The sequence below is a fragment of the Aquimarina brevivitae genome (genome assembly GCF_004216895.1).
GTDB classification, from domain to species: Bacteria; Bacteroidota; Bacteroidia; order Flavobacteriales; family Flavobacteriaceae; genus Aquimarina; species Aquimarina brevivitae.
The window spans coordinates 807,400-1,038,085 of sequence record NZ_SGXE01000002.1 but is presented as its reverse complement, the minus strand read 5'-3'; the positions used below and the strand labels follow the sequence as shown (position 1 = coordinate 1,038,085).

The window sequence follows — 230,686 nt, the reverse complement described above, 5'->3', positions numbered from 1 at the left end:
TTTTCATCATCCAACTCCATATTTTTTCGCAGTTCCTGTACGGTAGTATATTCTTCCTCAAGCTGATAGCAGATGATCAATAAATTTCGGAGCAATGAACTCTTTGGATAATCGGCCTGTAGCGGTGTTATTAACCCTTTGGCTTCTTCAAATTTTGAATTTCTCAAGTAGGTTAAAATTAACGCATATCTATGAAAAAAGTCATTAGGATTCTGAGCCAGTTTGTTTTTAAAAAATCGCTCAATGCTATGATCTAATGGTTTTGGATCTATTTGCGCTACAGAACTTTTGTTATATTCTTTATAAGCAGTGGTATAGCTAAGATTCGTAATTGGATTACAGAGGGTGTCAGTAATTCGAACCATAAAATAGCTCTCACTGTTGCTTTCTGCATTTTTGATTAACAATCTGTTTGTCCCTTTTGGTAAATTGACAGCTACATTATAAGCGTCCAGGTCGGTTGTTACATCTTTGTTATTGCTGTAAATTTCAACGTCATTTAGCCATAGTTTAAACTTTCCCGAGTTTCCGATGCGGAGTACTACTTTCTGCTCGTTGGGATTAGATATAAAGGTTTGTGCATAATTGACCCCGTGGCCGTATTCGGAGTGGTTACTAAAAAACTGGTATCCTTCTGTATTGCTATGTGGTGCATTATACCAATTTACATATCCATTGCCATTAGTGTCAAACTGTGGAGTGCTTTTGGCAATCGACTCTGGTGGATAGGGGATATCCAATCCACTTTTATTTAAATTTTCGAATACGCCACAAAATTGCCATTCTTTGATGGCAGACATTTGTTGCTGTAAAGCGTAATAGGTTTCCCAGTCGTTGGCATCTCTAGCGATAATAGACTTAAGATAGGTCAAGGCTTCTTTTACGGTTTTATCCTGTATTGTAGAGGGGTCTATCGCTAACGCCCTATTTTTAGTTTCTTTTGTAAATCCGGATTCTAAGTAATCGCTAAATACAAAAGGTTTATTCCAAAATGCATATAAGTAATACTCAAAATCGGTAAAGCTGCTTAATTGTTGAATAAAATCTTTCTCCACAGCAAAGATCCCATTTTCCATACGCAACAGTTTGTGTGATAGAAGGAGTGTAAGTTCTTCTTTGGCAGCAGTATTTTTGGTGAAATTTTCTAATGCAGCTTCCCTTTTGTTTTGCAGCAATAACTCCCAGTATTTTTGATCAGTGTGTTGAGAATGTAGGGTACTGGATAGCACCAAGCATAGTAGAAACAGAATGTAACTATTCTTCATATAAGTAGGTTATTATAAGGAAAGATAAGTGGGGCTTATCTAACTGCCAATATACTAAAACTTTACGTATTTTATAAATTTAAATGTATCGTTGATGTTTTGTTTATAAGTATGTAGGGTTAGAGTTTAATAAAATTGAGATTATAAGTAAATTTCGCCTTTAAAAAATATTACAAGTTTGGAAGAGTATTTAGCTGAATTGAATGATGCCCAAAGAGCGCCTGTATTGCAGAAAGAAGGACCAATGATTGTAATTGCCGGAGCAGGATCCGGAAAAACCCGAGTGCTTACCTATCGCATAGCCTATTTGATGCATAAAGGTGTAGATCCCTTTAATATATTGGCATTGACTTTTACCAATAAGGCAGCCCGAGAAATGAAAAAACGGATTGCTGATATTGTAGGGGCGAGCGAATCAAAAAACCTATGGATGGGAACGTTTCACTCTATATTTGCCAAAATTTTGCGTTTTGAAGCGGATAAATTAGGGTACCCTTCTAATTTTACGATTTATGATACCCAGGACTCTCAACGTTTGGTGGCTTCTATCATTAAAGAAATGGGCTTGGATAAGGATATTTATAAATACAAGCAGGTATACTCTAGAATATCGTCTTATAAAAATAGTTTAATAACGGTTAAAGCTTATTTTCAGAATCCTGAATTGATGGAGTCTGATGCCATGGCAAAACGCCCTCGATTAGGTGATATTTATCAAAACTATGTGGATCGTTGCTTTAAAGCGGGGGCAATGGATTTTGATGATTTGTTATTAAAAACCAATGAGCTGCTCAATCGATTTCCTGAGGTATTATCAAAATATCAAGATCGTTTTCGATACATACTGGTTGATGAGTACCAGGATACCAATCACTCTCAATATCTTATTGTAAGAGCCTTATCGGATCGTTTTCAGAATATCTGTGTGGTGGGAGATGATGCACAGAGTATTTATGCGTTTAGAGGTGCTAATATCAATAACATTCTGAATTTTCAACGCGACTATGATAATGTACAACAATATCGATTAGAGCAAAATTATCGCTCTACAAAGAATATTGTGCAAGCCGCTAATTCGGTTATTGATAAAAATAAAACCAAACTAGATAAGGTAGTTTGGACGGCAAATGATGATGGTCCAAAAATCATCGTGAATAGATTATTGACAGATGGGGATGAAGGACGTTTTGTTGCCAGTTCTATCTTTGAAAACCAAATGCAACATCAATTGCCCAATGGTGATTTTGCGGTGTTATACCGTACCAACGCCCAATCTAGAGCTATAGAAGACGCCCTAAGAAAACGAGATATCAAATATCGTATTTATGGTGGCCTTTCTTTTTATCAGCGCAAAGAGATAAAAGATGTTTTAGCCTATCTCAGATTAGTAATTAATCCTAGGGATGAAGAGGCGCTTAAACGCGTTATCAATTATCCTACCAGAGGAATTGGGAATACTACAGTCAATAAATTAATCGTAGCAGCCAATCATTATGATCGTTCTATTTTTGAGGTGATTGAAAACCTGGATAGGATCAATTTAAAGATAAATACCTCTACCAAAAATCGTCTGGAAAACTTTATGAATATGATCAAAAGTTTTCAGATTGCCAATGAAACCTCTAATGCCTTCGTTTTAGCTGAAATGGTAGCTAAGAAAACAGGATTACTTTTAGAGTTAAAAAAGGATACCACACCAGAGGGGGTTGCACGTATTGAAAATATTGAAGAATTACTTAATGGTATTCGTGATTTTGTGGAAGGACAAAAGGAAGTGGCTGATGCTAGGGGTGCGCTTACAGAGTTTTTAGAAGATGTGGCGCTGGCAACAGACTTAGATCAGGATAAAGGCGATGATGACCGGGTAGCATTAATGACCATACATCTGGCAAAAGGGTTGGAGTTTCCGTATGTGTATATTGTAGGTATGGAGGAAGATCTTTTTCCATCGGGGATGAGTATGAATACCCGAAGTGAACTAGAAGAGGAGCGACGGTTATTTTATGTAGCGCTTACCAGAGCCGAAAAACAAGCCTATTTGACTTATACGCAGTCCAGATATCGATGGGGTAAATTGGTAGATGCCGAACCCAGTCGATTTATAGAGGAGATTGATGACACCTATTTAGAATACCTGACACCTGTAGACGATTATCGTTATAAACCACTCATTGATTCTGATATATTTGGTGAAGTAGATAAAAGTAAATTACGTCTTAAAAAGCCAGTTTCTGGAACACCTCCGACAAGTCACAAGCCTACGGAGGAGCAGTTGCGTAAACTGCGAAAATTAAGACCGGCTACGACTAATGATGCTGCAACTAGTAAATCCAATTTATTCGATTCTGATCTTGTTCCTGGAACGGTGGTAGAACATATGCGTTTTGGAAGAGGTAAAGTACTTAAGGTAGAAGGAGTGGGACAGGATAAAAAGGCTGAGATTAATTTCGAAAATGGGGGTATAAAAAAACTTTTATTACGTTTCGCCAAGCTTAAGGTGTTATAGCCGTCTTTTTGCCACGGAGTTTTTTTACACTTAGATAAAATAATGAGTATCTTTACTATAAAAATACTGCATGGCTGAATATGTAAGGATATATAATGAAAACCCAAACCCAAAAGAAATCAAAAAGGTGGTGGATTGTCTGCGCGATGGTGGACTTATTATTTACCCTACAGATACCGTGTATGGTTTAGGTTGTGATATTACCAATAATCGCGCTTTAGAAAAAGTTGCCCACATCAAGGGCGTAAAATTGGAGAAAGCCAATTTTTCTTTTATTTGTGAAGATTTGAGTAATCTTTCTGATTATGTACGACAAATTGATACGGCAACATTTAAAATTTTGAAACGTGCATTGCCTGGACCTTACACTTTTATTTTGCCTGGCAGTAATAAATTACCTACTGTATTTAAAAAAAAGAAGACCGTTGGTATACGGGTGCCGGATAATAATATTTGCAAAGCTATTGTTAATACATTAGGGAACCCCATTGTATCCACTTCTATATATGATGAGGATGAAGTGATAGAATATACTACTGATCCAGAACTTATATTAGAAAAATGGGATAATCTGGTAGATATGGTAATTGATGGGGGTTATGGAGATAACATTCCTTCCACCATAATAGATCTTACTGGACCAGAACCAGAATTAATAAGGGAAGGAAAAGGGGCTACCGAGTTGCTCTAACATTTAAAAAACCACATAATTTAATTCATTACGATAGGCACTTGGTGTTCTGCCTGTAAATTTTTTGAATTGTTTGGTAAAGTGCGAAAAATTAGAAAACCCACTTTCAAAACAGATATCGGTTATGCTGATTCGTTTTTCATGTAATAGCTTAGCGGCATGTACTAATCGGTATTCATTGACAAACTGTATAAACGTTTTTCCCGTAATTTTTTTAAAGTATCTGCAAAACCCCGGAACACTCATACTGACCAAATCAGCTATTTCTTCTAACGGAATAGCGCGTGTAAATTCCTCCTGCACAAAATTAAATATTTGATTGATTCGATCATTATCCTGTATGCCTGTTTCGAGACTATAACCTTCAGCATTAAGAATAGTATATTGTTTTGTAGCACTCATATCTTGTAAGACGTCTAATAGACCCAATAATTTCTCAAAAGAAGAAAGACCTTGTAAGGCTTCAATTTTAGTCCCAATTGCTCTCTTGGCAGCGGCGTGAAAAACAATTCCTTTCTTAGCATTGTTCAATAATCGTTGTATCTCTTTCATTTCTGGGGCCTTAAAAAAACCCGAGCCTAGAAAATCAGGCATCATCTGAATCACGGTTTCATAACTATTACCAGTAAACCGATCGGTCAAACCACAATGCGGTAGGTTAGAACCAATCAGCATTAATGCACCATTTCGGTAAAAGGATACGTGGCTTCCAATTTGTTGCTTACCCGTACCTCCATTAACGTATACAATTTCGATTTCAGGGTGATAGTGCCAGATAGGATCCTTATTCTTTTTTTCTTTAGAAAAGGTTTCATAATGAAAGGAAGACCCGAATTCGGGTACAATCTTTTCTAGATAGGGCTTTTGCTTGGTGTTTTTAATGGTTTTCATTGCAAAGGTATTAGCTTACGAATATGTGCTTCCAAAAGCAGTATTTTGACAAAAAATCAGTTAGGTTTTTGCTAAATTATATGGTTTAATGTTAAAGAAATACAATATACTAAATTAATATGTTTTAAATTGACTTTAAACTATCTAATTATATAGTAAAAATGCTAATATAGCACATAAATAGGCAAATATAATTGTATTTGTCGATATACAATAGACGTACATTTGCCCTGTAATTCATTAACCACAAAAACCGAGAATTATGAGAAGAATGATTAAAACTTTTGTATTGATATGTACTGCATTGGTTACATTAAACGCTAATGCTTCAGACATTTTATCTGTTAAGATTGAAAACGAATCCACCATACACGTGTCGTTAGAACACGCCCTAAAAGGTCAAAAATTATACTTAAAGAACTATGAAGGAGAGGTATTGTTTACGATGACTTTAGCGGCGGACCAATCTTTTCAAAAAACGTTTGATCTTACCCTAGTAAAGGATGGTATATACTTTGTAGAAACAGAAACAGCTTTTGACATTAAAGTAACTCCAGTGGTAAAGAACGCTCAAGGAGTCGCTCTTATTGATACTTCAGTAAAGTTGTTATTTAAACCTACCATTAAAGTCAAAAAAGGTATGATCCATATTTTATTCAATAATATTGAAGGAAATAAAGTAACCCTTTCTATCAACGATGAAGAAGGAATTGAGCTTCACGAGGAGCAAATATCTAATCAGGAATATGTTATCAAACGTGCATTTAATTTTGCCGAAGTTCCTTCTGGTAAGTATACGATTCACTTTACTACCGGGGACCGTACTTTTAAAGAAGAGGTAAGTATTTAAAATATAAGATTAAGCTTATAAAAGTAAATCCGGGTGTTGTACTACCCGGATTTTTTAGTATACAATTATTCCAAATCTTCTAATTCGTTTTCTATTTCTTTGAGTTCATCAATGGACTCTTCTTTACTTTCTTCTTCTTTTTGCTCAAATTTCTGATCAGTTGCCACTTCGTCTTTTACCCATAAAAACTTGGTACTACTTACTACAATGATCAAAATACTTATGGCTAACAGTCCTAGCGGAAAAACTTTGTTTTTCTCTTGTTTTTTAGATAGGTAGTAGGCTAAAGCTGCAGTAATAAGTGAAAATACTCCTGGTAATACGGCCAATGATCCAAATGGTAGTATTGCCATTAGGGTACCAATGGTAACCGCAATTATTGTTAAGGTTAAAAATAAGGTTCTCATTTCATTAATTTTTTAATCCTGAGGCACTTGATAAGGTTAGTATACCATTACCGGCAGGTATACTAAATTTAATTAATACCGGTACTTTGTTCTTGTCTGCAGTAAGGTAGATAATATTCTCGTTTTTTCCTTTCAAGGCTTTGTTAGAGGAGTTAATCGCAATTTTGTAACACATTTTATTACCAAAAACGGTAGTGTTTACGTTTTCTTTACCTAATAGCGAAAGTGTAACCCCTTGCACTTTTCTGTCGAACAGCAAGTTAAGTTGATGCGTACTACCTACTGGTGCTTTATCGATATCCATATTTCTTATGTGATATAAGGTGGTTACCACATCAAAAGTACTAGCCTTCATAGGTAATGATTGCGTAGTTGGCTTATTTTGCCTCCGTTGCATGGTAGCTTTGATCGTTTTATTTTTGTTGTTGTATACGTATTTTTCCATTTTAACATAGCCGCCTTCATCAATATTACGTTTATATAAATAAGGAGCGAGGTTATTTGGGTTTACATAGGATTCGTACAAATCTCTAATTTTAAAAAATGAATCCCATTTGGAATAGGTTGCCGCATTACACTTTAGTCTTAGGTAATTATTCTTGCCTGTGTTTACGGGTTCCGTTGTCATGGAAACCTGAGCTATATTGGTAAGCAAACCAGACATATTGTAGGAGGCTGTGTAGGTAAGTTTTTCGTTTGATCCGATAGCGGTGTTTTGCTGTGCAATGGTTTGTAAACTTATTACAGTCAGGCAAAGGAGGATAAATTGTTTCATAAAGTGCAGGTATAATAAAAGGCTGATCGCATTAAACGATCAGCCTTCAAATATAAAATATTCTTTTAAAGTCAGAAATTAATTTCCTCCTTCAGTCGCTTTTTTCATACCTTCTTCGATCATATTGTAGAACTGATCTAATTTTGGTAATACCACGATTCTTGTTCTTCTGTTTTTAGCTCTGTTTTCAGCAGTACTATTATCAGCTACAGGTACATAATAACTTCTACCAGCAGCGGTCATACGCTTAGGCTCAACACCAAAATCATTTTGTAAAATTCGAACTACAGCAGTTGCACGTTTTACACTTAGATCCCAGTTGTCTTTAATTCCAGAAGCTTTGATTGGAACATTATCTGTATGGCCTTCTACTAAGAATTCGATGTCTGGCTTATCGTTCACTACTTTAGCAACTTTACCTAACACTTCTCTTGCTCTTGTAGAAACATTGTAACTGCCGCTCTTGAATAATAATTTATCTGATATAGATACATAAACTACTCCTTTTTCAACATTTACTTGAATGTCTTCATCGGCAAGATTACCTAAAGCTCCTTTAAGACTTGTTACTAATGCTAAAGTCACAGAATCTTTTTTATTCATTGCCTCATTCATAGTTTTGATCTGCATATCTTTTTCTTTGATACTTTCTAAAGAGCGCTCTAAGTTTTCTGCTTCTTTAGTAGAAAGTGTAGCAAGATCTCCTACATTATTTAATAATGCAGCATTTGTATTTTTAAGGCTGTTTATTTGATCTTTTAAAACTTCAACTTCAGACGAAGTACTTGCCTTTTCTTCTAAACAAGTATTTAGTTTAACAGTTGCAGTATTTAATAAGTCTTGTGTTTCTTTTTGCTTTGCTTCTAGTTCTGCATATTTTTTTTGAGATACACAAGAAGAAAGTAAAATGGCCATCGAGGCCCCAATAATCATCGCTTTTTTCATTAGGTTATTTGTTTTTAGTCCTATTAGGTTATTAACTCAAAATTATTAAAAATGTTACGCAATGCTATAGCATTAACAATAATTTAATGGTTATCAACCGGTAATTGATCAAATTTTATGTTTTTGTAAATATAATACTGAATTATAACGGAGGAAATAAGATAATATTTTTTAGTAGCCCATCTTTTTTTCCTTTTATTTACAAGTATTCTCAAGTTTTTATAAAAATCAAAGTGTGCTTGTAATATAGCAATAAAATGAGAAAATTTCCCCTCAAAAACAAATTTGATTCCTGCAATTCCATCTAATACTAATCGTACAAAAATGATCCAGAGCACTTGGCTACCGTTTACATTCTTGACCAGATTGTACAAACTATTTCTAAAATTGAGCTTTGTTTTTTTAGGATTCATAACATTTAAGGTAGCTCCGCCGAGGTGATAAACAGTTGAAGTTCCGATATACATAGTTTGGTACCCTAAATTACTAACACGCCAACAGAGGTCGATTTCTTCTTGATGGGCAAAATAATCTTCGTCAAATTTCCCAGCTTCTTCAAAAATGGGTTTTCTAATAAATAAGCAAGCTCCACTTGCCCAAAATATCTCTTGACGATCGTCAAACTGCCCTTGATCTTCTTCGAGCGTATCAAAAATTCTTCCTCTACAGAACGGATAACCATATTTGTCAATATACCCACCAGCTGCTCCGGCATATTCAAAATGTGTTTTTTGTTTGTAATCCAGGATTTTAGGTTGAATAATAGCTGTATTGGGATACTCCTCAAACTCCTTAAGGATAGGCGTTAACCAATTTTTGGTAACCTCTACATCGCTATTGAGCAAACAATAAATATCAGCTTCTATGTGCTCTAAGGCTTCATTATATCCCTTGGCATAACCTCCGTTAGTTGTATTTTGAACTATAATCACTGAAGGAAAATTAGTTTGGATAAATTGAACCGAGTTATCAGTAGATGCATTATCCGCTACATAGATGGTAGCTTCAGGAGAGTTTTTGATCACAGAAGGTAAAAACTCTTCTAATAATTGGGCTCCGTTCCAGTTTAATATGACAACTGCTAGTTTCACGTACTAAGGGTTAATTTAGGGTTTGTTGTTGGTAATTGGGTAATTCTTGTAGAAAATCATAACGTTCATTTTGATAATCCATTTTGCAATAATAATGGTTCAGCCCATTGGTAATCATCAAAAAGTCTGCATTTAATGCCAAATTATACCGTGCAATTTGATCAAAAGTATCTTGCGTGATAGGCACAGATGGTGCCTTGCATTCTACCACAACATTTATCTTACCATTGGGATGAAATATGATGACATCATAGCGTTTGGTTAAGCTATTTATTTTGATTGCTTTTTCGATATTCATCAAACTTTTGGGATACTGCTTTTCTTCTTTCAAATACATTACGGTATGCTGCCTTACCCATTCTTCGGGTGTTAGGATAACAAACTTTTTACGAATATCATCAAAAATAGCTATTTTATTTTCGCTACTTTTGAGCCTAAATTGATAGGGCGGAAAGTTGAGCTTTTGCATAGTACAAATTTGATGATTTTTTCTTAATGGATGAAGTAATACATATTGTTAATGATTTAAAGAAAAGAAATTTCAAGCCGATTTATTTTTTAATGGGGGAGGAGCCTTATTATATAGACCGAATTTCGGAATTTATTGATAAACACGTATTGACTGAAGAAGAGCGTGGCTTCAATCAAATGACATTGTATGGTAGGGATGTAAGTGTGGATGAAATTGTATCCAATGCCAAGCGCTACCCTATGATGGCAGAGCACCAGGTGGTTATAGTAAAGGAAGCACAGGAGTTATCCCGAACCATTGAGAAATTAGCAGATTATGCCGAAAATCCACAACAATCAACCATTTTGGTATTATGTTATAAGTATAAAAAGATAGATAAACGTAAAAAACTGTATAAAACGGTTGCTAAAAACGGGGTGATATTCGAAAGTAAAAAGCTCTATGAAAATCAAGTAGCAGATTGGATACGACGGGTACTTTCTGGTTCCAATTATAGTATAGCTCCTAAAGCGGCACAGATGCTGGTTGAATTTTTAGGGACAGATCTTGGTAAAATCAATAATGAGTTAGAAAAACTTAAATTAATATTACCAAAAGGCACCACTATTTCTCCAGACCATATCGAAGAAAATATCGGAATAAGTAAAGAATTCAATAACTTTGAGTTACGTAAAGCTATTGGCGAAAAGGATCGTATTAAAGCATTTAGAATCATTACCTATTTTGCACAAAACCCCAAGGATAACCCACTTGTAGTCACCATATCCTTATTGCATAGTTTTTTCTCGCAATTATTAAAGTACCACGGCTTGTCGGATAAATCCTCTAAAAGTGTTGCTGCAGCCTTAAAAATTAATCCCTATTTTACCAGTGACTATTCCACGGCTGCCAACAACTATCCTATGAAACGCGTTAGTCATACCATTGGATTGTTGCGAGATGCAGATGTAAAAAGTAAGGGCGTAGGAGCAGCAAATCTATCTCAAGGAGATATCTTGAAAGAGCTCTTGGTTAAAATCATGGAGTAAATCCCACATTTTAAACTTTTGGATTGGTTGCAAAAACTGTAGCCTCTGTAATAAATCCGCGATCATCCATACTTAATAAACTTGCAATGGTATGTGCAATTTCCTCTCCACGTAATTTGGTTTCTTGTTCTGCTGCGGTATACTGTTTTTCTTTTTTATTGTTATCCACTCGGTTATCAGAAAAACTAGTCATCACTTCACTTGGGTTTACCTGCATCACTCGGATGTTGTGCGGCCTTAATTCATTACGCCAGCTTTCGGTCATACCTCGCAAGGCAAATTTGGTAGCCACATAAGGCGAAGCCGTAGGCGAACCTTTCAATGAGGATGTAGAACCAATGTTGATAATATTACCGTAGTCTTGATCTACAAAAATCTTAGCACATTCTCTAGCACAAAGTGCTGCCCCAACAATATTAGTATCCAATTGATCTCTGAGCTTTTGAGGTTCAATATCGACCAGGTTTGCCACATAACCATAACCGGCATTATTGATTAATACGTTAAGACCATTCATGCGTGAAGCGGCTTGCTCAACCATACGTACAACTTCTTCTTCCTGGGTCACGTCTGCCTGTATGTAGCCTAGCTCAAGTTCTTTTGCGGTACCTTCTAAAGTTTCTTTATTTCGACCAGCAATAATAACTTCTGCTCCTTTATCCTTTAGTAATTTAGCGGTGGCTTTTCCTATACCTGAGTTACCGCCAGTGATTAAAATTTTTGCTTCTTTGAGATTCATGTGGTATCTATTTTACTGTCAAAGGTAAAATAACTCGAATACAACCACTGTTAATTGAATTTTAAAAATACCCTAAGTCAAGTTAATAGGTAAGTAGTTTTTTTTCTTTACTTCAGTCATCACAAAAGAGCTTTGTACTTTTGAGATATTGTCTAGTGAAGCCAGTTTATTGGAAAGGAATTCCTGATAACTTTCTACATTTTTAGCATAAACCTTTAGCAAGTAATCAAACATTCCGGCAACGTGAAAACATTCTACAACCTCCGTAAACTGCTGTATGTCTTTTTCAAACTTATGTAAATAGTCTTTTTGATGGAGGTTAAGCGTTACATTACAAAATATCATCAATTCTAACCCAATCTTTTTTCGGTCAATAAGTGCTTGATATCCTATAATAAATCCATTTTTTTCTAATCGTTTAACACGTTCAAAAACAGGGGTTGTTGTTAAGTTAAGACGCTCTGCAATTTCTTTGATTGTAATTTTACCATCTTTTTGCAATAAAATGAGTATTGATCGATCAATCTTATCCATAATTTTTTGCTGGCTAAGCTGTTTAATTTCTGTTAAAAAAGAAAAATATTCTAAAATTAATAAATAAATATAATAAAAAACTGATTTTAGTACTGGATATGGTTTATTATTCTTTCTGCTTTACATTTATTTCCAGTAAAAGGAATACAAATTTTAAACCATAACCCTATGAATAAGCACGATTTTAACCCAGAAAGCTTAATGATGACCTATGGCTATAAACCTGAATTGTCTGAAGGAGCTATTAAATGTCCCATTTTTCAAACCTCTACCTTTGTTTTCAAAACAGCAGAAGAAGGAAAAGCGTTTTTTGAATTAGCATATGGTTTACGACAAAAATCAGATACCGAGGAATTAGGGTTAATTTATAGTCGAATAAATAATCCGAATTTGGAAATATTAGAGAATAGGCTTTCCCTTTGGGACAAAGCCGATGATTGTGCGGTTTTTGAAAGCGGTATGTCAGCAATAAGTACTGTTTTACTAGAGTTTCTACAACCTGGTGATTTGTTAGTATTTAGCAATCCTGTGTATGGAGGCACAGATCATTTTATTCATCATTTTTTAGCTAAAATAGGAGTACACACCATAGGAGTAATGCCGCATCAATCAATGGAAGAAGTCAAGGCTATGATTGAAGCTTCGGGTAAAGCAGATAAATTAGCGATGATTTATTTAGAAACACCAGCAAATCCAACCAATAATATTGTGGACATTGCGGATTTTAGTCTACTAGCTAAAAAATATAGTACCGACGACAAACAAGTTTTAGTAGCTGTTGATAATACGTATATGGGACCATTGTGGCAGCATCCTTTACAATGTGGAGCGGATTTGGTTTTATATTCAGCAACCAAATATATAGGCGGACATAGCGATCTTATTGCAGGTGCTGTATTAGGTAACGCGGAACTTATGATACGAGTAAAAACGCTGCGTACCTTTTTAGGTAATATGGTAAGTCCACATACGGCCTGGTTGATGCTTAGAAGTTTAGAAACTTTAAAAGTTCGTATGGATCAACAAACTAAGAATGCGCAGGTCGTAGCAGAATACTTAAATCAGCATCCAAAGGTAGAAAAGGTATATTATTTAGGACTGTTGGAAGAAGGAACGGATAAATACACTACGTATCGTAAGCAATGTTCTGCTCCGGGCGCTATGGTTTCTTTTGATATCGTTGGTGGAGAGCGAGAAGCTTTTGCCTTTCTAAATAATTTAAAGTTGATGAAACTGGCTGTTAGTCTTGGTAGTACAGAGAGTTTGGCAGAACATCCTAAAACGATGACACACGCTGGTGTAGATCCTGAGCAATGCAAACAAATGAACATTACTGCTAAACTAGTGCGCTTGTCAATTGGTGTAGAAAGTACTAAGGATCTTATTTGGGATTTGGATCAGGCACTGGAAAAAGTAGCTATAACAGAGTCGAAAAATGAAGTGCTAGGGTAAGTGCATGGACTGAACCTACTATTGAAGCCGGATTATTCATATCCGGCTTTGTTGTTTTCATGGTTTGAGGTGAAAACATTACGTCTAATGGATTAAAGGGGAACTTAACGTATGAAATAAGGGTTTTTTCCCCATTGATGTAAAGGATGTTAACTACTACATTTGTATCATAATCATTACAAAATCTAAGTATTAACCATTTTTACATTTTCAGTTATGAACTTATTCGGAATTAAAATTAGCGTAGTTTTAGCATTTCTTAGAGAATTACCTGCAGCTTGTAGCCACGCCATACATAGATAACAGAACTACTGGCTATCCCTAATAGTATTTTTAATCCAATCATTAGGAATCATATCAATAGTCATATTAACACGTTCTGTAGTACTGTGATTGGTTATAGCGTGGGGATCTGTAAGTTTCAGATACCAACATTCTCCGGGCTGCATAGGCACCACTGTTTTATTCAAATAAAAATTAACCTGGTCGTTATGGGTAATAGGAATGGTTAATCGTATCACCGATCGATCAATCTCTAATCCAAGTGTGGGATCTGTATGCTCTTGAACTTCAGCTCCTGCGGCAAGTCTTAGCAGTCTTACCAGTGTTACTTTGGTGTGTTTACGAAATTCGTCAACAACACTTAATAAATAGGGTGAGTTTTGCAATTCTTGAGTATCTAACCAATCAGTCCAGGAACCATCTGCATAGTCATCAGCTGGTGGAGGAAATGGTAAGGAAGGATCTACCAAATGTGCAGGGGATCGTAAAGGAATTACGCTATAGTATTCAAAACCATCTGGTTTTAATTGGTTAAATTCTTCAAACATTTTATTGGCATTAAAGTAAAAAGGCAGTTTAATCCGGTCGGTGGTCAAGGAGGAAGTTTTAAGAGTCATAAACAAAATATTTGTAAAGGCAGCACTTGTGCTTACATTTGTGATCTAAGATAGAAAATGTTTATTAATTCTTAGTATCCCTATTTTAAGAAAGCTACATATTCATTTATAACTCAACATAATTATTAAGAAGCCACAAAATCAAAGTAAGAAAGTTAAAAAGCCATGGCCAACAAAAAAGGCAATGGATCAGATTTATGAAAATAATTTGTGGGGTGGAGAAGAGGTAGATTTTTACTCCGGTATTGGATCACATCATCCAGATAGTGTCTTGCCCTATATTGATGCGGTTAGTACATTTTTAAAGTCACTACCTGAACCTGTAACGGTTTGTGATCTGGGTTGCGGAGACTTTAATGTGGGTAAACAGTTAGTGGAATGCACTTCAACATTTATTGGAGTTGATATTGTCGAAGCACTTATTCTAAGAAATCAACAAATGTACCCGCTGAACAACGTAGTATTTCAATGCCTTGATATTGCAGAAGATCCTTTGCCTAAAGCTGATGTTGCTATTCTTCGGCAGGTTTTACAGCATTTGTCTAATGCTGAAATTAAAAAGATTGTATCAAAGTTAAACAACTATTCATTTGTTATAATAACGGAGCATGTACCAGAAGGTAATTTTATTCCCAATAAAGACATCATCTCTGGTCAGGGTATTCGGCTTAAAAAACAAAGCGGAGTACAATTATTAGACCCACCATTCAACCTTAAGGTTGTTGATGAAACTCTATTATGTGTTGTTCGTTTAAGGGATCATCCTGGTGTTTTGGTCACTAAATTATATCAGATGAACTAGTTAGTTCCCATACCCATATTAGTCATTTCTTCTAAACTTTTAATTTCAACATCCTTAGGTACATTAACATTATAATCACTAAGGTCAATATTTTCTTTTAATGAAGAAGCGGTAAATGTCATGGTCATTTCACCTGCAGTCTGGGTAGAAATTTCTAAGCATATCCCAGGAAGCTGATTAGGCATAATATCAATACCTTCGGGTCTTGGGATTTCTTCGGTGTACCAAAAAACAGAGGTATTGCCTTCTTCATCGGTACTTGTCGCTTTTTTACATTTTTTAGAAAGAATCATCTTAGTTTCATCATGAAACGTTAGGTTTTGTATTGAATTTTCTTCTTCTTTATTTGGGTTTCCTTCAAAAGCCATTTTACCCATCATCCCCTCCATATAAATAAGAATATGATTCTTTTTTAAATCATATTTTGCTACGGTGGTCATCATACTTCCCATTTTAGTATTAACATAAGAAGAACTGGCTCCTGATGCTACTTCCATCATACTGCCTTGCATCATCGCAGCCATCATTTCAGCTTCTGGTGTTGTGTTCTCAATTTTTAATTCATATTTAATATACACGCCATCCTGAGCGAAAGTAAACATAGCTAGGAATACTGTGAGTAGAATAGAAAAGGAAGTTTTCATGGTATCTTGAATGTTTAAATGAATTGGAGCAATCCTTTTTGTTTAGTTTAATTCATAAGGATTTCAATAGTGGCTCAAGATAGTAAAATACCTTGAAATGATGTAATTAATTTTTTAATCATAAACCTACTTGTTTCTAATCGATTTCTTCTGTGCTCTTGACCTCAGTTTTTTATTCTATATTTATGACGGAATAATCATTTTTTAAAATACATATTGTACTATGGGGTTTTACAACAAAATTAAATGGGTTTTAGGGATATTGATCATTTTTGTATTGATCGTTACTACTAATTTAATTGATAAAAATAGCTTTGAAAGAGTTAAAGATTCTGTGGTTTCCATTTATGAAGACCGATTGATTGCTAAAGGATTAATTTTGGATATCTCAAACGCTTTACATCAAAAGGAAGTCGCATTAATTGCATCTGACAGTGTGTTTTTTGATCGTCAAAATTCAATTGCAAATGGTAACATTGCTGAAGCCATTCTTCGTTTTCAACGAACCAAATTGACTACCGATGAGAGCCAGGTTTTTAGCAACCTACAACAAGATTTTGCAGCGCTAAAAAAAATAGAGGAGGAGTCGCCTACACTAAAGCATCGAGATAAGTTAATAGCGCAGATAGCTCTGTTAAAAAATGATCTTGGTACATTATCAGAGATCCAGTTGCGCGAGGGAAATAAACAAATGTCTATAAGTAAAAAAGCTATGGATACCGTTGAATTATTTACCCAAATTGAGATTTACCTTTTAGTCTTTATCGCTATAGTTATACAGATTATTATAATGTATCAGCCTAAAAAAGAAGCGTCATAAATTCAACTAACTGTGTTGAGTCTTAACAAGTAAGCGTTTATTCAGTAATAACGCGGTTCAGGTTTTGCCACATTTCATCGTGAAACTGAATGGGAACCAACGAACCATCCGGTGCTTCGCCCATGCGAATTACTACTAAATTTTGACTTGGGACAATATCGATGATCTGACCATTTTTTCCCAAAGCAGCAAATAGATCATCTGGTGCATTTTCTGTTAAAGGAATCGGGAAGGAGTTTGGCAAACTAGGAAATATGATACTATTTTTGCCATTTAACCACCACAAATAGCCATAAGCAGGATTTAATTCTTGTGAGCTTGATACCATCTGGGTATAATAATTTTGATCATTAAGAACTTCAATACCATCCCAGTTACCTTCGTTTTCTATTAATAATCCAAAACGTGCCATATCTCTTGCTGTACTCCAATATACATTATTATATCCAGACAGGATCCATTGTCCATTCATACCTATAGGAGATTCTATCTTTTGATCTGTATAGTTATTGTAATCTGTACCTGCCGCATTACTCACCACTTGCTCTAGCAATGTATATGGAGCATTGTGATAATACCACTGTGTACCTGCATCTTGTCGATAGGTAAGGCAATTGGGTACGGTGCAGTCAAGATCAGAAATTTCATAATCCAATCCCGTGGTCATTTGTAATTGATCCTTAATGGTAATTAAATTTTCTTTTGCTAAGCTTAGTGAAGTCCAATCTGCACCCAAATAGTCAGAAGTTTTATCCCCAATAGCTAACAAACCCTCTTGTTGGGCAATACCCACCAACGTTGCTGTTAAGGATTTACCGGCAGAGGCCCAGTACCATTGGCTATCCCTGGTAAAAGCAGCGGTATTTACGATATTATTTCCCCAATATTTTTCAATGGCAATCCTACCATTTTTTAGTACAATAAATGCTCGAGTGTTATTGGTTTCTAAATGCATAAATAAACCGGTTAATTCTTCTTCATTCCAGTTCAGCGAAGCTATGTCAACCGTATCCCAATTGTCATTAGCGGTGGAGGGAAAGTACATTTCTTCTTGAGGTATTGTGGTGGTCACTGTTTCATCAGATGAGCTACATCCAAACAAAAGAATACAAAGTGGTAATAGGGGAAATAAAAATCTCATTAATTCATTTTAAAGCTTAGACTCATAATCAGTATAAAAGTTTAATTAGATCACTTATTCTATATATTCTTCTTGTAGCCTTTTTGACATTAAAATAGAATCAACTTTAGCATAAAGTAAACTATCGTCCGGTTTAATGGTGATTTTGAAGGAATCTTTTTGAAAGTTTTTTAGAAGTGAATCATAAATACGTTCTCTTTCTTTACGGTCTCTATTTGCTCTGAATTTAAAAACCTTTACTAGCTTATTTATTAGCTGTATTGAATCTTTATTAAGGCTATCTATTTCTAGTATGGTTTGTGAATTAACCTTCGAAGCTTTGATATTCCTGTCATGTAGCGTCCGGGAGTCTATAGTTTTGCGCTTATTTGATTTTGTGTCATTATTGCAAGCTACAAGTAGCATTACAAAAAACAGGATTGAATATTTCATACCATAATATATAGCTATCAGTAAAGTAAGATAAGGCTTTATTTGAAAAAGATCACATTAGCATATTTCTATTGTTTTACCTTTTCTATTTTATCAATTAATTTTAGACCTTCACGCTTAAACTTAGCGATTTCAGGTAGATATACTTTATAGGTGAAGAACTCTGAGGTGGCAACTCGGTTCTTATAATCTTTACTGTTAACTGCGTAATCAATAAACTCATCAGTAACATTAAGCATTACATAGTCTACCCACCAATTTTCATTGGTTTTCCAATAGTTGAAATTCTCTTTAAAATCTTCTAATCTTAGGTCGTTATCAACTTTAATTTCCCATACTTGCCTTTTATAAAAGCTGATTAATTCTTGGACTAAACGTTCTTTTTGATGAGATATTTCACCTTTAAAATTTTCAATTGCTGTAATTCCACTTTGGTTAATGGTTAATTCAGGGTATCCAAAAATAAGAAAAGCTAAACTTCTATTTTTTTTATAATCCTTTTTTGTAAATCCTGTAGTTAATACTTTTTTATAATAAGGTTTACGTTTATCGTAAAAGGTAAGGATGGTATCTATTTGGGCGATATCTTTTTTGAGATCCTCCTGCACTCGTATCAATAGATAGTTTAATTCTTTATTTTGTTTTCGCTCTTCATTGCAATTGTTTATGGATACAGCAATCAATATTCCGATGACAACTAAAATAATTTCGCGCACGGCATAGCTAAAAAAACCAGTTCGAGTAGCAGAGGCATCGTTTTTCTTTTTTGTATTGAATCTTAGCATTGCATTTCAATATAATAAGAGGTTTAATCCAAGTTTAACAAAATGAAATGTAAGGCGCTATTTTACTTCTTCTGTAAAAACAAAAGCCTTATTTTTATTGGTAACAACGATGTTATACCTGCCTTTCGGTAATGCTAAAAGGGCAGCTTCGTTAGGGTTATACACTTCAGTTATATCTACTGGTACTGCCTGATGGATATCTTCACCTTCTTTAAAAGCTAGAATAAATACAGGCAGCATTTTTTCAAAATCCTTTAATGTAACTGAATGCTTAGTGTTGTTATTCGTAAATAACCAGTCTGCTCTATTATTTGTGTAACTGGTGTTGGGATGAAAAAGGATAATATCGGTATAAGCTTGTTCGCTCTGTGCTCCAAGTGGTTGGCCATCCTTATCTAATAGCACTACGGACTCTTTGATATCGATAGCTTTTGCAAAGGGATGGTTAAAATCAGGATTTCCTTTTTCCATATAGTTAGTTTGATTAATGGTAAAGGGATCTATATCAGTATACTCCTTAAGACGACCAGCCATAGCTTTACCCCAATAGCTATGCGGGCCTTCATAAGCGTGGTCGTAACCACAGTAGATCAAGATTTTTTCTCCAGGATGTGCTTCGATAAATTTTTCGATGTATCTAGCTTGCTCTATTTCACGTTCAGCATTATTAACATCCGATGTTTGCTCATAAGGAAAAAGGGTATACCCAATTGAAAGTGCTTCTCTGACTAAGTTTCCGTATTGGGGCTCTTTCATATAAAACCCTGAGGATTGAAGAGGATAGTTTCGTTTATTTAATAAAGTATCTTTAGTAGTGCCATTGACCAGTCCCTCTAAACCAAAATTTTTATAGCCTAGATCATACAAATCTTGCAATAGTGATTTGGTGAAAAATCGATGAAATGAGCTGTGATGCGCTTCGTTGATTATAATAATCTGTTCATCTTTTGCTCGTTTAAGTATATAATCCTTTGCATTAACCTGTTTATATTGATTGCGTATGGAATCGATACGCTCGGGTGTATAGTTTATATTGCGACTACCCATAGCAGAATCCCATTGCTCCAATGCGTGTTTATAATCTCCTTTAGTAGCATAATCAACTGCACTCATTTGATATTTCCAAGGAGTTGTATCTTGTTTTACCCATTGTTCTATCTCTGATGTAAATTTATACTCTAATGTAAAGTCAATTGGAGTTGGAGCTACATCTTTTTTATCTTTTTGACATGAGCTTAATAAAATAGCGGCCATAGAAAAATAGAAAATAGTTTTCATATATGATTCAGATATTATTTTAGTAGAGAAATGAATTGATTTTTCGTATTCGATCGTAAATATAAGTAACAAATTTTACCAAACAACAGTATCTGTATAAGGTTTATTGAGGTATTTTTTAAAATCTCTAAGCTTTTCAAAAGTTTCTGCTGCACTATTAAATTTCCAGATAGCTGCGTGTTTACTCCAGGGATCTATCAATAGTTCTACTTCGTTAGTATCTGTTTGTCTAATGCAATGGCACCAGCAAAGTTCAGGTTTATTGAATTCTTTAAGCTGATTATTTTTCCATAATAAAAGGTACTCACCACCAACTATTGCCCAATCAGTTGAGGCCGAAATGAACCCACAAGCTGCTTCACCAAACATAGTCCTTCTCCAAATTTCAATTTTGTGGAGTTCATCATAAAAAAAGACATCTTCATAAGCAGTGTATAGAGCATACCGATTTGTTTTGGCAAGAACTTTTGTAAATTTCATTGTGTCCCAGAATTGGGTTGAATATAATTAAATTAGTTTGAAGATAGGTTTCGATATAAAACAGATTTACTCATTAAGTTCAATAAGTACTGGATTTGAGTCAAAATTTATATTTTCCAATGAGGTTACTACAGAAGAATTAGGTGCTTCATTTATATGATAGGCGAATTGATGAATGGTATAGGAATTAGCTTGTAGAGCAGTTAAAACATCAGTGCTATTACCCTCACTCCAATAGACATAAATGGAATTGTTGTTGAAAAATTTAAATTCAAATAAACCATTTCCTATAGAATTAACCCGCTCAAAACCACTAGTCTTGTCTATGAGTAGTTTAAGGTTATAATAGGCTGGTTTTCGTTGGCCACTACTTTTTAATAAGCCAACATAACGCCAGTTAGGAATATAATAGGCCTCAAAATCTACATCAGTGGACACAAATATTTTCTCGATTCCGCAGGCAAAACCAACTGTTAATTTTTTAATCATATAACCTGCTTGAAGACTATCGAACATTGCTATGGCTTGGGGTTCTTCGCTTATCAATTGGTTATATAGTTCTCTGTCGTTTTGTGATCCATACACAGGATCTAACCAGGGAGCAGAGTACATATCATCCACCCACACAGGTTTGGTGTAGCCATAGGATTGCATTTGCTCCTTAATCCAGGTCACCGTTGGTTCTATGGCTTCTAACTCTCTCGAGGCGTGAAATGAAAACACATCAAAATAAGGAGCCCCAAGTTCTAAAACCTTGGTTACAAAATTAAGTTTGTTGGTAATGAGTTGGGTGTTAAAACGATCTGGGTGGGTAAAATAATTGGCAGGATTAAATCCAAAGATCATTATAGTAATATCAGGTTGGATGCGTTTAGCGGTTTGGTATATTATTGCTAGTGCATGCACATAAGCACTTGCATCAAGCCATTCATTTTCAGCTTCGGAGCCGATTTGTAGTACTTCTATATTTAAATTGCTTAAGATGTGTTCAATAACAGCTACCAGGTCATTTTCGTGAGTAGGATTAACTCCTAATATACCACCTTCTCTGGACCCGTCTTCGGGATTGGTCACTGGTTGATTAGGGTCTCTTTGGATAGCCCAATTTGAGGATAAACGAAAATTGAGCTGAAGCTTACGGCTATTACTTTGTAGAGCGCTATTTAATTCAATCATTTCGCTAGTTAGCCGATAATCATGCACACCGTTTTGTGGAGGATTAGGCTCAATGTCATCCCAACTGATACCATTGATGCCAGAGATACCATCAGCCAAAAGGGCGATATCTGATAAATAATTACGATTCAACCCATCAATTCCAAAAGCGGATCGGTTTTGCATCGGTTCCGGATTAGCAGTTAGGGAAAGGTTTTCTTCATTTGTACAACTGGCAATCGCCAATAAAACTATAAAGACAAAGGAAGTCAGCTTTTTCATCATAAGTGCATTTACCTTTTGACTTTACAAATGACCATAAGTTTAATCGCTTATGTAAAATTAATAAGAAAAGTTAGCAATCAGGGGGCAAATTCTTTTGTTATGATGTTGTTTAAAGGTACTTGTTCTCTACCATGTTCTGGTTTAGTAATACCGTTAGACAGACACGGTTTTTGGGTTATGTTTTATGATAAAATTACAAGAATTGGCAATGAAACACATTTTATTAGCCTCTTTATGCAATTCATTTGCTTTTTCAATATCGCTTTTATCAGCAATAGTTACAGATGGATTTAAAGTGACTTCGGTAAATTGGCCACTTCCGTTTTTTGCCATCTCTAGCGTACCGCTAGCTTGATCTATATACTCAATTACGGTGATTTGATTACTAGCACATAGATGTAAGTACCAAAGCATATGACAAGCGGAGAGTGAGGATAAAAAAAGATCTTCTGGGTTATATTTTGTAGGATCTCCTAAGAATGCCGGATCAGAGGAGCCTTTAATCGTATCATATTTACCATCGATCATAATATCGTGGTTTCTAGTATACGATCTGTAGTCTTGGGTACCTTGACCTTTATTTCCGGTCCACACTATTGTACTAGTATAGGTATGCTTTTTCATAGTAAACGTATCAATTTAGTGGTTGTATTGATTGATATGGGTAGTAAAATAAAAGCGTAAAAGCTTATTGTATTAGCGTAGTTTAGCATAGCCGAATTCAACCTAAAAGAGATTTTAAATCATCTATATGCAGTGGTTTATGTACAAATTTTTTCACCAATTTATATTTTTTTGCTTTATGTACATCACTATCATCAGTAGAGGAGGTCACCATACATACTGTTACTTGTTGGAGATCAAAGCGATGCTGTTTTTCTAATTCTTCTAAAAAATTCCATCCATCCAGAATCGGCATATTTATATCGAGTAAGATAACTACGTTGTCTTTAGAGGCTCTTAATTTAGATAATTGCTCAATACCAATTTGTCCATCTTCACATTCTATAATGGATAACTTTGGGACCGCTAAATTACTGATCATCTTTTTACTCATCAGTCGAAAAATGGGGTCATCATCTATGATAAAAACGTGTTGCTGCACTATTGTTTTTTAAATTTAATGGTTTGGGTTTTCTTAACGATATCTCGAACAATTTCATCCATTTCATTGGAGGATACTTTTAATTGTTCTAACCAAAATGCTAATTCGTTTGCATCATTATCCAAATTTTCAATCATATCAACAATGCCTAGGATTCTGGCTAAGGGAGCTCTAACTACGTGAGATTGTGTCCAAGCAATACTCTTCAGTTTTTCATTTTGCTGTTCAATTTGACGTACATAATTACTTCTGCTTATGGCAAAATCAATACTTTTATGAAGTAGGGTAGGGTTGATTTCGTCTTTTATTAGAAAATCGTAGACTCCTAATTCTAAACTTTTTTTAGCTAGGGGAAGATCTGTATACCCGGTTAATATAATAATCGGAATTTGAGGGCTTTGAATCATCATATTTTCAACCAATTCAATACCCTTCATATCGGGTAGATTAAGATCAAGTAAAATGATATCGCAAATACTTTTTTCACATTCTAGAAATTTAACAGTAGACTTATAATCTTTGTGTTTTATAATTTTTACGGTTTTTAATTTTTCAATAAGATAATCTTCTACCAGTACGAGGTCTCCAGGATTATCTTCAATCACCAAGATTGATAAATCTTTTTTCATAAGTTTAGGGCTATACGGCTATTCAGCTAATTTAGATAATTGTAACCAAAAAGCCTCTATTTTTAGTATCGCTTCTAAAAAATCTTTCATATTCAGTGGTTTTTTTACATAACTGTTGGTGTGATTTTCGTAGGCTTTGTCAATATCAGACTGGTTTGAAGAAGTAGTAAGAATAATCACAGGGATTTTTTTTAGTTTTTCATCTGTTTTAATCTTCTTAAGCACTTCATGTCCATTATAAACAGGTAGGTTAATATCCAACAGAATGAGATCAGGTTTTCTGACATCTTCGTAATCTCCTTTTTTATGCAAAAAATCTAGAGCTTCTTTACCATTTCTAACCACACTGATATCATTTTTTACTTTGGTTTCTTCAAAAGCGTCTAGTGTTAATATGATATCTCCCTCATTATCTTCGACTAGGAGAATGTGTACAGGTTTAAAATCCATTGGTGTAAATTTTTAAATTATTTTGGAATTGTAAAGTAGAAGGTACTGCCTTCTTCAAGTTGAGATGCTACCCAAATTTTACCTCCCAAAAACTCTATATGTCTTTTGGTAATTGAAAGTCCAATACCAGTACCTTCGTATTCAGTTCTGTTATGTAAACGTTGAAATATCACAAATATCTTGTCAAAAAACTCGGAATCAATACCAATTCCATTATCCTTAATAGAAAAGGTCCATTCTGTTTTACTTTCTTCCGCGCTTATTTCGATACGTGGATCAACTCCTTCTTTGGAATATTTTATCGCATTATCCAAGAGCGAATGGAATATTTGTGTTATAACAGCTTTATATGAAAAGATTACAGGTAAATTCTCTCCAATAATTGATACAGATTTTTCTGCAATAATTTTCCGTCTCAATTGTTTAAACTCTGAGACTAATCCATTCACATCTATTTTTTCTTCGGACTCCGTTGGTTTTGATGCTCTCGAATAATCCAAAAGGTCTAATATGATTTGTTTCATACGTTTAGCACCATCTCTTGCGAAATGGATATATTGCAATGCTTTGTCATCCAATTGATCTTCATACTTTCTTTTCAACTGATCCATAAAGCTGGTGACCATTCTTAATGGTTCTTGTAGGTCATGCGACGTCACAAAAGCAAATTGCTCTAGCTCCTGGTTGGATCGTTCTAGTTCTTTGGTGTGTTTTTGCAGCTTTTTATTGAGTTTTCTTAATTTTAATTCATAGTCTTTTTGGGCAGTAACATTAGACATTGCTCCAATCATTCGTATCGCTTTACCTTTCTTATTTCTTATGATTAACCCTCTATCGGTTACATGTATAATTTTTCCGTGATCATTATAAATTCTATAGCTAGATTCCCAACGGACACGATCAGGATCAGATAGCGCATCATCTAAGCTGTTTTGTACATCATTTAAATCATCAGGGTGAAACCTATCTTTCCAGAAATCTCTCTTACTCATAGATTCTTCTGCTTCCTCACCAAAAAAGTTCTTAATCGCATTAGAACGATAATAGCTGTCATTAATGATATCCCAATCCCAAATAACATCCTGGGTGGCTTCGGTCACTTTTTCAAAACGCTCGTTAGCTTTAAGGATGTTTTCTTCTGCTTTTTTGCGCTCTGTGATATCTAAAATTATAGCAATAAATTTGGTATTACTACCATCCGAGGTTAGTTGCAGATGTACCTCAACTGGATAAAGACTTCCATCTTTTCGTTTGTGATGGGTAAAAAATATTACCCGTTGCTTTTCTTTTTTTCGTAATGGTGCTACCAATTCTTGAAAACTAGAACTAGAATATTCTGGTTTTAAATCTAAAGGGGTCAAATTTCTAATTTCATTTAGGGAATACCCCAGATTATATAGCGCCCCTTTATTAACATAGCTAAACTTTAAGGTTTCGGAGTCGAAAATGTATATTTCATTTAAACTGTTTTCAAGTGTAGTTTGCAGTCGGTGTTTCTCTTGCTCTGCTTCCTTTTGTTCGGTAATATCTTGAATACTCCCGTAAACTCTGGTGCATTTACCATCGTGCATTTCTGCATTAGCTACTACACGAATCCATTTTTCGTTTTTCTTTGGCGTAGTAATAATTGCATCATAATTTATAGATTCACCATGGTGCATACAATGCTCTAAATTTGCCCGAACCATATCTTGAAAATCTTTACGGTAGAAGGAGATAGAGTCTTCAAAATCGGGTGTAAACTCTTCTTCATTGGTTTCTAAAATTTCGTACACCATATTGGATAATATGACCTTACCTTCGGTCACATCATACTCCCAACTACTAATTTTTGCTAGGTTGGAAACCTGTTCTAGCAGTTCTTTATTTTTTGCTTCTTCGGTGATATCAAAAACTACGGAATTAAATATGACTGTTCGGTCAGCCAAAAAGGTTGGAGAACCAAATCCAGCATGTGTTTTTATTTCACCATTGGGCTTAACATATTTCCACTCTGCAGACCATTTTGATTTAGTACGTATGGACTCAGCTATACTTTTTTGAACAGCCTGAATATCGCCAGCAGCTTCAATTTGATCCCAAACCAACTGACTGTTCTCTAAAACTTCTTCTTCTGTAAAACCCCATATCTCTTCAGCTCCTTTGGATATAATCGTTATTTCATATGACTGATCAGGAAATATGTGGTATTGAAAAACAACACCAGGTAGATTATCTGATAAATTTTGTAATCTAAATTCTATTTCTTTATGTTCTGTGATATCTTGAAAGCTACCAATATAACGCACACATTTATCCTCCACGTACTCAGGACTTCCTAATACTCTAATCCATTTTTCTTTATTACCTCTTGATATTATGGCTGCTGTATAGTCTAACGTAATTCCTTCGTTAATTGCCTTATCAAATAATTCTCCTACAAAGGGTTTGTGTTCTTCTTTATAGAAACTCAATGCTTTTTCTACATTAGGGGTGAATGTATCGGGATCCGTTTCGTGCAAGTGGTGTACCTCTTCTGACCAATAAAGATCATTTTCAATGAGATTAAATTCCCAGCTTCCTACTTTTGCCAGGATATTAGCCTGTGCTTTAAGTTTCCTTAATTTTTTCTTTTCAGTAATATCCTTTGCTGAGCAATAAATGAGTCCTTCATTGATATTGGCTTTGCCGTACCAGCTTAACCAGAGTAATTCACCACTTTTTTTTAGAAAACGTACTTCAAAAGAAAACGTGTTATGCTCGGCAGTTAATTGTCCTATTACTTTTGAAACCAAATTTTTATCTTCCTCGGGATGCATAAAAACCTCAAAAGACTGCCCAAGAATCTCCTTTTCGTTATACCCTAATAGTTTGCACCCTGCTTGATTAATCGTCAAAAAACTCTTTTCCACATTAATAACACCAAGGATGTCCGGGACGGCATCAAATAAATGACTCAAATCATTTTCAAGCATTTTACCCTTAAGCTCAGCTCCGATAAATTGTTCTAATCGTTCAAAAACTCTAGAATACTTTTTAAGGTATTTGGCCTTTTTTTTGGTTCCTATAATTAAAACACCAAGTATAGTGTTATTATGAAGAAGGGGAATTCCTAAAACGGTTTTTAACCCAATTTCAAGAGCTGTGTTTTTTCTCTTAAATGCAGTGTAATTACGGATATCATCCCATAATAACTGTGATTTCTTTTCCCAAACCTGCCCAGGTAGGCCTTCCGATTTTTTACTGGTCTTAAAATTGGAATGTGTTTTATAGAAATGTTCATCTTTTTTATCGGGTAAAAAATAGTTGACTAAATGTAGTTTTGATTTATCTATGCCAGTCGCCCATAATTCTACCCAATCAAAATCACCAAATTCGAATAGGGATTTACACATCTCACGTACGGCGTATTCATAGTTTTCGTTGACGTTTAAATGAAACCCAATGTTAGCGATGAGTTCATTTTCTAACTCTTTATTTTTTTGTTCTGTCACGTCTCTTTCTATGGCAATCCAATGTGTATAAATCCCCATTTCATTTGCTACCGGAGTTACATTAAAGTTAACCCAGAATTCTTCTCCATTTTTTTTGTAATTGATAAGGGTTGCTTCGTAAGGCTCGTAATTTCTTAACGCTAAGCTTAATTTTGACACTTCTTCCTGGCTCGTTTTAGGTCCTTGTAGCATTCTTGGGGTAGCACCAATAGCCTCTTCTGCCATATATCCAGTCATATTGGTAAAGGCTTCATTAACATATATAATTTTAGGCCCTGGTTTTGCTAGTGGGTCCGCCTCAGTTATGATAACTGCATCGTGGGTATTTGTAATAACACTTTCTAGTAGTTTTCTTGTATATTCTTTATTGATTTTATCCGTAACATCCCTCGAGTTAGCAACAATACCAATTACCGCAGGGTTCTCTGTCATATTGGTTAATATGGTTTCGATCCATCGGTATTCCTTCTCATTATTTTGAAATCGATACGGCTCAATACTAACCCTGCTTTCTTTAGTAATACGTTGCAACTTATCCTTTACCCGTTCTTTGTCTTCGGGATGAATGAATTCGAATGCATTTCTTCCTATAAATTCCGTTGATGAGATGCCTAGCACAGAAGTACTTGTAGGGCTAACATATTTATAGTTTCCTTCTAAATCCAGAATGGCAATTAAATCTGATCCTTCTTGAACTAATGCTTTGAAACGTTGTTCGCTTTTTGCAATACGCGCTTCTTTTTCAATAAGTTCTTTGGCATCTCTTGCCACACCATACATTAGTTTTGTTTCTTCATCCCATCGCACTGACCATAAATTGAAGGCAATATTACCATCAGGTTTTCTATAACGGTTAATAAAAGACTTGACTTCCTTTCCATCTGTAATATCCTGTGCAATGGCTTTTGTCTTTTCTTTATCTTCAGCAATGACAAGATCCATATAGGGCTTACCCATTAATTCATCAGGTGCATATCCCCAGTGCTCTTTTGCAGCAGCACTTGCATAAGTAAAGTTGCCATGTTGATCCACGGTACAAAATACATCTAAAGTAGCATCTTTATTCTTTAGTATTTCTAACTTGTTAGCTATAGTGGCTGTGATATCCTGGGCTTTACAGCCCACAGCTTTAATTCTTTGGTGTTCATCAAAAATGGGGGTTAGGGTAATCTTGTAATGTTTTGCTTCTTTGTTTTGAGGAAGAATTAGCTCTTCTTTAGTGGTTACAGGCTCTCCTTTAGTGGCATTATGGTAATAATTTTCCCATTTCTTAGATTTTTCGTTATCAAAATCGGTTATGAATAACGGAGAATCTTTATCTATTGAGTCCTCAGTCAATAATTTGCATAATTCATTATAAGCTTCATTTGAATAGATAACTTTATTATCCAGATCAACGATCCAAATAGGATCATTAGATTGGTCTAAAAATAAGCTTTGTAATGAATGGTGCGGCATAGTTTTGTAATTGAGTTAAGTTACAGCTTAAATCGATGTATGACTGACTCCAAATAAATTATTGTTTGTAGGCCATACATTATCATCTAAGTCTTTAAAATGTAGGGTATGATTTTTCCGAGTATTGTAATTTTTATTTTTACTATATAATCAACAATAAAAACTATTCAATTACAATGCTTTTAAAATTAACAAAAATTCATTGAAATAGGAAAGGATCTGCTAGTTGATGTGACTTCTGTTAAGGAAGTATTAACAAAAGAAGGGGGTACATAAAGGATAAGTTTATCCATAAACGGGATTACATTTTATGAATACCTTTCCATTAGTAACTAGCTAATTCTAAAGTTAAGTGACCCTTGCATTCTGTTTACTACTCTATAGGATTCCATCATCAGCTTTACTTATAGTAACTAATGACTTTAGAGCTCACACTGGGCTTAACTCAGCGCTATTACATCGTGGTATTTAGGAAATATTACCTTACAAAAAGTAAATAAAACTTGTCATTAAGTATTTATTTTATATCTTTGTGTAAATAAAACTTTACAATTAATCAAATACTATTTACAAATGAAAAACAAATGTATTTCTGAGCCTCAAAAAAAGAGCACCAAGCGTCTTATGCTATGGACACTATTGTGGGTTGTTTCATTGTCGGTTTCCACATTCGGTCCTAAGTTCATCTGGAATGAAAATACAACAATTAGCCTTATTGCTATAATCATAAATACTGGTCTTGGAGCAGGTATGATCTGGGCTAATGTAAAGCACTTTACAGTGCTTGATGAACTTCAAAAGAAAATTCAATTAGATGCTATGGGCATTGCATTGGGTATCGGAATCGTAGGAGGGTTAAGTTATTCTACCTTGGATATTGCTAATGTTATTACTAAAGATGCTGAAATTGGCTTTTTGGTGATGTTAATCAGTGTTTCTTACATCATTGCTACAATCATCGGAAAAAAACGATACGCATGAAAAATAGATTAAAGGTACTACGTGCAGAAAGAGATATGACTCAGGCAGATCTTGCACAGGAATTAGAAGTATCGAGACAAACTATCAATGCGATAGAGAAGGGGAAGTTTGATCCAAGTTTACCCTTGGCATTTAAAATGTCTACCTTATTTAAGTTGCCTATAGAAGAGATCTTTGATAATTCAGCTTCAGAATGAGCTGACAAAACATAAAGTCTAAACCTAATAAGCCACAAACGCAATAGCATACAGTGGTAATCCCCAGATCTATTGCGTTTTTTGTTACTTATTTCGCTACAATAATCCTAAACTATTGGGTTTTTTGTAGCAGTGACAGCGCTATTCTTGAGCTATGAATTTTTTATAATGTTCATAACGCTCCATGATTTGTTTCACATAATTTACCGGCTCAATACCTCTTACGTATCCGTACTTTACACCAGGTTTATTATAATTTGAGGGGTAGGTGAGTGCCAGCACCATTTTTTCTACGTGATCATCCCAAATATGGGGATTCAGGTTTTCTTGTTGGGCCAAAAACTGCGCATCTTTAATATGATAATACCCACAATTATAGGCAGCCATAGTAAATTTGATACGCTGTAGACTATCTTTTACTTCCGTAAATTTCTCATAATTCTGTTGTAAATAGGTTATTCCTCCTTTGATGTTTTGTGCTGGATCATTGAGGTTGTTTACCCCTAAGCTTAAGGCCGTACTGGGCATAAGCTGCATTAATCCCTGTGCACCAGTCCAGGACTGAGAATCGTTTTTAAAACGAGATTCCTGATAGATTAATGAGGTTATTAAACGCCAATCCCAACCTATTGTATCCGCATACTTTTTTATGATCCCATCATATTCACTTATTTTATTACCATTGATACTCATAAACTCACTTTGAATACGACGTCTATAATCTCGCTTGTTTTTAAAATAGCGGTTATAAATTACGTGGTAGGGAGCTTCTTTCTTTTCTTGTGCAATCCATTGATTTATAGCCTCCAGTAATTGCGGCGAATTTTTTCGTACTGCCCAAGCAATCCGTTGAGATAGACTTAGGGGAACATTGACATTCAAAATAGGATTATAGGTTGCATTAACATTGGCAAGGTTTTTATCCGCGACTGTATATTTCAGTTCTCCGTCTGCTACTTTTTTAATAATCTCTTCAGTACTTAAGGTACCTGATAAAGTATCGATATAAATGGGTCCACCTAATTCTCTAGACAAATTTTCAATTCTTTTTATATACGATGAATTTTCTCGTACCGCTACGGTGTCACCGATTAAATCAATCGCATTGTGGTATAAACTATCTTCCAACGTATTCCAACGCAGGCTTCGCCAGTTATCAGGTTTTTTTTGCACTAAAACTTGTTGGGTTAGGTATAAATACTCCGTAAACGATACTTCTTTTTTGCGGTCTTTGGTGATGGTTAACCCATGCGCAATCATATCAGCTTCGCCTTCATTGAGGTTATGAAAAATGCTATCCATATTTTTAACCAATACCAATTCCAGTTCGAGATCAAGGTGTGCTGCTAATCGTTCTAAGAGTTCATATTCAAAACCCATAGGTTGGCCACGGTACAAGAAATAACTGGTACTGCTATAAGTAATTAATACTTTGAGTTTTCCACTTTTTTGTATGGCTGCCAGATCTCTCGAAACGGGTTCCTTTGGTATTATTTTATTAGCTTGTTCTTTATCTGTATTGCAACTACATAGTAGGGTGATAAGTGTAAGTATAATTAGGTAGTAGTGTTTCATAATTTTTTTTTGATTTGTGTGCTTTCAGTAGTCTTCAACCTTTTGAAAACTTATGTTTTATAGTTAAAGTTTTGTGTTTAAGATGGCCAGGCAAATTTTTATACCTTGTCGGATATTACCAACCCGAATATTTTCATTGGGACTGTGCTGATTATTATCCATATTCACCATAGGCACAATTAAGGTTGGTAGATCTAGCGCATTTATTAATGGAACAATGGGTACCGTTCCGCCCATAAGGCGAATGACGATAGGCGTGTCTTCAAATTCATTACTCAGCTGGGATCTTATTTGTTTTCCAAAATTAGCTTCAGGGTTGGTTCTAAAGGCATTAATTACCCTTGGAGCGGCTATGAATTTTGCGATCTTAGGATATGTAAGTCTTTCTTCATCTGTGGGGTCTCTATCGATTACATAGTACCCTTGTTGTATGATGTGTTGTTTTATTTTTGCTAATTGTTCGGTGCCTTCAGTTTCTGGAACCAGCCTTACATCCATATGCGCCGTCGCATAGGCTGGGATTACCGTTTTAAGGCCTTTACCTTTCCACGAGGTTTCTATTTGACGCACATTCAGCGAAGGATATTGTAAGGCTTCCTGATAGGTTTGACCGACTTCTTCTGAACTGTATATTCCTAATTGAGTATGCAACGCTGTCGCATCGTAGGGAACTGCTTTGAGCAGCAGATTGATTTTTTGATCGATCCCAATCCCTTTATAATACTCCTGTATCAACACCTTTCCCTGATCATCTTTCATACTCGCTAGTAGTTTGGCAAGATGGAATACTGGATTAGGCACATAATTACCATAATGGCCACTATGCTGTGGTAGCTTGGCACCATACGTCGTTATCGAACAGCTGGCAATTCCTCTGCAGCCAAAGGTAAGTGTGGGTTTGTTGGTAGGATGCATGGGTCCATCCATCACTATAAAATAATCCGCTGCATAGCGATCTTTATAGGTCTCAAGTGTCGACAAAAGTGCTTTTGAACCATATTCTTCTTCGGGATCAAAAATTATTTTAATATTAAATTGGGGTTCTTTTTTCATTTCTAGCTTCAGCACCCGAAGTGCTTCTAGCAGCATAATTATGGGAGCCTTATCGTCCGCTGCTGCTCTGGCAAAAATTCGCCATTCATCATCAATAGTTTCATTCAGTGCTGACCAATCCAGGGTTTGCCATTGATCGTTGGTATTTTTTTTCTTTAATACCGGGATAAAAGGATCTTTTTGATCCCAGGATTGGGGATTTATGGGTTGTCCATCAATGTGAAAATAGAACAACACTGTTTTCAATTTTGGGTCAATTACTTTTTCTGCTAATAGGATGGGAAGGGTGGATGTAGGTAGTAAGGTGGTTGTAAAGTCTGATTGCCGATACTCCTTAGCTACCCAATTTATATTATCTAGCATCGATGCTTCATTATCCGGAAGATTTGGAAGGCTTACTAACGCTTTGTGAAGCAATAGTGTATTCTTAAAGTTTGCATCGATGCGTTGATCAACCGTATTTTGTGCAGCTCCTAGATGTGTAACCAGTACAATCAGGCTCATCAATAAGATGACTTTATCCATTTGCAATATTTTGTGCAGGTACCCCATAATTACTTTGGGTTTGGGTTATGAAATAGTATACAGGGAAAACGTTGTAGGAGCGCAGAGGTTAGGCCGTTTGTAGTCATCATAAGCGTTCTTTTTCTGTAAGATAGGAACTTTAACGCTAATCACAAAGCGCTTCCTAATACCGTAAGGTAAAGACTAAGTCATTTAAAAGCACAATCATAATATGCTCGGAAACCAATAACGATTATTACGGTTTATTTTTTTCCGCTTACAAAGCGATAATAGGATAATTGTTCATAACCTTTTTTATGATCGGCGGTATATTGAAATCCAAGTTTTTTTAAAAGTTTTATAGACTTCATATTATCCGGTTTGGTTATGGCAATAATATGTTTGTAATTGTCTGTTTTTTTCAAGATTTCGAGATAAGAACTGCTTGCTTCATAGGTGTATCCCTTTTTTTCAAATTGGGGTAAAAGCGCAAAACCAAAATCAGGAAATTGTTCTTCTTCTCTTTTAAGAAGCGTAAGAATTCCAATAGCTTTTTGAGAAGATTTTACTTCAAAAACAGTATAAAAAAAGTGTTCATTATCAAGTATCTTGTGAATGTAATTCTCGGCATCTTTTTTATCCAAAACATTTCTATCACCGATAAATTGTAGCCAACCTTTTGAATTCACTAATGCTAAAATAAAATCAGCATCCTTACTATTTATCGGTCTGAGAATTAATCTTTTCGTTTCAATTTTGATATTCATTTTTATAGGCTATTTGGTCACTATCGATAAATCCATTTAAAAGAAGGACTCGATCAATTATACCTTTTGAATCTCTTAGAAATTTCATAGCAGCATCCATATGCTGCATATAAAATTGATTTGATGACTGCGGTATTAGAGGGACTGTATTGGGTCCAAGTACCACAAACAGACTATCCTTTGTCTTTTGAACTTCAAAGTTTACATTTTCATTTAACGAATAGGCTCCTGTATAATTCTTTAAGGTGGAGGTGTCAATCGGAAATGGTGTTCTCAAAAGTGGTAGTTTATAGTCCTCATCTTTTAGAATTGCTACAGTACTTTTTGTTATTTCCTTAGTAACTGGATGTCTACGGTTGCTTAATACAACAATAGAAATGCTGTCTTTTAGATTATTAACCAAAGCGTAACTAAATCCATCATTTTCTAAGTAACCATAAATATTTAGTTCTTTAGGATTGGCGTTTACAATTTTTATCAAGTCGCTTCCAGTGGATTTTAATCCGCTACTGCTATAAGCTTCGTTCAAATTATAGGTTGGAGACCTTTGTAATTCCAATCCTTTGTTTCTATAATTATGATACAGGTAGCCTACAGCACTGTTGGTATCCTTTTTCTGAAAATAAGTGTTTTCCAGATTTAAATTAGCGCTGTATGTTTCGAGATTTTTCTGGTAGCTATTATTGCTTAAACCCTCAATGAGTTTTCCTTTGATGTTTTTATCAACCTCTGTTTCTTTTTTTAGTATATCTTGTATTGTAGCACCTTTTTTAAGGTTGGGTAGGTATTTTGATAGTTTATCAGCGGGGTCTATTTGTTTTTCTATTATCAATCCCTCCAGTATGTTATTCGTTATTACATCAGATATTTCTCCGATTTTAAAAGCTGTTTGGTTGGTAAAAGGAATTTTGTTTTCATAATCAGCGAATCCAAAACTCCGCTGGTAGATCGTAGCTTTATCTTTAACTATAACTATGGTTCCACTAAATCTGTTTAATTGAAGATAACGATTGGCTAAGCTATCAATTGCATTACTTTTAGATGTCTCAAGTTTGTCGCCATAATTGTTTTGACAAGACAAACAGGTAAGTAAACAAATTATTAGGTAAATGATGTTAATCTTCATGATATTGTTCTGGGTATAACATTTATGAGTTAGGAAAAGTAGGAAAAGTTTTGATAACAATTCACTTTCCGAGTTTTAGTATACGGAGCGCTCCCTGAATGACTAACCCAAAAACGATAGTTCCGATAATTAAGTCTGGTAGACTGGAGTTCAGCCAAAGGACTAAAACTCCGGCGAGGACTACGCCTAAATTAATAATAATGTCATTAGAGGTAAATATCATACTGGCTTTCATATGCGCTTCTTCCTTGCTTTTTGACTTTTGTAATAGGTACAAGCAAATACCATTGGCGATCAGTGCTAATAGCGAAACGATGATCATCGTACTAAAGTCGGGTAGCTGCTCCGTTCCAAAAAACCTTCTCAGTACTTCTGCAAATCCAATACAAGCCAATATCATTTGAAAATATCCTGCTAATTTGGCAATCCGCTTTTTTTTAGTCACGGTTCCGCCAACAGCAAATAGACTTATTCCATACACAAAACTATCTGCCAGCATATCCAAACTGTCCGCTACCAATCCCATTGACGTAGCAAGGAGGCCAGTGGTCATTTCGATGACGAAAAACGCAAAATTAATAATGAGTACCGTATAAAGTAGCTTTTTTTGTGTGGTTTGTTCTTTAAAAGTACGTTGTTCCGTAGGTTCCGTTGCGATTTTCTTTCCGCCTAAATTGAGCGCTAAAACAGCGTTTTCGATAGGGGCAACGGTGCCCTGATGATACACGGATAATGTACGGTTGGGGATATCAAAATGCAGATGTGCAATACCTGAAATTCCATCGAGTTGCATTCGGATCAGATTTTCTTCTGAGGGGCAATCCATTTGGGTAATTTCAAATACGGTTTTGTACACGTAGGCTTTTGTTTGAGGAAGCTTCACCATTTGGCTAGGTTCCTTATGCGTTGCAACTCCTAAATTACGAAACAAATAGGAATGAGGCATAGTATTAAGGCGTTTCTCAAATACCTCCTGGACAGGAAGGATGATGTTATCATTAACTGTGTAAACTTGACATTGTACCATAAAGCTATTCTCGTATATCATTTGGTTTGCTTCTAATCTATTTTACGAAACCAAACATTTCGGGTTCTGCCATTAGAAATTTTCATCCCAATTACGTTGCTGTTAGCATCTCTTTTTATTTCAACGGTATCCACTGGCCAAGTACCAGCATATATATCATCAAATACTCGTTTTAATTTGATTTTTCCGTGTCTGATGTGCTCACAATACACCTCTGTCTGTTCTTGCAAAATGGTATAGGTTGTTTTCAATTCTGGACTGTAATACGCTCCAATATACGCTCTCGGATCAGTTGAATTATCCGATGCTATTGTTTGATGCAGCGTTAGACTACCAGGGATTTGATTTGGAATCGATACCGTGATTTTTGGAACCTTGTTAGCTGTTTCAAAATGAAGTAATACATATTCGCCTACGTTTATTAATTGAAAAGTCGAAGCATTTATAGGTACTAATGGATATGCTACACCCGATGGGGTTTCGTATCTCAACCTATCCTTTTTTATATAAATTTTACGTCCGTATTTTTCCTCATCGCTCCAATAAATGCCTTCGAATTTAGAAAGTTGTTGGTTGGATAGGGTAGCATAATTGGTTGATTGCTGCGTTTTAGGAGTCGTTATCACTGTGCTTTCTTCGGTATCAAAAATAATATTAGTTATTGCATTTAGCTTGGATCCCATACCGCTATTCGAAAAATTGGTTAAAATTACAATTTGAACGTGTTCTTCTGGATAAACTCTGGCAACCGCTCTATAACCTCCAACAGCACCACCGTGTTGAATCATTTTTTTTCCAAGATGTTCCTCTATTCGAACCCCAAAACCATAGTTGGTTTGATATCCGTTATGCAAGGGCGTGGTGGTTACTAAGGTACTAAAAGCGTCACTCCATTCTTTTTTAGGATGTATGAAATTTTGCAACCACAGCATAAGATCTGCTGTTGTAGAGTAAATGTTACCAGAGCCATAGTATCCCCAATGTTCTATAGCTCGTCTAAATGGATTATTGCCATTGTACGAGGTGGCATTGTTGGTAACAATACGATCTGGTTTAGCGGCTACGTAGGTGTTTTGCATCCCTAAGGGGTCGAATATAGTATTCTTCATCCAGGTAGGGAATGAGGAGTTGGTTACCCGTTCTATGATTTTGGCTAGTAGGATATAGCCTGTATTGCAATATAAAAACTCCTCACCGGGTTTGAAGTTAAGGTCTTTCTGATTTTGAAGAACTCGGTAAAGATCCTCATTCGTTGCTATATCGGTGGCTCTCCATCCAGCCAGGGCAAGCAGTCCGTGTAGGTCTCTTAATCCACTAGTGTGATGTAATAGATGTCGAATGGTAATGGTCTCTCCAAAATCGGGTAGTTCTACAAGGTATTTGCGAATATCATCGTCAAAGGAGAGTTTATGTTGTTGCTCCAGTAACACAATCCCCATAGCAGTAAATTGTTTAGAAATCGAGCCAATGTTAAACCGTGTTTTTGTAGTGTTGGGGATATCGTACTCCAAACTGGCTAAGCCATAGGCTTTGGAGAAAATGGTGGTATTGTTTTGAACTACCATGATGGCACCACCAGGATGATTAGGGGAATCCCAAGGGGCAAATACACTATCTAGCTGTTGAAAGTGTTGCTGACTATGCGAAGAAAAACAACCCATGAGTACGAATACTCCAATAGCTAGTAATTGATATATTGTTGTGTGCATTGCTAATAGACTTTTGTTTTAAATACGATGGATACAAAAGTCACTAAATAAGACAAGGCAAAAGCACTAGATGACCTGCCAAATCACCGCCAAAAAGCCGCCAGCGCCTATATAGCCTTAGATAATATTAAATTTTACATAAAAGTACAGTTGGTTGTTCTTGTTAAGTTCAATACTGTTTCTTATGATCATAAACGCATTAACGAGTACGAGTAGTAGGAGTGCTCCGATTATTATATCTCGACCCAGGTTTCCAAAATTAATCAGGTTACCGATTACAAAAGTAAGTAGCATAACTATCGCCCAAAGTATTTGAAGGGTTATAAGTTGTTTGGTGATAGCATTGAAATGTTGTTTAAGCAATGCAATAAATAAGGGAACGGCAACATTGACTATAGGAATAAAAACCACTGGCAACGTAGACAGGTTAATGAGATTGTTTATGTTAAAAGTGGTGGTTGATACAGCTACCTCTTTTTGTAACAGTTGAGCTTCATCTACCTCCAGTGCTTTGGCCAGGGCTTTCAGGGTATATCCTTTTGGATCAATACCGGATTCTACACGTTGGATAGTTCGTACTGAAACTCCTGACTTTTCTGAAAGTTCTTCTTGGGTTAGGTTTAATTTTTCGCGGTACGCTACCAGTTGGGACATAGGATTAAATTCGTCTAAGGTTTTTTGAATATTAGACCAGTTGTTTGTCTGGGTTTACAAAGCGTTTATAGTAGCTAATGTACTAAACAAAAAGGAATGTCATAACATCCTGTAGCTAATTTCTAAGTTAGCGGTATCAAGGAGGGAAGTGCCCATATTTAATACAACTTATAGTCCATATAATGATCTAAATAAAGTAGTAAGGTAGACAACAGGTCTAAGGTTTTTCGTAGGATACGTGTTTGTACCACCTTTCTTATTTATATTTAGATTTCATATTAGGAGGTGGTGGCGGTAAAGGTAGTTGCCTGAAATAATCAAAGAAAACTCTCAATTTTAAGGTATCCTTGGTTTCCTCATTGATTTCATCAAATGCTCGAGTTATTTTAATGAGCACTTCTTTGAGTTCTTTTCCATTCATACTGGTATCGATAGTGACTTCTACAAGAGCCCTTTCAGGAGCATCTGAGTAGTGAGGTACACGACCTTTATTTTCAAAATGTCTTTTTAAAATTCTTTTTAGTTCGCTAATTGGATAACCGTTATCAATTAAAATGGAGTCAGATTTTATTCGAAGTACATTTTTGAATTTCACTAATCCACCATCATAAGTATAAGGAATAACCTGTTTCTTTATTGTACTGTCATTAAACTCCACAAATAATCTTTTTTCTTCATTATAATACCTAGCAATTTTATTTGTTAATTCTTTGAAATTCAATTGTACGGTATCCAAATCGACTAATTCTATTTTTTCAATAGGGAATGAGCTTTTTGAAGGATAATATCTGGTTTCAGTGGATTGTTTAGTACAACCTAAAACTAAAAATAACGTAGCTATGTAACATACATTTCTCATTGTCTGTTCAATCATTTGAATGGTGTAATACTATTTTTCGATTATTGACGAGTATTTTTAAGTAATTCCTTCATATGAGCAATTGCATACGGAATGATATCTACTTTTTCGTCAACAAATACATCGGGCGCTATTCCATATGGGTCAATAGGGTTTTCCTTGATATCTTTGGCGCGGTAGGAGGATGGAAAAACTACTTCAAAACAACCTATATCCTTTGATAAACCATTAAACCCATCCACAACTCCTGCTGTATTTTGACCGTACACCACAACTTTGTTGCTTTGATTTGCCCTATACACAAAAGTTTCTCCAGAACTTGCAGTTTCTTTATCTATGAGCATAATGACTTTTTTAGGTCCGTTGTATAGGGTATCTGCTTTAAAAGTGAACGCATACTCTGGATAATCAAAAAATGCGGTGCCTTTATTGGCCATCATTAGGTCATAACCTGCCTTTTCTGTTTCGGTATAGTCTTCAACTTTCTTATTGGGTTCTCCTGTATCGTAATCCATAAATGTTTGAATATTATAATCACTCAACCAAAAACCACTGGCAGGGAGCTTTATTGGGCCATTTAACATGTAGGGTAATACAGGAAAATAGGTTGCGTCATTTCCCCCTTTATTTCCTCTGACATCAACAATCATGATGTCTGCTTTTATAATATTTGTATGGTGCGCCTGTAGTAGGCTATCTACAAATGAAGGCTGAACAGAATAAAAGTCAGGAAGTCTTAAATAGGGGATCTTGTCCACATAGGTAAGATGAAATTCGTTAAATTTTGTTGCTATGGCATCACGATTGGGTTCAGCTGTGGTTGTAGGCCATATTTTTTTCCATTGTAAACCGTCTATTTCTAATGTTGATCTGCTTAGTAGTTGACCTGTTGTATTTTTAATGGAATGGTCGCCCATCATGTATTTTATCTTGTAGGGTTTTCCATAAGTAGTAGTAATTTCAAATTTAATATCAGATGGCTCCCAATTGGAGCTACCACTAGCTGTAATCACCCCTACAAAATCCCGAACCGTTGTACTGCCCTCTGGATTGGGAATGATAGCAACGGTATAGTTTCCACTTTTCCAAATACCAAAAATTGGATTTAAGTTGTAATTATTTTTAACATACTCTTCTTTATACTCAGCTTCTGAAATTTCTATGTGCTCTTCGTTAATCTCACTGGTGCTCTTATTTATAATGTAGGTATGGCCATCTCTAAAGAATTGAAGATACTCCTCCAGCACTGCTCTACAATCGCTTACACCGATAGTTTTATTTGCCTTGGCTCGCATCACTTGCTTATGGGCGGTGTACAAATCCCTGTTTTCGTCCGTAACTTTATAAATAAATAAAGAATAATCTTGTTCATAGGTCGCTACAGCTTTTTCATAGAGTTCACTACATAGGCAATCTTGGGCTTGTATGGAGCTAATTGCGGTTATCGCCAAAAAGGTGGTAAGCAATGGGTTTAAAAATTTTGTCATTAAGATGTATGGTTTTGTGTATGGTAAGTTTCTGTTATAATGTTCACTACTCCTTTGTTACTGAGGTTTGGTGTAGGGCGAATGCTGTAGTTAAGCAATTTACCTCGCAAATACCAACCGAAGCTGTTTGCCGAAAGGTAGGCAATCGATTACTATTATAAAGCGATAGTAAGAGTTATTTTGGATTATCCAGCAGCATTTGGTCAATAATTGGTCTTCACTTCTCCATTATATCTGGGAGCTTAATAAGAGGGTCTTTCATAGGGTAAATTGATGTGACTCGTTTTTTATATTAGGTAATAGGAGTTATTAATGATAATTCCAATTACTATTGAAACCACCATAAAACCGTAGCTCTTTTTAAGCTTTATTTTACTACAGATTAATTGTAAACCAAGAAATAGGTTTACCAAGCAAAGAAATATATTTGCAAATAAAACCCAATCAGGATACATAAAAGCAAAAAGTAGATCAGTATAATGATATTGGTAATAAAGATATATCGTTTCATACATCCAGTATGCGGACAATACCATTTGAATTATGCCTGTACTTATGTTATTTTTCGTTTTTATCATTAATAACAGATAGGAATTAGCCAATAGTAAGCTTGATGTACAAGGTGTTAGTTTTTAAAACGTCTTATTACATAAGAAGCTTAATAATAGTCTTCATAGACTTTTCTGAATTTAATACCGTAAACGACTTCAACTGTTTTGGATAACTAAATCTTTCTAAATCTCTTGAGGCATTAATACTATTACATCGAAGTTACAAACTTCGAATTGTGGAGTATATGTTTTTATCTAAAAAGAATTTCTCGCTCCGATCTGGATTTTAGTTTACGAAATAACGAAAATAAAGTAAGACCCATAATTGTGGAATATCCAATTATAAGTTTTGTTACCCCTAGATTACCGAGTATAAAAACTAGACCTCCTATTCCAATTCTACCGCCGCCACCGCCTCGCAGTTCGAAAATAGTACCTTTTTCAATTTCAATGGCATAATACAGACTCCAAATAAAAATTCCTGTAAGCATTAAGATGGCAAAAATTTGTGCCTTGCAATAATTGAAAAAGCCAGGTAATTCTGATTTATAGGTTAACCCGGGAATATCCATTTTTAAGCATTCAAAAATTTCTTTTTTGGTTTTTTCGTTTGCTATGTGGAGTTCTTCCTCAGAGTCTTTACCAAAATATATTTTTATGTGTTTGACTCCTTTTTGGTTGCTTATTTTTTTGATGTATGGATAGGGTATGCTGAACAATTCTTTTTCAATTTCGTTAGGTAAAGAAATTTCAGGATTTAAAGGTAGTTTATTGATTTTGTCCGGATCAAGATTTCCTTTATAAATGGTTTGGTTTTTAATTAAAATCAATTGGTTTGATTTGGATTCAGGTAGCTTCCAAACTTTTTTCATCTTATATTTAAATTTAATTTGAGTAGTAGCAAGGACATCTATTATGAGTAATTAGATATTAAGTAAAAGTGGATTACTAGTAACTTATTGTATGGGGCATTCGGATTTGATTTTTATTTTTTGGTTGTTGTCTTTTTATCTTTGTTCAAAGCCCATCTTTTTATTTTTTCGTTCAAAGTTGTATAACCAATTCCGCCTAATAACATACCAATTGGCATTCCGATTAAAGTCCGCCAAAATTCTTTCGGGTTTCTTCGATAGTCTGGTAGATAAGCCCAGTATAAGAACGCTCCAAAAAGAATGATCAAAATAGCGATAATTATAAATTCATTCATATTTTGAGGTAATAAGTATTATTTCAGTTTGTCAATTATACGTTCAGCCAAATTATGATCTTTGGAATCAAGCAATATGACCGTTGGCCCAAAAATATTTTTTATAGCAAGAAGCCCATAAGATGAGTTAAATAATATGGGTCCTGTACCATCAGTTACAGGATCTTCTAAGTGATAATAATCAAATTCAATAGAATTAAGCTTATTGTCCTTAAAAGACTTTGTATTAGTTTTTATAAATTTTTCAAAGCCAAAGAAAATAGTATTTGAATCCATGATTTTCTTTATGGAGAAGGTTTTTGTGGTATCAATTAGATTAACATACGTATATTTCTGAGATCTATCGGTTTTAGTAAACGTAAGTCTAAATTTTTCATTCTTAATTTTTGAACCGTAGAAAATAGTAGCAAACTTTTCAGAGCTCCAATTTGAATTATTATCGGTACATCCAAAACAAATCGTGCTGATCAAAATGTATATTACAAGAATTCTCAAAATATAATATCTTTATTGTAATTTGATTATAATAATTATTGTATCACATCGGTATCAATGATATTCTTCATAGACTTTTCTGCATCTACTACAGAAAACGACATTCACTTTTTTGGGATAACTAAACCTATTTAAATCTCTTGGTGCATAAATGTTAGCCATAGGAAAAAGATTCTTTTCTTTTCTATAAGAGATTGTTGAGTTAACTTCATTTCCATCGATTATGGTAACGGTGTCATGCTTCAATTTATAATGATGGACAGGACAACGGTTGAATATCCTATAAATTTGTTCGTATTCGATTGTTTCTAAGTCGTATTTATTAAAAAAGTCCTTTAACAAGGATTCTTGCCAAAATAAAAGTCTTTTTTTTAAAGGAAACGTATCATAAAGAGATAAGATAAAATGATTATATTTTTCATTTCCAACAAACTTCTCAAATTCAATTCTTATTTCTTCGTAAGTCAATTCCTTTTTTATTTAAAATTATCGTTCAACCAATAGTTGGCATACGTCCACATAACATTTTCTTTGTCTTTTACGAGTAATTTTTTTAACTGAATTTGATTGAAATAGGTGCAACCTGAACATACAGAGACCAAATCAGTCGATAGATATGCTTTTTTAATTAACTCTTTGTCCGTTGCTGTAAGCTGGTATTTGTCCAGTTCTGATAATCGTTCCGCCACAATTACCGCCATAAATCGCTCTGCAGGATTTTTTGATTTCAATTTTTTAATAACCTTTTTATATTTTTTGTCACGAATCTCAAAAGTTACATCATTAACAATGTCCGAACTTATCCCGCCCATATAACATCCAAATCCAATTAATTCCTTTGGATTGATGTTATCTTGTGCGAATCCATTGTATGAAAGAAGAAAAGTAAGTAGTATAATTAATTTTTTCATTTTTTTAAATCTTGTACAAGCGTTAAGGCTTAGATTTACTAAATATTGAAGTAGCAATATAACAATTACAAATAAAATGGTATTTGACAGGATTTCCTTAATTAAGTTCCAAAAAACTGCTTAGAATACTTTTGGTTGGCATCAATATGAAGAATGTTAAACATGGTTTGATAATAGACACCAAGTACAATAGCTAATCTATTCTCAAATTTTCTTAGGTCGTATTCGCTTGCCCTATATAAATATTTTTGTGCGAGTCTGGGGCTTAGTCGATATTTTGAGTTCATTCGTAAAAAACTGCTCGTTCCAAGTTTCCAGTCAATGCTGTTAGCAAGACAAGTTGAAAAATTAGCACTTAGTTTTACGCGAATTGGATTCATGGCATCAACATTAAATATTTTTTTCTCTAGTTTTTCTTCTTTTTCTGAACGTGTTGATTCAGTCCATAAGTTCAAATTTCTAATTTTTAATGCTAAGGAATCTTGAAAAAACCCAATGGATAGTTCTTTATCTACCAAATCAGATATGAATTCAAAATAAGCTGCTTCAATTGAAATATCCGTGTACCGTTTTTGCAGTTTGGACTCAAATAATTGCACCGCTTGTACTAAAATTTCTTTCTGTGCTTTGGTAGTGCAATTTTTCGAAGATGAATCATATCCTGATTTACAGGCAAAAAAGCCAAGAAAGAATATTAGAAATAATTTTTTAAATGTTGATACCAATAGTGCTGTATAGGGTTTGTTCTTTGGTTAAGCACCTAATATAAAAAATACATTCTGAATAGTGCTTCGAAGTTACAAACTTAGAAGAGTGGGTTTTTTATTTTTTATTCAGAGTTTTTAGATCAGATTTAACATCTAAAGATTTACGTTCCGCATATTGGATGCTGTCAATTTTTTTGTTCGAAATAAATCTGTAAAATATTCCCTTTTTCATATCTGTAACATACCAAATATAATTTGATTTATTTTCAAAAATGTCGAGTATGGCAATTTGATTATTGTTTAAACCTAAAATAGAACTGCTTGTTCCGTTGATATGATCAATAAGTTTATTTAATTTATCATCCACAACTTGATTATATGTTCCTCCGTCATTTATGGTTTTTCCCAAATTAGTTGCGTCAGAAATTATGACAATCGGTTTATCTGAATTAGTACATCCAACAAGTAAACATATACAAGAACAGACAAGAAGTTGTTTAATTTTTTTCATTTTATTATTTGATTACGCATTACGGTCTCGACAAATAGTAGTTGCGTGGTTTAAGCAACTAATTTATCAAGTACACACCGAATAGTGCTTCGAAATTACAAACTTCGAAGAGTAGGCTAAGGCATTCATAAGATATATTTTTCTTGATAGTTTTTTAATCTTGATGTTCGTATCCAAGTTCTTCATTTTTGTCCCAAAATGCCATAAATAATTCTGAAGCTGAACCTTTTTTTGAAATCCAATCAGCAACGATTTGAATAGCAAGTTCTAAATCTTCAATGTAAGCCATTCTTCCATCACTACCTCTAATACCTTGCTCATTTTTTTTGGCACCACGATTAATTAATATGTTTTTTTCATCATAAACTATACGTCTAACTTGTTCGTTTTCTTTACCTTTTGGTAAGTTATCTTTAAGAAGTTTTGTCAATCCATGATAGTACAGCTGAAATTTCTCAACTGGATCATCTATAGTTTGACCGAGTAATTTTAAAGCTTCATTTTCTACTTCTAGTTCAGAATTTAAATTTATAGAAAGCTGTTCTCCTTTAACTTCTTCTGATTTTTGAATAATTTCTAATCTTTCAATATCAGCTTGTGATAGTTCTCTTTTTTTCTTTTCTATCTCCTTATTTTCCTCTTTCATATTATACTGTTAAAAGTTCTCTTATATTTTCTGCTGCAATCTTTAAAGACTCAGCATCCCAATTTGAAATATTTAGATTTTTAGTAGCCAAATTGATATCAGGAAAATACTCTTTGAAAAATCCCCAATAATTATTGCCTAGTTCTGATTGCCTCCATTGATACTGCGAATAGATTATGCAAGGATGAATTTGACATTCTTTTGCAAATCTTTTTACAATTAATGGATTGTCTATAAGTTTTTCGATATATCTCATTTTTTCAGAAGATAATAGATATTCTGATGCAAATTCGTTCGCTTTATCTTCTTGTAATAGAAATAAATCAGGCTCTCCTGATAAGTGAAATTTTGTGTTTTCTATTGTGTCTAAGTCAAATAAAACATGATTTAGTTCGTGAATAAGAGCAAACCAAATAGTGGCATAATTTTTATTCAGGTCTGTTATCACAATACACGGTTTATTATTAATATAAAAAGTTGCACCTCGAATTTGTGTTTTAGGCAAAGACGGTTGAAATACAACGGTAACTCCAATATTAAACAAAGCTTGGAAAACTGTTAGTAGTCCTTTTTCAACATTTTGCGTATAAGGTTTTATTTTTGGTATTAAATCGACTAAATCTTTTCGGGAATACTCGTTAGGGTTATCAATTAACTCAAAATACTTGTAGGAAGATTTAATCCAAAAGTCTTTCATCTTGTCACTGTAAGACCTTTTTGTTCTACTATATAAAGCGTCGTTTAAATCTTTTTCGTAATCGTAAATTGAATCGAGTTCAAAAAATTCACATATTCTTTCTGATAATTGTTCTACATTATCATCTATATTGATAAAACCTAGACTAGCTAATGTTTTTAAATCAAAATTTTTGTTGATATATGTTATATCCATTGAGTTTTGTAAATCTTTTATTTCCTCTTTAGGTCTATCTTTAAAATGAAGGATTAATAATTCTTCTAAGTTTAATTCTAAAAATTCTCCTAATTTTAAAAGATTCAAAATGTCCGTTTGTTTAGACGATTTTTTTAATATGCCATCTAAACTTTTTCTCTGAATACCTGAAAGCCTTTCAAAATGAGTTTTACTAAGTCCAGTCGATTTAAGTTTGTCCTTGAGTAGTCTTTCAAGGTCTTTGTTCGTCTTAAAACTACTATTTAATATATCACTTATCATTTATTTGCGGTAAATTTACCTCAAATTTAGTGAAAATAATGATATAATCTAATTAAACAAGGTAAATTTACCTCAATTTATGTTTTCTTGAATTAAATATAACGGGAGGTGTATCTTTAATTGGCGACCAAAGAAGCACAGACCTTTATTTTTCAATTGTAAATTTGTAAATAAATCCTATACTTTTGGTTTTAATTCTTAAACCTAGCAATTGAAGACAAATAGTGTTGGCAAGGGTTTTTATTCGATAACTTCTAAGTTCATAGATTTAGCGAAATTTTTTAAAGACTCATCGAAAGTTACTATAATGTCAGTTCTTAAGTTATCATCAAAAATCATTTCTTTGATCACTTCATCTACTAAACTTATATCTCCGACATTGAACGAAAAATTATGTGTAAAAGTTTTTAGAGCTTTTTCTCTGTATTTGTCATCGTAAACTTTATCATATTTACTCTTAGATAATTCCTTTTGTAGATTTAATTTACTAGCTTTTTTTCTTGATAATTTTGAATCTAAAAACTCATATAGAGTTGGAAACGGAATGATTATTTTATAATTATTTTCATCTATTAAATTTGATACAAATTCAACAACTTCTTGTTTATCAATCTCTTTTTCTGGATTGAATAAAGCTATCCAATAGCCTGTATCAAGTATTATTGATTTCATAATTAAAATGGGAGTGTATCATCTTCTTCTTTGCGCCCGAAACCATCCCACACTGGGGTTTTCCTTTGTCCAAATAAGAATTTACCTCTAGGAATTCCCTCATCATTATGTACAATCGCATAAAGTCTATCGTTCTTTTCGAATTTAACCGTTTTGTTTATATCTGTTTTTAATTGTTCAAATTTATCATCATAGGTTAAATCCGTCCCTCTAAAATGATATTCAAAAGCAGAATTAGAATTCCCACAGTCTAAAGCATTATTATTGTCTAAAAATGCATATAGGTTATTATAATCACCTCTCACACCTAAGTCAAAATTTAGTATAACTATATTTGGGTATATCTTAAATAAACTTTTTGGCTAAATTAGTGTTTTTGAAGTAAGCTATTACTTCGATTCTTCATAATTATTGCCAATAGTAGAATAAACGCACCGTTGTGTTTATTACCATTTATATTTATTTATACAAATGAATATACTATTTGTTAATTACCTTAAAGATATAAAAATTCATCTAAGGGTTAGTCCGCAAACAAATCCGAGCTCAAGTAGCGATCACCGCGATCGCAGATAATGGCTACAATAACACCGCTATCCAAGGTTGCTGCTAATTTTAAAGCCGCCGTAACGGAGCCTCCACTGCTCATCCCCGCAAAGACGCCTTCTTCTTTGGCCAATCGTTTGGCCATCTCCGTAGCTTCTTCCTGGCTTACTTCAATGACCTGATCTACTTTAGCGGGATTAAAAATTTTAGGCAAATACGCCTGTGGCCATTTACGGATGCCGGGGATTTTAGCATCGTCAGTGGGTTGCACCCCAACAATTTGTATGGCCTTGTTTTGTTCTTTGAGATAAGTAGAGGTGCCCATTATCGTACCGGTAGTGCCCATAGAGGATACAAAGTGAGTGATTTGCCCCTCAGTATCGCGCCATATTTCGGGACCTGTGGTTTTGTAATGGGCTTTCCAATTATCGTCATTGGCAAACTGATTTAACATTACATAGCCCTCATTCTTTACTTTGGCTTCGGCATAATCTCGAGCTCCCTCAATACCGATATCCGCCGAGGTCAGGGTAACCTTAGCGCCATAGGCACGCATGGTTTGTACGCGTTCTTTGGTAGAATTTTCGGGCATCACCAGCTCAATGTTGAGTTGAAACAAACCGGCAATCATCGCTAAGGCAATACCGGTATTACCACTAGTGGCTTCAATAAGTTGGGTGTCTGTATTGATGTCTCCACGATCCAGTGCCGCTTTGATCATATTATAGGCGGCTCTATCTTTAACACTACCGCCAGGGTTGTGCCCTTCGAGTTTAAGGTAGAGTTTGATGTTAGGGTTGTTGAGTAGCGTGGTGGCTTTTACCAAAGGGGTATTGCCAATGAGGTCTAGGATAGAGTGCGACATTTAAATCACTTTTTTAATCTTAATTTCTGCAGTATTGGTTATTAACGAATTGGGCGGCACGGATTCAGTAATCCACGCATTACCACCGATCGTACTATTAGCACCGATCACGGTATTGCCGCCTAGTATAGTGGCATTGGCATAGATGGTTACATTATCTTCTACGGTAGGATGTCGTTTTACGTTGCGCAGCTTGCGATCTACATACAATCCGCCCAGGGTAACCCCCTGATATATTTTTACATTGTTTTTGATGATTGCGGTTTCGCCAATGACAATACCGGTAGCGTGGTCGATAAAAAAGGATTCCCCAATCACTGCACCTGGATTGATATCGGTACCGCTTAGGCGATGCGCATATTCGGTCATCAGTCTTGGGATGAGCGGTAACCCAAATTTAAACAACTCGTGACTCAAACGGTAAATGGCGATAGCATAAAAACCCGGATAGGCCAGGTACACCTCTTCTATAGAATTCGCTGCAGGATCACTTTTGATGAAAGCCGCTGCATCGAGATTCAGTTTTTCTAAGATTACCGGTAATTTTTCCAAATAGGATTGCCATATCTTACTACAGGGTTTTTCGGTTTCCCAGCAGGCCAGATCGATTAACTCCGCAAAGGTGACCTCCAACATATCAATGTTTTTGGCTACTTCGGTGTTGGAATCAAAAAGGGTATAGAATAACAGATTGGTAAAATATTCTGTTTTCTCTTTGAGTTCTAATTTTAAATTAGGATTCTTTTTTTGCTCTTCGATATTGGCAATAATTTCTGCTCTTGTCATAACCGGTACTTAAATACGTACGTAAATATATTGAATATACACTAGTTTTTGGGCTGCAGGCTACATTTTACAACGAAACCTACACGAAAATAGGAGGGAAGCCGGAGCTCCAGAAAGGTTTTGCGATAAATTTACGTTAAACTTTAGGCGAGGCTGTGGAATTTAGTAATTTTAGAAGACTATCGGAAGTAGTTCCACATCATCTCATTTGTACACGCTCATGAAACATTTAAAAAAAGAAGACATACAGCAAGAAGTTTTTGATTTGTACGATGCCTATGCGCACAACAAACTCACTCGTGGGGATTTTATGAAACGACTCGGTATGTATGCCGTTGGCGGGGTAACCGTAGCTTCGCTAATGAGTTTTTTATTACCCGATTATAAAACTACCGCAGTGGTAGCTAAAAATGATCCTAAGCTTTCTTCGGAAATGATTACGTACCAATCTCCCAAAGGAGGCGGAGCTATCAATGCCTTACTCTCCAAACCGAAAAAACACAAGGGCGCCTTAGGCGGTATTGTGGTGGTGCACGAAAATAGAGGCTTAAATCCTTATATCGAAGATACCGCTCGCCGAGCAGCGCTGGCTGGTTTTATTACGATAGCACCAGATGCCTTAACCCCACTGGGTGGGTATCCCGGTAATGATGATGAAGGCAGAACGATGCAACGCAAAAGAGATCGAGGTGAAATGCTCGAAGATTTTATTGCGGCCTATGAATACTTAAAAAATCATAAGGATTGTAATGGTAAAGTTGGCGTGGTAGGCTTTTGCTTTGGTGGTTGGATCTCCAATATGATGGCGGTGCGTTTACCGGATTTAGCTGCTGCGGCACCGTATTATGGAGGGCAACCCACGGAAGATATCGATCAAATCAAAGCGCCGCTGCAACTACACTATGCCGGATTGGATGAACGGGTCAATGCCGGTTGGCCCACCTATGAAAAAGCCTTACAAGAGCATAATGTGGAGCACGAAGCTTTTGTGTATCCTGAGGTTAACCACGGTTTCCATAACACCAGTACGCCCAGATATGATAAGGAAGCAGCTGAACTGGCGTGGCAGAGAACGATTACCTTTTTCGAAAAGCATTTGTCTTAACAAGAACAAGAACACACATCAATACGTTTTTATTTAATTTATGAATCCAACAATACCCCACTCCGTTTTTGAATTTTTAGCTGAATTAAAACAAAACAATCATAAGGATTGGATGAATGCACACAAAAAGCAGTATAAGGCGAACGAAAAAGCGTTAAAAGAATTTTATGCTGCGGTGGTAGATCGTCTTAACCAAAGTGATGAAATTGAGAAAACTAAGGTTTTTAGAATTAACAGAGATATTCGCTTTAGCAAAAACAAAACCCCTTATAATGTGCATAGAAGTGCTAGTTTTAGTAGGGCAGGAGCGCATCGAAGAGGTGGTTATTATCTGCGGATAGAACCCGGTGCCTCCGCGATGGGTGGCGGTTTTTTTAGTCCGGAGCCCGCAGATTTGCTACGGATTCGCAAAGAGTTTGACATCGATGTTGAACTGATACGTGCTATACTGGCAGAACCTGAGTTTAAAAAAGCATTTGGAGGTTTTAATCAAGACTATCAGGTAAAGACCGCGCCTAAAGGATTTAGTAAGGAGCATCCCGCTATCGACTTGATTAAAAATAAAGCCTTTTTTGTAACACATAGCTATACGGATGAAGAAGTGCTAGCGCCAGATTTTTTGGATAAATTAGTAGGCCATTATGAGTTGTTGCGGCCGTTTTTTGACTATATGAGTGATGTATTGACTACGGATCTTAATGGAGAGTCGTTGTTGGTGTAGTTGTAGCATATAAAGAAGCCTGCTAGACTTTAGCAGGCTTCTTTAGAATTCCAAATTAGCAGATGGTAATTGAATATTTTTTAAATCTGACTCAGCCCGCCATCCACTTCAAGCTCAATACCATTGATAAAAGAGGCTTTGTCGGAAGCTAAAAATAGTGCGGTATTGGCAATTTCTTCAGAAGTACCAAAACGGCCTAAAGGTACTTGTTGCGCAAATCCTTTCCCCATTTCTTCTACAACTTCTTCAGGAAGTCCCATTTTACTGTAAATAGGAGTATCTATAGGTCCGGGGGCAATGGAGTTGACCCGTATGCCTCTAGATTTAACTTCGGCAGTCAGTACACGTTGGTAGGCACGTAGCGCACCTTTACTGGCGGAATATATGCCTAAATTTTCAAACCCTCTTTGTGTGACAATAGAATTGGTAAATATAATGGTACCGCCATCATTGATGTGCGGCAAGGCTTCTTTTACAGCGAGAATTGGACCTTTTACATTGATATCAAAAATATAGTTGTAATGATCCTCGGTAACATCACTTAGAGGAGTAGGAGGTGCTACACCGGCGTTAAGGAAAAGAATATCAATCTTACCATATTTATTTACGGTTTGATCAATAAGTTTTTTGTTGTCTGCTGCATTTGCAACATCAGCGGTTACCGTAATGAATTCCCCTTGAAGCTCTTTGGCAACTTCTTGTAGGGCTTCAGCTCTTCTACCAGAAAGTACGACTTTAGCACCTTGTGCCAAAAATAGTTTGGCAGTAGCCAATCCTATTCCGCTATTGGCTCCGGTAATTACTGCGACTTTGTTTTGTAAACTGTTCATATTTATGTGTTTATTTTGAAACAAACGTTTCAAATTAAGTTAAAAAAATTTTAATGTATGACTTTCAGTATGGTATTGATTAAGGTTCGTAACTGCTGTTCATTTTGGTGTAAAATACCGGTCATGCGTAATCCCTGAAGAGATGCATATAGATATAAGGCGTAATCTGATGCAGATTGCGTTTCATTAAACACACGTTCCATCTGACCGTTATAAACAATATCTTCCAGCATCGCTAAGGTTCTTTCCTGATTATTTTCAAGAAATGATTGAACGTTTGCTTCTTGGTTGGCCATTTCTGATTTACAATTGACCAGTAAACACCCCTTTTTGTCCTTATCTGCTAAAATATCTTGCAAGTATAATTCAAATACAGCTTTGATGGTGTCCGAAGCATTATGATGACCGAGTAGACTTTTATTCATTCGGGCATTATTTGAGGATTGATAGAAAGCTAAGGCTTCAAGAAATAATTGCAATTTGCTGCCAAATGAATTATAGATACTCGAGCGATTAAGCCCTGTACTGTCTACCAAATCCTGCATAGAGGTACCATTGTATCCCTTTTGATGAAACACGGCAGATGCTTTTTGCAAGACTTCTTTTCGACTAAATGTAGCTTCTTTTGGCATAATGAATGAAATGAACGTTTCAAATATAGTGAATAGTTCTGAGGCTAATGTTATAAAAATAATAAAATTAAAATTTAGGCTAGCATAAGCTTCATCATGATATCCGTTTGGACGTCATCACCTAAGGTAAACGTATGGGTGGAAAAAGGGATAAAACCAGCTCGTTTATAAAATTGAATTGCTCTTCTATTTTGATCCCAAACCCCAAGCCAGACAAAGTGTTTGTTTAATTGCCTCCCTAAGTGTTTCGCCTTTTCGATAAGTAATTGGCCTAACTGATTACCCTGGAATTCTTTCTTAATATAAATACGTTCAATCTCTAAGGCACTATTACCAAGATGTTCAGTTTGCGCAGTACCGATGTTTAGCTTTAGATAGCCAATGACTTCTTTAGAATAGGTTAATAAAAAATAATATACATTAGGGTTTTGAAGTTCTGATGCAAGCTTCTCTAAGGTTAGATGCTCGCTAATATAGTGTTGAATATTACGTTCAGTATTGAGCGGCGGGCCATAACTCTCATAAAACGTATGTCGTGAAATATCGTAAAGTGCTTTTTTTTGCTGTATAGAAGCTCTGGTCAGGGATATTTCATTATTTTGGAGCATACCATAGTTACTTATATAATTCTTTTGATCACTCTAAGTTTATGGGTATGCGTTCGCATTTCAGCATTATAAATACCCGTGTGATCAATTCTATCGATACGTACTTTACCACTGGCGTGGATAATGTGGTTATCTTGCATCATTATACCTACGTGGGTAATAATCCCTTCTTCATTGTCAAAGAATGCTAAATCCCCGGGTTCACTTTCTTCAATAAAACTCAAGGGTTCTCCTTGTGTTGCTTGTTGCGAAGCGTCCCTTAAAATGGAATGACCATTAAGGCGATAGACCATTTGAGTAAAACCACTGCAATCAATACCAAAAATCGTTCGACCACCCCATAAATAGGGCGCATTAAGAAAGAGTAGGGAAGTGCCTATTAATTTTTCTTTGGGTTGCGTTTCGGTAATTTTTCTTCCTTCGTAAGTATGATTAAAAAAAGACAGAGCATTTAAAGACGCCCCCAAAGTAATAGGGATTAAGTGATGCTTTTCACAGTCCACATATTCAATCAAATCCCCGGCAAGTATTGGCGGTTGTGCGTTAAAGGCAAGGTATGTCGACTCCTCTATTTCCACATATTGTTTGTTGTCGATCCAGCCTTCATACTTATCGTGTGCTAAGCGAATACGACTCCATTTTTTGCGTTGTTCTAAAACTTTAAAGTGTTCTCCATATAGCACCTGATTCACCATTTCACTTGGATCACTAGGTTCTAACCGTAAAGGAACAATACTAAGGTTACAAATTCCGTATTGCATGTTGTGCTAAATACTTTTTAAAGTGTCAAAAAAATAAAGCCAAAGATACTATTCTTTGGCTTTATCAAAACTAATTTCGGTAGGTTATAATCGTTCAATAACCATTGCAGAGGCTCCACCACCACCATTACAGATCGCGGCAGCTCCAATTTTAGCATTATTTTGTTCTAGTACACTCATTAAAGTAATTAAGATACGTACTCCAGAACAACCTAGTGGGTGTCCTAATGATACTGCACCTCCATTAACATTGGTGTTTTTATCAGACAACCCTAATATTTTCATATTGGCTAACCCTACTACTGAGAACGCTTCGTTAAATTCAAAGAAGTCTACATCGTCCATAGCGATACCTGCTTTATCAATTGCCTTAGGTAAGGCTTTTGCAGGTGCAGTAGTAAACCATTTAGGTTCGTGCGCCGCGTCAGCGTAGCTTTTAATTTTAACCAATGGCTTCAATCCTAATTCTTTAGCTTTATCCGCGCACATCACCACAACAGCTCCAGCACCATCATTTATGGTAGAAGCATTGGCTGCAGTTACGGTTCCGTCTTTTGTAAAGGCCGGACGTAACGCTGGTATTTTATCAATTTTTACATTTTTAAATTCTTCATCTTCGGCAAACATAATTGGATCACCTTTTCGTTGTGGCACCGGCACCGGAACCACTTCATTGGCAAATTTTCCATTTTCCCAAGCTTCAGCCGAGCGCTTGTAAGATTGAATAGCAAAAGCATCCTGATCTTCTCTGCTAAACTCATATTCTTGTGCACATAAATCAGCACATACACCCATCGCATTTTGGTCGTAAGCATCTACTAATCCATCACGTTGCATACCATCTTCAAGAGTTTGTGGACCAAATTTGTGCCCAGCACGTAAGCGCACGTAATGTGGAATCAAACTCATGTTTTCCATACCACCTGCTACGACGATATCTGCATCGCCTAAGGCAATGGTTTGTGCGGCGTGCATCACGGCTTTCATACCACTAGCACATACTTTGTTTACGGTAGTACAGGGAACCGTATCAGGGATTCCAGCGCCTAAGGCGGCTTGTCTTGCAGGAGCCTGTCCAACGCCAGCCTGAACGACGTTACCCATAAAAACTTCTTGTACTAAAGCGGGATCGAGATTAATTTTATCTAAGGCACCTTTGATGGCCACTGTACCCAATTGTGTTGCTGGTATAGTAGATAGACTACCCATAAAACTTCCGATTGGGGTTCTGGCTGCAGATACAATTACTACTTCTTTGCTCATTATAGATGATTTAATTTTTGTATAGTTTTGACGCGAATTTAATGAATTTTTAAGGTAAACCAGAATAGGTCGTAAACTTTAGGAATTTGTTAGGTACTAATGGTGAATCTGTGTTGCTGTACTAAGGCTAAAACCGTAATTTTTTGGGCACTTGTATCAAGATTATAAAAGAAACTGTAACTTGTTATCTTGATTTAGTACATTTGAAAACGCATATAAAAGAATAAGTGAAAAGAATTTTAAGTAAGTTATATCGTAATCAATCTTCTATTTATAAGGTGTTTCTACTTATAAGTATGATTGCCCTAATCGTTTATTTATTTCCAAAAGGAGGAATTTTTAAATATGAATTTACCAAAGGAAAGCCCTGGCAATATGAAAACTTGTATGCTCCTTTTGATTTTGCGATTCTTAAAACGAAGGCCGAAATAGAGGAAGAAAAAAAGGCGATCGAAGAAAATATCATTCCTTATTTTGAGTATGATACTATTATTGCGAATAAGGCTAAAGATTCTTATGATGCAACCTTTGAAAATTACCTGAATAAGTTTCCTAAATCGTCAACAAAAAAAGCGGCGAAGAAGTTTGGTCGTAAGCTTTTAAATGAATTTTATCGCTACGGAGTACTCACCACGGACTATTCTTATAATGATAACAGACAGATTTTTTTAAATAAAGGAACTGCAGCCGAAGCTATTAATTACGCGCAACTTTTAACAACCAAGCAATTAACGAAACAAATAAATAATCGGGTTGATAATAGCGATTTTGTCAATTATAAGAGTGATTTTTTAGCCCTGTTCTACGATATTGTTAAACCTAACGTAAAGCTTAACGAAAAACTCACCCAAAGTACCTTAGAAAGTGAATTAGAAAAGGTATCCACTACACGAGGTGGTGTGTCTAAAAATAGCAGGATAATTGCTAAGGGTGAAATGGTTGAAGGGGAAAAGTTTCAAATTTTAAATTCACTAAAATCTGAATATGAATCACAGGTATGGAGTGATAAGAATTTTTACTGGATAGTTCTTGGCTATAGTGTGCTTATCGCCCTGGCCCTTATTATGCTAATGCTTTTTCTTCATAAATACAGAAGAGATATTTATGAAAATAATACTCAGGTGACTTTCATCGCATTCAATATTTTATTGATGACGTTGATTACAACCTTGGTGGTAAAATACAATTCTGATTACATCTATATTGTTCCCTTATGTATTTTACCTCTAATATTAAAGGCGTTTTTTGACGCAAGATTAGGACTTTTTACACACATCATTACGGTAATGATTTTAGGATTTGTAGTGCCAAATAGCTACGAGTATACCTTTTTGCAAATCATTGCAGGTATTGTAACGATTCTATCCATTTCGGAATCCTTTAGGCGCGCCAATTTATTTATTTCTGTGGGTCAGATTACTCTGGTTTATATCATTGCCTATATTGCTTTTCACATCATACACGAAGGAAGCGTAGACAATATCGACTTTAAAACCGTTAGTTTATTCGTCATCAGTGGATTTGCTACCTTAATGGTACATCCTTTAATTTATGCGTATGAAAAGATATTTGGTTTAGTTTCTGATGTATCCTTATTAGAGCTTAGTGACACCAACTCCGGATTGTTAAAGGAGTTATCGGACAAAGCACCAGGTACTTTTCATCATTCGCTCAATGTGGCTAATATAGCGGAAGCTGCAGCAAATGAAATTGGTGCTAATGCGTTATTGGTACGGGTAGGAGCGCTCTACCACGATATTGGTAAAATGACTAATCCGACTTATTTTACGGAGAATCAATCTACCTCGGGTAATCCACATGATGTATTGTCACCTAAAGAAAGTGCCAAAATTATCATCAATCACGTTATTCGCGGAATTGAAATTGCCAAGAAGAATAACTTGCCAGATCGGGTGATTGATTTTATACGAACACATCACGGTACCAGCACGGTGTATTACTTTTACACCAAAGAAAAGGAAGCTAATGAAAATGTAGAGGTGGAGGATTTTCAATATCCTGGTCCAAAACCTTTTTCTAAAGAAACTGCTATTTTGATGATGAGTGATAGTATAGAAGCAGCGTCTAAAAGTTTAAAAAATCCAACCAGTAGTCTTATCGAAAAATTTGTGGAAAAAATTATAAACAAACAAATGGAAGACGAACAATTTTTAAATGCTAATATTACCTTTAAAGAGATTCAGCAGATCAAAAAAGTTTTTAAGCGAAAGCTCACTAATATCTACCATCTAAGAATAGAATACCCCGAATAAAATAGTTCCCTACGCAAGGAATAGTTTTTAATCTCTTTTTAAATATTTTTTGTCCATCCAAAAGGTGCCAAAAGGTATAATGGAGCATAGCAGTACAATTGTAGTTACTTTGGCATTCCATTTTTTATCTGCTTTGACCAAAAAAGTAAATACAATATAGAGAAGAAATAATATGCCGTGCGCCATACCAATTACCTTATTAGGCTGTGGTTCTTCAAAGAGATATTTTAATGGCATGGTAACGAATAAAATTAATAAGTAAGAGATACCCTCTAAATAGCTAATAATTCTGAAACTGCTGATCATAGTAGTTTAATTTTTTAAAGGAAGGTTGAGTTCAAAAATTTCCAGATCAAAATAAGGAGCTGAAGCTAATAGGTGGTCAAAAATATCAGCCATAATTTGTTCATAGTTCTTCCAGTTCTTATCTGTACAAAAGGCATAGATCTCTAACGGTGTACCCTGAGCTGAAGGTGCAAGTTGTCTACTCATGATAGTCATATCCTTATTGATATAGGGATGATTGTATAAATAAAACTCCACATACTTTCGGAACACTCCCATATTGGACAAATTTCTTCCATTGATCAATAACTCTTTGTTGATCTTATTTTGGGTGTTGTGACTATCTATTTCGTGTTGTCTTTGTTCTAAGAAAGCGGTCAAGATTTCTATCTTTTTTAGCTCCTCTATTTTTTCGGGTGTTAAAAATGCAATTGAACTGGTTTTAATACGAATTGCTCTTTTTATTCTGCGGCCACCAGAGTCTAACATACCTCTCCAGTTTCTGAATGATTCAGAAGTTAAGAGGTAGGTAGGTATGGTGGTAATCGTTTTATCAAAATTTTGAACTTTTACGGAGGATAGATTAATTTCAATTATGTCTCCATCAGCTCCATACTTCTCCATAGTAATCCAATCGCCAATACGTACCGTATCATTAACAGCCACTTGTATACTGGCAACAAAACCAAGAATTGAATCTTTAAAAATGAGCAGTAGTACCGCAGACATAGCTCCCAGCGCTGTTAAAAAAGTCCAGGCCGATTTACCCGTAGCAGAACTAAAAATCAAAATAGCACCAATAGACCAGGCAAAGATCATAAATACCTGTACATAACTATCGATGGGTTTATCTTTAAATGATTTTAGAGACTTCAAAAAATCTCTAAACGTCTTTAATAAACTTCGAATAATCCAAATGACCAAAATCACTGTAAAAATATCAAAGAGCAGCTCCAGATATTTTTCGGTTTTTGGAAAAGGGACAAAGAGTTTAGGTATCAACCCAATGATAATGGATAGTGGTAAAATGTGTGCCAGGTAATTAAAAACCTTGTTTTTTACCAGATAATCATCAAAGGTGTTTTTGGACTTTGCCGCATAGTTTTGAAAAATGACTAATAGGACTTTTCTTGTAATTATATCTATGATATATACTACTAATAGCAAAATAACAACACCAATTGCTGTGTTGAGATATTCTGCCGTAGTTTCAGAAAAATTATTTTCGACCAATAAGTGGTAAAAAAAACGAATCAATTTATCCATAACTCATTTGTCGTTTATTCCATGTTATTTCAAGCGAAATATACGTTGGCATGCTAAATTTAGAAACAAAACTGATTTTAAAATAGGCTAAAAATAGCTATAGCATAGAGATAAAATCGTAAAAATCGAAGCAAGCCAAATAATAAATAGCTTACAAACGGATATTTTATCATTCCTGCTGCTATACTGGTAATAGAAAACGGAATGGGTAGTAGCGCTCCAACTATGATTAAAAAACCACCCCATTTGCGTGTATTCTTAATGTGTTTAGCCATTTTTACTTCAAGATACTCGTGTACAGATGAAATCTTGGTAATGGCTTTACCGATAAAATAAGATATAATACCACCCGTATACGATAAGGTAGCTAATACAGATAGATATAATAGTGGTTGCGTAGCCTTATCAGACCATGCAATAAAAAGTTCTGGCGGAATTAATCCTAACAATGACTCCGAGGCAAAGAACACTCCAAAAACTACCCAATCTGCATAGTTTTCTGTCACATATACCAAAACCTCATTGATATTGATAACAAAATAATTAATTAGCAATAGTACACCTAGAAAAATTAGGATAGGAGGTAAGGCTTTTTTAAGACTAGTTCCTAAAAATTTGTAGAATCCTGTATAAGAATAATACTGATGTAATAATTGTAATTTGTTTTTCTTTACTGTTCTTGACTTCATTAATAACTGTTTCTTGTAAAAAAGGACGTAAAAGTAATTTATTATGTGTAAATATTTACAGTTATAACATACATTTTTTGAGGGAAATGCAAAATAATATGCATAAAAAAAGCTTAGCATCATTTACTAAGCTTATTTTAGAAATATTTTAAGAATATCGCAATTAAAAATCATTTAATGCATCTCTATACTCTTTGAGATCTGCAATATTCATTTTATTATCCAGATCCTTCATTAATGCTAATAAGTAAGTTAAACTTTCCTTTGGATCTACGCTTGTGTTGGCTGTAGTTTCTTCATCTTCTTCTTCAATTGGTTCATCATCAGGAATTGGAATCATAAAGCTTTCATTTTCCTCTATATGCTCATAGGTAAGACGTAACACTTTTACTACTAGTGGAACTTTTTGTTCCAATGCAAAAGCTCTTAATTCCTTTAAACTGTCTATCAAAGCATCGGTGTTAATACCAGTGCTTTCAATATCCTTAATTATTTTATCAATTAACTTATTAGCCTTTTTATTTTCCAATGGATAATCATTTGTTTTGTTAGTAGAACCGCAAATTTAAGTTTTTGGTTAAGTATTCTAAAATGTTTTAAAGTTTTTTATTACAAAGAAAAAAAAATAGCAATTTTTTCTCTTTACTTACAGCAGATCTTAAAACATAAATTACTGATAATAAAGTATTTGTGATTAATTTTTAACGTTTTATTTGTAATCCTGCTAAAGTTTGAGGTAAAACCGTAAGAAAATATGCACAAACCTCTGTATATTTGAAATGTATTCCAATTACAATTTTTCCCTTACTTTTTTTGTTTTCCCCAACACTTACCTCCTAATCCTAGGAGGTAAGTTACTTTTTAGGGTATTCTTTTTATATACTTAGTATACTAAAGCTAAAAATTTCAGGCTAACTCTTTTCTAATAGCACAATGCTAAAAGCTGTGTTTAAGACTACTTTTCCATCTTTAACAACTACATCTGTATTTGAATATGCATCCCTTAAGATCTCACCTTCATTAAAATTTGAATCCACTGGTATGGTCTTGTTACCTATAGGTAATTGCAGACCGATTATAACTTTATCATCCAAAACTCCATTACTATACACTCTTGAAAATACGTATGGATCATCAGAGATCATCTTATGTTTACCTGCACCTATAGCTGGATGCTGTGCTCTAAAAGATCCAAGCTTTTGCCAATGTGTCAAAATAGTATCGTTGTCTTTATTGATGATCGTATTCCATTCCATCATAGACCGTAAACTAGCGTCTCCCTGGGTATCTTTTATGTCTAATGGTCTGGCTATTTCATCTCCATAATAAATTTGAGAAACACCTGGTGTAAGTAATAACTTTGTTGCAGACTCAAAAGGTTTTTTACGCGATTTATCAAAAGGCGCTGCGTCATCATGTGAACTAATATAATTGAGAACACTCTTTTCATTTAGATCAGTACGCAAAAGAGTGCTGTATTTTTTAAATAGCTCCTCATAGCTAAGTGTAGCAGCATCATCTTTAAATTGAAAATTGATTAAATTATCAAAACCGTGTGCAAAAAAGTCTACTTTTTGATCTCCAAAATCATAATATCGTTTACCATCTATAGTATAGCCGTAAAGCTCGCCTAACATATAAAACTCGGCGTCATCCAGAATTTCATTGGGGTGATTTGATTTCCATTCGTTAAAGGCCAACTTGGCTTGAGCAGCCAACGCTTTCCATGCATCTTCTTCTACGTGTTTTACTGTATCTACCCGATATCCATCAATACCTAGCTCACGTACATAATCGGTTAACCATTTGATGATGTAATTTCTAGGTGTTTTTTTCAATCCGGTTTTGGTAAAAAATTCTTCTAATTCTTTCATCTCATGGGCTAAGCGACCTTCAGCTTTCCATTTATCCACTAGGTATTGGGGTAGTTCTACTTCTTGATCAACCCCTGTTTTAACATCAGGGAGATTGTCTACTAATGTACACGACACTGCGGTTTCTTGATTTTGATATGTACAGGTAGGTGTAGTTCGCACCCATTCCTCAGGCCAAACTGGATCTTTTTCGGTTACTGGTCCTGTGTGGTTCATTACTACATCCAATAAAATTCTGATATCATTTTGATGTGCAATTTTCACCAATTCCTGTAGCTCCTCATAGGTGCCAAAATTAGGATCAATAGCGGTCCAGTCTTTGGTCCAATATCCATGATAGGCATAGGTATTGCCGGTTCCTTCATCTGTGCTTCCGTGTATTTGCTCAACTACCGGTGTAAACCATATGACATTAACGCCAAGTTGTTTAAAATATCCTTCTTTGATTTTTTCTGTAATCCCTTGCAGATCACCACCCATAAAACCTCTTAGTTTACCGGTTTCTGCGGTACGGTCCAAAACGATATCATTATCAGGATTAGCATTTTTAAACCGATCGGTAAGCAAAAAGTAAATAGTAGCGCCTTCCCAAACGAAAGGTTTTTTGATGGTTGTTGATGAACGCTCCGGAATTTCGTTTTTATCAACGGTTGATTTTTCTGTTTTATCCGAAGCTTGTTGACAAGCTAGGGTGCAGGTAATAATCAAAATACCAAGAAAAAATTGTATTTGAGTTTTCATAATACGAAAAATGGTTTGTGAAAAGGAGGTTTATGTAAACCCCAATTCTATTTAGTAAGCAACTAAAGTATCAAACTTACTACTTTCAAATATCACGTAAAAAAAACAGAAAGTTGTGAAGGATTTCTTTTTTTTTTGTCCGAAAAAAATTTCCTTTGGTCAAAATAACTAAATCATGTCTAAATTTAAAGCTTGGATTGCTGCGGCACGTTTACGAACGCTTCCGCTTTCTGTTTCAGGAATCATAGTTGGTTCCTCTTTATATAACAATCCCGTGGTATATCCTTATTTGAAGTTAGAAGATTTGGTTTTTAACTTATCCGCCAGAGTACCTTTTTACAAAACCACCCTGTTTTGGCTGGCTATTCTTACGACTTTAGGGTTGCAAATTCTGTCCAACTTTGCCAATGATTATGGTGATGGAGTTAAAGGAACTGATAATGAAGATAGGGTAGGACCAATGCGCGCAATCCAAAGCGGTGCCCTTACGGATCGCGCAATGAAACGAGGTATTATTATAACGGCTGTACTAACTTTAGTGGTGGCAATAGTATTGATCTATACGGCTTTTGGAAAGGATAACTTTGGTTATTCCTTATTGTTCTTTGTGCTAGGTATAGCCTCTATTATTGCTGCGATTAAGTATACCGTTGGTAATTCAGCCTACGGATATCGGGGATTAGGTGATGTATTTGTATTTATATTTTTTGGTTTGGTCAGTGTAGTAGGCTGTTTCTTTTTGTATACAAAACAGCTTAGTGCGTTGGTATTTCTTCCGGCAGTGAGTATAGGATTGCTTAGTACAGCCGTCCTAAACCTTAATAATATGAGGGACTATCATAGTGATAAAAAAGCGGCTAAAAATACCTTAGTTGTTAAATTGGGTTTAGCCAAAGCTAAAATTTATCACCTCTCTATTATTCTTATTGCTATGAGTTCCATGCTTTTGTTCTTAGGGCTTACTTATCAGCGTATTAGTGATTTGCTATTTTTGCTAGCCTATATTCCCTTAGCTTTTCATCTTAAAAAAGTATATACTACCAAAAACGCTGCGCTTTTAGATCCTGAATTAAAGAAAGTGGCTTTATCCACATTTTTGCTTGCAATCCTATTTAGTTTAGGACAGATTCTCTAATTTAGGGCATTGAGTTCAATAGTATTTTAATAAAGGCTTACATCATGAAAATCACTTTTTTTGGACAAAACACGCTGTTTATTGAAGTTGCGGAATGTAATATACTTGTCGATCCGTTTATTACTGAGAATCCTTTGGCTAAAGACTCTGTGGATATCGACAAAATTGAAGCCGACTATATTTTACTTACGCATGCGCACCAGGATCACATTTTGGACGCGGAATATATTGCAAAGAAAAATGACGCCACCATTGTTTCTAATTTTGAAATCGCCACCCATTATGAAAATTTGGGTCTTGCAGTACATCCAATGAACCACGGTGGGGTTTGGGATTTTGAATTTGGAAAAGTAAAATACGTCAATGCGATACATACAAGTAGTTTTCCTGACGGTTCTTATGGAGGACAACCCGGGGGCTTTGTGATTCAAGGGGAGCACAAAACTATTTATATCGCAGGCGATACCGCATTGACTATGGATATGAAGTTGATACCCTTACAGTACAAATTGGATCTTGCTATTTTACCTATAGGAGATAATTTTACCCTGGGAGTCGATGATGCAATTATTGCTAGTGATTTTGTACAATGCGATAAAGTATTAGGGGTTCACTATGATACTTTTGGATATATTGAAATTGATCATAAGGAAGCAAAACAGAAATTTTTTGAAAAAGATAAAGACCTGATGTTATTAGCTATTGGAGAAAGTATTGAGTTATAATGAGAGCAGCATATCATAAATATATACTCAATTTTAAAACACCCAGTGGTACTTCCAGAGGAGTAATGACGACTAAAGAAACCTGGATTATTGTTATTGAGCAAGGAACAAAAAAAGGAATAGGAGAATGCGGGATTTTAAGAGGATTAAGCGTTGATGACCGCCCGGATTATGAAGCGAAATTGCGATGGGTATGTCAAAACATTGAATCGGGACTTACTGAATTATTAGCAGCAACAAAAGAGTTTCCTAGTATTCAATTTGGAATAGAAACAGCTTTTGCGTCCCTAGAAAGCAGTACTGGTTTCGACTTGTTCCCTTCAGATTTTACTAGTGGTAAGGCTGCTATACCGATTAATGGACTCATTTGGATGGGAGATCCAGATTTTATGAAAAGCCAAATAGAAGAAAAATTGGCACAGGGCTTTGATTGTATAAAAATGAAAATTGGGGCTATTGATTTTGAGGAAGAGTTTAAGTTATTAGCATCCATTAGGTCAACTTTTTCTGCAACAGATATAGAGCTTAGGGTGGACGCCAATGGTGCTTTTTCTGCCACAGATGCCTTAGCTAAATTGAAACGATTGGCGACAATAGATCTTCATAGTATTGAGCAACCCATACGTCAAGGACAACTAAAGGCAATGGCGGACTTATGTAAACAAACACCTTTGCCAATTGCACTGGATGAAGAATTAATTGGTGTATTTGATGTAACAGAAAAAGAAAAATTACTACTAACTATACAACCACAGTTTATCATACTTAAACCAAGTTTAGTAGGAGGGTTCAGCGGAACTAAGGAATGGATTCAATTGGCAGAGCAATTAGGTATCGGTTGGTGGATCACCAGTGCGTTGGAAAGTAATATTGGATTGAATGCGATAGCACAGTTTACGTACACATTTAATAATCCAATGCCGCAAGGGTTAGGTACTGGAGGCTTATATACCAATAATTTTAAAGCTCCGTTAGTGGTTAATAATGGGGAATTGAATTACAACCCAGAAATAGAGTGGACTATTAATTTTATAACAAAATAAAGTAAATCGATGTATATAGAACAAGGAAGAAAAGGTGAATTAGGTATGTGGAAGTATATACTCCCGCCGGTAGGATTTTTGCTACTAATGCTCTTTAATTATTTATTATCATCTGGAGTCGATGTGGAACAGCAAATGCAAATTATGGTAAAAAACCTTGGTAAACCTATCACCTTTATCGTGGTTTTAGCGCCTTTCGTAGCTTTCTTTGGAGGACTATTATTCTGGGTTAAATTTGTGCATCAACAAAGTATAAGATCATTAACCACTTCTAGAAAAAAAATTGATTGGAAAAGAGTTTTTTTTACCTTCGGTGTCTATGGACTGTTTATTATAATATCAACAATCATAGGATATTATCTTTCTCCTGAAGACTATCAGATTAATTTTAACGTCAAATCATTTATATTATTATTTATAACTGCCTTAATCCTAATCCCGATCCAAACCAGTTTTGAGGAATATATGTTCAGAGGTTATATGATGCAAGGTATTGGATTAGCAGTAAAAAACAGATGGATTCCTTTGCTAATTACATCCTGTATTTTTGGACTTATGCACTTAGGAAATCCAGAAGTTACTAAGCTAGGCTTAATTATTATGGTTTACTATATTGGTACCGGTTTGTTTCTAGGTATTATAACCTTAATGGACGAAGGTTTAGAATTAGCTCTTGGTTTTCATGCGGCTAATAATTTTTTCCAGGCATTACTTGTCACTGCAACTTGGACAGCATTTCAGACAGATTCAATCTTAATCTACACGGGCGAACCAGGTATTGGTTTAGATTTATTATTTCCCGTTTTGGTAATCTACCCAATTTTCCTAATTGTCTTAGCCAAAAAATACAAATGGAGCAATTGGAAAGAGAAGCTTTTGGGCAAGGTTGAAGAAGAACCACAAGGTGTTTTAGAAGAGTAAAATTCTTCTAATTCATAATAATTATTTTACACCAAGTTAACTTTTGACTATTTTAGAACATGGATATTTGAATATGTCAATTGTGGATACACCTATACAACAGTACATACATCATAAGTTTACATTAAACGGGAGATCTTTTACTTCAGCGTCCTTGCAAGCATATGTGACGGATTTAAAACAAGTAGGAGAACCGTATGAACAAGATGTAGCTGAATTCATTTTAGAGTGGTTAGATGATAAGGAGTATGTGGTTGCCAAAACCTCTGGGTCCACAGGAGACCCCAAAAAAATCGAGATCTTAAAAAAACATATGATTCATAGTGCTAGGGCCACAGGTCGTTTTTTTAAGGTAGAAGAGGGGACTTCGGCTTTATTATGCTTATCCGCAACCTATATTGCAGGTAAAATGATGTTGGTACGTGCAATGACGTTGGGGTGGAAACTGGATCTAGCTCCTCCAAAAACCAATCCATTAGATAATGTGTACAAACAATATGATTTTTGTGCACTGGTACCTCTCCAGTTGGATAATTCTCTAAATAGACTTCACTTAATCAAAAAGCTGATTGTAGGTGGTGGTGTTATTTCAGAAAATCTTAAGCAATTAGTACAAGGCATTGCCACTAAAGTATATGAGACCTATGGGATGACGGAAACCGTTTCTCATATTGCTGCTCGCCGAATCAACCCAAAGAAGAAAGAAGTAAAAAAATATTTTAAAGCCTTACCTAATATAACCCTTAGTGTGGATGATAGAAATTGTTTACGTATTAAAGCTCCTGAATTAGCAAAACATCCTATTCAAACAAACGATGTTGTGGAGTTAAAAACGTACAAAAAGTTTTTATGGAAGGGAAGGTATGACAATGTAGTGAATAGTGGAGGGGTAAAACTTTTTCCTGAAACCATAGAAAGTAAACTACAATTACTTATTCCGCATCGATTTTTTATCACCAGTCAACCCGACGATTCTTTAGGAGAAAGGCTAATTTTAATTATTGAATGCGATTACGATCCCGAAATAAAAAAAGAACTGCAAAAAGCGATTCGCAAAGAGGATTCCTTAGCAAAATATGAGGTGCCAAAGGAAATTTATTTCTTACCACAATTTATAGAAACCCCAACTGGAAAAATTCAAAGAACCAAAACTTTGGAATTCATCAACTGATTTTTAAAAACATATTCCTAAGTTTTTATATCTTTCCTATAAATAACTTGGCAATGGGGCGTACTTTCATAAGTATATTACTGGTTTGTTTTTCCTTTTGTATGCTAAAAGGATCTACGGTTACTGAAAATTATAATTTTAAGAACATTGTAATTTATTGGGATGCTTCAAGAGCGCAGCATACTAATGACCATCAAAAGGAATTTGATTTTTTGGATAATTATTTCAATAGATATCCTAATTCAAAAGTAAAACTTATAATTTTTAATACGCACATAATATCCGAGAAGGATATGATGATCAAAAGTTCTGATTGGGATGTACTTAAAGCTATTTTAAGTAATGTTACCTATGATGGAGTGGCGAACTATAAGTTGATCAAAACGGATCATAGCGTTGATGAATTAATGCTATTTAGTAGTGCTGCTGCATATTTAGGGGAAATAGATGTTGATTTATACGCTCCCCGAATTGTTGCACTTGCTAGTAGTAAAAAACCGAATATCCGCCTATTATATGAACTGGCTTTTTATAGCGGAGGATACTACGCAAACCTTACAGAGGTGGACATTCCAAAAACGGTACAAGCACTACAAGAAAAAAAGACTTTGCCGAGATTACAATTCGTCAAAGATAAGAGTACTACTAATCAACTAATTTCAGGCTTTGTATATAGCAATGATGAACCTCTTTTAAATGCCAAAATAAGTATACCTAAAAAAAATATAGCTACTCTTAGTAATGATCAGGGCAAGTATACTATAGAAGCACAGGCCGGTGATGAGATCGTTTATCAGTATAATGGAAAAAAGACCTCTACAATTATTTTAAACAACGAAAAAACAATAAATGTTGCGTTAGTCGATACTGACACTACCTTAGAAACTGTTTTTATTAAATCCGAAGTAAAGACAACTGCTAATAATGTGCTTATAGGCGATAAAGTCGTTGACAAAAGCTCCTTAGGATATGACGTACAGCAAATATCCAGTGAAGCTATTAGTGCAGATGAAGTGAACCTAGGAGAGGCTATGGCCGGAAAATTTGCGGGCGTACAAATGGGAGGAGGCAATGATCCAGGCCAAATGATTATTAGAGGTTTCGATTCATTTACGCTGACCAATCATCCTTTGTTTATTATAGATGGAATACCGCTTCCTCGTAGCAGACCAGGCAACACTTCGCCCATGGATTTGATAGATCCTAATAATATTGCTTCAATATCAGTTTTAAAAGGTTTGGCGGCTACCAATAGATATGGTTCAGAAGGGAATAGTGGTGTAGTACTGATTAAAACTAAAACAGGTACTTCAAAGGTCCTTGATAAACCTATAGTGGAAAAAGAGCTACAAATTGACTACAAAACCTACACTAAACCTTTAGTAGTAGCTAAACCTTTTAACTCCCCTTATCAAAGTGTATTAGCTTCCTATAGTAGTATTGACCTTGCTTATTCTTATTTTGTGGAACAAGTTCCACAACATCTCAATACGATATCTTTTTTTACTGAAAGTGCAGATTACTTTTTTGAACAAGGGGCAAAGCAAAAAGGTACAAACGCATTGACGAACTTGATTGCCTTATTTCCTGAGGATACCTCTATTTTAAAAATAGTAGCCTTCAAGTTAGAACAACATCAAGTTTATGAATTAGCACAGGAAACCTATAAAAAAATTATTGATAAAGCACCTACTTTAGCTCAAACCTATCTGGATTTAGCGAATTGCTACGCTACTGCCAAAAATTATCCTGAAGCATTGAAACTATTTAAAGCAATAACCACAAATAAAATAAATGCGATAGAAAGTTTTGAAGGATTACAAAATCAAATTAGGAATGATTTCAAGGCATTGCTAAAAAAACGAGATAACAGCTGGAATCTAAACGGAATACCGAAATCTCTTTTTTATACAACCCCTCAAGACTTAAGAATAATAATTGAATTTTCGCACCCACAAACCAATTATAAATTGCAGTATATAAATCCTAACAAAAACTATTTTATACTGACACATACTACTGAAGAGAATCAAAAAACTTTATTAAATGAACTAAAAGAAGGCATTACTTCTGAAGAATTTGTACTTTCAGCTACCGAAAAAGGCACCTGGTTTTTAAACCTGATCCTTCCAATTACTGAAACAATAGATTATGAAAATCCCAAATTTTTAAGAATTAAAGTTTATACTAATTACAACAATTCTGATGAAAAAATGGATACATACCATATCAACTTAGGTAGAGTCTCTGGTTCAGAATTATTTGCAAAATTTACTATTTAAATGACTAAAATGAATACCATTTTTAAATTGCTTATCGTTTCACTTTTTTGTTTTCAATCCTTATCTGCGCAATATGATATTTTGCCCATACGGCAACGCGCAGTGGTTATCGATAGTGTATTGAACAACCGTTTTACCAATTTATTACCAAAATTAATGGATAGAACAGGGTTTGATATGTGGATACTCATTTCTAGAGAGTATAACGAAGATCCTATTCTAAGAACTATGCTGCCCGCTAATTGGATCAATGCCAGAAGAAGAACCATACTTGTGTTTTATAGAAATAAAGAAGAAAACACAATTGAACGACTAGCGGTGGCTCGCTATAATGTTGGCAAAAATATAACTTCAGCCTGGGATAAAGAGAAACAACCCGATCAATGGAAAGCCTTAGTGGACATCATAAAAGAGCGAAACCCGAATAAAATCGGGCTCAACTACTCCTTGAACTTCGGAATTGCAGATGGGATGGTAAAAACAGATTATGAAGCTTTTATGGAGGTGCTTCCAGAAGCGTATAAACCTAAAGTAACTTCTGCAGAAAAACTAGGCATTGCCTGGATAGAAACTCGAACTGAGCAGGAAATGGAGTTGTATAAAAATTTGGTTAAAATCACACATGATATCATTGCAGAAGCTTTTAGCAATAAGGTTATTAAGCCAGGCATTACTACTAGTGATGATGTAGAGTGGTTTTTTATGCAAAAAGTAAGTGATTTGGGACTCAAAACCTGGTTTCATCCCACTGTTGATATCCAACGTGCAGGCGAGGAATTAGAGAGTCATATTGTGTCATTTTCTAACCGCCCAGACAAGAAAATTATCCAGAAAGGAGATTTAATTCATTGCGATTTTGGGATCACCTACTTACGTTTAAATACCGATTGTCAGCAACATGCGTACATTTTAAAGGATAATGAGAGTGCGCCTCCAGTATTTTTACAAGAAGCCTTCAAGTCAGGGAATAAGGTGCAAGATATTTTAACAGCTAACTTTAAAACTGGTAAAACAGGGAATCAAATATTATTAGCCTCTTTGGCAGAGGGGAAGGCAGCAGGATTACAGCCTTCAATATATACACATCCTTTAGGCCTTTATGGACACTCTTCGGGTCCGACAATTGGTATGTGGGATGCGCAAGGTGGAGTACCGGTTAATGGTGATTATCCATTATTTGAAAATACGGTGTATGCTATTGAACTCAATAACACCGTAAACCTAGCAGAGTGGAATAAAAATATTAGAATTATGCTTGAGGAAGCAGGATTTTGGGGTGCAGATGGCTTTAGTTATGTTGATGGTCGACAAACCTCGCTACTTACGATACCAAGAACAAACTAAAACAATAAAGGGCTGCCTAACAGGCAGCCCTTTATTCCTTGTTGGAATATATACGATTTATCTTTCCATAAGGAAACATCTTCCTGAAAGTGTACAACTACCTCCACACAATCTTAAGCAAGTTTCAAAATTTCCGTAATCAGTTCCACCTTTTACGGCTTTTTTAGCCTCTTGATTTAATTTTTGTACTCCCTCTAATTTTAAAATGTTATTTAACATGAGTTTTTGTGTTTATGTTACCTACTCTTTCAATGGCTTTTCGGTTTCCGCCAAGTATTATAAATTTTCACTAGTTTAATAATGAATGTACTAGACATTAGATCATTATCTAATTTTCGTTTTATGGACAGATAGGATTGCAAGGAGGGTCGATTATGATATCTCCTGGTCTTCTTACGGTTCTACCGTCAGCCCACTTTCTGGCTTGTGGATTCACTACCCAAATTCGTAATCCGCGACTTGCAAATTGACTTCTTTCATATGCAGACCCCAAACGTAAAGTAATCACTTGTTGTCCTTGTGCATTAGTCGTCAGCGTTCTATTGGATCCACGATAGGTACCTATGATGCTTGAACCTGTTGTAGTTCTAATATCTACATACGCATTAGATTCGAAGTTTTCTCCTACAATCCAAATACAATAGTTATCCTGACAACCAGCACCTGCTCTATTTATTTTTGGCGTTCCATCTCTAGAAATAATGGCGGCATTATATCTGCCAAAAAATAGGTTGTAATTCGGACAATTTGGAGAGTTGATGTATTCATCCACATTCCAACCGGGTGGAATCCCCTCAACAGAACAAACGATATTAATGTCAAGATAATTTTTTTCTAAAGCGGTTGTGCTATTGTCATTGGTTATGGCATCGTCTTCAAAAAGTTCTTCTGGTTCATTTTGACAACTAAGGAATACGGTCAAAAAAGCCAGAGCGATAACTTTCGTAATTAATTTCATTGTAATAATTTTAATTGTTAATACTAATTTTGAGTTGTGGATCAGCTGATAACCCGTGAGTAAAACTATTAGTATTCCTTTGTTTATTAAATTATTAGCAAGTCAATTTTATAAATTTGAGCACATTTGTACCTAATACAGCTTTCAATTTTCTAAGTCTAAACAATCACAACCTCAGTTTTTGATCAGCGTGCCTTCATAGGTCGTTTTGTTTACCGTTAGTTTATAAATGTAGGAACCAGACGAGAGTTGACTACCGTCGTACAACATAAAATTTTGAGATGATTTGTTATTTTCGATAATTTTTTTCTCATCTATTAATTTCCCAGTAGTGGTATAGATTTTCAGTTCAACATTAGCATCGACTATAGCAGGAATTGCTAAATTCACTTTTTCTTGAAATGGGTTAGGGTAAACTACTATTTCTTCTGTTTTAGTTTTACGTCTGGAAAAAGAATTATCCGGATAGGATATATCAGGAAGCGATACCACAAGATTATGAAGCTTACCATTATATTGATGATACAATTGTCCGTGGGACCGTTCAATCCAGTCTGATGAAACGTAATCATCGGTTCCAAAAATAGCTGAGTAATAAAATGCTCCTTTGATGTGGGAGTAAGGCACCTCTAATGTATGCTGACCTTTTGGTTTACCGTATATAAACAAGGTAGTTACATAGTTTGAAGTAAAATCATAGAGATTAATTTGTATAAACTGATAGTCCTTAAAAACGGTATAGGTAAAGACTCCTTTCTTATTAACATAATCCATATGAAAACGTATCCGCTGACCATTAGCGTTTTCTAAATCTCTATTAGCAATTCGTCTGATGTTATCTTTTCGGGTATTTTCAATAAGCTTTTGATACGGGTCAATGACAAATTTTAATTCTCTATTGTTAAACCAATTAAATCCACGATTAGGGACATAAAATAAAGTAGAAATTGTCGATCGGGGAGGTAATTTCTTCATGGTTTTCTTAACCAATAACGCTTCCTGACCATTGTTCTTTTTATAAAAAACACCTATTTCTATGTCATCTGGACTGTCATAAGCATTATGATTTTTAACTAAGCAGGATAGTCGCACTCTTCCACTGTGATCTTCAAAAACTCTTGCCTCTCCAATCAATAACCGTGTTGGATGCTCGGGTAAGCTCGGAATAGCTTGTGAGATTCGATAAACATTCGAATTATTATTTTCACAGACTTCCTCATATTGATTATAAGGATCAATCTGTGCAATCAAATATTTGTTTCTAGCAGTGTTATACGCTGAAGCAGAAATTTCTATAAAGAATTCATCGGGATCATACCAGGATCTCTTAGTTAAAAGTCGATCGTTAGCATCTAAAACTGCATCATTGGATACGTATAATGCTATGGTTTGGGAGTTGTCATAATCCAGATCACCAGCGAGCATATTTTCAAAAGTACATTGTACCAAAACACTGTTATTCGAAGTACTTTTAAAAATACCCACTATAGATGTTACTAAATCCAGATCATCAAAGCTATATACTAAAAAAGGAATGTTTTCTTTCTGATCAATAATTTCACTTTTATTTCTTAGGTATAAACTAAAATTATGTCGACCTGGAGGAAGACCTTCGTCATACCTAAAGTCATCCTGATAAGCATCCCAGGGTAATTGTATAGACCTGCTAAAAAAACAGTTAGCATTATTTTTGATTGCATCAGTTCTTTCTCCAGGTGGAGGTGGAGGTGGAATTTCTACCGGGTCCAAGGTGGTATTTATAAAAGGAAAAGATATTAAAAGATTCAAATGCTCCACCGCGGAATTTGTTGTTCTATAGTCCTGAGCACAGATGTTGAGTATTATAGATCCATATTCTTCTTCAGTAACAAGATTGTAGGATTCTGGCAGTACGAGTTTGCTTCGGTTATTATAAATTTCTAGGGTTACCTCAAGAATGTTGGAGTCACAATCCAAGTAGGATTTACTATTCTCTTGTGCTACTACCGTTTTTAAGGCTATGACAAAAAGTAAAAAAAAGGAAAAATTGAGTTTCATGGTTTGGTGATGGTTTGTTGAATTTTAACAAAATACTAAAATTGGTTTGTTGCCTCTTTAAGGAAAATTAGAAAAAGCATCAATTTTATAAATTTGAGTAAGTTATGCGTTTACAACTTCTTCTTTGGTAGAGATTTGATTAATGAAAAACGAATGCGAAAGGCCTGTTTGTTTCTTAAAAGCAGCCGTAAAAGTATTTACACTTTTATAGCCTATTTCATTAGCGATACCCTTAATCGTATAAGACCTAAATTTTCGATCGAGTTTTAAGCGTTTAATACAATAGGTAATTCTAAGTGTTGTGATGTATTCATTAAATGATTTTTGCAAATGATCATTAATTATTTTTGAAAGATAACTAGTGTTCGTATCCATTAACTTAGCAGTATTGTATAGATTGCAATCCTGTTGGAGATAAAATTCAGTTTTTTCTAATGCTTTCAGTTTACCAAGTAAAGTACTTGCTTTATCATCCGTAATACTGTCTTTTTTGGAAGGTATTTCTGGGACAGTTTCTTTTTCCTCTAAGGTTTGTTGTAATTGAAGATATCTTCGTTTATTTCTTTTATTTCGGTAATATTGAATAAAAGCAAATGATCCAACGAGGACTACAGCTAGCAGCAAAAACAACGCTATCTTCTGTTTTGACGATGTTAGATTTTCATTTTCTTTTTGGAGGGTTACGATATCATTCTGATATAGCTTGTCTTTGGTATTTAGGTTGTCAGTATAAATAGAATCCACAATACTCCGATACGCTTTGCTATAGGCTAATTGTTTTTCTTTATTACCTAACTTTTCCGCAGAACGTTCGGCTAAATCATACATTTCCATAAGTTTATCGACCTGGATCTGATCTTGTACCTTTTTTAGCTGTGTAAAATTTTCAGTTAAATATTGCAAAGCCTTTGTGTACTGTTCTGTTTTATAATGTAGATTAGCTAAGTGTAAATTAATGGTGTAAACCAATGGATTAACCGAGTTAGGCGTATTTTTAAGTAATCTTTCTTTCGTAGATGCCAATAGGGCTAATGCTTCTGGATATTTCTCCTTTGCTATAAGTGCTTCGCCAATATTCGTATTAAATATCGGTATGTGTCTTAAAGAATTAAGTGTTTTAGCTTTGTTGATTCCGAATGTATAGGTTTCAATCGCTTGATCATAATTCCCAAGCAAATAATAACAAACACCGATGCCTAGCGTATTGGACAGGTATGTACCAGAGTAATTCGATATATTTTTATAGTCTTTAGTGCTAAGTTTGCTTATGATTTGCTGATAAGAGTGGAGTGCTGTTTCTACCTTTCCTACTCGTGTTCTGATATTATTAATGTTGGCCAGCAATTGAAGTTCAAAATCCCGAAAATTAGTTGCTTTCGCCAGTTCAACAGCCTCTAAATAATACGGTAAGGAAGTATCATAATCTCTATGGTTGTAATAGGTATTCCCCAATAAATTTAGCGCACTTATTTCATAATGTGCATTGTTGAAGTTTTTACTAATTGCAACTAGTTTATTACCATAATTTACTGCGGTTTCCAGATCTTTCTTGGATGAAGCAATTTTACTTAAATTGAAATAAGAAATGTATTGGATACGATTGTTTTCCTCTAGTTGGCCGCGTTGTAAGTATAATTGATATAAGGATTCACTTTGAAGGTTGCCTGATTTTAAAGCAGTGCTTAAAAATTGCTCAACACTATCAGTTTTCTTTTCGCGAAGTATAAAATCTTTTAAATCCTGATTGATCGTAGGGGGTAAGCTTCGCTGATTATAGCCATAGGCCAAGGAGAGCATTCCAAGTATAAGCAGCAGTCTATATTTCAAAATAAATTGAATACGCATTAGATGATTGTGTGTGAATTTGTGTGTTGAAGATATTTGATTCTTAGGTATTAATCAACAATCGAGGTATTAAATTAAAAGAAACCCTTATTGATCATAACAAACAAAAAGCCCTGAAACTAGTTACAGGGCTTTTGTAGATTATACATAATGACTGTTTAAATAACATTTATAATTATATACGCTTTTTGATATAAAAAGTGTACTGTTATACTTGTAGTACCCCTAAATTAAACTTCTTTTCAATAGGTGCATGATTTGCGGCTTCAATACCCATCGAAATCCATTTTCGGGTATCTAAAGGATCAATAATTGCATCAGTCCAAATCCTTGCTGCAGCATAATAAGGCGATATTTGCTCATCATAGCGTTTCTTTATTTTTTCGAAGAGTGCTTTTTCGTCTTCTTCAGAAATTTTTTCGCCTTTGGCTTTGAGCGAGGCAGTTTCTATTTGTAACAATACTTTCGCCGCCTGTGCACCGCCCATCACTGCCAATTCTGCACTTGGCCAGGCACAAATTAACCTTGGATCGTAAGCTTTACCACACATTGCATAGTTACCGGCACCATAAGAGTTTCCGATAACCACGGTAAACTTAGGAACCACGCTATTACTTACTGCATTCACCATCTTGGCTCCATCCTTTATAATTCCTCCGTGTTCACTTTTACTACCTACCATAAACCCGGTTACATCTTGTAAAAACACTAATGGAATTTTCTTTTGATTACAATTGGCAATAAAACGTGTAGCCTTGTCCGCAGAATCAGAGTAAATCACACCACCAAATTGCATTTCCCCTTTTTTGCTTTTTACAATTTTGCGTTGGTTAGCTACAATACCAACTGCCCAGCCATCGATACGAGCGTAACCCGTTATAATGGTTTGTCCATAACCTTCTTTGTATTCTTCAAAATCGGAGTCATCAACTAGTCTGTTGATGATCTCTTTCATATCATATTGTTCATTACGTGCTTTAGGGAGTATACCATAAATATCTTCAGGCTTTTCTTTTGGTTTGCTCGCAGTGGTGCGATTAAATCCAGCTTTTTCAAAATCACCTATTTTAGACATGATATTTTTGATAGTATCAAGTGCATCTTTGTCATCTTTGGATTTGTAGTCAGTAACGCCAGATATTTCGCAATGCGTTGTAGCTCCCCCAAGGGTTTCATTATCGATACTTTCGCCAATAGCTGCTTTTACCAGATAGCTTCCTGCTAAAAATATACTTCCTGTTTTATCTACAATCAGCGCTTCATCACTCATTATGGGTAGATACGCACCACCGGCCACACAGCTGCCCATTACTGCAGAAATCTGGGTGATTCCCATACTACTCATTACGGCGTTGTTTCTAAAAATTCTCCCAAAATGTTCTTTATCCGGAAAAATTTCATCCTGCATCGGTAGATATACCCCGGCACTATCGACGAGATAAATTATAGGGAGTTTATTTTCTATAGATAATTCTTGAGCTCTAAGGTTCTTTTTACCTGTAATAGGAAACCAGGCTCCGGCTTTCACCGTAGCATCATTGGCCACTACGATACATTGTTTACCACTAACGTGTCCAATTTTTACAACCACACCACCACTAGGACAGCCTCCGTGCTCCTCGTACATATCCTCGCCAGCAAATGCGCCAATTTCGATAGCTTTTTCTTCATTATCCAATAGGTAATTGATTCGTTCTCTTGCCGTCATTTTACCTTTGGCGTGTAGTTTTTCAATTCGCTTTTCACCACCACCAAGCTTTACTTTTGCTAGTCTTCTTTTTAATTCTGAAACTAATAGCTTATTGTGATCTTCGTTTTTATTGAAGTTTAAATCCATGTATATAGGTATTGTGTGATTTTTGCTGCACGAAAATACGAAAAAGACATACATTTTTCATCATACTCAAAATTCATCAATAAATAATCGAAAGGATATGTAGGTATTTGGATTTATATCAATGATATTCAGAGCGTAACAATTATCTTAAAAACAGTAAAGGTTTATATTTTAACGTAATTTTAGAAAAGTGATATGAGCTGAGTAATGGTAATTGTAGAAATTGTAAATGGAAAAGCATTTGATTTATAACATAACTAATTGTGTACGAGTCAATAATTGATAAAGATCTCATAATGTATCTATAAATTGTATTATTTTGGGGATAAAATACCGATATTTGCACTTATTTAAGTTAAACAATGTACTAAACAATAACTATGGGAATGAATAAAAATACAGTGCTCGCATGGGCCACGTTTATTATGATTATTGTAGGTTTATCATTAATTGCTTTAGGTGCTTTTAGATATCGCGATGTCTCTGGATGGGGATTCGCTTCTGTAGGTATTGGTTTTTTAGCTAATGCTTGGGTTTTTAACGCATTAAAAGGAAGAGTTTAATATTTATAATTCACGTATAATACTTTAGGGCTTATGTCAGATGACAAAAAGGTGATTTTCTCCATGTCTGGAGTCACCAAAACGTATAAGAGTGCTAACACTCCCGTATTAAAAAATATATATCTCAGCTTCTTTTATGGAGCAAAAATTGGGATTTTAGGTCTCAACGGATCCGGTAAATCTACCTTACTGAAGATTATTGCTGGCGAGGACAAAAATTATCAGGGAGACGTGGTTTTTGCACCAGGGTATAGTGTAGGTTTTTTAGAACAAGAGCCAAAACTTGATCCGGAGAAAACTGTGCTAGAGGTTGTCAAGGAAGGTGCTGCAGAAACCGTAGCCATACTAGATGAGTATAACAAAATCAACGATATGTTTGGGTTGCCAGAGGTTTATGAAAACCCTGATAAGATGCAGGAGTTGATGGACAAACAAGCTAAGTTACAGGATGAGATAGATGCTAGCAATGCGTGGGAACTAGAGACTAAGCTCGAGATTGCCATGGATGCTTTACGTACTCCCGAAGCAGATAAAAAAATCGGAGTCTTATCTGGTGGTGAAAAGCGACGTGTCGCACTTTGTAGACTGCTATTGCAAGAACCAGATGTTTTACTGCTCGATGAGCCAACGAACCACCTGGATGCAGAATCCGTACATTGGTTAGAGCACCATTTACAGCAGTATAAAGGAACGGTGATCGCTGTTACTCACGACCGCTATTTCTTAGATAATGTAGCGGGATGGATATTAGAGTTGGATAGAGGAGAAGGTATTCCTTGGAAAGGAAACTATTCATCTTGGTTGGATCAAAAAGCCAAGCGATTAGCGCAGGAACAAAAGCAAGCGTCTAAACGCCAAAAAACATTAGAGCGAGAGCTCGAGTGGGTAAAGATGGCACCTAAAGGAAGACAAGCCAAGCAAAAAGCACGTTTGAGTAATTATGACAAATTACTGAATCAAGATCAGAAACAAGTTGATGAAAAATTAGAAATCTATATTCCTAATGGACCAAGACTTGGAACCAATGTTATTGAAGCAAATGGCGTAAGTAAAGCGTTTGGCGACAAGCTGCTTTATGAAGATTTGAATTTTAAATTACCACAGGCAGGTATCGTTGGTATTATCGGACCCAACGGTGCTGGTAAAACAACAATCTTTAAAATGATTATGGGCGAGGAAACTCCTGATAAAGGTGAGTTCATTGTTGGTGACACCGCTAAAATAGCGTATGTTGACCAGGCACATAGCAATATTGATCCTGAAAAAACCATATGGCAGAATTTTAGTGAGGAGCAAGAATTAATCATGATGGGCGGTAGACAGGTAAACTCCAGAGCATACTTAAGCCGTTTCAATTTTAGTGGTAGCGAACAAAACAAAAAAGTGTCAACCTTATCTGGGGGAGAACGTAACCGTTTGCATTTGGCCATGACGCTTAAAGAAGAAGGAAACGTATTGCTACTCGATGAGCCAACCAATGATCTTGATGTGAATACACTACGTGCATTAGAAGAAGGTTTGGAGAATTTTGCAGGGTGTGCGGTGGTCATTTCTCACGACCGCTGGTTTTTGGACCGTATATGTACGCATATTTTAGCATTTGAAGGAAATTCTCAGGTATATTTCTTTGAAGGTAGTTTCTCTGATTATGAAGAAAATAAAAAGAAACGTTTGGGTGGAGATTTGATGCCTAAGCGTATTAAATATAAAAAGTTAGTAAGGTAAATAAGTTATGAAACGTGAGTCCCATAAGACTCACGTTTTTTTTTTGAAGTTTATAGAATATATGTCTTTACAATCAATTAAGGCCATAGCCTTTGATGCTGATGATACCCTTTGGGTCAATGAGCCTTTTTTTAGAACAGCTGAAGAAGAGTTTTGCGAATTGTTAGCAGAATTTATGCCTAGGGATAAGGCTAATCAATTGCTATTTGATGTGGAAATGCGAAATCTTCCCTTATATGGTTATGGAATTAAACCTTTTACGTTATCCTTAATTGAAGCAGCAATTGAAGTCTCTAAGGGTAACGTTAACATAGCACTAATAGAAAAACTAATTGCCAAAGGCAAGGAAATGCTGGACTACCCTGTAGATCTTATTGATGGAATTGAACCTACCTTAGCGACCCTGAGTAAAAAATACCGCCTAGTCATGGCTACCAAAGGCGATTTGTTAGATCAGGAACGTAAATTGATTAAATCAGGCTTAGAGCCTTATTTTCATCATATCGAAATCGTATCGGATAAAACAGAAAAACAGTATACCAAACTGGTAAAACACTTAGATGTACAACCTGAAGAATTTTTGATGGTTGGCAATTCACTAAAGTCAGATATTGTGCCAGTATTGAACATCGGAGCCTATGCTTTTCATATTCCGTTTCATACGACCTGGGCACACGAGGTGTATGAAGGTAAAATTGAAAACGATAAATTTAGAAGTTTTGAAAAGGCAACAGATTTGTTGGAGGTACTTTAATCTCCTTAGGTGATTTGGTCAGAGGTATTTCTATAGGTTTTGCTAAATTCGTGGCAAGTAGCAATAAACTCATCATCAAATTGAAGGGGGACTACCTCACCAGGTTGCATTTGTTGTAGCTGTAAATTACCAATCCGAACACGAACTAATCGTAGGGTCGGATAACCTACAGTACTGGTCATTTTCCGAACCTGTCGATACTTACCTTCTTGAAGTGTAATGGAAACCCAGGATACTGGTCCGTGCCTGGCATCTCTAATCTTTTTACCCCTTGCGGGTAACTCAGGTGGTGAAGGTAATTTATGGACTACACAGGAATTAGTAGTGTACTTTTTACCATTTAAACCAATTTTGACACCACGCTTCATTTTTTCTATGGAATCTTGAGGAATGTCGCCGTCTACCAAACTGTAGTATTCTTTTTCGATGCCACTACTGCAAAAGTAATTACAGACTTTACCATCAGTAGTTAATAAAAGTAATCCCTCTGATTTTTCATCCAATCTTCCTACAGGCATAGTGCCTTCAGGAAAATCGAATAAGGAACCTAACAGTTTTTTTGAGTTCTTTTTCTGTCCATTATTAACAAATTGGCTCAAGTAGCCGTAGGGCTTATAAAGTAGAAAATGAAAATGCTCCTCCATCAATTCAACTACATTAGTTTTTGATACAGGAGCAAATATATTAGTATTCCATTGATTAATCCCTATTAGGATACCAATCTAACTGTACTACTTCTATATCAGGATTACCGTTAGTAACGATTTCTTTAAACTTTGAAACATCACTTAACCCACCGGATCCTCTGTAATGATACGGATACACTTGTTTTGGCTTAAAATCAAGTACAGCATCCGCAGCTTTGTCTACGGTCATGGTGTAGGGTAAATTCATGCATACATAAGCTCTATCTATATTTTTGAGATTACGCATTTCAGCAATATCTTCAGTGTCGCCAGAAAAATAGATACGTTCTCCATCGATAGTCAATACATATCCATTTCCTCTTCCTTTTTCGTGAAACTTCAGCGCTTCTTCTCTTAAGTTGTACATTGGGATAGCTTCCACCGTAATTCCATCAATTTCTTTGGTTTCACCATTATTGATGATAACGATTTGATCGGTATACGCTGCGGGTAGTTTTTCAGCTACAGCTTGCGGTACAATCAATTTGCTGTTTTCGAGATTAAGACTGTCTAATGTTGAAATATTCATATGATCTCCGTGGATATCTGTAATAAAAACTATATCTGGGGTTTTATAAGAAGCGTAGGGTGTAGGACCACCGGTGGGATCTATAAACATCGCTTTGTTGCCCGATTTAATAACGGCAGAAGCGTGAGAAATTGGAATGACTTCTACAGCAGCTTCTTTTTGGCTAGTTTCAATAACTTCCTCTTTTGCTGGTTGTTCTTTAGTATCACTTTCTTTCTTTTTATTTTCCTGGCAACCCAAGAGCGCCAAAAAAAGGATACATAAGGTGGAGTATCTGATAAGCATAGTTTACATTTTTTTAATGTTATTGTGTTTTGTTGCTCTAAGATAAAGTACTGTAATAAGAGCATAAAGTTTATTAGATAGTATTAACATATTTTCGTATTGGAAAAATCAATAGATGATCCCTATTTACTTGGTTTGTCATATAAATGTCATACTAATGTCATAATAGTATCTTAGCATCTTAGAATATCAAAAAATACATTTGCATTGAATTCAGTTAGATCAAAAGTGATTGCCGAAGTGGTAAAAAGTAGGAGAGTAGCTTTAGGGTTAACACAACAGGAAGTAGCGGACTTAACCAAGCTTAGTTTACGCTCTGTACAACGGATCGAAAAAGGAGAAGTGGTTCCCAGGATGCATACGCTAAAAATGTTAGCTCAGCAGCTAGATTTTTCACTTGAAAATTTGGATGAAAGTAACGCTAAACCTCAAAAGTTTAGTAACCAAATGTTGTTTACCGGTCTATTACTTTTTTTGGAAGTAGTAGCGTGGGCTTTCTGGCACAGTCTTCTTTTTATCCCGAAACTACTTTTGAGCTGCTGATGTACATCGCATTAACCATTGCGGTTACTATAGTTATGTTGTACATCATTTGGTCGATAACTGGCAAAAAGTAAAATTAATTATGATCGGAATTGCAGTGCTTTTGGTACTATCCCACGTACTCCTAAAATTTATACTTAAGAAAAATTTAATGGTTTTGGGTTGGACTCCCATTGGTAGACAATTGTTTACATTTCTTTGCGGTACAGTATTGGCTTTAGTTATCCACTTTTTGACGGTCTATCTCAGTGAACTCTTAGGGCTCCAAACATTTACCTATAATGACAATTACGCGTGTAGTATGTTGTTTCGTTCTTTGTTTTATCACTTACAATCTGCATTCACGGAAGAATTAGTATTTAGAGGAGCACTTCTTTTTATTGTAATGAACAGATTTGGAATACGAAAAGCCTTATTTATTTCAGCTTTCTTTTTTGGAATCTATCACTGGTTCTCCTACAATATTTGGGATAAACACCTTATCGCTTATGTTTATGTTTTTATAGCCACTGGTTTTATGGGTTATGTGTATGGCTATAGCTATGCGAAGAGTGGAACCATTTTACTTCCATTAGGTCTTCATCTTGGCTGGAATTACCTGGCTACTTTATGCTGTGATGCAGTTCCATATGGAGAATTGTTATTTGAAAGTGCTAGAGCCGTAACTTATGATGAAAAGGTAGAAACATGGTATTCTTTACTAAAAGCTATAATGCCTCCATTACTAATGCTATTGACATTAAGAATACTATACGCTAAGCAATGGTTGATTTTAAAACATATGAAAGGTACTACTATTAATCAAACCAAAGTTTGATTGCCATAGTGACCACCATGATAATCAAAAATATCTTGACCAAACCATCGCCTTTCTTTACCGACCATCTGCTGGCAAACCAACCCCCGGCTGCATTACCCGTAGCCAGCACAATACCATAGGTATAATTTATTTGTTCATTATACATAAATATGGCAAGCGCAGCGATAGTGTAGATTAAGACGACTACCACTTTAACCGAATTTGATTTGACTAATGAAAACCGGTTGACACTACTTAAGGCAAGGAGTATTAAAATACCGACTCCAGCCTGTATGAATCCACCATAGATTCCAATAAAAAAAAAGCATAATATCGCGATCCAGAAATACTTCCCTTCCACACGCTCTTGTAGTTTTTCGATATCAATTTTGGGTTTAAATACCATAAAGAGCACGATAACTACCATTAAAATGGCCAGTATGCGGTTAAAAAGTTCTCCTTTGATATCAATGGCAATTTTAGCACCAATTATGGAACCAACGAGTGCCGCTATACCCAAAAATAAACTAATCCTAGTAGGAGTGATACCTTTACTTTTAAAACCGGCAATCGAAAAAATACTTTGAATAAAAATTCCAATTCTATTCGTACCATTAGCCACGCCTGGCGGTAACCCCATAAAAATTAAAATCGGAAGTGTAAGCAGAGAGCCGCCACCGGCGATTGTATTTACAATGCCTGCGAATAAACCAACCGCAGCTAAAAGTAGAAGTTCAAGGTAATAAGCCATAAGCATTAGTTACGCCTCAAAAATAGAAAAAGCAATGCGAAATACCTTTTCTATCCCTCTAATTTTAATTTAAATGAATTCATTCGTAGTTTTACTTATAATTCTTAAACCCATTACTATCAAAAGGTCGTTTAACATTATTCCGTTTATACAGACGCTAAGAGATTACTCCTTTTCTTCCTTAAAAGGAGATGCAATCGCAGGAATTACGGTAGGTGTTATTTTAATACCTCAGGCAGTAGCCTATGCGATGTTGATGGGAGCACCACCCATTTATGGATTGTATGCCAGTTTAGTACCCCTGATGGTTTATGCAATATTTGGGAGCTCTAAATACCTTAGCATTGGCCCCGTGGCAATCACGGCAATATTATTGATGAATGGCGTAAGTGAATTGGCTACTCCCTTCAGTGATTTATTTGTTACGTTTTTAATTGTAGCGGGGTTGTTAGTTGGCTTATTTCAAATCTTCCTTGGAATTTTGCGTCTTGGGTTTTTGGTTAATTTAATTTCCCAACCGGTCTTATCGGGCTTTATTTCCGCGGCTGCACTAATTATAGTATTCTCGCAGCTAGGAGGCCTTTTAGGTATTCGTATTCCTAAACAGGATCACCAATTTGAATCGATTATCTATATTTTTAATCACCTAGGTGATTTCAATTGGATTACTACAGCTATAACCATTGGAAGTATGCTGTTGTTTAGTCTCATTAAACTATGGAAAAAGTCGTTTCCATCCGCTTTATTACTGATCTTAGTAACTACGTTAGGTTCCTATTATTTTGATTTACAGGCAATGCAAGTAGCTATAATAGGAGAGGTCCCTACTGGACTTCCTTTTGTAAACATACCCGAATTGTCCATAGCGCAAATCCAGCAATTACTACCCACCATATTATCGGTTACTTTTATTGGGTATGTGGGTAGCATTGGTGTAGCAAAAGCCCTGGAGGTTAAAAAAAGGGATCACACCGTGCGACCAAATCAAGAGCTTTTTGCTCTGGGACTTGCTAAGGTAATTGGTTCTCTATTTTTAGCCATTCCAACCTCTGGTAGCTATAGTAGAACTGCAATCAATGAAGAATCTGGAGCCAAAACCACGGTTTCTTCCCTAGTATCAGCCTTTTTGGTGGTTATTGCGCTTTTAGTGTTGACTCCCTTATTTTATTACATACCCTCAGTAATACTGTCAGTTATTATTGTGTTGTCGGTAGTTAAGCTGATTGATGTCCGCGAAGCCATTCGGTTATTTAAAATACGACGAAGTGACTTTTTGGTTTTCTTAATTACTTTCATAGTTACTTTTTTTATGGGGATGGAAAAAGGGATCTTAGCTGGTGTAATTCTATCCTTCATTTTTATAATTTATCACAGCTCACGTCCGCACTTGGCAGAACTAGTTAATATTCCTTCAACACCTTATTATAAAAATAGAGATCGCTTTCCGGAGGCTTCTTCAACAGAGAAATTATTGATCCTTCGCTTTGACGATCAGCTGTACTTTGCAAACGCAAGTTATTTTAAAGAAGCGATGATACGTTTTGTAGAACAGCGTAAAACCAAGCCCGAATTTTTGATTTTGGATTGCACCAATATGCATGACCTGGATAGTACAGGTTTGCAGGTGCTTATTGATTTATGGAGGTATTTACATCAATATCAAATACAATTTTTATTATCTGGTACCATAGGTCCGGTGCGCGACTTTTTAAAAAGATCTGGATTCACCGAAATGATCGGAGTAGATCACTTTTTCTTAACTATCAATGATGCCGTAGAGTTTACCGAGCATAATACTATTGATCCTACCCGCATGGAGTTTGCGAATCAAACCAATACTAAACGAAGTTTATTGGATTAACGCCACGCTTAATCCTCCTCGTAGAGATAATACTTGACTCCCATACCGTAATTGGTATGACCAATTTTTAATAGATTATTGTTCTTACTATAATTTGGATCGAAACGTTGCCAGGTTCTATTCTTAAAGAAAATTCTTCGCGTATAGGTCTGATATCCTTCTTGTTTATCAGTAAAAGGGAGGAGTGGCCTAAAGGTGGTAGGAACTTTAACAATACCCTTTCTGGTTTCTATTTCACTGTACTTTTTAGTTTGCTCTAGTTTACCGTTTTTATCAGTATAGCCTAACACCTGAATGGATATGAATAAGCCTTCTTTTGGCATGTACACTCCATACTCTTCTATATCCAATTCAAAATTTGCTTTGTCTTCATCGGTTATTTCGAAAATGATATTTTCATAAGGTAATCGTTTATCGGGGTAACCATCTTTACCTTTACTATAAAACTGCATTTTAAATAAGGTAGAAAAACGTTGTTTTTGACCGGATCTACGATTGGATTCTTCCATTTTTACCGGTAGGTAAACGGTAGCTATTTTTGTGTCCTTTTCATAGGGTTTCGGAAAATAGACGGAAATTTCGGACTCCACGGTGGGTAACCAACACTTAAAATAATCATCGTGTATTTCAGAACTTATTTTTTTGGTTTTATACTTTCGTTTCTTTTCACTTACTAAAAACACCTCCTTTAATTCCGACACATCTTTTTCCAACAGTATCGTTTTAGGTAATTTTTGAGTTGCTAGTGCTTTTTCTTTATAGCCTAAAGCGGAAATATATAAGGAATCAATGTCTGAATACCACTTTTGATAAAACAAAAATTTACCATCTTCATCGGCAAAAAGTCCATTACCATTACCAAAAGAAATAGTAGCATAAGAAATAGGGGTGTTGTCCTCTTGGTCAAGTATAGTGTGTCGCTGCCCCCATACTGAAGAAGCTAGACATAAAAAGGTTAACAAAACTATTGTTTTCATAAACGATTTGGGGTTCGGGTTGGTAAAAATACTAATTTCTCAGCACTTCAAAAACCGTATCCGCTTCAAGATCAATTTACAAACTACTAAAATAAACATACGCTTAGCTCAGCATAGCTGAGTTATATTCACCTGAATACAATACCCTTTCTTATAAAGGGGTTTTTCCCTCTTACTTCTTTGCGAATCGTATTGTATCTTTAGTAATCATTTCACACAAAGCATATACTTATGAGAAAAACAACCTTCTCGATTCTGTTTATTATAGTAGTACTACTATGTTTTACTTCTTGTTATTCTGTTAGAATTGTGAGCTCACAAGGGACCGTTAATCCAGATCCTATGAGTGAAAGAGCGGATTTTTATCGCGATAAAATGATTATTGAACTGGACACTGTAGTCAAAGCTAGCGCGTTTACAGACGAAGTAAGTTTTATTGCCTCGGGCACAAGATGTAAATCTGGTAAACTTCACTCTGTAGAGTATAAAAATAGTTTTGGAGCTTCCTTATTGTATTTAGTCACTTTTGGCAGTAGAAGAAAAGTTAAGATTAAGTACGTGTGTTTAAAAACAGAAAATTAAAACGTTATGGCTCATACAACCACATACGCTAAAACCAGTTGGGACACCTTGCATAATAATGGTCCTTTTCCTTTAAAATATCTGCAAATTACAGAATTGGAGAGTAACAGTACGTTACCCAATGCTATTGCAAGATATAATGACGCGACTTTAGAGATTCAACAACTCATACAACAAGCATTAGCGCATAACCAGGGATTCCGTGCTTACGGGTCCAGATGGTCTATGTCTAGCATCGCACATCAAAAGGATAGACTGCATTATAACGGATACATGAATCTGGATATTCCGATACCTGTTGATGCGGTTCGATCAGATTCGCCCTATCAAGTAGAGAATTTATTTTTCTTTCAATGTGGTAATACGATAAAGGAAATCTCCCAAAAACTTTCGCAAAGTGGTAAATCCTTAAAAACCAGTGGCGCCAGTAATGGACAAACTATTGCAGGATGTATCAGTACAGGAGTTCACGGGTCTGCGCTGGATGTAGGCGCCATCCAAGACTACGTGGTGGGCATACAGCTTATTACGGGTCCTAAAGCCAAGGACGTGTTGTATCTGGAGCGGCATACCAAACCAGCACTGACTTCGGCATTTGTACATCAACTGAATGCCACGGTGATTCGAAATGATGAATTATTTAATGCCGCGTTGGTTAGTTTAGGTTCATTTGGATTCATCCATGGAGTAGTCATTGAAGCCGAAGATCGTTTTCTATTACACCGCTACGTACGTAAGGTTGATAAGCAATTAGCCTTGTCATTGGCAGATACTATGGATTTTTCATCTCAGGTTTTGATTCCCGAAGCAGTAGATCGTAACGGTAAACCTCTGCGACCTTACCATTACAAAGTGTTTATCAATCAATATGTCAATGATCCACAGTATGTTATTGAGGTGATGTATAAAAAGCCATATGTCACTCCCTATCCCGATCCATTTACTATCATAAACAAATCTTTATATCGCGATTTGATACATCTGTTAATTAAGATCAGTGAAAAATATCCGAAAACCATACCCTGGTTTATCAAAAAATTAGAGAAGCAAATCTTGCCCGATGTCAATGAAGAAACCTTAGGAACCTTGTATGAAACCTTTTGGGATGCTCCTTATCAAGGACCTGCATTTGCCTGTTCTTTTGGGGTAGACCACAAAGATTCTTCAAAAGTACTAGAATTGCTAACCAAGACCACTTTACAAGAGGGACCCATACCTGGCATTTTTGCGATGCGATTTGTCAAAGGCGGTAAAGCTACGCTAGGATTTACCAAATTTCCGATCACCTGTGTTATCGAAATTGATGGGGTGCTATGGCAAAAAACGAATAAGCTTATAAGTCTTAAAGAATATTCGAATAAAATGATCACGGTGCTGCAGCAGCATAATATAGACTTTACCTTGCATTGGGGTAAGAATGCAGATTGGTCTTATCCAGGGTTAATAAACTATATGTATAGTGCCAAAGCTGAAGAATGGAAAAAATTTCGCACCGCGTTATTGCGACCCGAGTTAGCAAGAGTTTTTTCTAATCATTTTTTAGAAAGTACCAAATTATCAGACTCGGTAAGTGTGGTTCCACAAGACTTAATCGTTTCCTTATGATAGCGTATTCATAAATAGCCCTTATCTTTGGCCTAGCTATGAAAAAGGCCATTTATTACATGCTAATCAGTGCAGTTTGTTTTACTGCCATGAATATCATACTGAAATCATTGGATCACTTTAGCGGACCACAATTGGTGTTGTTCAGGGCTCTTGGTTCTTTATTTTTTACTATTCCATTTTTGTGGTATCATAAAATTCCTGTGTTTGGGATTCAAAAAGGCTTATTGATTGCAAGAGGTTTTGCCGGTGTGACCTCTATGGGGTTATTTTTTGTTTCCATAAGCTACTTACCCGTAGGTTCAGCTGTTTCTCTTCGATATATATCTCCCATATTTGCAACAGTTTTTGCGGTGTTTCTTTTAAAAGAAAAAGTAAAACCCATTCAATGGTTATTTTTTGTCATTGCCTTTATTGGAGTTTTGCTAGCTAAGGGGTTTAATCCACAGATTGAGGGGTTGGGTTTAGTGTTGGTATTGTTGTCCTCAGTATTTAGCGGAATAGTATATGTAATTATTAATAAAATAGGGCATCGAGATCACCCTGTGGTTATCGTCAATTATTTTATGTGTATTTCTGTATTGGTAGGGGGCACCTTAGCCATTTTTAATTGGCAAACGCCAAAAGACTTCGAATGGCTTATCTTATTAAGCCTAGGCTTTTTTGGGTATTTTGGACAATTATTTATGACCAAAGCCTTTCAATCCCAGGCTACAAACAAAGTGGTGGCATTAAAGTATGTGGAGGTCGTCATTACCCTAGTTGCTGGCGTGTTATTATTTGGAGATAGCTATCCCTGGCTAAGCCTGGTTGGCATAGCTTTAATACTTTTAGGACTGGTACTCAATATTTGGTTTGGCAAGCGCAAAGCTGTTTATAAAAAACGTTAAAGCTTTAGTATTTACTGAAAATCTTCATTTAGGTAATACATCAGTTTATTGATGTCTGTAAAGCTTTTAATGGTTATGATCTCACCAGTAATTTTATTGTAGATGACTTCTACAAACAAAAAATTGACATAAAAAATACTGTAGTAAAAATCTCGATTGCGATCATCTACGGTTTTGAGATGAATACCTTTATTCCAGAGATCCTTATATTTTTTTTCTAAGTTCTTTTTATTAAACTTTTGCGATAAAGTAGAAATTTGCATAAGCGTATTAATTTGGGTTTGAGACTTTAGTAATTTACGGTAAAACCATAAGAACTGCAAATTTTTTTCATCACTCATCTGATATCCCTTTTCCCTCATTCAAGTATATAGATCCCTAATTGATGCTTGTAGGTCATATTTCTTTAACATAAATTAGAAAATAACAGCTAATGTGACTTATTCATGAAGTCTGATTTTACAATTGGAATATTGTAAGTCTACAAAAGTTGTAATTGGCTAATTCAATAGTTTGGCTAACTCTTTTGAGGGGAAAACGGATACTGCTTTAGGGTAGTTCCGTTTTCTTATATTATAAAAAGAGTACTGTACTTTGCCGAAAAGCTTGTTGTTAATATGTATCTATTGGACTAGTTTTTAAACATTTAACAAAATTATAAGTAGGGTAAATAACATAATACTGCAATAATATCGTTTATTTTATGCAGTCAACAATGATTACTACCGAAAGAGAAACACTAATAAGGACGTCTAAGGGGCTTACACTAGTAAAAAAACTGGAATCACAAATATACATACCTCGGAAAAATTGTGGTGGTTTGCCTTTTAGGCTCCTTTTTTATGTTTAACAAATTACAAAGGCGCGCTGGGCTATCAAAGCTTTACTAAGAACAAGCCTTCTGTCTAATCCCGTTTTTTAAGCAGTACCAGCTATTTCATTTTATTTTCTTACTTTAGCTATCACACTCACAAGTCCTCTTTTTTTAAGCTCAATACGTAGAATTTTTTAGTTTTTATGGTTTATTTAAAGGAAACACCATATTATCAGGATGCGATCCACGAAATTTCATTTCCTAGTGGTACGTTTTATTTGTTCGACACCTTTGTGGTGGCTGAAGTAAATGAGGGGATTTTATTTACCTGGGAAGAGCACGCCAAACCCGTGGTGGAAGAATTAACACATCTATACGATCATAATGGATCCGATATTGTGTATATCTCCAATCGCGTTCATTCTTACGCTACGCGACCTGCAGATTGGTTGAAATTCTATAAGAGTGACTTTAAACTTCGTGCTTATGGTATTGTAAGTTACTCAAGAAAAAGTATGTTAAATGCGCTTATGGAAAAACTTTTTATGCGCGATCGATTTCAAAACTTTGCCACTTTGGATGAAGCCATCCATTGGGCTAAATCCCTTTCTGAAAAAGTATCAGCGGATCATTGATTCGCTATACGGGTTAAAACTTCTCTCATATAAGACCATACGCCTTGTATTACTGTTCTATTTTTAAGTACTCAGGATTAGTATTTAGGAAGAAATAAAGAACGTATGAAATTTTCTAGAAAGTATGGTATTGCTTTGCTGACCATTGGATGTATGGCACTACTTTATATTGGTATTGTCATTTGGGCCAAAGCTACAATTAAAGAACAATTACAATCTTTGAACAGTACCGATCAAGAATTGCAGTATACAGATATGAGCTTGTCGTTGTTTTCCAGAAGTTGTACTATTTCAGATGTGTATGCCGAAAAGAAAAATAAATTTAAGGTATCAGCTTCACAGTGTTCGTTGAGTGGGGTTGATATCCTATCTTTACTTCGCGGAGACAAGATCATAGTAAACAACCTGGTAATCGATACACCTAACATCATTTTGTACTCCAAGGACAGTACTACTACTCAGGAAAAAAAGAATATCCAAGCTTTATCCACTTCGGTATGGATCAAAAATATACAGCTTACAAAGGGTTCATTTTTGCAAAAAAACAAGAATGACAGTATCCAAGCGATAGCAGTAGATAGTTTTAGTTTAGATATACAAGATTTTAGACTGGATTCTAATACTGTAAAGCAAAAGATTCCTTTTACTTTAAAGGATATTTCTGGTAATGTACGTACAATAAAGACACACTTAAACAACTATTATCAATTTACAATCGACCAATTGAATATAGCATCTTCATATATTCATTTAATAAACTATGCTATAACCCCCACAGTTAGTGAGCAGAATTTTTTACAGCAGATTCATAAAGAACAAGATTATATGAAGCTCCAGGGAGCCTCATTAAAAATAAACAGTCCTCAGTTCATCGAATCTAATGACCTACTAATGATAAAAAGTAAAACTGTACTAATCGATAGTTTACAATTTGATATTTCCAGAAACAAAAAATTACCCGACGATACCAGTAAAAAGAAGCTATACAGCACTTTATTAAAAGATCTCCCTTTCAAGATCAGCATTGATTCACTTGTTGCAACAAAGAGCTACATAAAGTACACCGAACAACCTGATAGTAAATTGGATCCGGGCGTATTAGAATTTCATAACCTTTCACTTAATTCTTCTTCCATAAGTACGTTACCCGATGCCAAAAAAGTAAACATAGTTATCAATGCTGACTATATGAATCAAGCCCCTATAACATTTAATTGGGAAATGGATATGAGGGCAACAGATGATGCCTTTACCATACAAGGAAGTATTAAAGATGTAGAAGCTGCATCGATCAATGCCTTTATAGCACCTACCTTGCATATTGAAGCAGAAGGGAAGTTATCTGAATTCTATTTTACTTTTAGCGGTAATAAACATCGAGCTCTCGGGGATGCTAGTATTCATTATGACCACCTAAAACTAAAGCCTCTGAGGCATAAGGCTAAAATGCTAACCTCTATACTCACCAGAGCAGCTAACTTAATGATAGGGAAACAAAAACATAAAGGAAGGGTGACTAAAAAAGATATCAAAGTTGAAAGAGATCCCACTAAATCATTTTGGAATTATGTTTGGCTTTGTATACGACGAGGGTTAATCAAAACAGTAGAGTCGTAAATCTCGCTCCACACTAAAGTTTTGTGAAAACTATAAGATATTTTGTTGAAGTATATTTTATTTTAGATCAACAAAAATAGTTAGCTAAAAGACGAAATTGATGAAAAAGGAAGATTATAAAATACACATTATAGGAGCAGGGATAAGTGGTTTGATAGCGGCTCAGGTTTTAGAAAATCACGGTTATCATCCCGTTATCCTCGAAAAATCAGATCGAATAGGGGGAAGAGTGACTTCAGATCAATTCGATAACCACACCCTGGATCGTGGATTTCAGGTATTATTAACCGCCTATCCATTGGCCAAAAAATACTTGGATTATAAAGCTTTGGATTTACACCACTTTTTGCCGGGCGCAGCACTATTCAACACTAAAAATATTCAGAAAATTGGGGATCCCTTGCGGTCATTTTCTCTGCTAATACCGACCCTATTATCCGATGCGGCTACGTTTTCGGATAAGTTAAAAATCTTCAAGCTATCTCGTGCCCTAAAAACCAAATCTATTGAAGAAATTTTTGAAGAAGAAGAGCAAACTACCTTAGCCTTCTTGCAATCGTATGGATTTTCTTCAACGGTAATAGATAATTTTTTCAAGCCGTTTTTCACAGGTATATTCCTGGAACCCGACTTACGCACCTCGAGTAGGATGTTTCAATTTGTGTATAAAATGTTCAGCGAGGGTAGCGCGGCAATTCCTAAACGTGGTATCAAAGCCATACCCGAGCAATTATACAATAACCTGAAACATACAACCATTCAATACAGTACCGATGTACAACAAGTAAAAGAAGGCAAGATCATCTTAACGGATGATACTACAATAGATAGCCATTTTACCATTATCGCAACCACACCCAGTAGTTTAATTCAAAATTTGAACAATCAAGAAACGGTTTGGAAAAGTTGTGATACGCTATACTTTGTGACGGCTACTGCGGTTTTGTCTGATGATTTAATTGGTTTAGTCACGGAAGAAGAAAGTCTTATTAATAATATCAACTATTTGCCACAAGTACAAACCTCAGGTGATGATCATGTGTTGTGTGTTACTGTGGTCAAAAAGCATCAATTGACGGAAGAGGAACTCATTACTAAAGTCCAAGAAGAATTGGCAGCCTACTGTGGTATTGTTCGAACTAAGTTTATCAAACGTTATCGCATTAGTCAGGCCTTACCAGATATTACGAATGTGCACTATAGCATGTCGCCTACAGAGACCAACATCTTACCACGGGTATATTTAGCGGGCGATCATTTACTCAATAGCTCGCTTAATGGAGCCATGCTTAGTGGAGAGTTAGCGGCTATGGGTGTAGTCAATGCTTTGGAAGACGGATTGGTCGTAGGGGAATTGACTTCTGAGTATCGCTAAAAGGAAGATCAATTTGCATAGGTTACGATAGCTTTACTACAGATTATCGCATGGTGAAAAGTATAAGTAATCGGAATATTTCCAAAAATTACTGGAAATACTCCTAAATATAATTTTTTGTTGTAATTTTGAGCTTGTTTATGAGGAGCTAGTATGCCACACCAACGATTTGCAATTATAGACGTTGAAACCACCGGAAAAGGAATTACCGGCAATCGGATTACCGAGATCTGTATCGTACTGTTACAGCAAGGAGAAATTATAGATAAATTTACCACACTGGTCAACCCACAATGTACCATATCTCCATTTATTACAGGATTGACGGGCATTGATAATGACATGGTACGCGATGCACCTACCTTTCCGGAAATTGCAGAACAAATTATAAGCATGACTACGGACGCTGTTTTTGTAGCGCATAATGTCAATTTTGATTACAATGTTATCCGTGGGGAATTTAAAAGTTTAGGATATACCTACACGCGCAAAAAATTATGTACGGTACGCTTATCCCGAAAATTAGTGCCAGGCTTGCTATCCTATAGTTTAGGGAAATTATGCAGAGCATTAGATATCCCTCTAGTAGATCGCCATAGGGCAGAGGGCGATACCGATGCAACGGTCCAACTTTTTCAATATTTATTAGCATTAGATGAAGGTCAAAAGACCATTCAACAGTTCATCAATGCACGCTCTAAGCAAGCTACGTTGCCGCCACACCTAGACCCTACAGCTATAGAGAATTTACCTGAAACCACCGGAATTTATCTGTTTAAAGACCAGCAGGGCAAAATCATCTATGTAGGCAAAGCCAAAAATATTAAACAACGGGTCATTAGTCATTTTTACGATAAAAAGAATCGCGAATATGCCTTAGGGCAAAGTACACACGATATAGATTTTGAAACCACCGGTAATGAACTCGTCGCCTTATTAGTAGAAGCCGATAAAATACAGCAACACTACCCGAAGTATAATGTAGCGCAGAAAAGACCGGTACATATGTTTCGCATTATTCGATATACCAATCGCAAAGGGGTTATTCAGTTGGCTATCGATCGATCGCGCAGTTCGGCACAAGAAACCCTGGATGTATTTTATACTCGGGCTGAAGCACAAGCTTGCCTGGAGGAATTATGCATCAAGTATCAATTATGCCCTCGATATTGCGGGTTACAAAGTACCTTAGAACAATGCTCGCATTACAAAATAAAAACGTGTAAGGGTATTTGTACTAATAAAGAGTCTGTAGCTTTGTATAACATTCGGGTACAACAAGCGCTTCAAGAGTTGCACGAGCAAAAAGAAACCTATGTGATTCGCGAAAAAGGTAGGGCGCAAGAGGAGCAAAGTTTTGTGCTTATACAAGAAGGTATTTATAAAGGCTATGGCTATGTTACGGATGAAGATCAACTGACTTCTATAACCGCTTGCGAAGATTTTTTAATCCCGCAGCAGCACACCTATCATACTACTAAGATCATCAAAGGCTATCTCAAAAAGTATGGGGAACGCAATGTGGTGTATGAAAGTTAGTTAAGACTAGGTAGCAGGAGTGAGAATCTGTTAGATAGTCAATCGACTTTTCACTATTAGATGTTCCAATTCCGAAATAGGATGGTAGTAGTTAGGAGTAAAGATTCACCAGCCACAAACCAATAAGTAATGACTAGAAACCACCAACTACCAACTAAGAACTACCAACTACAAAAACTAATACGCATATTCTTTGAGCTTCTCTAACGTGGTGTACTGCAATGCTTTTTGATGTGTTGCTGCAAGGACTACTTTAGGAGCTTTACCAGCTTTTTCTGCCTCAATCCATCGCGAAACACACAAACACCAGGAGTCACCTGGTTGTAGCCCTGGAAATTGCCATTGTGGAATGGGAGTGGTTAAATCATTACCGCGGGATTTAGTGTACTCTAAAAAAGCAGCGGTAACCACAGCGCATACGACGTGTGTACCAGTATCCTGCGGCATGGTCCGGCAATACCCATCTCTAAAATATCCTGTCATGGGAGTGGTACAACAGGGTAGTAATGGGTTTCCAAAAACATTCTTTTCCGTACTATGCTTTTCTTCAGAAGGCGGAGTAGTACTCATATGGTAGAAATATCAATGGAGTCTACGTGCGGATACTGCTGATCATATTCTGCTTTAAGCCGTTGTAGTTTTTTAAAGAAAGCCTCATTTTCACGATGTGTTCTGTTGTTTTTAAATAAAACGAACTTTCCTTGCGCATGGATACTCACCGCTGGCGTATGATACATATAAAACTGATAGTAGGGGACTACCCAGGTAAAATTCCGCAATCCTTTGGTTATAGATAGTAAAATTCCCTTGGGACGCAGTTCAATATTACCATAGTTTAAATCCGAAACGGTATTAAGTACTTGGCGCATGCTAGGGCTCACTTTATCAATAATCATTCGCTTGGAGCCAATACCGCCCATTCTTATATTTTGCAAGAAGCTGAACGGTTTTCCTACCAAATCGTTAATCAATTCCTTATTTTCCTTACTGCTATATGTAGTTTCTAATATCATAACAGATTAAAGATACAAATTGTTTAACCATATTCAATATTCATTAAACAAACATTAACACTAGGGAGTCAGGAGTTAGGAGTTAGGAGTTAAAAACTAAGAGTTAAAAACTAATAATTAAGAACTACAAACTAAGAACTACAAACTAAGAACTACGTACCAAGAACTACGAACTCACAGACTCAGTCCAAAACATCCATTGACCCCCTTCAAAGGGGGGAAGAAGTACCTGATTTTAATAGAATATGATTACTTCTAATCAATATGTTTTTTAGACTTTTTGAGTACGTTAACGTCCTAGAAATGAATATATAAAAGCGAAGTAAACTGAATAATACTGTCATATCGAGTCCTTCGGCGGGCTCAGCTCAGGACAGGCTTAGTCGAGATGTGACACTGTTTGTAACAATTCCAAGCTCACTGCCTCACATATTCACGAACTAATAACTAGGTCTCGATACAAGCTGCTATGCAGCCCACTCGACCTGACATCACGTTTTTCAATTTAAAGCACACTGTCACATCGAGTGATTTTTGGGTATCAAAAATTGTATCGAGATGCTACCATACCTATGGCTATAAAACAGGTCTCGATACGATACTTACATTTCGGACCCCTCGACCTGACATCACGTTTTTCAATTTGAAGCACACTGTCACATCGAGTGATTTTTGGGTAACAAAAATTGTATCGAGATGCTACCATACCTATGGCTATCAAACAAGTCTAGATAAGATCCTTACATTTCGGACCACTCAACCTGACAACTAAAACCTAAAATCCATTTTCAATAAAAAATATCTGGGCAGCAATCGATATTCAGTGCGTAATTCACTGGTGTCGCCAATGTAGAAATTAGCATAGGTATCGGTATTCCAGATATTCTGCGCAGTAAATTTTAGGGTAAGCGTATTTTTTTTGATGGTATATTGGGCATTGAAATCGCTAAAATAGAATACCCGATTATCTTTAGCTAAATTGCCAAAGTAATATCTTTCATTGGTTAAAGAGAATTTTAGTTTTTTTGAAAAATCTAAGGTAACATCCAAAAATGATTCGTTATTAAGGTTTGTATTTGTAGTATTGATTTCGACAATGGAATTCATCCACTTGGTTCCTATATGAAAATTAAACATACCATTAAAGACCGATCTTAACTCCATACCATAGGTATATGTACTGGTTGTAATTTTTCTAAGTTCTGAATTGTTGACAATATTCTCAAAGTTAGTGCTTGACACCCCTCCGTTTACTTTGATATTGGATGATAGTTTATTTATAAACTTGTCAATGTTAACGCTCAATGAATAAAAGTCCTTGTCATTTAGAATTATGGTTTCATTGAGAGAAAAATTTTGACGTATAAGACTGTTACTGCTGGTATAATTATCATCTTTCTGATATAGGAAAGAAGCATTTATAAGAAATTCATCATCCCAATTGCCATAGGTGTAATTTGATAAAAACAAGGAACCATTTAACTGGTCAAAATTGCCAGTTCCCCTTTTGAAGCTTCTGAAATCTGTGAGAATATAGTTGCTATATAGTTGATTAAGCGAAAAATTCGTAGTCGTATATCTATATAGCGCTGTAAGTTTATTTCGTTCATTTAATGACCAGTTAATACCTATAGTAGGAATTGTATAAAATGGATTTTCAGTAGAACGCTCTCCCTCTTGTTTTACGGTACTTATGATTTGATGAGTTTCTAAGGTAAGTGATAATTTTAATTTTCCCAAAGCATATCTATATCTAAAATTAGCATAAATATCATCTAGTAAAAATTCAAGGTCATTAGAAAATTCTTCACCCGCATTCCTTACCTCATTATTGGTATCTAAAAATAGGAAATCACTATGTAGATCATTCTTACTATTGGAGTATCCAAATTTTAAATCAATATTGGTTTTGTCTCCAGAAATTACATAATTACCTTCAATCCCTAAAAAATGAAGATTATTTGTTGATTTTTGAAGTACTCCATTTATGTCGTCTGAATTCGAAAAAAGTTCATCAAAAATATAGGTGTCTGTTTGATAAATTTGAGGTTTGCTATCGTATATATAACGACCAGTTAAAAGAAAAGCCTTATGATCACTATTTCTATGGGTATAGGTAAACCTTTGATCAAAAAACCTGGATTCATTTTGTAACTCTTCATTGATTGCCTCTTCATTAAAAATTAAATTTGAAAAACTGTCGGTATTGCCAATTTGATATTTACCTGTATAGGCTAACCGTGATCTCTTTGATAAATCACTGATAACATCCCATTTGCCAAATCCGTTGATAGATTTTCGCTTTACTTCGCGATCTTCAGTATTGATAAAGCTATCTTCACCGATTAGATAATTAGACGTGAGATTACTAAAAAAGTCGTTTTCATCACTATTAAAAAAAGCAAGGCCTTTAATTTTAAGCTTATCTGAAGGATTATATATACCATTAATGGATGCAAACTCTGCATTATTGAAATTTATTCGATTATCTTTTAGATTAGGTCTAAAAGTTCCAATATCAGTAAATTCTATTGCTTGTTGATCATCACCTATATAAGTTATTCCGCCAAATAGACCCGGATTGAGTAAAGCATAAATATCCCCAGTAGGATCAACCCCTGTATTGTTAAGGTTTCCAAATAAATAGTATTTAGTTTTTTTATTGAAGGAGATTAGGTTTAATCGGTTTTCGTAAAACTGTCTAGTACCTAGCCCCAAACTTGCATTACCAAAAAGCGTTGATTTTCTACCCTCCTTTATGGTTAAATTTAGAGCCACCTTATCACTATCTTCAATACCTTTGAGTAAAGGATTGTCTGAGAAATTTTCCAATACCTCTACCTTACTGATAACTTCGGAGTTTAAATTTTTTGTCAATAGTTTATACCCTTTTTCAAAAAGGTCATCACCCTCTACCATAACCTTTTCTATAGATTTACCTTGTACAGTGATATTTCCTTCCTCACTTACCTTTATCCCAGGAAGTTTTTTAAGCAAATCCTCAACTACATCTTCAGTTCCATCTGTAAAACTGCTTGCATTAAATACTATGGTGTCCCTTTTAACAGTAATTGGAGCATCCGATTGAATAATAACCTCTTCCAATGCAAAAGGCTCATTGTATAATTGTATCGATTCTTTTATAATTGTTCCCGAAGCGGTTAAGTTAAGTTGAAGTTCTTTAGGCGTATATCCCAATGCACTAATTCGTAATACTAATTGGCCAATGTTGTCTGATTCAATACGAAAATCTCCATTTTGGTCGGTATAGTCATATGCCAAAATTGTGTTGGTCGAATTCGTTTGTAAGAGTACATTTGCAGAGATAATGGGTTGCCCAATACTATCAGTTACTTTTCCTTTGATTATAGATTGTGAAAAGGTGATGTGCGTGGTAAATAAGAAAAGTATGTACAAAACATAAGTTCGGTTCATATTTTTAGAGCAAATCATAAATAAGAATCTGTGTGGTGAAAGTGTGATATTAAATAAGTTATTGTTCGAATTCAAACGAATTCTCTAAATAGTTTTCTTGGCTGCTATCTAATGTAGCGTTAACACCTCTAGGTAATTTAGACTTAAAGGTTTTAACAATGGTATTCAATAACTCTTTCCTTACCGCTACAAAATCCTTAAGCGATATTTTCTCTCCTTCGAGCGTTGCCGTGTTTACAGTAATAGGATATGGTATAGTCACCTTTTTTACAGCAAAATAAATTTCTCCGGTTTCATCTCTCGCTTCTAAAATTGCACCTGGTAAACCTTGTAGTTTCCAAGGTCCAATCGGTAAGGGAATCTGATTGGTATACCAAACCGTATAGTTTCTTCCTCTAAAACTACAGTTAGCTTTAGAACAAAGAAAATTGCCAATTTTCTTTTGTTCGTTCAGCAATTTCCAATTTATTTTGGCAATCTTTTCATTAATCAGATACGTTTTACCTTTTATCCATAGTGTTCTTGTTACTATTGAATCTTTACTGAAATCTGTGATGTTTATGGTGCCAATGCTATCTTTAATCTCTACATCAAAGGAAATGTTACCAAAATCATCTTTACTTGCCGAGGATTGATCCGCAGTATCATTCCAGTAAAAAATGGACTTTGATTGATTGAATATGAGATCAGATGAGTATTTTTTTATTTTATTAAGATTATAATCAAAATTATACTCAATTTTTCCTTGAAAATCCGATTGCTGGGCTGTCATTGAAGTTACTAGTAACCAGAAAAAGGAGTGTAATACTATTGCTTTTTTCACTTTTAAAATAATGTTAGACGGGTAAATATAGTTTTTTAGTTTTTATTTATTCCATTATTTTCTTCAACTCCTTGACAAAACCAGACGCGGCTTGTACCGCTCCAGCTCCTGCTTCCTCGCACGTATCAGCTGTTACGCTAAAACTAGCAGAAACACCGTTATATGAAACTTCTACAGAAACCGTACATTGACCAGTTTCTAAATAATCAATAACTACAGTATCTACTTTTAGGTCTATAAGTTGATTATTTAACTCTGCTTCAAAATATGATTCCGTACAAGCTGACTTACTATTATCTATGGCAAATGCTTGTTGTGATGTAAAAATTGTTAATGCTACTGTGATGATTAAAATTACTTTTTTCATGATTTTAAATTTTAGATTATTAATAATTGTATTTACCCGTCTTCAGGTTTTTTTACCTCATTATTTCATTGATTAAACCGTCTACTGCTGCTCCAATCCCAGCTTCTGCTTCTTCACAAGTATCGGCTGTGATACTCATTCCAAAACCAATTATTCCGGCTTCTGTTGGGATGTATACCTTAAAAGATAGTGTACAGGAATAGTCATTTTCGAGAGTTTTGTTTATGTAACTTATTGTGGTGTTATTGCGGATTTCATCCTTGTCAATAGTTCTTAATAAGCTGTCAGAATTATTTGCCATCAAATGATTTGAGGAAAAAATTATGAGCAACACCCAGATTATTGTTTTCATACTATTTTATTGTTATTTTAGTTTACACCTACTCTGTTAAAGGCTTTTCGGTTATCGCCTGTATTGCGCAATGTCAGCCCCCTATCCTCAAAGTGGGAATTCAGTGGCCAATGTTTTTATATTGTTGTTTTCTATCCTTCATTTGAAAAGCTGACTCTCTTTTTTTAACTATAGGAATTATCCAGAGACTCACTAACTCAAAAACTCCCCAACTCAAGGACTATAAAAAAACATAAGTAGGCGTTCACGGTGGGTCTGCTTGTATACAGACCGGCATTAGGGGGTAATCAAAGGGGTCTCAACCAACAGTGAACCCTTTCGAAGCCTTAGGTTAATCCTTCGAATGCTTACTACAAAGGGTATAACCCCTTAACACTAGGCCTCCCAGGCCTACAGTAAAGCCTGTAATGCTTACCTAATGGGGTCTAGGGGGTATCCAAATGGCCCTCTGACCCTAAAATCAATGCTTCGAAGCCTTACTTTAATCCTTAGAAGCACTTCAGTAAGCCCTCTACCCATTGTCATTAGGGGTAGAGGGGGTTATGATTACCCCTTAGATTATTGTTCTATATCATTCTCCTCTTGCGCTAACACCGGGCTACTTTTGCTAAAAAGCACTTTCATATCCTCGTAGACTGATTTAGCACCCGGTTCATTCTCTCCTGCTAAAAAGCGTAGCATACGATAAAAGCTTAAGGCATTGTTATAATTGTCGTGATCCAGCAAGGTTTTGGTGTCCACAAGTTGTGTAGACAAACTTTCTAAGAGTTGCACTCGGTTTTCTACCTGTTGGCGGGCTGTGTAGTCGCGGTCAAATTCTGATTTGTCAACAAAGCGAGGTATCCAATCCGGATGTTGCTCCATATAGTTTTTGGCTTTGTCTACAATCAGTTTGTTTTGATTGGCAATACGTCCGTATTGCCTGCGTTGGTCTGGGGTGAGGTTAACGGTCTTACCCGTTAATATTTGGCGGATGCCTAATAAGTGACTATCTAATTGTGTTAATTCTTCTTCCGTAAAGCTTATGCTTATTAAATTTTCTAATGCCATGTTGTATTAAAATTTAAGGTGATTAAAATCCCAAAACTGAATTTATCGAAGTGCACTTGTGGTTTTGGATTGGGTCAAAGATAGGGGCAGATAAATGGGCTTTACAAAGGTTGCTAGTCGAGATTCTAGAATTATGGGGTCGTAATTCTAGAATCTCGATTCATTTTTTAATCTATCTTCCCTAACTGATATTCAGAATAATTTTAACATTATATTTGTACTTTAAGATCTTAAACAGAAGACCTGTATTTATGTTCAACAATACTGTTTTATCAACGACTATTTTTCTAATTACATTAGTTTCAAACCTATTTGGGCAAACATCTAATTATAAAACAGTACCAGATTCTTTAAAGACAAAGTCATTTGATTACTTATCTGAAAAATTTAGAAATAGTAACGAAAAGCAAAATATTGAGCTCTACTCAAGAGCTTATTTAGAAAAAGCAAAAAAAACTGGTGATAAGGAAAGAATGATCACCGGACTTTTACAGCGGGGTAGCTACTATTACATTATTAGAGACTTTCCGGCAGCTATAGATTATCACGTAAAAGGCTATGAACTGGCAAAAGGCATAAAAGACCAAAATTATTTAAACAGAGTAAACCATAATATAGGGGCAATTAGGGTTAGATCCGGTGAGTATAAAAAAGCTTTGGAAGCATTTAAAATTACTTTAGACCATTATCAAAATAATCCAGAGAAAATAATTGAAGAACAAAACAATTATCATGTTACTTTATTTTCAATAGCCAATGCTTATAGAAGATTAAAAATGCCTGACTCTGCTTTTTATTTTACAAAAATTGGTTTAGATAATTTAAAAGAGAAAAACCTTAACTACTATAATTATTTATTGACAAATACGATCCTTAAAATAAAATTCAATCATGATAAACAAGATTTTTTAAATAAAAGACTTGACTCAATTATTCAATTCTATTCCAAAAACAAGAAACGCACTGATCCTAATATTGCGTTTGCTTATTTCTATCTAGGAAAACTGCTTTTGAAACAAAATGATACCATAAAAGCAATTGCTAATTTCAAAAAGATAGACTCTCTATTTAAAGTTCATAATGATATCCACCCTGAATTAAGACCAACGTATGAATATTTAATCAACTTTAATAAAAGAAATGGTAACATTAAAAATGAATTAAAATATGTGAAAACTCTTTTAAAAGTTGATAGCACCTTAAACGAAAACTATAGACATCTTGACACAAAAATATATAAGGAATACGAGACACCAAGGTTGATCGAACAGAAAAATAAACTGATTAGTTTAATGCAACAAAAAAGCAATGTAGCTACCATAATCATAGTGTCACTTTCCATTATCTTATTTTTGTCTATCATTCTTATCGCTTTCAACTATAGAAAAAGGAGGATATACCACCAAAGATATATTGAACTTATCGAGAAAAATAAAAAGCTTCAATTAACAAATGAGGATCGAGAACAAGCAAATACTAAAAAAAATGAAAGCACCTCTAACTTACTATCTTCAATACCTGAAGAAATAGTAAGTAAGGTAAAAGATGAAATCAAAAAGTTTATAGAAGAGAAGAAGTTTACGGATTGTAATCTTACATCTACCACATTAGCCAGTAAATTTGGAACAAATACTAAGTACCTATCTTTAATTATCAAATCTGAGACTGGAAAAACCTTCACGAAATTCCTTAATGACTTAAGAATTGAATATGCATTAAAGAAAATTCAAAATGATAGTACATTTCGCAAATTTACGATTCAAGCCATAGCCGAAGAATGTGGATTTAATACAGCTGAAGTGTTTTCAAAACACTTCTTTAAAAAAACAGGCATATACCCATCTTACTTTATTAAAAAGCTAAAGGAAGACCTATAATTATTAATCGATATTCTAGAATATCGATTAATTCAATTGTATTTAATATCTTCACAATCCTATATTTGTTGAAAATTAGAATTCACTAAAACTCATTATTCAATGAAATCAAACAAATTAAAACTGGAAAAGTTTCAAATCACTAAACTCAATAACTTAAGTTTAATTAAAGGAGGAAATAACAGTATTAACAATATGACTACCACTACAGATACTGATGGCGGAGGTGGTGGAGGCGGTGGCCAAACTGATGACAGCCTGGTTAAAACATATGAAGACAATGGTCAATAGTAATTAAATTTTACTGATACTTAAAAGCCTTATTCTTTAAGGCTTTTCTTATTTAAGTTTTATGAAGCACTTTTTATTTTCTTTTTTTATTTTAAGCTTACTATATTCTTGTAACAAACAAACAAAAATTATTGTTGTTGATAGAATAGTTGCAGTTACCAAAGAAAAACAGGACGATATTGGTCCTGATTGGCATTTCAAAGATATGGTGGATGATACTCTTGCTGGTATCAGTCTACAAAAAGCATACAATGAACTGCTAAAAGATAAACAAGGAGATACCGTTATTGTAGCCGTCATTGATACGGAGACGGATATCAACCATGAAGATTTAGTAGGTAGTTTTTGGGTAAATCAAAAAGAAATACCAGATAATAATATCGATGACGATAATAACGGATATGTGGATGATATCCATGGTTGGAATTTTTTAGGCAATGCCAAAGGAGAAAATGTAATCTTTTCTAATTATGAGGTAATCCGTATACTTCGTAAGTATGATTCACTTTTTTATCAAAAAACAGAAGCAGATATTGATCCAGCCCTACTAGCAGAATTCCAGCTTTACCAAAAAGCATTAAGCGAAAAACAAGAAATAAAAGTTGGAGTAGAAAACTTAAAAAAGAGAGCAGAAGTGCTGTTAAATAGAGTGCGCAACGCTACTTCATTTTTTGATTCTATCTATGGGCCAGATGCTAATAAAGAAGCTTTAATAAAGTCTTATCAACCTGTTGATAGTATGACCGAAAAATTGAAAAAGGATAAATTACTATTCTTAAAAGGGGGATTAACTGATGACCTACTATTAACCCTAATCGAGCAGCAAGAAGGACTCTTAACTAAAAGTCTCGATCCTCAATATAATGAAAGAACGATTACGGGTGATGACCCCTATAACATAGGAGATAAAAACTACGGTAACAACAATGTTTCTGGAAATCTTAAAGAACTATATCATGGAACCTTGGTTTCTGGAATTTTGTCTGCTAACAGAAATGATACTATTGGTGTAAAGGGAATATCGGACCATATTTTACTGATGCCTCTGGCAATTTCCGCTAATGGTGATGAACATGATAAAGATATTGCACTTGCCATACGTTATGCCGTTGATAACGGAGCTGATATTATTAATATGAGTTCTGGTAAATCATATTCTTTAAATCAACAATGGGTACAAGATGCGGTTAGGTATGCCGCAGATAATGATGTGTTATTTGTTACTTCCGCAGGTAATGATAACTTAGATTTAGATACTGATAAACATTCATATTATCCAAATGACAATGTAGATAACGAGACTGAAATCAGTGATAGTTTCATTATGGTTGGTGCATCAACTTCGTATCCTAATGAAAGGTTTCTATTCAGTTCTTCCAATTATGGTAAGAACAATGTTGATATTTTTGCCCCAGGTGTGGGAATTAAGACTACGATACCTTTTCATAAATATCGGTTAGCAAATGCAACTTCAGTTGCTACGCCAATTGTTGCTGGAGTAGCTGCCTTATTAAAATCCTATTATCCTGAGTTCACTGCAGCCGAGATAAAAGATATTTTATTACAATCAGGCACTACTTACCAGGTGGAGGTTGAAATCGAACAAGAGGACGGAACTACTAAAACAGTTCCCTTCTCAGAGCTGTCCAAATCCGGTAAAGTGGTGAATGCCTATAACGCCTTACTGATGGCAGAACAACTTTCTAAAAATTAAAAAACTCAAAGGCTCAAAGATTCAAAGACTCAAATATTAAAAGACCAGGAATAAAGAGAGCATTAGATGATTATCGATGGCAAATAGGCAACTAGCCACTAGTTACTGTGTGTTGTGAACTATAAACCTTAAACTACGAATTACAAACCACGAACTACTAACTCACATACTCAAAGACTCAAAGATCAATTGCTATTAACTATCAACTACCATCTACAAACAAAAGCAGCTGCCGAGGTTGTTTTTTAGTGAGTAGTTCCGGTTGTTTTGTGGATAACAAATAATTAGTATATTAGCTGTAACGTAAAATGTATAACCCCATATTCAGAGGAAAATTTCCTTCTGGTTATGGGGATTTTTATTTTTAAACCAACTTAAGTTTCACATGAAAAAACTACTACTCACCTTATGGTTACTAAGCTTCTTTAATTTTGTCTCAGCTCAGGAAAACCCAACGCTAGGAGTCGGACTCGAATCATTGACTATGAAAAAGGGAACAATTGATGTCGAGGTATTAACTGAAATTATATCGGATAAGCAAAAAGAGCTCAAAGAAGAAGCCTTAAAGCGATTTATGCTAAAGCTATTTCCTGAAACAAACTATACTACAAAATATTATATACAGAATAGCATGAACTTGCTGCTTAACGAGAAAAATCCTGAAGTTATAGAGAAGGAAATCTTAGAATTAACTACTAATTATGCGTTAGCATTGGGCACTGCGTATGCACTATATAGGAAAAAAAGAGATACACTGGATTTAAGTAATAATATTCTTGAAAAAGTAAACTATTCTGCATATGAACAGAAAACAGGAATATATCAAAAGAATGAAATAAGAAAATACAAAAAATTATTGGATGAGAATAGAGCCGGATTATTTAAATCGAATCTTTTACGCCAAGAATTTGAGGTTTATAGGCTAAAAAAAGACTTGATGAACAATAAGAATAGAGAATTATTTATTTCTAAAATCGATTCTTTAAAAGTTTCTAATGAAGAATATGATAAAAAAAGTAAACGTTTATACAAGATTAAACAGCGCAGAGGAATTGATGAAGCTAATGAAACATATAATAGAATTAAAGATCTGGCCTTTAAGATAAGAGAGCAAATAGGAAAACTCGAATCCAATAATAAGGAGGAGTTATATGATTTGTTAGAAAAGCTTAAAATTCAGGAGTTATATAAAAAGGTTGAAAAGAAAAATGAAAATACGGATTCGTTAATTAGATTACTAAATGAGTTTAGAGTAGATAATATACTAAAAAGAGATGAGAAAAATATACCTAATCAGAAAATTGACCTTCCTTTTGAGCTAGTTGTTGATGTAACAAGTTCTGCATTATCAGAGATAAAAGAATTAAGGGGTAAAGGCTTTTTTAAAAATAAAATAGATTATAGGAATGGTAATTTTTATAAATCTTTATCTAGCACAGATGCAGGACTAAAATTAAAAATCGATTTGGATTCTTTACATATTCGTGTAAAAGAAAAAGTTGAACCCTATGTGTTATATTATGATGTCATTAAAGAATTAATCAAAGAAACCAATTTCTCAGATAAAAAGTCAGACGAAATTATAGATGAACTAAAAAACAGAGTTATAAACATACTTTCTAGTGACCTTTCTTCTTTGTCCAATTTGAATGATACATCCCTTAAAACCTTTCTAACCAACATAGATAACCGAAATCAACTTATCGATGTTTTTGAAAAAATTATAAGTTTAAAAAATCAATTTAAGGTTATTGGTAATACTGGTAGTTTTCAAATTGAATTTTTAAATAAATTACAAAATAATCTAATAGCTATTGATGAGTATAATAAAATATATACAAACTCTAATAGTTTGAAACCATTAATTGATGAAGACTATAATTCATTAAATGAATTATCAGACGTGCCTTTAGGTTTATTGAACTACCTAATAATAGAAACTAAAGAAATTCCCGATACGGGAAGTATAAAAGCTCAGGCAAAATTTATAAATGATCAAATCAGTCAGATTAAGAGAACTAAGGAAATAGAAGATTTTAAAAAAATCTACCAAATTATCAACAATTCATTTAATGAAATAAAAGATTCTTCACCGGAAATTGAACCTCTTAGTACATATTTAAATATAAGTTTAAATATTGATACTTTATCTGCTTTAAATAAAAGAATTCAAGATGTTAAAGATAAGATTAAGACTTATCAGGAAAAATTTCCAAAGACAAAAATTGAAGAAACAATTAAAGAGAATTTAAAATTTATCATTGAAGATAAGAATTTTATAAACAACTCTATTCAAGAATTGTCTAATGAGATTTTGAATGGTAAAATTAAATTTAAGGATTCAGTAATAAAGGATGCCACTACTGTTAATAGAACTACAAAATTGATAACAGAGTTATATGCTCGAATGAACAAGATACGACTCACTAATAATTTTACATTATTGGATATTAATTATATGGATACTACTCTTAAAGAAATACTTATAGAGTTAGAAATTAAAGATCCTTTTGATAATAATGAGTTTAATGAGTATCTCAAAGATTTTGCAATAAAGGTTACACCACTTTTAAAAATCAAAAAATTACAAACAATTAATAAATTAGGAAAGTATGACAAAAGCTTACTTACTCTTTTTGAATTTATTGGAAATTTAAACAACCTCGATAAAGCAGAAACCTTTAAAAGCATTGTAGATATGATACGTACCGGTAGTGAAGAAGTAGAAGCAAACCTGCCGGATACTAAATTTAAAGAGAGCTATCTGTTATTTATCAATGCCATGAAAAAATATACGTTGATCAATGTTAATGAAAACTATGTAGAGGTAGATGTAGCCTCCTTCTTGACCGATTTAGAAGTATATTTTAACAGAAATGATGCCTCCAGGTTTTCATTGTATTTATCTTTAGGTCTTAATCAAAACTTATTTTTTGCCGGAGATACAGAATTTCCAGGGATAGAGGAGAGGATCAATAATATTGGTTTTGCCTCAGAGAAGCTTGGTCTGCGGCTAAGGCTACACAGTTTTAAACGATATGGTGGCTATGAGAATGTAATCAAAGATGATATCTATCTTAATAAAAACGCACCTTTTATTAATGATTGGTATGCTATTGTTTACGGTTCTGGCTTATTATATTCCCTGGCGAATACCTCTACTAATGAAAATTTTGATTTTACCCATATCGGTATCGGTACCGGTTTTAGATTCTACAATGCGTTAGATATCAACTTTATGGTCGGTTTTCCTTTTATCAAGGATAAAAACTTTGGGGATAAGGCCTTTGTAGGAATGGGATTTGATATCCCTTTAGGAGAGTACCTTGAAAAATTAGGGAATAAATAATGGATTCAATATCAAAAAATAAAAACGATACAAACTATCCCTATTAAAAGGTTCTTAAACGCTATATCAACCTCCCCGGTAGCAAAAAGCAACTGCTGGGGAGTCATTCTTGGGTAGTTGTTGCGTTTTCCGTATCTTTAATCGCATAAAATATACCCCAACTATATTTTAAAACCTGGCGTAACGTAGCCACAGCGTCGTAAGTGTATATGTACAAACACAAAACACCTATACGATGAAAACAACAACACAAACACTTTTTACCACAGTACTTTTCCTATTGGGCAGTATGCTGCTCCAGGCACAAGCACCTTTTTCTACCTTAGTTAAAGAACCACGCTTTGTTAAAAAACAAACCACTGACGATAACAAAACGGTTTATAAAGCCGTCGATAGCGCAACGGTGTCCAAATACCTAACGCAATCCGAAACCGAAAAATCCGATACAGATACCATAGTCAATACTCAGAAGGATGAAATTGATTTCTTTGGCAAGAACTCCTTGTCCTTTTCCATCCTCAGCAAAGGTGAAAACAGAGCCTCCATCAGCGCGCAGGTAATTCATTACAAACTCTATGTAGCCGATCCCAGTGATGCCAATACCTATGCCACACATCGCTACAACATACCGTTGCTACTGATCTCTAAACTCTCCTCATCGTATGATACCATCAATTCCTCTAGTGCGATTGATGTATTGGACTATGAAGCTGCACCGGTAACCCTGCGGGTGATGCCTTCTTTTAAAGTAAAGTTTGACAATTACAAAGACGAGTTTCTGTTTGGGATGTATGCTGATATGCGCGGCTTAAATATCTACAACCAGCAATCCACGGACTATGATGTAGAGGTGATCGGCTCCGGCGGTATTGGATTTACCTATCGCGGTAGTGGAGAGGCAGGGACTTATAACGAAAAAGGGGAAGATTACTCCACCGGTAAGTATCAAATCTCCGTGATGCTACAGGGCGCAATTGGTAAAAAGGAGGTGATCGGCAGACTGTTTAATACCGATGAAAATTATACTACCTCCATACAGAGTTATTTTTTGTTTAACGTTGCTAAAAACAGCAAAATGAACCTCAAAATTGGCTACCAATATTTCTTTGATCGCACCCTGGCAGGTGACCGCTCTAATTTTTCCATCGCTTTGGGGATATAAAAGTAAAAAACGCCGATATGCCCTTTAATTGACAAATCGGCGTTGTTTTTAAAATACTATAAATAATCTTATATTGCATAGGTCTTAATTATCCCCAAATAAAATATACCAACTTTGAACAAGAAAGATCTTTCAGAGGCAGATATCTCTGCTAAATACATTACACCTTCCATACTAAAAGCAGGATGGGATGAACAAACACAATTAGGACGCGAAGTTTTTTTTACAGATGGTCGGATCTACGTGAAAGGAAAACTGACTGCTAGAGGAAAGAGAAAATTTGCAGATTATATTTTATTCTATAAACCAAATGTCCCTGTTGCTATAATTGAGGCAAAGGATAATAAGCATTCAGTAAAAAGTGGAATACAACAAGCGTTAGGGTATGCTAATATTCTAGATATTCCTTGTGTGTTTAGTAGCAATGGAGATGGATTTTACTTTCACGACAAAACAGCAACAGACGGAGAAATTGAAAAAGAACTGACTTTAGACGAATTTCCAAGTCCTGAAATTCTTTGGCAGAAATACAAAAAGTACAAAGGAATTGAAACCGAAAAAGTTGAACAGATCGCCAAACAAGATTATTTTCAAGATGGATCTGGTCGTAGTCCAAGATATTACCAGCAAATTGCAGTAAATAGAACTATTGAATCAGTTGCTAAAGGTTTAGACCGAATTCTTCTGGTAATGGCAACAGGAACAGGAAAAACCTACACCGCTTTTCAAATTATTTATCGACTTTGGAAAAGTGGAGCAAAAAAGAGAATTCTATTTTTAGCGGATAGAACTGCATTAATTGACCAAACAGCTCGTGGAGATTTTAGACATTTTAAAGATGCGCTTACAATCATAAAACACAAGAGAATTGATACTGCTTACAACATTTACTTAGCATTATATCAGGGTTTATCGGATAGCAAATCAGAAGATGCTTATAAAAAATTCAGTCCTGATTTTTTCGATTTGGTCATCATAGATGAGTGCCACAGAGGCAGTGCGAAAGAAGATAGTAAATGGCGTGAGATTTTAGCTTATTTTAATCAGGCAACTCACATAGGTTTAACTGCAACACCAAAAGAAACCACAGAAGTTTCAAACATTGATTATTTCGGTGAGCCTATTTATACGTATTCGTTAAAGCAAGGAATTGATGATGGCTTCCTTGCACCTTACAAAGTTGTAAAAGTAACCCTAGACATTGATGCAGAAGGTTGGCGACCACCACAAGGTTTCTTAGATAAAAACGGTAATACTGTAGAAGATAGAATTTATAATAGAACAGATTTTGACAAAAATATTGTTGTTGAAGAAAGAAGAAAATTGGTTGCAAAAAAGATAACCGAATTCTTAAAAGGTTATGATAGATTTGCAAAAACAATAGTTTTCTGTATTGATATTGAGCACGCAGAAGGAATGCGTACCGCTTTGGCAAACGCCAATGCCGATTTATTTGCCCAAAACAATAAGTACGTAATGCAAATTACAGGCGATAATGAAGAAGGTAAACGAGAGTTGGATAGTTTTATCAACCCAAGTGAACCTTATCCAGTTATTGCGACCACTTCAAAATTAATGACTACAGGAGTCGATGCGCAAACCTGTAAACTCATTGTTTTAGATAGTAACATTGGTTCAATGACTGAATTCAAACAAATTATTGGTCGTGGAACGAGAATCAATGAAGAATATGGCAAAACCTATTTTACTATTATGGATTTTCGAAATGTAACAGATCATTTCGCAGATCCTGATTTTGATGGCGACCCAGTAATGATAAAACAAGTTGGTGAAGATGACGACTTATCTGGTGCAGAAGATGAAACCACAGAAGAAGTTATCTCAGATATAATAGACGGTGAAATTGTTGATTTTCCAGATATTGAAGGTGGTGGAGAAATTGAAGAAGACACAAGACGCGAAAAAATTCGAGTGGATGGCATTCAAGTAAAAATTGTAAATGAACGTGTACAATATTTAGGAAATGATGGTAAAATCATAACCGAAAGTTTAAAAGACTACACTAAAAATAGCGTTACCAAGCAATATCAAAGTTTAGAAAAATTCTTAAACACTTGGAACAATGCAGAAAAAAAAGAAGCAATTATCCAAGAATTAGAAGAACAAGGGATTTTCTTTGATGCTTTAAAAGATGAAGTTGGTAAAGAGTTTGACCCTTTTGATTTAATCTGTCACGTAGCTTTTGAAGCAAAACCATTGACAAGAAAAGAACGAGCAAACAACGTAAAAAAGAGAAACTATTTTACCAAATATGGAGACAAAGCTCAAGCGGTTTTAAATAGTTTGCTCGATAAATATGCAGAAGATGGTTTACTTACCATTGAAAGCACAGAAGTATTAAAATTGGACCCGTTGAATAAATTAGGTACAGCAATGGAACTCATTAAATCTTTTGGCGGTAAACCAGAATATTTAAAAGCATTAAAAGAATTAGAATCACAGTTATACAATACCACAGCATAAATGGCAAACGTAGCAGCAGTAGTAAGCAGCATAAGAAATATAATGCGTCAAGACAGAGGAATTTCTGGTGATGCACAACGATTAGAGCAATTAGGTTGGATGCTCTTTTTAAAAATTATCGACGATAAAGACCAAGAATTAGAAATCTTAAAAGACAATTATCAATCTGTAATTCCAGAGAAATTTCAATGGAGAACTTGGGCAAGCGATCCAGAAGGCATCACAGGAGAAGATTTATTAGAATTTATAGATAGCAATGCACAAAACAACAGAGGTTTGTTTGCAACGTTGAGAAATTTAACAAGCGTAACTAACCCAAAACGTGCTGCCATAGTAAAAGAAGTGTTTGATGGCTCAAACAATTATATGAAAAGCGGTTACGAAATGCGTAAAGTCATTAACAAACTCAATGAAATTGACTTTAACAATTCTGATGACAAACACATTTTTGGAAACATTTACGAAAGCATTTTACAGGAATTGCGTGATGCAGGTAATAAAGGAGAATACTATACACCAAGAGCTGTTACGCAGTTAATGACACAAATGACCGACCCAAAATTGGGCGAAAAAGTGCTTGACCCAGCAGCAGGTACAGGCGGATTTTTAACAGCAGCAATTGACCACGTTAGAGAACATTATGTAAATACAGTTGATGATGAACATACGTTGCAAAACAGTATTACAGGTTGGGAATTAAAACCTGTGGCTTATGTGTTAGGGTTAACCAATTTAATTTTACACGAAATGGATATTCCAGACTATCATTACATTGATAGTTTAAAAAAGGAATACAACAGTATTGGACGTAAAGACCAAGTAGATGTTATTTTGGCAAATCCACCTTTTGGTGCGAGTATAGCAGATGGAGTAGAAACCAACTTTCCTGCAACCTATAGATGTAAAGAATCGGCAGATTTGTTCGTGATATTGATGTTGCAATTGTTAAAACCAAAAGGACGCTGTGCCATTGTATTACCTGATGGTTCAATAACGGGTGATGGCGTAAAATCTCGAATTAGAGAAAAGTTATTGACAGATACGAATTTGCACACCATTATTCGTTTACCACAAACTACCTTTTTTCCTGCAACTGTAAGTACCAATTTATTGTTCTTTGAAAAAGGCAATAAAACCAAAGACATATGGTATTACGAGCATAAATTACCAGAAGGTCAAAAAAGTTATTCCAAAACGAAGCCCATACAATTTAATGAGTTTGAACCTTTAATAAAATGGTGGAATAACCGAGAAGAAAACGAACAAGCTTGGAAAGTAAATATAAATCAATTAGACAATTGGAATTTAGACATTAGAAATCCTTACGAGAAAGAAGAGGTAATTGAGTTCTCTAGAGATGAGTTGATTGAAAAACTTAAATCAAGTCAAAAGACTATCACTAATTTAATAAATGAGTTAGTATAATGGGTTTAAAATTTAAATATATACCACTTACATTCTTGACTGATGAAGAACAGATAAAATATCAAATAAAGAACACTATTATTCTTCGTTATCTATTTGATAAATATGAAAAAACTTGCAGGTTAGAAAATCTAATTGTGAATACACAATATGGCTATAATGCTTCTGCTTTAAAAAATGGAAAGAATAAGTTTCTACGAATAAGTGATATTACTGATGGGAAAGTTGATTGGGAAAGTGTTCCATTTTGCGATTGTAAAGATGAAGATACTTATTTGTTAAAAACAGAGGATTTATTGGTAGCAAGAACAGGTGGTACAACAGGCAAAAGTTTTATGATTTCTAATCCACCAGTAAATTCTGTATTTGCTGGCTATTTAATTCGGATGCGAGCTAATGAACAAAACAATCCTGAATTCATAAACTTATTCTTGAATAGTTACATTTACTGGTCTCAGGTAGTTTCTTTAAATAAAGGAGAGTTTAGACCAAGTGTAAATGCCACTAAACTTAAAAATTTAATACTACCAGATGTTGATATATCAATTCAAAATGAAGCTGTCAGAATATCTAATAGTGAACAAATTGAATCTTACAAAGAGTTATATAATCTGATTGAATTAACATTGTCTGAATATTCTAAATCTAAAATAATTATTGATGAAGTTCATAATCAATTTCAATATTCAGACGATTTAAAACAAGCCATTTTACAAGAAGCCATACAAGGAAAATTAACCGAAGAATGGCGAGCACAAAACCCAAACACAGAATCTGCAAGCGAATTATTAGAACGCATAAAAGCTGAAAAAGAAGAGCTAATAAAGGGTAAAAAACTTAAAAAGGAAAAACCATTACCTGCAATCACAGAAGATGAAATTCCTTTTGAAATTCCTGAAAGTTGGGTTTGGTGTAGATTGGGTGAAATATCGAAATATATTCAAAGAGGGAAATCACCAAAATATGTTGAGCATAGTAATGTTCCTGTTATTTCTCAAAAATGTGTTCAATGGGGAAGATTTGATTTTAATAAAGCTAGATTTATAAATGAAAATACATTGGATAAATATACAGAGGAAAGGTTTTTGCAAAATGGAGATTTGTTGTGGAATTCAACTGGAGATGGTACTGTTGGACGATTAATTGAATTTAAGAACGTAACTAATTATAGCAAAATGGTTGTTGATTCTCACGTCGCAATTGTTAGGCTATTGGTAGTAAAGCCAAGTTATATTCTTTATTACCTTTCAACCAAATTAGTTCAAGACAAATTAATAGTTTCGGGAAGTACGAAACAAACGGAATTAAGTAAAACAACTATAGTTAATCATTTAGTTCCAATTCCACCTTTAGAGGAACAAAAAGCCATCGTAGAAAAAGTACAAGCTTTACTACAAAAATGCAATGCTTTAGAGCAAGAAGTTACCCAAAGTGAACAACACGCCAATATGCTAATGCAAGCGGTTTTAAAAGAAGCGTTTGAGTCTAAAAATGAAAAAGAGGATGATATCATAAAAGAGCTATTACCAGATAAGGATAAATATGCTCAAGTGGCTATTGCAACATTAAAAACAGAATTATTACTAAATCGTAATTACGGTAAAGTAGAAAAGCAAAAAACAGGGTTCTTATTAAAAGCAATAAAGAAACAGCCAATTCCTTATGCTTTTGAAAATTACAATTACGGTACATTTTCCAAAGAATTATCTAATGATCTTGATCATAATCCTTACTTATTCAAAACTCATAGTGGAGAAGGAGAGGTTTATAAAATCAAACCTGATAAACATAAGGAAATAGTTGCTTTGTTAAATCAACCTGAGCATGCAGATTTTGTTAATGCTATTGAGGATATCATCAGAGTATACAAAATGCCACTTATTAAAGGAAAAACAGAACAGATAGAATTATTGAACACCGTTTGTAAATCAATCTTAGATACCCAGTCAACAGATTTGGAAACTATTTATGGATATATGGAACTCTGGATGATAAATCAAGACAACCATACTACAAAAGCAGAAAAATTCACCAAGAACAATACTAAAAAAATGCTAGATTTAGTATTAAAGCTAAATTGGGATAAAGAATTGATAAATTGAATATATGGATTCTTCCTTAATAACAGCAGATAGTTTTATACACCGTTTATCGGAAGGTAGGATGAATTCCAGTTCTTCATACACTGTTAATCAAGACGTAATTTTAAACGTGGAAAATATCACCTGGGAATTAGGTATAATAAAAAATACAATATTTACTAGAAATGTTAGTATTTATGGAGAGGTTAATTCTGGTTTGGTATTTCATAATTGTACGTTCAATGCAGGGATAATTTTTAGAGGAATAACTTCAGAAAATTATAGTCACAATATAAATGACAGCAATTCTGTAATTTCATTTTATGATTGTAAAGCAAATAATATAAGTTTCGCTGATGGTTGTAATTTGCAGAGAGGTATTACCATTTCTGAGCATTCTGTTGTTGAAAAGGTTATGTATTACAATTCTTCGCTTAAAGGTACTTTTAAGATTAGTGGCAGTGAAATATCAAATTTATTCGATATTAATCTTTCAAAAATTACTTCTTTAATCATACAGTCAAGATCCACTGTTAAGTCGTTGCGTATAAATTCATTGATAGGGGATATTTCTCTATTAAAATCAACATTTACCGATAATGTTAATCTTTGGAATGTTGAAATACAAAACAGCCTAACCTTAAACTATAATACTTTTGAAGATACATTTGAAATAAAAGCAAGTAAAATTTCAGCTTTTAATTTACACGGGGATACTTTTAAAAAAAAGGCTAGGCTTGAAAACAGATTTGATAATGCGCAGGTTAGAGAAACTTATTTGAATAAATTATATCTCACGGATGTCAATTTAATTGAAGGTTTTGAATTCGACGGCATGGGTAAGGAGTTGCTAGAATTAAAACTACCAATTACAACTAGTTTTGCAGGAGTATTACGTTTTATCGGATGGAAAATTAAGTCTACCAATATCTCTGGTATTAATCAAAATTTAAAATTGATATTTACAAATACGTTATTTGAAAAATTAACTTTTAATGATTTTTCAAATTTCGCGAACGTTACTTTTGACCAAAGCGGAGCAAATCAAGACAGCGATGAAGAAACTTTTATAATAGCAGCTAATACAGATTTCGGAAATTCTAAGTTTAATGAGTTTAATTTTAATTCTTTTGATTTCATAAACTTCAGTAATACTTCATTAAATGATATTGTAACAATAAATGTAATATGGTTTGATGAAAGTAAAATAAGAATTGATTCATTAGTCTTAAATTCTTCTAAAAGTTTTAGAAGAATAAGAGAGGTATATAGACAAATTAAACAATCATTAATATCTCAAGGTAATCAAATTGATAGTTTGGAGTTTAAAGCTAAAGAAATGAGAGCTTATAGAAATGAATTGAATGCAATCGATAAAGAGGGAGGAAAATATAGTTTGCCAGACAAAATAATAATGAAGGTAAACCAAACTAATAACTATGGTTTAAGTTGGTGGAAACCTGTTTGGATTACCTTATTATTAACGCTAGCATTTTATATCATTGAATTACCTTTGTTTTCAAAGAAAATAAATTATACTCCAGCTACTAATTGGGAGGACTTATCTACAACATTATGTGAATTCTGGAATAATTTTGACGTATACTGGCAAATGTTGAACCCAGCACGTAAATTCAGTTCAGTTTATGGGTATAACGACATAGCTTTTTTATACTTCTTAGATTTTTTGCATAGACTAATTTTAGGAATACTGATTTTTCAAATAATAAAAGGCTTTAGAAGATTTTCTAGTAAGTAAAACATGCTTATTGAATAAAAAATAAACAATTAATGAATTTGATAAAATTAGATTTTACTACCACTATTAACTTAGATGAATTTATTGCTTCCTGGTCTAAACTATACTCTTATCCTTTAGAGTATAAGTACTCTAATTCAATTCACAAAGACGAGTTTGATGAAGATGACATCAAAAGTTTATTTGAATGGAAAAATGGTATGAATTTGAGTACCGCTAAGAATGATTCATTAGAAAATAAAGTACTTTCAAAGATTAATATTATTAATGATCTTAAAACGCAGAAAAATCTTGATTTAAAAACTTTTAAAGTAGAGTTTTATAATTTATCTGCTGTATGGAAGATTTTCTTACTACATGTTATAAAACCAAATGAGTATCCCATTTATGATCAACATGTCCATAGAACCTATCTTTTTATTAATGATCTTGATTGGTCTAATATTTCTAATTCGTCTATAAGTAATAAAAATAAAGAGGCGTTTTATTTTAATGAGTATTGCAAATTCATAAAAAAAAGTGATTTTAAAGATTTAAGAGCAATGGACAAAGCATTCTTTGCCTTTGGTCAGTTTTTAAAAAAGTATGGAGATGTATTTACAACTTCTTAGTACCCTAAATTAACTATAAGCATGAGTTCCAGACCACAAACCATAAAAATCTTCTTGCCAGACGGTTCACCCACCAGCATAAAAGAAGCGGAGATTACTAATCGGTTGGTAAAAGCCTTGTTATTCCCCCGTAATAAATTACAGGAGGTTGCAAAACGGGATTTGATACATTTTACTGGAGTATATTTTCTTTTTGGTAACAGTGAAGAGGATGCTAAGTCTATTGTATATATCGGAGAGGGAGAGGATTGCTATTCACGCATACTAAGTCATAACAGATCTAAAGATTTCTGGACACACGCTGTGGTTATTGCCACAAAAACTGATGAATATACCAAGACAGATGGTAAATTCTTAGAATACTACTGTATAGAGCAGGCGCAACATATCAATAGATACGAGTTGGATAACAATACAGGTTCTCGTAAACCATCTTTATCAGAGAGTAGAGAGTATGACCTGCTAGATAACTTTGAAACTATCAAAGTCTTATTAGCTACGCTAGGCTATCCTATATTTGAAGAAAAGCGTAAATCAAAAGATAAAAAAGAGTTGTTCTACTGCCAGATTAATGATGCCAATGCTACAGCGGAGTTAACAGACGAAGGGTTATTAGTACATAAAGACAGTATTTGTTCTTCCAAGACCCACGGCCAAAAAGATGATTGGGCAGCAGGATTACGAAAAAAACTCTTAGAGCAAAAGGTTATAATCCAAGTGGGCAATAATCTTGTATTTCAATCAGATCATATCTTTAATTCTCCAAGTACAGCGGCAGTTACGGTATTGGGCCGTAGAGCTAACGGTTGGACAACATGGAAAGATAAACAAGGTAGAACCTTAGATGAATTAAAAAGAAAATGAGACTATTTACCTATTGTATTCCAGTAGACGATGGCGCTGCACCCAATCCATTTTTTGGGGTCTGTACCTTGGCAATTTGTAAACCGAGAATCCGATCAGTTGCCGAGATCGGTGATTGGGTCGTAGGTTTAGGTTCTAAAAATGTCAATGGTAAAGACTATTCTGGTAAAGTAGTATATGCTATGAAAATAACAGATGTCAAAACTTTAAAAGAATACGATGAATATTGCAAAACATATTTACCTAAAAAAATACCCAACATAACACATTCGGATTTTAGAAGAAGATTAGGAGACTGTATTTATGATTATAGTAATAAAGAGGTTTTACAAAGAGCTGGAGTTCATAATAAGAATAATATAAAAACAGACCTTGGAGGTAAAAATGTTCTATTATCTACGCACTACTATTATTTTGGAGATCAGGCTATAGATTTAAAATCTAATCTAAAGCCTATTATTCATCAGGTGCAGGGTCATAAGTCTAACGCTAATAACCCATATATGAAAGATTTTATTGATTGGATTGAAACTATTGACAAATCAGCAATGCTAAATGCCAAACCACAGTTAGAAATAGATTTCTCTGATCATAATTGTGTATCCATATGTGCTGATAAGCGAGAAGAAGAGGGTAAAGTAGATAAAGAATGTTCACCCATTTGCTAGCTATGCTTAACTTTTTTAAAATAGGTAAGACGCTAAACGGTATAGAAATAGGCACAACACTTTCTAATCTTATAACTGCTCTAGGTGAGCCTACAGAAATAGTTGGAGATCATCAAAATGGATATGTGTATTATGAATACTATAGATATGGATATACAAAGAATATTATCACTGAACTGTCTATAGAATTCCCACTCATTGAGACACCAATCCTTCTACAAGATGTTGAGTATAAGAAATATGACATTTCATTATTTGAGGACTTCTCTCTAGATCAAGACACTCAACTTCATGAATTAATCAGACTACTAAATCACCTACAGCTGGATTGGACGTCAAAAAATGAAATTGATAAAGATCACGTAATCATAAGGCTAGACAATGGCCTTAATATTGTTGGTGATTTAAGTGAAGGGTTTATAGTAAGAATAAGTATAATGAATGGATTTAAAAACTAAACAATGAAATTAGAAAATACCAAACAAACCTGGCAAGGATCATTTAGCTACTTAGAGGACCATTCAAATTTAGTGCAACATATCGAAGTTCCCTTTATTATGCAGATTGAAGAAAAAGAAGGATCTTTTTTCGGTACTTCGGTAGATGACGAATCAAAAGAGGTGTTTGATCAACCCGCTATGGTTACTGGTTTTTTTGAAGAAAATATGGTTAGTTTTATACTTAAGTATCCCTACAGCTATTATAGAAATGAAGAAGGTGTACTTATCGTTGATAAAAACAAGGAGCATCCTGATATCCACTATACAGGGTTTTATGATCCGGACTCACAAGATTTTCAAGGTAATTGGGAGCTAGTGCTTGATAAGATATTCTTTGGCAACGATTATCTTGAGGAAGTCTTACAAGGTCCTTTTGAAATGAAAAGGATAAAATAAATTATAGTTATAAATAGGATTTAGCAATCAAAGTACATCTTCAATGCTAAGAAATTATAAAATCTCTAAATTACAATACAATGCAAACTAAGCACTACTTAATAATTTTACTCTTTATAAGCAGCTATGGCTCACTACTAGCCTGTACCTGCAGCCCAAAAGAAAACCTAAAAGCATCCGTTACCAAGCATTACGATAGGGCAGACGTCGTATTCACCGGCGAGGTCATTAAAATCGAAGACGCCCAAAAAACTCAAAGGCAATCATCCATGGATGTCATTCGATATACCTTTAAGATTACTAAAATATTTAAAGGCAATACAAAAGAGGATACCATTACCGTAAGTTCTTTTCGCGGTAGTTCGGCTTGTGGTTATTCTTTTACCAAAGGTAAGGCGTATGTAGTGTATAGCTCTTATATGTCCATCAACAACAAACAATTCTTACAAACCGATCTCTGCACCCGGAATCAAGTCTTATCATCCGTGCAGCGCAAGGAGATCCGACTGCTGCGCCGCAAATCCAAACAGTACGCAAAGCGTAACGCAGACTACTAGGGCTATAGATGTAGTGTAGTGTTCTTTAGGAGGTATAGACACACACCCAAGAATTGCTAACAAATTGTAAAATTATTGGTATGATAGGTTATATGTATATATTAGAATGTGCTGATGGTAGCTACTATACTGGGAGTACAAAAGATATTGAAAAAAGAATCGCAGAACATCAAAATGGCTTAGGAGCCAATCATACCAAAAAGAGACTACCGGTAACTTTGGTATATTATGAAAAGTATGATCGTATCGATACCGCTTTCTACAGAGAAAAGCAAGTTCAAGGTTGGAGTAGGGCCAAGAAAGAAGCATTGATTAAAGGAGAAGTCGATGAATTACATAAATTATCAGAATGCCAGAACGAAACACATTGGTTAGAACGATATTCCTCCGCCTTCGACTGCGCTCAGGCATCGGAGCAAAATTCGAACCCTGAGCGCAGTCGAAGGGTGAACAATGAAAACGAAAATCAAGCGGTCACTGAGCCCTTCGACACGGCTCAGGATAAACTTAGTCGAAGGGTTGGGCGATGCAAAAAAGAATATAAATTCTAATAAAGTAGAAGCATCTTCACTAATGGATCCTAGTCTGCACTGGGATGACAACTGTTTTTGTTTAATCGTATATAATCCCATCAAGGGGATAGGAGTACCAGGCAGACTCCCTTCCTTAGCAAGGAAGGGTTGGGGATGGGTGTTTTGTATGCTTCATCAAAAAGGGGAACCTATAATGAATTAAAACAATTATCAACTACTAATGGGTCTCGATACAACCTGCTACGCAACCCACTCGACTTGACATGTTTAGTAATTAGTACAAAGTAGGTAGTACTAAGTAAGTAGAATAAACAGCTTAAGCTTTGAACCCGAGTTGAAAAATCGAAGTATCATCTCAGTAGCTCAAATACTCATAAACTCACATGCTCACGAACTAATAACTAGGTCTCGATACAACCTGCTTCGCAGCTCACTCGACCTGACAGTTCAGTAATTTGTAGTAAGTAGTAAGTAGTAAGTAGTAAATTAGGAGTTAAGAGTTAGGAGTTGCGTAAGCATTAATCCACAGTTTCAAGGCCTCACAGACTCACATACTCACAGCCTCACATACTCACAGCCTCAACGACTCAACCTAATTACTTATGGCTTTTGGCTCTAATCTAATGTCTTTCACTTTAAACTTTTACATTTTGCGTGTTACATTTAAAAATTCCTAGTGCATAAGAGCTATGTTCCTAAAGCCTAAATCAGAAATTGAATAAAAAAAACTAACCCCCGAAAACTCAGCGGTTAGTTGTTTAAAGGCGATAATTTCATTACGACTTACAGAACGATATAAAATCATTGATCGGTCCTGGTTCACCATCTCCAGTGGTAAGTTTTACGGTGGCCGAAAGCGTTATAGTGTAGGCACAGGGCAGCAAATCCTTTACGGATTGACCACTTGGCGTAAATTGCAATTGAGTGGTGCCAAAAGTTTCAGGTTCAGACATTAGGCTGATTGCGGGAAAGCTAAAGTTTTGCCCCGGTTTTTTTGGTCCTACGATACTCAAGGCGACACTGCCAAGGTTTTCGTGTCGTGCAGTATATCTTACATTAAGATCTTCCGTAATTTTATTACATCCGGTAGACCCCGAAAGGATTTCGTCAATATCTACCGATACCGCAGCCACTTGATTGCTTGCTGTGCTTGGTGCCCAACTACCGTGTTTATTGACGTTGTCATAGCGTACATTAAATAGTGCTATAGCTTTAGAAGTACCGGCAACAACTTCGGATGCTGGATTATTTTCTTCGCGTTGTTTCATACGGATCGCCACATACTCATTCTGCCTGCGTGGATTGGTAGCTGTGGTGGCACTACCAATTGTTGCGGTGGGTGCACTCATATCTATATCCGGTCGGGTATCAATCAGATTGGTATTGATCCTAAGAATTTCAGCATCTTGATGTGCCTCAAAATTAGCATTCTGTGGTACCTTGATCCAATCTCCATTGTAGGTAACCTCCGTTTTTCCGGTACCCACAGGATTGATATACACCGGTTCTTTCACCACCGGATTCATAGGATCACTGGTTAGGGTGATTAAATTACCAATCACCGTTTCGGGTATCATATTGTTTTTTACTGGTAACCAACCGCTAGCACTCAACGGTGTAGTAGGTGTAGCTACTTTTTGATACTCAAACAAATATTCCATCGGCTGATTGTTCAATCTTTTGGTGAGACTACCAATCATAAATACCGAACCATAAAAGGCATATCCCTCAAATCCAGTGCGCTGTGTTTTACCATTAGCACTATTGATTTCACTTTGAATTCCAATCTTGCGTGTACGACCAAAATGGGTAAAGGAGGCTGGGATAGGTACATCTGGTATGTCAATAGTATCCAGGCATAATTGAACACATAAGCAAGGTCCTACATTATTGCGCTTATCTGATGGTTTTTCAAACGCAATCGGCGTTCCTGCCAGCTCCAATTTAAAATACACATCCGGTCCACTGTTAAAGGGAGGAAAAGGTGTTTCTACATTGATTACAGGAGACAAGAATGTCTTTTTAAAATCGCTACTGGTGTAATCAATTCTAAAATGTCCTGAACCATCCGTTACCGCGCTGCCTAAGGTATCATCAGTGATCCAATCATCATCCATAGCAATAACAGTAATCCCTGGGATAGGTGTGTTTTTTTCTTTACAATTTAAGAGTCTACCACAAATCACCCAGGCGTCAAATAGCTCGCGTATATGACACCAAAAACGACTTTGTATACAATACTTCCAATTAAAGATAAGGTTGTCTTGATCATCCTGTGTCCATCGAGGTTGAACAGTGGTTATTGTAAATTGAATAGGGTCTCTATCTTTGCTTTTTTGCTGATAGACTCTATGGGTTACGATATCAATAGTTAATGGACCATCATATTGTTCATTGCCCTTAATCACTGTGCTATAGTCTCCGTTTTCATCAATTTTAGCTTCAGCAACCAACAATTTACTTTTGACTTTGATTTCTTTTTCATCTAAGATCCGAATCGTTTCTTTAGGATCAGCGGCAACGTGACTTAGTATATCACTGTTGATGTTATCCACGCGATAAAAACGTATTACAGAACCTAGTAACGGTTCTTTACAATCCTTACATAATGCCCCGGTAAGGTTTCCTTTAAAAATAATTCCCATGATACTGGTTTTAAAAGTTAATTAGTGTTTGTTTATTTACATAATTCATGGAGATCTATAGTGCTAAGTAGGTGATTGTAAAAGTAATAGCATTACCGGCTTAAGGATAGGGGTGTATACCCCATTTAGGAAGAGGGGATTCACTTTTTTTAGTGTAAAGGAAATCTTCAGTCGGTGAAGAGGCGTAACATTTCGGAAGCTTTGCTACATCACAACTTAAAGCATTTTTAAAATCTGAAAATCTGAAGAAACAGAAAATTTAACATTCTATTTGTTTACCAAAAAGGAGAACCGGGTAGTATTAAGTGCGAAGTAAGCAGTAGTTATTGACGAGAAAAATATTGAATTCTTCAATTGTCAACCTCAAACTAAAAACTAAAAACCGAAAACTCACATACTCACATACTCACATACTCACATACTCACAGACCACAAACCACAAACCAGAAACTACTCCCTGTTAAACGTGGGTTAAAACCGCTGTTTTCCTTGTAAAATCAATGGTTTCATCGTAAATTATAAATATGGAAAAAATACTAGTAGTCGGTGCAACAGGCACCACCGGAAATAACGTCATTAATGAATTGTATAATCATCAAAACTACGAACCTGTGGCTATGGTCCGTAAACCTGAGCAGCAAACACAGTTTGAGCAAAAAGGGATAAAAACGGTACTGGCGGATTTATCAGAAGAGGTGACCAACACCACCGAAGGAGTGGATAAAGTGATCTTTGCAGCAGGGTCGAAAGGAAAAGCCTTGGATGCGGTAGACCGAAAAGGTGCTATGAAAATGATCGATGCTGCCAAACGCCACAAAGTAAAAAAGTTTGTGATGCTAAGTTCTATTGGAGCGCATAACCCACAGAAGGCAACTGAATTACGAGAGTATTTGCAAGCCAAAAGAGATGCGGACGAATATCTTGGCAACAGCGGATTAGATTTTACCATTGTACGTCCAGGTGCATTGAGTAATGATACACCCACCGGAAAAATTAGAATTAGTGAATACCTTGATGATCGATCTGGGTCAATACCAAGAGGAGATGTAGCCAAAGTGCTTGTCCACAGCTTAGATCAGGATGTCGCCAATCGTGAGGTATTTGAAATCCTCAATGGAGAACGACGTATTGAAAATGTATTACAAACTGAAGAAAGCATCTAAAAATAGGCTTCACACAAGCAAAACACAAAAAGCATCAAGAATGTATCTTGATGCTTTTATTTGTTGGTACTTTATAAATTGATACGTTGCTGTTTAGGATATTTTACCCGATAGGAGAAGGATTTTGATACCTTTTCTTTGGGTTGCAAGGTCAATTTCCATTGTAGGATACCCGTATCCGAAGTATAGGTTGCCGTACCGGTAACTAGATCATCTACCTTGATTTCTTTGTCTTGTGAAACCGGTATTCTATCCTCAATGATAATTGATACCGCTTTTGTTGTATTATTTTTTAATTGAATTGAATAGGCTTTATCCACGATTCTATTGGATCCCATAAATGAGGTTGCTTTTTGATTCTTAAGTTCTTCGCGTTTGATAACGATGGAAGGATCTACACCCATAGATACGGTTAAACTGTCGGCAATGGCTATAGGGTCGATATAGGATTTGCCTGCATAATTACCGTTGAAATATACTTTGGCTTCACCTGCCAGTAGGTCTAATTCTTCCCAGTTCTGAATAGATGCGGTCAGAAATACATTTTCATTGAGCTCTGGTGCCGCATAATACTCATAATGGGCAGCTAGCTCATACTGATCAATAGCAACATGCGTAGATTCGTTACCTGAGGGTATCGAATATTTATTCTTCAATACGAAAGATTTAGCAATTAAACTTTCTGTAGTGGCCGCAACATCCTGAAAGTTCTCTAAGTTTTTCGCTTCTTTTTCTTTTTGATAGCGAGAACGACTAGAATACGAATAACCAGTAACTACAACTTCCTCTAAAAGTTCATTATCAGATTCCATTCGAATTGGCATATGGGATGCATAAATAGGAAGAGTTACTGTTTGAAAACCTAGATAGGAGAAGACTAATTCTTGTCCGGTGTAATTATCAAGGCTATACTGCCCATTACTATCCGTTTGCGTTCCTGTTGTGGTACCCTTGACCACTACATTTACACCAGGTAGGGGTAGACCTTGTTCGTCAGTAACCACACCGCTTACCCGTTTTACCAATGGGTTGTATTTATAGGCATAAGATGCTTTTGCTACACCTCGCGTATACCGGCCATAGGTGAAATTTAAAAATTTTGGTGCAATGATTGGCCTGGTGGTATTCATATAAGGATCTGCTGTGGATAAAACCAGGTTGACATCGTTCCAATCCGTACCCGATAATTGATATACGGTAGCTTTATAGGCTAAGGATAAGGGTTGATCAACCGTAGTCGCCCTGAGTTCATATCCTGGCACCCAACCTGCCCCGCTTACAATATAACCGATTCCCAAACTTAGTTGGGTCTGCTGTTGAGCCTGTAATTCAATTATAATTTCGCCTCTTTCTTCTTCTGCTTGTGTACGAGCTTTATTCTTTTCGAGGGTTACATCGTTTATCGTATTGCCCAGCTTATCCTTTTGTAGTGCTATATCATATTTCTGCTGTTCAATACTTTTAATGCGCTCACTGTAGTAGGCCGCGATGTCTTTTACTTGTTGTAAGGATAGGCTTTGGTCATTCCCTTTTAATTGTTGGTTGTTTTGATACAACTGTAGCTCTTGTTCCAATCCTTTCAACTCACTTTCAAGTGTATTAAATTGTTTGTTCAACAGCAGTAGTTCCTGTTCTAATTGCAGATATCGATCAGAAAATGCTTTTTTCGCCATGGCATTTTTAGCAAACGAAATGGAAGTAACCGAGGTGTTTTTTAAACCAGTAAGTTGAATGCTATTTTCATCTACTAAAGGCGAAAGACCTGTTAAAACGATAGTGTTTTGTCCGCTAAGCAGATTCAACTTGGCCACGCGTTCGATTTTGGCCGCACTTAGGTAGACGGTAACTTTTTCAATGGTTGAATTGGGTTGTTGTATTTTGGTGTTAGCGTGTAGGGTTAAGGAAATCAAACCTATTAAGAGTAAGATACGTTGCATAGTGAGTATTTTAAAGTTTTATACGCACAAAGAAGTACGTATTACTCGAATACTGCAATGGCTAATGCGTGAATGCTCCTTTTTGGTTAGGCAACTAGGTATCATAAAAAGAATTATGCAGAAAGAAGCATAAAGATATGGTGAGGTGAGGTGACGTTCTTAATTTTGAAGACCATACTGGCATGAATAAAGCTTAACTATTAAGATATATAGCCAAAAAAAAACAGCCTCCCTGATTAGGAAGGCTGATGTGTTACCAAATGTCCTGAGCTTAACCTCTACAGCTATGGCTAGGATCTAGCGTTTCTTCACATACCGGAATTAAAAATGTGTTACCGTTGTTGAATGCGGTTTGCATGCATTTGTTCACAGCATCACAGATATCAACATCCTTGCTACTACCGTTAATTGATTTTAATTCCGTTCTTGAAATTTGAAATTTCTTAAGCTCTTTAAGAGTCATCATGTGTTAGGTTTTAAATGTTAAAATGTGACCCAAAACTAAAAGAACAATTTAAAAATTAAAAAGCTTTTACTAACTATTTTTACTTGTATAATGTAACATTCTCAGCTTCAGTAAGTACCTCCTGAAGATTTTCTGATTCGTCTTCAGATGTTGCACTAGCTATAGGTTCCTCTATAGGTTTATCATTTTTTACCTCAATAAATCGTTCAACCTTATCCATTTCGGCTTCTTCGCCAGAAAAATAAGGAAACACATCCATAATAGGAGATTCTGCAATCGCTGGGATCGTATAATCACCCATTGTATTTTGCATCGCTTGATTGGTATTGTCAAACGCCTCTTTTACATCATTAGCTTGTACCAACAGATACATATTCGACTTTCGCTCCTTACCACTTTCTTCGTCATAAGCTATAAGGGATACTTTGGACTTAAACCAACGGTCCGAATTCTCGAAAGGATGGATCTCGGCATAATTGGCTACTTTGATATTAGTGATTTTAAATTCATCACTAATATATGCGGACATTTCTTCAGTTATTCGTTGTTCTGCCTCTGTATAAGACATGGCATCCACCAAATACGGTTCCGTAGTCATTTTTTGAACTCCGTTATCATCAGTTTTTCTGTATTTGATTTTACACTCGTACCATATTGCACTCATAATTCATTTGTTTTTGGGTGGCCAAAAATATAATTATTTACACAGCTTGCTTGTGGTTTATCAAAGAAGATATTCACAAAACCGAATCCCTCTTTTGATCTTAAAAAAAAGGGCTATAATTGAGTAGGTTAGGGTAGCTATTCAGAATTAAAATTCGTATCTTTAATAGTATAAATAAGTAACACAATCACTTTTATTATGGCATCAAATGATATCCGAAAGGAGTACCAAAATGGAGATCTTACCGTGGTTTGGAAACCAGGAAAATGTATACACTCAGGGATATGTGTGAAAACCTTACCCAAGGTGTACCACCCAAAAGAAAAGCCCTGGATCAAACCTGAAAATGCAACAAAACAACAATTGATTGATCAGATTGATACATGTCCTTCTGGGGCGTTATCCTACGAGTTATATAGTTAAAGGGATAGCCTTGCGTTTAGGATGGTGAATGTTAGAATTAACGCATCGTATTTCAATCAATATAAATAGGAAATGAACACATTTTTTTAGGAATAAAATATATTTTAAAATAAATATTTGTTTAACCCTTAAATCCTAGACATATGAGTTTATTAAGAAGAACAGCAGGATTATATCCTAGCTTTATGGAGAATTTTTTTGACGATGAGTGGTATGGTCAGAAAAATATGATCGATACCGGAACTAAAGTTCCTGCGATTAACATCAGGGAACTAGACGACAACTTTGAAATTCAGGTGGCAGCACCGGGGATGAATGAAGACGATTTTGATATCAGTATTGAAAATAGCACCTTGACCATTGCAGTAGAAAAAAGAACAAGTAGCGAGACCAAAGAAGAGGATAAGTATACCAGACGCGAGTTTAACTACACCAGCTTTAGTCGTTCGTTTACACTACCAGACACGGTCTTAGAAGATGAAATTACTGCAGAATATGATCAGGGAGTACTAACCCTTGCTATCCCTAAAAAAGAAGAGGCTAAACCTAAACCACCAAAAAACATCAAAGTGACCAAGAAACGTCAACTTGCTGGTAAAGAGTTTTCGACCAACTAAACAAATCAGTAGAAAAAGCTGTATAACCTATGCAAAACGCATAGGTTATTTTTTTTTGTAGATAGTTTGTTAAAAACTTCATTTTCGATTCCATTAAAATTATAAGTACTTTGCCATCGGAAAAAAAGGGACTATTGGAACAAAGCGACTCAAAAAAAGTAAAGAAATACAATCGCCATAATTTTTTTAAAGACACTTATTGTGTATTTAAAGGCGCTCCATTGTATAAAATCGTAAAACGAAAACCTAACTATAAAAGCGAATCGGGTAGTAGCTACTACTATACAACCAAAGGGGTGTATCGCTTGGCAAATCACTGGGGTAGAGCAGCCACCTGTCATTGGCGACTGGACTCTGATTATCCTGCAGAATTTGATGATCTTAAATTAGGATTTGCGGAGTGGGAAGACTTTAGAGAAAATCTAACCACCGAAGACGCTTATTATATCGTAGTAGATTTTGAGGATAAGAAAGTTTCTTATATGCATAAGGATAATCCCGCATATGATGGCGTAGCAGTACTTCGCACTGCAGATGCCACTCGTAAATTGATCAAACAGATTAAAAATCTACTCGAAACTTATAAATGGGCAAAGTATTATGAGTATGAGGATCTGGAGGAATTTAGAAAAGAAGTAATTACCAAACTCATCACAACCAACATTACCTTAAACGAGCTACGACGCGAGTTGGTGTAAAATCATCTCATACTATAATATACTAACTTTGCGTATTGGATTCTAAATTTTATGAAACCCTAATCCAGATCTAATATCAAATTCAATCTTATTATACCTAGCGGGGATCGGGTATAGGTACAATTTAAACTATGTAGTATTTGTTCTCTTTTCATTTTAAAAATAACCAACGGAACAATAAGATTGATTTTCTTCAATACTAACTAATACTCTTATATTATCATTCAAACTAGTACTATTAATAAGCTGTACATTTAGAAGTTCTTTTATACTTATCGGTTCTTTCTCATTAATAATGATTTTGCTTTTGTTTTTTAACAAATCAATATAAGCTAGTGAATTTTTATTTTTTACATCATTTACTATATAATATAATCTTATGCCTGGAACTTCACCTTGAGAAAACTCGAATACATAATTTTCATTTTTTATCTCAATAGTAATTTCCTTTCGTAGAACTTTTTTAATATTTGATAAGTCTTCAGGTTTGATTTTATTTAGAATATCTATGAGACTTCTTTTTCTATACTCTTCTAAATAATAAGTTTTGCTTAGACAATCTATAAATAGCTTCTTTAAAGACTCTCCATTAATAGCACTACTTGAGTTTAGTACTGAATTTTGATTGTTACAGCTAGTTACTAGATAAATTATAGCAAGAATTTTAAATATTTTCATAAGTATCGTTTAATCTCTCTTCTAATAGAGCTAGTGCGGATGTAAAATCCGTACGTGGATTAATAGTTATCGTTTTAGAATACAGTTCACCTAATAAATTTTAAACGAGATGCCGCAAGGAAAATAGTTCCATGCTGTCATAGTTCTTGCCCTATACTAAGCACCAGGCAACGGAACATAGGTGTCGTCTTCAGGGACGGCAGGAAATTCTTTGTTAATCCAACGTTGTTTGGCTTCTTCTAATTTTTCTTTGCTATGCGACACAAAGTTCCAAAACATATGCCTTTCTTCTTCAAAAGGGGTGCCACCAAACAAAAAGATATGGGTATCCGCGTGTACCTGAAGCTCACATAAATTTTCCGTTTTAGAGACTAGCATATTACCTGCTTTAATTTCTTCATCACAGGCCGTTACACTTCCGGTCACCACACAGACACCTATTTCGCCTTCTAATTGATCTTGAATCCGAAGCGCATATGATGCTTTCGTTTTAAGCTCTACCATAAACAACTCAGAATGTACGGGTAGGGGAGACTCTCGATCGAATCCTTTACCTGCAACTAAGGTAAATTCCGTGTCTCCATCTTTCCACTTTGGTAATTGAGAAGCATCGAGATGATGAAATTCGGGTGCAATGTCTTCTTGGTCCTTTGGCAATGCCACCCATATTTGATAGCCGTGGGCTGTAAACGATCGACCATCTCGCAACTCTTGTGGCGTGCGCTCGGTATGGGTTACCCCTTTACCCGCTACCATCCAATTCACCGAACCCGGAGCAATGCGTTGTACTGTACCCATACTATCCCGATGCATCAGTTCGCCCTCGAGCATAAAAGTTAAGGTGGATAAACCAATATGCGGATGCTGGTCAATATCCATATAGGCACCAGGCTTTAGTGTTGATGGGCCCATATGGTCAATAAATATAAAAGGTCCGACCATTCGCTTTTTTCTAAAGGGTAATAACCTACCAACCAAAAAGTTACCGATATCTCTACTGCGTTCTTCAATAATTAAGCCCTGATTTGACATAGCGTACTTTATTTTATTACCAGTTAAAAATACACTTTTAGCCAAAACAAAACGTTAAATAGATACTAAGAAGGAAGTATTATTTTAGTATCTTTTCAAGCAAAACACACGCTAACCCACAACCACTATGGATTTATTTTCGTCGTATAATGTCATTATCGAAGTATCCCTCATCATCATCTTATCGTTTATTTTTAATGGTATTTCAAAGAAAACCAATATTCCTGCGGTACTTATGTTAATCATTCTTGGGGTGATCATTCAATATGTAATTAAAGCCGTTGGCAGTGCAGCAGACCCGATTGATTTTTTTCCGGCATTAGAAGTTCTGGGCATTGTAGGACTGATTATGATTGTGCTCGAAGCAGCGTTGGAATTAAAATTAAAGCGCGATAAGCTGATCCCTATTCTAAAAGCATTCACAGTAGCGCTAATTGGCCTCATTGCTAGTACCTTTATAGCAGCTGTAATTTTAAAAGCCCTTATCGAAGGAATGACCATGCAATCGGCCTGGTTATATGCTACGCCTTTATCCATATTATCTAGTGCGATTATCATACCTAGTGTAAGCGGATTAGCAGAAGCGAAAAAAGAATTCCATATCTATGAAAGCACCTTTTCGGATATTTTAGGTATTATGATGTTTTATTTTTTGACCGGTAGATTAAATCCAGCGGAAGATGGTGGAGTAGTGGGTTTTGCCTTTAATATAGTGCTCACTATTGTCATCTCTTTAATCGCTAGTTATGGTATTATTTTAATTTTTCAACGAATCAAAAGTCAGGTTAAACTGTTTTTGCTTATTGCGGTACTCTTATTACTCTATGCTTTAGGCAAAAAGATGCATTTATCGTCTTTGATTATCATTCTTATCTTTGGATTGGTCATCGCTAATATGAAATTATTCTTTCGAGGACCTTTGCATAAATTCTTACACTTCGAAAAGGCAAAATCAATCTATCATGAGTTACACGTTATTACGGCAGAAACGGCTTTTGTAGTGCGTACTTTATTTTTCGTAATTTTTGGTGTTACCATCGCGCTTTCTTCTTTATTAAATTTAAAAGTAACCTTAATAAGTTTGTTAATCATTATATCGATTTACCTGATTCGTTATGGAATACTTCGTGTATTTTTTGGAAAAGATATCAGTCCGCAGGTATTCATAGCGCCTAGAGGATTAATTACGGTATTGTTATTCTATGCCATCCCAGAGGAGGCCTTAATCCCTGGTTTTGAAGCCGGAATATTGCTATTTGTTATTATAGCTACCAGTATCATCATGACATTAGGGATGATTAGGGACAAAAAGCAACAAGCGATGCAAGTAGCCACATCGGATAACTTAGCATCGCATTTGGTAGATACCACTACGGATATAGACGATATATCTGATGAAAACAATGCACCAAATACCCAAGAAGATCTGTTAGGTGATGATCCACACGAACATTAAATGAAGGGTAATGTTGATCCATAACACTGGGATTGTTTTATAGGATTAATGAAAAGGGTTTTCCTTTTTTATTAAATATTCATTAATTCCTATTGTTTTTAGCAGTATCGCCTCGCTTATGTTATGATATTTTCATAGCTTTAACAGGAGTAAACACAATTTTCATCATAAAACTCATTTCTCTTGTTCTATGCATATTATTCATACTAGTTTTGAATGTTATCCTGTCGCAAAAGTAGGAGGGCTTGCCGATGTGGTAGGCGCCTTACCAAAGTATCAAAATCGTTTGGGTCACCAATCGCACGTAATTATGCCCTTTTATGATACAAAATTTACAAGAGACAACAGTTTTAGTATATACTTTCAAGGGTCCTATACAGTAAATGCAAAAGAAGTTGCCTATACCATCAAAACACTTGAAAATACAGGCTTAGGCTTTGAAATCTTTTTTGTAGATATACCGGATTTACTCTTTAGACCCCAAGTATATTCTTATCCCGATGATACCGATAGATTTTTAGCGTTTCAATACGCTGTCTTAGATTGGTTAATAAACGGTCAATCCCAATCCTATGACCTTTTGCACTGTCATGATCACCATACCGCATTGCTCCCTTTTTTAATGACAAGTACCGAAGAATTCAAGGCATTAAAAACTATACCCACCGTACTCACCATACATAATGCACAATATCAAGGTCATTTCGGGTTTAACGAAATAGCGAAATTCCCTGCGATTACAGACGAAGCCAAAGGACTCCTAGATTGGCATGGCAGTATCAACCCTTTAGCGGCAGGTATTAAATGTGCCTGGAGTGTAACAACCGTTTCGCCTAATTATATGAAAGAACTGAAAAAATCAGCCAATGGTTTAGAAGATTTATTGCAGAAGGAAAGTAAAAAATGTACTGGGATTTTAAATGGAATAGATACGGATTTTTGGGATCCGCAGAACGATGCTATGCTTATTAAAAATTTTAGTTCTCGAAATCTCACAGCAGGTCGAGGAAAGAATAAAGAATGGCTGTGTGAGCATTATGACCTGGATCCGGAGCGCCCCTTATTCGCTTTCATTGGTAGATTGGTAGGAGAGAAAGGAGCAGACTTACTACCAGCGATAGTAGAGGAAACATTAGCTATAACTCCAGAACCGGTACTCTTTATTTTAGGGTCTGGACAAACAGAAGTAGAGCAACAATTATTGAAGTTAAAAGGAAGGTACCCCAAACGCTACAACACGTATATCGGGTATGATGAAGAATTATCGCATATCATTTATGGAGGAGCTGATTTTCTATTAATGCCATCTCGGGTAGAGCCTTGTGGACTCAATCAAATGTATGCCTTGCGTTATGGTTGTATTCCTATTGTAAGACGAACAGGAGGATTACAAGATACGGTAGTGGATATCGGAGATAATGGTTTTGGCATTTGTCATGATCAAGCCTTAGTATGGGATGTCTGTTATTCCATTAAACGTGCGGTTTCCTTATATGAGGATCAGGAACAGTTCAAAAAAATTCAGAAAAAAATAATCAAAATCGATCACTCTTGGGATCGGTCAGCAGAGGAATATATCAACTTATATCAATCTCTTAAATAACCAATATGATCAACAAAAAAGTTTTAGCGATTATCCTCGGAGGAGGGCAAGGTACAAGACTATCACCCTTAACGGACCAACGTTCTAAACCAGCGGTTTCTATAGCTGGGAAATATCGATTGGTAGACATTCCAATTTCTAATTGTATACACTGTGATATCAAACGCATGTTTGTTTTAACGCAGTTCAACTCCGCTTCTTTAAACCGGCACATCAAGGATACCTATGTATTTAGCAGTTTTAGTGAGGCTTTTGTGGATATCTTAGCAGCAGAACAAACGCCGGATAATAAAACCTGGTATCAAGGTACTGCAGATGCCGTACGACAATCGTTACACCATTTATTGAATCACGAATTTCAGTATGCACTAGTTCTATCGGGGGATCAATTGTATCGTATGGACTTTAATCAAATGCTCAAAGCACATATTGATAAAAAAGCAGATATCAGCATCGCTACCTTACCCGTAAATGCTAAAGATGCTACCCAGTTTGGAATTCTCAAAACGGATACTGAAAGTTTTATTTCCTCGTTTACCGAAAAACCTCCTTTGGATAAATTACCGGGTTGGGAGTCCGAGGTAAGTCCTGAAATGAAAAATGAGGGTAGAGAATATCTCGCCTCTATGGGGATTTATATATTTAGCAAAAAACTATTGATCGAATTGTTAGACAAAACTGATACCGTAGATTTTGGTAAAGAAATTATTCCCCAGTCTATTGGTAAACGCAAAGTATTAGCGTATCAATATGAAGGATACTGGACCGATATTGGTACGATTCATTCCTTTTTTGAAGCTAATATTGGGTTAACGGATAATTTACCACAGTTTGACCTGTTTGACACCTCGCACACTGTACTTACCCGTCCAAGGATATTGCCTCCTTCCAAAATTTCGGGTACAAAAATTACACAATCGATGATCGCAGATGGTTGTATTATTAACGCCTCAGAGATTGAACGGTCTGTGATAGGTATACGATCTCGTATTGGTGCAAATAGTATCATTAAAAACACCTACGTTATTGGAAGTAATCGTTATCAGGATCTAGAGGAAATGAGTCAGGATCAAGAAGAAAACACACCTCATATCGGTGTTGGCGACAGTTGTTATATCGCCAATGCTATTATTGACAAAGATGCGCGTATTGGCAACAATGTAGTGATCAAAGGTGGTGAGCATCTTCCGGATAGGGAGGATGATAAAATCGTGGTTAAGGATGGGGTAGTGGTCATTCGTCGACGCGCAGTTTTACCTGATGGATTCGAATTAACCTGAATTGTATGTATTCGAGCAAGATAACTACTTCTTAAAATTATTATTGATCTAAAACCAATTATGAGTAACGTACAGGTACACAGTTTATTTACAGATTTTGATATTAATCTTTTTAAAGCAGGTAAGCATTATCGGCTTTATGAAAAAATGGGATCACATATCATAACTCATAATGGTGTACAAGGTACCTATTTTGCAGTTTGGGCACCTTCGGCTAAAAGTGTGTCTGTTATCGGTGATTTTAATTATTGGGATGATAAGCAACATCAACTGCACGTAAGATGGGATAAATCTGGCATCTGGGAAGGTTTTATACCGCACGTGGGTAAAGGCAATCTGTATAAATATAAAATATATTCACATCATAGAAACGTTATCACCGAAAAAGCAGATCCTTATGCTCGGAGATCAGAACACCCACCAAAAACGGCTTCTGTTGTTTGGGAGGATGATTATCAGTGGCAAGATACCCAATGGATGCAAGATCGGCATAAACATAACGCTATCAATGCTCCGTTTTCAGTGTATGAGGTGCATCTTGGATCCTGGAAAAAAAAGATAGAGGAATACCGTTCTTTATCCTATACCGAATTGGCAGATGAACTCGTAGCTTACGTCAAGGAAATGCAGTTTACCCACGTAGAGTTAATGCCGGTAATGGAATATCCATATGATCCATCCTGGGGCTATCAGATAACGGGGTATTTTGCACCCACGGCAAGATTTGGATATCCCGATGAATTTAAACTCCTGGTAGATAAGTTACATCAGGCGGGTATTGGAATTATACTAGATTGGGTACCCTCACATTTTCCTGAAGATGCACATGGACTTGGTTTCTTTGATGGTTCGCATTTATACGAGCATCCTGATAAACGTAGGGGTTATCACCCAGATTGGAAGAGTTTGATATTTAACTATAGCCGCAATGAAGTAAAAAGTTTTTTGATCAGTAATGCTATTTTTTGGTTAGATCAATATCACGTGGATGGGCTGAGAGTCGATGCCGTAGCTTCGATGTTGTACCTGGATTACTCAAGAGATGAAGGAGAATGGGAACCGAATAAATACGGCGGTCGCGAGAATTTAGAGGCTATTGAATTCATGAAAGAGCTGAACAAGGAAGTCTATAGTAGCTACCCTGATGTGCAGACCATTGCTGAGGAGTCTACTTCTTTTTCTATGGTTTCTAAACCCACTTTTGAGGGTGGATTAGGGTTTGGAATGAAATGGATGATGGGCTGGATGCACGATACGCTCATCTATATGGCCAAAGAACCTATTTATAGAAAACATCATCAAAATGATTTAACCTTTAGCATGACCTATGCTTTTACAGAAAATTTTATGCTACCCTTATCCCACGACGAAGTAGTGTATGGTAAAAAAAGTATAGCATGTCGGATGCCAGGTGATGAATGGCAACAGTATGCTAATTTAAGAGTGTTGTACAGTTATATGTTTACCCACCCAGGCACCAAATTATTATTTATGGGAGCAGAGTTTGGACAACGAGAAGAATGGAATTTTCAGCAGCAATTGGATTGGTACACGCTAGAGTATGATGTGCATAAAGGAATTCAACAATTGATAAAAGATTTGAATGTACTCTATAAATCCCGACCGGAATTGCATGAACTTCAATTTGAGAGAACTGGGTTTGAGTGGATTAACTATAGCGATGCTGAAAACTCCGTACTTTCTTATCTGCGTAGGGATAGTGCAGGTAATTATTTAGTAGTATGTTGTAATTTTACACCAATACCTAGATCAAATTATCGAATTGGGCTTCCGGATAAAGGTTTCCTCAACGAAATTTTAAATAGTGATGCCCAAAAATATGGAGGTGGAGGTATAGTGAATAAAAGCAAAATTAAAATTGAAAAGAAGGATTGGAACTATCGAAATTTTTCAGCAGAGATAGCAATACCTCCTTTAGGAGCAGCTATCTTTACACTGGAGAATAAATAAATAGGAATAGTTTTCTATAAGGTGGTAAAAAGAAGGAAACCCTAACCAAGTTTATCCTTTTGATTGCCGTTTTATAATGCTAATAACTTAGTACGAAAACTAGTTTTACTATGCTATTTTTATCGTTTTTTTACTTATACTAAGATAACCAACTATGATAACTAATACAGAACTTGAACACAGAGGAAATTTGTTTCCAGGTAAAGTGATTTCGTTTTCACAAAATGTAGACAAAATCAATTTTACTACCGAAAATGGTGTTATTCTTCAGATCACCATTTTGCGCGGAAGCGTTGTTCGCTTTCGATTTGCCACCGATGATAATTTCGAAAAGGATTTTTCCTATGCCATCAGTGAAGATGGTGCCCGCGGCTATAGCAAACTTGAAGTAACCGAAAAGGTGAATCAATATGACATTATTACGTCCAGAATTAAAATCGTCATCAATAAAAATGACCTCAAGGCAACCATACTAGATCTTGAAGGCAATGTAATTTGTAAAGATGATTGGGGATTCCACTGGGAACAGAGTTATGAATTTGGGGGTAATATTGTAAAGATGAGTAAAAGTGCTCCCCAGGGCGAGTGCTATTACGGTCTAGGAGATAAGCCTATGCATTTGAATTTAAAAGGGAAACGAGTTGAAAACTGGGCTACCGATCAATATGCATTTAGTAAAGATCAAGACCCTATCTATAAGAGCGTTCCGTTTTATGTAGGTCTCCACGAAGAGCGTGCTTATGGTATCTTTTTTGATAATACATTTAAAACCTTTTTTGACTTTTGCCACGAACGAAGAAATGTAACTAGTTTTTGGGCACACGGAGGAGAAATGAATTACTACTTCTTCTATGGTCCAAATATGCAAGAAGTTATTACGCGTTATACCGATCTTACCGGAAAACCCGAATTGCCTCCCTTATGGGCCTTAGGATATCATCAGTGTAAATGGAGTTATTATCCTGAAAAGAAAGTAAAAGAAGTTACTTCTAAGTTCAGAAAACTTAAAATTCCTTGTGATGGAATCTATTTAGATATTGATTACATGGACGGATTTCGTTGCTTCACCTGGAATAAAGAATATTTCCCCGATCCTAAGCGTATGGTCGCAGAACTGGCCGAAGATGGTTTCAAGACGGTGGTAATTATAGACCCAGGCATCAAAATTGATAAAGACTATTGGGTGTACAATGAAGCTATGGAAAATGATTACTTCTGTAAAAGAGCAGATGGCCCGTATATGCGCGGTAAAGTATGGCCTGGAGAGTGCTTTTTTCCAGACTTTACCAACCCTAAAGTTAGAGAATGGTGGTCTGGTTTATTTAAGGAGTTGATTGACGAAATCGGCGTTAAAGGCGTTTGGAATGATATGAACGAGCCTGCCGTAATGGAAGTACCAGGAAAAACTTTTCCGGATGATGTACGCCACGATTACGACGGTCACCCGTGTAGCCATAGAAAAGCGCATAACATATATGGAACACAAATGGCTAAAGCTACATACGAAGGCGTTAAAAAGTTTGCCTACCCTAAGCGACCATTTATCATTACACGTTCCGCTTATTCTGGTGCACAACGCTTTACGTCCTCCTGGACAGGCGATAATGTAGCTACCTGGGAACACCTTTGGATTGCTAATATACAGGTGCAACGTATGTGTATGAGTGGCATGTCATTTACAGGTACAGATATTGGTGGTTTTGCTGAACATCCCACGGGTGAGTTATATGCACGCTGGATACAATTGGGTGTCTTTCATCCTTTTTGCAGAACGCATTCCTCAGGAGATCACGGCAACCAAGAGCCCTGGACTTTCGGGGAAGAGATCGTTGATGTTACCCGAAAATTCGTGGAGCTGCGCTATCAATTATTACCGTATCTCTATACCATGTTTTATGAATATGCAGAAGAAGGTATCCCGATGTTGAAACCTCTGGTTTTATATGATCAATTAGATACCCAAACCCATTATCGTACCGACGAATTTATATTCGGGAATCAGATTTTAGTATGTCCGGTTCAAGAGCCTAATGCCAAAGGCAGAAGAATGTATATTCCACGGGGGAATTGGTATAATTACTGGACAAGAGAGTACATCAAAGGTGGCTTAGAACATTGGGTGGATGCAGACCTGGATTGCATACCTATGTTTATCAAAGAGGGCTCCATAATTCCTAAATATCCGGTACAACAATACGTAGGTGAAAAGAAAATTGAACAGCTTAATTTAGAAGTATATTATAAATTAGGAAACAAAGAAGTTTCCAAGGTGTTTGAAGATGCCCAGGATGGCTATGATTATATGAAAGGTCGATTTAGTTTAAGAACGTTTTCGTTTACCGGGAAGGAGAATGAGATCATCATTCAACAACACAAAAATGGTACGTTTATAACTACGTATGAAACCTTCAAAATTGAGTTTATTGCCTTACCTTTTACTATTGGAGAGATAGAGATTGATAATGAGGTAGTTCCTTTAACAAAAGTCAATTTTGATGCAAAAAATAACACCATTGTGGTCCCTAAAGGTTTTTCAGAATTACATATCACGGCAGTATAGGCAAGCAAAGTTTTAACGGTTTTTTAGCGTAGTTTTAAAAATTAAAAAATACTTTGGTATACAGTATACAGTATACAGTATACAAGGAGCTAATTGCCTTTATTTTATTAGATATTGGCTTTTCAATTAATTCGTAACACTTATGAAAAACACAAAAATAATTATTGGTTTAACGTTGAGTATATTGCTATTTTCCTGTGCTACAAATCCATTTACAGGTAAGCAAACCTTAGCCTTGGTGCCCAATTCACAAATTCTCCCCATGGCTTTTCAACAATACGATCAATTTTTAAATGAAAATAAAGTAGTGACTGGTACCACCGAAGCTACCATGGTTAAAAATGTAGGTCAAAAAATTTCAAAGGCAGCAGAGCGCTGGTTGAATGCAAATGGCTACCAGGGCTATTTAGATGATTACCGCTGGGAGTATAATTTAGTTCAGGATAAAAGTGTTAATGCGTGGTGTATGCCAGGTGGTAAAATAGTTTTTTACACCGGGATTATGCCTATAGCAAAGAATGAAGCTGGGGTCGCAGCTATTATGGGTCACGAAGTGGCTCATGCTTTAGCGAATCACGGACAACAACGTATGAGTGCTGCACAATTACAGCAGGTTGCAGGTGCAGCTACTGCGGTGGCTACATCTAATAAAAGCGAAGAAACACAACAAATCATCGGTACAGCATTTGGACTGGGTAGTCAGCTTGGTGTAATGCTTCCTTTTAGTAGAAGTCATGAAACTGAAGCCGATCGTATCGGAATACAATTGATGGCTATCGCAGGATATAACCCTGATGAAGCAGCAGAGCTTTGGAAACGAATGAAAGCGAATAGTGGGGGACAAGCACCGCCAGAGTTTATGAGTACACACCCTTCTAATGATACCAGGATCGCTAACTTACAAGCTTGGGCCCCTGCGGCAAAAGCAGAAGCTAAGAAATTCGGGGTGACAAGCTTTAAATAATTGTAAACTTTCTTTCTTTAAAAAGATTATACCTATTTTTAAAAGCTGTTTTAGCTAAGGCTAGAGCAGCTTTTAATTTATATCGACAGCTATGCAACCACTACCTAAAGGTCATCGCAAATTACTTAATGCCTGGGCATTTTACGATTGGGCCAACTCTGTTTATAGTTTAACTATTGTTTCTGCGGTTTTCCCCATTTTTTATGGAATTATTTTCGATAAAGGTGAAACCATTTCGGTACTCGGCTTTGACATTAGAAGTACACCACTGATAAACTACGCCACTGCAATAGGGTTTTGTATTGTAGCGTTTAGTTCTCCTATTTTATCCGGTATTGCCGATTATATTGGTAACAAAAAGGTTTTTATGAAGTTCTTTAACTACCTAGGTGCTTCCTGTTGTGTAGGCCTATACTGGTTTAGTAAAGACCATATTTATTTCAGTTTGGTTTTATACATATTTGCGTTAGTAGGATTTTGGGGTAGTATAGTTTTTTATAATTCCTATTTACCGGATATAGCCTATCCAGAGCAACACGATAAAGTTAGTGCAAAGGGCTATTCTTTAGGATATATTGGTAGTGTTTTATTATTGCTTTTCAACCTGGGAATGGTGATGTTTCCAAGCTATTTTGGATTAGGAGAAGGAGGAGAAGCCTCTCTCAAAGGAATGCGGTTTTCTTTTATATTAGTCGGTATATGGTGGATAGCATTTAGTCAATATACCTATTACTATTTACCCAAAGGCTATAGTAAAGGCCACAAAGTAACCAAAGATGTGTTGTTTAAAGGGTTCCGTGAATTAAAACAAGTGCAACATGCACTGTCTGAAAATAAACAGCTAAAACGATACTTGGTAGCCTTCTTTGTGTATAGTATGGCAGTTCAAACCGTAATGTTGGTGGCTACCTATTTTGGTGAACAAGAAATTAATTGGGGAGATAATGACCAAAAGACGATAGGGCTCATTTTAAGTATTTTAATCATACAAATTGTAGCTGTACTGGGAGCGATAATAACTTCGCGTTTATCAGAGAAATTCGGAAACGTTTTAACCTTAATTGGTATAAACTTGATATGGGTTTGTATTTGTATTTATGCCTATTTTATCACTGAGTCCCTGCAATTTTATATTGCAGCAGGAGTAGTAGGCTTGGTTATGGGCGGTATCCAGTCCTTATCAAGATCAACCTATGCCAAGTTTTTACCAGAAACTGAGGACACCACCTCCTTTTTCAGTTTTTATGATGTAGCAGAAAAGATCGGAATTATTATCGGTATGATCATTTATGCTACAGTTGATGTAATTACAGGCAGTATGCGCAATGCAGTGCTGTTTCTGGTTGTGTTTTTTGCCATAGGTATCGTCTTACTATTTAGAGTTCCTAGATGGAAAAAACCAAACAATTAAAGTAAATCAGTCAATTTTAAGAGCATTTGAGTACTCCGAACTTCTAACCTTCTACTATATTAAAGGTTAAAGGTAAAATAGTACGTAGGGTAGTAGATATTTATGATTTATTTACGACAAGGTAATCCGAAATATATAGACATTTACTACGTTATCTATTGAACTAACGACTAGCTTATTTTAAAAAACCAAAACATGAAGAAAATCATTTTAATTGCAGTGATAGCCCTACTTGCATCCTGCAATACCACTCAGCAAACTATTATTGCTGCTAAAAAAACTCTAAAAGGCGAATGGTCACTGGATAATATTACCTATAACCGATCTGGTATTTTTGAGGTAAACTTATATGACGATGCCTCCGCAGAGTGTTTTACCGGTTCCACCTGGAAATTCATCCCCAATAATAATACCGGTACATATAATATCAACACAGATCAATGTACTTCAACGGGATTAAGAAATTTTAGATTTACGATTCCAGAACCCAATGCAGCAGGGGAGTATAGTTTTATGTTTAAGCCCATAGACGAGAAAAAGAGAAGTACTAATAATAATAAAGGGTATCGAATGTCATTAATACATCTTGATGATACGACCATGACCTGGACACAATCAGTAATGTTAGAGGGAGAGCCTTTTGTGATTACTATGAACTTCAATAAACTACAATAAATAACTCAAATCTAAGATAGAATGAAAACACAACTTAAAAAAAGTATAGTAGTACTAGTATCCATTGCATTTTTATTGAGCTGTGATGCTGTTAAAAATGCAAATAACACACAAAAAGGAGCCGTAATTGGTACCACTGCAGGAGCTGTATTGGGCGGTGTAATTGGTAATAATGTTGGGGATGGTAACACCGCATTGGGTGCAGTGATCGGTGGTGTTGTTGGCGGTGTAGCCGGTGGCCTGATTGGTAAGAAAATGGATAAACAAGCACAAAAAATAGAAGAAGAAATTCCAGGAGCTGAAGTAACCCGAGTTGGTGAAGGTATTGGAATTACTTTCGACGAAAATAGCGGAGTATTTTTTGATACCAATAAATCAAACATCAATGCCAGGTCTCAACAAAACCTGGATAAACTCATCGGTATATTTAAAGAATATCCAAATACCAATATTATTGTAGACGGTCATACGGATAGTACCGGAGACGACGCCTATAATATGGAGCTATCCAAAAAAAGAGCTACCTCTGTTACAAATTATTTAATTCAAAATGGTATAAGTAGTGGTAGATTAACTACGTATTGGCACGGTGAAACTTTACCAAGGTATGATAATTCAACGCCTGAGGGTCGAGCTAAGAACAGAAGAGTAGAAATTGGAGTAGTGGCTAATGAAGCGATGAAACAAGAAGCCCTAAAAGAAGCACAAAAACAATAAATAGTGATCCACTAATTTTGTAATAAAATCCCGAGTCATTCGGGATTTTTTATTTGTATATTGGGCTATGCACAAATCTGATATTCTTATTATAGGTGGTGGATTAGCAGGGCTAACAACAGCAATTCACTTATCAAAATCGGGTCTTAAGGTTACCCTTATTGAAAAAGATAGCTATCCCAGGCATAAAGTGTGTGGCGAATATATATCCAATGAAGTACGTGCCTATTTAAAATTTCTTAATCTCGATATTGATGCTTTAGACCCTGTAAACATTGATCAGCTTGAAATTAGTACACAATCGGGTAAACTACTCAAAAGTAATTTACCGCTTGGAGGTTTTGGCATTAGCCGATATACTTTGGATCACTATCTGTGGAATAAGGCTGAGGAAAATAAGGTGCAATTAATTGTAGATACGGTTACTGATGTATATTTTAATGATTCAGTTTTTACGGTTTCAACCCTAACTAAAAAACGTTTTAAGGCTATTTATGTTATAGGAGCACAGGGCAAAAGATCAAATTTGGATAAGCACTGGGATCGCAAGTTTATGAAGAAAAAATCACCTTGGTTGGGTATCAAAATGCATTACCGAGGAAATTTTGATACTCAGAAAGTAGCTTTGCATAATTTTAAAGGCGGCTACTGTGGGATTTCTAAGGTAGAACGTGGGATTATCAATGTATGCTATTTAGTAAAATACAGTAGTTTTAAGAAATACAAGGACATTGACGCCTTCCAGGAACACGTATTGGCAAATAATTATCACCTCAAATCATTTTTTGAACAAGCATCTCCCGTATTAGACCAATATTGTACTATTAGTCAAATTAGTTTTGAACGTAAAGTACCCTATGAAAATAACATTTTTATGATCGGGGACGCTGCAGGATTAATCCATCCATTATGTGGTAATGGAATGGCCATGGCTATCGAAAGTTCAAGACTATTGGCTACCTTAATTGTTAGCAACAAACAAGATCTAATAGCCAACCGATCTAAAATCGCTAAGGCTTATGAAAAATCTTGGAACGCAAACTTTAAAAGACGTTTGCGCTTTGGTAGAGTTTTGCAATACATACTTTTGAATGAAACTCTGCAGCAGTTAGCCTATGGTATTGCTAAATGGTTACCTTTTTTAGTGCCTAAAATTATTAAGAAAACCCACGGAAAACCTTCTTTATGCTAGTAAACACCACTTATCGTACTTCCAAAAGCGAAATTTTAGATGATTTTGAATTACAAGGAGAGGAACTTAATGTTTCACTGCAGGATATTGCGAGAGTCAATAAATGGCTAGGAGGTAATGCAGTGACCTTATCAGGAATTGAAGAGTTACTGAATAACTTTCCGAAGGAAAAAACAGTAACCATTGTAGACATAGGATGTGGTAACGGAGATATGCTTCGCGAAATCGCCAATCATTTTGAAAAAAAGGACAGAAAACTTGAATTAATAGGTATAGATGCCAATGCAAACACCATACAACAAGCTGAAGCCTTATCGCAATCATACCCAAATATTAGCTATAAAACTATTGATATTTTTGGAGCAGCTTTTTTACAACTGAATTATGACATAGGCCTCTGCACCCTAACATTGCATCATTTTAAAGATCAACAAATTACTGAGATGATACCGTTATTTACCAAGCAATCCAATCTTGGTGTGGTTATTAATGATTTACATCGAAGCAAATGGGCTTATTATTTATTTAAAATAGTAAGTAGTATATTTATCAAAAGCGAAATCGCTAGACACGATGGGCTAATTTCGATTTTAAGAGGATTTAAAAAAGACGAATTAAAGGCGTGGGCTAAAACTATTGAGGCGCAATCCTCGATAAAATGGAAATGGGCTTTTAGATACCAATGGATAATTAAAAAATAAAATTAAAATACACTAACACAACACAAATTTGGGGGTAACGATTACTGGTGTAGCGAAAGAGCTACCAAAATATACAAGAGAAACAAAAGATATTCTTCCTTTTGTCGATCAGTGGCTATCCGGACAGGAGGATAGATATCGCAGAAAAGTGCTTAAAATTTTTGAAAATGCTGCTGTAGATAAACGTTACGGTATCATGGATATTGAGGAAGTGTTTACTGCAACTTCTTTTGAAGATAAAAATGATATCTATATCAGAGAAGTTAAGAAACTCGGCACTGCGGTCTTACAAAAAGCTTTAGAAGATACCCAATGGGCTCCGGATAGCTTAGATTATATCATTACGGTGAGTTGTACTGGTATTATGATCCCTTCGTTAGACGCTTATCTTATCAACGAATTAGGTTTACGGCAGGACATTGTACGGTTACCAGTTACCGAAATGGGTTGTGCAGCAGGGATATCTGGGATCATATATGCCAAGCAGTTCTTAGCAGCGAATCCTGGTAAAAGAGCTGCTGTAATTGCTATCGAAGCTCCTACAGCTACTTTTCAAATGGATGATTTTAGTATGGTCAATATGGTGAGTGCTGCGATATTTGGGGATGGAGCGGCTTGTACCCTCCTTAGTTCCGAAGAAGATGCAGTTGGCCCAAAGATACTAGGGGAGCAGATGTATCACTTTTATGATGCTATACATATGATGGGCTTTAAACTAACCAACGGTGGATTACAAATGGTTTTAGATCAAGAAGTGCCAGATAAAATAGCAGAACACTTTCCAAATATCATTAATCCTTTTCTTGCAAATTACAACAAGACGATTGAAGATGTAGATCATCTCATCTTTCACCCTGGTGGTAAAAAAATAGTACAAACCGTAGAATCCCTTTTTGGCGAGTTAGGTAAAAATATTGACGCTACCAAATCAGTGCTCAAAGAGTATGGAAATATGAGTAGCGCCACGGTATTATATGTACTCGATGAAATTATGAAAACCAATCCTCGAAAAGGGGATTTGGGATTAATGCTGAGCTTTGGCCCTGGGTTTTCTGCCCAACGGGTATTACTAGCTTGGTAAAGGAAATAGCAAATGAAAGAATTCAACACAGACCAATACGCATTAATACTAGGAGGAAGTAAAGGCTTAGGGGCAGCCACAGCATTAAAACTGGCAACTCACGGTATGAATATCATTATCGTTCACAGAGATCGTCGGGCGGATCAAGAAGAGATTGATCGAAACTTCGCAGCCATTCGAGCGCAAGGTGTATCCTTATTAACTTATAATATAGATCTTCTTAATACCCAAAAAAGATTGGATACTATAACGACTATCAAAGCTCAAATCGGACCAAAGAAACTAAAATCCTTAATCCATAGTATAGCTAAAGGCAACTTAAAACCTATGATCGGGTCAAACGCCTCCTTAAAAAATGATGATTTCCATTTGACCATAGATGCTATGTCCATAAGTTTATATGATTGGGTTAAAACTTGTTTTGACCAAGAGATGTTTGCAGAAGACACAAGAATATTGGCTTTTAGTAGTGAGGGTAGCTCAAAAGCCTGGCCCAATTATGCAGCAGTTTCAGCCGCTAAAGCCTCACTTGAAGCTATTGTTAGAAATATCGCACTAGAGTTTGCTACTCATAATATTAAAGCCAATTGTTTACAACCCGGAGCGGTAGATACCGCTTCATTGCGCATGATCCCAGGTTTTGAGTCCATCATAAAACATAGTATAGAAAGAAACCCGTATAACCGCTTAACCACCCCACAGGATGTAGCAAATGTTGTATATTTATTATGTAAAGATGAGGCGGCTTGGATTAATGGTTGTTTAATCCCTGTAAATGGCGGTGAGCATATTAACTAATACGCCTCATCTAAGCAAAGCACTAAGCTATTTTTATAGTAGGAAAATTAGCTTATAACGGGAACAAATTAAAACCAACACACATTGAATAAAACTCAGATTCTTAAATTATTACCCTACGACAAACCCTTTTTATTTGTAGATAAAATTGTTAAGGTAGATGATTCAGGTATCATAGGAAAATATACATTTACCGAAGACGAATTCTTTTATCCAGGTCACTTTAAAAATAACCCCATAACTCCAGGGGTAATTTTAACGGAATGCATGGCGCAAATAGGATTAGCCTGTTTAGGACTCTTTTTGATACGAGATTGGGTAAAGGATAAAGCACCGAATGTCGCTATGACCAGTAATGACATCCATTATTATAAGCCTGTTTTACCTAAAGAAACCGTGGTTGTAACAGCTACTAAAGAATATTTTAGATTCAATAAATTGAAATGCGCAGTAACGATGACCAATGAATCAAATGAGATCGTTGCTAAAGGGACGGTATCAGGAATGGTAATTAAATGAATTGACAGGCTATGAGTTTTCGATACTCCATATTAAAGTTTTTCCTGAAAGTAGCTGGCGAAAAAAAATCCTGGTCAAAGGATCCTATAGATTTTCATAAAAAAAGAAAAGATAATAGACCAGAACCTTCTAAAAAAGCATTGCGAGGCATTATACCCCAACAGTTTCAGGTTTTAGATAGTAAAATCACTGCTTTACAACCTAAAAACAACGATTCCGAGTATCTCTTATTTTATTGTCACGGAGGTGCGTTTATTTACGGTCCTACAGAACATCAGTGGAACAGCGTCTGCAAAATCGTCAAAGAAACACAAACGAATTGTTGGGTAGTGGATTACCCCAAGGCCCCCGAGAATAAAATTATTAGTATTCAAGAAAATATTTGCAAGGCCTATGAAGAAGCTGTGAAGCAGTATGATCCTTCTAAAATTATTTTAATGGGAGATTCAGTGGGCGGAAATTTAGTAACAACTTTGGTTCAAGGGTTGATCAAGGAAAAGGTAGAAGTACCGAATCATTTACTTTTAATCACTCCTCTGATGGATGCTAGTTTATCAAATCCGCGAATTAAAGATATCGATCCTATAGACCCCATTTTAAGTTATCAAGGCGTACGTTCTGCAAAACAAATGTGTGCTGGTGACACTTCATTAACTGACCCGTTGATTTCACCGCTGTATGGAACTTTTGCAGCCTTTCCAAAAATATACCTCTTTATGGCTACCAATGATATTTTAATGCCGGATCAAGAAATATTTATACAAAAAGTAACCGACTCAGCAGGAGAAATCGAAGTAATCAAAGGTGAGGGAATGCCACACATATGGCCTTTTTTGCCCTTTATTCCCGAAGGAAAACGAGCTTTACAACAAATTATAAGTATAATCAAAGCGATCAAAGCATAACGATATGGATAAAAGGAGGGTGGTCATTACTGGATTGGGCGTTGTAGCACCTAATGGAATAGATAAGACAGAATTCACCCAGGCCTTACAGCAAGGTACAAGCGGTATTCAATTCATCCCGGAATTAGCAGATCTTAATTTTTCGTGTCAAATAGCCGGCAAACCGAATATTAGCAAAGATTACTTAAACCATTACTTTAATAAAGTACAGTTACGAGGTTTAGCCGCTACAGGTTTGGAGTATGGTGTGATTGCTGGTAAAGATGCCTGGCAAGATGCTGGTTTGTCCATACCCGAAGAGGAGGAAGACCCGCGTTGGGATACAGGTGTAATATTTGGAACGGGCATTCTGGGTGTAGATAAATTTAGAGAAGCGATCTATAAAGTAGACGAAGGCAATGTGCGCAGACTGGGGAGTAATACAGTCATACAAACAATGGCGAGTGGTATCAGTGCATTTCTAGGCGGTATGCTAGGATGTGGCAATATAGTAACGACGAATTCTTCAGCTTGTAGTACGGGTACGGAAGCGGTTTTAATGGCTTACGATAGAATTGCTTCTGGGCAAGCAGAAATCATACTGGCAGGTAGTACTAGCGATAGCGGGCCCTATGTTTGGGGCGGTTTTGATGCCATGCGGATTTTACCTCATAAGTATAATGATAATCCAATCACAGCTTCCAGACCAATGAGTGCATCCGCCAGTGGTTTTGTTCCCGGAGCAGGAGCAGGGGCTTTAGTTATTGAAAGTTTAGAAAGCGCCTTGAACCGAAAGGCTAACATTTATGCAGAAATAGCAGGAGGTGCAGTAAATAGTGGAGGGCATCGTAATGGTGGAAGTATGACCGCTCCTAATAGCAAAGCAGTTCAACAATGTATCCGTAGCGCTATTGCGCAGGCTAAAATTCATCCAAAAGACATAGACGCCATCAATGGCCACCTAACTGCGACCACCAAAGATCCCGTGGAAATTGAAAATTGGAGCATAGCATTAGAAAGAAATGGGAAAGATTTTCCGTATATCAATTCATTAAAATCGTTAACAGGCCATTGTTTGGCTGCCTCTGGTAGTATCGAGAGCGTGGCCTCGGTATTACAAATTAAAGAAGGCTATATTTTTGGAAACATAAACACGGAAGACCTTCATCCTGAGATTACTACGATGATTCCCAAACAAAAAATTCCCGAAACCACCCTGGCCATTGCACCAAAAATTGTAGCAAAAGCAAGTTTTGGCTTTGGTGATGTCAATGCTTGTGTTATCTTTAAAAAGTATTCGGAATAAAATTAACATATGACTCAAGAGCAATTACTTCAAAAATTAAAAGTTATTATTACACCTTATGTTCAAAATGAAACTGCCTTACAAAACTTGTCAGAGGATACTGATTTTATCAAGGATTTAGAGATTAATTCTGCGAATTTAGTCGATGTAGTCCTTGATGTAGAAGACGAATTTGATGTAGTTATTGAAAATGAGGATATGGAAAAAATGCTTACCGTAAAAGCTTCATTGGATGTCATTCAATCCAAACTCAACGAAAAATGATTGGTAATGATATTGTAGATCTTCAGCTTGCTGCAAAACAAAGTAATATCTATCGCAACGGGTGGCTTTCTAAATTGTTTACAGCAGAAGAATGTCAAACGATTGAAAAAGCAAAGCTTCCCGAAACTATGGTTTGGATACTTTGGAGTCAAAAAGAAGCGGCTTATAAGGCACATCAACGAAAATTTAACCTGACGCCACGTTTTAACCCCAGGTCATTTAGCGTAAACCAGAATACAGTTATCATAGACCATCAGGTTTACTATACTACTACAAGAAGTACATCAACCTATGTGTATACTTTAGCACTAGAGGAAGACAATAAGCAAAATAAGGTAACTACTGCATTTAATGTTACCAAAGACCATTTTATAGCTTGCCTGGCGAAGCAAATAGGGGAGTCACCTAATACGCTTGAGATGGTAAAAAATTCCTATGGAGTTCCTGAACTTTGGGCTAATTCAAACAAGTTAACCATACCTTTTTCTATAACTCATCACGGTAATTATCAAGCATTCGTAGCGTATTGCTAAACTTGTTATCCGGATTACTTATTTTGAAAAGGTAAATAAAAATAGACGGTAAGTTTATTTTTATCATATGCTTTATGAATCTTGATATCAAAATCTGCAGTATTGATCTTGGTTTTACCTACTAAAGTTAGTTCTTCCTTGTTATAGGTAAAGGTTACAATGATTTCCTTTGTAATGCCTTTTATAGTCAAATCTCCGACTACCTTAAATTCGTTATTATCAAAATCCACTACCTGCTTACTTTCAAGATAAATCTTAGGATGTTCATCTTCGTTAAAATATTTCTTCCACATTAAATGTCCATCTCTTAAAAAATTATCAGTATCCAGGGTATTTACCTCTGCAGTACCCTTAAAGACGGAATTTTCAATAGCATTGGGATGAAATTTCACATTTAATTGAAGTCCTTCAATAGTACCATCTGTATCATCGTGTAAGAATAAAAATGAAATCTTGGCATTAATCCTATCAAGGGTTAGGTTTTGCACATCGTCAATCAAAGCATACTTTTCTCTAGAAGTACGTTGCGCTGTTTCTGGTGGAGATACCTGTGCTAATGTTAATTCAGCCACTAAAAAGATACAAAGTAAGAGCGTAATTTTCATTTAAAGGTTTTTTGCATTACACGATTAAGTAAGAAAAGTTAGGTCTGATTCTTTCAAATTTAAGTACTAATTAACACCTATACCTACTAATGGACAAATATTAAAATTTAGATAAAATGTTGTTAACCCAATACTTAGCATTAAAAAAAAGTAATAAATTTAATAGGCAAAGACGTTTAAAAATTTATGAATCCAACAAAACTAATGTATCATGACCAACACAAGAACCACCACAACAAAACGCAGATTTGCCGATTTTCAAAATTCATATCGTAGATCTTCTAATTTTGGCTATGGCTCTAAGAGAGATCATTTTGCTATCGCAGGTAATGGAGAATTATCCTTTACAGAAGATAATACGGCTCAAAACAAGGAAACTTGAAAACTTGATGTAAATCATTGTATTCAGCAATCCGTTAGCTTGCTAAAGGGAAATAAATCGCCTTTGCTTTTGCTAAACCATTTAGGGTCTATTTTTGAATTAAAAATTACGTGATATAAGTAGTATTTTCATAAAATTCGTAGGTGTTTTTTATGATATTAAAAAAAATAAGTCGCATTCTGCAATTAAGCAAAATAGAATTATCAAAACTAAAAGTATTATAGTATTTTAAAAACCAATAGCTTATAATTCATTTTACAAACCTAAAACAACACACAGATGGAAGAAAAACGAGCAGGTACTCCAAAAGAAACAACAGCACCAACACAACAAGACAATAATCCAATTAATCTTAACGTTATTAATAATAACATATTTAGTGATAAAAAAGATAGCATGCCTAAGGCATATAATTTAGGGCTATAATTACATAAATTTTGAAGAAAGAGAGGTCTGTAAAGTATCACCTTCACTTCGCTTTACAACCTCTTTTTTCTTTGCTTTTCATCCACTAGAGTTTCTAGTATTTAGTCTTCAAGCAACGATATTAACGAATATTTTGTATAAGAATACCTTATAATCAGTATCTTACTATGGATATGAAAAAGGTGTTATATTATTTTATTCTAGGTGCAATTTGCGTAAGCTGTTCTTCGACAAAACAAACAGTCGATAGCGCCACTGCTGCTAAGATTCAAACCTTAGTTACTTCTGATCGCTGGACGGTGGAATCCGATTGGGCGTTTCCGCTAACCACAAGTAGTATTAATATCATGTACAATGCCGGACTCATTCCGCCAGGAAGTACTGGAAACCGAATTAATTTAATTGGTAACACCAATTATTTCACTAAAGTAGGGGATAGTATATCCGTTTACATGCCATTTTTTGGAGATCGTCAACTTGGAGGAGGCTATAACAATACCAGTTCAGCCATCACTTTTGAGGGTGCTCCTAAACGCTATGAAGTTAAGAGAAATGAAAAAAAAGCAGTTACTACTATAGAAACCGCATTTACCAGCAAAACGGAATCATATAACGCTATCTTACGCATATATGACAGTGGTATTACCGAAATTATTATCTATGGTAGCCATAGAAGTTCTATGCGATACACAGGTCGGATTAACAAATTAAAAGAACAAGCAGTAACCTCCTTACAGTAGAGATTGACGTTAATTAAAAAAGGCTTGCTCTAATTATTAGATCAAGCCTTTAATATAAAGTTTTATATGTCTGGCATCTATTGCGCTTCCATAGCTTTATCCACTACAATACGACTATCGCGATTTGCCAGTTCCCAGGCTGTATAAAAAACCAATCGTGCACGATTTTCTAGTAAATCATACTGAATTTTATCTGGAGTGTCACTTGGCTTATGGTAATCAGCGTGTGTGCCATTAAAGTAGAAAATCACCGGAATGTTATTCTTTGCGAAGTTGTAATGATCAGAGCGGTAGTAAAAACGATTCGGATCATTTTCATCATTAAACGTATAATCCAATTCAATATTAGTATATTTTTTATTTACCGCTTCGGAGATTTCGTGTAATTCGGTACTTAATTTATCACTACCGATAAGATATACATAGTTTCTGTTATCACTTTTACGATTAGGATCCGTACGGCCAATCATATCAATATTCAGATTGGCAATGGTTTGATCCAAAGGAAAAATAGGAGCTACATCTGTATAATACTTAGAACCTAATAATCCTTTTTCTTCACCAGTAACGTTAAGGAATAAAATAGATCTTTTTGGTCCCTTACCATCCTTAACAGCTTTAGAAAATGCTTCTGCAATTTCTAAAACAGCCACGGTTCCAGAACCATCGTCATCAGCACCATTGTACACTTCGCCATCTTTCACACCTTCGTGATCCAAGTGCGCAGAAATTACAATAATTTCCTCTGGTTTTTCTGAACCTTTGATAAATGCAGCCACATTTTCTGAAGCTAATGATTCTACATTATTGGTAAAGTCCATAGTAATCTTAGTATCTATGGCTTCAGCAGTATCATTTTTTTCGATATCGCTTAAAAGGGTAGTGGCAACATTCGTATTGATAAAGAAGAAATACGAATCTTCCATATCATTAGCTAGCGTCATACTACCAGAATCACGACCAAACCAGGCTGCAATTTGTGGATACATTTGTGGGCTGTAGAATAATATCGCTTTAGCGCCTTTATTCATGGCTACCTCGCGTTTTGCTCTAAATTCCTGTCTTGGGTTAGACCATTTAGACATTTCTGTAGTACCAGATATTACATTCGTACCGTCTTCCTTTTTAGGCTCGCCATATTTTATCAATACCACTTTATCGGTTACATCCATATCACCATAGCTAGAATAGCTATCCGTTTCAATACCGTGAGCCACGTATACAATTTGGTCCGCAGTTATCTTTCCGGTTTTACTAGCACTAGCGGATACAAAATCTTCCACGTAGGTAAAAGACTTATCCTGTACTGAAAAAGTAACGGTAGGTAGTTTTAAAATGTTTAAAGGTACGTTTTGAAAATAATCTCCATTATCCTGGGCTGCGGGAATTCCGTACGATTCGTAATTCTCTTTTAAGAAATTTACCGCCTTTTTCTGACCCGGTTGACCGGTTTCACGACCCTGAAACTCATCAGAAGCGTAGGTATATAAAGCAGTTTTAAGATCCTCAGACGTAATAGTTTGTGCATATTGCTCAGGACCAACTGTAGTTTTTGTTTGTGACTGTTGTGCAGTCGTACTTTTTTGGGTGGTACCACATGCTACTAAAAGAAGCGATGTACATACTAATAAATAAGCTTTTTTCATGAATTATGTTGTGAATTTTGATTCGTAAAAGTAACAGAAAAAAGTAACCTAAGCTGTTAAGCCGGTGCAAAAAATTGAAATTTATAAGCAAAACCAAGGGCTAACAACTTAAAAGAGGCTAAATTGTTAGTTTAACCTCTTGTACTTCTATGGTCGTAACTATAGATTACTAATCAAACCACAATATAGAATTTACCTTATTTGGATATGCAGCCCGCAATAACGAAAATGCTAATCCTGCTGTACCGGTAAATAAAGCGGCTGTTAAATTACAGTAATGACTTCTTGGAGATTGAAGTGATATCAATGCCACGGCTTCATCTTTGTAGGCTTCCGTATGTGCTGAGGGACAAATTTGATGTAAAGTAATCATCGTATCTACCAATCCTGCTGACCCACAACACAATCCTGGTGCGGCTTCTGTAAAAATATCTGCAGGTTTTGCATCCAATGCTTTTTTGACAAAGGGATCCTCTTTAAAGGGGAGCTCTAGTGCATTGTATATAGCCAATCGTGCTAACAAACCGCCAGAACGACCATTACACCAAGTCCAGGTACTACTTTGTTCATTTTCTACATCCGCAACACGAGCGTCAATCCAGCCATCTTCTTTAGTATCCCAAAATGAATTATCATAGCGTAAGGCTTCTAAAATAAGGTGTTTGGCCTTTTCGTCTTTTGAAATTACATACCATCTGGATAAAGCCATAGCAATACCAGAGGTACCGTGACTCATATTGGGCAAGGAATGTCCATCGAGGACTTTCCAGCAACTACCTTTTTCTAAATGCTGCGCACTCTTGATGAGCGTATTGGCAATCGTGTCCATAATGGACTTGATCTTTGGATTTGGTCTGCGTTTATATATGGCAGTTAAGGCCAGTAATAATCCGCTTTTTCCGTGGAGTACTTCATCCAACACATCAATAGATAATACATACTTCGAATGTTCAATCGCTAATTCCACTGCTTTATCTAATATAGTTTGATCCTGGGTAGCCTCAGCAATCCGAAGCATGGCGTATATTAATCCGCCCAGCCCTCTGGCCATACCTGCTCCACGTTCGATACAGGCTGGTTTTTCACCGTTTAGTATAGGATTAAGAATTGCCTTGGCTAATCCCAGCCACGCGTCATTAGCCGCTAATTTTCCCGCTTCTGCAATGGCTACGGCTGTACCCAAAGCTCCGTCATAAAACGCCTCACGATCTGCATGCACCATAGTACTGCCATAACCCGGCGCATAGGCAGTGTAGGTCCAAAAAGGATCATCTTGATTATAACCCGTAGCATCCACAATTGATTGAATAATATCATAAGCATGCTGTGCCTGCCATTGCGGTACAGTACTTTTATGTTTGGTTTCCGCTACAGATTTGGTCCGATCGATTAATTTTTCGCGAATGGTAACCAATTGCAATTGCAAATCCAAAGCATTCAAACGCTCATAGCGTTCTTTTGCTAATTGTACAGGAGAAAACATCAAAGGGGTGTCATAAGCTTGTGAACCATCAGACTGAACTTCAAATCTGGGAATATCTCCATCCAATAGGTTTTCAATTTCGTGTGCGGTGATATTATCTAAACTATCTAAGCGCATTTTACCTAGAAGCTGTAAATCGGAAGCGATCTTTTCTGCTCGGGCTTTTTTAGAAGTTAATAACTGCGGGCTTATCGATCTAAAATATAGCAAGGCATAATGCATAGTTGGACGCACTAATAGTCGGAGATGAAGTCCCGATAATTGTGCTAATAATTGTTTTTCATTTAGTAAATAGGCACGTTTGTCAACTAAAAAGGTATGCGTTTTGGCAAAGCCTTCTTCAATAGCATCAATATGATCCACTGGTAATTGTGGTTCATCGTATAAATGCGGTAGGTTCGGAAAAGCAGAAGCTTTTATCGTTATTTCTTCCATTTGCAAATGATCAGATCCGATACCGCAGGGCACAAATTCTTTCATCGGTTTCAAGGCAAAAGGGTAGAGGGCACCCACCAAATAGTCCTCGTAGGCATCTTCTTCTTCATTAAGCTTAGACAGCATACTATGTGGCAAAATACCAATATCCATCACCGACTCCTTAGAGTCGATATCTTCCAGGGAGATACTTTTGTCTAATTTTAAACGATTTTCGCCTTGCTCAGAGTGTGACAACACACATCTAAAAAGTGGCTCAGCGTCAATAACCACAGGACCGTGTTCGCCGACAATAATGTTTTCGTGATGCAGGTCATAGGTGCCAAAGGCGTGTGCAATGGCCATGATAGCTCCATATTGTTCAAAACAATCTTCAATAGGTTGCTGTGCGGTATGCGAAGTCGTAGCAATAAATTCCATAAAGCCATAATCCTGATACCGTAGTATTTTAGGGAGGTATAGCGAATAGGGAAGACCGTTATCCATCAAATTGGCTACCAAAACATTCCAGCCGTATTCACCATCCAGAGATCTAGGTTTGTATACCACTTTTTGAGCCCCAAAATGTAGAATAGCCGCCGTACGGCCATTATGGTGTGGGTCCGAAATTCCAAAAGTTACACTGGTAAGATCTCGCAATTGCACTGGAGCAGCCAATAATTTCTCACCAATAGTGTTGGCATGTGCGCTGATACGCGTTAATAGTTCTATGGATGCTGCTAACCAGTTGGTTCTAAACTGATGTACTAAACGCATCAATTCTGGGTAGGGATTTTGCTCAGAAAAGATACCTTGTTGTTGTTCCCATTCCATATAGGCATCCAGCTTATGACGCGTTGCGCCCGGAGTAGCATTGCCAGGAGCAGACCGCTTAGGTCGCCACAATGGATATAAGGTTAAGAAATAACTAGAATAGCGTTGTACCAATAAGGTATTGGTGGATCGCGCAATGATACGCGTGTACCATCCGATAAGATCGTCAAAAACCTTAGGATTTATATGTAATTGATTTTTATAGAGTGCCGCACTGAGTTCTTCTTTAGCCTGATCTACATCAGGTTGCCACAATTCGGGCATAACCAGGGTAGCGTTGAGTGTTTCTGCTAGTTCGTAATCATAGGATTGTTTGGGTTTGGGAGTGGGTTTAAGCGTAGCTTCCATAGGAGTGTGTATAAAATTAGTGTAAAGGCAGCACTTCATTACTGAAGCACCACCTTTAAAAATACTAGTGTAGTATGTTACTGATTGCTTATGCGCAAGTTAATGACGCCAAAGAACCAATACATATCGGTGTGGTTGTTGTACAGGTTGTACACCAGGTCGTACCACTTTTGTCACGCGCAGATTTCTCTAATGCAGCATTGGATAAATCATTACCACGATATTGTGGTATGCTAATGTTATACGTATCTGCAGTATCTTCGTTTACTTTGATCTTAAGACCATCAGGCACATCTACGCCGTGTTTTTCTAGTACACTTTTGGGGTCGCTAAGAAATTGTTTTCTAAAGTTTTCATCCACACCACATTCGATGCGAATCTTATCCAGGTCTGACAGGGCACTTGTTTTTCCCCATTTACTAGACTTTAAATTTGAAGTTGACATAATTTTAGGTTTTAAAAATGAATATTGATCTGTGTATTGCAATAACAGTTGGTAATATTACTGATATCAAAGGTGAAAATTTAAGGTCTTAATAACTAGGGGTATATGTACCTGTTTTACAAGTTCTATTTTACATAATATAAATTATAGAACAAATATAGTTATTACGGCAGATTGACGGATGCTTGCATTTTACATAATTGCAGATATAACAACACGCAGTGTTATATATCGATAGTAATTATGTAAAAGTCAATTTGCGATGTATATTGATACATTAACTCGTATGCTGTTCTAAATGCCAAAGCTGATTTTGCGACATGCCAGAGTTTCATATCGATTCCCAACCACATCATCTCGCAGATACAATAAATTGATTCACTGGATCAATTTATTGAACTCGTGTAAAAGTTTTATGCCTTTATTATTATTATTATTGGCAGTTACTTACATCATATATAAGTACAGTAATCCTAAAACCAAGTGTTTCATATCAATTCCTATCCTAATTACATTTTCTCACAGAATTAAAAAAATGATGTAAAGGATTAAAAAACACCAAAAATGAAACCCTCACATAAATCGAATATTCCGTACCATTGTCCAGAAAATTTCAAATACGCGATTCTCAGCGAGGTCAATATTGTATTAGATGAGTCCAAGAATGTTTTCGCTTTACTCAGCGATTAGGATTTAAGGGGTTAAAAGTTCAGCATACTATGCTTTTCTACATGTTGGTTGCTATTTTACATAATTATTTTATTTAAGTTTTTTAAAGCTTATATTTTTTGCTCTTCCTGTAGATAGCCTAAACCTATTTTTAGATGCTGTAAATGACAATATTAGATATGGTCCTACTTTAACAACATTATTCATTATAGGAACCAATCTTTCTACAAATTCATCTTTTATATATAATCTCAGTTCATTATCAACGTGGTTAATTACGTAGTAGCTATCAAGCTCTTTGCTATAATACGTGCCAGTGTAGCTAGAAAAGTCAGATGTGCTAAAAGATGCTTGTGGGGTGTATTTTTTAAATACCATCGGCGTATCATCACCAATATTCAATACAAATGTAGCTTCGCTGGTATTCTTAAATTGTAAAGTAATCGCAGGTGTATAGCCTGGCCACAAAAATTTACCTTTAGCAACAGCCAACATTTTAGTAGCACTACCATCATCACGTACATAGCATAAGGTATCATTGATTATTCGAAGCGTTCTGCTAATTCCCTCCCTGGCATTCCAATACCTACCCTCAAACTTTTTAAGCTCCTTATGTGGCAAATTAAGGATTGATTTTTTCTTGGTCATTGTTGGATTCGATTGTTCACCTGTATTTTTCGCGGGTAGGTACTCCTTTTCTAAAAATATATCTGCTATCTCATATGCCATCTCCGTTGGACGTGCGTCAGATCGATTGGCAAGTATTATGACTGAAAAATGTTGTTCAGGAAAACGAAGCATCTCAGCTCTGTAGCCGGCCATAGCGCCACCATGCTGTATAACTTTTAATCCTTTATATTGATTGATATCTAATCCTGAAGCATACGTGAGTTTTTGCCCATTATGTAAACGCCCAACATTAGTCATTACTTTCCAAAATTCCTGATCTAGAATAGTATCGGTATAAAAAGCATCGTCCCATTTCTTTAAATCAAGAATAGTAGTGAAAACTCCCCCATCCCCTACCATATTTAATGTAGTTGTGTTAATCAAAAATTCATCATCTTTAGTGGGGCTATACCCAATAGCACGATTTTTTACAATATGTTTATGATTGTCATGAAAATGGGTGTTTTCCATTTGTAACGGCTCAAAAATATTCTTCTTTGCAAACGCTGATAAGGACTCACCACTGACTAGTTTAACGATTTGGCCCAAAAGCCAATATCCTGAATTACTGTATACATAAGCCTCACCCGGTGTAAAGTTCAACGCTTGTTGACGGGATAACCAGTTATATATAGTCTTGTCCGTATAATGATCTTCATCCTTAAACCCTGCTAAATTAGCAAGTGTCAAATAGTCCCTAATACCGCTGGTATGGTTTAACAGATGGCGGATGGTAATGGTGTTTGCATAATCCGGAAAATCAGGAAAGTATTTGATGAGCTTGTCCTCCAGCGATAGCTTATTTTGCTGTGCCAGTAGTACAATACAAGCGGCGGTAAATTGCTTTGATGTTGAGGCAATACGAAAAACAGTTTGGGGACTGTTAGGTATATCATAATCCAGATTTGCAGCACCATATCCTTTTGCAAAGATGAGTTGACTATCTTTGATGATACCCACCGCAGCACCAGGTACTTTTGTACGGTTCCAGGGTGCAAAAATAGCATCTATGCTTGTTTGTTGTGTAGTTGATAATTGCGCCCGAACGTTTAACCAGCTCAAGACGAAAACAAAAAGTAATAAGGTGTATTTCATAAAATGATGCGTTTAGTTTAACCAAAGATCAAACTTCATCAAATGCCCGGTAGTATTGAAGAATAACGACCCGACATTATGCCGAAAAAAAGGCGACACCAATTATACAATGCTGTAATTTAGCTTAATACGAAGTTGTTTATTTTTATCAATTTCAAATGCATTGCGTAGCACAATAATAATATTGATAAGGATGCAACCCAATAATACAGATAAGGTTAGTTGCTTATGTAATGAAAATGCATTCTGAAGCGTTTGAACCATAAAAAATACTATTACTATAGCTAAGATCCATAGGATTTGAATAGAAACAATTTGTTTCGTTATCTCATTTTTTTCTTTTTTAGCGTGCATGATCACTAAAGGTACTACAATGTTTGCCAAAGGAATAAAGAATACTAAAGAAGCTAAGTTGATCACCTTAATAAGCGGGTAATTGTAAGATGGTTCCACTGCTGTAGCATCTTTTAACTCAGAAGGGTTAACATTTAAAGCCTGAGCGATTACTTTTAGGGTATGACCTTTAAGCTCTGCACCAGCCTCAATACGTTGTATAGTCCTTACGGACACCCCTGATTTATCAGAAAGCTCATCCTGAGTATAATTTAGTTTTTTTCGGTATTCTAAAAGTTTAGACATTTATTATCCCAAATGTTTTTATGTATAGTAGTACCCCGTTAAAAAAACTTGATAGTTCAACACTTTGTTACGGTGTTCAATTTATATATTTTAAGCACCATGCACAAGTGCTAATTTTAAAGGTTCAGAATATTTCAAATACGCGATTCAAAGGTTTTAAGAAAAGTCTCTGGATCAAATGAATTACTATGCATTTGCTATAGTTTAGAGAGCATACAATTGAAAATCCAACAGATATCTGATTTCTGCGCGAACGAGTTGGTATTTTATTGATTTGTAATACTTTTTTATCAATAGTAATTTGAAGTATCTCCCAGTTCTATTAATTCCATCTTCGGAGAATCAATTTATCCCCTTTTTGGTTTAAAATGTTTGAATGGATTTTATGAATTTCTATTTTACATAATATTTAAAACCACGTTTCTTAGAGATTCTGATTTAAATTTTTAGGTATTTCAATGGACCTCTTATGCTTTTACTACTGAATCTTATACCCCACAATCAGTGGCGGACGATCATAAGTACCCATTTGTCCTGCTTTACTTAAGCACAGATATAACATCCCTGATCCAGAATCAAATGTGGCTCCGATAATACTGTGCTCCCCTTGCTCATCAAAAGGTACCGAAAATCGACCGTAGGCATAAGGACGCGGATCCCAAACATTCTCTGCATTTAAGATATCATCTAGATCAAAAAACCAGTAGTAATTGTAGTAATCAGCTGCTTGATAAGCACAATACCCTCCACATTCGTTGCCATTATCCTGAATGATCTTATACCCAATACCACTATCCACGCCTCCACTCGATCCAAACACTGCAAAGGTTCTGGTGCCTGGTATGATAAAACCATAAATCCCTTCGGACAAATAGTTCCAAAGATCTTGTCCAGGGTCATTACTGGGTGGGGTGATATGATTACCATTGGCAAAACTGAAATTTAAGAACGGATTTGTGTTGATAGGCCCTGTGGAGGCTGACGTATTTAATACATCGTTTTCATCAAACGTAAATAAAGAAGGGCCATAACTATACCTGGAGATAATGGAATTCACCGAAGACCATCCTGTTATGTAGGAGGCATTAAAGCTAGCCTGCCACTCCTCTGGGATATAGGATAAATAGCCAGCTGCATTGGCGGCACCATTTAGTTGGTAATAGCCATCAATGGTGGTATTCGTTAGGTCATTGGCATCTCGTAGGACAAGTGTCGTATTTTCGTTAGTACCGCTGGCATCATACCATTTTTCAGCATTGATGATAAGTTGTCCATTTTTATAGAGCATCCCGTTGATGCGATCTACACCAGTGGGATTTGCAACCGCATTAAGAATGGTTGTAAACTCCTGGGTTGGGGCTTCGGAAGCATTAAGTTCGGCAAGCGTTGCCTTGTCCAATAACTCTGGTATCGGAAACTCAGCAATCGCATTTACCTGCTCGTTACCCACTATAAAAAGGGAATGGTTATCAGGATTATACGCTATAGGACCGCTGGAATAATTACTGCTGGAGGCGCCAAAAGTAGCACTTGAAATCCGAAACGCACCTTGATATTGAAAATCAGTAATAGTTACCAATTGAGGATCGTTAGGTGGTGTCGAGCCCTTATTATCGTCATTAGTACAAGAAATAAATACTAAAACGGCAACACATAGGTATACCGTTTTAGATAAGGTATAATGTAACTTCATCATAGTACTTTTGGGTCTGTTGTTAAAGTATAACGCAAGTTTTAACAATATATTTTTTTTAATCCCTTAGTGCTATGAAAACGTAATAAAAAACTTCGGGCTGAATGCTCAGATCCCGAAGTAATTTTAATGGGTACAGTGGATTATTTTTTAATTCCCCATTTCAGCCAACAATACTTTGGCCTCCGCTCCTACTTGGTTTGCACTATCCAGCTGAATGGCTTTGTTTAAGGCCTCAGCAGCTTTTTTCGTTTGTCCTAAAAACATATAGGATTCACCTAAATGCTTATAGGCACTGGCAGATTGAGGATAAAATGCTAAAACGGTAGAAAATAGTTGAATAGAGGCCTGTACTTGTGGTCCACGTCGACTTTGCAACAATAAGTTCCCTAGTTTAATGAGTCCGGTTTCAAAATCAAAAAAAGCATACTGCGGATCCTGAATCATTTTAGGCAATTCTTCTGCCAGTTTTTGGGTTTGACCAGAGGTATACAAGCTCACAATATATTCCAATGGCTTGGGCTTAAAATTAGGGTTGTTAAACGCTAATGCAGCCTCCAATACAGGATCCTGATTGGTCACATATTCCTCAAAGCTCATCTCAACCGGGATACTGGGTGCCATCCATTCTGCATTTTCTAAAGCCGGTTTGTCTTGCCACCATAAATATGATACCGCAATATTTATAGTACTATTTGGCAATATTACGGGTCGATTATCACCCCAAAAGTTAATATTTTCTGCGGTTGGTTCGCCTACAAAAATAGCATTGGTATAGTTATCGATTTCATTCACCAGATTTTGACAAGCCGAAAAGGTTCGTCTTCCTATGATTACAAATAGCTTTCCGGTTTGGTTGATCTCATCCGCTTTAATAAGGGCCTTGATGACCTCTTTATTTAAATAGTTGTTACCACCACCATTTAAGCGTAAATCAATGATTAATTTTTCGGCTCCTTTGGCCGCTACTTCCTTAAGCACCCGATCATAAAACTCCTTTGTACTTTCTTCCGCTTCATTTTTGATTCTACTATGACGTACATACATCGCATTTTCTTTAGACAAATAGGTAGCGAAATACACTTTATCTAACTGCTGTAGATACAAAGGCATAGTAGCTTGTTCTCTAGCGGTTACCCAATTATCATCTTGGTGTACGAAACCACGATGTGTCGGTACATAATCTCCCTTCTCCAAGACTGTAAAGGATTGGGTAAACGTTTTACCATTTTTTTCGAGAGTTAGTTCTATTTCATCCTGCAATGAATCAGTAATGCTTTGAGCGTGTAGAATTTCAGGATAACGAAGGTTATTAATTCCATAAGCCTTAAAATATTGCGAATTCTCTGCCTCTACGGTAGGTTCAATAGCTTTTAGCACTTCAGCAATAGGTTTACCCGCTACAGCAATTACCTTTGCTCCTACCGCATTTGCATATCGCTTATGCGTCCCCTGGATATAAATATCCTCTTTAAATTGATAAAGATTAAAAGGAAACTGCGAAAACTGAATGGCTTTTTGATAAAAGCTAAGGTGCGTATGCCCGTATTCGAATAAAGAAACGATTCGGGCAAGACCTACCTGAATTTCGTGCTCCTGTAAATTAGGAATATCCTGGTAGAGTGCTTCCACTTCGGCATCAAAGGTTTCTTTATTGGTTTTTACGAAAAGAAAAGCATACTCTTTATGTATGGTTTGTTGTAAAAATCGAAGGTCTTCTTGCCATTGTGTGGCTGTCAACGGTTCTTGTGCCGAAAGTGAAGACAGTACAAATAGCTGTAAAATAATGAGTAATCGTATCATGAGTATGTTTTTGTTTTTATAGATAAAAAGGTTGTGGTTCAATTTTATCCTGTGATTAGATTTTGTTTTCTAAGATCAAAACTAGTAGGAAATCAATGTTTTTAGGCTACACCCTCGAGTAGTTTTATAGGGTCGGTTCATCACACATAACCTAAATTTTGTTTTTAGCACTACCCATCGGGGTAGTTTTGTAAAAAAGCTATCTTTGTACTTATGGCGGATACCAATTCTTTTTTTTCGTTAAAAAATACAGTCGGAAACCTGACGGATAAGGACCTACATCAAACTTCAAATTACCTGGAAGTTGTTGAGGCTTTTACCCGAACCACCTATAAAAGTGTATATGTCATTGATTACGAAACCAAAGGTTTTGAATATGTTTCTGAAAATCCTTTGTTTTTATGTGGAAACTCTGCTGCTGAAGTACAGGAAATGGGCTATGACTTTTATTTTGAATACGTACCAGAGGAGGATTTAACGCTACTTTTAAAGATAAACACGGTTGGTTTTGACTTTTATGAGACCCTACCACTTGAAGAAAGAAAGCAGTATAGCATTTCCTATGATTTTCATTTGAAAAATGAAGAAGGTAATATGATTCTTATCCATCAAAAGTTAACTCCATTATTTTTAACCGAAACTGGTAAAATCTGGAAAGCGATATGTTTCGTATCCTTATCGACACAGCAAAATTCGGGTAACATCACGATCACCAAACAAGATGGCTCAGAAACGTTACTATATGATTTATCAAGTGATTGCTGGAAAAGTATCCCGAAAGTAGCGCTATCTGATAGAGAAAAAGAAATATTACGCTATGCGATTAGAGGTTATGCTATACACGAAATTGCGGAAAAAATCTATATTTCACCAGATACGGTTAAATTTCACAGAAAGAAATTATTTGAAAAATTAGGCGTTGCTAATATTTATGAAGCCATTTCGTATGCTACGATGTACAAGTTGCTTTAGGCTATTATAGTTACTGAAATAGACTATTCTTCTCTTCTTAAAGCTAACCACCCACTCTTTGCCAAAGTATAAAATATAAAATGCTGTATATCAATTAGTTAAAACACATTGATGTATACAGGTAATTTTATGTACAACTCCGCTAGTTAATGCTGAATATCCCATTCTCAAGCTAAATATTATGTAAAATAAAATACGGTATGTGAATGCTCACAACAATATTTCTGTATAGCGATGAAACTTCTTAAGATATTTACTTTATTATATTTGCTGAAACAAAAAAAGTCTACCAATACTGGTAGACTTTTGTACAATTGAAAGTATGTTGTATGTATTAGATTACTCTTACGTTCACTGCGTTCAATCCTTTGTTTCCTTCTTTAAGATCGAATTCCACTTCGTCACCTTCTCTTACATCATCAATTAATCCTGACATGTGTACAAAATGATCATCGTTAACTCCTTCTTCAGTAATAAAACCAAATCCTTTTAATTGGTTAAAAAACTTTACTGTTCCTTTATTCATTATACTATAATTAAAATTTATTACTGCAAAGGTGACCCCTTTATTTGGATTTAATGGAATTTAATTCATTTATTTTCAATTTATTACAATATAGTCTTTGTTTACAGGGCCTAATGTGCTAAATAGATTGAAAACAATCTGTCTTTTTACGCTTCAGTTACGATCAAATCATCAGAAACCCCCAGTTTAATCAAATCAGCTTTTATTGCATCTTCCATTTCTGGTGGTCCGCATAGATATACAGGTTTGGCGGTATTCAAATTGTATTTTTTTAAAATTTCAGCATCTATATGACCCGAATCGTATTCCTCCTTAGATTCTTCGGATAACACAAAATGTACATCCTTACCTAACCAAGCTTCTAAATTATTTTTATAAATGATATCTCTTTCCTTTTTATTGCTAAATAACAATGTGTTATCCTGTATCTCATCTTTATACACTAAATCCTTGAAGATAGCAATAAAGGGGGTGATCCCTGCCCCACCAGCAATGAACGTTCCAGGACCTTTATATTCAATGGCGCCCCAGGCATCAGAAATGATCAGCTCATCACCTACTTCTAACCCTTCTAATCGATCGGTTACTCCATCCCTTGCTGGGTATACTTTAATAGTAAACTCCAAACGGTCATCTTCTGGTAAACTCGTAAAAGTAAATGGACGATTTTTATCCTTCCACCCATCTTTTTTGATGGATAATTCTGTTGCCTGTCCTGGCCTAAAATCATATCCCTTGGGTTTATCTGTAACTATCCTTAGCACATTATGATTAACATGCTCTATGTGTTGAATATTTATTGTATGCTCCATTATTTTAAGTTTAATTAATTCGTTTATAATAATGTAACTAATACTTGGCGGAGAGCTTGACTCAATTGAAAAATTTCTTTGTCCGGAAGCAAATACTAAGACTAACAAGACCAATCAAATGTCATTATTTGGCTATTTCAAGCTTGTACCCAACACCGTGGCTATTGGTTATTTTTAAGGTTTCATCTAACTGTAGCTTTTTGCGTAATTTAGAAATATAGGTATCCAAGCTTCGCCCTACATAAACCCCGTTATCCTCCCATATTCGTTTGGTTAACTCATCTCGAGTCACCAGTTGATTAGGATTGGCTGCTAGTATGGCTAGTAATTCACATTCCTTTTTAGAAAGTTGAATCTCTTTAGATTCCTGTATCAATTTGAGCTGATCCTCAACAAACCAAAAACTACCAATTCGAACACCATCATGTTTAGCTTTTTGGGTAGTATTTGTCTCATGAGTTGGTTCATTTTTGGGATATTTAAAAGCTTTTATGAGTACGATCAGCAAAACGATTCCTATACTAACTATGCCGATTAATACAATATTATTTTGTATTTCTACACTCGTTGCCTGATCGACGAACTTTACTTCTATAGTATAACATTTGCTAGGCAAATTGCGACCGCTACAGGCTACTATCGTATTTTCAACTTGTGCCATCATTTGATAGCTATAGGCAACTTCCTGATCTTCGCATTGCTTTACCATAACCCGATAGTTATTTGGCAATTCGGTTCGATCAAAACTATTTTCGACAACCTTTACTAAGGTATCTGGTGCAATGGTCAGAGGTTCATCAAAAGATAATTGATACGTATACTGCTTCAGTCTTTTAACTGGTTGTACTAAGGAGGTAGAATCTTGATCATAACGTAGTAGCTTATCCCCTACATCTCGCATCGCAATTTTAACCAGTTCAGCAAAATCTTCTTGTTTCTTACTGGATTTTCCAAAAAAGAAAATCCCTACAAGTGTTAGTAACACTATACTCAAAAGTATGATCCGTACGTTTTGTTGCTTCTGTATCATGGAGACTGTAAATAACTTATAAAATCCTGAATTTTTACAAGGATTGACAGTTATTTTACACTTTTTTGACATTTACCTATAGCTTCCCTCCTAGTTTTACCAAAAAATTATTTCCTTATGAAAACATCTCTTATAGCTATAGCATTAATAATAGCTTCGATTGTACAAGTTAACGCACAGGACACGGCCAACTTAGATATCCAAAAAAGTAATTTATATTGGATGGGATCCAGTTTTATGGGTTTTAATAATCACCACGGAACGGTAAAATTTAAAGAGGGCTATGTAAACCTTACCAACGGTAAAATAAGTGGTGGTGAATTTACCATTGATATGAATACCATAACCAATTTGGATGGCAAAGGGTATAATGAAGGTCTGGTTGAGCATCTCAAAAACGAAGATTTCTTCTTTACCTTTAGGTATCCCACAGCCCAATTAACCATAACTCAAGTTGATTATATTGATGCTAATACCATTACAATTAAAGCAGATTTAATCATTAAAAGTATCAAAAAGCCCGTTAAATTTACAGCATTATTGGATTATGACAAAAAGGAGATGTTAACCAATTTTGACATTGATCGTACCCGTTGGAATATACTACATGCCACGGAGTTTGATACCAAAATTAAAAACAATATGATTTCAGATACGATTGAATTTAAGGCGCAATTGATTTTTAAGTAATTGTATTTTTTTACCTATTAAAAAGCGTAAAGTAATGCTCACCGCAAGACTTTACGCTAATTTGTTTTATAAATTAGTGTTTTTTTTATTTTAAGCAAAGCATCAAGAAGATTTACCTATGGAAGGGATAGCTTACTTAACTTTTTACCGAGGAAAGAGCGGTCACCTTGCGTCAATTTTATATATGTTATTCCATTTTTTTCTTCTAATTCCAAAATAGCGTCATTTTCACCAATTGCAAATCCATCGATAAATAACCTTTGCCCCGATATCTGTTTCAATTCAATAGTTTGAGGGGGTAAATAGTCCGAATATCCTGTATCAAATACACCTTGAATTTTCTTATCCTTATCAAAAATAATTTCAAAATCTACATTTCCAAGCGTACCATAAAATCTAGCAGTGGCCACATTCTCCTTAATATCATACACTATGGCCTGCTTAATATCCCCTATCGGTTTAGTTATTTGATTGAAACCTATTGATAACAGCCCGGTATATGCTACCGTTTTCATTTCACCATCGCAATATTTAGCGAACTTCCAATACTTTCTTTTAGATAAAGCTTCAGAAGCTTTTATGGCTCGAGTGGCTATTTCATCATTTTCCACACCCACAGATTGGTAAAACTTAAATCGATACAAGGATAAGTTTGCTTTTTTGTGTATTAATTTGGCAATACTATCCTTAGTTACAATAGACACAACCGTTCCATCTTCAAAAGCATAGCTACCATTAAACACAGAGTATGTAGTATTGCTTTTTGCCAATTTGGGTAATGCTTTTATTTTTTCACCATTGACAATATCAAGTAAATCATACCCTATTTGTTGTACCCAATCTTCGCTTTCTCCTAATAACTCCAATTCTTTATGGGTTTGATTAGTTAGAATTATTATTCTGAGATCTTCTTGCGGTACAGTAAGAAAAAATGAAGTCGATCCGAAATCCGTACCATCATGATATACCAATTTTTGATGATTTCTTTGTGTAATTACCCAACCATAACCATAATTCCTTGCGTATACTTTAAACAATCGCTCTTTGTTTTCTTGATTAAGAAAGTTCCCATGGTGAATTATTGAATACCACTTGTTTAAGTCTTCTACTGTCGCATAATTACCACCTGCCCCTCTGTACCAGCTATAATGATATTCAGGTGCTTTCTCCATTTCGGTAGGATCGTAACAAAAGTGATTATCGGCAATTAGATCTCCTTTTTTACTGACCGTGGTGGCATATAGCTTATTCGCTTTAAATACATATTCTTCCATAAACTGGTGATATGGAATCTGTGTGACTTGTTCAATAATCAAAGCCAAAAGAATATACCCAGTATTATTGTACATATATTCTTCTCCTGGAGTATTAATAAGCTTGAGATCCTTAAAATATGCTATTTGTTCATCCCAAGAAATACTTGTTTCCCTAGGCCAATACTCATCTAATCCCTGTCCACTTTGTAGAATACTGGGAATTCCTGACTGATGTGATAATAGATGATGAACGGTAACTTTTCTCCATCGATTTGATGCAAATTTGCCCAGATAGGTATTGATTGGATGATGGAGCTCTAATTTGCCATCTTGATATAATTTTAAAATCGCAGTTGCTGTAAATTGTTTTGTAATAGAGCCTATATTGAATTTTGTGGCTACTGTATTATTAATCTGTTGATCAAGTTTGGCTATTCCATAGGCTTTTTTTAATAGCACTTGTTCACCTTTTTGGACTAATACTGCACCCGAAAAACGATTCAATTGGTGAGCTCTGTCTAGATAATTTTCGATAGCAGCACTTTTATCCTGACCTATTGCGTAACTACCTATGAGTAAAACTATTATAGCACTTATTATTTTATTCATTTTAAATTCTCTTTAAATTTTGATACGAAAGTGATTTATTTTTTCAAATACTGATGTCTCCTAGGTACATAGAACTAAAATTGATATATCTTTTACAGCATTAGTAAAAACTGGTTATTGGTATGCTAAAATTTGTCGTTTATATACTGGCCATATGAGATGGTATTAAAATTTTTATATTGCAATTAATGAGTATCGTACGTAGAAAATATTTGTATCTCCATGTTATAGTTTGGGTGTATGGCTTAATTTTAATCAATATACCTGCACTAGAGTTAACTGTTGGTAATTTTGAAGCTGCTACTAACTCTTTATTGATTCCTAGTTTGTATGGAACTTTATGTAATGTTTTTGTTTTCTATGGAAATTGGAAATATCTTTTGCAACGTTTTCGTTTAAAAAGCATAACGTATTGGTTGTATATAAGTATTGGAATCTTAGTTATATCCCTTATCGAATCTAAGGTAGATCAATGGTATATAAATACTTGTTTTCCTGAAAAAACGATTGGTTTTTGGGAAGGAATAGTTGTAGACAATCTCCTTTTTCATATCATATTTTTCTTATTGCCCTCCTATGGTTTTTGGTCTTATGAAAATTATAGTATCATCAAGAAAGAACAACAGTTATTGCAGGAACAGAAATTGCAAGCAGAACTTTCTTTAATGCGATCACAAATAAATCCTCATTTTTTGTTTAATGTCCTTAATAACCTTTTTGCTAGCGCACATAAATTTGGTGATACTAAAACAGCGAACGGAATTTCTAATCTAGCAGAAATGATGCGTTATATGCTCTATGATGCAAATGAGCAAACCGTACCTTTGGAAAAAGAAATTAACTATATCGAAGATTTTATCGAACTTCAGAAATTAAGGTTCTCTGAAAATGATCGTATAGACATAACCTTTACTAATAGCATTGATAACCCTGAAGAGCTAAAAATTGCTCCAATGCTCTTTATACCATTTGTAGAAAATGCATTTAAGCACGGGATCAGTTTAGAGAGTCCTTCGGAAATTAAGATTATGTTATCCCAAGACGGCCATACTTTACTATTTAGTTGTAAGAACACGATTACATCAAATAACCATAAATCACCTGATACTAACTCTGGATTTGGTTTGAAAAATATCGAACAACGATTAAAACTATTATACCCAGGACGGTATCAGTTAAAAATCAACAAGGAATCTCATAGTTTTGTGAGTACATTACGATTAGATTTATAATAACCAACGTATGAACTGTATTATTTTAGAAGATGAGGCAATGGCACTTTCTGTACTTGAGGATTATGTCAACAAAGTTCCTTTCCTAGAGCTTTCTGGTAGTTTTCGAAGTCCTTTACAAGCAATTGATTTTGTGAGTAAAGAAAAGCCAGAGTTGTTGTTTTTGGATATTAATATGCCGGATTTGTCAGGACTTGATTTTTTGGACACCTTAAATTATCAACCTTATGTAATTTTTACAACAGCTTATTCTGAATATACCTTGAAAAGCTTTGAATATAATACGCTTGACTATTTGTTGAAACCTATTCGATTTAGTCGATTTTTAAAAGCAGTTACAAAGGTTAAAATGTTTCTTGAAGATAGAAGACCCGAACTAGCACCTAACCAATTGGCAACTACAGAACAAAGTATTACACTTAAAAACACGAATGGAACCCATAGAGTATTTCTTAACTCCATCGTGTATGTAGAAAGCTTTAAAAATTATGTCACCTATCATACTGAGCAAGAAAAAATTGAAATAAAACAAAGTTTATCTGAAGTAGAAAAAATACTGCCACAAGAGCAATTTATGAGAGTACACAGGTCGTTTGTAGTAAACACCAGCTTCATAAAGTCTTTAAAATATGACGGAATACAGCTTCGAAATGATATCAAATTACCGGTCGGAAGATCTTATCGCGAATCAATTAATACGTTTTTTTCTACTTGACTAATATATCGAGTTCGAGATCTTTATAAAAAGTAATGTTATAAAATAGAGATGTTTTAAAAACCAATTGAGGTTATCAGAACTTTATTCTAAATCTATGAAATTGCTTTAGACTTTAAGGTAAAAATAAAATTTTTGCACAAAAAAACACTGGCATTTTAATACCAGTGTTTTATCTATATCATTATTTGTTTTTACGGCATCACTACCGTATCAATAGCGTGTATTACTCCATTTGATGCTGCTACATCTGTCATTATAATTGTAGATGTTCCTCCTTTTGCATCAGTAAGAATTACATTTTCTCCATCCAATGAGGCAGTTAATGTTGCTCCTTGCACGGTTGTGATGGTAAAGCTTCCATCGCCTTCTTTAATAGCTTTCACCACGTCAGCTGCCATTACTTTACCAGCTACTACATGGTAGGTGAGTATTGCCGTCAAGGTCTCTTTACTTTCTGGCTTTAATAAGCCTTCAACAGTACCTTCTGGTAATTTATCAAATGCCTCATTTACCGGAGCAAAAACCGTAAATGGTCCATCACCATTCAAAGTTTCTACCAATTCTGCAGCTTTAACGGCTGCCACTAAAGTGGTAAAATTTTCATTACCTGCTGCAACCCCAACAATTGTTGGTATTTCTTCTACTACCTCCTCTTTTTCAACAACAGTTTCTTTTTCTGTCGTTTCTGTAGTTTCTGCAGTCTTTTCTGCTTCTTTTGTGTTGTTATTTCCACAAGCGGCTGTTACCAGTAATCCACTTAGTAAAAATGTAGTTAGCAATATCTTTTTCATAATTAAATTTGTTTAGCGTAAAGATAATGAGGTATTTAGGTTAATTTACTATTTTTTGTTTAAAGTTTAGTTAAATAAATTAAACAAAATATAAATTAAGACCAGAAACCTGTCTTTTAGCTTCAAACTAAATAATAAAACGAACAGCAATGATTATAAAAATCTGATGAATTCTCTTATTAGCCATCTAGCTATAGCAAGTCTTCACCAAAATTATACTCCATTACTATTGTCGATACTAAGTACATTTGGTATAGCCTATACTGGATTATTCTTTTCCGGTACCCATTTTATAAAAGATATAGGCATATTCACATTTACTCTTACTTCTTAAAAAGGCAACCAACTCCTCCTCTGCTCCTGGATTTTCTTGCATTATTTCATCAGATAATAAGGTATTAAGATCTGCACAACCTTCTATCTTTTTGATGGACTGCTCAAACTGCTTCATCATTGCTGCATCCTGTACAATCTGGTCTACCTGATCAGGATTGTTTTTGATATATTCAGTAAACTTCTGATTGGCTTTTTCTTGTCCCATACGATCCATATCACGAACCAATACTTTTAATTGAGGGTGTAGTTGATCCATAAAGGAGTTCATGCAATCGCACATCGTATTAGCTCCCTTCTCTATATCAACTAGAGAAGCATTTTCACCCCCATCCTGTGCCATACTTAACAAGGGTAGACCTAACAACATTAAATTAATCGTAAAACGTAGGAAATGTTTTTTCAAAATGATAAAATTTAAATTTATAATCAAACAAATAGCATAAGCTATACCTTCAAATCTAAAGAAAAAAAATTAGTTTGCTTTTTTACTATGGTCAAAAAATAAAAACCCACATTACTAATAATAATGTGGGTAGTATTATGAAGGTCAGTTTCTTATTATTGAACGACCAGCTTTTTCTCTACTGTTGTTCCATCTCTCATTGAAAGTTTTATAATGTAAATTCCAGCACTTAACCCCAGATTACTCACCGAAAAATTATGAGTTCCTTTAGCTAATTGCGCTACATATTTTTGTTGTCCTAGAATGGAAAATATCTGTAATGTAGTTTCGCTATTACTTTTAGCAGCTATTTGTAAACTAAATTGATTTTGTACAGGGTTTGGATACACACTGATCCTAAAAGGCCCTTCCTCATCTTCATCTCCATATATTGGAGTAACGTTAGTGCTACTTAAAGCTCTTTGTGCTAGTTGAACAGCAACACAAGATCCTTCATAAATTCGAACATTACTAAATAACGAAGTGTTTCCAAAACCAGTGTCATCATCATTTATAAAAACCAAGCGGTCAAAATTCCCCGTATAGAATGCTCCCACGGGAATTGTATAACTAACCGTACCGCCTCCATAATTATCATAATTGGTAATACCATAATTCTGTGTTCCATAAACTTTAAAGTATCGAGTGGAGGTTAGTGTATTATTATCCTCGAAACCAATACCGTGAATTTCACCCTGATTTGTACTACTAAAATCAAATGAAATTACTGTATTTGGAGTAACTGTGTAATTAAGTGCAATGTATTTCCAGGTATTATTTTGTAGTGCTAAACTCGTTCCATTGGCTGCGAAATCTCCTGCCACATCTTGATTAGAAAAGGAAATTATCTGAAAATTATCAAAATTAATAGCATCACATTCAGACGGAGGATCAACGGTGCCATTTTGAATTTGCACAGCATCTAATGCAATGTCACTTTGCCATCCGCTAGTTCCATTTCCTGTAACCGCATTAAAGCGTAATTGTACACTACCTTCTCCTGCAAAGGCAGTCAAATCAACAGTAGCTAAATTCCAACTAGACCCTTGCGATCCTGTACGGTTAAAAATACTGACCCACTCTCCTACATTATTTAATCTTGCTTCTAACGCTAAGGTTTCGATTTCACTACCTTCCATATGGTATTGAAATGAAATCAATGGATCGTTTACATTACTAAAATCTAAACATGGTGAGTTTAAAATAGCGCGCTTATTAGGATACCCAACACCCTCACCAGATGCTTCTACGTATACATACACATTTCCATCTACCGCACCATCAGGTCCTGTACCAGAGGAAGGAGTGCCTCCTGAATTTCTTGTCCAATCTAAATCATCACCCGAAGGTTCTTGTGTCCAATCATTTAAATTAGATTCAAAACTTGCCACAAATGGAAAACTGTTGATCGATCCCTGACAAATTGTATTCCCTGGATCAGTAGGGTCGGTTATTACATCATCTATTTGTAACGCATCAATAGCAATATCTCCCGTAAAGCTGCTACCTGTTAGCGCACTGATTCGCAATTGCACACTAGGATTACCAGCATAGGCATCTAAATCGATAATGACACTGTTCCATTGATCTCCTTGAGATCCTGAAACGGTAAATACAGGGAGCCAATCTCCTTGATTATCGGTTCGAGCTTCAACTGTTAAACTACCAATCGTAGCGCCCAGCATATGATATTGAAAAGCCAGGTCAGCTGTGGTTAAGTTGCTCAGATCTAAACAAGGCGAATTGAGCGTGGCATTTTTATTAGGATAACCCGTACCATTTCCAGAGGCTTCAATATAAATGTAGGAACTACCATCAATTGCACTACTAGGACCGGTACCTGACGAAGGTGTACCCCCTTGGTTGATCGTAAAGTTTAAATTATCCCTTGTTGATTGTGTCCAATCTCCGATAGTTCCTTCAAAACTCTCTGAATAGGGAAAAGATGAAATATTACCTTCGCAAATTTCGTCTGTTGGTGGGGTTTGATCAATTGCACCATCAATAGTAAATCGCGAAAGGAAATTCCAAACTTCTTGAGAAGTTGCTACATTGCCACCATTCCAGCTATGTCCTTTACCAGCCACACGGATAAACTCTACCGTAACGCCATTATCACCATTATCCCAGATGGATCGGGTTGACCCTCCACCCAAATCAATAATATCTGGGGTTAGATCCGCATTATTATAAGACGCCCAATATTCCATCACATCCGGTATGGACTTCCCCAAAGCACCACCTGAAATGGGAATTACATTATCATTCGTTCCTGTGATTTGTAAAACAGCTGTTGGATGTTGAGGCTGACATTGACCGTTATCGATCCATCGGGCTGTCATACTGCCAGCAACAGAGGCAATTGCTGCAATCCTAGGACTGAGTTCGCAGGCTAAGCGATAGCTAAAGTAACCTCCATTAGAAAATCCCGTAGCATAAATACGCTTTTGATTGATAGTATACTCGCTACTAATTTTATCAATGAGCGCATCCGTAAAGCCTAAATCATCTTCGTTACCCCCAAAAAAGTTATTAATCGCCCAGCCAGGAGTATTTCCTAATCCCTGAGGAGTTACAAATAAAAATTGATTATCCTCCGCCAACTGTTGAAAATTACTTTGATTGTATTGGATTTCTATTGTATTTGTATATCCATGATAATTTAAAAGTAACGGTGCGGGTTGACTTGGATCATAACTTTGAGGCACATAAAGACGATACGCTCTAGTTCTACCATCAAATTGAATGGTTGCGTCGATAACCTGCTGCGCTAGGGAAGTAAGTGGCAAGACCAAGGTAATCAGTAAGGTCAAATAAAAGCATTTGATGAATTGTAAATTAGTTTTCATTAGTTGAGTTTTAAGTTAATTTGTGTGTTAACAAAGGTCATTAATTGACCCAACCCCTAAGATGCTAAAATTACATTATTAACAAAATTAAACCCTTAATAATAACATATTTATAATTATAGTATTATAATTTTATCAAATTAATGATTTTGTTAATAATTAATGTTAAAAAATTAACAATTGTTGCTATTAAAATATTCTCTGTTTATTGAGCAACTATAGGCAGGTTATGGCATTTTAGCGTTCTTTTGCCTTTAAGTGTTGCACTTCGGTCTTTTACGATACTATAAACACTAGTAAAAGAGTTTCAGAAGAGTTTTTGCGTTAAATAAGACGTTGCTTTTACAATTCTTGTATGGATAATTGAGTAGCTAAGGTTGAAGTGGTTTTAGCTTGTATACTCCCCATAACAGGCAATGTGTTTTGAGGATATGCCGAAGAAGCTATTGGAAAATGAGTATTTCCTGTAAAGATACCATGACTGGGATCCATACCAATCCAGCCTGCACCTGGGAGGTAAACTTCAACCCAACCGTGCAGTTCATAGGCGGGTTTTTCCATTTTAAAATAAAAATATCCACTCACAAAACGTGCTGCAATTCCAAAATGTCGAAATAAATTAATTAACATCCAGGATAGATCTCTACAGGAACCCTCTTTTAAACTATAGGTTTCACCTGGCGCTAAAGGAGGTCCCTCGGCCCTATACACTACCTTAAAATCGCGATGAATTGCTTTGGTAAGATCTGATAAAAATTGAACGGTATTGTACTGCGCTTCCTGTAAAATTGTGCTCCCATAGTCTTGCAGTATTTTGGGTAATGGTTCATACACCAAACTTTCTCCCAATATTTTGTTTTGTAGCGGCTCATATTGAAAAGGAAGTTTGCTGAATGAAGGAGGATATATGATAAAGTCAAAAGGATTAAAAGCTTTAATGTTCAATATACTGGTAGTGTGTATGCGTAAGGCTTTGGTTTCTTCTCCGAACCAGCACATATCCACCGTATTATGGTCAACATCCTGAATTACACGATGAAATTTTGGTAACGGATCAATAACCATAGTAAACTGTTCTACCTCCATATACGAGTTGCTTTTTTGTAGAAATCGAAATTCGTGTGGATTAAGCATCACTGCTTTATCAAAGGTATAATCAGTTTGATGGGTAATTTTAAATTTCATCAATTGCTTTTTGGAATTTCATAGTAATCAATCTAGTAGTAATTAGGGATGAATATGATTTTCAATCCTGAAGAATGAATTATAAATGGCAGAGGATATATCATTTAATTTTTTCTGTATATCATCAAGATACTCGTGCATACCGCTGTCGATTATCTCTTCGATAGCTACATATTCTAACTGTGATTTAAGCGCACCTAGCTTTTTTTGAGCTACATTACTAAACCCTACAGAGCTGCCCGATAATATCACTAAGCATTGTTCAGCTCGTATTAAACACGCCAGTATTGACCTGGGAAACTCAGTGTCTAATATCAAAAATTCAGCAATGCAAGCTGGCGTTAATTTGCCATATTTCTTTCTGTACATATCATAGGCACTTACTGACTTAAGCAAAGCTGCCCATTGTATTAAATCAATGGAAGACCCAATAAGTTTAGGAGTGTCCAGCAAAAGATGATATTTGGTATCTAGCATACGAGAGGTTTTGTCTGCTCGCTCAATTACTTGTCCCAACTTAGCAAAATGCCACCCTTCGTTACGAGATATGGTACTAACATACATGCCATAGACCAATTGACAACCTTTCTTTATTTCAGTAAAAAAATCGCGATATTTTGTATCCGTATACCGTTTTTTTTCCAAACCCTTTTTCACCAAAAAGTACAATTCGTTAATTTGTTCCCATACTTCTTTAGTGATCTCTGTTCGTACCGCACGGGCATTCTCTCTAGCATTGCGTATACAAGAGTAGATGGAGTTAGGATTTTCTTTTTCAAAGGCTAAAAAATAGATCACCTTGCTTTTTTCTACCTTATCATTGAGGGACTGATACAACTCCCAGTCTCCTGTTACCATAATTAAAGGTAACCATTGTTCTGTTTCGTTTGGAGATAAGTCTAATGACAGGTTATAATTAACATCCATAAAGCGCGCATAATTCTCTGCACGCTCCAAATAGCGATTCATCCAAAATATAGTGTTTGCAACTCTTCCTAGCATAATTTTTTCATTTTAACTGTTAAGCACCCAAGTATCTTTACTTCCTCCTCCTTGAGAAGAGTTGACTACAATTGAACCTTTTTTTAAAGCCACCCGAGTAAGAGCACCTGGTATGATGTTAATACTGTTACCATACAAGGCATAAGGTCGTAAGTCCACATGTCTTCCTTCGATGGTATCCCCAGTCATAGTTGGTACTCTGGAAAGATTTATCATTGGCTGTGCTATATATTTACGTGGTTTGTCCTTGATCTTGGCAATAAACTCCTGCTGTTCCTTTTTTGTAGATTTAGGACCGATTAGCATGCCATACCCCCCAGAGGCATCGGTCTGTTTCACCACTAGCTTATGAATATTTTCGATAACGTATTTACAGTCGTCTTTTTCATCGCAAATGTAGGTTTTAACATTAGGTAAAATCATATCCTCTCCAAGGTAGTATTTAATAACTCTAGGAATATACGCATAAACCGCTTTATCATCGATAACACCGGTTCCCGGTGCATTCACGAGCACCACATTTCCTTTGAGATAGGCATTAAATAATCCAGGGGTTCCAAGTAAAGAATCTTTATTAAAAACTAAAGGATCAATAAAATCATCATCTACCCTACGATAAATGACATCTACCCGTTGCAAGCCATGAGTTGTAATCATATACACCATATCATCCTGTACGGTCAAATCCTGACCTTCTACCAGTTCAGCTCCCATTTGTTGTGCTAAATAAGAGTGCTCGAAATAAGCAGAATTATAGATACCTGGGGTAAGTACAACAACAGTAGGTTTTTCTTTTTCTGATAATGACTCCAGCGTATCTCGCAATACATGAGTATAATCATATACCGGTTTAACATCCAATTGCTCAAACAACTCTGGGAAAGTACGTTTAAGAATCTCTCTATTCTCTAACATATACGAAACCCCAGAGGGGCATCTAAGATTATCCTCTAAAACGTAATATTTACCATCAGCACCTTTGATTAAATCAGATCCTGTAATATGACACCAAATACTTTTTGGTGGTGTAAAACCCTGTAATTGACTTAGGAAAGCATCACTAGAAAATATCATTTCTTTCGGAATAATGTTATCCTTTATGATTTTTTGATCATTGTATATGTCTTGAATGAAAAGGTTCAGTGCTTTTATACGCTGTTGTAATCCCATTTCTATAAATGACCATTCAGAATTCTCAATAATTCTTGGAATGATGTCTAAAGGAAGAATACGTTCTATTCCTTGATTATCGCTATACACATTAAAGGTCATGCCCAGAGACAATTGCGCTCGGTCAGTAGAGTGGCGTAACCGATTCAGTTTACCTTGGCCTATTTGCTCCAAACGATTGAGAAAAAGCTTATAATTTGGGCGTACAACATTATTTTCATCAAACATTTCGTCATAGAAACCTTGAGTATCGTAGCTGGAAAAATCTAATTTTGACATGATGACTAGTGAGTTTTCTTTTTTTCAAATAGCGGTATATCCTATTTAAAAAATTTGATTTGTGTGAATTATACCTACCTGTTTTTAGTAACCTAATGGCTTTATAAACTACAAAAAATTAATGAATTATATATGAGGTAATCACTAGAAATCCGAATGCTATTAAAAAATGAAACGTTAATTGCTAGAAAAGTAAAATTAAGCGCACTAATCGCATAATTATTAAAAAGCAATATCGTTTTTGCTATTACCTTTAAAATAATGTAATCCTAAAAAGTGACACTCCATTTAAAATTTTTTGCAATAATCTGTTCTTTTTTTTCACTCAAATAATTTTTATAGGCTACAGCTGCGGGAGATAAATTTTTGGACTGTAAATGAACCAAATTCCAAATTGTAGTGATCGGTAAACCTCTTACAGGTAAAATCGCTAACTCTCCACTTCTAAGTTCATTTCGGATTCCTATCAAAGGCATTATGGAGCATCCTAGACCAGCCAATACCGCTTGTTTTACAGCCTCATTAGAAGCCAACACCATTTTCTTTTGTACCTCAAATTTATTGTCTTTGATAAACGTTTCCATAGCATTACGCGTTGCTGACCCCTGTTCTCTATAAATTAACGGAAGCTCTTCAAATAATTTTCTTCTCGTCATTCCTGGTTTAATTTCAAGCTTGGTACTCGTTACAAAAAACAGTTTATTCTCCATTAGTGTCACCGTTTCCAATTTTAATTTTTCTGGTAGTACTGAAACTAATGCAAAATCTACTTCGTTATTTTCTAAGCTCTCCACTACTCTACTCTTATTCGTTACATCCATGACCAACTCTATACCTGGATGCTGATGCATAAAATCTGACAAAAAGTAAGGCATCACATATTTACCTGTTGAAACTACTGAAATCTTTAAACGTCCAGATAATTGCCCTTTAAAAGCCATGGTTTTATAATTAATTGCATTGACTTCATTCAAGATTTTTTCTGCTGCTTTAGCGATTTCCATGCCAAAATCTGTTACATATAATTGTCTTCCTACTACTTCTGTTAAGGGAATAGGGAACTGATCCTGAAAATTTTTTAGCTGAATTGACACAGCTGGCTGTGTTAAACTTAAGCTTTCAGAAGCCTTTGTAATACTTTGTAATTCAGCTATTTTAAGAAAAATCTGAAGTTGATGCAAAGTGTAATTCATAAAATTTATTTATGTATTGTATAACAAATATAAATAAAAATATATGAATAAATAGTTTAATATTTGCCCCGGAAAATAAAACAAGAATTCAAACTAATTATTCAAAAACAATTATAATGAAAACCGAAGAAGTATCTAAAACAAAAGAAGTAACTCAAAAAATCCAATTGGTAAAAGGGGAATTTACACCATCAGAAGCAGCTCACATCGTCACTAATCTGATTGATGAAAAAATCAACTTCCACAAGCTACAACGTTTACAAGTTTGGGAAGGAGACCATAAACGCGAAACCAATCAATTAGATAATCGCATTGAAGAGTTGGAAAAGGAAAAGACAATAGCAAAAGAGTACATAAAAAGTCTACGTGCTTCTGGGAAAAACTTAACGATAAACGGTACCCTAGAAATTAGTGCAGTAAAGTAGTTGAACAAAGCTATAAAACTCTATATATGCAACTATTTAGATCTAAAGTACTACCGACCCTTGGTCTTTCAATTTTGATCCTATTCATCATACTCTCGTATTATAACAATCATTTATTCTTAGATGAAATGCTTCACTGTAATTTCATCTTAGCTATGCTCATTCTTTTAAAGGCAGGAGATCAGGATAGTACTAAAAGCAAAGAAACAACTGAGGTTAACAACTTCAAAAAACACTAAAAATGGCGTTTGACAATACTATTAAATTAAATACAGTAGCACCAACGACACCTAAAAAGCCAGCTATGCAAACACTAGCTAATATCGTTTTATGGTCTCTTTTTGGTATTAATCTTTCTTTACTGATTATAGGTTTCAACCAACCTATTGATTGGAATTTCGATCCTTTTATTAGCATTACTAACTTTACGATTCTGATTTGGACAACCGTAACTTTTTTTAGTGCAATTGTTAGTAGTTATGCTACCAATTACTTAACTGGTTTTACCTATCACTCGGCATTTATGATTCGGTGCTTAGGGTTTACCTTTTCCGTCATGTTACTAGTAATGGCCAATCATATCTTACTTGTAATATTAAGTTGGTTATTAATGGGGGTGTTTATGTCTCAACTGATTGGGGTTAATAAAAAATGGGGCGAGGCACGAGAGGCTTCCAAATTTACATTGCGTTACTTTCTTACAGGTACAGGATTCTTGTCGGTTGGATTACTCATACCCGCTTTTTATACAGGAGTGTTTACCATCACCAAGCTTACCGCACTGATTAGTGAAATCCCCCTCTTTATCACCTTAATTTCTGCAATGTGTATTATTGGAGCAGCTGTCGTACAATCGGCTATGTACCCCTTTCACCGTTGGCTACTTTCAGCAATGACAGCACCAACGCCAGCCTCTGCACTTATGCACGCAGGGTTTGTAAATGGTGCAGGTATACTATTAGCGCTATTTGCTACCTTTCTATTTGCTTCTAATACGCTACATATTCTTTTTATCATCGGAGGATTAACCGCAATCATTGCACAGTTTACCAAACTACTTCAGGTTAATGTAAAACAAAAATTAGCGTGTTCTACCATAGCTCAAATGGGTTTTATGATTATGCAATGTGGGTTAGGATTCTTTAACGCAGCAGTAGTGCACTTGATACTTCACGGTTTTTACAAAGCTTACCTATTTCTATCCTCAGGAGAAGAAGTGGGCCAAACCAAGCCTCAGCAACCTATACATCTGCGTATACAACCCTTACAGGCATTTGCAGTACTTCTTTTTGGAGTTTTAGGCGCAGTATTGTTTGCTTTATGGACCGGGAAAGGAACTAAACTAGATAGCGGTATATTTTTAACCCTTATCGTAGCTATCACTGTAGGTCAGGCAACGTATAATATAGTGAAAGAGAAGAGTTTATCTGTAGTACAAAAAAGTATCTTGATGCCCGTACTCTTTATGGCTGGTATCGGAATATACGCACTTATGTACTTGGGTGTAACTCAACTGATGGCTGATCTACCAATGATTGCACAACCCCTGCCATTATCTTGGGTGCAGCTGGTCTTTGGTATTGTGTTTTTACTTGGATTCTTTTTAATGAAATTGGGCATCTACCAAAAATTTCCTTGGCTGTATGTAAAATTACTTAACATTTCTCAGCCTTATAAAAGATCCGTTTTAATGTATAAATCAAAATAACATGAATACATCTATTCAACATACTATTGATAAAGCTTCTAAAATTATAGGTGATACCTGGCCACTATACACTTTCGTGGCTTCGAATCCACTATCGGGGTATGAAAATGCCCCTTTCAAAGAAGCAGTACTAAAGGCTAAAGAGCAGTTAACAGCTTCCGTTTTTCCGGATGCCAAGCTTTATAGACAAGCCTGGAATAAGGGTGAGATTGACAAAGAAATAATCTCCGAACTTTTAAAATACGAAGGATTTACGGATGCTCCTGAAATGTATCTTGAGCATTTGGAAGCACAACAACCTACGGCTATTGTAAATGAAAACAATAAGTTAGACCGTGTAATGTCCAAATGGCTTGCTGCTTTTATGGATGAAGGATTAGCAGAATGGAGTATGCCATTCAAAACAGAAGGATTTTACAACTCGTGGAGACATTTGGTCATTTATGATGATGAATGTGATTTTACTTCTTTAAAAGAGATACCTAAGAGTCCAAAAGACGTATTCGACAATATCTTGAAAGATTTTAAGGAAGAAGAGTACATTGCACTATTTACGTATCACCTAGCAGCATTACCGGGATGGACTGGATATATCAATCATCGACAAAAAACAAATAGTGATTGGCAACAGCACTACCCTATAACCATAGAAGAATATTTAGCCGCTCGATTATGGACTGCAAAGCATTTGGATATTCCTTTACTGAAAAAAGTAGAACAAGATACTTCTCAAAAAGAGATAGCAAAACTCCAATACATATGGTTAAAAGCCTGGGAGGCTAGTTGGCAAAAAGACTTAGTACATACGGTAGCCAAACAGACGACAAAAGCAACGGATGAAAAAAGTAATAAACCTGATGCACAATTCGTATTTTGTATCGATACCAGATCAGAGCTGATTCGAAGACACGTAGAATCCAAAGGAGATTATGAAACCTACGGATATGCAGGTTTCTTTGGAATCACTATGGACTACGAGAGTCTTGAAGATGGAATTACCCGAAAAGCTTGTCCTCCTATTGTAGCTTCAGGATACACCGTTTCTGAAAAAGCTCAAACCGGAAAAGATCAAAGCTTAGCTAAATACAAGTCCATAAATAGTATTGATAAATTTAAAGTATACTTCCTTAAACGGATGAAAAACATGCTTCCATCAGCATTTGGATATGTAGAGGGATCGGGTCTATATTATGGAGTATCGATGATCATCAGGACTTTATTTCCTGGTAAAGCGTATACCCTAAAAAGCAGTAAGCAGATTAAAACAGAATCCTTCTGTGAGCCTTCTATAACTAAAATTGATTCTCAGGACACTGATGGAATTCCATTAGCAGAACGAGTGGGCATCGTGAAGTCGTCCTTTAATCTTATGGGGTGGAAACAATTTGCTAAGCTGGTACTTTTTGTAGGTCACGGTAGTCATACCGCAAATAATCCATTTGGCTCAAGTTTAGATTGTGGTGCCTGCGCAGCAACTCCAGGACGAAACAATGCGCGTATGCTGGCTAAACTGGCCAATCAACCAGATGTAAGAGAGGAATTGAGTAGTGCCTATGGAATACAAATACCTGAAGATACCGTATTTATAGGAGCGGAACACAATACTACTACTGATCACATCGAACTATTTGACGCTGAAGTTCCAGAATCACATCTTGAAGCTGTAGCGGTAGTAAAAAGAAATTTATCACTTGCCCAAGAAACCGCAACACAGGATCGTTTAGGTAACTCTCAAAAAAGTATTGCTAAGGCTCATCAAAAAGCAAACAACTGGGCAGAGACCAGACCAGAATGGGGTCTTGCAAAAAATGCAGGCTTTATCGTGGGTCAACGAGATTTGACCAAAAACACGAATCTGGGTAGCCGTTGTTTTCTACACTCCTATAACTGGGAGCTTGATAAAGAAGGTAAAGCACTTGAGGGCATTATGCAAGGACCTATGGTAGTAACACAGTGGATCAACAATCACTACTACTTCTCTACTGTGGATAACGAAACTTTTGGTGGAGGGTCAAAAATAACACATAACATCACTGGTAAATTTGGAGTGGTTCAAGGTAATGGAGGAGACCTTAAAATGGGACTTCCACTACAGTCTCTCTATGATGCAGATGATCTGATGTACCATCAGCCCTTACGTTTATCTGTGATGATCGAGGCTCCGGTAAGGCGAGTATCTGAAATTTTGACACGAAATGAAAACTTACGGATGTTATTGGATAATGAATGGATTTATCTAATGGTTGTAGATCCTACACAGCAAAATGTAATTTTGAGATACCAAAAGTCCATCCAGTGGGAAACCGTATGGAAAAAAAATAAAAATGTTAGAAAAGAAAACAAAACTGCTGGCCAACAAAAGTTAGCAGAGGAGATTTCAATGTAGTCTTCAATGGAATGCTCAAGAAAAAATGCCATCACTTATGATGGCATTTTTTTTAACTTATGAACTTAAGTTATTGTATTTTTTCAAAGTTAGCATCTTCTCCTTCCAAAGTAAAATGCAGAATACCGTCTTTGATCGTAAAGGGAATACATATGCTTTTTTCGCGATTCGCTGCAGAATTAAAGCACAACTCCTGGTTTTCTATAGACCATAGACTTTGATCAAATTCAGCATCTTTATTTAAAATCTGATGCGTTACCACACCATTCTGCAAGAAATAAAAGGTTTCTTTTTTATCCTTATTAAACCAAAGCCCTATAAATTTTTCAGGATTTTTAGGATTGTTAGTTATTTTTTGTTCCGCAGTAACTTCTGTATCGTTACCACTAATCACCAGAGCGTAATCTATCGTTACTTGGTCAATTACCATATCCCACTCTTTCTTAGTTTTACTCATTACTTCATCTATCTTAGAAGCTGCTGCATCTGCTAATTTACAATTTTGAGCAGAAGCGTTGTTTCCATCTACTTGTTGTAACAATGACATTAAGTGTACTATAATATCCTGTTTTTCTGCTATTGATTTACTAAAATATTCTGAAGAAACTAACTTAATTAAATATTGTGCCTTCTCCTTATCATCCCAATTTTTTTTGATTGCAAGTTCACTTACCTGCTGCTCAAGCTGCTGTTCCATTTTCTTTTCCATCGCACGACTAAGCGCGGTTTTTTCATTGATCATGGCTAAAACTTCATTTTTATCACAAGTTTTTTGTGCTGCTACGGTATTTACACAGATAAAAATAAAGCTTAGAAATATTATTATTTTCATATTGGTTAGGTGTTGAAAAAGCGAATATAATTTTTTAGTGTTAAAAAAGTACTAAAAATCTACATTTTCGTAGTAACTCCACAGACTGAAATGCTAATTATAGGGACATTCGAAATGAATCGGTGTATCCGAAAAAAACCGATGGTAGAACCATCGGTTTCAATTCTTACTAGCTATGTCTACTACTTTTTATTCTTTTATATTTTCCAAATCTAGCATAAAGGCATACTCTAATGCCGTACGCTTATATCGCTCAAAGCGACCAGAAGCACCACCGTGACCAGTCTCCATATCCGTATCTAATAGCAGCAGATTGTCATCTGTTTTTAACGCTCTTAACTTTGCTGCCCATTTTGCTGGTTCCCAGTATTGCACCTGACTATCCCAATATCCTGTTGTAATTAAGATGTGTGGATAAGCTTTTGCTTCTACATTATCATATGGCGAATAGGATAACATATAATCATAGTATTCTTTATTTTTAGGGTTGCCCCATTCATCAAACTCAAACGTAGTTAGTGGAATGGTTTCATCCAACATAGTAGAAACAACATCTACAAATGGTACGGCAGCGATTACTCCATTCCATAATTCAGGTTTCATATTAAGCACGGCGCCCATCAGTAGTCCTCCTGCGCTTCCTCCTTCTGCATATAAATGTTCAGAACTGGTATACCCTTTATCTACAAGATATTCTCCTACATCAATAAAATCGGTAAAGGTGTTTTTCTTCTTCAACAATTTTCCATCCTCATACCAATAACGTCCCATTTCTTGACCTCCGCGGATATGGGCGATAGCAAAAACAAATCCTCGATCTAAAAGACTTAATCGTGCAGAACCGAATCTTGGTTCTATACTATTACCATATGATCCATATGCATATAGTAACAAAGGTGTTTCTTTGGTTTTCTCAGTATTCTTATGGCGTACAAGAGATACAGGAATCTTAGCCCCATCTCGTGCGGTTACAAACATTCTTTCGGATACATAATTATCCTTTGAAAAATTAGGATCAACCACTTCATCTACTTTAAGTACAGTTTGTTCTTTAGTACTCATGTTATAATCTATTGTACTCCCAGGAGTAGTCAAGGAAGTATAATAATACCGTAGAACATCTGTATCAAAATCCATATTGGTGGTAGGATACGCCATATATGCTGGATCATCAAATTTAATATAGTGATCATTGGATCCATCCCACTTCATAACTCGTATAGTTCTTAAACCATTTAAACGCTCCTGCAACACTAAATAGTCTTCAAACAGCACAAAACTTTGCAGTAATACATCATCTCTATGAGCAATTACATCCTCCCAGTTTTCTTTTGTAGTTTTAGCAATGGGCGTTTTTGAAAGTTTAAAATTAGTAGCATTCAAATTATTGTAGATATAAAAATGATCTCCATAATGGTCTACACTGTACTCTAAATTTTTCTCACGTGGTTGAATAATTTTCCACTCTCCATTAGGAGTATTGGCATCCAAATAACGGTATTCTGTAGATAAGGTCTGTGAACTACCAATCATCAAATAGTTGTCTGACCTGGTTTTAAACACAAAAGTACTGAAGGTGTCATCAGTTTCATTAAAAACAAGCTCATCCTCTGCTTGATCCGTGCCTAATGTGTGTTTATATATTTTATCTGCTCTTAAAGTTTGAGGATCTTTTGTAGTATAAAATATGGTTTTATTATCATTAGCCCAAGCCATGTTACTTGTAGTATTCTGTAGCTTATCCGCTAATAATTCACCTGTCTCCAGGTTTTTAAAATAGATCGTATATCTTCTACGAGATACCGTATCAATTCCGTATGCAAGTATTTTATTATTCGGACTAACAGATTGATTTCCGATGCCAAAATAAGAAAGCCCTTCAGCCATTTTTGGTCCATTAAGAAGAATCTCCTCCTCTGCTCCTTCTGCTACCTTTTTTCTGCAGTATAAGGCGTAATCCGCACCCTCTTCAAATCGAACGTAATAAGAGTAGCCGTTATCTTCATAAGGTACAGAAGCATCTTCTTTTTTAATACGACCTACAATCTCATCGTATAATTTTTTTTGCAATTCCTCGGTATGCTTCATTGCTTTTTCCTTGTATGCGTTTTCAGCATTAAGATACTCCAATACATCTTGCGTTTGTGCATCAGGAGTGTCTGCATTTTTCTGTTCATCCGATAAACGCATCCAGAAATAATTATCAACTCTGGTATCCTCGTGAATTGTTAAACTTTCTGGTATTTTTTTGGCTACTGGAACTTCAATAGCTTCATACGGCCTTTCTGGTGTTGTGGTTTCTTTAGCTTCTTGTTTACAAGAGATAAAGAAGACTCCACATAAAAAAATTGAATAAATGAGTTTCGTTTTCATAAAGTGATTGATTAATTTAGAATAGGGTCACCTATTTATAATTGTTGCACCTAAACTTAAGATTTAAAAACAAAAAAACCGCCCTATGAAGGCGGTTTTTATAATTAAGGATATCAAATCCTATTATTTTATGTCAATTAATTCTAGTTCAAAAACAAGATCCTGACCAGCTAAAGGGTGATTGGCATCAACCACGATAGCATCTTCCTGAACTTCAGACACTCTTAGTTGTCTTTCTGATCCATCCTCGTTTCTTGCTACTAATCCCATACCAACTTCTGGCTTAATCTCTTGAGGAAGTTCCTCTTTTTTTATTGTATGGAATAATTCTTTTCTCACATCACCATAAGCCTCTGCTTTAGGAATATCAATAGTTTTCTTTTCATTTACTTCCATGCCAATGATACCATTTTCAAAACCAGGAATTAACATTCCTTGTCCTAAAGTAACCTTTAATGGTTCTCTTTCTAAACTGCTGTCAAATACCTGACCATCTTTAAGTTTACCAGTATAATGTACTTCTATAGTATCATTCTGCTTTACTTTGCTCATAATTATTTTTTTATGATTTATATTCTATTTTGCAAACATAACTTTTTGAATTTTGCTTAAAGAATAATAACTAAGAATCTTATTGAGTTAAGATAATATTAACATATATAGGCGTTGATATGTTAATCAATTGATTTACATATCATTTATACAGCAAATCGGCTTGATTTAACAGTACAAAGTGATCTTTAAATTTGTAATCCCTACAGCTCATTTTTTTGTGAAAGTGAATCGAATCGAAACAAATACTCTGTTTCACCTCGTACTATTTTTGAGGATATTAATTTAAAGTTATTAAGCAGGTAAAACTCCTGAAGCTTAGACTCTTCGGTGGTTAACCAAAACGATCGATCCGGAAACATAATTTTTAGTGCGGTCAACCAATCTGAACCATATCCTTTTCCTCTAAATGTAGTAGGCACCCATAAAAAGCCAATATACCAATACCCCTGTTGACATAACTCCTTTGCCTCTTTTCTAAAAATTAAGGTGTCAGGAGTAATTTTTCTAAAAACAATTGCTCCGGCCACTATTTGTCCGTCTACAAGTAATACTAGAACCTCACTATGCTTTTGATAATAGGTCCAATAAGGCTCTAAAGTTTGTTTCCAATCCTTAGGTAAAAGCTCAAAAAAAGCTTTGGGTTGAGATGTAATATTTGTTAGCATAGCAATGGCTATAACCAGCCCCAGGACCACAATTTATCAAAATCTTCAAACCATCGGTCACCAATATCTGTACGATAATAACAGTTATTAATGATAATATGTTGAACTTTGTTGTACATATTTCGCTGTGCATCTTTCATGGTTATTCCTGTGCCAGTAACTAATACGGCAATACCAGTATCTCCAGTAATCAACCATTCTCCATTAATTTGTTTAAGGTGCATAGGATGAACCCCTTCTTTGAGCTCTTTTTTAAAAATTACAACAGCATCTTTAGAGAATAAATTAAAGGCTTTTTTATCGGTAAACGGAAAAGGTGGAACCACCATAAAGACCCCAACTTGAAATCCTTTTTTTACGGCAATGTGAAAATTTTTCCCTTCTGCTAATTTGGTAAAAAAGACTCCCAATGGTTCCAATAATCCAGCACGTTGAATCATAATCTGTGGATATCCAAATCTAGAAGTAAACTCTAAGGGAAAAATACCATTACCATTAACAATGCAATTAAGGTCGATATGCCCAATAAAATTTTTATCCGCAAGCGTTTTTTCAAATTTTAAGAGTGTTGCGTCAAATATTGGAGATTCCTTTACCCAAAACATACTAGACCCCATTTCGCCAGTAGATACCCCCAATTCTCCTGGAAATAGTTTTTTATGCTCAAAGGTAATATTTACCGGACTTAAAAACTTTTTCCCATTAAAAAAGGCTGAAGCTGAAATTTCAACCCCTTTTACTTTCTTTTGTAGCTGAAACGCACCAAAATGATCTCCCCAGGTTTTTTCATAAGCCTTTAAAACTCTAATTACATCAGATCCAGAATCATCACTGCCTACAAATAATAATTGTTTAAGCTCTTGAATTTCGCCAGAAGGCTTTATTACATAAGAATCAGGATTTTTGGTAACGTACTCGATAGCCTCCTTAAAACTGGTAAATTCTTTAAACGGTAGGGTTTTAATCCCGAGTCGTTTAAGCTCATTTTGACCAAAATTTCGATCCAATTCTAGGTTATCTGTGTAGACCGAGCCTCCGATAACCAATTTCCCTTCTTTTCTTAGAGACTCACATATTTCACCATATCCTGTGTAATCAAATATAAAAAGGTCTGCCCAGTCCTTGTGCTTTTTCCAATCTAATACCTTTGGGATAAAACCTGTACCGATTTCCTTGCAGCCTTTATCCTCAATAAACATTTTTACCTTATGCCCTTCTTTTTGAATGGCAAATGCAATATCAAGAGTTTCTCCGTAGCGAGATACAAAAAGGATATTCTTTTTGTTAACTATATTTTTTTTCAATAAAACTTAAAATTTAGAAGTGTACTATAAGTGAGGTTTACTTATTGGTTCCTCTGGTATGTATATAAGAGGTTGATTTAGTATGATACTAAGCTCAATAAAAACCGAAAATCTATTTGCTAATATAGCATCTTTTAACTTCTTAAATGTAATGTAAAATTAGTACAAAAAGAGTTAGGTTGTATACAGCTGTTAAAATTATTTTTAATTATAAAACACCTATTATAAAAAAACCTGAAAAATATATGAAACTATACTTTTCAGGCTGATTTTAATAACATTAGCTTTTTAATTCTTTAAAGACGCCATATCAATAACGAACCTGTATTTTACATCGGAGTTTACTACTCGCTCATAAGCCCTGTTGATATTTTGCATATCAATCAATTCAATATCTGACACTATATTATGTTCGCCACAAAAATCTAGCATCTCCTGAGTTTCTTTAATTCCACCAATTATGGAACCAGCAATACGTTTTCTCCCCATAATCAATCCTCCTCCGTGGAAGGGCTCTAAGGGCTCAATAGCACCTACAAGCACCATGGTAGCATCTCTTTTTAATAAATTAATATACGGATCCATATCATGTGATACAGGAACAGTATTCAATATAAAATCGAAACTACCTGCGTGTTTTTCCATTTCCTTTTCGTTCTTAGATATCAACACTTCGTGTGCACCCAGGCTTTTGGCATCATCCGCTTTTGATGGTGAAGTTGTAATCATCACTACGTGAGCTCCTAAAGCATTGGCAAATTTAACACCCATATGTCCTAGCCCTCCAAGACCTACTACACCTACCTTGTCACCTTTTTTAACATTCCAATGTCGTAAAGGAGACCAAGTCGTTATACCTGCGCATAATAAAGGTGCAGCAGCTTTTTCGTCAATATTCTCCGGTACCTTTAAAACAAATTCTTTATTTACGACAACCATAGTAGAATACCCTCCATACGTATGCCCACCTAAGTGTTTATCTTCACTATTATAGGTAAATGTGGCTCCATTTTCACAAAATTGTTCTACGTCGTCCTTGCAAGAATCACAAGTCTGACAAGAGTCCACCATACAGCCGACTCCTACTAAGTCACCTTCCTTATAATTCTTTACATTTTTACCTACTTCCATGACACGTCCAATAATTTCGTGTCCTGGTACCACAGGATATTTGGAATTTTTCCAATCGTTATTAACTTGATGAATATCGCTATGGCAAACTCCGCAAAAAGTAATGTCAATTTTTATATCATCATTACCGATATCTCTTCTTTTTATTTCCATAGGTTGCAAATCAGCTTTAGCTTCCTTCGCACCGTAGGATTTTATGATCTCTGGCATTATAAAGTATTTTTATTTAAGATTTGTAATAAGATTAATTTTGGTATCTAAAAGTTTAGAAATTGGACAAATATTTTTAGCTTTTTGTGCAATCTCAGTAAACTTTTCTGAACTTATTTCAGGTATACTAGCTGTTAAGTTGAGCGTAACCTCAGTAATACTGCCATCCTCGAATAAAACATTAGCGACTACATCTAGTGTTTCTGGTTGAAAACCTTCTTCTCCTAAAAGAAAGCTCAATTGCATGGCAAAACAACCGGAATGAGCTGCTCCTACCAATTCTTCTGGGTTGGTACCTTTAGTTCCGTCTTCAAAGCGAGTATGAAAGGAGTATGGTGTTTCGTCTAACACTCCACTATCTGTGGATAAGGTTCCACTACCCTCTTTACCACTGCCACTCCAATGTGCTTTAGCTTTTCTTTTAAATTTCATTTGATTTGATTTATGTATTATACATATTAGGTTTCGCTTTATAACATTATATAGCAATGGATATTTATCACGTTGCTTAAAAATGTTTTTTCAGCTTTTCTTAAATGTAATAAGAGCTAATAGAACTATCAACCACATTAACCTTTTCTAAAGAAGAATTCGACTGCTTTTTGGAAGTTTTAATATACCTTTATGTTTTATACCTAATAACATCCTCCTTCTATACCAAAAAGTCGTTTTTGATTAATTTTATTTTTAAGCATAAAAAAAAAGACAGCGAACTGTCTTTTTGATAACACTAAGATAGATAACCATCGTAGTTTTGAGGCGAAATTTATTTATTTGTTGCTAGTAGCACATAATCATTATTTGCAACAGGTTTAACAGCATATCCTTTTACGTTTTTGAGGCGTTTAACTTGTTTTTCTGCCTCAGCAAAAGCCAGATCTAACGCACTTACTGTAGCATTTTGATGTACAGAAATAGTCTTAGATAGCTTATCTCCATTATCGTACTCAATGGTTATTTTCCATTTACGTACTGAATGAAAATTCTTATTCTCAGCTTTCTTAGCTTCTGTTTTCTTTTTGTCTTCTTTACCCCCGTTAGTGTTTTCAATAGAAGCGTTTGCAATGGCACAATTCATAGTTAGTAATCCCAAGATAAAAAGTAAAGTTTTCATAGTTAAGGTGATTTGATTTGTTCTGACCAAATATACAAATATATTTTTAATATACAAATATTTTTTTAATAAAAATTTATATGTATATTTGATTCCTTTTTTCAGAAATTACTATGGTTAACAAGAAATTAAAAAAACTCCTCAAAAGGAGCAATGGACAAAAAACAGTGTATGGATTATCAAAAACCTTAGGCGTAAGCCCGCAGGCAGGTGAATATGTAGTAAAGCAAAAAGACCTGGCTAAGGATTTTGAAAGAATTAAAAAAATCGCTGATTATATGGAAGTAGATATCAAGGATATAATCGGATAATTCACTAAAAAAAAGCCATAGTTTTGACTATGGCTTTATCCTATTCCTTTTAGTTTGTTATCTTATACTTATCTAATGTGAGAACCTGCATTGATATCGAATGTTGCGCCGGTTGCATGATCCAACAATCCGGCAGAAAGAAATGCAACAAACGGTGCTATATCCTTTGGTGTAGTAAGTTCATTTAATGCTAATTCTTGTAGCACCTTTTCTTCTCCGTGATGTGCAATAAATTGTTGCGCCATGGCTGTTTTTGTAAATCCTGGAGCCACTACAAAAGCTTTAATATTTTGTTTACCAAATGATCTGGCTACACTCCTTGCTAAAGAAGTTATTCCTCCTTTGGAAGCTGCATAAGCCAAATATTCTTCGGTTTCCCCTCTGAATGTTGCTCTGCTACCTATGTAAATAAAACGTCCTTCACCTACCTCTTGAAAATGATCTAAAAATAATTTGGTGAGTAATCCTACCGCATGGAGGTTAATTTGAATTGTAGTCTTCCATACCTCAAACCAATCTTTAGTTGGTTTAGAAACCGAGTGCGCTACAAACACTGCCGCATTACAGATTACAGTATCTACTTTTTTATAGTTTGAGAGCACATCTTGTACCAAGGTGTAGATCTGATTTTTAGATGATAAATCCGCCTGGAAGATTTTTGAACGTTTAGATTTATCTTTTTCTAATAAAGAACGTGCCCCTTGCTCATCTGTATGATAATGAATCGCTACTATGGCGTTGCAAGTTAATAGATGAGCTGCTATTTCTTTACCAATACCTTTGGAGGCTCCAGTTACTAAAACTACTTTATCTGTTAATGATTCAAACAAGGTTACTTATTTTAAAGTGCACCTAAAAATACGATTATAAACTAAGTTAACTTAATGTAACATAAAAGGAATTCTATAGAACTTACTTCCTCATCCAAAAAAAATAATAATAAAAGTAAAAACTGTGTTCTAGTAAAATGCTTTATATACAATTTCGCCGTAATTATTTGGTGTTATAACACCTTTTAAAATATTGAATATTAACACTTTAAATTATTTTTTAGATCCTAAAGGTTGTATCTTTAAAAGGCCCACTTCTCAAGTTACTTGATGCTACTTTTTTATTTTTTTAATTCCCGTAACTATAAAAACAAGTATTATGAGTATTGCTAAATCTTCCCCAAAACAAAAATTGGAAAAACCAAAATTTAAAAGTCAGTATGATAATTATATTGGCGGAAAATGGACCCCACCCGTGAATGGTGACTATTTCGATAACATTTCACCTGTAGACGGCAACAGCTTTACTAAAATTGCAAGATCTACTGCTGATGATGTTAATTTAGCCTTAGATGCTGCCTGGAAAGCTGCACCAGAGTGGAATAACTCTTCAGCTACTTATCGCAGTAACTGTTTGTTAAAAATTGCCGATGTGATAGAAGAAAATCTGGAGGAGTTGGCTCGGGCAGAAACCTGGGATAACGGCAAAGCCCTTCGCGAAACCTTAGCTGCAGATTTACCGCTAGCTGTAGATCATTTTCGATATTTTGCTGGAGTGATTCGCGCAGAGGAAGGAACAGCTAGCGAATTAGATTCAAATACGGTTTCCTTAAATATTTTAGAGCCATTAGGTGTAGTTGCTCAGATTATTCCTTGGAACTTTCCCTTGTTAATGGCTGCTTGGAAAGTAGCGCCAGCTCTTGCTGCGGGTAATTGTGTTATTTTGAAACCTGCAGAGCAAACACCCGTTGGAATTTTATTACTTATGGAATTGATTGAAGATATTTTGCCAAAAGGGGTACTAAACATCATTAATGGTTTTGGTGCAGAGGCTGGTAAGCCTTTAGCATCAAGTCCTAGGGTAAATAAAGTTGCCTTTACCGGCGAAACGACTACCGGTCAATTGATTATGCAATATGCTTCTAAGAACATAACTCCTGTCACTTTAGAGCTAGGAGGTAAATCTCCAAACATTTTCTTTGAAAGTATTATGGAAGCGGATGATGAGTATTTTGACAAGTGTATTGAAGGAGCTGTAATGTTTGCCTTAAATCAAGGCGAGGTTTGTACTTGTCCTTCTCGAATACTTATTCAAGAAAGTATTTATGACCAATTTATAGAACGTGTCATAGAGCGAACCGAAGCAATTCAATTAGGACATCCATTGGATGAAAATACCATGATGGGTGCGCAAGCAAGTAACGACCAATATGAAAAAATATTGAATTATATAAATATCGGAAAAGAGGAAGGTTGTAAGGTGTTAACTGGTGGCGAATCTGCTTATATTGAAGGTTTAGAAGGCGGCTATTATATAAAACCAACGCTTTTAGAAGGTAATAATAAAATGCGTGTTTTTCAAGAAGAAATATTTGGCCCAGTGGCCTGTGTAACTACTTTTAAGGATGAAAAAGAGGCTATAGAAATTGCCAATGACACCTTATATGGACTTGGAGCTGGAGTTTGGACTAGAGATACGCACCAGGCCTATACTATTGCCAGAGCGGTAAAAGCTGGTAGAGTTTGGGTAAACAATTATCACACCTATCCAGCTCATGCCCCATTTGGTGGATATAAAAAATCTGGTATTGGTAGAGAAACCCACAAAATGATGCTGAATCACTATCGCCAAACTAAGAACATGCTGATATCTTATGATAAAAAACCAATGGGATTTTTTTAACAAAATATGATAGAACGAATTAAAATAACTGAAGCTGCTACTAAGGTGGTAGATCAGTTAAAAAAGCAACATGGGGAGTTACTATTCCATCAGAGCGGAGGATGCTGTGATGGTTCCTCCCCGATGTGTTTTCCGGTCAACGATTTTATGGTTAATGAAACAGATATATGTCTAGGGGAAGTTGCTGGATGCCATTTTTATATGTCATCTGACCAATTTGAATATTGGAAACACACCCAACTGACCTTAGACGTCATTTACGGGAGAGGATCTAGTTTTTCATTAGAAATTCCTCTGGGTATACGATTTGTCATTAAATCCAGAGTTTTTACTGCTGAAGAACTACCAAATCTTTCACCACTTAATGTGGTACAATCACAAGATTCTTGAATCAAGATTTAGCAACAGATTCTACTTCTTTTGCTTCAGAATATTTAGTTTCAAAAGGTAGCTTTAATAATTTACCTATTTTAGTCTCTGAGGTAACATCCGGATAGGTATCTACACCGTATTTTAAATCCTTATTGTTAATTTTAGAAAATGTTTTAAATATTCGATCCCAAATCGAAAAAATATTACCATAATTCGTATCGGTATAGGGTAAAACATAGTGGTGGTGTACTTTATGCATATCCGGAGAGACTATTACCCAGCTTATGGCATTATCGATACTTTTAGGTAATTTAATATTAGCGTGATTAAATTGAGATAAAACCACAGATAAGGATTGATAGAGCATAATTATACCGATAGGTGCTCCAGCAATAAAGGTACCTAATGTAGTAAAAACAAAACGTATTACACTTTCTACAGGATGATGCCTATTAGCGGTTGTGGTGTCCACGTGATCATCCGTATGGTGAATTAAGTGAAAAAGCCAAAGCGGCTTAACACGATGTTGCACATAATGCGCTAACCAAGCTCCTACTAAATCCAAAATAGCAACTCCTAAAAGAATAGTTGCCCAGAGCGGCATATCTAACCATTGTAATATACCGAAGTCATTAGCTACTGTCCAATCACTTACTTTTAGCAAAATAAAGGCTAAAAAGAAATTAACCACTATTGTAGTTAGCGTAAAGAAGATATTAGGCCAGGCGTGCTTAAACTTTTTGTAATTAAATTTAAATAAAGGTGCTGCATATTCCAATACCCAAAAAAAGGTAATTCCTCCAACAAGTATCAAACTTCGATGCGAGGACGGTATCGTTTCAAAATAGTTAATAATCTCTTCCATAGTATTCCTTTTTTTTTTCTTAAAAACTATATCTGTTTTGATTTAAACCTTTCAATATTGTAGAAACTAGTATCTAAACAGTTACAATCTTCTGCTCTAATATAATTATAAATGTTTATCTATGAAAACAATAGCTTCTTCTAAGGAATCAAAAACATGAATTGTATCGTGGTAAAAAATTTGTTCGACCTTTACACTTTCTTTTTGCATACTCGTATAGGTAACGATACAAAAAAGTTTTAGGTTTTTGAAAACGCTTTTTACTTTACGGTAGTCCGGTGGATTTACGGAAAAGGAATTTTTTCGGTTAGCTATATAGGCATAAGGAGCATCTGCATAAATTTCATCTATTACGCTTGCTATTTGTAGTGCCATGGAGTGATCAAAATTAACTCCTTCATTTATTTCAGTGATTAAAAATTTATTGTGAAAATATACCTTACCAAAATCAAATTCTTGTAATCGAACAAGAGTTGACTGCGTAGCATCCTGTGACATAAAAATACTGTTTACGTAATATGGGTTCCTAATCTTTTACTAAGCTATTAAAATTGCAGCAGAAATCTAATAGTTCATTTAATATTCTATAGTCGGAAGGTTAAAAAATATTGCTATGGAATGGAAATTTATGATGTCAATTAGTTTTAGACTTAGTAACTACCAATATAGACCTTACTGAAGATCGGCATTTTTAATTTTTAAACACTTTCATTATAGCTTTTCTACCTGTTATTAAATTCCAGGCATTACCAGTAATTAAATTACCTAGATGATCGTATAATTGAAATTCCGCAGTATTGGGTGGAGCATAACCTTCATTAAGCGCTTCGATAACTATTGTATTTACACCAGGTACTAAATTGATCTTTAAACTTCTAAACGCGCCTCCTAGGGTTTCATTACCTCTTAATACATCACCATCAACGTAAATCCTTACCATATCACTATCAACTTCTCCAAAGTCTCTGTAGAAAAGATGCACAAAACCACCATTACTTTTAAACTCACCGAAATATTGGTCGGAAGTATTTACACTAGTATTTCCATCTTTATGATCTGCATTTATTTTGTTGATGTCTACATAATCAGCTTTTAGTAAGCCATTATCATCCTTCATACTGAATGGACGTTGCATTCGATTGGCGAATAAAGAATCTACAGAGCTGCTATATAATTTAAAATCCGATGAATTAGGAATTTCTTTATTGGCTGAGGGTAAGGAAAGTGAGTTGGTGGTATCCTCCTTTTCCGCATTAATGCGCAAAGTAGTCGTGTTTTCAACCTGAGCCATTGTACTCATCGAAAACAGAATAACCATTATAGTAAACAGAAACTTTTTCATCATTTATCTTTCCTAATTCTTTTAAAGAATAGTTCATCAAATATCATTCCTAATAATACTTAAATTTCATAAAAGAACATAATTTAATTTGTTCAACTTTTTACACTGAAAATAATAAAGATTGGTAATACCTTTTGAAATGGAAAATAATGTTTAAACCTTAGATAAAATTAGCATTAAAATACAACCAAACGTTGCCCAATCCGTAAAGGTGTACTATGCTTTATAGCATTTTTCTTGCACAATTGCGTTATTTTGACCCCATATTTATTGGCAATTCTATACAGCGTATCTCCTTTTTTTACAACATAAATTTCATTTTTTGCTGGTGTAAATTTTTCCGCTTCCTGTAATGTAGTACACACCTCAATCTTAGATTGACGTGTGGATCTATGATACCGTGGAGAAGTCCATTTTTCGGTTACATAAATGGAGTTGGCGTGAATCTTTGAGCTTTCCGAAAAATCAAATAAATATTCGGGGTTAATTGTATTTCCATAATACCTTACCTCAAGATGCAAATGACTTCCTCTTGCGTTACCGCTAACCCCACCTTTTCCTATTATGTGACCTTTTTCAATCTCTTGATTCACTGACACTGTAAAAGAGGATAAATGCGCATACACCGTTTCTAAACCATTATAATGCCGAACAACAACCGTATTACCAAATCCTGAAGTATACCCCACATAGCGTACTTTACCAGATAGAATGGATTTGACATCATCACCGGTAACCAAATCAATATCAATTCCTCGATGTGGTCTGCCTCTTCTCCATCCATATCTTGAGGTAACGTGCATTTTTTTATTCACAGGGGCAGCAAATGAATCGGTTTGAAATTGCAATACAAACGGATAATTTACTTCCTCTGTAAAAGGATTAAATCTATCCGTCTCCCAGAAACCTGTCATATCTCCCAAAACCTCTTCAGCATCGGATTCATCTAATGCAGAAGCAAGAGTTAAATTATCACAATTACAGCCCTTAAATATTGGTAATTGTAGTAAACCATCGCTAGTGGTTATGGTAGTAAACCCTATAAAATTATCATCTGCATAATTTAAAGTTGATTGCGAAAATGAACAAAATGGTAGTAGACTTAATACGATTAGGACCTTAATCCTTATCATTCTTTTTAGTTTCATTGCTCCCCAATTATAATTAGTTGTTTCCTATCATCATAGGACTGTAGTTTGAGTGCAATGTTACAAATTATTATATGGATTATTTAAAATTTGTATTTCTTCGATGCTTTGTATTACAACTATCACTTAATATATTGTATATCAATTAGCTCAATAAAATATGATTTGACTTCAAAAAAAATATTAACAAATCTTAAGGTTTTTGTGTGATAATTTTGGGATACCACATAGCAATAATTTAGCAAGTCGATAGTTTAACTATTAGTAACTAATTTAAATAACCATGAAAAAAACATTCACATTAATCACATTATCTGGGGTATTTTTATTGACTTCTTGTGTATCAAAGAAAAAGTATGTTGCACTAGAGCAAGAGCTACAGGATACCAGAAGTAATCTACAGCGTACAAGCGTAGAAAAACAAGAGTTAGAGTCAAAATTTGCTAAAATTGAAGCTCGTGTAGCGGACTATAATGCAAAGATTAATACGCTAACGGAATCCAATAACGAAAAAATGGTAATGGTAGAAGATCTTGCCGTGTTATCCAATAACACTAAAGATAAGATGAAAGAAACCTTAACTAAGGTTGATCCTGAAAAATTGAAGGGAGCTAAAACATTAGAAGACTCTATGAATCTAGCGGTTTCTTATAATCTAAGAAATTCTCTTGATAGTAATCTTAAAGAAGATGACGATATATCCGTAGATATTGACAATACTGTGGTGATGATTTCTATTTCAGACAGACTGTTATTCAACACTGGTAGCTATCGTGTAAGCAATAAAGCTAATGATGTACTTCAAAAATTAGCAAACGTCATCAACTCTGAGCCTAGTCTCGAGGTTATGGTGGAAGGGCATACAGACCCAAGAACAATCAACACTCCGGTATTAGAAGACAACTGGGATCTTAGTGTTAAAAGAGCAACCTCAATTGTAAGAAAATTGCAAAACACTTACGATGTAGCTCCAGAGAAATTAATTGCATCAGGTAGAAGTAGTTACAAGCCATTAGTACCCAATGACAGCAAAGAAAATATGGCCGCTAATCGCAGAACTAGAATTGTATTATTACCAAACTTAGACAAGTTCTTTGCGTTACTCTCTGCCAACGAATAAGCACTAATTTTATTTTATTTTCAAAAAGGGTAAGCAAATTTGCTTACCCTTTTTTTAAGTATCAATTAAACCTTTAGCTCCTCGTTGCGTCTAACTACTAAATCTTTAAACTAAACGTTATGAAAAATACGATGTTAAAACATGTTATGATTTTCAGTTCTCTTATAGCGCTACTATGGATTGGCAGTAGTTTTAAAGCAGCACATAGTAGCTATTGGGAGTATTTGGGTTGTAGTACAGTAAATTATAAGTTGGACAGAGATGTGGTTAAGGTAACTGCTAAAAAAGGGGTGTTTAAAAAGTTAAAAGTAAAGGTGACCGGAGGTTCGATCAATATACATAAAATGGTGGTTGAATATGGTAATAGTAAGAAGGAAGAAATATCACTTCGCCATCATTTTAATAGAAGTGCAAGTACTAGAGTGATAGACCTAATAGTTAATCATAGAGTAATACGAGACATTACTTTTATTTATGATACTAAAAACCGATCTCGAAGAAGAGGAAAAGTTCATATCTACGGTAAACATTAAAAATAAGGCAGCATTAGCTGCTTTTTTTTAGGATATACGGTAGTATCCGCACTTTAAATAAGCCCCCTCTGGAAAACCTATAGGGTGATCATCATCGTGAAATGTTTTTTGAATACATTCAAAAGTTAACCCCTGAGTTACAATTCCTTTTTCACTGACCTTAAAAAAATCATCCGCCGAAACTCGAGAGGTACAAGAAGCTAAAACCAGTAGCCCTTTATTTTTCACTAGTGCTGCTCCTAACCCAGCTAGTTTTTCGTAACTTTTGATAGCTTTAGGGACTTCTATTTCTTGTTTTGCAAATGAAGGAGGATCAATGATAACCATATCGTACTTCTTTCCCTGATGGATAAGCTGCGCTAAACCTTCAAATGCATCAATAACCATGGTATGATGCGTCCCTTTGTAATCATTAAGATTTGCGTTGGCTTTGGCTAGTGCTAAGGCTTGCTTACTAATGTCAATACTAGTAACTTCTTTAGCGCCTCCTACCAATGCGTGTACTGAAAAACCACCCGCATATGAAAACACATCCAAAACTGTCTTATTGGCAGCTAAGTCTCCTATCTGCTTTCGGTTATGTCTGTGGTCTAAAAAGTATCCGGTTTTATGCCCCTTAATTACGTTTGCCGAAAAAAGAACTCCATGTTCTTTAAAAATGACCACTTCATTTTCTAAAACCCCGTGTAGCACATCGCCCTCTTTAAGCTTCAGGCTGTTTTCTTTCTTTTGAAGTGCTCTACTAAGCCTTAATACGCAAATCTTTGCATTAGATTCTTTGATCAAGGATTTTACAATCCAGTGCAAATACGGAAACCAAATAAAAGAATATAATTTTAGTACCAGAACTGTATCATAAACATCCGCAATTAAACCAGGCAAACCATCATTTTCTCCAAAAATAAGACGGTAGCTATTGGTATCTGTTTGTAATAAATCTCTCCTTTTATGAAAAGCAGCCACTATTTTTTGCTGAAACCAATGCTCGTTTATGGTCGCTGCTTTATGCACTTGCAATACTTTTATTCTGATCGGGGAGTCAGGATCATACAACCCACAGGCTAAAAAGTTATTTTTACTTTGGTCGAAAATTATACAAAGATCACCTGCCTTCCCTTCTTTATTTTGTTTTACGATGCTGCTTTCAAAGATCCAGGGATGCCCTTTTTTAACGAATTTTTCAGCTTTTGGAGTAAGCTTAATCGCAATTTTATCTATGGATTCTGTAGGGGTAAGATTCATAGCAGCAAGATTACTAATATTTTTTATCATTATTCTCCAAAAAAGGAAGACTACTTTATATTTATTCGAATACTACGAAGGTACTAAAATTAAAAAGCGCTCATCCCGAGAGTATCAAGATAAACGCTCTTTTATAACGTAAAAAATTAAATTGTAAGTTAAAGCAATCGTTTTCTGATTGACCGATAAAGTAGTGTTTTATTTTAAAAAGCATTTCTCCCAGTAACCAGGAGCAACGCCCTTTTACACTCTTGTTAACTAACTTCTACAACCATATGACGAATGAATCACAATATTGTTACAGCAAAGCATAAAAAAAATCAGGAGCCTTATAAAACAGCTCCTGATTTTCTAATATATCACAGATTAAACAGTTTTGTTTATCTCCTAATACAATGTTTGTAAGGCAGTTACATCACCAGATGTAAATGGTCTATCCGTTCCATTACTACACGCCAACATCCAAGATCCATTTTCTGGTCCTGCGGGTGTACCTGGAATATAAACAGCACCAACACCAGCGTCTCCCTCATCGCCACCTTGACCACAACTAAATGAACGATCAAAATAGTCTGTGTGTCTAAATCCTATTGCGTGACCTATCTCATGTGCAATAACAGTCGCGGCATCAGCGGGTATACCACCTCTACGAGGATTATAGATATCAGAGTTTAACACAATTGGCGTTGCAGGGTCTCCATTTGCATCTGGGAAACCAGCACTTCTTCCTAAAATTACAAATCCTCCTGGTGCTCTTTTCAACTTTTCTGCTAAAATATCAATATCCGCTCCTTCACTTGTCGCTCTTTGAAAAGTTAAATCTAAGCCTAACGAATTATAACGGTTTAAGGCGTCATCAAAGGCAGCCTGCATAGTTGAATTAAACTCTACATCCATATAAACGTTAACTACTCGGGGAGCACTTACTAAATTATTGGTACTATAATGTTTTTCGTTAATGTCGTGACCATCCAGGTTTTTGGTTGTAGATAAATTAGCAATATCTTCTTTGGTTAAAAATATATCGCGCTCCACTACATATCCTGTTTTACCATTGAACGTATCTTCAAAAGTATCTGATGTATCGAATCCTAAGCTATTTAGTTTGGACAAGATAGATGGATCTATACTTTGTACTTCATCTGATTCACTATCATTTTGACAAGAAGTCAGTGTAAAACTTACTAATAATGCAGTTCCTAAAACTGCTAAAAGATTTTTCTTTTTCATTTGAAATTTGGGTTTTAAGTTACATTTCTCAATTTGTAACGGCATTGCTTGCATGATTATTATACCGTAAACTAATTTTAACATAATTGATCAAAAGGATTATTATTTCCATATAATTACCAAATTTTTAAAATTTTTAAAAATTTATTAAATAACAGGAGGTTTTATCTTACAAATAATATTCAGTATAAAAAAACAAGGCCTAAGAAGCCTTGTTTTTCTAGAATTAAATAGATCTACAGTGCTAATATAGTACGTCTAAAGCGATTTTGTCATTAGCATTAAATCTATCTGCAGGTCCACAAGCTTGCATTAATGAGGTAGCATCAGATCCTGTTGGTGTGCCTTCGATGTAGATGGCTCCTACTCTAGCGCTGCCTTCATTAATATTTTGACCACAGCTTTCTCTGGTCATATAGTCTGTGTGTCTAAAACCGATACAGTGCCCTACTTCGTGAGCCATAGTTCCTGTAACCTCTGCTAAAGATGGGTTTAACAACTCAAACCATCTACTATTGATTCCAAACCCTTTTGCTGGATCTCCTTTTCTTGTTGGAAATCCTGCAGCTCTACCAAGCGTGATAAATCCACCGGACTCTAATTCATAAAATTCAGTCACTTCAATATCAGCTTTATTTTTTCCTTTTCCGCCAAAATTTACTCTTGTAAAGTTTAACTGAAGGTTTTCCGCATTATACATAGCGATCATTGCATCTAATGCATCAGATCCTAAATTTCCCAAATTAGGATCTACGCTTACCGTAATCTGTCTTGGTAGACCAGTAACTAAATTACTGGTGCGGTAATGTTTTTGAAATGGCTGCTGAGCTTCGCTTGCTAATTCATCAATCTGTGCAAAGGAAAAAAACATGTCTTCTACAGCTACACCATCTTCTCCCATAAAATGGGTAAGTTTTGCTCCACTGGTATCAAAATGGGCAGCAGTTAATTTTGCTAGGACATCTTGTGGTACTTCTGACTGGGTAGTTAAGTCCTCTTCTGATGTAGTACAAGAAAAAAGTAAGGTACAACTTAGTGCTAGTACCCATAAATTTTTAAAAGTTTTCATGTGTTGAGTGTTTTAATTATTAATACAATTCTATAAATATAGTTAAGTATTTAACAATAAAACACTGTTGTTTCACCTTTTCGATGAACGAAAAAGTTAAATAGATGAAAAACTTAAAAATTGAGTTTAGAACTAAAAATTATGATAATTACAAATCAATAACAGAATAGTATATTGATATTCAATAGCTTATTCACCAATAAAAAGTTGATTGATTTTAGTACGCAACTTACGCTTATATTCTTCTTCTAACCAATCCCTGTAGTTCTTGGTACTCTTACTAATACAATAGGAATATCTACGGACTCTATATTCGATATCATCTTTTAATAATCTACTTAAAATTCTAGCATCAAAAACATCTTCGCTATTTTCTTTACACATTTTAGCGTGTTGTTCTACCGATTTTTCGATGACCGTCATGCTTCTTCTATTAAAGCGCTTGGTTTTTGCGTATTCTTCTTCTATATCAAACTCTGTTATTTCAGAGTTTTTGAATTCTTTCCTAACATCATCTGGCATTACGTATTTAAAATTTCTTTCAATTTCCTCATCCGCAACCAGATTATCATAATAAAAATCAGGATTTCTAAAAATCGACTGCCAATTCACTCCTGAATTCCACAATCCGAATCGAGCTGTATTATTACCTAGGTCAATGATTGAAAATTCTTTCTTCTCCGGTAAAATTCTCGAAGCTCTACCAATCATTTGAAAATAAAGGGTCAATGATTTCGTTGCTCTATTTAATATAACAGTTTCTACGGTTGGTTCATCAAATCCAGTAGTTAATATACTAACTGAAGTCAAGATGGCATCGTCTGTATTTTTGAACCATTCTAAAATATCACTCCGCTCCTGTTTACTGTTTGTATTATCTAAATGTCTAATAGGATATCCTTCGTGTTTAAAGGTTTCGTAAACTTGGATAGAGGTATTAATTCCATTGTTAAAGATCAACGTCTTTTTGCCTTTAGCTCGCTCTTCATAAGCTTTGAGCAGTTTTTCTTGCATTAAAGAGTTACCGTACAAATCTTCTGAAGATTTAACGGTATAATCACCATTCATTCCTATTTTTAATGACCCTAATCCAACATCATAAGTATAGGTGACCGGTTTCGCCAAAAATCCTTTTTCAATAAGACTGTTTATGGTATCACCCGTGATGAGTTCATAATACTTGTCTTTCATAGGAAGTTTCATATTAGAACTCAATGGGGTTGCAGTTACCCCAAGAATAAAACACCCTTTGAAAAACTTAAATAACTTTCTAAAGGAATTGTAATGAGCCTCATCGATAATAACCATTCCAACATCTCTTAGCTCTAGCTTATCATCATTAAGGCGATTGTTTAAGGTTTCCACCATCGCCACAAAACACATGTACTCATCCTGATCTTCAAGTTCTTTAACGGAGCTATTGATAATTTTATTTTTAACATTAAATTCGGAAAGCATATTGGAAGTCTGCGCACACAACTCAATTCTATGTGTTAAAACAACCACTTTTTTACCTCTGGTTTCAATATACCTTCTTACAATATCAGAAAATATCACCGTTTTACCACCACCAGTAGGAAGCTGATACAATAAATTATAATTATCATTATATTTTTCAAGTCTAGAGAAGACTTTATCAATATCTCGTTTTTGATAATCGTATAATTCCTTTTCTTGTTTATCTAGTTCCGTTGTATCTACCTTCATTGTGTTGTCTGAAAAAATAAGCTACAAAATTACGGACTTTATCAGGTTAAAAGAAAATCTGAGCTTGCTAATTTTGGAAAATATCTATTTTACTAAAATCCAAAGCATATTTGTTAATTAATCTTAATTGTTCTCTATAAAAACAAGGAAGCTGTAATTTTAAACACATTATTAGTTTAACAATGAATCAACTGGATAAAGATACTTTACCTGTACAATCCTTACTAATACCACAATGGATTATCAAAACAGGTAAGCTTTTAAATTTTATTTCCCCATTTTTAGCTTCACGGTTTGCAGCAAGAATCTTTTTAACACCTTTTAGTTATGAAATGCCCAAAAGAGAGCGTACAATGTATGAAAAGAGTGAAAAAGAAAAAGTTCTTGTTCCCCGCATAAATAGAGAAGTAATCGTTTACAAGTATGGTACATCTGATAAGAAAATTTTACTGGCGCACGGTTGGTCCGGTAGTGGCACACAATTATCTAAAATTGCAGATCAACTCCTAGCCAACGGATACAGCACCATAAGTTTTGATGCTCCAGCGCACGGACGTTCTCCTGGTAAGTGGTCTATGATGCCGCACTTTATAGAAACTATACATTATCTCGAAGAGCTCTACGGACCTTTTGAAGCCGCAATAGGCCATTCATTAGGAGGAATGTCTTTACTTAGAGCAACTAAAGATGGTCTTTCTATTAAAAAATTAGTAATAATAGGAACCGCAAATAGTGTAACAGAAATTGTCAAGGATTTTATTAGTAATATACAACTGAGTCAAAAAGTAGGTAAGCTTATGAAAAACTATTTTGACACCAAGTTTGGGGAAGATCTAGATAGTTATTCAGGAGCTTTGTCTGCTAAGCAGGTTAAGGTACCTACCCTAGTGGTTCACGACAAGGATGACGTAGATGTACATTACAGCTGTGCTGAACAAATTCACCAAAGTTTGCCTGATAGTGATTTATTTTTAACTACAACCTTAGGCCACCGAAAAATTCTTGGGGATGCTCAAGTCATTACTAAAGTTGTAAACTTTTTAACAAAATCGTAATACCAGATCACTGTTAGGTAAAAACATTATAAACGACCCATATAAAAAAGAAATTATGAAAAATATAATCTTGTTTAGCTTATTGTCGCTTGTATTCGGATGTACAGGTACTGCTCAGAAAAACGACGCTAAAGAAAAAACGTATCCAATTTCTAAATCCGATAAGGAATGGAAAGAAGTATTGACCAAAGAACAGTATTATGTTCTACGACAGGAAGGAACAGAACGACCGTTTTCTAGCCCATTGAATAAAATTTACACCAGCGGTACTTTTTATTGTGCTGCTTGCAATACACCGCTGTATGAAGGTGAACACAAGTTTGATAGTGGAACCGGATGGCCAAGTTTTGATAGAGCTATAGATGGTAATGTAGACAAGGATATTGACCATAAATTAGGCTATGCTCGTACCGAAGCCGTGTGCGCTACTTGTGGTGGTCACCTTGGCCATATATTTAATGACGGACCAAGAGAAACCACAGGAATGAGACATTGTATTAATGGAGATGCACTAGTTTTTAAACCAAAAGAAAAATAACAATGGGAAAATACAAAATAGAGAAATCTGAAGAGGAATGGAAAAAACAACTCACTGAAGCGCAATATAAAATACTAAGGCAAAAAGGAACCGAACGCCCTTTCAGCGGTGAATACAACATTCATTTTGAAAACGGCACGTATACTTGTATGGCTTGTGACACACCTTTATTTACGAGTGAGTCCAAATTTGATGCTGGATGTGGTTGGCCTAGTTTTGATAAATCGATTGAAGGAAGTGTTGAGTATGTTAAAGATACTTCACACGGTATGATCCGAACGGAAATCTTATGTGCTAATTGCGGTAGTCATCTAGGTCACATATTTGATGACGGTCCAACCGAAACTGGACAGCGGTATTGTGTAAATTCTATCAGTATTAATTTTGATAAATCAACTACTAAGTAATTTTTGGAACGCTTCTTGATATCACTAAAACTGATAATCTCAAAAACATATAAACTATGAAACGAATATTCTCAATTCTATTTTTAGCAACAGTATTATTTATGTCTTGTGAAGGACCACAAGGACCTCCTGGACCCCCAGGATTTGATGGTCAAGACGGGCAAGATGGCGGTGTGTTTTTAGCACAAACCTTTGAAGTAGATAACGTAGATTTTATCTCTGATAATGGCTTTGATGCGTTTGTAAATATCCCTGTCCCTAATACTATCGATGTTTTTGAATCAGATGTAGCTCTGGCTTATATACTTGACCCTGTAGCATCAGACGCAAACGGAGCTGATGTTTGGGAGCCTATGCCAAGAGTATTTTTCTTTGCAGATGGGGGCTATGCACAATACAGATATAACTTTATCTTTGATGATGCCACTGGTATCTTCGATTTAGAGATCATATTAGAGTCTGATGACTTTGCTTCTTTGCCAGCATCTTTTACGGACAACCAGATTTTAAGAATTGTAATTGTTCCTTCAGAGTTTGCGCAAACAAACGATGTTAGTGACTTAGATAAAGTAATGGCTAAATTAAATCTTAGCACTTCAGACTTTATCGATTTAGAATTATAAAATTGCTATTGGATCATCTAAAAAGTAATATTTCAAAATGTACTAAATGTGCTGAGTTTTTAGCTTTAGGTAGTAATCCTATATTTAAATTTAGTGATACATCTTCTATACTTTTGATTAGTCAAGCACCAGGAAGACAGGCACATTATCAAAATAAAGCCTGGGATGATCCAAGCGGCATAAGACTTAAAGAGTGGTTAGGTATTCCTAATCATGATTTTTATACCACAAAACAATTCGCCATCTTACCGATGGCGTTTTGTTATCCTGGTAAAAGTAAAACAGGGGACTTGCCTCCTAGTCCACTTTGTGCTCCTTTATGGCACCAAAAAATATTAAAAAACATACCCGATAATCATATTAAAATCTTAATTGGTAAATATGCCCAGGATTATTATTTAAACGATTCGCATACGTTGACCAAGCGTGTACAAAATTTTAAGGAGTATTTACCCAATTACTTTCCGATTCCTCATCCCTCTCCTTTAAATAATATTTGGCTCAAAAAAAATCCTTGGTTTACAACGGAAGTAGTACCATCACTTCAAAAGTTAATTCAATCAAAGCTTAGGTAAATCACTTTTAGGTTATCACAATTATCCGTAAATTCGTCAATTCAAAAAAAACAACGATTTATGAGCTCATATGATATAATAGTTTTGGGTAGTGGCCCAGGAGGATACGTTACAGCCATCAGGGCATCTCAATTAGGTTTCAAAACCGCAGTGATTGAAAAAGAAAGCTTAGGTGGTGTATGCCTTAACTGGGGTTGTATACCCACAAAAGCACTATTAAAAAGTGCCCAGGTTTTTGATTATCTTAAACATGCTTCAGACTATGGTTTAACAGTAGATAAATTTGATAAAGATTTTGATGCGGTAGTTCAAAGAAGCCGTGGTGTTGCTGAAGGTATGAGCAAAGGAGTTCAGTTTTTGATGAAAAAAAACAAAATTGACGTAATTGAAGGTTTTGGTAAATTAAAAAGTGCAAGTAAAGTTTCGGTTAAAGATACAGATGGAAATGAAAAGGAATATGAAGCCAAACACATCATTATAGCCACAGGAGCAAGATCTAGAGAATTACCTAATTTACCTCAAGATGGTGAAAAAGTTATCGGGTACCGTAAAGCAATGACCTTACCGAAACAACCTAAAAAAATGATAGTGGTTGGATCAGGTGCTATAGGTGTAGAATTTGCTCATTTCTATAACGCTATGGGAACAGAAGTAACCATTGTTGAATTTCTTCCTAATTTAGTACCCTTAGAAGACGAAGAGGTTTCAAAACAATTTGAAAGAAACTTTAAAAAAGCCGGAATCAAAGTAATGACCAATAGTTCTGTAGAAAGTGTAGATACTAGTGGTGATGGCGTTAAGGCTACCGTTAAAACTAAAAAAGGTGAAGAAGTACTTGAGGCTGATGTAGTATTATCTGCTGTAGGTATTAAAACCAATATTGAAAACATAGGTTTAGAAGAATTAGGTATTGCTACCGATAGAGATAAAATTGTAGTTAACGATTGGTACCAAACCAATATCCCTGGTGTTTACGCCATCGGAGATGTGGTACCTGGACCTGCATTAGCACACGTTGCCTCTGCTGAAGGTATCATCTGCGTGGAAAAAATTGCCGGAATGCACGTGGAAGCCCTTGATTATGGTAATATTCCGGGTTGTACATATGCATCACCAGAAATTGCAAGTGTTGGTATGACCGAAAAAGAAGCTAAAGAAGCTGGTTACGAATTAAAAATCGGTAAATTCCCCTTCTCTGCTTCAGGTAAAGCCAGTGCTGCCGGAACTAAAGATGGATTTGTAAAAGTAATTTTTGATGCTAAATATGGTGAGTGGCTAGGGTGTCATATGATTGGTGCTGGAGTTACCGATATGATCGCTGAAGCTGTATTAGGTAGAAAACTAGAAACGACAGGTCACGAAGTACTTAAAGCAGTACATCCACACCCAACGATGAGCGAAGCGGTTATGGAAGCCGTCGCTGATGCCTATGGTGAGGTGATCCATTTATAAAAAATATCAAAAAAACAATATAAGAAGAGACTATCTATTTTAGGTAGTCTTTTTTTTATAAAGATGACGTCACTTGGGTAGTAAGTCACAGTACCAAAATGAATTATCCCAATTGGCCGGTTCATCCTTTTTAGAAAAACAATTATCTTCATCATCCTCGGAAAGTTCATAAGTGCGCAATACCTTTTCTCCAATTTCAAAATCTACGGGTTTTGAAAAAATTGGACCATCAAAAACAAACGTATGAAACTCCCCATTTTCTCCACAGGGATCCACATTTGCTGGTAATTCATTTATGAATGCTTCATCAATAATTCGACCACAAAATGTATCATCTAGATAGTTAGCATTGACGCAAACTGTAATCGCTTTAAAACCATCTTCGATAAAAGACTCCATCAACTGTTTGGTGTTTTTTTTCCAAAGTGGAAAATGCGCAGTTATACCAACTGTATGTAGTTTTGCTTCGCGATACGCTTTTAAGTCTTCCAGAAAAATATCTCCAAATATGCAATCCGTAAAGCCCTGACGTTTTAATAAATTCATTTCATCTACCATAATAGAGTCGTATTGTTTCATAGAAACATTACCTGGTAGAAAAATTTTATGAAGTGGAATATTCATCTGTTGTGCCTGTTGTTCCAATAACTCTATTCGCAGCCCATGCATAGAAACTCTATCATATTCAGCATTAACTGTGGTAACTAATTTAGACACCTTTAAAAATTGCGATTTTTGAATTTGATATAAAGCTAGTGCAGAATCTTTACCACTACTCCAATTAAAATAGGTTAACCCCATTATTTTAAAATAAAATGTTGAATAGCCAATTCATAGCTTTGCAATCCAAAACCTAGGATTACGCCGGCAGCATTGGCCGATATATACGATTGATGTCTAAAAGATTCTCTAGCATAGGTATTGGAAATATGAACTTCAATAACAGGTTTTTCTATAGCTTTAACCGCATCCCCTATACCTATTGATGTATGCGTATATGCCCCAGCATTTAGGATGACTCCATCGAATTCATCATCAGCCTCCTGTATTTTTGAAATCAGTTCTCCCTCTATATTCGATTGATAATATGCCAATTCAATTTCTTTATATTTAAATTGAAGTGTACTAAAAAAAGCTTCAAAGGTTTGATTCCCATATATAGTTGGTTCTCTTTTACCAAGTAAGTTAAGATTAGGACCGTTAACAATAATTAACTTCATTAAATTTTTATTTATTTTTTAATTGCCTTGTTGTTCATCAAATGGCCTTCTGTTATTGCGAGTTTTAAAAAGATATCCTATGGATAGCTGAGCAAGACTGGTATTAAATGAACTGTTGCTCCCTTGAATATTATTAATATCAGATAAGCCAAACGTATATCTTGCCTGGAAAAACATTCCACTTTCAAATTTATATCCTAAACCTATATCCCAACCAAAATCAAAATCACTAAACGAATCATAAAATTCATCGGTATCTGTATTTTCAGAGTCAGTAACAGAGGCTAAGGTGGCAAACCTGGGGCCCGTTTCTATAGAGAACCCTTTAGCAAACTCATATTTACCAATGATTGGCAAGGCCAAATAGTTGAGACTGATATCATTCTCTGCATCACCAGAACCTATGGTATACCCCTGAGCTGAGTACAGCGCCTCTACCTGTATAAAAGTTTTATAGTTTAACGGAAATTCTAAAACAGCTCCCAGATGTAGTCTAGTCCGTGCATCACTATCAAGATCACCACTAACATTAGCGTAATTGAGACCTATCTTAAAACCTGCTCGTGTATATAGTCGTTCTTCATCTTGAGCGAAACAAGATAGGTTTATAAGAAATAGGGCTATTAGAATTGGTATTATTTTGTTTAACATACGTATATTAATTATCATCTTGAGTAAAAATAGGTGTTTTACCTTAAATAAAAAAGGTGCTCAAAACTGAGCACCTTTTTTCTATTTGAATTAAATTTCTTAAAATTTATAACCTACAGAAAATTGGATTACACCATTCTGATTATCGGAATCACCTTCATCATTGATATTAGATAAACCTAAGTTATAACGACCGTCAAAGAATAGCCCCATATCTAATTGGTATCCTAGACCAAAGTTAAGACCAAAATCAATATCATTTACTCCTTCGGCATCTACAGAATCACCATCCAATTTAACTTTTGAGGAAAGTAAAAAACCAACTTGAGGTCCTGCTTGTAAACTGAAGCCTTCAGCTACATAGTACTTAGCCATTAAAGGTAAGTTTAAATAATCTAAAGCTAAAACAAGGTCATCTCCTCCAATATCTTGCTTAGCTCCTTGTGCCGAGTATAAAAGTTCTGGTTGAAAAGCAAACTTTTCAGAAATTGGAATTTCAGCAACTGCTCCAATATGTAGAGAAGTTCTAGAGTCTAAATCATCTGTATCATCTCCTGTGATAGATGCGATGTTAAGACCTGCTTTTGCACCAAAACGAATACCTTCTTCCTGGGCACTCATAAAACCAAATGTAGCCACTGCCATAGCAGTCAAAATTAGTTTTTTCATAATAATTGTTTGTTTAAAATTTTGTCGAATCTAAATATTTTTAATTTAATTGCATACAAATTTTAACAAATTTTTTCGTTTAATCGTTAAAAAAGTGCAATTTGTCGAATGGATATTATTAATTTAAGAGTCTTGCTTAATATTTATCAATTATATATTGATCTGATTATTAATTATTTAAAATGAACTGGAAATCTGCTTTACAAGAATACACGCATTATCTCAAAATTGAACGGGGGTTATCGTCTAATTCAGTGGCTAGTTACGTTTTAGATGTCAAAAAACTAATGGACCATTTAGAAAATCATAAAATAATAAAGTCTCCTCTTGATATTGATCAAGAAACGGTGCAACAATTTATATACTCGATTTCCAAAGAACTTAACCCACGATCTCAATCAAGAGTCATATCTGGTCTTAAAAGCTTTTTTTACTATTTAGTTTTTGAAGATTATCGAGAAACAAATCCAATGGATCTAATCGAAACCCCAAAAATCGGGAGAAATTTACCGGACACCTTGTCTGTGGATGAGATCGATGAACTTATAGCGCAAATAGACCTAAGTAAAGCCGAAGGCGAACGTAATCGAGCGATTATCGAGACTTTATATGGTTGTGGACTGCGTGTAAGTGAATTGATAAATTTACGATTATCGGATTTATTTTTTGACGAAGGCTATATCAGTGTCACCGGTAAAGGAAATAAACAGCGCTTTATCCCTATTGGCGAAATTACACAAAACTATATCAACTCCTATAAAGACAATACTCGCAATCATTTAGATATTAAATCAGGGCACGAAGATACTTTATTTCTTAACCGAAGAGGGCGTCAATTAACAAGGGCCATGATTTTTACGATTGTAAAACGGCTTGTTGAAAAAGCAGGCTTACAAAAAAATGTAAGCCCGCATACGTTTAGACACTCTTTTGCCTCACACCTACTAGAAAATGGCGCTGATCTTAGAGCTATTCAATTAATGTTAGGTCACGAAAGTATTACCACTACTGAAATCTATATGCACCTAGATACGAGCCACCTTAATCATATTATGCTTAATTATCATCCAAGACGATGACGACCTTCTATCTTAAAATTAATTGGGTCGTACCACCCTACCTGAAGGCTCTTGTGTGTTCGGTAGCATAGTGTACGGATTATCAGCACCTGTCATTGCTCCTACGTTGACACTCAATGGCCGAATAAAAAATGGAGCCGGGTCTCTATCTTCAAAGGGTTCAATAGTAATAAATACGGTTCTATTAGTAACATCAGCAGGAAAAGTAACTCCTGTAAGTGGTATTTGGCTTGGTAAAATTAAAAAGTCCTCACCAGGATAATTAGGTACTACACCTCCTGATCCTCTGAAAAAATTGGCATCATCTGTGGCAGCTGGATCATCAAATGTACCGGTGGAAACGGTTCTATTACCAAAGTTAACCCACCCTTCATATTTCCAACCAGATCCCAAGGCTGGTAAACTTAGACCTGGTGCAGTTAATCCTTGACTAAACCAAACACCGAACTGGTCGTTATCTGGGTCATCATCGGTATACGTAGCTAAGTGTAATTCTCCACTAACATTGGCTAAATCTCCAACCACAGAATCAAAATCCAATGTCGCAGAGTTTCCATTAAATGTTCCTGACAAGACCACTGCATCTGATGGTAAGTTATCATTGTCGCCCACAGCCTCTACAGTGATATAAAAACCTGAAGCATCTTGAGCATCTGACTGTAATACCGTAAGCGCTATAGTTTGGTTGGGATTCGTAAATTTGGCTGTGGGTTTTGATACGCCATCTACAACCAACCAACCTTGATATGAGGTCCCGCCTGTTAATGTTTCTAATCCAATGGTATCGACATCAAGCGTCACTACAGGAGGCCCATCATCTTTGGAACAAGATTGAACTATAACAACTAATAATATTAGTACAGCAAGCAGTTGTTTCTTCATAATTTTATGTTTTTAAGTTGAATTAACAACTCAATATGTTCTATAAAATTGTAAAAAACTAACGTTTTATGAAACTTTTATAGTAGTTAATTTTCAGGTTTTGTAGCTTCTCTTTTAAACAAATCGACGTAGGCATTACCTAAATTAGTAATGAGGTCTCCCGCAATTAAGGATTCATAACCTTTCTTGGATGCACCAATATCTCCTGCTCTGCCGTGTAAGTAAGTACCAAATATAGACGCTTGTAATGGATCGTATCCCTGAGCAATCAACCCTGTTATAACCCCCGTTAATACATCACCACTACCCGCAGTAGCCATACCTTGATTACCTGTACTATTGACATACAAATTATTACCTGCAACCACTATACTATAGGCACCTTTAATTATCAGTATACAATGATATTTTTTTGAAAATGCTTTAGCCTTTTCGATTTTTTCAAAATCGTGCTCCCAGCTACCTACTAAGCGTTCTAATTCTTTAGGATGAGGCGTCAAAATAGCATTTTCTGGTATCAATTCTTTATAATTATCATTTTTAGCCAAAATATTAATTGCATCGGCATCAATAACTAATGGAGATTTATTTTGTTCTAAGAATTTAATAAATGCTGTTGTAGTTTGATCAGAAGTACCCAACCCCATGCCAATACCAATAGCATTATGCGATATTGAGATATCAATAGTTGTAATGTTTTTTTCTCCATCCGTGATCACCATAACCTCAGGGTTAGATGTTTGTAACGGTATATAGCCACATTCAGGTACATATGCGCTTACTAAACCTGCACCTATACGAAGTGCAGCTTTACTTGCTAATATGGTACTACCAATCTTTCCATAGCTCCCACCAATAATTACCGCATGTCCATAAGTCCCCTTATGAGAAAACTTGGGTCTTGGTTTATATAAAGTACTAATTTCTCTTTTATGAAATAATAACGCTTGAGGATTTACCTGGTGAAGAAAATCTTTATCCAATCCAATATCTATAACTTCGAAGTTTTCGGTATACTTACCTGTTTGCGGTAAGAAAAACACCATTTTCGGAGATTGAAAGGTGACTGTGGTAGAAGCAACAATTACAGCATTTGGATCATCTGGTGCTTTATCTGAATATAAACCAGAAGGCACATCCACTCCTAATGTAAAACAACGTGCTTCATTAATATGTTTCACCAAATCCACAACCCAAGAGACCATGGGACGGTTCAATCCAATCCCAAAAATCGCATCGATAACCATATCTTGTCTAGCAATTTTTGGAAAATCTTCCTCAGACCTTAACTGAATAGGCCATTCTTTGCTCATGCTTTTAAGCCGATCATAATTGTCTAAAAACTCAGGTGAACGATGCTCACTAAAGTTTACTATGTATGTCTTAACAGTATATCCATGCTCTAGCAATAATCTTGAAATAACTAAGCCATCTCCCCCATTATTTCCTATTCCACAAAATACGTGTATCAGTATCGGGGCACCTTTTAATTTTTGATGAATAGAATTAAATACCTGTGAGGCTGCTCGCTCCATTAAGTCAAGTGAACTTATCTGCTGGTTTTCTAAAGTAACCTGGTCAGCTTCTTTTAATTGATTTGCTGATAATATTTTCATATATCTTTAATTATTCTTTAACAAAAGAGGGACAAAATTATGAACCTAATAAAAATTTAAGGTTTTTGATTGATTAATTTTGTCTAAAATTAAAAAATTATACATTTGATAACCTAATAAATGGTAGACAAATGATAACTACTTCATCAATAATAGCTGTACACCTACATGCCGCTTTATATAAAAAGCAGGACACTATTATTATGACTACTACCATTACCCCTAGGGGTTAATTTTCTATATATACCATCGTATACTAGTAGTAAGTTACCTTAATGGTAACCGAACATTACTTTAGTCAACTATTCACTTAAAAAAAATAATAATGAACGTTCTAAAATTTGGAGGTTCTTCTGTTGCCAACGCTGCCAATATCAAAAAAGTTATTGATATCATTGATCAACAATCACGAGATCAAAAAGTGTATGTCGTGGTATCCGCTTTTGGAGGAGTTACCGATTTACTTTTAAAAGCAGGAGAAAAAGCCGCTAAGGGCCAGGAGTCCTATAAAGAAATTATAAATGAGATTGAAGATCGCCATATTTCAGCTATCAAAGATCTTATTCCTATTGCAGTGCAAAGCCCTGTAATCAGTAAAATCAAAGCAGAAATAAATACATTAGAATCTCTGTGCGAAGGTATTTTCTTACTCAATGAATTGTCTCCCAAAACATCTGCGGTGTTAGCTAGTTTTGGAGAAATACTATCATCGTACATATTGTATCACGCTGCCAAAGCAAAAGACGTTACTATCCAATTAAACGACTCACGAGATTTTATCATTAGAAATAATAATAGTCAGGTAGGCATTAATTATATAGAGACAAATAAACGTTTCTCAGCATACGATACTACTACTTCTGGTGATGTACATTTATTTCCTGGTTTTATAGCTAAATCAGAAAATGGAGACCCCACTACCTTAGGTCGAGGTGGATCTGACTATACCGCAGCTATTATAGCAGCAGCTTTAGAGGCTGAAGAGCTTCAAATATGGACAGATGTAAGCGGTATGTACACAGCTAACCCTAAGCTTGTAAAACAAGCAAAACCAGTGGATCATATGTCATATCATGAGGCTATGGAATTATCACATTTCGGTGCCAAAGTAATTTATCCCCCAACTATACACCCCGTTTTAGATAAAAATATTCCAATTCATATCAAAAATACTTTTGAGCCAGAAGCAAAAGGGACCTTAATAACCCGATCTGTTGATAATCAATTAAAGCCCGTGACGGGTATTAGCCATATAGATGATATATCCATTCTTTCATTAGAGGGAAGCGGAATGGTTGGTATACCAGGTTTTTCAAAAAGACTATTTGAGGCTTTATATCTCGAAGGCATTAATGTCATTTTAATTACACAAGCCTCCTCAGAACATTCTATATGCCTGGCGATAGCAGCTGAGGTTGCTGCAAAAGCAAAAAAAGTGCTTGATGCTACTTTTGAATTTGAAATTGATAAACATAAGATTGAACCAGTAAAGATTGAAAACGATGTGGTTATCGTTGCGCTAGTCGGAGATAATATGTACCATCATCAAGGTATCAGTGGTAAAATGTTTAGTACTCTTGGTAAAAACAATGTAAATATTAGGGCGATTGCTCAGGGAGCATCTGAGAAAAACATCTCAGTAGTTATCGCTAAAAAAGATATCAAGAAAGCCTTAAACACCTTACACGAACGTTTTTTTGAGGTAAAAACCAGACAATTAAATTTATTTATTACAGGGGTTGGTAATGTTGGAGGTAAACTAATCGATCAATTGCAGCAACAACGAAAATATTTAAAAGATAATCTCCGCCTCAAAATTAGAGTTACTGGACTTTCTAATTCAAAAACAATGATTTTTAATGAAAGTGGTATCGATTTAACACAATGGCAGGTCTTACTAGCCCAAGGACAACAATCCGATCCATCCCAATTTTTTGAAAAAGCAAAAGAATTGAATCTTCGTAATTCTATCTTTGTCGATAATACTGCTAACGAAGCCATCGCCAATGTGTACAAAAATTACTTGCAAGAAAGTATAGCTGTGGTTACTTGTAACAAAATTGCTTGTGCAGATGCTTATGCCAACTATAATGAATTAAAAGATTTATCTCGCAAGTACAACGCCTCATTTTTATTTGAAACCAATGTAGGAGCTGGTCTTCCTATTATTGATACGCTCAATAATCTTGTGGCTTCCGGAGATAAAGTTCATAAAATACAAGCGGTGTTATCGGGTAGTCTCAACTTTGTTTTTAATAATTATAAAAAAGGTGAACGCTTTTACGATATTGTTAAACAAGCACAGCAGGAAGGATATACAGAACCTGATCCACGAATTGATCTGAGTGGTGTTGATGTGGCCAGAAAAATATTGATTTTAGCACGAGAGAGTGGGTATATTTTAGAACTAAATGATATCGAAAATGACTCCTTTTTACCAAAGGAATGCCTCGAAACCGACAGTGTAGATGATTTTTTTAAATCTTTACAAGGCTTCGAAGATCATTTCAGTACATTACTCGAGGAAGCTGATGCCAAAAATAGTAAGTTAAAGTATGTGGCACAATTTGAAAATGGCAAAGCTAAAGTCGGTTTACAATTCATACCCAAAGAACACCCTTTTTATAACCTTGAGGGGAGTGATAATATTGTATTATTCTTTACAGAAAGATACCCTATTCAACCGCTACAAGTAAAAGGAGCCGGAGCAGGAGCTGAAGTTACTGCCTCAGGAATTTTTGCGGATATTATTAGACTAGGAAAGAATTAATCCATGAAGCAAATAAAAATTTTTTCGCCTGCTACTATTGCCAATTTATCATGTGGATTTGATGTCTTAGGTTGCTGTTTGGACACTATTGGAGATGAAATGAAGGTTTCGTTAACGGACACTCCGCGGATTAGTATTGAAATCATCAATGGTGCTAACCTTCCCACAGATCCTGAAAAAAACGTGGCCGGGGTAGCAACTAAGGCGCTTTTAGAGCATTTAGGGAAAAATGTTGGTGTCCATATTACTATCACAAAAGGAATTAAAGCTGGTAGTGGAATAGGCAGTAGTGCCGCTAGCAGTGCCGGAGCTGTATGGGCGGTTAACCAAATACTAGGAAGCCCCTTAAAAGCTAAGGAGCTCATACCTTTTGCAATGGAAGGAGAACGTGCGGCTAGTGGTAATGCCCATGCGGATAATGTAGCCCCTGCCCTTTTGGGAGGCTTTACTTTAGTGCGAAGCTACGATCCTCTAGAAGTAATAGGACTGCCCTCACCCGCCGATCTTTATGCTACAGTGATTCATCCGCATATCGAAATTAAGACTTCGGATTCTAGGTCGGTGCTTAAAAAAAACGTAACCCTAGAACAAGCCATTACGCAATGGGGTAATCTCGGAGGTTTAATTGCTGGTTTATATACGAATGATTACGGGTTAATTGGTAGAAGCTTAAAGGATGTTATTATTGAGCCTCTACGCAGCATACTCATCCCTGCATTTAAAGAAGTTCAATATGAAGCTGTTATAGCAGGAGCTCTGGGCTGCGGTATATCTGGGTCTGGGCCATCCATTTTTGCATTGAGTAAGGGAAGAGAGATAGCCCATAAAGTTGGACAATTTATGGGTGAAGTGTATGCAACTACAAAATTAGATTATGACATCCATATTTCGAAAATTAATCCCGAAGGAATACGAGTTATTCCGTGATTTTTCACATAAAAAAATAACACGTTAATGCTTAATGTTATATAACAAACAAATGAAATACTATAGCTTACATCATAACGCTCCTAAAGTAACTTTTTCTGAAGCTATTATAAAAGGAATTGCACCAGATAAAGGGTTGTACTTTCCTGAAGACATACATCCTTTGCCCAAATCATTTTTTGAAAATATTGAACAATACGATGAAGTTGAAATTGCCTATCAAGCCATAGCTCAGTTTGTAGGTAATGAGATTCCAGAAAATGACTTAAGAGCTATTCTTAAGGATGTTTTGAACTTTGAGTTCCCTGTGGTGGAAGTAAAAAAAGGTAGTATCGCCACACTCGAATTATTTCACGGGCCCACTATGGCTTTTAAAGATGTTGGTGCTCGCTTTATGGCGAAGTGTTTAGGATACTTCAACCGTGCTAATAAAAATAAAGTAAATGTATTGGTTGCAACCTCTGGAGATACAGGAGGTGCAGTTGCTAAAGGCTTTCTAGGAGTTCCAGGAATTGATGTAACTATTTTATATCCCAAAGGCAAAGTAAGCGACATACAAGAAAGGCAATTAACTACCCTAGGTAAAAATATTACTGCACTTGAAGTTGATGGTGTATTTGATGATTGCCAACGCATGGTAAAAACTGCTTTTATGGATAGTGATATCACGGAGAAAGTTCAATTGACCTCTGCCAATTCAATTAATGTTGCCAGATGGTTACCCCAGATGTTTTACTTTTTATTTACCTACAAACAACTCAAATCTAAAAATAAAGACCTGGTGCTTTCCGTTCCTAGTGGTAATTTTGGGAATATCTGTGCAGGAATAGTCGCATTTAAACTGGGATTGCCTGTTAAGCAATTAATAGCAGCCACCAATAGCAATGATACTATTGTTCGCTATTTATCAAATGGTGTATACGAGCCTAAACCTTCAATAGCTACATTGTCTAATGCGATGGATGTTGGCGACCCTAGTAATTTTATTAGAATCAACACACTGTTTAACAATGACTTAAACTTATTAAAGGAAAAGTTCACGGCTTTCAGTTTTAATGATGAGGAAACCAAAAAAGCCATAGAAACCTTATATACCACGTATAATTATATTGCGGATCCACACGGCGCAGTGGGATATCTAGGTCTTTTAAAATATGGTATTGCTGCCGATGAATACGGGGTATTTTTTGAAACCGCTCATCCAGTAAAGTTTAAAGCTATTGTAGAGCAAACAATTTCGCAAGAATTAGCTATACCAGAGCAAATACAATCTGTACTCCATAAAAAGAAAAAAAGCATTTCTATTCAAAACTATGAAGAACTAAAAAGGTTCCTTCTGTCATAGAGGAACCTTTTAACTGTTTTATTATTAGTTGAGAGTTATGCTTTTTTTTAATTAGTAGCATATGCAATCATTACGTTATATACAATTTCAGTAGTGGATGCTAAATATTTAAAATTCACCGTAGTATATTTATCATCTTCCTGACTTACAAAAGGAGAATTATCTGCATTCTTCAATTCGGCAGTTAAAGTAACGGTTTCATAACCAAAATTGGCAAAAAATCTACTTTCAGGTATTGCCACCATTCTTTTATAAATTGGTACAGGAGATTCAATACGATAAGATGATTCCAAACTTATATTAGAAGATAATAGTTCAATAGCTCTATCTTCATCATTATCCCAACCCATATAGTCAGCTCTATGCATAGAATGAACATTCCAACCTTTTTCTTTGATCAACTTAATAAACATACGTGTTCCTACTAAGTTTTCTTTCCACTGGTCAAAAAATACCACAATAAAGTTTTTATTTCTCTGCTCTAATTCTGCTAGTTTTTTAGCTGTGTAGAATGCTATCGCAACTCCTGTAGCATTGTGTACTGCTCCGGGACTATCTTTTACGGTATCATAATGTGCTGAGATAATAATATATTCATCACTACCATTGGTTGCAGGTATTTCTGCATACACATTAGTACCACTATACACATTACCACGTTTATCTTGCACGTTATATGTATTCTCTTCTGCCTTTAAACCAGCCTCTTCTAATTCGTCTTGTAAATAGTTAGCAACTAGTTTTCGCTCACTATCCGAATGACGACTATCAATAGTCTTCTTACCTTTGATAGGTAAATGACCCGTTAACTTTCCTACAATTTCTCTTTGGATGTTAATAATTTCTGCTTCTCTGATATCCTTTTCTGACTGAGAAAAACAAACTTGAAACGGAAGACCTAAAACAATAAATAGTAAAAGTGCTTTATACGTGTTATTTTTAAATATTTGCATTCTTTTCTCTTTTAACTCAAATTTATAAAACAATCTAAAATATTACAATTCATAATTATAAATGTGAAAAAGATTAGTTGTTTTAAAAATAACAAAAAGCATACCACTTTTTATAATTCATCTGTATAAATTGTGCGAAAGCTTGTTATCCCTGACGATTTCTTATATCCCCGTTATAAAAAACCTAGTGCGAAATTAGAAAATTTTGATTTAATAATCTATATTCTTATCAAATATAAATTAAAACCATTGATAAATTATGTATATAGCAGTGAAAATAATATCCAACACTAATTAATTTCCTAGTTTAGGGTAGTAATTCTTAAAAAAGTAAATACTTAGCCTACTTCATAAAAGAAGGCAGTCTATTCCTAACAATTAGTACCGTACTCAACTTTTAATTAATAATTCAGGGAACTATTACTCAAATCTAGGTCTCAGAAAATATTTATAATTACTTTATCCTTACAAAGAACAATCGGAACCGTGTTAAGGGTAAAGCTGCAAAAATAAAGCTTTAGCATAATTACCTAACAAACAAAGGAATAACACATTTATATAACTTGTAAGAACCTGAACAGCTAAACCTATTCGTTGTATTAAGATATACTTAATATTATTGAAAAGATTGTATAGCACTTTAAAGTTTGTTACTTTCGAGCTCGATTTTTTAAACCACATTTATCATTAATTATGAAGAATACTGCACTTACCGATACACACATAGCTTTGGGAGCAAAAATGGTTCCTTTTGCTGGATATAATATGCCGGTTTCTTATGAGGGTGTAAACGTTGAACACGAAACGGTTCGCAATGCCGTCGGTGTTTTTGATGTATCCCATATGGGTGAGTTTTTGATAACAGGGCCTAAGGCGCTTGAATTAATTCAAAAGGTAAGTTCTAATGATGCCTCTAAATTGGTGGATGGAAAAGCACAATACAGCTGTTTACCCAACAATGAAAATGGAATTGTTGATGATCTGATTATCTATAAATTAGCTGACGAAAAATATCTTTTGGTAGTAAATGCATCTAATATTAAAAAAGACTGGGAGTGGATAACTATTCATAACAGTATGGGTGCAGAAATGAGAGATTTATCCGACGAGTATTCTTTACTTGCTATTCAAGGTCCAAAAGCAGCTGAAGCCATGCAGTCATTAACTTCGGTAAAACTTAGCGAGATTTCCTTTTACAACTTTGTGGTAGGTGATTTTGCTGATATCCCTAATGTAATTATATCTGCTACGGGTTACACTGGTAGTGGTGGGTTTGAAATCTATTGCAGAAACACAGAAGTAAAGCAAATTTGGGATAAAGTATTAGAAGCTGGTGCTTCTTATGGAATTAAGCCTATTGGTCTTGCTGCAAGAGATACATTACGTTTAGAAATGGGATACTGTTTATATGGTAATGATATCACTGACCAAACTAGTCCACTAGAAGCTGGATTAGGTTGGATTACCAAGTTTACTAAAGATTTTATAAACTCAGAAGCTTTAGCAAAGCAAAAAGAAGAAGGTGTATCGCGCAAACTAGTAGGATTTGAGATAGAGGAAAGAGGTATTCCAAGAAAAGATTACGATATTGTAGATGAACAAGGTAAAGTGATAGGGGTCGTAACTTCTGGTACGATGTCGCCTTCGTTACAAAAAGCAATTGGATTGGGATACGTACCTAAAAGTTACGCTTCTCCTGGAAGTAATGT

The 230,686-nt window shown here is 35.4% G+C and carries 217 protein-coding genes (2 of these 217 running past the window's edge); 97 read left to right on the top strand and 120 right to left on the bottom strand.

The window, feature by feature from the left end; translation table 11 throughout:
• Positions 1-1,265, bottom strand: the start of a protein-coding gene (locus tag EV197_RS12380; protein WP_130287074.1) for a transglutaminase domain-containing protein. 2,503 nt of this gene lie to the left of the window's left edge; the window shows 1,265 of its 3,768 coding nt (coding positions 1-1,265); it begins with the start codon at positions 1,263-1,265; the stop codon falls past the left edge of the window.
• Between the two features lie 178 nt (positions 1,266-1,443).
• Between EV197_RS12380 and EV197_RS12375 the strand changes: the two genes are divergently transcribed.
• Together EV197_RS12375 and EV197_RS12370 are read left to right on the top strand one after the other, a co-directional pair.
• Positions 1,444-3,771, top strand: coding sequence for an ATP-dependent helicase (locus tag EV197_RS12375; protein ID WP_130287073.1), 2,328 nt, complete (start codon positions 1,444-1,446; stop codon positions 3,769-3,771).
• 70 nt (positions 3,772-3,841) lie between these two features.
• On the top strand, positions 3,842-4,462 hold the full coding sequence (locus tag EV197_RS12370; RefSeq protein ID WP_130287072.1) for an L-threonylcarbamoyladenylate synthase: 621 nt from the start codon (positions 3,842-3,844) through the stop codon (positions 4,460-4,462).
• A 3-nt stretch (positions 4,463-4,465) separates the two neighbouring features.
• On the opposite strand, the gene EV197_RS12365 is transcribed toward EV197_RS12370, so the two are convergent.
• Positions 4,466-5,353, bottom strand: a complete 888-nt coding sequence (locus EV197_RS12365; protein ID WP_130287071.1) for an AraC family transcriptional regulator — start codon at positions 5,351-5,353, stop codon at positions 4,466-4,468.
• A gap of 262 nt (positions 5,354-5,615) precedes the next feature.
• Between EV197_RS12365 and EV197_RS12360 the strand changes: the two genes are divergently transcribed.
• Positions 5,616-6,203, top strand: coding sequence for a hypothetical protein (locus tag EV197_RS12360; protein WP_130287070.1), 588 nt, complete (start codon positions 5,616-5,618; stop codon positions 6,201-6,203).
• A gap of 65 nt (positions 6,204-6,268) precedes the next feature.
• Here EV197_RS12360 and EV197_RS12355 read toward each other — a convergent pair whose 3' ends face one another.
• The 5 genes from EV197_RS12355 to EV197_RS12335 all read right to left on the bottom strand — a co-directional run bounded on the left by EV197_RS12355 (position 6,269) and on the right by EV197_RS12335 (position 9,890).
• On the bottom strand, positions 6,269-6,610 hold the full coding sequence (locus EV197_RS12355) for a hypothetical protein (RefSeq protein WP_130287069.1): 342 nt from the start codon (positions 6,608-6,610) through the stop codon (positions 6,269-6,271).
• 4 nt (positions 6,611-6,614) lie between these two features.
• Entirely contained in the window at positions 6,615-7,385 is a 771-nt protein-coding gene (locus EV197_RS12350; RefSeq protein ID WP_130287068.1) for a DUF3108 domain-containing protein, read from the bottom strand.
• A gap of 78 nt (positions 7,386-7,463) precedes the next feature.
• Complete coding sequence (locus EV197_RS12345) at positions 7,464-8,330, bottom strand: OmpA/MotB family protein (protein WP_130287067.1); 867 nt, start codon at positions 8,328-8,330, stop codon at positions 7,464-7,466.
• Positions 8,331-8,413: 83 nt separating this feature from the next.
• Entirely contained in the window at positions 8,414-9,421 is a 1,008-nt protein-coding gene (locus EV197_RS12340) for a glycosyltransferase family 2 protein (protein WP_130287066.1), read from the bottom strand.
• A 10-nt stretch (positions 9,422-9,431) separates the two neighbouring features.
• Positions 9,432-9,890, bottom strand: coding sequence for a type I restriction enzyme HsdR N-terminal domain-containing protein (locus EV197_RS12335; RefSeq protein WP_130287065.1), 459 nt, complete (start codon positions 9,888-9,890; stop codon positions 9,432-9,434).
• A gap of 26 nt (positions 9,891-9,916) precedes the next feature.
• Here EV197_RS12335 and holA point away from each other — a divergent pair, with 26 nt between their 5' ends.
• A complete protein-coding gene (gene holA, locus EV197_RS12330) occupies positions 9,917-10,921 on the top strand; it encodes a DNA polymerase III subunit delta (RefSeq protein WP_130287064.1) in 1,005 nt (334 codons plus the stop codon).
• A 10-nt stretch (positions 10,922-10,931) separates the two neighbouring features.
• On the opposite strand, the gene EV197_RS12325 is transcribed toward holA, so the two are convergent.
• Together EV197_RS12325 and EV197_RS12320 are read right to left on the bottom strand one after the other, a co-directional pair.
• Positions 10,932-11,660 carry an SDR family oxidoreductase gene (locus tag EV197_RS12325; protein ID WP_130287063.1) on the bottom strand — a complete coding sequence of 243 codons (729 nt, stop codon included), beginning with the start codon at positions 11,658-11,660 and terminating at the stop codon, positions 10,932-10,934.
• Between the two features lie 72 nt (positions 11,661-11,732).
• A complete protein-coding gene (locus tag EV197_RS12320) occupies positions 11,733-12,194 on the bottom strand; it encodes an Lrp/AsnC family transcriptional regulator (protein WP_130287062.1) in 462 nt (153 codons plus the stop codon).
• 168 nt (positions 12,195-12,362) lie between these two features.
• Between EV197_RS12320 and EV197_RS12315 the strand changes: the two genes are divergently transcribed.
• Complete coding sequence (locus EV197_RS12315) at positions 12,363-13,646, top strand: cystathionine gamma-synthase family protein (RefSeq protein ID WP_130287061.1); 1,284 nt, start codon at positions 12,363-12,365, stop codon at positions 13,644-13,646.
• A gap of 308 nt (positions 13,647-13,954) precedes the next feature.
• Here the strand turns inward: EV197_RS12315 and EV197_RS12310 are convergent, their stop codons facing one another.
• Positions 13,955-14,545 (bottom strand): aspartyl/asparaginyl beta-hydroxylase domain-containing protein, encoded by a 591-nt coding sequence (locus EV197_RS12310; RefSeq protein WP_130287060.1) that lies wholly within the window; start codon positions 14,543-14,545, stop codon positions 13,955-13,957.
• Between the two features lie 184 nt (positions 14,546-14,729).
• Here EV197_RS12310 and EV197_RS12305 point away from each other — a divergent pair, with 184 nt between their 5' ends.
• Positions 14,730-15,347 (top strand): class I SAM-dependent methyltransferase, encoded by a 618-nt coding sequence (locus tag EV197_RS12305; protein ID WP_130287059.1) that lies wholly within the window; start codon positions 14,730-14,732, stop codon positions 15,345-15,347.
• On the opposite strand, the gene EV197_RS12300 is transcribed toward EV197_RS12305, so the two are convergent.
• The gene (locus EV197_RS12300) at positions 15,344-15,991 is read right to left on the bottom strand and encodes a hypothetical protein (RefSeq protein ID WP_130287058.1); all 648 of its coding nucleotides are present in this window, start codon (positions 15,989-15,991) and stop codon (positions 15,344-15,346) included. The two genes, EV197_RS12305 and EV197_RS12300, sit on opposite strands and share 4 nt — an antisense overlap.
• 223 nt (positions 15,992-16,214) lie before the next feature.
• Here EV197_RS12300 and EV197_RS12295 point away from each other — a divergent pair, with 223 nt between their 5' ends.
• Positions 16,215-16,811 carry an MCP four helix bundle domain-containing protein gene (locus EV197_RS12295; protein ID WP_130287057.1) on the top strand — a complete coding sequence of 199 codons (597 nt, stop codon included), beginning with the start codon at positions 16,215-16,217 and terminating at the stop codon, positions 16,809-16,811.
• A gap of 37 nt (positions 16,812-16,848) precedes the next feature.
• Here the strand turns inward: EV197_RS12295 and EV197_RS12290 are convergent, their stop codons facing one another.
• The 11 genes from EV197_RS12290 to EV197_RS12240 form a co-directional block, all read right to left on the bottom strand.
• A complete protein-coding gene (locus tag EV197_RS12290) occupies positions 16,849-17,952 on the bottom strand; it encodes a serine hydrolase domain-containing protein (protein ID WP_130287056.1) in 1,104 nt (367 codons plus the stop codon).
• Between the two features lie 54 nt (positions 17,953-18,006).
• Entirely contained in the window at positions 18,007-18,384 is a 378-nt protein-coding gene (locus EV197_RS12285) for a hypothetical protein (RefSeq protein WP_130287055.1), read from the bottom strand.
• 68 nt (positions 18,385-18,452) lie between these two features.
• Entirely contained in the window at positions 18,453-19,169 is a 717-nt protein-coding gene (locus EV197_RS12280) for a DUF6090 family protein (RefSeq protein ID WP_130287054.1), read from the bottom strand.
• Positions 19,170-19,226: 57 nt separating this feature from the next.
• On the bottom strand, positions 19,227-20,447 hold the full coding sequence (locus tag EV197_RS12275) for a hypothetical protein (protein WP_130287053.1): 1,221 nt from the start codon (positions 20,445-20,447) through the stop codon (positions 19,227-19,229).
• A gap of 75 nt (positions 20,448-20,522) precedes the next feature.
• Positions 20,523-20,927 (bottom strand): hypothetical protein, encoded by a 405-nt coding sequence (locus EV197_RS12270; RefSeq protein ID WP_130287052.1) that lies wholly within the window; start codon positions 20,925-20,927, stop codon positions 20,523-20,525.
• A 66-nt stretch (positions 20,928-20,993) separates the two neighbouring features.
• On the bottom strand, positions 20,994-22,367 hold the full coding sequence (locus tag EV197_RS12265; RefSeq protein ID WP_130287051.1) for a hypothetical protein: 1,374 nt from the start codon (positions 22,365-22,367) through the stop codon (positions 20,994-20,996).
• A gap of 153 nt (positions 22,368-22,520) precedes the next feature.
• Positions 22,521-22,991: an OsmC family protein gene (locus tag EV197_RS12260; RefSeq protein ID WP_130287050.1), complete on the bottom strand. Its 471-nt coding sequence runs from the start codon at positions 22,989-22,991 to the stop codon at positions 22,521-22,523.
• A 97-nt stretch (positions 22,992-23,088) separates the two neighbouring features.
• Positions 23,089-23,472, bottom strand: a complete 384-nt coding sequence (locus EV197_RS12255; protein WP_130287049.1) for a response regulator — start codon at positions 23,470-23,472, stop codon at positions 23,089-23,091.
• Complete coding sequence (locus EV197_RS12250) at positions 23,472-24,101, bottom strand: response regulator (RefSeq protein WP_130287048.1); 630 nt, start codon at positions 24,099-24,101, stop codon at positions 23,472-23,474. The genes EV197_RS12255 and EV197_RS12250 overlap by 1 nt, the downstream gene beginning before the upstream one ends.
• Positions 24,102-24,119: 18 nt before the next feature.
• Positions 24,120-24,551 carry a response regulator gene (locus EV197_RS12245; protein WP_130287047.1) on the bottom strand — a complete coding sequence of 144 codons (432 nt, stop codon included), beginning with the start codon at positions 24,549-24,551 and terminating at the stop codon, positions 24,120-24,122.
• 17 nt (positions 24,552-24,568) lie between these two features.
• Positions 24,569-29,482 (bottom strand): PAS domain S-box protein, encoded by a 4,914-nt coding sequence (locus tag EV197_RS12240; RefSeq protein WP_130287046.1) that lies wholly within the window; start codon positions 29,480-29,482, stop codon positions 24,569-24,571.
• A gap of 573 nt (positions 29,483-30,055) precedes the next feature.
• On the opposite strand from EV197_RS12240, the gene EV197_RS12235 reads away from it, so the two are divergent.
• Complete coding sequence (locus EV197_RS12235; RefSeq protein ID WP_130287045.1) at positions 30,056-30,463, top strand: hypothetical protein; 408 nt, start codon at positions 30,056-30,058, stop codon at positions 30,461-30,463.
• On the top strand, positions 30,460-30,660 hold the full coding sequence (locus tag EV197_RS12230; RefSeq protein WP_130287044.1) for a helix-turn-helix transcriptional regulator: 201 nt from the start codon (positions 30,460-30,462) through the stop codon (positions 30,658-30,660). Before EV197_RS12235 ends, EV197_RS12230 begins: the two co-directional genes overlap by 4 nt.
• Positions 30,661-30,801: 141 nt before the next feature.
• On the opposite strand, the gene EV197_RS12225 is transcribed toward EV197_RS12230, so the two are convergent.
• The 22 genes from EV197_RS12225 to epsC form a co-directional block, all read right to left on the bottom strand.
• Entirely contained in the window at positions 30,802-32,235 is a 1,434-nt protein-coding gene (locus tag EV197_RS12225; protein WP_130287043.1) for an MltF family protein, read from the bottom strand.
• A gap of 63 nt (positions 32,236-32,298) precedes the next feature.
• Complete coding sequence (locus tag EV197_RS12220) at positions 32,299-33,813, bottom strand: M20/M25/M40 family metallo-hydrolase (protein ID WP_242610725.1); 1,515 nt, start codon at positions 33,811-33,813, stop codon at positions 32,299-32,301.
• Between the two features lie 242 nt (positions 33,814-34,055).
• Positions 34,056-34,559, bottom strand: coding sequence for a GNAT family N-acetyltransferase (locus EV197_RS12215; RefSeq protein ID WP_130287042.1), 504 nt, complete (start codon positions 34,557-34,559; stop codon positions 34,056-34,058).
• Positions 34,543-35,685 (bottom strand): serine hydrolase domain-containing protein, encoded by a 1,143-nt coding sequence (locus EV197_RS12210; RefSeq protein WP_130287041.1) that lies wholly within the window; start codon positions 35,683-35,685, stop codon positions 34,543-34,545. Before EV197_RS12210 ends, EV197_RS12215 begins: the two co-directional genes overlap by 17 nt.
• Positions 35,686-35,746: 61 nt before the next feature.
• Entirely contained in the window at positions 35,747-36,541 is a 795-nt protein-coding gene (locus EV197_RS12205; protein ID WP_130287115.1) for a cation efflux transmembrane domain-containing protein, read from the bottom strand.
• Positions 36,542-36,744: 203 nt separating this feature from the next.
• Entirely contained in the window at positions 36,745-38,421 is a 1,677-nt protein-coding gene (locus EV197_RS12200; RefSeq protein WP_130287040.1) for a serine hydrolase domain-containing protein, read from the bottom strand.
• A 117-nt stretch (positions 38,422-38,538) separates the two neighbouring features.
• Positions 38,539-39,075 carry a helix-turn-helix domain-containing protein gene (locus tag EV197_RS12195; RefSeq protein WP_130287039.1) on the bottom strand — a complete coding sequence of 179 codons (537 nt, stop codon included), beginning with the start codon at positions 39,073-39,075 and terminating at the stop codon, positions 38,539-38,541.
• A gap of 256 nt (positions 39,076-39,331) precedes the next feature.
• Complete coding sequence (locus tag EV197_RS12190; RefSeq protein ID WP_242610724.1) at positions 39,332-39,949, bottom strand: hypothetical protein; 618 nt, start codon at positions 39,947-39,949, stop codon at positions 39,332-39,334.
• Positions 39,950-39,975: 26 nt separating this feature from the next.
• Entirely contained in the window at positions 39,976-41,421 is a 1,446-nt protein-coding gene (locus EV197_RS12185; protein WP_130287038.1) for a S41 family peptidase, read from the bottom strand.
• An 802-nt stretch (positions 41,422-42,223) separates the two neighbouring features.
• A complete protein-coding gene (locus EV197_RS12180) occupies positions 42,224-42,844 on the bottom strand; it encodes a hypothetical protein (protein ID WP_130287037.1) in 621 nt (206 codons plus the stop codon).
• A gap of 113 nt (positions 42,845-42,957) precedes the next feature.
• Positions 42,958-43,179 (bottom strand): hypothetical protein, encoded by a 222-nt coding sequence (locus tag EV197_RS12175; protein ID WP_130287036.1) that lies wholly within the window; start codon positions 43,177-43,179, stop codon positions 42,958-42,960.
• An 18-nt stretch (positions 43,180-43,197) separates the two neighbouring features.
• Positions 43,198-43,674 carry a hypothetical protein gene (locus tag EV197_RS12170; protein WP_130287035.1) on the bottom strand — a complete coding sequence of 159 codons (477 nt, stop codon included), beginning with the start codon at positions 43,672-43,674 and terminating at the stop codon, positions 43,198-43,200.
• A gap of 54 nt (positions 43,675-43,728) precedes the next feature.
• A complete protein-coding gene (locus EV197_RS12165) occupies positions 43,729-44,142 on the bottom strand; it encodes a hypothetical protein (RefSeq protein WP_130287034.1) in 414 nt (137 codons plus the stop codon).
• Positions 44,143-44,150: 8 nt separating this feature from the next.
• Positions 44,151-44,585 (bottom strand): hypothetical protein, encoded by a 435-nt coding sequence (locus EV197_RS12160; RefSeq protein ID WP_130287033.1) that lies wholly within the window; start codon positions 44,583-44,585, stop codon positions 44,151-44,153.
• Between the two features lie 101 nt (positions 44,586-44,686).
• Positions 44,687-45,310 carry a hypothetical protein gene (locus tag EV197_RS12155; RefSeq protein WP_130287032.1) on the bottom strand — a complete coding sequence of 208 codons (624 nt, stop codon included), beginning with the start codon at positions 45,308-45,310 and terminating at the stop codon, positions 44,687-44,689.
• A gap of 97 nt (positions 45,311-45,407) precedes the next feature.
• The gene (locus tag EV197_RS12150) at positions 45,408-45,803 is read right to left on the bottom strand and encodes a hypothetical protein (protein ID WP_130287031.1); all 396 of its coding nucleotides are present in this window, start codon (positions 45,801-45,803) and stop codon (positions 45,408-45,410) included.
• Positions 45,804-45,957: 154 nt separating this feature from the next.
• Positions 45,958-46,449 carry a hypothetical protein gene (locus EV197_RS12145; RefSeq protein WP_130287030.1) on the bottom strand — a complete coding sequence of 164 codons (492 nt, stop codon included), beginning with the start codon at positions 46,447-46,449 and terminating at the stop codon, positions 45,958-45,960.
• A 1-nt stretch (position 46,450) separates the two neighbouring features.
• Positions 46,451-47,623, bottom strand: a complete 1,173-nt coding sequence (locus EV197_RS12140; RefSeq protein WP_130287029.1) for an ImmA/IrrE family metallo-endopeptidase — start codon at positions 47,621-47,623, stop codon at positions 46,451-46,453.
• Between the two features lie 240 nt (positions 47,624-47,863).
• A complete protein-coding gene (locus EV197_RS12135; protein ID WP_130287028.1) occupies positions 47,864-48,295 on the bottom strand; it encodes a hypothetical protein in 432 nt (143 codons plus the stop codon).
• Between the two features lie 2 nt (positions 48,296-48,297).
• Entirely contained in the window at positions 48,298-48,600 is a 303-nt protein-coding gene (locus tag EV197_RS12130) for a hypothetical protein (RefSeq protein WP_130287027.1), read from the bottom strand.
• A 218-nt stretch (positions 48,601-48,818) separates the two neighbouring features.
• The gene (gene cysM / locus EV197_RS12125; RefSeq protein WP_130287026.1) at positions 48,819-49,706 is read right to left on the bottom strand and encodes a cysteine synthase CysM; all 888 of its coding nucleotides are present in this window, start codon (positions 49,704-49,706) and stop codon (positions 48,819-48,821) included.
• Positions 49,707-50,492, bottom strand: coding sequence for a serine O-acetyltransferase EpsC (epsC, locus tag EV197_RS12120; RefSeq protein WP_130287025.1), 786 nt, complete (start codon positions 50,490-50,492; stop codon positions 49,707-49,709).
• A gap of 220 nt (positions 50,493-50,712) precedes the next feature.
• On the opposite strand from epsC, the gene EV197_RS12115 reads away from it, so the two are divergent.
• Both EV197_RS12115 and EV197_RS12110 read left to right on the top strand, forming a co-directional pair.
• Positions 50,713-51,597 (top strand): dienelactone hydrolase family protein, encoded by an 885-nt coding sequence (locus EV197_RS12115; RefSeq protein WP_130287024.1) that lies wholly within the window; start codon positions 50,713-50,715, stop codon positions 51,595-51,597.
• 40 nt (positions 51,598-51,637) lie between these two features.
• Positions 51,638-52,318, top strand: a complete 681-nt coding sequence (locus tag EV197_RS12110; protein WP_130287023.1) for a DUF2461 domain-containing protein — start codon at positions 51,638-51,640, stop codon at positions 52,316-52,318.
• An 80-nt stretch (positions 52,319-52,398) separates the two neighbouring features.
• On the opposite strand, the gene EV197_RS12105 is transcribed toward EV197_RS12110, so the two are convergent.
• The 5 genes from EV197_RS12105 to EV197_RS12085 all read right to left on the bottom strand — a co-directional run bounded on the left by EV197_RS12105 (position 52,399) and on the right by EV197_RS12085 (position 56,412).
• Positions 52,399-53,148 (bottom strand): SDR family NAD(P)-dependent oxidoreductase, encoded by a 750-nt coding sequence (locus tag EV197_RS12105; RefSeq protein WP_130287022.1) that lies wholly within the window; start codon positions 53,146-53,148, stop codon positions 52,399-52,401.
• A 50-nt stretch (positions 53,149-53,198) separates the two neighbouring features.
• Entirely contained in the window at positions 53,199-53,780 is a 582-nt protein-coding gene (locus tag EV197_RS12100) for a TetR/AcrR family transcriptional regulator (protein ID WP_130287021.1), read from the bottom strand.
• Positions 53,781-53,854: 74 nt separating this feature from the next.
• Positions 53,855-54,388 (bottom strand): GNAT family N-acetyltransferase, encoded by a 534-nt coding sequence (locus EV197_RS12095; RefSeq protein WP_130287020.1) that lies wholly within the window; start codon positions 54,386-54,388, stop codon positions 53,855-53,857.
• Positions 54,389-54,399: 11 nt separating this feature from the next.
• Entirely contained in the window at positions 54,400-55,149 is a 750-nt protein-coding gene (locus EV197_RS12090; protein ID WP_130287019.1) for a C40 family peptidase, read from the bottom strand.
• An 84-nt stretch (positions 55,150-55,233) separates the two neighbouring features.
• Positions 55,234-56,412, bottom strand: a complete 1,179-nt coding sequence (locus EV197_RS12085) for an acetyl-CoA C-acyltransferase (protein WP_130287018.1) — start codon at positions 56,410-56,412, stop codon at positions 55,234-55,236.
• A 227-nt stretch (positions 56,413-56,639) separates the two neighbouring features.
• Here EV197_RS12085 and EV197_RS12080 point away from each other — a divergent pair, with 227 nt between their 5' ends.
• A complete protein-coding gene (locus EV197_RS12080) occupies positions 56,640-58,685 on the top strand; it encodes an HD family phosphohydrolase (RefSeq protein WP_207224209.1) in 2,046 nt (681 codons plus the stop codon).
• Positions 58,686-58,712: 27 nt separating this feature from the next.
• On the opposite strand, the gene EV197_RS12075 is transcribed toward EV197_RS12080, so the two are convergent.
• The 5 genes from EV197_RS12075 to EV197_RS12055 form a co-directional block, all read right to left on the bottom strand.
• Entirely contained in the window at positions 58,713-58,991 is a 279-nt protein-coding gene (locus tag EV197_RS12075) for a DUF3817 domain-containing protein (RefSeq protein WP_130287017.1), read from the bottom strand.
• Between the two features lie 6 nt (positions 58,992-58,997).
• A complete protein-coding gene (locus EV197_RS12070) occupies positions 58,998-60,236 on the bottom strand; it encodes a mechanosensitive ion channel family protein (RefSeq protein ID WP_130287016.1) in 1,239 nt (412 codons plus the stop codon).
• Between the two features lie 77 nt (positions 60,237-60,313).
• Complete coding sequence (locus tag EV197_RS12065) at positions 60,314-60,925, bottom strand: YqaA family protein (protein ID WP_130287015.1); 612 nt, start codon at positions 60,923-60,925, stop codon at positions 60,314-60,316.
• Between the two features lie 163 nt (positions 60,926-61,088).
• Complete coding sequence (locus EV197_RS12060) at positions 61,089-61,454, bottom strand: hypothetical protein (protein ID WP_130287014.1); 366 nt, start codon at positions 61,452-61,454, stop codon at positions 61,089-61,091.
• Between the two features lie 382 nt (positions 61,455-61,836).
• A complete protein-coding gene (locus tag EV197_RS12055; protein WP_130287013.1) occupies positions 61,837-63,540 on the bottom strand; it encodes an alpha-amylase family glycosyl hydrolase in 1,704 nt (567 codons plus the stop codon).
• Positions 63,541-63,715: 175 nt separating this feature from the next.
• Here EV197_RS12055 and menA point away from each other — a divergent pair, with 175 nt between their 5' ends.
• From menA to EV197_RS12020, 7 genes are all read left to right on the top strand, one after another.
• Complete coding sequence (menA, locus tag EV197_RS12050) at positions 63,716-64,675, top strand: 1,4-dihydroxy-2-naphthoate octaprenyltransferase (RefSeq protein ID WP_130287012.1); 960 nt, start codon at positions 63,716-63,718, stop codon at positions 64,673-64,675.
• A 44-nt stretch (positions 64,676-64,719) separates the two neighbouring features.
• On the top strand, positions 64,720-65,400 hold the full coding sequence (locus EV197_RS12045; protein WP_130287011.1) for a metal-dependent hydrolase: 681 nt from the start codon (positions 64,720-64,722) through the stop codon (positions 65,398-65,400).
• Complete coding sequence (locus tag EV197_RS12040; RefSeq protein ID WP_130287010.1) at positions 65,400-66,443, top strand: o-succinylbenzoate synthase; 1,044 nt, start codon at positions 65,400-65,402, stop codon at positions 66,441-66,443. Before EV197_RS12045 ends, EV197_RS12040 begins: the two co-directional genes overlap by 1 nt.
• A 9-nt stretch (positions 66,444-66,452) precedes the next feature.
• Positions 66,453-67,364 (top strand): CPBP family intramembrane glutamic endopeptidase, encoded by a 912-nt coding sequence (locus EV197_RS12035; RefSeq protein ID WP_130287009.1) that lies wholly within the window; start codon positions 66,453-66,455, stop codon positions 67,362-67,364.
• Between the two features lie 73 nt (positions 67,365-67,437).
• The gene (locus EV197_RS12030; protein ID WP_130287008.1) at positions 67,438-68,535 is read left to right on the top strand and encodes an AMP-binding protein; all 1,098 of its coding nucleotides are present in this window, start codon (positions 67,438-67,440) and stop codon (positions 68,533-68,535) included.
• A gap of 53 nt (positions 68,536-68,588) precedes the next feature.
• Entirely contained in the window at positions 68,589-70,817 is a 2,229-nt protein-coding gene (locus EV197_RS12025; RefSeq protein ID WP_130287007.1) for a tetratricopeptide repeat protein, read from the top strand.
• Between the two features lie 9 nt (positions 70,818-70,826).
• The gene (locus EV197_RS12020) at positions 70,827-72,161 is read left to right on the top strand and encodes a M24 family metallopeptidase (RefSeq protein ID WP_130287006.1); all 1,335 of its coding nucleotides are present in this window, start codon (positions 70,827-70,829) and stop codon (positions 72,159-72,161) included.
• A gap of 57 nt (positions 72,162-72,218) precedes the next feature.
• Here EV197_RS12020 and EV197_RS17090 read toward each other — a convergent pair whose 3' ends face one another.
• The 5 genes from EV197_RS17090 to EV197_RS12000 form a co-directional block, all read right to left on the bottom strand.
• On the bottom strand, positions 72,219-72,380 hold the full coding sequence (locus EV197_RS17090; RefSeq protein ID WP_165389056.1) for a hypothetical protein: 162 nt from the start codon (positions 72,378-72,380) through the stop codon (positions 72,219-72,221).
• 121 nt (positions 72,381-72,501) lie between these two features.
• Entirely contained in the window at positions 72,502-73,119 is a 618-nt protein-coding gene (locus tag EV197_RS12015) for a hypothetical protein (RefSeq protein ID WP_130287005.1), read from the bottom strand.
• 174 nt (positions 73,120-73,293) lie between these two features.
• Entirely contained in the window at positions 73,294-75,156 is a 1,863-nt protein-coding gene (locus EV197_RS12010; RefSeq protein ID WP_130287004.1) for a T9SS type A sorting domain-containing protein, read from the bottom strand.
• A gap of 102 nt (positions 75,157-75,258) precedes the next feature.
• Positions 75,259-76,983 (bottom strand): AraC family transcriptional regulator, encoded by a 1,725-nt coding sequence (locus EV197_RS12005; RefSeq protein WP_207224208.1) that lies wholly within the window; start codon positions 76,981-76,983, stop codon positions 75,259-75,261.
• 226 nt (positions 76,984-77,209) lie between these two features.
• A complete protein-coding gene (locus tag EV197_RS12000; RefSeq protein WP_130287002.1) occupies positions 77,210-78,838 on the bottom strand; it encodes an acyl-CoA carboxylase subunit beta in 1,629 nt (542 codons plus the stop codon).
• A gap of 380 nt (positions 78,839-79,218) precedes the next feature.
• Between EV197_RS12000 and EV197_RS11995 the strand changes: the two genes are divergently transcribed.
• The 3 genes from EV197_RS11995 to EV197_RS11985 all read left to right on the top strand — a co-directional run bounded on the left by EV197_RS11995 (position 79,219) and on the right by EV197_RS11985 (position 81,880).
• On the top strand, positions 79,219-79,401 hold the full coding sequence (locus EV197_RS11995) for a CAL67264 family membrane protein (RefSeq protein WP_130287001.1): 183 nt from the start codon (positions 79,219-79,221) through the stop codon (positions 79,399-79,401).
• 33 nt (positions 79,402-79,434) lie between these two features.
• Positions 79,435-81,126 (top strand): energy-dependent translational throttle protein EttA, encoded by a 1,692-nt coding sequence (ettA, locus tag EV197_RS11990; RefSeq protein WP_130287000.1) that lies wholly within the window; start codon positions 79,435-79,437, stop codon positions 81,124-81,126.
• Positions 81,127-81,187: 61 nt separating this feature from the next.
• Positions 81,188-81,880 (top strand): HAD family hydrolase, encoded by a 693-nt coding sequence (locus EV197_RS11985; protein WP_130286999.1) that lies wholly within the window; start codon positions 81,188-81,190, stop codon positions 81,878-81,880.
• Between the two features lie 5 nt (positions 81,881-81,885).
• Here EV197_RS11985 and EV197_RS11980 read toward each other — a convergent pair whose 3' ends face one another.
• Complete coding sequence (locus EV197_RS11980) at positions 81,886-82,524, bottom strand: pseudouridine synthase (protein WP_130286998.1); 639 nt, start codon at positions 82,522-82,524, stop codon at positions 81,886-81,888.
• A gap of 55 nt (positions 82,525-82,579) precedes the next feature.
• On the bottom strand, positions 82,580-83,380 hold the full coding sequence (locus tag EV197_RS11975) for an MBL fold metallo-hydrolase (protein WP_130286997.1): 801 nt from the start codon (positions 83,378-83,380) through the stop codon (positions 82,580-82,582).
• A gap of 207 nt (positions 83,381-83,587) precedes the next feature.
• Here EV197_RS11975 and EV197_RS11970 point away from each other — a divergent pair, with 207 nt between their 5' ends.
• A complete protein-coding gene (locus EV197_RS11970) occupies positions 83,588-83,923 on the top strand; it encodes a helix-turn-helix domain-containing protein (protein ID WP_165389055.1) in 336 nt (111 codons plus the stop codon).
• Positions 83,924-84,005: 82 nt separating this feature from the next.
• Positions 84,006-84,740, top strand: coding sequence for a CPBP family intramembrane glutamic endopeptidase (locus tag EV197_RS11965; RefSeq protein WP_130286995.1), 735 nt, complete (start codon positions 84,006-84,008; stop codon positions 84,738-84,740).
• On the opposite strand, the gene EV197_RS11960 is transcribed toward EV197_RS11965, so the two are convergent.
• On the bottom strand, positions 84,721-85,473 hold the full coding sequence (locus EV197_RS11960) for a sulfite exporter TauE/SafE family protein (protein WP_130286994.1): 753 nt from the start codon (positions 85,471-85,473) through the stop codon (positions 84,721-84,723). The two genes, EV197_RS11965 and EV197_RS11960, sit on opposite strands and share 20 nt — an antisense overlap.
• 73 nt (positions 85,474-85,546) lie before the next feature.
• Between EV197_RS11960 and EV197_RS11955 the strand changes: the two genes are divergently transcribed.
• On the top strand, positions 85,547-87,334 hold the full coding sequence (locus tag EV197_RS11955) for a SulP family inorganic anion transporter (RefSeq protein WP_130286993.1): 1,788 nt from the start codon (positions 85,547-85,549) through the stop codon (positions 87,332-87,334).
• Between the two features lie 8 nt (positions 87,335-87,342).
• Here EV197_RS11955 and EV197_RS11950 read toward each other — a convergent pair whose 3' ends face one another.
• Positions 87,343-88,311 (bottom strand): peptidase associated/transthyretin-like domain-containing protein, encoded by a 969-nt coding sequence (locus EV197_RS11950; RefSeq protein WP_130286992.1) that lies wholly within the window; start codon positions 88,309-88,311, stop codon positions 87,343-87,345.
• A 231-nt stretch (positions 88,312-88,542) separates the two neighbouring features.
• On the opposite strand from EV197_RS11950, the gene EV197_RS11945 reads away from it, so the two are divergent.
• Genes EV197_RS11945 through EV197_RS11935 form a run of 3 tightly spaced genes read left to right on the top strand, consistent with a single transcriptional unit; the run spans position 88,543 to position 91,388 of the window.
• Positions 88,543-88,893, top strand: a complete 351-nt coding sequence (locus tag EV197_RS11945; RefSeq protein ID WP_130286991.1) for a hypothetical protein — start codon at positions 88,543-88,545, stop codon at positions 88,891-88,893.
• A 6-nt stretch (positions 88,894-88,899) separates the two neighbouring features.
• Positions 88,900-90,498 (top strand): FAD-linked oxidase, encoded by a 1,599-nt coding sequence (locus tag EV197_RS11940; protein ID WP_130286990.1) that lies wholly within the window; start codon positions 88,900-88,902, stop codon positions 90,496-90,498.
• 38 nt (positions 90,499-90,536) lie between these two features.
• Positions 90,537-91,388 (top strand): DMT family transporter, encoded by an 852-nt coding sequence (locus EV197_RS11935; protein ID WP_242610723.1) that lies wholly within the window; start codon positions 90,537-90,539, stop codon positions 91,386-91,388.
• An 11-nt stretch (positions 91,389-91,399) separates the two neighbouring features.
• On the opposite strand, the gene EV197_RS11930 is transcribed toward EV197_RS11935, so the two are convergent.
• On the bottom strand, positions 91,400-91,651 hold the full coding sequence (locus tag EV197_RS11930; protein WP_130286989.1) for a hypothetical protein: 252 nt from the start codon (positions 91,649-91,651) through the stop codon (positions 91,400-91,402).
• A 754-nt stretch (positions 91,652-92,405) separates the two neighbouring features.
• Here EV197_RS11930 and EV197_RS11925 point away from each other — a divergent pair.
• The 4 genes from EV197_RS11925 to EV197_RS11910 all read left to right on the top strand — a co-directional run bounded on the left by EV197_RS11925 (position 92,406) and on the right by EV197_RS11910 (position 97,368).
• Positions 92,406-92,837, top strand: coding sequence for a hypothetical protein (locus EV197_RS11925; RefSeq protein WP_130286988.1), 432 nt, complete (start codon positions 92,406-92,408; stop codon positions 92,835-92,837).
• Between the two features lie 105 nt (positions 92,838-92,942).
• Complete coding sequence (locus EV197_RS11920; protein WP_130286987.1) at positions 92,943-94,454, top strand: DUF748 domain-containing protein; 1,512 nt, start codon at positions 92,943-92,945, stop codon at positions 94,452-94,454.
• 100 nt (positions 94,455-94,554) lie between these two features.
• Complete coding sequence (locus tag EV197_RS11915; protein WP_130286986.1) at positions 94,555-95,829, top strand: NAD(P)/FAD-dependent oxidoreductase; 1,275 nt, start codon at positions 94,555-94,557, stop codon at positions 95,827-95,829.
• Positions 95,830-95,982: 153 nt separating this feature from the next.
• Entirely contained in the window at positions 95,983-97,368 is a 1,386-nt protein-coding gene (locus tag EV197_RS11910) for an exonuclease domain-containing protein (protein WP_130286985.1), read from the top strand.
• Positions 97,369-97,545: 177 nt separating this feature from the next.
• Here the strand turns inward: EV197_RS11910 and EV197_RS11905 are convergent, their stop codons facing one another.
• From EV197_RS11905 to EV197_RS11875, 7 genes are all read right to left on the bottom strand, one after another.
• Positions 97,546-97,938, bottom strand: a complete 393-nt coding sequence (locus EV197_RS11905) for a DUF2237 family protein (RefSeq protein ID WP_130286984.1) — start codon at positions 97,936-97,938, stop codon at positions 97,546-97,548.
• Positions 97,935-98,381: a hypothetical protein gene (locus EV197_RS11900; RefSeq protein ID WP_130286983.1), complete on the bottom strand. Its 447-nt coding sequence runs from the start codon at positions 98,379-98,381 to the stop codon at positions 97,935-97,937. The genes EV197_RS11905 and EV197_RS11900 overlap by 4 nt, the downstream gene beginning before the upstream one ends.
• A gap of 768 nt (positions 98,382-99,149) precedes the next feature.
• On the bottom strand, positions 99,150-101,816 hold the full coding sequence (locus EV197_RS11895) for a carboxypeptidase-like regulatory domain-containing protein (RefSeq protein ID WP_165389054.1): 2,667 nt from the start codon (positions 101,814-101,816) through the stop codon (positions 99,150-99,152).
• 58 nt (positions 101,817-101,874) lie between these two features.
• The gene (locus EV197_RS11890; protein WP_130286981.1) at positions 101,875-102,639 is read right to left on the bottom strand and encodes a GLPGLI family protein; all 765 of its coding nucleotides are present in this window, start codon (positions 102,637-102,639) and stop codon (positions 101,875-101,877) included.
• A 46-nt stretch (positions 102,640-102,685) separates the two neighbouring features.
• Positions 102,686-103,006, bottom strand: coding sequence for a hypothetical protein (locus EV197_RS11885; RefSeq protein ID WP_130286980.1), 321 nt, complete (start codon positions 103,004-103,006; stop codon positions 102,686-102,688).
• A gap of 52 nt (positions 103,007-103,058) precedes the next feature.
• Entirely contained in the window at positions 103,059-103,358 is a 300-nt protein-coding gene (locus EV197_RS11880; protein ID WP_130286979.1) for a hypothetical protein, read from the bottom strand.
• 558 nt (positions 103,359-103,916) lie between these two features.
• Positions 103,917-104,408: a hypothetical protein gene (locus EV197_RS11875; protein WP_130286978.1), complete on the bottom strand. Its 492-nt coding sequence runs from the start codon at positions 104,406-104,408 to the stop codon at positions 103,917-103,919.
• Between the two features lie 251 nt (positions 104,409-104,659).
• Here EV197_RS11875 and EV197_RS11870 point away from each other — a divergent pair, with 251 nt between their 5' ends.
• The 16 genes from EV197_RS11870 to EV197_RS11795 all read left to right on the top strand — a co-directional run bounded on the left by EV197_RS11870 (position 104,660) and on the right by EV197_RS11795 (position 124,697).
• On the top strand, positions 104,660-106,285 hold the full coding sequence (locus tag EV197_RS11870; RefSeq protein WP_130286977.1) for an AraC family transcriptional regulator: 1,626 nt from the start codon (positions 104,660-104,662) through the stop codon (positions 106,283-106,285).
• A gap of 102 nt (positions 106,286-106,387) precedes the next feature.
• The gene (locus EV197_RS11865; protein WP_130286976.1) at positions 106,388-106,576 is read left to right on the top strand and encodes a hypothetical protein; all 189 of its coding nucleotides are present in this window, start codon (positions 106,388-106,390) and stop codon (positions 106,574-106,576) included.
• Positions 106,577-106,637: 61 nt separating this feature from the next.
• Complete coding sequence (locus EV197_RS11860) at positions 106,638-108,290, top strand: S8 family serine peptidase (protein WP_130286975.1); 1,653 nt, start codon at positions 106,638-106,640, stop codon at positions 108,288-108,290.
• Positions 108,291-108,774: 484 nt separating this feature from the next.
• Positions 108,775-111,639 (top strand): hypothetical protein, encoded by a 2,865-nt coding sequence (locus EV197_RS11855; protein ID WP_130286974.1) that lies wholly within the window; start codon positions 108,775-108,777, stop codon positions 111,637-111,639.
• A gap of 235 nt (positions 111,640-111,874) precedes the next feature.
• Positions 111,875-112,801: a hypothetical protein gene (locus EV197_RS11850; RefSeq protein ID WP_130286973.1), complete on the top strand. Its 927-nt coding sequence runs from the start codon at positions 111,875-111,877 to the stop codon at positions 112,799-112,801.
• A 114-nt stretch (positions 112,802-112,915) separates the two neighbouring features.
• Positions 112,916-115,285 carry an EcoAI/FtnUII family type I restriction enzme subunit R gene (gene hsdR / locus EV197_RS11845; protein WP_130286972.1) on the top strand — a complete coding sequence of 790 codons (2,370 nt, stop codon included), beginning with the start codon at positions 112,916-112,918 and terminating at the stop codon, positions 115,283-115,285.
• Positions 115,286-116,710 (top strand): class I SAM-dependent DNA methyltransferase, encoded by a 1,425-nt coding sequence (locus tag EV197_RS11840; protein ID WP_130286971.1) that lies wholly within the window; start codon positions 115,286-115,288, stop codon positions 116,708-116,710.
• A complete protein-coding gene (locus EV197_RS11835; RefSeq protein WP_130286970.1) occupies positions 116,710-118,812 on the top strand; it encodes a restriction endonuclease subunit S in 2,103 nt (700 codons plus the stop codon). The genes EV197_RS11840 and EV197_RS11835 overlap by 1 nt, the downstream gene beginning before the upstream one ends.
• A 4-nt stretch (positions 118,813-118,816) precedes the next feature.
• Positions 118,817-120,550 carry a hypothetical protein gene (locus EV197_RS11830; RefSeq protein ID WP_130286969.1) on the top strand — a complete coding sequence of 578 codons (1,734 nt, stop codon included), beginning with the start codon at positions 118,817-118,819 and terminating at the stop codon, positions 120,548-120,550.
• Positions 120,551-120,582: 32 nt separating this feature from the next.
• Entirely contained in the window at positions 120,583-121,161 is a 579-nt protein-coding gene (locus tag EV197_RS11825) for a hypothetical protein (protein ID WP_130286968.1), read from the top strand.
• A gap of 21 nt (positions 121,162-121,182) precedes the next feature.
• Positions 121,183-122,025 carry a GIY-YIG nuclease family protein gene (locus EV197_RS11820; RefSeq protein ID WP_130286967.1) on the top strand — a complete coding sequence of 281 codons (843 nt, stop codon included), beginning with the start codon at positions 121,183-121,185 and terminating at the stop codon, positions 122,023-122,025.
• Entirely contained in the window at positions 122,022-122,693 is a 672-nt protein-coding gene (locus EV197_RS11815; protein ID WP_130286966.1) for an Nmad2 family putative nucleotide modification protein, read from the top strand. Before EV197_RS11820 ends, EV197_RS11815 begins: the two co-directional genes overlap by 4 nt.
• Entirely contained in the window at positions 122,675-123,151 is a 477-nt protein-coding gene (locus tag EV197_RS11810) for a hypothetical protein (protein ID WP_130286965.1), read from the top strand. Before EV197_RS11815 ends, EV197_RS11810 begins: the two co-directional genes overlap by 19 nt.
• 3 nt (positions 123,152-123,154) lie before the next feature.
• Positions 123,155-123,589 (top strand): hypothetical protein, encoded by a 435-nt coding sequence (locus EV197_RS11805; RefSeq protein WP_130286964.1) that lies wholly within the window; start codon positions 123,155-123,157, stop codon positions 123,587-123,589.
• Positions 123,590-123,669: 80 nt separating this feature from the next.
• On the top strand, positions 123,670-124,146 hold the full coding sequence (locus EV197_RS11800) for a hypothetical protein (RefSeq protein ID WP_130286963.1): 477 nt from the start codon (positions 123,670-123,672) through the stop codon (positions 124,144-124,146).
• Positions 124,147-124,226: 80 nt separating this feature from the next.
• A complete protein-coding gene (locus tag EV197_RS11795) occupies positions 124,227-124,697 on the top strand; it encodes a GIY-YIG nuclease family protein (protein WP_130286962.1) in 471 nt (156 codons plus the stop codon).
• Positions 124,698-125,455: 758 nt separating this feature from the next.
• Here the strand turns inward: EV197_RS11795 and EV197_RS11790 are convergent.
• On the bottom strand, positions 125,456-127,324 hold the full coding sequence (locus EV197_RS11790; protein ID WP_130286961.1) for a hypothetical protein: 1,869 nt from the start codon (positions 127,322-127,324) through the stop codon (positions 125,456-125,458).
• A 524-nt stretch (positions 127,325-127,848) separates the two neighbouring features.
• Here EV197_RS11790 and EV197_RS11785 point away from each other — a divergent pair.
• The gene (locus tag EV197_RS11785) at positions 127,849-128,487 is read left to right on the top strand and encodes an SDR family oxidoreductase (RefSeq protein ID WP_130286960.1); all 639 of its coding nucleotides are present in this window, start codon (positions 127,849-127,851) and stop codon (positions 128,485-128,487) included.
• A 71-nt stretch (positions 128,488-128,558) separates the two neighbouring features.
• Here EV197_RS11785 and EV197_RS11780 read toward each other — a convergent pair whose 3' ends face one another.
• The 3 genes from EV197_RS11780 to EV197_RS11770 form a co-directional block, all read right to left on the bottom strand.
• On the bottom strand, positions 128,559-130,424 hold the full coding sequence (locus tag EV197_RS11780; RefSeq protein WP_130286959.1) for a mucoidy inhibitor MuiA family protein: 1,866 nt from the start codon (positions 130,422-130,424) through the stop codon (positions 128,559-128,561).
• Between the two features lie 271 nt (positions 130,425-130,695).
• The gene (locus EV197_RS11775) at positions 130,696-130,890 is read right to left on the bottom strand and encodes a hypothetical protein (RefSeq protein WP_130286958.1); all 195 of its coding nucleotides are present in this window, start codon (positions 130,888-130,890) and stop codon (positions 130,696-130,698) included.
• A 79-nt stretch (positions 130,891-130,969) separates the two neighbouring features.
• Entirely contained in the window at positions 130,970-131,554 is a 585-nt protein-coding gene (locus tag EV197_RS11770) for a DUF4494 domain-containing protein (protein ID WP_130286957.1), read from the bottom strand.
• A 198-nt stretch (positions 131,555-131,752) separates the two neighbouring features.
• Here EV197_RS11770 and EV197_RS11765 point away from each other — a divergent pair, with 198 nt between their 5' ends.
• From EV197_RS11765 to EV197_RS11755, 3 genes are all read left to right on the top strand, one after another.
• Complete coding sequence (locus tag EV197_RS11765) at positions 131,753-131,977, top strand: (4Fe-4S)-binding protein (protein ID WP_130286956.1); 225 nt, start codon at positions 131,753-131,755, stop codon at positions 131,975-131,977.
• A 143-nt stretch (positions 131,978-132,120) separates the two neighbouring features.
• Complete coding sequence (locus tag EV197_RS11760) at positions 132,121-132,594, top strand: Hsp20/alpha crystallin family protein (RefSeq protein WP_130286955.1); 474 nt, start codon at positions 132,121-132,123, stop codon at positions 132,592-132,594.
• Between the two features lie 134 nt (positions 132,595-132,728).
• Positions 132,729-133,292, top strand: coding sequence for a hypothetical protein (locus tag EV197_RS11755; protein ID WP_242610722.1), 564 nt, complete (start codon positions 132,729-132,731; stop codon positions 133,290-133,292).
• A gap of 156 nt (positions 133,293-133,448) precedes the next feature.
• On the opposite strand, the gene EV197_RS11750 is transcribed toward EV197_RS11755, so the two are convergent.
• Both EV197_RS11750 and EV197_RS11745 read right to left on the bottom strand, forming a co-directional pair.
• Entirely contained in the window at positions 133,449-133,970 is a 522-nt protein-coding gene (locus EV197_RS11750) for a hypothetical protein (RefSeq protein WP_130286954.1), read from the bottom strand.
• 156 nt (positions 133,971-134,126) lie between these two features.
• Entirely contained in the window at positions 134,127-135,002 is an 876-nt protein-coding gene (locus tag EV197_RS11745) for a pirin family protein (protein ID WP_130286953.1), read from the bottom strand.
• 127 nt (positions 135,003-135,129) lie between these two features.
• On the opposite strand from EV197_RS11745, the gene EV197_RS11740 reads away from it, so the two are divergent.
• The 18 genes from EV197_RS11740 to EV197_RS11655 all read left to right on the top strand — a co-directional run bounded on the left by EV197_RS11740 (position 135,130) and on the right by EV197_RS11655 (position 154,917).
• Positions 135,130-136,458: a cation:proton antiporter domain-containing protein gene (locus tag EV197_RS11740; protein WP_130286952.1), complete on the top strand. Its 1,329-nt coding sequence runs from the start codon at positions 135,130-135,132 to the stop codon at positions 136,456-136,458.
• 190 nt (positions 136,459-136,648) lie between these two features.
• Positions 136,649-138,061, top strand: coding sequence for a glycogen synthase (locus EV197_RS11735; RefSeq protein ID WP_130286951.1), 1,413 nt, complete (start codon positions 136,649-136,651; stop codon positions 138,059-138,061).
• 5 nt (positions 138,062-138,066) lie between these two features.
• On the top strand, positions 138,067-139,341 hold the full coding sequence (locus tag EV197_RS11730; RefSeq protein WP_130286950.1) for a glucose-1-phosphate adenylyltransferase: 1,275 nt from the start codon (positions 138,067-138,069) through the stop codon (positions 139,339-139,341).
• Positions 139,342-139,401: 60 nt separating this feature from the next.
• Positions 139,402-141,312, top strand: a complete 1,911-nt coding sequence (gene glgB / locus EV197_RS11725; protein WP_130286949.1) for a 1,4-alpha-glucan branching protein GlgB — start codon at positions 139,402-139,404, stop codon at positions 141,310-141,312.
• A gap of 154 nt (positions 141,313-141,466) precedes the next feature.
• Positions 141,467-143,872, top strand: coding sequence for a glycoside hydrolase family 31 protein (locus EV197_RS11720; protein WP_130286948.1), 2,406 nt, complete (start codon positions 141,467-141,469; stop codon positions 143,870-143,872).
• A 142-nt stretch (positions 143,873-144,014) separates the two neighbouring features.
• A complete protein-coding gene (locus tag EV197_RS11715; RefSeq protein WP_207224207.1) occupies positions 144,015-144,836 on the top strand; it encodes a M48 family metallopeptidase in 822 nt (273 codons plus the stop codon).
• 91 nt (positions 144,837-144,927) lie between these two features.
• Positions 144,928-146,247, top strand: a complete 1,320-nt coding sequence (locus EV197_RS11710; RefSeq protein WP_130286947.1) for an MFS transporter — start codon at positions 144,928-144,930, stop codon at positions 146,245-146,247.
• Positions 146,248-146,442: 195 nt separating this feature from the next.
• Positions 146,443-146,922, top strand: coding sequence for a lipocalin family protein (locus EV197_RS11705; protein ID WP_130286946.1), 480 nt, complete (start codon positions 146,443-146,445; stop codon positions 146,920-146,922).
• 21 nt (positions 146,923-146,943) lie between these two features.
• On the top strand, positions 146,944-147,639 hold the full coding sequence (locus tag EV197_RS11700) for a YiaD family glycine zipper/OmpA-like lipoprotein (RefSeq protein WP_130286945.1): 696 nt from the start codon (positions 146,944-146,946) through the stop codon (positions 147,637-147,639).
• Positions 147,640-147,706: 67 nt separating this feature from the next.
• Entirely contained in the window at positions 147,707-148,831 is a 1,125-nt protein-coding gene (locus tag EV197_RS11695) for an NAD(P)/FAD-dependent oxidoreductase (RefSeq protein WP_130286944.1), read from the top strand.
• Entirely contained in the window at positions 148,825-149,532 is a 708-nt protein-coding gene (locus EV197_RS11690; RefSeq protein ID WP_130286943.1) for a methyltransferase domain-containing protein, read from the top strand. Before EV197_RS11695 ends, EV197_RS11690 begins: the two co-directional genes overlap by 7 nt.
• Positions 149,533-149,560: 28 nt before the next feature.
• Entirely contained in the window at positions 149,561-150,613 is a 1,053-nt protein-coding gene (locus tag EV197_RS11685; RefSeq protein ID WP_130286942.1) for a type III polyketide synthase, read from the top strand.
• A 12-nt stretch (positions 150,614-150,625) separates the two neighbouring features.
• Complete coding sequence (locus EV197_RS11680; protein ID WP_130286941.1) at positions 150,626-151,411, top strand: SDR family oxidoreductase; 786 nt, start codon at positions 150,626-150,628, stop codon at positions 151,409-151,411.
• 84 nt (positions 151,412-151,495) lie between these two features.
• Complete coding sequence (locus tag EV197_RS11675) at positions 151,496-151,930, top strand: 3-hydroxyacyl-ACP dehydratase FabZ family protein (RefSeq protein WP_130286940.1); 435 nt, start codon at positions 151,496-151,498, stop codon at positions 151,928-151,930.
• Between the two features lie 11 nt (positions 151,931-151,941).
• Entirely contained in the window at positions 151,942-152,835 is an 894-nt protein-coding gene (locus EV197_RS11670) for an alpha/beta hydrolase fold domain-containing protein (RefSeq protein ID WP_130286939.1), read from the top strand.
• A gap of 4 nt (positions 152,836-152,839) precedes the next feature.
• A complete protein-coding gene (locus EV197_RS11665; protein ID WP_130286938.1) occupies positions 152,840-154,120 on the top strand; it encodes a beta-ketoacyl-[acyl-carrier-protein] synthase family protein in 1,281 nt (426 codons plus the stop codon).
• A 9-nt stretch (positions 154,121-154,129) separates the two neighbouring features.
• The gene (locus EV197_RS11660; protein WP_130286937.1) at positions 154,130-154,384 is read left to right on the top strand and encodes an acyl carrier protein; all 255 of its coding nucleotides are present in this window, start codon (positions 154,130-154,132) and stop codon (positions 154,382-154,384) included.
• Positions 154,381-154,917: a 4'-phosphopantetheinyl transferase family protein gene (locus tag EV197_RS11655; protein WP_130286936.1), complete on the top strand. Its 537-nt coding sequence runs from the start codon at positions 154,381-154,383 to the stop codon at positions 154,915-154,917. Before EV197_RS11660 ends, EV197_RS11655 begins: the two co-directional genes overlap by 4 nt.
• A 14-nt stretch (positions 154,918-154,931) precedes the next feature.
• Here the strand turns inward: EV197_RS11655 and EV197_RS11650 are convergent, their stop codons facing one another.
• On the bottom strand, positions 154,932-155,522 hold the full coding sequence (locus tag EV197_RS11650) for a YceI family protein (protein WP_130286935.1): 591 nt from the start codon (positions 155,520-155,522) through the stop codon (positions 154,932-154,934).
• Between the two features lie 211 nt (positions 155,523-155,733).
• On the opposite strand from EV197_RS11650, the gene EV197_RS17085 reads away from it, so the two are divergent.
• The 3 genes from EV197_RS17085 (at position 155,734) to EV197_RS11645 (ending at position 157,070) form a co-directional block, all read left to right on the top strand.
• Positions 155,734-155,904, top strand: coding sequence for a hypothetical protein (locus tag EV197_RS17085; protein WP_165389053.1), 171 nt, complete (start codon positions 155,734-155,736; stop codon positions 155,902-155,904).
• A gap of 279 nt (positions 155,905-156,183) precedes the next feature.
• Positions 156,184-156,330 (top strand): hypothetical protein, encoded by a 147-nt coding sequence (locus tag EV197_RS17080; protein WP_165389052.1) that lies wholly within the window; start codon positions 156,184-156,186, stop codon positions 156,328-156,330.
• 167 nt (positions 156,331-156,497) lie between these two features.
• Positions 156,498-157,070: a DUF4251 domain-containing protein gene (locus EV197_RS11645; RefSeq protein WP_130286934.1), complete on the top strand. Its 573-nt coding sequence runs from the start codon at positions 156,498-156,500 to the stop codon at positions 157,068-157,070.
• Positions 157,071-157,147: 77 nt separating this feature from the next.
• Here EV197_RS11645 and EV197_RS11640 read toward each other — a convergent pair whose 3' ends face one another.
• The 7 genes from EV197_RS11640 to EV197_RS11610 all read right to left on the bottom strand — a co-directional run bounded on the left by EV197_RS11640 (position 157,148) and on the right by EV197_RS11610 (position 168,808).
• A complete protein-coding gene (locus EV197_RS11640) occupies positions 157,148-158,716 on the bottom strand; it encodes a M28 family peptidase (RefSeq protein WP_130286933.1) in 1,569 nt (522 codons plus the stop codon).
• Between the two features lie 169 nt (positions 158,717-158,885).
• Positions 158,886-161,795: a type 2 lanthipeptide synthetase LanM family protein gene (locus tag EV197_RS11635; RefSeq protein ID WP_165389051.1), complete on the bottom strand. Its 2,910-nt coding sequence runs from the start codon at positions 161,793-161,795 to the stop codon at positions 158,886-158,888.
• Between the two features lie 88 nt (positions 161,796-161,883).
• Complete coding sequence (locus EV197_RS11630) at positions 161,884-162,240, bottom strand: NHLP leader peptide family RiPP precursor (protein ID WP_130286931.1); 357 nt, start codon at positions 162,238-162,240, stop codon at positions 161,884-161,886.
• A gap of 759 nt (positions 162,241-162,999) precedes the next feature.
• The gene (locus tag EV197_RS11625) at positions 163,000-164,673 is read right to left on the bottom strand and encodes a serine hydrolase domain-containing protein (RefSeq protein ID WP_130286930.1); all 1,674 of its coding nucleotides are present in this window, start codon (positions 164,671-164,673) and stop codon (positions 163,000-163,002) included.
• Between the two features lie 102 nt (positions 164,674-164,775).
• Entirely contained in the window at positions 164,776-165,312 is a 537-nt protein-coding gene (locus EV197_RS11620) for a helix-turn-helix domain-containing protein (RefSeq protein ID WP_130286929.1), read from the bottom strand.
• Positions 165,313-165,790: 478 nt separating this feature from the next.
• Positions 165,791-167,008 carry a hypothetical protein gene (locus tag EV197_RS11615; protein ID WP_130286928.1) on the bottom strand — a complete coding sequence of 406 codons (1,218 nt, stop codon included), beginning with the start codon at positions 167,006-167,008 and terminating at the stop codon, positions 165,791-165,793.
• A 147-nt stretch (positions 167,009-167,155) separates the two neighbouring features.
• Positions 167,156-168,808 carry a S41 family peptidase gene (locus EV197_RS11610; protein WP_130286927.1) on the bottom strand — a complete coding sequence of 551 codons (1,653 nt, stop codon included), beginning with the start codon at positions 168,806-168,808 and terminating at the stop codon, positions 167,156-167,158.
• Positions 168,809-169,021: 213 nt separating this feature from the next.
• Here EV197_RS11610 and EV197_RS11605 point away from each other — a divergent pair, with 213 nt between their 5' ends.
• Positions 169,022-169,780, top strand: a complete 759-nt coding sequence (locus EV197_RS11605) for a helix-turn-helix domain-containing protein (RefSeq protein WP_130286926.1) — start codon at positions 169,022-169,024, stop codon at positions 169,778-169,780.
• A gap of 334 nt (positions 169,781-170,114) precedes the next feature.
• On the opposite strand, the gene EV197_RS11600 is transcribed toward EV197_RS11605, so the two are convergent.
• The 3 genes from EV197_RS11600 to EV197_RS11590 all read right to left on the bottom strand — a co-directional run bounded on the left by EV197_RS11600 (position 170,115) and on the right by EV197_RS11590 (position 172,148).
• Positions 170,115-170,306, bottom strand: a complete 192-nt coding sequence (locus EV197_RS11600) for a cold-shock protein (RefSeq protein WP_130286925.1) — start codon at positions 170,304-170,306, stop codon at positions 170,115-170,117.
• 146 nt (positions 170,307-170,452) lie between these two features.
• On the bottom strand, positions 170,453-171,118 hold the full coding sequence (locus tag EV197_RS11595) for a ferredoxin reductase domain-containing protein (protein WP_130286924.1): 666 nt from the start codon (positions 171,116-171,118) through the stop codon (positions 170,453-170,455).
• Between the two features lie 124 nt (positions 171,119-171,242).
• Positions 171,243-172,148 carry a helix-turn-helix domain-containing protein gene (locus EV197_RS11590; RefSeq protein ID WP_130286923.1) on the bottom strand — a complete coding sequence of 302 codons (906 nt, stop codon included), beginning with the start codon at positions 172,146-172,148 and terminating at the stop codon, positions 171,243-171,245.
• 117 nt (positions 172,149-172,265) lie between these two features.
• Here EV197_RS11590 and EV197_RS11585 point away from each other — a divergent pair, with 117 nt between their 5' ends.
• Positions 172,266-172,838, top strand: a complete 573-nt coding sequence (locus EV197_RS11585; RefSeq protein WP_130286922.1) for a YceI family protein — start codon at positions 172,266-172,268, stop codon at positions 172,836-172,838.
• 116 nt (positions 172,839-172,954) lie between these two features.
• Here EV197_RS11585 and EV197_RS11580 read toward each other — a convergent pair whose 3' ends face one another.
• The gene (locus EV197_RS11580; RefSeq protein ID WP_130286921.1) at positions 172,955-174,703 is read right to left on the bottom strand and encodes a serine hydrolase domain-containing protein; all 1,749 of its coding nucleotides are present in this window, start codon (positions 174,701-174,703) and stop codon (positions 172,955-172,957) included.
• Positions 174,704-174,891: 188 nt separating this feature from the next.
• On the opposite strand from EV197_RS11580, the gene EV197_RS11575 reads away from it, so the two are divergent.
• Both EV197_RS11575 and EV197_RS11570 read left to right on the top strand, forming a co-directional pair.
• On the top strand, positions 174,892-175,935 hold the full coding sequence (locus tag EV197_RS11575) for a sensor histidine kinase (RefSeq protein WP_130286920.1): 1,044 nt from the start codon (positions 174,892-174,894) through the stop codon (positions 175,933-175,935).
• A gap of 10 nt (positions 175,936-175,945) precedes the next feature.
• Positions 175,946-176,650, top strand: a complete 705-nt coding sequence (locus EV197_RS11570; protein WP_130286919.1) for a LytR/AlgR family response regulator transcription factor — start codon at positions 175,946-175,948, stop codon at positions 176,648-176,650.
• A 194-nt stretch (positions 176,651-176,844) separates the two neighbouring features.
• Here EV197_RS11570 and EV197_RS11565 read toward each other — a convergent pair whose 3' ends face one another.
• From EV197_RS11565 to EV197_RS11535, 7 genes are all read right to left on the bottom strand, one after another.
• Positions 176,845-177,444: a fasciclin domain-containing protein gene (locus tag EV197_RS11565; protein ID WP_130286918.1), complete on the bottom strand. Its 600-nt coding sequence runs from the start codon at positions 177,442-177,444 to the stop codon at positions 176,845-176,847.
• Positions 177,445-177,712: 268 nt separating this feature from the next.
• Positions 177,713-178,183, bottom strand: a complete 471-nt coding sequence (locus EV197_RS11560; RefSeq protein ID WP_130286917.1) for a hypothetical protein — start codon at positions 178,181-178,183, stop codon at positions 177,713-177,715.
• 155 nt (positions 178,184-178,338) lie between these two features.
• Positions 178,339-181,071, bottom strand: coding sequence for a T9SS type A sorting domain-containing protein (locus EV197_RS11555; protein WP_130286916.1), 2,733 nt, complete (start codon positions 181,069-181,071; stop codon positions 178,339-178,341).
• 342 nt (positions 181,072-181,413) lie between these two features.
• Entirely contained in the window at positions 181,414-182,256 is an 843-nt protein-coding gene (locus tag EV197_RS11550; protein WP_130286915.1) for a transglutaminase family protein, read from the bottom strand.
• Between the two features lie 42 nt (positions 182,257-182,298).
• Positions 182,299-183,258, bottom strand: a complete 960-nt coding sequence (locus tag EV197_RS11545) for an alpha-E domain-containing protein (protein ID WP_130286914.1) — start codon at positions 183,256-183,258, stop codon at positions 182,299-182,301.
• Positions 183,259-183,270: 12 nt separating this feature from the next.
• The gene (locus EV197_RS11540) at positions 183,271-184,707 is read right to left on the bottom strand and encodes a circularly permuted type 2 ATP-grasp protein (RefSeq protein ID WP_130286913.1); all 1,437 of its coding nucleotides are present in this window, start codon (positions 184,705-184,707) and stop codon (positions 183,271-183,273) included.
• 269 nt (positions 184,708-184,976) lie between these two features.
• Positions 184,977-185,900, bottom strand: a complete 924-nt coding sequence (locus tag EV197_RS11535; protein ID WP_130286912.1) for a LysR family transcriptional regulator — start codon at positions 185,898-185,900, stop codon at positions 184,977-184,979.
• A gap of 116 nt (positions 185,901-186,016) precedes the next feature.
• On the opposite strand from EV197_RS11535, the gene EV197_RS11530 reads away from it, so the two are divergent.
• The 4 genes from EV197_RS11530 to EV197_RS11515 are packed head-to-tail and all read left to right on the top strand — an operon-like array spanning position 186,017 to position 190,419.
• Positions 186,017-186,325, top strand: coding sequence for a hypothetical protein (locus EV197_RS11530; protein WP_130286911.1), 309 nt, complete (start codon positions 186,017-186,019; stop codon positions 186,323-186,325).
• Between the two features lie 26 nt (positions 186,326-186,351).
• Positions 186,352-186,564, top strand: coding sequence for a hypothetical protein (locus EV197_RS11525; RefSeq protein ID WP_130286910.1), 213 nt, complete (start codon positions 186,352-186,354; stop codon positions 186,562-186,564).
• Positions 186,565-186,566: 2 nt separating this feature from the next.
• Positions 186,567-188,033, top strand: a complete 1,467-nt coding sequence (locus tag EV197_RS11520; protein ID WP_130286909.1) for a proton-conducting transporter transmembrane domain-containing protein — start codon at positions 186,567-186,569, stop codon at positions 188,031-188,033.
• Between the two features lies 1 nt (position 188,034).
• Complete coding sequence (locus EV197_RS11515; RefSeq protein WP_130286908.1) at positions 188,035-190,419, top strand: DUF2309 domain-containing protein; 2,385 nt, start codon at positions 188,035-188,037, stop codon at positions 190,417-190,419.
• Positions 190,420-190,489: 70 nt separating this feature from the next.
• On the opposite strand, the gene EV197_RS11510 is transcribed toward EV197_RS11515, so the two are convergent.
• The 8 genes from EV197_RS11510 to EV197_RS11475 all read right to left on the bottom strand — a co-directional run bounded on the left by EV197_RS11510 (position 190,490) and on the right by EV197_RS11475 (position 198,603).
• A complete protein-coding gene (locus tag EV197_RS11510; RefSeq protein WP_130286907.1) occupies positions 190,490-191,251 on the bottom strand; it encodes a hypothetical protein in 762 nt (253 codons plus the stop codon).
• 189 nt (positions 191,252-191,440) lie between these two features.
• Entirely contained in the window at positions 191,441-193,624 is a 2,184-nt protein-coding gene (locus EV197_RS11505; RefSeq protein ID WP_130286906.1) for a S9 family peptidase, read from the bottom strand.
• Between the two features lie 123 nt (positions 193,625-193,747).
• On the bottom strand, positions 193,748-194,176 hold the full coding sequence (locus EV197_RS11500) for an FKBP-type peptidyl-prolyl cis-trans isomerase (RefSeq protein ID WP_130286905.1): 429 nt from the start codon (positions 194,174-194,176) through the stop codon (positions 193,748-193,750).
• Between the two features lie 203 nt (positions 194,177-194,379).
• Complete coding sequence (locus EV197_RS11495) at positions 194,380-194,844, bottom strand: GNAT family N-acetyltransferase (protein WP_130286904.1); 465 nt, start codon at positions 194,842-194,844, stop codon at positions 194,380-194,382.
• Positions 194,845-194,852: 8 nt separating this feature from the next.
• Positions 194,853-196,148 carry a phosphoribosylamine--glycine ligase gene (locus EV197_RS11490; RefSeq protein ID WP_130286903.1) on the bottom strand — a complete coding sequence of 432 codons (1,296 nt, stop codon included), beginning with the start codon at positions 196,146-196,148 and terminating at the stop codon, positions 194,853-194,855.
• Between the two features lie 288 nt (positions 196,149-196,436).
• Positions 196,437-197,489 carry an NAD(P)-dependent alcohol dehydrogenase gene (locus tag EV197_RS11485; RefSeq protein ID WP_130286902.1) on the bottom strand — a complete coding sequence of 351 codons (1,053 nt, stop codon included), beginning with the start codon at positions 197,487-197,489 and terminating at the stop codon, positions 196,437-196,439.
• Between the two features lie 12 nt (positions 197,490-197,501).
• Positions 197,502-197,921 carry an OsmC family protein gene (locus tag EV197_RS11480; RefSeq protein WP_130286901.1) on the bottom strand — a complete coding sequence of 140 codons (420 nt, stop codon included), beginning with the start codon at positions 197,919-197,921 and terminating at the stop codon, positions 197,502-197,504.
• A gap of 334 nt (positions 197,922-198,255) precedes the next feature.
• Complete coding sequence (locus EV197_RS11475; protein WP_130286900.1) at positions 198,256-198,603, bottom strand: hypothetical protein; 348 nt, start codon at positions 198,601-198,603, stop codon at positions 198,256-198,258.
• A 113-nt stretch (positions 198,604-198,716) separates the two neighbouring features.
• Here EV197_RS11475 and EV197_RS11470 point away from each other — a divergent pair, with 113 nt between their 5' ends.
• Complete coding sequence (locus EV197_RS11470) at positions 198,717-198,914, top strand: hypothetical protein (RefSeq protein ID WP_130286899.1); 198 nt, start codon at positions 198,717-198,719, stop codon at positions 198,912-198,914.
• Between the two features lie 68 nt (positions 198,915-198,982).
• Here EV197_RS11470 and EV197_RS11465 read toward each other — a convergent pair whose 3' ends face one another.
• Positions 198,983-199,744 (bottom strand): SDR family NAD(P)-dependent oxidoreductase, encoded by a 762-nt coding sequence (locus EV197_RS11465; RefSeq protein ID WP_130286898.1) that lies wholly within the window; start codon positions 199,742-199,744, stop codon positions 198,983-198,985.
• Between the two features lie 319 nt (positions 199,745-200,063).
• On the opposite strand from EV197_RS11465, the gene EV197_RS11460 reads away from it, so the two are divergent.
• Together EV197_RS11460 and EV197_RS11455 are read left to right on the top strand one after the other, a co-directional pair.
• Complete coding sequence (locus EV197_RS11460; RefSeq protein ID WP_130286897.1) at positions 200,064-201,587, top strand: aldehyde dehydrogenase family protein; 1,524 nt, start codon at positions 200,064-200,066, stop codon at positions 201,585-201,587.
• A 6-nt stretch (positions 201,588-201,593) separates the two neighbouring features.
• Entirely contained in the window at positions 201,594-201,977 is a 384-nt protein-coding gene (locus EV197_RS11455) for a DUF779 domain-containing protein (RefSeq protein WP_130286896.1), read from the top strand.
• A 1-nt stretch (position 201,978) separates the two neighbouring features.
• Here EV197_RS11455 and EV197_RS11450 read toward each other — a convergent pair whose 3' ends face one another.
• From EV197_RS11450 to EV197_RS11435, 4 genes are all read right to left on the bottom strand, one after another.
• The gene (locus tag EV197_RS11450; protein WP_130286895.1) at positions 201,979-202,824 is read right to left on the bottom strand and encodes a sterol desaturase family protein; all 846 of its coding nucleotides are present in this window, start codon (positions 202,822-202,824) and stop codon (positions 201,979-201,981) included.
• A 105-nt stretch (positions 202,825-202,929) separates the two neighbouring features.
• Positions 202,930-203,322, bottom strand: a complete 393-nt coding sequence (locus tag EV197_RS11445) for a hypothetical protein (protein WP_130286894.1) — start codon at positions 203,320-203,322, stop codon at positions 202,930-202,932.
• A gap of 193 nt (positions 203,323-203,515) precedes the next feature.
• On the bottom strand, positions 203,516-204,169 hold the full coding sequence (locus EV197_RS11440; RefSeq protein ID WP_130286893.1) for a hypothetical protein: 654 nt from the start codon (positions 204,167-204,169) through the stop codon (positions 203,516-203,518).
• Positions 204,170-204,342: 173 nt separating this feature from the next.
• The gene (locus EV197_RS11435; protein WP_165389050.1) at positions 204,343-205,299 is read right to left on the bottom strand and encodes a M23 family metallopeptidase; all 957 of its coding nucleotides are present in this window, start codon (positions 205,297-205,299) and stop codon (positions 204,343-204,345) included.
• Positions 205,300-205,597: 298 nt separating this feature from the next.
• On the opposite strand from EV197_RS11435, the gene EV197_RS11430 reads away from it, so the two are divergent.
• Together EV197_RS11430 and EV197_RS11425 are read left to right on the top strand one after the other, a co-directional pair.
• Positions 205,598-206,434 carry an OmpA/MotB family protein gene (locus EV197_RS11430; RefSeq protein ID WP_130286891.1) on the top strand — a complete coding sequence of 279 codons (837 nt, stop codon included), beginning with the start codon at positions 205,598-205,600 and terminating at the stop codon, positions 206,432-206,434.
• 119 nt (positions 206,435-206,553) lie between these two features.
• A complete protein-coding gene (locus tag EV197_RS11425) occupies positions 206,554-206,967 on the top strand; it encodes a DUF2541 family protein (RefSeq protein WP_130286890.1) in 414 nt (137 codons plus the stop codon).
• Positions 206,968-206,994: 27 nt separating this feature from the next.
• Here EV197_RS11425 and EV197_RS11420 read toward each other — a convergent pair whose 3' ends face one another.
• The 4 genes from EV197_RS11420 to EV197_RS11405 form a co-directional block, all read right to left on the bottom strand.
• Positions 206,995-208,239 (bottom strand): class I SAM-dependent rRNA methyltransferase, encoded by a 1,245-nt coding sequence (locus EV197_RS11420; RefSeq protein ID WP_242610721.1) that lies wholly within the window; start codon positions 208,237-208,239, stop codon positions 206,995-206,997.
• A gap of 357 nt (positions 208,240-208,596) precedes the next feature.
• Complete coding sequence (locus EV197_RS11415; protein ID WP_165389049.1) at positions 208,597-209,439, bottom strand: M57 family metalloprotease; 843 nt, start codon at positions 209,437-209,439, stop codon at positions 208,597-208,599.
• 244 nt (positions 209,440-209,683) lie between these two features.
• Positions 209,684-210,508 carry a M57 family metalloprotease gene (locus EV197_RS11410; RefSeq protein ID WP_130286888.1) on the bottom strand — a complete coding sequence of 275 codons (825 nt, stop codon included), beginning with the start codon at positions 210,506-210,508 and terminating at the stop codon, positions 209,684-209,686.
• Between the two features lie 189 nt (positions 210,509-210,697).
• Entirely contained in the window at positions 210,698-212,215 is a 1,518-nt protein-coding gene (locus tag EV197_RS11405; protein WP_130286887.1) for a DEAD/DEAH box helicase, read from the bottom strand.
• Between the two features lie 182 nt (positions 212,216-212,397).
• Between EV197_RS11405 and EV197_RS11400 the strand changes: the two genes are divergently transcribed.
• The 6 genes from EV197_RS11400 to lpdA are packed head-to-tail and all read left to right on the top strand — an operon-like array spanning position 212,398 to position 216,865.
• A complete protein-coding gene (locus tag EV197_RS11400) occupies positions 212,398-213,270 on the top strand; it encodes an alpha/beta fold hydrolase (RefSeq protein ID WP_130286886.1) in 873 nt (290 codons plus the stop codon).
• 55 nt (positions 213,271-213,325) lie between these two features.
• Positions 213,326-213,808, top strand: coding sequence for a peptide-methionine (R)-S-oxide reductase MsrB (gene msrB / locus EV197_RS11395; protein WP_130286885.1), 483 nt, complete (start codon positions 213,326-213,328; stop codon positions 213,806-213,808).
• Between the two features lie 2 nt (positions 213,809-213,810).
• Complete coding sequence (gene msrB, locus EV197_RS11390) at positions 213,811-214,215, top strand: peptide-methionine (R)-S-oxide reductase MsrB (protein WP_130286884.1); 405 nt, start codon at positions 213,811-213,813, stop codon at positions 214,213-214,215.
• A gap of 56 nt (positions 214,216-214,271) precedes the next feature.
• Complete coding sequence (locus EV197_RS11385; protein ID WP_130286883.1) at positions 214,272-214,838, top strand: collagen-like protein; 567 nt, start codon at positions 214,272-214,274, stop codon at positions 214,836-214,838.
• Between the two features lie 8 nt (positions 214,839-214,846).
• A complete protein-coding gene (locus tag EV197_RS11380; RefSeq protein WP_130286882.1) occupies positions 214,847-215,413 on the top strand; it encodes a uracil-DNA glycosylase family protein in 567 nt (188 codons plus the stop codon).
• 60 nt (positions 215,414-215,473) lie between these two features.
• Entirely contained in the window at positions 215,474-216,865 is a 1,392-nt protein-coding gene (lpdA, locus tag EV197_RS11375) for a dihydrolipoyl dehydrogenase (protein ID WP_130286881.1), read from the top strand.
• A 69-nt stretch (positions 216,866-216,934) separates the two neighbouring features.
• Here lpdA and EV197_RS11370 read toward each other — a convergent pair whose 3' ends face one another.
• From EV197_RS11370 to EV197_RS11355, 4 genes are all read right to left on the bottom strand, one after another.
• Positions 216,935-217,666 carry a Dph6-related ATP pyrophosphatase gene (locus EV197_RS11370; protein ID WP_130286880.1) on the bottom strand — a complete coding sequence of 244 codons (732 nt, stop codon included), beginning with the start codon at positions 217,664-217,666 and terminating at the stop codon, positions 216,935-216,937.
• The gene (gene aroQ, locus EV197_RS11365; RefSeq protein ID WP_130286879.1) at positions 217,666-218,085 is read right to left on the bottom strand and encodes a type II 3-dehydroquinate dehydratase; all 420 of its coding nucleotides are present in this window, start codon (positions 218,083-218,085) and stop codon (positions 217,666-217,668) included. Before aroQ ends, EV197_RS11370 begins: the two co-directional genes overlap by 1 nt.
• 18 nt (positions 218,086-218,103) lie before the next feature.
• A complete protein-coding gene (locus EV197_RS11360) occupies positions 218,104-218,736 on the bottom strand; it encodes a porin family protein (RefSeq protein ID WP_165389048.1) in 633 nt (210 codons plus the stop codon).
• Positions 218,737-218,835: 99 nt separating this feature from the next.
• Positions 218,836-219,405: a porin family protein gene (locus EV197_RS11355; protein WP_130286877.1), complete on the bottom strand. Its 570-nt coding sequence runs from the start codon at positions 219,403-219,405 to the stop codon at positions 218,836-218,838.
• Between the two features lie 182 nt (positions 219,406-219,587).
• Between EV197_RS11355 and xerD the strand changes: the two genes are divergently transcribed.
• Entirely contained in the window at positions 219,588-220,484 is an 897-nt protein-coding gene (xerD, locus tag EV197_RS11350) for a site-specific tyrosine recombinase XerD (RefSeq protein ID WP_130286876.1), read from the top strand.
• 18 nt (positions 220,485-220,502) lie between these two features.
• Here xerD and EV197_RS11345 read toward each other — a convergent pair whose 3' ends face one another.
• Positions 220,503-221,366, bottom strand: coding sequence for an anti-sigma factor (locus tag EV197_RS11345; RefSeq protein WP_130286875.1), 864 nt, complete (start codon positions 221,364-221,366; stop codon positions 220,503-220,505).
• An 86-nt stretch (positions 221,367-221,452) separates the two neighbouring features.
• On the bottom strand, positions 221,453-222,982 hold the full coding sequence (locus tag EV197_RS11340; protein WP_130286874.1) for an NAD(P)H-hydrate dehydratase: 1,530 nt from the start codon (positions 222,980-222,982) through the stop codon (positions 221,453-221,455).
• Between the two features lie 325 nt (positions 222,983-223,307).
• On the opposite strand from EV197_RS11340, the gene thrA reads away from it, so the two are divergent.
• From thrA to thrC, 3 genes are read left to right on the top strand one after another with little or no spacing between them, the layout of a single operon-like run.
• Positions 223,308-225,752, top strand: coding sequence for a bifunctional aspartate kinase/homoserine dehydrogenase I (thrA, locus tag EV197_RS11335; protein ID WP_130286873.1), 2,445 nt, complete (start codon positions 223,308-223,310; stop codon positions 225,750-225,752).
• A 3-nt stretch (positions 225,753-225,755) separates the two neighbouring features.
• On the top strand, positions 225,756-226,679 hold the full coding sequence (locus tag EV197_RS11330) for a homoserine kinase (RefSeq protein WP_130286872.1): 924 nt from the start codon (positions 225,756-225,758) through the stop codon (positions 226,677-226,679).
• Positions 226,680-226,731: 52 nt separating this feature from the next.
• On the top strand, positions 226,732-228,024 hold the full coding sequence (gene thrC, locus EV197_RS11325; protein ID WP_130286871.1) for a threonine synthase: 1,293 nt from the start codon (positions 226,732-226,734) through the stop codon (positions 228,022-228,024).
• 47 nt (positions 228,025-228,071) lie between these two features.
• Here thrC and EV197_RS11320 read toward each other — a convergent pair whose 3' ends face one another.
• The gene (locus tag EV197_RS11320) at positions 228,072-228,977 is read right to left on the bottom strand and encodes a M28 family metallopeptidase (RefSeq protein ID WP_130286870.1); all 906 of its coding nucleotides are present in this window, start codon (positions 228,975-228,977) and stop codon (positions 228,072-228,074) included.
• A gap of 693 nt (positions 228,978-229,670) precedes the next feature.
• On the opposite strand from EV197_RS11320, the gene gcvT reads away from it, so the two are divergent.
• Positions 229,671-230,686 carry the 5' portion of a glycine cleavage system aminomethyltransferase GcvT gene (gene gcvT, locus EV197_RS11315; RefSeq protein WP_130286869.1) on the top strand. 67 nt of this gene lie beyond the right edge of the window, so only the first 1,016 of its 1,083 coding nucleotides appear in the window; it begins with the start codon at positions 229,671-229,673; its stop codon lies off the right edge, out of view.

Coding starts and splice junctions, on each gene's coding strand:
- EV197_RS11495 (WP_130286904.1), bottom strand. CDS start 194,844: ATGCTAACAAATATTACATCTCAACCCAAAGCTTTTTTTGAGCTTTTA.
- EV197_RS11900 (WP_130286983.1), bottom strand. CDS start 98,381: ATGATATTAGAAACTACATATAGCAGTAAGGAAAATAAGGAATTGATT.
- EV197_RS11740 (WP_130286952.1), top strand. CDS start 135,130: ATGGATTTATTTTCGTCGTATAATGTCATTATCGAAGTATCCCTCATC.
- EV197_RS11850 (WP_130286973.1), top strand. CDS start 111,875: ATGAAAACAACAACACAAACACTTTTTACCACAGTACTTTTCCTATTG.
- EV197_RS11690 (WP_130286943.1), top strand. CDS start 148,825: ATGCTAGTAAACACCACTTATCGTACTTCCAAAAGCGAAATTTTAGAT.
- EV197_RS12210 (WP_130287041.1), bottom strand. CDS start 35,685: ATGAAGATTAACATCATTTACCTAATAATTTGTTTACTTACCTGTTTG.
- EV197_RS12160 (WP_130287033.1), bottom strand. CDS start 44,585: ATGAAAAAATTAATTATACTACTTACTTTTCTTCTTTCATACAATGGA.
- EV197_RS17080 (WP_165389052.1), top strand. CDS start 156,184: ATGGAAGAAAAACGAGCAGGTACTCCAAAAGAAACAACAGCACCAACA.
- EV197_RS11640 (WP_130286933.1), bottom strand. CDS start 158,716: ATGAAAAAAGCTTATTTATTAGTATGTACATCGCTTCTTTTAGTAGCA.
- EV197_RS17085 (WP_165389053.1), top strand. CDS start 155,734: ATGACCAACACAAGAACCACCACAACAAAACGCAGATTTGCCGATTTT.
- EV197_RS11975 (WP_130286997.1), bottom strand. CDS start 83,380: ATGCTTATCAGATACTCCACCTTATGTATCCTTTTTTTGGCGCTCTTG.
- EV197_RS11705 (WP_130286946.1), top strand. CDS start 146,443: ATGAAGAAAATCATTTTAATTGCAGTGATAGCCCTACTTGCATCCTGC.
- EV197_RS11565 (WP_130286918.1), bottom strand. CDS start 177,444: ATGAAAAAGATATTGCTAACTACATTTTTACTAAGTGGATTACTGGTA.
- EV197_RS12250 (WP_130287048.1), bottom strand. CDS start 24,101: ATGAAAAAAGATTTATCAATCTTGGTGATTGAAGATAATCCTGGAGAC.
- EV197_RS11660 (WP_130286937.1), top strand. CDS start 154,130: ATGACTCAAGAGCAATTACTTCAAAAATTAAAAGTTATTATTACACCT.
- EV197_RS12055 (WP_130287013.1), bottom strand. CDS start 63,540: ATGAAAACTCAAATACAATTTTTTCTTGGTATTTTGATTATTACCTGC.
- EV197_RS11615 (WP_130286928.1), bottom strand. CDS start 167,008: ATGATGAAGTTACATTATACCTTATCTAAAACGGTATACCTATGTGTT.
- EV197_RS12020 (WP_130287006.1), top strand. CDS start 70,827: ATGAATACCATTTTTAAATTGCTTATCGTTTCACTTTTTTGTTTTCAA.
- EV197_RS12175 (WP_130287036.1), bottom strand. CDS start 43,179: ATGAATGAATTTATAATTATCGCTATTTTGATCATTCTTTTTGGAGCG.
- EV197_RS12035 (WP_130287009.1), top strand. CDS start 66,453: ATGTATATAGAACAAGGAAGAAAAGGTGAATTAGGTATGTGGAAGTAT.
- EV197_RS11930 (WP_130286989.1), bottom strand. CDS start 91,651: ATGCAAATTTCTACTTTATCGCAAAAGTTTAATAAAAAGAACTTAGAA.
- EV197_RS11875 (WP_130286978.1), bottom strand. CDS start 104,408: ATGGCATTAGAAAATTTAATAAGCATAAGCTTTACGGAAGAAGAATTA.
- EV197_RS12275 (WP_130287053.1), bottom strand. CDS start 20,447: ATGAAAACTATTTTCTATTTTTCTATGGCCGCTATTTTATTAAGCTCA.
- EV197_RS12285 (WP_130287055.1), bottom strand. CDS start 18,384: ATGAAATATTCAATCCTGTTTTTTGTAATGCTACTTGTAGCTTGCAAT.
- EV197_RS11795 (WP_130286962.1), top strand. CDS start 124,227: ATGATAGGTTATATGTATATATTAGAATGTGCTGATGGTAGCTACTAT.
- EV197_RS11520 (WP_130286909.1), top strand. CDS start 186,567: ATGGCGTTTGACAATACTATTAAATTAAATACAGTAGCACCAACGACA.
- EV197_RS12290 (WP_130287056.1), bottom strand. CDS start 17,952: ATGAGATTTTTATTTCCCCTATTACCACTTTGTATTCTTTTGTTTGGA.
- EV197_RS11745 (WP_130286953.1), bottom strand. CDS start 135,002: ATGTCAAATCAGGGCTTAATTATTGAAGAACGCAGTAGAGATATCGGT.
- EV197_RS11580 (WP_130286921.1), bottom strand. CDS start 174,703: ATGAATAAAATAATAAGTGCTATAATAGTTTTACTCATAGGTAGTTAC.
- EV197_RS11620 (WP_130286929.1), bottom strand. CDS start 165,312: ATGTCTAAACTTTTAGAATACCGAAAAAAACTAAATTATACTCAGGAT.
- EV197_RS12335 (WP_130287065.1), bottom strand. CDS start 9,890: ATGCAAAAGCTCAACTTTCCGCCCTATCAATTTAGGCTCAAAAGTAGC.
- EV197_RS11500 (WP_130286905.1), bottom strand. CDS start 194,176: ATGAGCAAAGTAAAGCAGAATGATACTATAGAAGTACATTATACTGGT.
- EV197_RS11895 (WP_165389054.1), bottom strand. CDS start 101,816: ATGAACCGAACTTATGTTTTGTACATACTTTTCTTATTTACCACGCAC.
- EV197_RS11320 (WP_130286870.1), bottom strand. CDS start 228,977: ATGCAAATATTTAAAAATAACACGTATAAAGCACTTTTACTATTTATT.
- EV197_RS12320 (WP_130287062.1), bottom strand. CDS start 12,194: ATGGATAAGATTGATCGATCAATACTCATTTTATTGCAAAAAGATGGT.
- EV197_RS11345 (WP_130286875.1), bottom strand. CDS start 221,366: ATGAAGAAACAACTGCTTGCTGTACTAATATTATTAGTTGTTATAGTT.
- EV197_RS11570 (WP_130286919.1), top strand. CDS start 175,946: ATGAACTGTATTATTTTAGAAGATGAGGCAATGGCACTTTCTGTACTT.
- EV197_RS12360 (WP_130287070.1), top strand. CDS start 5,616: ATGAGAAGAATGATTAAAACTTTTGTATTGATATGTACTGCATTGGTT.
- EV197_RS11835 (WP_130286970.1), top strand. CDS start 116,710: ATGGGTTTAAAATTTAAATATATACCACTTACATTCTTGACTGATGAA.
- EV197_RS11880 (WP_130286979.1), bottom strand. CDS start 103,358: ATGAAAACAATAATCTGGGTGTTGCTCATAATTTTTTCCTCAAATCAT.
- EV197_RS11600 (WP_130286925.1), bottom strand. CDS start 170,306: ATGAATAAAGGAACAGTAAAGTTTTTTAACCAATTAAAAGGATTTGGT.
- EV197_RS12110 (WP_130287023.1), top strand. CDS start 51,638: ATGAATCCAACAATACCCCACTCCGTTTTTGAATTTTTAGCTGAATTA.
- EV197_RS11780 (WP_130286959.1), bottom strand. CDS start 130,424: ATGCAACGTATCTTACTCTTAATAGGTTTGATTTCCTTAACCCTACAC.
- EV197_RS11455 (WP_130286896.1), top strand. CDS start 201,594: ATGATAGAACGAATTAAAATAACTGAAGCTGCTACTAAGGTGGTAGAT.
- EV197_RS11515 (WP_130286908.1), top strand. CDS start 188,035: ATGAATACATCTATTCAACATACTATTGATAAAGCTTCTAAAATTATA.
- EV197_RS11645 (WP_130286934.1), top strand. CDS start 156,498: ATGGATATGAAAAAGGTGTTATATTATTTTATTCTAGGTGCAATTTGC.
- EV197_RS11830 (WP_130286969.1), top strand. CDS start 118,817: ATGGATTCTTCCTTAATAACAGCAGATAGTTTTATACACCGTTTATCG.
- thrC (WP_130286871.1), top strand. CDS start 226,732: ATGAAATACTATAGCTTACATCATAACGCTCCTAAAGTAACTTTTTCT.
- EV197_RS12115 (WP_130287024.1), top strand. CDS start 50,713: ATGAAACATTTAAAAAAAGAAGACATACAGCAAGAAGTTTTTGATTTG.
- EV197_RS17090 (WP_165389056.1), bottom strand. CDS start 72,380: ATGTTAAATAACATTTTAAAATTAGAGGGAGTACAAAAATTAAATCAA.
- EV197_RS12070 (WP_130287016.1), bottom strand. CDS start 60,236: ATGGATAAATTGATTCGTTTTTTTTACCACTTATTGGTCGAAAATAAT.
- holA (WP_130287064.1), top strand. CDS start 9,917: ATGGATGAAGTAATACATATTGTTAATGATTTAAAGAAAAGAAATTTC.
- msrB (WP_130286885.1), top strand. CDS start 213,326: ATGAAAAATATAATCTTGTTTAGCTTATTGTCGCTTGTATTCGGATGT.
- EV197_RS12010 (WP_130287004.1), bottom strand. CDS start 75,156: ATGAAACTCAATTTTTCCTTTTTTTTACTTTTTGTCATAGCCTTAAAA.
- EV197_RS11535 (WP_130286912.1), bottom strand. CDS start 185,900: ATGAATTACACTTTGCATCAACTTCAGATTTTTCTTAAAATAGCTGAA.
- EV197_RS12190 (WP_242610724.1), bottom strand. CDS start 39,949: ATGATTGAACAGACAATGAGAAATGTATGTTACATAGCTACGTTATTT.
- EV197_RS11950 (WP_130286992.1), bottom strand. CDS start 88,311: ATGAAAACAATAGTTTTGTTAACCTTTTTATGTCTAGCTTCTTCAGTA.
- menA (WP_130287012.1), top strand. CDS start 63,716: ATGTCTAAATTTAAAGCTTGGATTGCTGCGGCACGTTTACGAACGCTT.
- EV197_RS11955 (WP_130286993.1), top strand. CDS start 85,547: ATGAATTCATTCGTAGTTTTACTTATAATTCTTAAACCCATTACTATC.
- EV197_RS12300 (WP_130287058.1), bottom strand. CDS start 15,991: ATGAAAACTTCCTTTTCTATTCTACTCACAGTATTCCTAGCTATGTTT.
- EV197_RS11440 (WP_130286893.1), bottom strand. CDS start 204,169: ATGATGAAAAAGTTTCTGTTTACTATAATGGTTATTCTGTTTTCGATG.
- EV197_RS11340 (WP_130286874.1), bottom strand. CDS start 222,982: ATGAAAATATTATCAGCAAATCAATTAAAAGAAGCTGACCAGGTTACT.
- EV197_RS11555 (WP_130286916.1), bottom strand. CDS start 181,071: ATGAAAACTAATTTACAATTCATCAAATGCTTTTATTTGACCTTACTG.
- EV197_RS11815 (WP_130286966.1), top strand. CDS start 122,022: ATGAGACTATTTACCTATTGTATTCCAGTAGACGATGGCGCTGCACCC.
- EV197_RS11980 (WP_130286998.1), bottom strand. CDS start 82,524: ATGGAGGAGCATTTTCATTTTCTACTTTATAAGCCCTACGGCTACTTG.
- glgB (WP_130286949.1), top strand. CDS start 139,402: ATGAGTAACGTACAGGTACACAGTTTATTTACAGATTTTGATATTAAT.
- EV197_RS11715 (WP_207224207.1), top strand. CDS start 144,015: ATGAAAAACACAAAAATAATTATTGGTTTAACGTTGAGTATATTGCTA.
- EV197_RS12325 (WP_130287063.1), bottom strand. CDS start 11,660: ATGAATCTCAAAGAAGCAAAAATTTTAATCACTGGCGGTAACTCAGGT.
- EV197_RS11995 (WP_130287001.1), top strand. CDS start 79,219: ATGGGAATGAATAAAAATACAGTGCTCGCATGGGCCACGTTTATTATG.
- EV197_RS12305 (WP_130287059.1), top strand. CDS start 14,730: ATGGATCAGATTTATGAAAATAATTTGTGGGGTGGAGAAGAGGTAGAT.
- EV197_RS11370 (WP_130286880.1), bottom strand. CDS start 217,666: ATGGGGTTAACCTATTTTAATTGGAGTAGTGGTAAAGATTCTGCACTA.
- EV197_RS11635 (WP_165389051.1), bottom strand. CDS start 161,795: ATGGAAGCTACGCTTAAACCCACTCCCAAACCCAAACAATCCTATGAT.
- aroQ (WP_130286879.1), bottom strand. CDS start 218,085: ATGAAGTTAATTATTGTTAACGGTCCTAATCTTAACTTACTTGGTAAA.
- EV197_RS11840 (WP_130286971.1), top strand. CDS start 115,286: ATGGCAAACGTAGCAGCAGTAGTAAGCAGCATAAGAAATATAATGCGT.
- EV197_RS11665 (WP_130286938.1), top strand. CDS start 152,840: ATGGATAAAAGGAGGGTGGTCATTACTGGATTGGGCGTTGTAGCACCT.
- EV197_RS11885 (WP_130286980.1), bottom strand. CDS start 103,006: ATGAAAAAAGTAATTTTAATCATCACAGTAGCATTAACAATTTTTACA.
- EV197_RS11525 (WP_130286910.1), top strand. CDS start 186,352: ATGCAACTATTTAGATCTAAAGTACTACCGACCCTTGGTCTTTCAATT.
- EV197_RS11825 (WP_130286968.1), top strand. CDS start 120,583: ATGAATTTGATAAAATTAGATTTTACTACCACTATTAACTTAGATGAA.
- EV197_RS11450 (WP_130286895.1), bottom strand. CDS start 202,824: ATGGAAGAGATTATTAACTATTTTGAAACGATACCGTCCTCGCATCGA.
- EV197_RS12185 (WP_130287038.1), bottom strand. CDS start 41,421: ATGACAAAATTTTTAAACCCATTGCTTACCACCTTTTTGGCGATAACC.
- EV197_RS11935 (WP_242610723.1), top strand. CDS start 90,537: ATGAAAAAGGCCATTTATTACATGCTAATCAGTGCAGTTTGTTTTACT.
- EV197_RS12045 (WP_130287011.1), top strand. CDS start 64,720: ATGAAAATCACTTTTTTTGGACAAAACACGCTGTTTATTGAAGTTGCG.
- EV197_RS12315 (WP_130287061.1), top strand. CDS start 12,363: ATGAATAAGCACGATTTTAACCCAGAAAGCTTAATGATGACCTATGGC.
- EV197_RS12090 (WP_130287019.1), bottom strand. CDS start 55,149: ATGCAATACGGAATTTGTAACCTTAGTATTGTTCCTTTACGGTTAGAA.
- EV197_RS11985 (WP_130286999.1), top strand. CDS start 81,188: ATGTCTTTACAATCAATTAAGGCCATAGCCTTTGATGCTGATGATACC.
- EV197_RS11945 (WP_130286991.1), top strand. CDS start 88,543: ATGAGAAAAACAACCTTCTCGATTCTGTTTATTATAGTAGTACTACTA.
- EV197_RS12310 (WP_130287060.1), bottom strand. CDS start 14,545: ATGACTCTTAAAACTTCCTCCTTGACCACCGACCGGATTAAACTGCCT.
- EV197_RS11585 (WP_130286922.1), top strand. CDS start 172,266: ATGAAAACATCTCTTATAGCTATAGCATTAATAATAGCTTCGATTGTA.
- EV197_RS11475 (WP_130286900.1), bottom strand. CDS start 198,603: ATGAAAACTTTACTTTTTATCTTGGGATTACTAACTATGAATTGTGCC.
- EV197_RS12350 (WP_130287068.1), bottom strand. CDS start 7,385: ATGAAACAATTTATCCTCCTTTGCCTGACTGTAATAAGTTTACAAACC.
- EV197_RS11505 (WP_130286906.1), bottom strand. CDS start 193,624: ATGAAAACGAAACTCATTTATTCAATTTTTTTATGTGGAGTCTTCTTT.
- EV197_RS11765 (WP_130286956.1), top strand. CDS start 131,753: ATGGCATCAAATGATATCCGAAAGGAGTACCAAAATGGAGATCTTACC.
- EV197_RS12220 (WP_242610725.1), bottom strand. CDS start 33,813: ATGGATAAAGTCATCTTATTGATGAGCCTGATTGTACTGGTTACACAT.
- EV197_RS11805 (WP_130286964.1), top strand. CDS start 123,155: ATGAAATTAGAAAATACCAAACAAACCTGGCAAGGATCATTTAGCTAC.
- EV197_RS12095 (WP_130287020.1), bottom strand. CDS start 54,388: ATGCTCCAAAATAATGAAATATCCCTGACCAGAGCTTCTATACAGCAA.
- EV197_RS11775 (WP_130286958.1), bottom strand. CDS start 130,890: ATGATGACTCTTAAAGAGCTTAAGAAATTTCAAATTTCAAGAACGGAA.
- EV197_RS12145 (WP_130287030.1), bottom strand. CDS start 46,449: ATGAAAGAGGAAAATAAGGAGATAGAAAAGAAAAAAAGAGAACTATCA.
- EV197_RS11760 (WP_130286955.1), top strand. CDS start 132,121: ATGAGTTTATTAAGAAGAACAGCAGGATTATATCCTAGCTTTATGGAG.
- EV197_RS12280 (WP_130287054.1), bottom strand. CDS start 19,169: ATGCTAAGATTCAATACAAAAAAGAAAAACGATGCCTCTGCTACTCGA.
- EV197_RS12270 (WP_130287052.1), bottom strand. CDS start 20,927: ATGAAATTTACAAAAGTTCTTGCCAAAACAAATCGGTATGCTCTATAC.
- cysM (WP_130287026.1), bottom strand. CDS start 49,706: ATGTCGCACTCTATCCTAGACCTCATTGGCAATACCCCTTTGGTAAAA.
- EV197_RS11360 (WP_165389048.1), bottom strand. CDS start 218,736: ATGTTAAACAAAATAATACCAATTCTAATAGCCCTATTTCTTATAAAC.
- EV197_RS11720 (WP_130286948.1), top strand. CDS start 141,467: ATGATAACTAATACAGAACTTGAACACAGAGGAAATTTGTTTCCAGGT.
- EV197_RS11480 (WP_130286901.1), bottom strand. CDS start 197,921: ATGAAATTTAAAAGAAAAGCTAAAGCACATTGGAGTGGCAGTGGTAAA.
- EV197_RS12140 (WP_130287029.1), bottom strand. CDS start 47,623: ATGATAAGTGATATATTAAATAGTAGTTTTAAGACGAACAAAGACCTT.
- EV197_RS11735 (WP_130286951.1), top strand. CDS start 136,649: ATGCATATTATTCATACTAGTTTTGAATGTTATCCTGTCGCAAAAGTA.
- EV197_RS11445 (WP_130286894.1), bottom strand. CDS start 203,322: ATGTCACAGGATGCTACGCAGTCAACTCTTGTTCGATTACAAGAATTT.
- EV197_RS12370 (WP_130287072.1), top strand. CDS start 3,842: ATGGCTGAATATGTAAGGATATATAATGAAAACCCAAACCCAAAAGAA.
- EV197_RS11435 (WP_165389050.1), bottom strand. CDS start 205,299: ATGATAAGGATTAAGGTCCTAATCGTATTAAGTCTACTACCATTTTGT.
- EV197_RS12245 (WP_130287047.1), bottom strand. CDS start 24,551: ATGGATTTTAAACCTGTACACATTCTCCTAGTCGAAGATAATGAGGGA.
- EV197_RS11865 (WP_130286976.1), top strand. CDS start 106,388: ATGAAATCAAACAAATTAAAACTGGAAAAGTTTCAAATCACTAAACTC.
- EV197_RS11785 (WP_130286960.1), top strand. CDS start 127,849: ATGGAAAAAATACTAGTAGTCGGTGCAACAGGCACCACCGGAAATAAC.
- EV197_RS12065 (WP_130287015.1), bottom strand. CDS start 60,925: ATGAAGTCAAGAACAGTAAAGAAAAACAAATTACAATTATTACATCAG.
- msrB (WP_130286884.1), top strand. CDS start 213,811: ATGGGAAAATACAAAATAGAGAAATCTGAAGAGGAATGGAAAAAACAA.
- EV197_RS11680 (WP_130286941.1), top strand. CDS start 150,626: ATGAAAGAATTCAACACAGACCAATACGCATTAATACTAGGAGGAAGT.
- EV197_RS11610 (WP_130286927.1), bottom strand. CDS start 168,808: ATGATACGATTACTCATTATTTTACAGCTATTTGTACTGTCTTCACTT.
- EV197_RS12215 (WP_130287042.1), bottom strand. CDS start 34,559: ATGAATATCAAAATTGAAACGAAAAGATTAATTCTCAGACCGATAAAT.
- EV197_RS11595 (WP_130286924.1), bottom strand. CDS start 171,118: ATGGAGCATACAATAAATATTCAACACATAGAGCATGTTAATCATAAT.
- EV197_RS12225 (WP_130287043.1), bottom strand. CDS start 32,235: ATGAAACACTACTACCTAATTATACTTACACTTATCACCCTACTATGT.
- EV197_RS11710 (WP_130286947.1), top strand. CDS start 144,928: ATGCAACCACTACCTAAAGGTCATCGCAAATTACTTAATGCCTGGGCA.
- EV197_RS11460 (WP_130286897.1), top strand. CDS start 200,064: ATGAGTATTGCTAAATCTTCCCCAAAACAAAAATTGGAAAAACCAAAA.
- EV197_RS11790 (WP_130286961.1), bottom strand. CDS start 127,324: ATGGGAATTATTTTTAAAGGAAACCTTACCGGGGCATTATGTAAGGAT.
- EV197_RS12295 (WP_130287057.1), top strand. CDS start 16,215: ATGGGGTTTTACAACAAAATTAAATGGGTTTTAGGGATATTGATCATT.
- EV197_RS11750 (WP_130286954.1), bottom strand. CDS start 133,970: ATGAAAATATTTAAAATTCTTGCTATAATTTATCTAGTAACTAGCTGT.
- EV197_RS12085 (WP_130287018.1), bottom strand. CDS start 56,412: ATGAGCAAAGAAGTAGTAATTGTATCTGCAGCCAGAACCCCAATCGGA.
- lpdA (WP_130286881.1), top strand. CDS start 215,474: ATGAGCTCATATGATATAATAGTTTTGGGTAGTGGCCCAGGAGGATAC.
- EV197_RS12135 (WP_130287028.1), bottom strand. CDS start 48,295: ATGAAATCAATAATACTTGATACAGGCTATTGGATAGCTTTATTCAAT.
- EV197_RS12100 (WP_130287021.1), bottom strand. CDS start 53,780: ATGCCAAAAGAAGCTACATTTAGTCGAAAAGAAGTCTTGCAAAAAGCA.
- EV197_RS11425 (WP_130286890.1), top strand. CDS start 206,554: ATGAAAAATACGATGTTAAAACATGTTATGATTTTCAGTTCTCTTATA.
- EV197_RS11415 (WP_165389049.1), bottom strand. CDS start 209,439: ATGAAAAAGAAAAATCTTTTAGCAGTTTTAGGAACTGCATTATTAGTA.
- EV197_RS11650 (WP_130286935.1), bottom strand. CDS start 155,522: ATGAAAATTACGCTCTTACTTTGTATCTTTTTAGTGGCTGAATTAACA.
- EV197_RS11545 (WP_130286914.1), bottom strand. CDS start 183,258: ATGCTAGGAAGAGTTGCAAACACTATATTTTGGATGAATCGCTATTTG.
- EV197_RS11940 (WP_130286990.1), top strand. CDS start 88,900: ATGGCTCATACAACCACATACGCTAAAACCAGTTGGGACACCTTGCAT.
- EV197_RS12365 (WP_130287071.1), bottom strand. CDS start 5,353: ATGAAAACCATTAAAAACACCAAGCAAAAGCCCTATCTAGAAAAGATT.
- EV197_RS11410 (WP_130286888.1), bottom strand. CDS start 210,508: ATGAAAACTTTTAAAAATTTATGGGTACTAGCACTAAGTTGTACCTTA.
- EV197_RS12200 (WP_130287040.1), bottom strand. CDS start 38,421: ATGCACACAACAATATATCAATTACTAGCTATTGGAGTATTCGTACTC.
- EV197_RS11860 (WP_130286975.1), top strand. CDS start 106,638: ATGAAGCACTTTTTATTTTCTTTTTTTATTTTAAGCTTACTATATTCT.
- EV197_RS12075 (WP_130287017.1), bottom strand. CDS start 58,991: ATGATCAGCAGTTTCAGAATTATTAGCTATTTAGAGGGTATCTCTTAC.
- EV197_RS11870 (WP_130286977.1), top strand. CDS start 104,660: ATGTTCAACAATACTGTTTTATCAACGACTATTTTTCTAATTACATTA.
- EV197_RS11730 (WP_130286950.1), top strand. CDS start 138,067: ATGATCAACAAAAAAGTTTTAGCGATTATCCTCGGAGGAGGGCAAGGT.
- EV197_RS12235 (WP_130287045.1), top strand. CDS start 30,056: ATGAAAAACAAATGTATTTCTGAGCCTCAAAAAAAGAGCACCAAGCGT.
- EV197_RS11925 (WP_130286988.1), top strand. CDS start 92,406: ATGGTTTATTTAAAGGAAACACCATATTATCAGGATGCGATCCACGAA.
- EV197_RS11485 (WP_130286902.1), bottom strand. CDS start 197,489: ATGCCAGAGATCATAAAATCCTACGGTGCGAAGGAAGCTAAAGCTGAT.
- EV197_RS11920 (WP_130286987.1), top strand. CDS start 92,943: ATGAAATTTTCTAGAAAGTATGGTATTGCTTTGCTGACCATTGGATGT.
- EV197_RS12355 (WP_130287069.1), bottom strand. CDS start 6,610: ATGAGAACCTTATTTTTAACCTTAACAATAATTGCGGTTACCATTGGT.
- EV197_RS11385 (WP_130286883.1), top strand. CDS start 214,272: ATGAAACGAATATTCTCAATTCTATTTTTAGCAACAGTATTATTTATG.
- EV197_RS12025 (WP_130287007.1), top strand. CDS start 68,589: ATGGGGCGTACTTTCATAAGTATATTACTGGTTTGTTTTTCCTTTTGT.
- EV197_RS11430 (WP_130286891.1), top strand. CDS start 205,598: ATGAAAAAAACATTCACATTAATCACATTATCTGGGGTATTTTTATTG.
- EV197_RS11590 (WP_130286923.1), bottom strand. CDS start 172,148: ATGATACAGAAGCAACAAAACGTACGGATCATACTTTTGAGTATAGTG.
- EV197_RS12015 (WP_130287005.1), bottom strand. CDS start 73,119: ATGAAATTAATTACGAAAGTTATCGCTCTGGCTTTTTTGACCGTATTC.
- EV197_RS11550 (WP_130286915.1), bottom strand. CDS start 182,256: ATGAAATTTAAAATTACCCATCAAACTGATTATACCTTTGATAAAGCA.
- EV197_RS11530 (WP_130286911.1), top strand. CDS start 186,017: ATGAAAACCGAAGAAGTATCTAAAACAAAAGAAGTAACTCAAAAAATC.
- EV197_RS11355 (WP_130286877.1), bottom strand. CDS start 219,405: ATGAAAAAACTAATTTTGACTGCTATGGCAGTGGCTACATTTGGTTTT.
- EV197_RS11695 (WP_130286944.1), top strand. CDS start 147,707: ATGCACAAATCTGATATTCTTATTATAGGTGGTGGATTAGCAGGGCTA.
- EV197_RS11400 (WP_130286886.1), top strand. CDS start 212,398: ATGAATCAACTGGATAAAGATACTTTACCTGTACAATCCTTACTAATA.
- EV197_RS12230 (WP_130287044.1), top strand. CDS start 30,460: ATGAAAAATAGATTAAAGGTACTACGTGCAGAAAGAGATATGACTCAG.
- epsC (WP_130287025.1), bottom strand. CDS start 50,492: ATGACAAGAGCAGAAATTATTGCCAATATCGAAGAGCAAAAAAAGAAT.
- EV197_RS11855 (WP_130286974.1), top strand. CDS start 108,775: ATGAAAAAGGGAACAATTGATGTCGAGGTATTAACTGAAATTATATCG.
- EV197_RS11575 (WP_130286920.1), top strand. CDS start 174,892: ATGAGTATCGTACGTAGAAAATATTTGTATCTCCATGTTATAGTTTGG.
- EV197_RS11700 (WP_130286945.1), top strand. CDS start 146,944: ATGAAAACACAACTTAAAAAAAGTATAGTAGTACTAGTATCCATTGCA.
- ettA (WP_130287000.1), top strand. CDS start 79,435: ATGTCAGATGACAAAAAGGTGATTTTCTCCATGTCTGGAGTCACCAAA.
- EV197_RS11625 (WP_130286930.1), bottom strand. CDS start 164,673: ATGAAATACACCTTATTACTTTTTGTTTTCGTCTTGAGCTGGTTAAAC.
- EV197_RS12260 (WP_130287050.1), bottom strand. CDS start 22,991: ATGAAAAAGCATACCTATACTAGTACAATAGTGTGGACCGGAAATAAA.
- EV197_RS11670 (WP_130286939.1), top strand. CDS start 151,942: ATGAGTTTTCGATACTCCATATTAAAGTTTTTCCTGAAAGTAGCTGGC.
- EV197_RS11770 (WP_130286957.1), bottom strand. CDS start 131,554: ATGAGTGCAATATGGTACGAGTGTAAAATCAAATACAGAAAAACTGAT.
- EV197_RS11965 (WP_130286995.1), top strand. CDS start 84,006: ATGATCGGAATTGCAGTGCTTTTGGTACTATCCCACGTACTCCTAAAA.
- EV197_RS12240 (WP_130287046.1), bottom strand. CDS start 29,482: ATGCCGCACCATTCATTACAAAGCTTATTTTTAGACCAATCTAATGAT.
- EV197_RS11470 (WP_130286899.1), top strand. CDS start 198,717: ATGGTTAACAAGAAATTAAAAAAACTCCTCAAAAGGAGCAATGGACAA.
- EV197_RS12150 (WP_130287031.1), bottom strand. CDS start 45,803: ATGAAAAAAATTAAACAACTTCTTGTCTGTTCTTGTATATGTTTACTT.
- EV197_RS11605 (WP_130286926.1), top strand. CDS start 169,022: ATGGCGGATACCAATTCTTTTTTTTCGTTAAAAAATACAGTCGGAAAC.
- EV197_RS12265 (WP_130287051.1), bottom strand. CDS start 22,367: ATGATGAAAAAGCTGACTTCCTTTGTCTTTATAGTTTTATTGGCGATT.
- EV197_RS11655 (WP_130286936.1), top strand. CDS start 154,381: ATGATTGGTAATGATATTGTAGATCTTCAGCTTGCTGCAAAACAAAGT.
- EV197_RS11800 (WP_130286963.1), top strand. CDS start 123,670: ATGCAAACTAAGCACTACTTAATAATTTTACTCTTTATAAGCAGCTAT.
- EV197_RS12195 (WP_130287039.1), bottom strand. CDS start 39,075: ATGTCCCAACTGGTAGCGTACCGCGAAAAATTAAACCTAACCCAAGAA.
- xerD (WP_130286876.1), top strand. CDS start 219,588: ATGAACTGGAAATCTGCTTTACAAGAATACACGCATTATCTCAAAATT.
- EV197_RS11905 (WP_130286984.1), bottom strand. CDS start 97,938: ATGAGTACTACTCCGCCTTCTGAAGAAAAGCATAGTACGGAAAAGAAT.
- EV197_RS12105 (WP_130287022.1), bottom strand. CDS start 53,148: ATGAACAGTTTACAAAACAAAGTCGCAGTAATTACCGGAGCCAATAGC.
- EV197_RS11960 (WP_130286994.1), bottom strand. CDS start 85,473: ATGGCTTATTACCTTGAACTTCTACTTTTAGCTGCGGTTGGTTTATTC.
- EV197_RS11810 (WP_130286965.1), top strand. CDS start 122,675: ATGTTCACCCATTTGCTAGCTATGCTTAACTTTTTTAAAATAGGTAAG.
- EV197_RS11915 (WP_130286986.1), top strand. CDS start 94,555: ATGAAAAAGGAAGATTATAAAATACACATTATAGGAGCAGGGATAAGT.
- EV197_RS11540 (WP_130286913.1), bottom strand. CDS start 184,707: ATGTCAAAATTAGATTTTTCCAGCTACGATACTCAAGGTTTCTATGAC.
- EV197_RS11405 (WP_130286887.1), bottom strand. CDS start 212,215: ATGAAGGTAGATACAACGGAACTAGATAAACAAGAAAAGGAATTATAC.
- EV197_RS12030 (WP_130287008.1), top strand. CDS start 67,438: ATGTCAATTGTGGATACACCTATACAACAGTACATACATCATAAGTTT.
- EV197_RS11630 (WP_130286931.1), bottom strand. CDS start 162,240: ATGTCAACTTCAAATTTAAAGTCTAGTAAATGGGGAAAAACAAGTGCC.
- EV197_RS12000 (WP_130287002.1), bottom strand. CDS start 78,838: ATGGATTTAAACTTCAATAAAAACGAAGATCACAATAAGCTATTAGTT.
- EV197_RS11820 (WP_130286967.1), top strand. CDS start 121,183: ATGAGTTCCAGACCACAAACCATAAAAATCTTCTTGCCAGACGGTTCA.
- EV197_RS11510 (WP_130286907.1), bottom strand. CDS start 191,251: ATGAAAATAATAATATTTCTAAGCTTTATTTTTATCTGTGTAAATACC.
- EV197_RS12040 (WP_130287010.1), top strand. CDS start 65,400: ATGAGAGCAGCATATCATAAATATATACTCAATTTTAAAACACCCAGT.
- EV197_RS11420 (WP_242610721.1), bottom strand. CDS start 208,239: ATGATAAAAAATATTAGTAATCTTGCTGCTATGAATCTTACCCCTACA.
- EV197_RS12345 (WP_130287067.1), bottom strand. CDS start 8,330: ATGAAAAAAGCGATGATTATTGGGGCCTCGATGGCCATTTTACTTTCT.
- EV197_RS11330 (WP_130286872.1), top strand. CDS start 225,756: ATGAAGCAAATAAAAATTTTTTCGCCTGCTACTATTGCCAATTTATCA.
- thrA (WP_130286873.1), top strand. CDS start 223,308: ATGAACGTTCTAAAATTTGGAGGTTCTTCTGTTGCCAACGCTGCCAAT.
- EV197_RS12180 (WP_130287037.1), bottom strand. CDS start 42,844: ATGAAAAAAGTTTGGAAGCTACCTGAATCCAAATCAAACCAATTGATT.
- EV197_RS11910 (WP_130286985.1), top strand. CDS start 95,983: ATGCCACACCAACGATTTGCAATTATAGACGTTGAAACCACCGGAAAA.